The organism is Vibrio sp. B1Z05, assembly GCF_052955985.1.
Window position 1 is genome coordinate 1,672,469 of the sequence record NZ_CP130463.1, and the last position, 230,686, is coordinate 1,903,154.

Genomic DNA, 230,686 nt, shown 5'->3' on the forward strand with positions numbered 1-230,686 from the left:
TCGCTTGATGCAGATGTGCAGATACCTGCGCTGGAGTTTGAGCCGGAGCAAGAGTGTCCAACCCTGGCCACTCCTTCGTTCCATAATAATCAATAAAGGTTGTTACAAACGTATCGCCACGCTGCTTAAGATGGTTACCGATATCCTGCTGGGCTCGTACAAAACGAACATCACCGCCTTTTTGTCCCGGCTTAGTAATTTGCGTTGCTGAAATAAAGATATTCTTCAATGCCAAGTATGGAGCGAGTACCTTCTCGATAAATACTTGTTCTGTCTTTCCTTCTACGATGGCAATAACCGAGATGAACTTACTCATAGCGAGGTCCCCCTGCTATGACATTCTTAATCCAAAGTTCACCGACGGAATAGCTTTCTAGCCATTGTGAGAAATCTTCTGCATTTAGACGTTCAAACGTTGATGCACCATCCTTACGGTTCACCACCACAATATCTTCAATAGCAAACTGATCGATCAATGCTGGCGACTGAGTTGCAACGATGACCTGTGTACGCTGTGAAGCTTGTTGGATTAACTCTGCTAGAACATCAATTGCCGCTGGATGTAACCCTAACTCAGGCTCATCAATGATGATTGTCGAAGGTGGGTTTGGTTGCAAAAGTGCTGTCGCCAAGCAGATAAAGCGAATAGAGCCATCAGATAGGTGATAAGGCTGCATCGGGTAGTCAGAACCTTTCTGCAGCCAGCTAATATTTACTTTTTGCTTTACGCCAAACTCTCGAGGCTTTAATAGAAAATCGTCAAAGAATGGCGTAACCAAGCGAATCGCATTAATGATTTCTTTATACTGTGTTTCGTGGGCTGTTTTCAGCTTTTTCAAGAACGGACCAATATTCGCCGCATCAGTACGTAATACAGCATCATCTTCAACGATCTCGTACTTACGCATTGGAGCCGTTGAACTGGTATCATGGAAGTGATAAATCATCCAAGACGCTATTTCGTCATAAACAGGTTGCGAGTAACTCGCGTCTGAGCGTTTACCTGTGACTTCTGCGACCATCTTGGACTTACCATCATAGCTATCACCAAGTTCCCACCAACCAGTTCTGCCACCTGAGTAGTACCGTGCTTCGCTTTCAATAGCGCAGCTGTCCGAAGGTGTCGGAGCTAGTGTAAAACGAAACCCACGACCACCAAACCGAGTACTAAAGCTCATTTTGGGCGTAGTTTTTTCACCATTGAACAGGAGATCGCTAGCACCACCGTTGTCTGAGACATAATTACTTAGGTTGTCCTTGATCAAGGAGCGTAGCATCTTAAAAAATGATATCAGATTACTTTTACCTGCCCCGTTGGCGCCAACAATCACATTGAGATTCTTCATTTCAAAATCTTCAAGTTCCCGAATCGATTTGAAGCCCTTTATTGTAAGCTTATCAAGCTGAGTACTCATCGTCGTCCCTCTAGATTGATTTCACATCAGTATTTGGAGATAGCTGCTTAAGCACTTGTTCGACATTGATCTTGGTACTGTCTGAAGCAAAGCCAGCATCACGGAACACCAGGCGTAACGGTTCAAACTTTGCTAACTCTTTAACAAAGGCTTCATTGATGCCACTTTCTTTGTCGAAGCAAGCCACAAGCGCGTTATCCGCAACAAAGAAAACGGTTTTTCCATCCACAGTTTCACGACGAATAGGCAGAGTCAAATCTACGCCCCAATCCAACATGACTTGGAACAGCAGGTCTTCTTCAGTTCGATCTTCTTTGACGTTATCTACTTGCGCAAACAGGTCTTCTTGCGTCATGGTGTCTGGTTGGTAGTAAACATCAGCCATATTGGAATTGTCGATTTTTAGAACACGAAACCCGACATCCAATTTAGCTTCTTCTTTTTCTTTAACCAGCTGTGAACCCGCTCTTCTAATTCTCTCTTTAGAGATATCTGCGATAGTCTTATAACCTTCTTTATATTCTGAAGATTTTGGGTCTGTAAATTCATTTAACTGAACACAAATAAACTTACATTTAACATTGTTGTCAGATGCATATTCAATCAATGCATGACCTGTAGTACCCGACCCAGCAAAAAAATCCAAAACAACATCATTATCATTTACTGAGACCAAGGTCATTAAATATTTAATCAATGCCGTTGGCTTAGGAAAATCAAAAGGAATACCTAACTTTTTCAGTTCAGCAGAGCTATGGCGACTTTGAAACTTTTCTGTGATATTCCCAGGTAACTGGCCATCGTTCATACGATCTTTTAGCCAAATTTTATAGTAAACATTCCATTTGGCAGGTTTACCTTCATTGGTAACTAATGACGTTCTATCAGACATTATAAATTCTACATTACCTGCTTTTTTTTCAGCGGCAAAACGATCATAACTCCACCTCCAAACTCCATCGCCATCATTCGGTAATACTTTTCCGCCATCACAGTATTGTTCTGGCATTGTTTCACCAGGAGGTATTACTAAGCTTCCATCAGGACACTCAATGAAATATCTTTGATTTGGTCGTTTGTCCAACATAGCCTGATATAAGCCCATCGAACGGTACTTTTCACCGCTCCGAGGACCGGATTTTTCTATCTTGGTATACACTTTATCAATAACGTTCTGGCTAATTTCTTCTCTAAATTGACCAAGTTTTTCAATTCGCTTTGCATAAACAATTATGTAATCAACACAAGGAGAGAAGTGAACTCCTTTTTGTCCTCCGGTCTTCATAACTCTCGAAATAATAGTGATAAAGTTATTTTCACCAAAAACTTCGTTCATTAGTTGACAAGAAGATGCAACTTCCTCTTGTCCAATAGACATAAAAATAACCCCGCTTTCCTCTAATAAATTACTAGCCAAACGAAGTCGAGAATACATCATGGATGTCCAGTCCGAATGGAAACGACCATTTGAATCCAAATTTGACACTAACCTATTCTGGTCTTCATCTATTTGCAGGGTACTCTCAAAGTATTCTTCTGCAGATTGCGAAAAATCATCCTTATAGATAAAGTCATTACCGGTATTGTAAGGAGGATCTATATAGATCATCTTAATTTTTCCAAGGTATGTTTCCTGAAGAAGTTTTAGTGCATTAAGGTTATCCCCTTCAATAAAAAGGTTCTGAGTCGTATCAAAATCCACACTCTCTTCACGACAAGGACGTAGCGTTTTCGCAATCGGCGCATTGGCTGTTAACAGTGCTTCACGTTTACCCGGCCAGTTAAGTTGGTAGCGCTCTTGAGGGCCTTCGACAATATTGCGAGACAGTTCTTGCTTTAAAAGATCAAAGTCTATCGCTTTGCGCAGTTTGCCATCTTCGCCTTGCGCTTCTGTCACACAGCCAGGAAACAGCTCCGCTAGTTTTTCGATATTTTGGTCAACCATATTCGGGCTGTGCATTTTTAGTTGTTCCATATCTGGAGGCTCTCTGTTGTCTAATTCGTTGTTTCTGCTCGATTCGCTAAGTGTCCACTCACTGGCCACTTAGCGAGCTAATCTGTTCTTTTAGTCGGTTGATTTCACTGTTCATATCAACCCTGCGATTGTACTGCTTTTCTTTTCGTTGCTTTGCCTGAAGCTTAGCTAGCTTATCTCTGCAAGCATTCAGCATCGCTATCCGCTTCATTTGCTCGTCTATAGACTCGCCTTCAAGTGCGGGTTCTGACAGTAGGCTTCGTAACAGCTCATTGTACAGTGTTGCCATGTTAATGATAACTGGAAGCTTTTTAGTTTCGGCATGATTTAGCTCACCTAACTTAGAGATAGCGACCCAATCGGATAGAAAGTGTTCCTTAATGACCATATTTCCAGCATCTCGCTTGCTCTCTCTTTTACAAGCCATCGCATGCTGCACTTGTGGCCTATGTGGGAGACCATTGAAGATACGAAACAAAATGTTCGAGGGAACTGCACGATCTAATATTTCCAGCACCTCCGCATCAAGGTCCCTACAATTGGGTTTTAGATGTATATCAAAAACTTGTATCTCAGCCACATCTTCACTGTCAGCGACATTCAACGTATCTGGAGACAATTTGTATCGCCAAACTATTTGCTCGACTTGATTAACAAACAATTGTTTAGTCGCTGGCGTCAGATTTGATTGCTGATAAGTCGTTTCCTTGGGAATTTTCTGCCCTTGCTTTTGACTTCCTAACGCAGCTGCTTCAGGAAATCTGAAAGGAATGAATACATGTTGTTGAGCTGATGCCATTAGCCTTCCGCCTTTACGACAATAAAGTTAATCAGTTCAAAATCTTCTAAACCTTTAATCTCATTCGCCAACGCTGATGTGTGTTTTCCACTAAACAGGCTGTTGATGTCACTAGCCTGCTTAACTTCCACAATAGAACCTATCGCTTGGTCCAATAATTCAGAGTAGAAACTCATCTCACGACCGTCTTTAGTATCTCTATTGAAGTTTGTGCATGCTAGCGTGTCTGGGCCATCTTTGCCTTTACATGCAGCCCGTACCTGATCAAGTAACGGTTTGACCTGCATATGGTTAATCACAACCTCACCCGACTCTGCCATGTAAATCAAATAGTATGGGTGAAGTCTATTCTGCTTATTGATATTGACGCTATGGTTACGATTGCGTAATGAGAAAATCACGCCTGGTACAAGCCCCATACCCGGATTTGCCGCTACGACCGCATGCAACCCATTTGGTGTAGTGTTCATGTCCCCATTCGCTTTGATGTAGTTCAGAAGATCCATGCGAAATTCATTGAGCCCGAGATCAGTTATGGATACGCCAGTTTTCACATCTTCTAAATCTACAACTTCCTCTTGCAAACGTTTGAGCTGCTCGGTGCGATAGGCAACATCGTTTGCTTCAGCCTTTAGCACGTTATCATCACCAGTCGCGGTAATGTCTGAGATTACCATCCTGTTTTCGACACGCTCTTTAAGGTTGATGTATTCATCCAGGCTTATATCTGGCCAGTAGTTGACTAACTGAATGGCTTGATTTGTTGACCCTATGCGGTCTACTCGTCCGAATCTCTGGATTATGCGTACTGGGTTCCAGTGAATGTCGTAGTTAATCAGGTAGTCACAATCCTGCAGGTTCTGACCTTCTGAAATACAGTCCGTACCGATTAGAACATCAAGCTCAACAGGTTCATTTGGGAGTATCTGTGCTTTTTCTTTAGAGACAGGTGAGAATAGCGTAAGCAGACTTTGAAAATCATAACTCTTACCTATAGTCGACTTTGCTGCGCTGCTACCGGTTACCTTTCCGGTGTGAACTTTATATTTATCTTTAAACTCTTGAGCTAAGTTCTCATACAGGTAGTCAGCAGTATCGGCAAAAGCTGTGAAGATAAGAACTTTCTTATTGCCTAGATTAAGAGGATGTTGCCATTTTTCAAAGATATGCTGTCGTAAATGCTGAAGCTTAGCGTCCTGCTCTGGTGGTACCTTACCCATTTCATCAATAAGCTCAGAGATCACCTTAAAATCAGACGTTAAGTTATGCTCCCATGAAGGAATATCCATATCAGCAAGGTTGATTTTTACTTTTCCACCGGTTGAAAAGCCTTCCTGGTACTCCGTTACATCTTCATCCCAGTCAATACCATCAAACTCGTTTGCCCTATCTAGATAGCCAGTATCTAATCCACTTTTCTTAAATGCTGTGATGTTACTCAATGCGTCATCAAGTATTGACTGTAGCCCCTGCAACGTTAATCTGAATGCATGGACGGAACTTTCTAAACGTTTTAGTAAGTTAATGGTCATCAGACGTTGCAGTGCTTTTTCTCGATCAACCTGACGCAGCTTACCTTTACTTCCTACATCGGTATCGTACATCTCTTCATACTTGGCGATACGACTAGGTAGGATATAGCTAATTGGGGCATAAACAGCCATCTTTAACTTTGAAAGCTGTTCGAATATCTGATTAAACCCAATTACGTCAGATCGAGTAGTCAAGGACGGGTGAAAAGACTTCGGCTTCATTCGTTCAGGGAAGTGACCTATATCAGCCGTATCGTAGAACGTTTGAATATGCTTACGAGAACGAGCTATGGTCACACTATCGAGCAGTTGGAAAAAGTCATAGTCTAACGTCTCTAATAACGCAGAAGCAGTACGTTCTTCAGGCGCGAGATCTGCCCATGCATTAAATGATTTTTGCGCCCGTTTAAAAATTTCTTCAATACTGAACTGCGTACCTATCAGCTCTCGAAGCACATGCGAATCGCCCTCATAGGCCAATGCTAGCTGATTACGCAAATCAGAGAATTTGTTGTTTACCGGGGTTGCCGACAGCATCAACACCTTAGTTTTCACCCCTGCACGAATGACTTTGTTCATCAGTGACTGGTAGCGGGTTTCTTTATCTTTGTATACTTGGTTGTTTCTGAAATTATGCGACTCATCAATTACAACCAGATCGTAATTACCCCAGTTAACTCGGTCCATCGGGATACCAAAAGACTCTCCTCTAGTGCGTTGTAAATCGGTATGGCACAAGACATCAAAATTGAACCGGTCTTTTACAAAAGGATTGGTAATCAGGTTACGGTTATAGTTAAGCCAGTTATCCGCCAGTTTTTTAGGACACAAGACCAACACTGATTTGTTACGTAGCTCGTAATACTTAACGACAGCCAAGGCTGTAAATGTTTTACCTAAACCTACACTGTCGGCAAGGATACAACCATTGTATGTCTCCAGCTTATTGATGATTCCGGTAGCAGCATCTTTCTGATAATTGAACAATTTATTCCAGATTAAACTGTCTTGGTAGCCCGTCTTATCATTCGGGAGGACATCTTCGTTGAGATCTTCGAGGAATTCACTGAAGATGTTGTATAGCAACTGAAAATAGATACGTTCAGGAGAGTTTTCTTGGTATACGGTAGATATGTGATTGACCAGCCTATCCGTCACATCCTGCACTTTTTCTGCATCATTCCATATTAGATCAAACATACCCATGAAAACGCTGGTGGACGAAGGCTCGTCCATACAGGTAACAATGTTGGAAACTGCATTACCCTTTTGGTAACCAAGATCTACTGCTGAAAAACCATTAAGCGGCTGATATACGGCTTGTTCTTCACTTACTTGCACTGCCGCCAACTGCTGCATTGGTGCACCAGTAGTATTTGACTTAAATTCCGCCTTTCGACGAATCCAGTCCGCGCACTCTCGAGCAATCGCTTTTTGGGTAAGCTTGTTCTTTAGCTGTATTTCAAATTCAGTTCCGTAAAAGCTCTTTTCTCTTTGCTCTTTCGGAATGAAAAACTCTCGCTTCTGTTTGCTCAGTTTATCCGTTACTTCTGATTCAACGAATGTAGGAGAGGTAAAGACAAACTCCAGTGACTCAATCTGTTCGAGCTCCTCTTTTAAAGCTTCGTACGCATAGATCGAAAAACAGGATGCTGCAATTTTAAGCTTTGCTCCTGGCTTTATTGTGCTTTTTAAGTCGTCACCAAGCAGATCATTTATATTGTCGATAATACGCATTAATTATCTCCAAATGTCTGCAACCAACGAACAAAGGCAGGTCGATGACGATCAGTCCATTGGGTACAAATCAAGTACGTTTGCCCATCACGCTGAGCAACTTTAGTTGTAGAGTAACGGTTGCGGCCTTTGGCATCTTTAGCGCTAAGCCTTACATCTTCTGGCCTAGCCGTTTTTGATACTTTTAGAGCAGGGAATGATAAACCAAATATGTTTTTGCAATACTCTAGCTGGGTGAGATTATTAATTTCAGAAAGAGGCAATGACACTTCTACTAGGTGCTGTATAGACTCTGTTATTTCAGCATTTGAGATCCTATTCGCTCTCTGCTGAGTCACTGCGCTATCCCCATCCAGGGCAACTGGAAATGGAAAACCTTGCGCTTGAACCGCTTTTGCAAGAAATACGTTGATAGCGAGCTCGACCGGCAAGCCAAGCTCGCTAAAAATTTCTGTCGCCTTTTCAAGTAATTCAGGATCTAGTTTTGAGTCTTTCATGCAATTTGCTATCTCTACAATTTGTAACTTTTGTATACTAGCTCATGAAACAACTCTTGAATAGGATGGCGTTCTAAAACAAACGTCTTTCACTCATTAATGTCCTACTCAATTCACTTGCCTATTTCTCACTAAGCCAAATGGACTCTTGCTCAAGTGCTAACCCGTTCGCTTGCATCTCTAGAACTAGCGCTTGTAGATGATAGGATTGAGCCAACAAATTGCTACTATTCTCAAGAAATGAGTTGAATTCTCTTGCTGTATCAACCCAAAGCTGGTTTTGCCCGTAACGCTTCAAAAGTTCTTTCCAGTTAGGCATCATCCAAAACTCTGCTCTTTCTTTAAGCCTCTCATTCAGGCGTCGGAAGTTATTAAGCCCGACTCCATCATAGTCAGCAAAAAAGTAGACCATCGGTGCCCTTTCAGGCACCGATAGCCAATCAATCAGTTTGTTGTGTAACTGCCCTCGGTACCAAATAACGGTAGTGGGTTCGTTATTGGGTAGCCAATCTAGACGGTCAAACAATGCTTGGTTTTCCACCAGCCAAATAGAATGATGAGTGTTAAGGTCCCTATTTCTTTCTCCACCCACTTCAAGGGAAAAAACACCAAACTCTTCTGTCGCTGCATTTAAATGCTCTGTCTGTACTCCAGAAACCTCCCATAGAGGATTGGCAACCGCTTTAGCCAGCACGTAGGTCACATCGTGACCTACTCTTCCTTGTTTGCTGCTACGTGTGGAGGCTATGTTTACGGCTCTTTGTGGGGCTGATAGAGACACGTTTTGATTTGGTGCCAACTGCTGCAGTGTGACTTTAACGACATCCATATCTAGAATCCCGTAGACAACGCCACGGCCTTTAGGAGTCACCTGTACACTCTGAGTTTTGCGGCTGAACTCATCAAGCTGCTTCTTCTGAGATGCCGTCAATGTGCTTCCAGCAATGGAATCAGGGTACACCTCGATTAGTCGCGTCAGTGCTTTAACCAATACCTGGCTCATAGCGATGGCTCCACTTGTGGTTGCGGCAATCCTTGGCTTTCTATTGGTTCGAAAACCTGCCAGTTATTACGGCTAATGTGGTTCTTGCCATTCGCTTGGTTGATAGGCACACAATAACGAGCTGTGGTTAACGGTGCTGGTGAAGCAAAAATCAGTGCAAAACCGAACTGATTTGCAATCTCTATCAAGTTAGTTTGGTTTTTGGTATCCAGGGCCAACGCCTCATCCAAATAACATACTGCTTTCATTTGGTGTCGCTTGTCTTGCATTAAGTGAAGCATCGCCAAACCAGTCACAAGCTTAGCCATCAATACTGTTCCGTTAGAAGCCGCACTATCGATATCCTCAAATGACTCTGGTTGCTGCCCATGTTTTGCAACGACAAACTCAAGTCTGAATAAATCTGCCACTCTTAGGCCTTGGCGAGCATTACCTTCTTCTATCAGCAAGCTCTTAGCCCTATCTAGCTCAACATCATCGAGAATGCTGGCTTGATCGAATAGCTCGAAACTCTGACCACTCTCTGTTTGTTCTGCTTGCTGGATTAGTACATTCATCGCATCAACAAGCTGACTCTCTTCAACGGGATCAATTTTGAATGTTTTGAGATCTGATAACTGCCTGTGACTGATTAGTCGGTTGAATTCCTTCATCTTGCTTTGTAGCGCATAGAGTCCACTGCGCAGCTCTCTTAGACTCGCAGTGACGTTGACCACTGCCGAGCGAGCACGTCTTTCCAGTGCTTTCTTCTCATCATCCAAACAATGACTGAATTTAATAATACCTTTTAACTCTTCATCCTGAGTTTGAGCCATCTGAAACTTAGTGAGGCCTTTTTGACTCAACTCGTTTTTCATTTGACGCAATTCTTTGGACAACTTATCAAGGTCTTTACAATCCTCGATGTAATGTTCGAGACGAACAGGTAGATACTCGAGAGACCACTCATCCGTAAGCAGCCATGGTGTGTGTGGTTGGTCAGATAAAGCAGCAAACAGCGCTTGGTCATCTATTCTTTGATTTTTTAGCTTTTCGACGCTGTTATTGTCCGAAGACAGCTGACTTAACTTATCCGAAATCTCACCAATTTGCTGTGCCAACTCATTGTACTTCTTATCTGCATTCTCAAGAGCTGTATTGACCGCTGCCAACTGACTCTCAAATGTCTGTCTTTGCTCGTTTCTCTGTGTCTGACCTTTTGTTAATTGTTGCAGCTGATCGTAGTCCCTCAAGTCCTGTTCACACTGTTTTACTGCTTGATTTAATTCGTTCTTTTTCCTCTCCGCAGCTTCGCTTTCTCTACTTACTTCAAGCAGTTGTTTTAGTTCTGTTATTTGCTTATTAACATCGGCTATTTCCTCCACCAGCTCCTGCTCTGTTTTTTGAACATGCTGAGGAATAAGCTCCTCAAGGGAAAGTTTTAAACCTGAAAACGAGAGTTGCTCAGAAGATTCACCATTGAGCATATGTCGAAGCTGATTGATGTCAAACGAATACTGTGAAGGTGGTAGTTGCATTACTCGTTGGCTAAGTACTTTGTTCAACTTTTCTAATTCATCTACATTAAGCACTTTAGAAAGATGAAGGTATAAATTATCACCCAAAGTTTGATGTTGAGAGTGCAACCTTTGCAGCTGTTCTTCTTTCTCTCTCAACTGTTTGCCAATCGCAGCAGAAGAGGACCGCTGTGATTGGACACACAAGGCAGCCTGAACATCATATTTTAGCTCCGCAGCTTTCAATTGACTCTCTAAAAACGATTGATTCGGGATCAAGGTAAACCGCTCTTCCAGCTCTTGTTGCTGCTTCTCGATACGGTTTAACTCTTCCAGTTTATTAGTGAAGTCTGTACGCTCTCCTGCACGGGCGATATCTTGACTTCGGAGCTCACGTTGTGTTTGCTCAAGCTTAGTTTTTTGCGTTGATAGATTCTCAGTCAGCGTTTGAACATGACCATGCCAATCCTGCAGCAATTCATTAACCTTAGGCTGGCATGCGGCGATCTTTCCTCGCAGCGACAAGGTACTGTCAAACTTCTGTTCGAGTTCTTGAATCGTTTCCAGATTATTAACAGCTGCTAGGTACTGCTCGCGTTCTAGATTAATGTCTTGAAATGCTTTCTCCCACTCCTGCTTAAAATCGATACTGGAATTAGGTAGCTCTCGACTGAATATCTTCAACAAGTAGTCTTTCACATCACTGGAATTGAGCTTGTCAAGTCTTAACGTCTTAGTAAGTACTTGCTGGAACGAACGAGCATCACTCACGTGCTCAAGTTTGAACACTGTAAAATCGATATCGCTGTTTTTCTTACTTTTTGCACCACCATAAATCGAATGTCTAAACTCTTTATCATTGAACTTATAGGCTCGATGTTTCTTTGTCGCTAAGTGGTTGACTAATTTTGGTTGGGCAACGATATTGCCATCGTCCATACGGAAATCATCTAGGTTTAATTCACCTTTGTAAGCAAAGTATTCGTAGTCATAACCTACCCCTTTACCAACACAGCCAAACACCACGGTGCCAGTTTGCGGCAGGATGACTTCTAGCAAGATGTAAGCACTGTTATTTGGGAAGTAAAAACGGCGAGCCTTCTCTAATGAATGAGAGCCAAAATCCATCCTTCTTTGGTCGATGATGAGCAGAAACTGGAGTGCGTTGATTAAGCTTGTTTTGCCATGGTTGTTTGGCGCAATTAGTGACACAGAGTCATCAAGAGGAAGTTCAGCTCGCTGGTAGCCAGCACTGCCAATTAACGCTAAACGTTGAAAACCGTAACTTAACATTATTCATCTTCCTCATAAGCGGCCACATCACTTTCGGATGCTTGTTCAGTGATAGCTTCGAAATGGTCTAGGTAGCGATATACCGAAGGCAACAAACTCCAATGATTGTTCTCTTGAGCGGCAAAGCCTTTTCGCACTGCGTTCTCGAGTATCTTTGTTAGTGCACCTTGGTCGAGCTCTTCTGCATCCAATAGCTCTTGATGCTTTTCGTAGACCTCATCTAGCAAGGCATTATCAATCGTCCATTGGTAAAACTGACCAAGGGAGCGCCCGCTATCAGCTTGATGGTCAAATATCACCATCAGCAATAGTGCTAACTGGTGTGATTGTTTATTGATGTTCTGGTTACCATCTTCATCATGGAACCAAGCAAAACCCCGTCCATCAATGCGCAAGTCAAAACCTAAGTTAGCAAATAGGTACTGGTACTGCTCTGCTTGCTGTTCTAGCTCATGCCATAGAGCCGCATCCGTCGAGCGGTTGAGATGCCGGCCAGAGTTAAAAAGGTAAAATAGCTCAGTCAGATGAGCCAGCTCATTTAAATCGATTTTGCTAGTTTGCATTGTCAACATCCTTTGCATTTGTTGAGCCAGTCAACATCTTTATTTCGTGAGGGTGGTAGGTTACGGCTACTGTGTTCAGCTCTGTAGTACTTGAGCTCGCCCCTAATGTGCTTTGCCACTGAGGGTCACGGACAAGCTCGTGATAGAGCCGCAACAGCTCGGCATCTGGTAAATGCTGGTAGTTTCCTCTGAGCCACGTCATTAGATTCGTGACCGGTAGCGAGTCAGCAAGTTGTTCCCTCAGACGCTCTTGATCAACCCAGTTGATCATTGGACTTTCAGTCGCTTCCTCTTCATCCGGGAACGGTATAGAGCTAGGTTCAAAGTCCAAGAATTCTGCCATCAACTCGCGAACTTCATTACCCAATTGAATTTTAGTCACGCGGCTACTTTTCCACATAGGCAAACCTTCGGCATTCAGTCCTCGCGCTAAACCCTTTTTACGAACTTGGCTTAGCTGCTTGCTGATAACCGCTGAAAGTTGATTGTGTTGTCTGGCTTCCTCTCTTAATGGCAACAAAGTATCGGCACATTGCTGAGCAATGACTCGTCCCTGGTATCGAAGATCTTTGACTTGATAAGCTATCTGGCGCATTGCCAGCTTCTGTTGATACAAAGATCCACGCATGGAAAGTATGTCAACGGCAGTATCGAGTGCTTCTTCAGCCTTTTCTAATAAGGGGTAGAAACTGCCTCCAAGACCACTATCCATCATTTCGTTCATGGGTTCTACGTATTGGTCGTACACTTTCAACACTTCACGGTAACGACGTTCAATTGGGACACTGGTGTCCGCAGACTTCGCCAATTCTGCTATTTCAAATATTGCTTGTTTGTCCTGAGTTAACTGTTGGGTAATTTTTCTAACCAGTTCTGACAACCTGTTCGCGCCAGTACGAAGTAAATCATTGTCCGCCAGATCGAGCCCTTCTAACACTTGGCTAGTGGCATCTTTAATCGCATCAACTCGCGCTTTAAGGACCGCGGATAGACCTAACTCATGCTCCTGGGTTAAGCCTCTGACAAAGTCCACAACTAACGTGTTTAGCTGATAGTCGCTGCTGCGATTGATAGTCTGCAATATGTCTGCATTAACAAGGCTGGTAAGCACAGTATTACTTTCCGCATTTTTACTTTTGTACTGATTGATCACCTGTTCAAGTACTCTCAGCTCAAACGCCGGAAACTCTCTCGAAAGCCGAGTTAACTGCTCAACCACCTCCCAATGTTGGTGTAGCTGAAAGGTGAGACTTTTAGGTGCCGCCATCTGTCATTGCCTTATTTGTAAAATTAAATCCCAACAAGCCTTGTTCTACGTTGACTCTTAGATACCCTCGCAATAATATGACGTCATTAGCGACAGGTAAATACTGATTACATACACATGTCGCAAAAATAGACAGGAGTTAGATGATGAGTAAATGGCCAATACGTTGGGATCTACTATTCCGCTACAGAATGATAGAAGTCATCGCCCTGTGGGAAGGTCGATTAACAACTAATCATTTGATTAAGAGCTTTGGTATTGGTCGTCAGCAAGCTTCGAAAGACATCAACACTTATCTGACCAATATTGCACCAGGAAGCCTTGTTTATGATAAACAGCTGAAAGGCTACAAGCCCAGTGCTAGCTTTGTTCCAAAGCTAACGAGTGGTCATGCTGATGAATATTTGCACATTCTTTCGAGAAGTGAAGATATGAACATCACATTTAAAGAACTCGAATTGGGGTTTGATAGGACCACTATGATCAAGCCCGTCACACGAAACATCGCACCGGAGATACTCCGTCCTATAGTCCAAGCCATCAGAGAGAAAAAACGTGTCGATATAAGCTACACATCGCTCAAAGATGGCACTAAAGCAGAGCGAATAATTTCTCCTCACACCCTTGTTTGCACTCCACTACGCTGGCACGCCCGAGCCTATTGTGAACACTCTGATGGCTACAGAGACTTTGTGTTGAGCCGAATAAGAGGCGTTCCAAGCCTTGAAGCCAAAAGTGTAATGGGAAAAGCCGACGATGACTTATGGAATACTTCAGTAACTATCGAGTTAATACCAGACCCTAGACTGAATGAAGGTCAGACCGCTATCGTTGCCCAAGACTACGGTATGGACAATAGTGTGCTCAGGATACCAACCAATGGCGCATTAGTACGCTATGTACTTGATACTTATAACATCGATGTCAACGTGTTGGATTCGAACCCAAAAGGTCAGCAGATTATTGTGGGGAATTTTGACGAGCTAAAACCGTATTTAGTTTTTTAAATATAAAAATAATCAGGAACTTCATCGTCCTGGTTGATAAATCAAGTTGCTGTCGTACATGGTAGTTTTATCTACCAAGTCTTAAATAGACGATACTGCAACTAGTTTTAACTTAAATAATGTCAGCGTCTTTTCGAGTAGATATGCTTATTGTTTCGCCGTTTTAGAGGCATAGCATGTACTTTAACATACAAAAATTCATTAAATAGGGATGGGCATATTTGGATGGGCTTTAATTATAAATAATTGTTTTTCCTATATTCTAGACACAAAAAAAGACGTCCTAGGACGTCTTTTTTCTTAAATGTGGCGGTGAGTGAGAGATTCGAACTCTCGATACGTTGCCGTATACACGCTTTCCAGGCGTGCTCCTTCAGCCACTCGGACAACTCACCGAATTTGATTGGGTTGACTGTGTCAGTCAACGAGGCGCTAATTTAATGATTTGTGGGCGGTTGGTCAAGTAGATTTGGGGTGTTTTTGTTTAGTTTTGGTCTGTTTGGACAATTATTGTCTAGTTCGTTGGAAATTGATGCTTTTGCTACTAATTAGCGTTCCAGTTGTTGGGTAAGGCTTGATACAATGGCGAAAACCTTTATTTGGACGAATATTTTGGATTTAGCACAGATTATTGCTCAACCTGAGCTGGAAGACCGCCTTCTTCCTTATCATCAAACTCTTGGGTTTATTACTGCTGTTGCGGCTGCACCTCATGTGCTTGATCCCTCGCAGTGGGTGGCGTATTTATGGGGTGGCGAAGAAACGGCACCTTTTAGCGATGGTGAGCAGTTAGAAGCGTATTTAGAGGCGGTAGTGGGTTCTTGGAATGCTACCCGCCCTGCTCTGTTTGACGACTCTTGGCAGTGGCCTATTGAGTGTGGCTTGAACGATCAAGAGATTGTGACTGAAGCGACTAAAGAGTTTTGTGAAGGTTTGCTACAAGGCTGGCAGTTGGCGCAGGACGATTGGCAAACGCTGATGCCCGAAAATAGCCAAGACAATGCTTTGCTTGGTGGTGTATTGCTTTCTATCAGTATGCTTTACGATCCTGAGACTTCACTGGCGACCTTGTCAGAAGAAGGCATGAACGGCTTAGATCAGTTTGTAGAGATCTTTAATGCTGTGCCTATGATGTTGTGTGGATTAACTCAGCGCGGCGCTGTACTGGCTTCTGAGCAGTAATTTTTTAAGCCGTACATCAAAACTTATATAAATAAAAAACCTCGGCGCTGTGCGTCGAGGTTTTTTGTATTCAGTGCCAGTAAGCGTAGTAACTACTAAGCGTTACCTTTCACCTTAATGTTCAGCTGCTCAGCAAAATCTAGCATGCGATTGAGTGGAATCAGTGATTTAACACGAACTTCTTCGTCGACAAAGATCTCGTGATCAGCGCCACCAAATTTAAGTGCCGATTCAATGGCTTTTAGGCCGTTCATCGCCATCCACGGGCAATGCGCACAGCTACGACAGGTTGCACCTGCGCCTGCAGTTGGCGCTTCAATCAGCTCTTTCTCTGGCACAAGTTGCTGCATCTTAAAGAAGATGCCTTTGTCGGTAGCAACAATTAATTGCGTTTGTGGAAGCTCTTTGGCCGCTTTGATCAGCTGGCTGGTTGAACCGACAGCATCGGCAAGTGCAACTACGCTAGCAGGTGACTCAGGGTGCACAAGAATTGCCGCATCTGAGTAAACCGCTTTCATGTCTCTTAGTGCTTTGGCAGAAAACTCATCATGGACCACACATTCGCCATTCCACAGTAGCATCTCTGCGCCAGTTTGATTGGCAATGTAAGAGCCTAAGTGACGGTCTGGTCCCCAAATGATTGGCGTACCTTCTGCATCCAAGTGCTCGACGATTTCTAAGGCGATACTGGACGTTACTACCCAATCAGCGCGCGCTTTAACCGCCGCTGAGGTGTTTGCGTAAACTACAACCGTATGGTCAGGGTGTTCGTCACAAAACTGAGTAAATGCGTCTTCAGGACAACCTAAGTCAAGAGAACATTCCGCTTTTAGGGTTGGCATCAAGATGGTTTTTTCTGGGGTTAAGATCTTGGCAGACTCTCCCATGAAACGTACACCTGCGATAATCAAAGTTTTTGCAGAGTGACGATTACCAAATTTAGCCATCTCTAGTGAGTCGCCGACAAAACCGCCGGTTTCTTCTGCTAGGGCTTGGATCTCTGGATCGGTATAGTAATGGGCAATCAAGACCGCGTCTTTTTCTTTAAGAAGCGTTTTGATGCTCTCCTTATAAGCCTGCTTTTGATCTTCGCTCAATGGAACAGGTTTCGGAGGGAATGGGTATATTGTTGGTGCTGTTTCTAATATTTGGCTCATTGCAATGCTCGGGCAACTTCCTCTAACTCAGGGCATTGTACACTGCTTTGAGTCTGGTTGCCAAAAGCAAAAAAGCCCAACTAAAAAGTTGAGCTTTTACTAATCAATTTATGATTATTTCAGTTTCGACAATTTTTGCTGAGCTGAACTGGCGGACGCGGTGTTTGGATACTCATCAATCGCTTGTTGATAGTATTTCTTCGCGGCGCTGGCACTGTTATTACGCGTAGCAATATCACCAAGCTTAACCAGTGCATCAGCACGTTTGTTCGACTTCTCGTGTGCAACCACGGCAGCAAATGCCTTGGCTGACTCTACATCATTCTTTTTCGAGAAGTAGAGCTGTCCTAGCCAATAGCTAGCGTTGGCCGAATAAACCGATTCAGGGAAGTCTTTCTTGAACTGTTCTAGGGCAACGGTGGCGGCGTCATAGTCTTTATTTTTTAGAATAAGATCCACGGCGCTTTGATAAGCCTGCTGTTCACCTTGGTTAGAAGAGTACTTTCCTTCTGGCGCAGCTTGAGCTGGCTGAGCTGGGGCTTTTTTAAGTTCGACTAATTCGGTGCGAATACGGTCTAACTCAATAAACAATTCTTTTTGTCTTTCGACAAGTTGTTCTCTTTCGTGCGTGCTTCTTTCAAGTTCACCGTGTAATTGGCTTAAATCCATCGACAAACCGTCGACTTGTTGTTGCAAATTAGCTTGAACTCGGTTGCTGTTTCTAAGCAAACGCTCCAGACGTTGTGTCTCAGTTTCTTTAGAGGCAGTGGAAGATTTTGACGTCGAGACACTGCTAGAGTTGAGATCAGGAACGGGAGCTGGTGCGGCGAATGAAACACTCGCCGCACTTGCTAGTAACGTAAGCGCAACTGCTCGCTTATAGTTACTGATCATGTTTACGTCTTCCTAAGATTAGTAAACTAGAACCGCACGACGGTTTTTCGCGTACGCTTCTTCAGTTTGACCTAGAACTAGAGGCTTCTCTTCACCGTAGCTTACGATAGAGATTTGGTCAGCTTGAACGCCAGAAGCTTGTAGGTAGTTAGATACTGCGTTAGCACGACGCTCGCCTAGTGCGATGTTGTACTCAGGAGTACCGCGCTCATCAGCGTGACCTTCGATAGACACTTTAACGTCTGGGTTTTCGCTTAGGAATTTAGCGTGAGCTGAAAGCATTTCTTCGTACTCAGAGCTGATTGCAGAGTTATCGTATGCGAAGTAAAGAGTGGTGTTTTCACGCAGTGCTTTTTCAGCAACTTCACGTTCTTCAGCCAATTTTTGCTCATCAGTCATTGGAGATACTACTGTAGTATCTGTAGTTTCTGCTGGCGTAGCTTGTTGAGTTTCTTGGTTAGTTGTTTGTTGTGCATCTGATGCATCCGTAGCATCGTCAGATGAACTACAAGCTGTAACAGCCAGTACAGGAAGTGCGATTAGCAGTCCTTTCAAAACTTTATTAAGTTGCATTATAAATTTTCCTTATTGTATAAAAAGTAACGTTGTTGCGAAACGATTACAAAAACGGTGACCAAGCGGGTGCTCTTACACGCCCATTGGTTGCTGGTAGTCTGGCTTTAAAACGCCCATCAATAGAAACCATTGATAGTACATTATTTTTGTTATACATCGAGCTGTATATCACCATTCCTCCATTCGGAGCTATGCTCGGAGACTCGTCTAGTAGTGTTTTTGTTAACACTTGAACTGCGCCAGTCTCCAAATCTTGTTTTGCCAAATTAAAGCCTGAACGAGATTGATTCACCATAATCATGAAACGTCCATCTGGCGTAATTTGACCACCCAAGTTTTGGTTACCTTGCCAAGTCAACCTCTTACTTGCGCCGCTCGCTAAATTTACTTGATAAATCTGAGGCTTACCACCCCTGTCAGAAGTGAATATTAGCGATTTACCATCTGGGTGCCAAAATGGTTCAGTATTATTTGCGCGACCACGAGTAATTTGTTTTAGCTTTTTAGTCGCCAAGTCCATTGTATACACTTGCAGACTACCGGTTTTAGAGAGTGTTAAAGCCAAAGACTTCCCATCAGGGGAGAATACTGGCGCACCATTGTGACGAGGGAATGACGTTAGCTTCTCTCTTTTGCCAGTATAGATATTCATTAAGTAAATTTCTGAGTGTCCGCTTTGAAAACTGACATAAGCAAGTTGTCGACCATCTGGTGACCAAGATGGGGACATTAGCGGCTGTTTAGAACGTAACACTAAGCGTTCATTGTAACCGTCGTAGTCTGCGATTCTAAGCTGATACGGGTAGCTGTCTTTATCATTAACCACTACGTAAGCGATGCGAGTTAAAAATGCGCCGCGATCGCCCGTTAATTGCTCGTACACTAAATCTGAAATTCTGTGAGCGTACTCGCGTAAACGTGGCCCTGGCACTGTGGCTTGCTTATTAAATAAGATGTGATCTTTCGAAAGCACTAATTTGCCGTCTTGCAGTGATTTAGACTGACCATTGGTTAGTGCGCCGCGCACTACATCAATCAGTTTGTACTGTACGCGGTATTTGCCATCCCCTGCGTCAGTAATTGTGCCGGTTAACAGCGCATCCACACCCATTGCTGTCCATGCCGAATAATTCACATCCTTATCTTGATAAGGTGTTTGTGGCATTTGGTTAGTTGGGATTGGGCTAAATTTACCACTGCGCTGTAGATCGGAGGCAATCACAGCCGAAACATCGTGTGGAAGTTTACCCGGCCCAGCCCATTTAAATGGCACTATGCCAATGGGACGCGCAGAGTTCACGCCCTCAGTAATCACTAATTCAAGTGAAGCATGGGCAACGGATACGCCCAAACTGCACATCATTACTAAACTTACTAATAATCGTTTAATCACCGGGGTTTCCTTATTCAGGTGCAACGGTTAAGTTAATATTCTTGAGTTTATCAATGGCCGCTTTATCTTTTGGTAGCGGAAAGCTAGCCACTTTTGATACGGCTGTTTTTGCCGCTCGACATAAGCTTGAGTCACCCGAAAGCGTTTTAAGGTCGCTAACCATGAAGGTGCTACCAGCTTGGATCAAGCGTAAATTGACCTTACACTCTTTGCCTTTAAAAGAGTCATCTAACAACAACTCTCGTTGAATCATCTGTTTGTACACTTCGCCCATACGCGAAACTTCATCGGTAATGGCGCGACTGCGGGCGCTAGAGTTGCTCGCCGCTTCCGCTTCAAGACCAGAGAAAATATCATTCAGCGCCGCTTCTTTCTCTTTACGCTCTTTCTCAAGTTGCGCTAAACGTGCTTTCTCTTTTTTCGCCTTTTCCGCTGCTTCTTTGGCTGCTTTCTGCTGAGCTATTTTTTTCTGCTCGGCTTGACGCGCTTTTTCCGCAGCAGCCTTAGCCGCTTTCTCTTTGGCAAGTCGGTCAGCTTCAGCTTTGGCGGCTTTCTTTTTCGCTTCAGCGGCCGCTTTTACTTTCGCAGCTCGCTGCGCTTCAGCCTTTTTAGCCGCTTGCTCTTTCTTTAAACGCTCAGCTTTAGCTACTTTCGCGCGCTGCTCTTCTTCTTTGCGTTGACGCTCTTTAAGTTGACGCTGTTTTTCCGCTTCGCGGGCTTTCTTTTCTGCTTGCGCTTTTTGCTCCGCTAAGCGACGAATACGTTTCTCTTCTGCTTTGCGATTTTTTTCCAATTGTTCACTTTGCTCACGCAACTTACGAATACGCTGCTGCTCGGCTTTTTCCGCCGCTTCTCGCTGCTGACGAATTTGGCGCGCTTGCTGGTGAATCACATTAGGGTCAATCACCACCGCCTCAACCATATTCGGTTTAGGCTCAGGCTTTGACATATTAAATTTTGTGCCCCAAATCAAAGCAATCACTAGCAATAAGTGAATTGCTAGTGATATGACAAGTGATTTCATGAACTTCTTATCTTGTTTCATCGGCTACTGGATTCTATTCCTTGATATCCGTTAACAGGCCAACTTTCGCAATACCTGCTTGGCTTAATTCATCGAGAACTAGAACCACATCTGAGTATGGAGTAGCGGCATCGCCACCCACTGCAACTGGAGAGTTTGGAGAAAGTGCTCTTTCTGCTTTTACTCGCACCACAATATCTTGCAGGCTCATGCCACGTTGCATCTCTTGGTCGTTAACACTCAAACCAAGCTCGCCTTTAGAGTTTATCTCAATAATGATAAAACTGGCTTCACTGTCTCCGGCAAGCTCTGAGGCTGGCGTGGCGCTATGCGTCTTAGGCAGATCAACGTCGACACCTTGGGTGACAAATGGAGAAGTCACCATAAAGATAATCAGTAGTACCAACATCACGTCGATATAAGGTACCACGTTGATCTCGGCAGTCATCTTACGTTTTTTAGGTTGATAACCCGCCATTAATTAGTCCCTTTCGCTCATTGCTTGACGGTGCAAAATAGCATGGAACTCTTCAGAGAAAGTTGCGTATGAATGCTCAAGTTTACCCACGCGATTACTTAAACGGTTATAAAACATTACCGCTGGAATCGCTGCAAATAGACCCATAGCCGTTGCTATCAATGCTTCTGCAATACCTGGTGCAACCATGGCAAGCGTCGCTTGCTTTACCTGACCAAGAGCAATAAAGGCATGCATGATGCCCCATACCGTACCAAACAAACCGATGTACGGGCTGATAGAGCCGACCGTGGCCAAAAATGGCAAGTTTGTTTCTAGGTTGTCGACTTCTCTTGCCACCGATACGCGCATCGCTCGGCCAGTCCCTTCCATAATGAAGTCTGGAGAGTTAGCGTTAGTGCGGCGAAGACGAGCAAACTCAGTAAAGCCTGAGTAAAAAATCTCTTCAATGCCAGATAAACTGCCTTTGCGCGCTTTCACTTCGTGATAAAGCTTGCCAAGATCTTTACCAGACCAAAACTTATCTTCAAAACGCTCAGTGTGAGCATAAGCGGCAGAGATAACCTTGCTACGACTGATAATCATCGCCCAAGAGGCTATCGACATACCAACCAAAGTTAGCATAACCAACTGAACCAGCAGGCTTGCTTCTAGAATAAGATCAATAAAATTGATTTCTGCGGACACTTTACGATAACTCCGTGATCATGAAACTGGGTATGGCCTGAGGCCTCATTTTAGCGGTATTGATACATGCTACCTTAACCGTAGCTTTGCACAATACTCTGCCTTCTAGATTGACTATCTCTTGACAAAAATCGAGAGAAGCACGCTTAATTTGAGAAATATGTGTTAGTACTGTCAACTCTTGGTCGAGTTTTGCGCCTTGCAAAAAATCGATATCCATATGTCGAACAACAAAACCCAATTCCTGTTGTAAAAGAACCTCTTGCGACACACCAATCACTCGTAACATTTCAGTGCGTGCCCGCTCAAAGTACTTCAGATAATTTGAGTGGTAGACTATCCCACCTGCATCAGTATCTTCGTAGTAAATTCGTATCGGCCAGCGAAATAGCGTTTTTTCGGCTGTTGGCATCGTCTAGGTCCCTGATTTTCTCGCCTGTAATATACACAATGTATCGCTTTATTTTTTATGCAACACTCTTTTTTTGATACATGCAGCAATTTCGCGGTCTAACTGAGCAAAAATTGACTGGTCTGCCATATTATTTAACCAATTCAGAGTGTTTCCGATATAGAAAGTTCAATTTTCAATCTGAACTTGTGCCTTTGCGCCCAACTAATCACCCATAAAATAATGACGCCCGATTATACAGGCATCCATTCCTACTAGGGATGTTTATTGCGCCTAGTAATAAAATTATACAAAAAAGGTCAGAGTGGAAAACCCAACTCTGACCTTCTTTAGAAACGGTAAAGACTTAGTCTTGCTTGTCTTTATCCATCATTTCTGTGTGCTCTAGCCATAGAGCATTGATGATGCCGAAAGCACACGCTAGCAACACACCCAATATCCAAGCAAAATACCACATACTTTATCCCTTCTTAGTAAAGTGAATTCTTGTTTTCTTCGATGAATTTAGCATCGATGCGACCAAACATTTTGTAGTAAGTCCAGCTGGTGTAAGCCAAAATCACTGGCACCATGACAAAAGCAACCGCCGTCATAATATTCATAGTCAGTTCACTTGAAGTTGAATCCCACATAGTTAAGCTCTGTGAAGGGTTCAAGCTTGAAGGCATGATGAACGGGAACATAGACAAGCCTGCGGTAAAGATAATGCCCGCACAAGCCAAGCTTGAGAACAAGAATGCCACAAAGCCTTTTTCACAGCGTGAAGCAATCACAGCCAGTAACGGCATCAATACACCGATAATTGGCGCAGCCCATAATGCTGGGTATTCAGCAAAGTTGTTCAACCAAGCACCCGCCTCTAGCACCACTTCTTTATTAAGAGGGTTAGATGCAGCGTTGTGGTCCATTTGGCTAGTAATGACATAGCCGTCCATACCATGGATGAAGTAACCAGCGATGACAAACAGCAACGCAGTAGTAATACCGGTTAGCTGCGCCACTTTACGTGAGCGAGCATGCACTTCGGTAGTGGTCTTCATCTGTAGCCATGTTGCACCTTGCAAAATGATCATCGACAAGCTAACTAAACCACAAAGCAGTGCAAATGGGTTTAACAGACCAAAGAATGAACCATGATAGCTAGACATCATAAATTCGTTTAGCTGGAATGGCAGTCCTTGTAATAGGTTACCAAACGCTACACCGAAGATAATTGGCGGTACGAAACCACTGATGGAAATAGCGATATCCCAGCTGCTGCGCCATTTTGGATCTTCGATCTTTGAACGGTAATCCAAGCCCAGTGGACGAAGCCACAATGCCGCTAGGGTCAAGATCATCGCAAAGTAAAAGCCAGAGAATGACGTGGCGTACACTGTTGGCCATGCCGCAAATAGTGCGCCACCAGCGGTAACCAACCAAACTTGGTTGCCATCCCAGTGCGGCGCAATACTGTTGATCATCACGCGACGTTCGCTGTCTGATTTACCGATGATAGGCACTAATGCGCCAACCCCTAGGTCAAATCCATCGGTCACAGCAAAGCCAACAAACAATATGCCAACTAGCAACCACCATATAAATCTTAAAACTTCATATTCAAACATAATTTCGCTCCCTTATTATGCTTCAACTTGACGATCGATTTTTGCTTTCGCTTCATCATTGTCTTGTTGTTCGAAATGATAGCGACCTGTCTTCAAGCTACTTGGTCCCTTGCGAGAGAATTTCACCATTAGATACACTTCAGCAATCAAGAACACTGTGTACAGCGCTAATATAGCGGCTAGCGATGCCCATAATTGACCAATCGTGAGTGATGACGCTGCCACGTGAACCGGCAAGATTTCACCTACTGCCCAAGGCTGACGTCCAAATTCGGCCACAAACCAACCGGCTTCAATGGCAATCCACGGCAGTGGAATACTCCATAGAGCGGCTTTAAGTAACCAAGGTTTTTGTTCGATTTTTTGACGGCAAGTTTGCAAGAAAGACATGCCAAAGACGAACAGCATGATGAATCCACAACCCACCATTAAACGGAATGACCAGAATAGAGGCCAAACTGTTGGGATTGAATCATCCGCAGCCGCTTGGATTTGAGTTTCAGTCGCATCCACTACTTTATCGGTGTAGCGTTTCAGCAATAAACCATAACCAAGGTCATGTTTTACTTCGTCAAATGCGGCTTTGTTTTCGGCAGAGCGATCCCCTGCGCGCAGTTTTTCAAGCAGTTCATAGGCGTACATACCATTACGAATACGATCAACGTGCTGTTCACGAAGATCGCGTAAACCCGTTACCTGAGTATCCGTTGAACGAGTTGCCACGATACCCATTACATATGGGATCTTAAGCGCGTAATCGGTTTCCATAGTTTCTTGGTTTGGAATACCAAATGCAGTAAAGGCAGCTGGTGCTGGCTCAGTGTGCCATTCAGCTTCAATTGCGGCCAACTTCACTTTCTGCACGTCACCTAACTCGTAACCAGACTCATCGCCTAGTACGATTACCGAAAGGATGGCAGCCATACCAAAAGAGGCTGCAATAGCAAATGAACGACGAGCAAACGCCACATCACGGCCTTTCAATAGGTAGTAAGAACTGATACCAAGAACGAACATTGCACCTGTGGTGTAACCTGATGCCACAGTATGGACAAATTTAACTTGAGCAACTGGGTTGAATACAACATCAGCAAAGCTCACCATTTCCATACGCATGGTTTCAAAGTTAAATTCTGCACCCACTGGATGTTGCATCCAACCGTTGGCAATCAAAATCCACAGTGCAGAGAAGTTAGAACCTAATGCTACTAGCCAAGTCACTACTAAGTGCTGGCGTTTAGACAGACGCTCCCAACCGAAGAAGAATAGACCAACAAAAGTGGATTCTAAGAAAAAGGCTACTAGGGCTTCAATGGCAAGAGGTGCGCCAAAAATATCGCCGACATAGTGAGAATAGTACGCCCAGTTAGTTCCGAACTGGAACTCCATGGTCAGGCCGGTTGCAACACCGAGGGCAAAGTTAATACCAAATAACTTACCCCAAAATTTAGTCATATCCTTATAAATCTGCTTACCTGTCATCACGTAAACGGATTCCATGATTGCAAGCAGGAAGGCTAGACCTAAAGTAAGTGGTACAAATAGGAAGTGGTACATTGCTGTCAACGCGAATTGCAGTCGCGACAGATCAACGACATCTATCATAAGAACTCCTTGGGTGTCTTCCTAGACACAGGTTCAATTCCATACCAGTCCAGATAAATAGTGACTCATCATTGAGAGTTAAATTACCCAAAACAGCATCGTGGAGTGTTTGATAGAAGAAATTTCTAGCGGCAATCCATGCTGCGTTCAAAAAAATAATTAAATATCTATTTTCAAGAACTATTATTAGGCAATTTTAACCAAGCAATAATCTGAATCCTAACTTATTCGGATTAGCATAAAGCGCAAAAGTTAAAATTAAACAAGAGATGTTAAATAACTGAGTTAATTATTAATTCACTGATAATTAATAATTAAACATTTGTTAAGCATCCCCTAATATATCCAGGCGCTATAGTATAGGTTTAGCTTGTTGGTTTCAAAGGCTTTATTTAAGAAAATTACATTGATACAAATCAAAGAGAATGAATTGATAAAGGGTTTTTATTAAACATAGTCGGTGTAATTTGTAAGCAAAGTTAACAGCTTGGCGGGAGTATTGTCGTACAAATAAAAGGGGGTAACACCCCCTTAACTTTATATTAATCTTTTATATCAAATCCAAAGTGTAAATAAGCGCGGTCTGTTACAATTCGACCTCTTGGGGTTCTTTGTAAATATCCTTGCTGAATTAAATAAGGCTCTAATACATCTTCGATAGTGTCTTTTTCTTCACCTATGGCAGCGGCCATATTATCGAGTCCAACCGGACCACCATTAAATTTCTCTATTATGGCAAGCAGAAGTTTTCTGTCCATATAGTCAAAACCAAGGCTATCTACGTCGAGCATGTCGAGCGCTTTATCGGCGATGTCCGAATCAATATGACCATCACTTTTTACTTCGGCGTAATCACGAACGCGTCGTAATAATCGGTTAGCAATACGCGGCGTACCACGAGCACGTCTTGCAATTTCCAGTGCGCCTTGCGACTCCATTGACAAATTTAAGCAATCAGAACTGCGCTGCACAATGTGTTGCAGATCTTCAACCTTGTAGTATTCAAGGCGCTGGGTAATACCGAAACGGTCTCGAAGCGGAGAAGTTAATGACCCGGCACGAGTGGTTGCGCCAATTAAGGTAAACGGCGGCAGATCGATCTTGATAGAACGAGCGGCAGGCCCCTCTCCTATCATGATATCAAGTTGATAATCTTCCATTGCCGGATACAGCACTTCTTCCACCATAGGGCTTAGACGGTGTATCTCGTCAATGAACAGTACGTCGTTCTCTTCAAGGTTGGTCAGTAGCGCGGCTAAATCGCCGGCTTTTTCTAGCACAGGGCCTGAGGTGGTGCGAATATTCACATCCATTTCGTTTGCCACAATATTGGCCAGCGTGGTTTTTCCTAAACCTGGAGGACCAAAAATAAGAAGATGATCTAAGGGTTCGTTACGCATTTGCGCCGCTTTGATGAATATTTCCATCTGACCACGTACGTGATCTTGACCTTGATAGTCTTCTAATTTTTTAGGACGAATCGCTCTATCGACCGCCTCTTCGTCTTTAAAGGTTGGGTTATCAGGTGCGATCAGTCGGTCTGCTTCAATCATCAATTACACCATAGCTCGCAGAGCTTCTTTAATCAGCGACTCGCTGGTCATATCAGGTTTCGCAATTTGTGAAATCGCTTTGGAAGCCATTTGCGGTTTATAACCCAGAGCCAATAATGCACTCACCGCCTCATCAACCGCATTTTGATCGCTAGACATAGCGCTATCCATTGGCGCTGCATCGGTTGCAGGAGTAAACAAGTCACCCGCGCCCCAGCCTTTGAGTCTGTCTTTCATTTCGACGACCAGACGTTCGGCCGTTTTCTTACCTACGCCCGGTAATTTAACTAAGGTAGAGATATCTTCGTGCTCAACACAGCTGACAAATTGACTGGCGGTCATGCCAGATAAAATGCCAAGCCCCAATTTAGGGCCAACGCCATTGGCTTTAATGACTTCACGGAACAGCGCGCGTTCACTGACGCTATTGAAACCATAAAGCAGTTGCGCATCTTCACGCACAACGAAATGAGTATAAATAATGGCTTCTTGGCCAATCTCTGGTAACTCATAAAAACAACTCATTGGCATTTGTACTTCATAACCAACGCCAGCGACTTCAATCAGTAACTCAGGGGGTTGTTTCTCAATAAGGGTTCCACGTAGACGTCCAATCACGGTCTCATTCCAATAGCTGTTTGTAATAGTATTGATGATAATAAATAACTGGACGGATAGCCAGTACTCAACATCAATAGCGGATAATGATTATGCTTTAAATTCGATGCGGTAAACGTTCAAATAACATAGAGAAAGGCTTGTAGACAATAAAACTGATACCCGTCGAATTAACGATATCGTCCACGTCTTGCTGAAGTGGCTTTGCCTGCTAGAGCGATTAACGTTTTATTGGTGTTTGCATGACAAATGGCAACGCCCAAAGCATCGGCCGCATCGGCTTGCGGCTTTGCTGGAAGCTTGAGCATTTGTTGTACCATGTGCTGTACTTGCGCTTTGTCGGCGCCGCCCGTACCTACTACTGCTTGTTTGATTAACCTTGCCGCGTATTCATACACTTCAAGATCAGCATTGACCGCGGCAACAATCGCACTGCCTCTGGCTTGGCCTAGCTTTAATGCTGAATCGGCATTTTTAGACATAAACACTTGTTCAATAGCAAATACATCGGGCTTGAACTGAGTGATGATTTCACTCACCCCTGCGTAGATTTGCTTTAACCGCCCCGGCAACGCTTTTTCCGACATGCGGATACAGCCACTGCCTAAGTAATGTAGATGACGGCCATTTTGACGAATCACTCCGTATCCGGTAATTCTTGAGCCCGGATCAATGCCTAAAATTATCGTCATTGATGTTTTCTCTCCCTCAAACAAAAACTCCCGCAATAAAGCGGGAGTTTAAACTCATTAACAGCTAACGTTATTCGCTGTCTTTTTTCGCAAGTTTCACTGCAATCGCTAACTCTTCAAGGGCGGCAGGGTTTGCCAGACTTGGTGCATCCGTCAGTAGACAAGAAGCATTGGTTGTTTTAGGGAATGCAATTACGTCACGAATGTTTTCTGTGCCACATAGCAACATCACTAGACGGTCAAGACCAAACGCAAGACCGGCGTGAGGTGGTGTACCGTATTTAAGCGCTTCTAATAAGAAACCAAATTTAAGTTGTTGCTCTTGCGCATCAATACCAAGAATATCAAATACTGCGGCTTGCATTTCTGCATTGTGAATACGAACAGAGCCGCCACCCACTTCGTAGCCATTGATAACCATATCGTAAGCGTTAGAGTTAACGTTAGCTGGATTTTCTTTTAACTGTTGCGCTGTGATGCCCAGAGGAGAAGTGAATGGGTGGTGCATTGCGTGCAAGTTACCTTCGCCATCTTCTTCAAACATTGGGAAATCAACAACCCATAGTGGTTTCCATGCTGATAGGTCGGTGATTTCAAGATCAACACCTACTTTCAGACGCAGTGCGCCCATCGCTTCAGCAACAACGTTGGCTTTATCTGCGCCAAATAGAATGATATCGCCAGACTCTGCGCCAGTGCGCTCAAGAATGCTGTTGATCACTTCTTCGTTTAAGAATTTAGCCACTGGAGACTGAATGCCTTCCATGCCTGCAGCACGGTCATTCACTTTCATCCATGCCAAACCTTTCGCGCCGTAAATACCAACAAATTCAGCATAGCCGTCAATTTGTTTACGAGTTAGCTTAGCACCACCCGGTACACGAATAACAGCAACGCGGCCTTTCTCATCGTTAGCAGGGCCAGCAAAGACTTTAAATTCAACGTCTTTTAAAATGTCTGCAACGTCAACAAGCTCAAGTGGGTTACGTAGATCAGGCTTATCTGAACCAAAACGGCGAATCGCTTCGCTAAATGGCATCACTGGGAACTGACCAAGGTCAACATTCAGCAGCTCTTGCCACATGCCGTGTACCATTTTCTCGGTAGTAGCACGAACTTCGTCAGCACTCATAAATGAGGTTTCGATATCAATTTGCGTAAATTCAGGTTGACGGTCTGCACGTAAATCTTCATCACGGAAACATTTTACGATTTGGTAGTAACGGTCAAAACCAGACATCATCAGCAGCTGTTTAAATAGCTGTGGTGATTGAGGAAGCGCGTAGAAGCTGCCTTTTTGTACACGACTTGGTACTAAGTAGTCGCGTGCACCTTCTGGTGTCGCTTTCGTCAGTACAGGTGTTTCGATGTCTAGGAAACCGTTGTCATCAAGGAAACGACGCACGTAGCTAGAAGCTTTTGCACGCAGTTTGATGCGATCGCTCATCTCAGGGCGACGCAAGTCTAGGTAACGGTATTTTAAACGTTGCTCTTCAGAGTTGGTTTGGTTGAAATCAAGTGGCAGCACTTCAGAACGGTTGATGATTTCTAGACCTTTACAGATCACTTCAACTTCACCCGTTGCCATGTCTTTGTTTACTTGGCTGTCTGGACGAACGCGCACTTCACCGGTTAGCTTAATGCAAAATTCGTTACGCAGTTGGCTTGCCACTTCATGTGCCTGCGCCATATCAGGGTCAACAACGACTTGAACGATACCTTCGCGATCTCGCATATCGATAAAAATAAGGCCGCCTAAATCACGGCGACGGTTTACCCAACCGCAAAGTTCTACAGTTTGTCCTGCAAGGGACTTGTTCAGTTGACCACAATAATGGCTACGCATATTGAATTTCCCGACTATTTTCTAATGACTATATAAGGTTCTGTCGAGAGACTAAGATCTCGACGCAATTAACCGATATTTATACTCGGAAATAGCCGTAAAATCGATACTCAATGCACTTTTTTATTCAGTTAATGACGGCTTTGCTCTGTTTTTAAGCAAGATAAGCGTTTTTAAGGAACATTAGCAGAAAACAATAGCTGTAAAGTCATAACAGTGAAGGTCACTGATCTCGACTAATGACAGTTGGCCGACTTTTCTCTAAACTTACCGCTGTTATGAATTACCCAGCAAGATCCCATGAGCACAGATAAGATTTTTTCCGCCCCAATTGAAAAAATTGGCGACTTTACTTTCGATGAACGCGTAGCCGAAGTGTTCCCAGATATGATTCAACGTTCTGTACCTGGGTACAGCAATATCATCTCTGCCATTGGCATGCTGGCTGAACGTTTTGCCACTGAAGGCTCCAATTTATACGATCTTGGTTGCTCGTTGGGTGCGGCAACACTATCGATGCGTCGCAACATTACCGCTGACAACTGCCACATTATTGCTGTTGATAATTCATCGGCGATGGTGGAGCGATGCAAATTGCACATCAATGCCTATAAAGCCAAAACGCCGGTCGATATTCGTGAAGCCGATATTCGCGAAATAGAAATACGCGACGCCTCTGTGGTGGTGCTTAACTTCACTTTGCAGTTTCTCTCGCCTGACGATCGTCAAAAACTACTAGAGAAAATCTATCAAGGTTTGTTACCCGGTGGCATTTTGATTCTGTCGGAAAAATTCATCTTTGAAGATCAGACTTCGCACGAACTGCTTATCGACCTTCATCACGACTTTAAACGTGCCAATGGCTATAGCGAATTGGAAATCAGCCAAAAACGCAGCGCTATTGAGCATGTAATGTTGCCCGACAAAATCGACACTCATAAAAAACGCTTTGCCGATATTGGCTTTAGTAGCAGTGAAGTGTGGTTCCAATGCTTTAACTTTGGTTCTATGTTCGCTATCAAATGATCTAAGCCAAACATTCTCACTGAAAATATAAAGCAGGTTGTCTCATAAATGAGCTCTCCTGCTTTAACGCAACACTTAATTGACTCACCCTGCCTATTTCACTGCCAAGTTTGTCTGCAACAACGCTCTTGCGACTGGTTTGATGTGCCCATTTCTATACATAAGTGCATGCAAACTGGACATCTATCGCGCTATCTGAAATCAAATTAATAGCAACATTACATTTTGCTATGCAAAGAAACACACATGCAAATATCAAAGTTTCGTTGCATTTTGCAAATGCATAATGCGAAGTGCGTTTATTTCTCCACTATTAACGTTAAATAACAATGACTTACCATATGTATATTATAGTTGGCACACATCATGCATAAGGAGATTAATCCTTTTAAGCCAAGGATCACCTAGCCAACTGACGTTGTTAGTGAACGTTGTACTTGTTCACAAGAATACAAGCCGATCGCACGTTTTTTCGTGGTCGGCTTTTTTTTCGTCATGCGCTTTTCAGTCATTAGCTGCCTCGATTCACAACTCACTCATACTGCGCACTTTAATCCAACTTTACGCCATCATTCCTAAACGCCCTTGAGAAGACACCCACTGCTTCGGTGACTGTCCATACAAACGTTTAAATTCACGGCTGAACTGAGATGAACTGACATAGCCAACACTCATTGCCGCTTCATATACATTCATTCCTGTTGCGATATTCATTGCCGCGTTATTTAAACGCATCGATTTCATAAATTGGATGGGTGACAGTGAGGTTGCTTGCTTAAACTTGCGATGAAACACTGCGCGGCTCATTCCTACTTTAGAGGCTAGCTCATCAATCGTTACGCTTTGATCAAGGCGATGTGATAAATACTCAATAGAACGAGCGATTTCATTGCCTACGCCAAAAGAGCGCCTTACTGAAGCGCCCGCTTCGCCTTTTAATACCGCATAATACAACTCACGCAAGCGGCTTTCTCCCAATATTGCGCTGTCTACTGAGTTATCTCCCAGTTGCAATAAGCGCAATAGCGCATCGCAAAATGCATCATCCCACGAGGCAAAAGAGAGCCCTTTGGGTAATTCGGCTCCCCTTGGCGCTTTAACAGAACCTGCCACGTTTTCCATCTCCAGTGCCAGCTCAGTCATTACTTTACTGTCTAAGGTAATCGAAACTCCGAGCAATGGGTTTTCAGGTGACGCATTTGGGGTGCCTGCTTCTACAGGTAACGACATAGTGCAGCACATGTATTTGTCGTTATCGTAAAGGTGTGTATTGCCATCTAATATTGCTTCTTTAGTGCCACTGACAATAGCAATCACTGTCGGTTCATACACCGCAGGTGCGCACTGAATGGACTCTGACACCTTAAACAGTCGCACGCCGTTTATTCCCGTTTCATGCAAGCCGTCTTCACTAAGTTGCTTTTCTAGTAGCGTTTTTATTTTGTTCTTCGTCATTACTCAACCCCCCAACACCTAATACCCAAACCGACACAAAAGATACAAATAGGCATATTTTAGAGACTATATCGCCTATTTAACTATCACCGTGAGAGTTATAGTTCTTTTCCAGAAAAGGTTACTACTGCAAACAGTGATTAGCAAATCTTCTTTTGCAGACTGTTTGCAAAACGCATAGTGAATATAGCGAATAAGGTTTTTAACAATGACAACAAAACAATTTGGCCCTAAAGGTTGGACTCCAGAACTGATGCACTCTTTAAAGGGTAAAACCTATTTGATCACTGGGGCTAACACTGGCGCAGGGTTTGAAGCTTCACGTATTCTGCTGTCTAAAGGCGCTCAAGTGGTTATGTTGAACCGAAACCCTAGCAAATCGGTTGCGGCGATAGAGGCATTAAAAGCACAGCTCGGCGCAGATGCAAAAGTGAGCTTTATTACCCTAGATCTTTCTAAACTGGATTCGGTGCGCAAAGCAGCAGCGCAAATTCTCGAAAGCGTTCCTCAAATTGATGCGCTTATTTGTAATGGTGCGATCGCGCAAGTGGCGAAGCAAGAATTTACCGCTGATGGTTTTGAAAGCCAGTTAGGTGTCAATCACTATGGTCACTTCTTACTGTGCGGCATGTTGTTTGAACGCATTGACGCCTCTCACGGAAGAATCGTGGTTGTCGGCAGTGAAGGCTATAAAATGGGCATTCAGAAAATTCAATTTGATGACATGAACTGGGATAACAATTATCACCCGAATAACACCTACTGCCACAGTAAATTGGCGCAAATGATGTTTGGCTATGAACTGCAAAACAGAATCAAGCAGGCAAACAAAAACGTGCAGGTGTATGTTTGTCACCCAGGCGCATCAAAAACTTCGCTCATTAACAACAAAGCAAATGGCATTACCCGCATTGCATTCTCACTAATGGCAATGACGCCGATTGTGCAATCGGCAGAGAAAGGCGCATACCCTGAACTGATGTGCGCGACACAGGATAACTTATCTGAACAAGCCTACTATGGGCCCACTGGATTTAATTATTGGGTGGGTGCGGTTGATCAGCGCCAAATAGAGTCGTTTGTCAAAGACCAAGCGAGTGCACAACGTTTATGGGCACTGTCTGAGCAAGAAACTGGCTTTGAGTTTTCTCTTTAAAAAGGACTCATTTAGCCTGTATTCCCAACTTAACTCAACTTAGCGAATTGATGTGACATTGATCTCACATCAATTCTACGGGTATTAAGATGGGGATAATTTGTTGGCGCGCCTTGTATTACATTTTCAAGCTATTTGCCATAACTGACTCATTTATAAACTTTTAATCCAAGTAAACGCACCTCTCGTTTTTAAAAATCAAGAATACGGTTATCCACAATAATTGTGGATAAAAAGTGTAAAGACTTGCCTCGTCTGGGATAGCGGAGAGTCAATAAAAAACTTCGTTTTTTTACATGCTCATGACATTAATCATATTTACACATTGCCAAAGCCAAAACTGGCTAACAAATAAGCGCGCACCCGATAGAGGTAACGTTTTTCACTGTTTGTTGTTGATTCACTCGCATTCCAGTTCTAATGTGTTGAAAGGAATCAAAAAGGAAAGAGCATGAAATTTAATCAATTATTGGTCGATGAACTGAACTTGCTAATGCAATTCAACTTAGATAGTGCGGCTACAGGTATTAAGGTTCGCAGTGATGCTTGTGAAGCTACTCAAGTAGCAATTAAAAGCTTATTTGAAAAAGGCTTATGTACACTCAGTGATGGTGGTTACCTGACTGATCAAGGCGTAGAAATCGCTGAATCGGCAGACAAAATTCTAAGGGCGCTTAGCCACTAATATGGCTTCCGTTCTAATAATAGGCGCTGGTTGGCTTGGTCGTCCTTTAGCCAAGCAACTTAGCGCTTCTCATCATCAAGTTCATGTCACCAATTCCCAATTAGACACCGTAAAGCAAAGCTCAGCAGAAGGCTTACACGCGCATCATTTATCGTTACCGTTAGAAGCGCCTCATTCGCTCGCAGATCTGTTACAACAATTAAATATCGATACCATTATTGGCTGTTTTACGCCCGGATTTCGTCGAACAGCGACGCCCAATTGGGACAGCTATGCACAAAACTGGCAGCAAATCTGTCAAAGTGCTAAACAAGCGAAAATCAATAAGATCATCATGATCAGCTCAACAGCCGTTTATCCTGCCATTGCTAAGCCCATGCAAGAAAGCGATGCTGATTTTGCGCAATCTATTGTCGATAACCAATTTTCCGAAAAGAGCCGAGCGCTGTTAAAAGCAGAGCAACAAGTGCTTGATAGCGGGTTGGATTATGCCGTTATTCGTTGCAGTGGGCTCATTGACCAACATCGCCACCCTTCTCGCTTTGCCACTCGTTTGCGCTCAGTCAGTCGTCACGCGCCGGCTAACATGCTGCACAAAGACGATGCCATTGGGATTATTGAATTTGCGCTCAATAAGGTCACGAGCCGAGTACTGAATGCCTCTACCCCAGATACATGTGATAAGGCGCAGTTTTATCAAGCCGCTATTGCCTCTCGACAACTGGATATTGCGCTTCCGGAAATCGTCGATACGCCTGATAAAAGAATCGACAGTACCCTGTCACAAAAACTCGGCTATCAATACCGTTATCAGCACACGTTAGATTTGCTTTAGTCCCCTACTTTAATTGCCAATTAACTGGACATAAAAAAGCACCTGTCATGAATCATGACAGGTGCTTTTTGTCTGGGTTAATAAAGAGAAAGTCTAGATCACTTCCGCTTCATCAATTTGCTGGCTGTCTAATGATTTTTGACCAAAACCGCGTAGACCTACCACATGTACGTGTTCATGATCTTTAAACACTTTACGCACCAGTTTATAAGTCGTCCCTTTTTCTGGGCTGATGTTTTCTGGGGCGGCAATCAACAATTGCATGTTTAAGCGGTCACACAACTCAAACAAGGTGGCAATGGATTTGGCATCCAAACGCGCCGCTTCATCCAAGAACAATAAACGACAAGGAACAATGTCTTTGCTACGTAAACGGCGTGATTCTTCTTCCCAGCTTTGCACCACCATCAATAGAATGGATTGACCTGTACCAATAGCTTCACCCGTTGACAGTGCCCCAGACTCAGCTTGCAACCAACCTTCTGAACCACGGTTAACTTCCACGCCCATTTCTAAGTAGTTTCGGTAATCCAGTAGCTCTTCACCCAACACTTGCGGTGAACGCTGACCCATATCAATGTGCGGGTTAACGCGTTGGAACAATTTCGCCATCGCTTCGGAGAAGGTCAGTCTTGAATTATCAAACAGTTGTTGATGCGCTTTATCAGGGCTTGCTAGGCTATCTAACAGCACTTGATGGCTTTCGCGAATTTGCACATTCAAGCGAACCCCTTTCACCTGACCAAAGTGGATGTTCGACAATCCTTGGTTCAAGATGCGGATACGGTTTTGCTCACGCTGAATGGTCTTCTTAATGATGCTAGAAACAGACTCTGAACTGATCGCCAGACGAGTTTCACGTTGATTAAGCTCTTCGGTTAGACGCGCTAGCTCCACTTCCATCTCTTCGATGGCTTCCACAGGATCGTCAGTGCGAATAATATCTTGGCGAATACGCTCACGCAGATATTGGTATACCGCAATGTAGAACAGCACCTTACGTTCAGGATACGCGGTATCTTCAGAAGCGCGCAGTGAATCTCGTAAATCGTCTTCATTGGCTACCGCAAGGCGCAATGCCCCCAACGATTTATCGGACATGGAGCGCAGCTCACCTTCTGAAAGATAAGCCAATTCACGTTTGTGCAGACGACGCTCTACATCGTGCTCTCGCGCCAGTTTCAATACTGAGCACCAGCCAGCTTTTGCCGTCACTACAAAGGTGCGCAGCTCATTGTACTCTTTTTGCTGCTTCTTCAGCGCTTTAGTGGCGGTGCGAAGCTCCATCTCAGTCGCGGTTAAGGTTTTCTGCATTTGAGATTGCGCGGTGCGCGAGGTTTCAATGCGCTGATGCAGGTTTTCTTTGCGCGATTGCGCGCGCTCTAAAATGCCATCATCTAAGGTAACACCGGCATCGCTAAGCTCTAGGCGGAACTCTTGTACGGTTTCAGACTTCGCTTGATGAGAGCTTTTTAGGGTTGCCAACAATTGGTTATATTGTTGGAACTGCTTTTGCGCCTGCTTTAAGCCTTCTTTAGCGCGCTCTTTCGCCGCTTCTGCGCTTACTAGTTTAAGTTTCAGCTGATCGCTCAGCTCATTACTTTTATCCAGCAATTGCACTGAGTCTTGGTAGGCAAAGTGCACTTTACGTCCTAATACGTTCGACAGTGCAAAACTCTTGGTTTTATTTTGTTGTAAAGCCTTATCAAGAGCTTCGTATTCGGCTTGAATCGCATCAAATTGCTCAGGGTCGGCATCAAGGGCATCCACAATAGGCTCAAGCTGTTGCAGGGTTTTGCCACACTGATCAAGGTAGCGCTTACTTTCAGTGAGCGCTTCTAACTTATGCTCAACCTCTTCTAGACGCTCAGCAAGGCTGATGTCTTCAAGGAGATGTAACGATGGCGAAATTTTATCTAATGCCGAGAGCGCTTTTTTCGCTTTGGCTAAAGTAATTTTGTGCTCACTTTCTGCCGCTTGCAGTTTTGATAACTGCTCTGTCAACGCACTGCGCTGACTGCGTAATTCGCGAATGCTATCTTCTGGATCGTCTTCAAAGGCCACTTGTGCGTGATTTGCCACAAAGTCATTAAAGGCTTGGTACAAACGCTGCGCTTTTTGCGCGTCAAATGAGGCTTTTGCGTAATCTTCGATTAATTGGTCACGCTCTTCACGCAAGGTATCAAGGCGAGATTCACGCGCGGCACGTCCAAATAATGGCACTTTCGGGAAGCGTGAGAAACGCAGTTGTTTGTCGCTGACTTGAACGCACACAGCGCCTTCAAATTCTTCCACTTCAAATTGGCTATCATCAAAGGCGTCAACGTCACCTTCTAAAAGGTAAACATCATCAGGGCAATCATCAAATTCGACCAATCGCTCTTTAATGCCGCTCATGTCTGACACGACAATCGCGTGACGCGCAGGGCCGTACATGGCGCTGAAGTAAGGCGCGTCATCTAAAGTGATGTCGTCGTATATTTCAGAAAGAAGCACGCCGCCTAAGCTATCCGCTAACGCTTTCAGACGAGCATCATTTGCCCCGCCCGGTGCGCCTAACGCTTCGATCTCTTTATCGACTTGAGTACGACGAATGGCAATCGCATCTTTGCTCGATAACAGGGCTTTCTCTGTTTCTAGCACTTGCTGCATAGACGCCATTACCGATTGAGCATCGATTAGCTCAGCATCGGTTTGCTCGGCAATTTTCGTCAAGGCGTCATTGGCTTTAATCCAGCTTGGCGCAATGGATTCAAAACGGGTAATCTCAGAATTAATTTGCTGCTCATTACGACGCATCTCAATTAAGTTATCACGGCCTGACTCAATGTTTTGCTCAGCCGTTTCAATGGCTAGAGCTTGACGCTCGTGCTCAATTTCTAAGTCCGCTTCATCGGATAACTGCGAGGCAAATTGCTGCTGATATTCAGTGACCAATGCACGCACCGCTTTTTGTTTTGCCAGTGCACTGCTTAATGCTTGTTTTTGTGACTGCCAGTGTGGCAATTGAGACACATCATTGTTGGCCGATACCGCTTTAGCCAATGCGCTTTTGGCAAAGCTTGCCGCTTGCTGACGTGAGCAAGTGCCATCGAGCTTTTTCACCAATTCAAAGGCATGGTTGAACTGCTCAACGCCTGCTGAATTGATGTCTAATTTGTGTTTTAGCGATAAGATTTGCTGAGTTTGACTTTGTTGCTGCTCAGCCAGTTCGCTGACAATGGCTGGGATCTCATCCACTGAATCAATGTCTAAACCGCACAGTTCACGTGCCTCAGCAAAGGCTTTAATCGCTTGCTGATATTGCAGCGCGCGAGTTTGCTGAACATCCAGCGCTTGCTGATAATCCGCGAGCTGAGATTTAAGGCTGTCGACCTCTTCTTCGGTTAAGGTGCTTTGCTCTTCGGCGGCAATTAATAGCTCTTGCGCCTCTTCGACCACCATGATTTGTTCTTCAAGGCGCTCACTTAGCTCAACCAAATCATCTTCGTAGCGAGCGATTTTTTGTTGTTGCTGCAGTGCATTTTGCACTAGCTGAACATAATCAACTGCGGATTGATGGTCTTGCTCTAGCGCTGAGTACTCTTCGACAACCGCTTCTAATTGCTGCTGCGTTGAGTTAAGCAGTGCATTGTTATCAATAATCTGCTGACGATTACCAAATAGCTCTGCGCGCATAGCCAGCGTGCTTTCTAATTTCGAGCGGCGCTGATTAGCATGACGCATGTAGTCGGCGGCAACGTAGTTGGTTGACTCAGTTAACAGGTGCTTAAATAGGTCACGATCCGCTTGGGTATTTTTAATCGCTTCCAAGGTGGTGCGGTTTTCACGTAGCGCCGCTTCCATATCCTGAAAGGCTTTTTTCACCCCGCCATTTTGTGGCAATAAATAATCGCGCAATGAACGAGTAATGGTGCTTGAGATGCCGCCGTATAAAGAGGCTTCAATTAAGCGATAAAACTTAGAGCGGTCGCTAGAGTTACGCAGTTTTTTCGGCACTACGCCAAAATCAAACATCTGTGCGTGGTAATCGGTAATAGAATTAAAGGCTTTAAATTGCGCCCCTTCGATTTCCGCCACTCGCTCTTTTACTTCATTGAGCTGACACACTTTCGCTTGCGTATCATTGATGGTTTCAATGAACAAGTTTGCTGCTTTAATCGAGCTTGGCAGACCTTGAATTAAGAAAGGCTTAATATCCACTTTCTTATCACGACCGGCAATTTGTTGCAGTTTAACCGCAAATACCAGACGTTGATTACGAGAGTTGACCACTTCTAGCGCCGCATAACACACGCCCGGTTGCAACTTACCGTACAAACCTTTATCACGAGAGGCTTGCGAGCTTCCCGCTTCGGTGGTGTTTCTAAAGTGCAGTAGGCTTTGATCAGGGATCAATGTGGTAATAAATGCCGCCATAGTGGTGGATTTACCCGCACCATTACCGCCAGACAATGTAGTAACAAGACCATCGATATCAAAGGTACGTGCAAAAAAACCGTTCCAGTTGACCATGGTCAGTGATTGATATTTACCGCGTTCAATCATGCTTGTTCCTCATTATTTGACTCATCACCAGTTTGCTCATCAGAGCTTGTTTCATTGTGGTTAGGCTCATCAAGCAAACTGCCTTGTTGTACTTCTTCTGAAGGGACCGCTTCACCGTCTCTAATTAAGCGTATTTGCGCTTGCTGTACATCATCACCGACTCGAACATCGGCGCCAAAGCGAAATACCGCTTCGCTGATGCGGAATTTCTCACCTTCGCCTATTGGCAATAGCATGCCCAGACGTTTCAGTCTGCGCAAAGAAGTGCGCACTTTGTCGTACAGTTTTTCTTTATCTAAATCGGTACCGGTCGCTTTATTGGTGACAAATTTCATCAAAGTGCGATGGTCGGCAATAGAAAGCAGTTCATCAAACATTTCTTGGTTGCTGAATATGCCTTCTTGCGCCAGACGCTCTGGGCTTAAATAAAGGAAACACAAGACCTTACCCACCAGCATATCTAACTCAGAGAGTACGCTACGGCTAATTAAGGTGGTTGAACGTGGGCGCAAGTAGAAGAAGCCTTCTGGCGCGCGCACCAATTCGGTGTTGTATCTTTGGTAGAACAGCATCAAGTCTGTTTCAAAGTCGCACAGCAGTGCATGGTTATCCATGTCGTCTTGAGTAATATGACGACCAGAGCGAAGTAAGCTATCTAACGCTGGAAACAGCGGATTTGCTATCGCTCGAACCAGATTCTCTGGCATATATGTATCAGAATTTATTGATGACATTCGCTTGTACCTTTGCGCCATATTCATTAATTGATTGCCAATCCGGCTGTATTGCTGCGTAGTCTTGCTCTGAGTAACCCAAGCGCACCGCTTGGTCTACCACTAATCGAGCCAGATCAAAGTGACTTGCCTGTGCGTGAGTGGCGAGATAATTACGCAGCACTTCACCAAGGTCGATTTTAGCCCCTTGATCTTTATGACGTTTCAACATGGCTGTGACTTGTTCGGCCAACTCATTGCTGACCTGTTGCATTTCTTGATATTCCACTTCTGGCGGCAATTGCCCCAAGGCTTCATCGTTTTTCAACACCAGAGATTCATCTCTTAGGTCTCGTAAACGCTCCGCATCGGCAAAGGTCAATAGCCATGAACTGGAGGAAAAATCTTGGATAGATTGACGCAGTCTTTGACTGAATGCTCGGTTCTTATCCATGTCAATCGCAGTACGGATAAATTTATGCACGTGACGGTCATAACCTATCCATAAATCTATCGATTGTTGTCCCCAACTGATGATGCGATCGAGCTTGACTTGCAGGCTAAATAACACCGCATCGATGTAGTCTAAATCTTCTTTGCCATACACCAATTGTTGTAAGGTCAATAGCTGAGATTGCAGCTCATCGCCTGCCGCTTGCAAGGAAGATTGCAGCTCGGTTAAGGTATCTGAGGTTGCAGAAAGCAAGTCTTCACAGTGAATAATCGCCTCACGCCAATCTTGGTTTAATAGCTCAGCAATCTCGGCTTTTACCTGATGCTGCTCTTCGTCCATGACCCTTTGGTTTAAGTCAATTTGGTCAAAAATTTCGGCTACCGAAAACTTCAATGTGCCGTATATGTCTCTACGCCAACCTTCATCAGTTGGCGTCTGCTCAGCAGTAGCCACAACATTTGCCAGCTCTTTGCCGGCTAAAGTCAGTTGGATAGACAATTTCAATTTCGAAAATTGACGGTGGCGCAGGTAGTACTCAGAAATGCCTACAGCAAGGGGCGAAAGGCGATAAATGCTGCTTCCGTCTTGTCCTTCACTGGTAAATCGGCTCAATAATCTCTGTGCGACTAAGCTATTAATAGCGTTATTGGCTTTGAAAGCGATGTTGCTGACGCTAGCATCACCATTAAATTCTCGCTGGACAATAGCAAATGCATCATGCAATTCGCCTTCTCCTAACTCTTCATCAAAACGTTCACGACTGAGTAGCGCTATCGCGACTAAAAAACTCAGATGTTCACTATTGAGGTTAAGGGAGAAATCGTGTTGTTTAACCCACCCGACCAGTTCATCGACTGTGACTTGATCGTCATGTTGCCCTTCTTGGGAGAGTTGACTCATTCAGTTCCCTACTGTCATTTCTTTTTGAACCCATACGTGTATGTATCTTCCTAGAGAAAGATAAGGTTCGGTTCTACATAATTGTCGTTCAAGCTGCATCAGTTCTTCTTGACTATAATCGCCCACATATTGGGTAAATCCAATATAGTCATGAAAGCAGCGAATCCCTGATTTTCCACAAATGCGTAAGTCGCATTCTTCTAACCAGCAATAAACGTCTTCGGGTAATAACCCTTTCTGCGGCTGCAACTTAAATCGTTTACGATGGGGCATTCCCTGCAATACATGTGGAATGTTGCCACATATTACGTTTTTCATTACCAATCCATGGTGGTTATAAAACATGATTGACGCCATGCCGCCAGGACGAACATGTTGCATCAATTTTTCGAGTACATCTTTAGGATCAGCTAACCACTCCATGACCGCATGAAACAAAACCAGATCCACCGGTTGCTTGAGGTGCTGATCTAACTCTTGGATAGGCGCATGGATAAACTGATACTGCTCTAGCAAATCTTGTTGTGCAATCTCTTGCTTAGCTAAAGAGAGCATTTCGCTAGAGACATCACACAATATAATATTGTGACCAAGCTCGGCCAACTTTTGTGACATTTGTGCTAAGCCCCCTCCCGCATCCAGAATGGTGAGAGGTTTTGCATGGCCTGCTATTTGGGTTATGATTTGCTGCAAATCTTCCCAGACGATAGTCTGACGTATATTGCCTTTGTCTGAGCCATAAATATTTTCGGCAAATTTGTGGGCAATGTCGTCGAAATTACGATCTTGTGTCACTTTTAATTAATGTATGATGTTATTTGAGTGAGTTTCGTATTGTGTCACAAGGACGTCAAGAATAAAGAGCGGTTGTCGATTTGCCCCTCCGATCGACTAAAAAACCGACCGATAACACGACATTTTAACTCGTGACACCAATTTACCCTACAGAACTTAGGAAATGGTTTAACCCAATATGTTTGAATTGAAAAAAATCATTACTGCCTTCCTTATGCCACTGCCTGCAATGCTACTTATCGGTTTCTTTGGCCTAGCGCTGGTGATGTTTACCCGCAAGCATAAGTCTGGCTGTATCTTTATTTTTATTTCATTAGCGTCCATTTTTGCTATTTCATTCCAGCCTGTGTCTACCTCGTTGCTCAAACCATTAGAGCGCAAATACACGGCCTTTTTACCACCAGCAGAAAGCTTAGACTATGTGATGGTGCTAGGCAGTGGGCATGTGATTGATCCGCAAATTCCGCCAACCTCTGAATTAAGTCGCACCGCGTTAATGCGCCTTAGTGAAGGCATTCGTATATTGCGCATGTATCCCGGCGCAAAATTGATTTTATCTGGCTATGATGGCGGCTCAGAAATGAGCCAAGCACGAATGATGGCGACGGTGGCATTAGCACTAGGCGTGGCTAAATCGGATATTATTTTATTAGAAACGGCGCAAGATACTTGGGAAGAAGCCAGACAAGCAGCGGGCTTTGTCGGTGAAAAGCATATGTCACTGGTTACTTCGGCCAGTCATATGGAACGCGCCCTGCGCGAGTTTCACAGCGCCGGTCTAAACCCTACTCCAGCACCGACCAATTACTTAGCCCAATCCAATATTAATCAAGCGTGGCAAAAGTACACACCGCAAGCACGATACCTAGAGCAAACGGAACGCTACTGGCACGAAACTATGGGTAAGTGGTGGAAAAACATACGAGATCTTGTCAGTAGCAAATAAGTGACTCATAATTTAGTGAACGTCTATATTTTCGCCAACTTAGAAGCTGGTGTTGTAGTTTGCTAACGAGTTATGGGTTAAACAATGCAAGAGCTCAAGCAGTTTAATGAACAGCGGGCAGAAATTTATTGGTGGTTTTCCAGCTTATTTTCTAAAGAGCTGACCCAAGACGAACTGATTGCCTATCAAACCCCTGAAGTGAGGGGTTTCATTAATGGTTTAGCCGAAAATGAAACCCTAGCCACAGCCGCTAAACGCTTACTGGATGCTCTTGAGCGACTGCAACAACGCCCGGGTGCTCAACTTGAATTATCCGCTGATTTCTACGACTTATTTTTAGCCTCTGACAAACAAACTGCCCAGCCCTGCGCCTCTGTTTATATTGATGAAAACAAGGCGCTTACTGGCACCCCTGCTCAGCAGATGACGCAAGTTATGTTAGAGCATGGCATTGAAGTGGATAAGTGCTTTAACGAGCCTGCCGATCATCTGGCTGTTGAACTCGACTTTATTGGCAATCTAATCATGCGCTCAAACGCGCTAGAAATGGAATCACATCTAGAATCAGCCCTTAGCGAACAGAAGTCATTCATTGAGCAACATTTACTGAGTTGGATTCCACAATTTTCGGTAAACTGCACTAAATATGATGAATTTGGTTTCTATTCTGCGGTCGCTGAACTGTTAGTTAAATTTTGTGAAATTGATTGTCGTTATCTCAGTAATGAAAAATAGCTCAGTTACCGAAAATAGATTCACATTATCGTCATAAATGCGTTGTCAGTTTCATCATTTATGGCTAGACTCCCCCGCAATCGTTTGCAATGTGATTTTGAGTGCAAATTACTCAATAATTCAACGCATTTTATAATCATTACTTATATTTACAAGGTCTCCTATGGCAACCATAAAAGACGTCGCAAAACTGGCTGGTGTCTCCACCACTACAGTTTCACACGTTATCAATAAAACACGTTTTGTGGCTGAAACAACACAAGAACGTGTTATGGAAGCTGTAAAAGAGCTCAACTATGCGCCAAGTGCGGTTGCTCGTAGCTTAAAATGCAACACCACTAGAACCATTGGCATGTTGGTAACTCAATCCACTAACCCCTTCTTCGCGGAAGTGGTCGATGGCGTTGAAAGTTACTGTTATCGTCAAGGCTATACGTTGATCTTATGTAACACTGGCGGACTGTACGAAAAGCAGCGCGATTACATTCGTATGCTTGCCGAAAAGCGCGTAGATGGAATATTAGTGATGTGCTCTGACTTAACCGAAGAGTTACGTGAAATGCTAGATTCTCACCCAGGCATTCCTAAAGTGGTGATGGATTGGGGCCCAGAGTCCTCTTCTGCAGACAAGATCATTGATAACTCAGAAGAAGGTGGCTACCTTGCCACTAAATATCTGGTTGAAAATGGACATACGAAAATTGGCTGTTTAACCGGTCAAACTGAAAAGCTTGCTTGTATTGAGCGTATGTCTGGCTATAAAAGAGCATTGGCTCAAGCTAATATCCCGTACAACGACGATTTCATTTTCGAAGGTAACTTTGAATGTGATACCGCAGTTGAAACGGCTGACAAACTGGTTGCTCTTGCAGAAAGTGAACGCCCTACGGCTATTTTCTGCTTTAACGACATCATGGCGCTGGGTTTAATTAGCCGTCTGACTCAACATGGCATTGCCGTTCCAGAAGATATCTCTGTAATTGGTTACGATAATATCGATTTAGCTGGCTATTTTGCGCCGCCTCTTACCACGATACATCAGCCAAAACGTCGCGTGGGTAAAACCGCCTTTGAGATCTTGCTAGAGCGCATTAAAAATAAAGAGCACGACCGCCGCATTTTTGAAATGCACCCAGAGTTGGTAGAGCGCTCAAGCGTGAGAAACCTAAACGCTAGTTAACGTGACCATTTAACTGAATAAGGCTAGATATCTTAATGATTTCTAGCCTTTTTTATTTGTATCTGCTGAGAATAAATTAAATAAAATACGCAACTGGTGAAAGTTTCCTATTATTGATCCTGTCTCTATACTTACTCAGGATGATAAGGACGCTCTCATGAATAAGAAATTGATAATCGGGCTAATTTTAGTTGCAGCGATTGTATTACTCGGCATCAACTTCGGTCAGTACTTCACTTTAGAAAATGCCAAAACTCAGCAATTGGCCCTCAATACGCATATTGAAAATAACTTCGTATTGTCAGCGACTATCTACTTTATTGGCTACGTATTTGTTACGGCCTTTTCCATTCCTGGCGCTGCGGTGGTGACTTTACTTGGCGCAGCACTGTTTGGCTTCTGGACCAGCTTACTATTGGTCTCATTTGCCAGCACCATTGGCGCAACCTTAGCCTTTTTAAGCAGTCGCTACCTATTGCGTGATTGGGTACAAGCTAAGTTTGGCTCTAAACTTGACGCCATTAACAAAGGCGTTGAACGTGACGGTGCCTTTTATCTATTCTCATTGCGTCTAATTCCCGTATTTCCGTTTTTCCTGATTAACCTATTGATGGGGCTAACCCCTATCTCGGTTGTAAAATACTATGTATTTAGCCAACTTGGCATGCTGGCCGGGACTATGGTGTATCTAAACGCTGGGACGCAACTGGCAGAAATAGACAGCTTATCTGGCATTGTTTCGCCTACCGTATTGGCTTCTTTTGCTCTGTTAGGTTTATTCCCGCTCATTGCTAAGTGGATCATGGGTAAGATTCGACCACAAAACGGCTCTAGCCCTGCTTAATCCATCATCGCAACCTAAAGGATATTCATGAAGTTATACGTTGCGCAAAACCCGCCTCAAGCTCATATTTTATGTGAGCTTTTGCGTAGTCATCGCATTCAGGTAGAAGTGCGCGGAGAAGGGTTATTTGGTCTGCAAGGAGAGTTGCCAATGGATGACTCTAGCCTGCCCTATCTGTGGCTAGTCGACGAGCACAAGCAACAGCAAGCCAAAGCCCTGATTGCAGAATTTGAAGATAGACACAATCACAGCTCAGATTGGCGCTGTGATGATTGTGGGGAAATAAATGAGGGGCAGTTTGCCTTATGCTGGCAATGTGGCGCTAGCACCACTGATGAAGCGATATTGGTTTAGTATCCTAGTTATTGAGTGCAATATTTAACTTTGATACCTCTATCTTTGCGACATCTAGCTTTGTGAACGAATAAACTCGATAGATTTGTCATTGAACTCTTGAGGCTTTTCCACGTTACAAACATGGCCGCAATTTTCTATTTCTACCAACTGGCTATTTTGGTGAACCGAAACCATCTCTTTTACCGGCTTGATGAACATGTAGTCCTTGTCACCCATTAAATATAGAGTCGGAATATCAAGCTCTTTATCTCTAAAGTAGCGCATTAGCGGGTTAACATCAGCTGCCAGCTTAAACCAACGTTTAAACTCTTTTTGACATAACTTTCTTGCTTCTCGTACAAACATCAAACGAGATTCAACTTGCCCTTTTTGCGGCATCACAATCCAAGCAAACAAGCTATACAGCCACATGTACGGGATAATGTTTTTACACAAATCGCCCATTTTCACTAAGATTTGCGAACGCGTATTAAAGCGCGTCACAGCGCCGCCAAGCACCATAGACTTAACGCGCTCAGAGGCAAGCTCTGCCAATGTGCGTACAATAATAGTGCCTAAAGACATTCCCACAAAGTGTGCGGATTTGATTTTGAGATGATCCAAAACGTGCAAAATATCTTTGGTCACTGACTCAAAGGTATAGCGCTTACTGATGATATCTTGGAATAAGGTATTGGATTTACCGTGCCCGCGCAAATCAACCAAGAGTACGTTAAAGTGCTCGCGGTACGCTTTAATTTGCTTAAACCAAATTGACGAACTGCCACCCGCACCATGCACAAATACTACCCACTCCTGAGATTCAGAATGGCGATAGGCTTTATGAAATAACATTGGATTTGATTCGGCAATAGCGGTCATTGATCACACTGAGGGAAATATTAAGGTAGTTGATAGTAACATAAATGACGAGCGCTCAGATTGCCCTAGTCGTTGATTTTGTAACAAATAGTGAGTCGCAATGCAAGTTAGGTGCCATTAGCAGTACAAATAACAGCCTAAACGCAAACAACACTACAGATGTAAAACACAGCGCAATCTAAAGATCCTTTTGGAAAAACAAAGTTAAAGTTCCAAACTCTATGCCTAATTTCCTTATAGAGGTTAAATTAAAGACGTGTTTATCATCTTGTCGATATAGCCAATCATCAAAGTGAACCACCACACTCGAATCCCCTCTTGGCAATTCAAAATCATAGCGCCAGCGCAGTGCATTCCCCACTTCTTCACCGATAGCGACTCCGACAATATCATCCGCTTTTCCCTCGTAACTGCCATCAGCTAAACGGGTGATCCGCCAAATGCGCGTCGATTGCTCGCCATCAGCAAACACGAAGTCTTCATGTAGCGTCAATGTATTGCCTTGCACCTTGCCTTGCAGTGCGACCTCAAAACGTCGTGTTTGCTTACCACTTCTGTCTTGCACCATGCCCCACGCGGTGACACTACCTGAAAAATAGCCAAACAAATCAAAATCAGGCCCTTCACCTTGATACTCATTCACATCTGCGGTGCACCCTGACATTGATAGAGACAACAGCGCGCTTATCATTAATAGTTTCAGTGTTTTGATCATCATTAATTCAACCCAATAAGTTGCTGTCTGTGCTTAGGATATTCAGTATTTGGCGATAACCAGATGGCTAAAAAGGCGTCGTTAAGGGCTTCATCGGTGATCTCACCTCGCCATTGGGTTAACCCGTCTTTTTGAATGTACACAAAGGCACCCGATAATCCGTCCGTGATATACACCAACTGATCGCCGAGTGCTACGTCAGGATAAATATTGCCTAAGCGCACTAGCCACTCGGATGATTGGTTGGTGTTATAACCAAGGTGCTCCCACTGTTTTTTGGTCTCTTTGAGTAAATGTTTCTTAGAGATATTGCGCTCATAAGTGATCGCCAAAGCAACCGGATGAGGAGAGAGATCATTACCGACTTGATATTGACCTTCTGGTGAGCGCAGCTGTGAGGTATAAACATCGAAAAACATAAAGTCTAAGTCAGCCGAGCCTACGGTCGGCCACTGCTGCCACTGCTGGAGCGTGCTTTTGCTCGGCGTGGCAAAACTTACTGTGCTGGCTAACTCAAGACTAATACAGAATAAGGTTCTAGCTAGGGTGAGTCTCATGTGGCTTTACTCCATGGCGTCTTTTTTGTAACACGTTTAAGGAGTAGATAATCAATGCAAAAACCAGTGCCCATTCCAATGCGATAATTACGAAAGTCATTGTATTTGAGTAAGGCCATTGCACCGCACCTAATTGCAAGCCGGCAAAATAACTGGCGGCGGCTCCTAACGCTCCAACCATACATACGATGGCAAAAGGGAGACGGATCAAAAGAGCGCGCATCTGATAGGCATACCAAGCAAAACTTACCCATAACAGCGCCAGCCACAGGGGTATGCCTGCCGTTGGTGTCGAAGAAAACACAAATAAGCCAGTAACGCCGTGTATCACATCCATCACCACGCCCACACAGGCGATCGTAAATAGCCAGCTCAGCGGTAGGTCGCGATAACGATAAGACAAAGCCACCGTCGCAATCACACAGACCAGCAACAACAGTTGTGTGCTTTGTTGCCCCATGACGGCTAAAAACCACAAGCATTGAAACCAAATAGAAATCAATAATAGTTTCTTATTCATAACTAACCTCGCTTATAGGCAAACTACACAGGGCTTCTAAAAGTAAGGTGCACTGTGCTAATTCGTCGCGCAAGAAAGCCACCTTCGCAGTAACACAAATAGTAGCGCCACATACGCATAAAACGTTCATCGTAACCAAGCTTGGACAGCTCATTCTCAGCCAACTCAAAGCGATGTAACCACTCTTTTAACGTGCGCGCATAATCCAAACCAATGTCATGCAGATCGTGCACCACCAATTGGCTGTGCTGAGTGGTTTGCTGTAATAGATGCGAAACCGAAGGCAGGAAACCACCAGGGAAGATGTACTTTTGAATAAAGTCGACACCTTTGCTGTATGACTCAAATCTCTGGTCAGCAATGGTGATCGCTTGAATTGCCATCAAGCCACCGGGTTTAAGCAATGCTTGGCATTTTTGTATATAAGAAGGTAAATACTCACGTCCTACCGCCTCAATCATCTCAATGGAGACGAGCTTGTCGTACTGCCCATCGAGATCGCGGTAATCTTGTTGTAACAGGGTGATTTTGTCGGTGAGACCTGCCAGCTGGATTTGTTGTTTGGCATACAAAAACTGCTCTTGGGAAATCGTAGTTGTGGTGACATGACAGCCATAGGTTTGCACCATGTATATCGCCATACCTCCCCAACCTGTGCCAATTTCAATAACTGTATCATCAGCACATAGCTGCAATTGTTGGCACAGCCTTTCCATTTTATTAATTTGCGCCTGCTCTAAACTGTCTTCTGCGCTGTGATACACCGCGGCTGAATAGAGCATGTTTTTATCCAAAAAACGCTGATATAAATCGTTGCCTAAATCGTAATGGGCGCTGATGTTTTTCTTTGAATTTAGTTGGGTATTTCGATTTAGCCAGTGCCCTAATTTATAAGCGAAACGGGTCAACAAACTTTGCTTGCTGTTCATGTCATCCAGTGCATTTAGATTGAGCGCCATAATCTTCATGACCACGGTCAAATCAACGCTTTCCCACCAACCATCCATATAAGCCTCGGCAGCCGCAATGCTTCCGCCACTTAACATTCGAGAATAAAAGTCGGGATGTAATACTTGGATACTGCCGTTTAAAGCCTGCGAGGGCTTACCGAAGCTCTGCTCTGATGAATACGAATCAAAGCACTCACTAATGGTTAAATGGCCATGCTTTAAGTTTTGTAGTTGTTTGAACACCATTGCTCGGGCTGAGCGTTGTAATGGCGAGAATTCCTTTTCGATCACTAAAGATTGAGAGTTGTACATTACAAAAAGCCTCCTGCTTAATCTTCTATTTATTTTTGGCTGGATGGGGATATAAAGGCACTTTCTTCATCCACAACTTCAATGCATGCCAATAAATACCGATAACTACTTTTACTGCCATTATTGGCGTTGAGATCAATTGTTTGAGTAAATTTTTTGAATTAAAAGGGTGCGCTTTCATCGATAGTGTTGCGTCAAACTCTTTACCCTCTCGATGGCACTCTAAATGCACCATCAATTTTTTAGATAAAGGTTTTAGTTTCCACACATATTGTTGGTCAATAGGATTAAACGGCGACACATGAAAGGCTTTATCGTGTTGCCAATTCTCTCCTTGCTCACCTTCATTGGCATCAACGGCGTAATAATGATGTTCATTCCACGGCGTATTGCTCACTTCTGCCAATAAGGTTCTCCATTGCCCCTTGTCATCAAACACATAATAAAAATTCACTGGACTAAAATAGAGTCCCAAATAACGAAGATGCACCACCGCAATCACTTTGCCTGTGTGCCGCTCTCCAGTCAGGGCAAATACTTTATCTTGCACTGCTTTTTTAAGGCAGCCTGTTGTTCCTAAATAATCACCACGGCAAAACCTTGCCCAATGCCACCAGCGCTCACCAAAGCCCCATACCGATTTTTTTAAACAAGCCAGTTCGTCCAAATCAATGCTGGGCATAAACAAGGGGTAATTAAGTGCATGCTTTACCGGTGAAAAACGTCTATGTCTGACCTCACCGACCATGATGGCACTGTTTGTAACTTTCTGAACTGAAGGGGGGGTCATGCCGCGCCCTTTTGTTGCAAATCTTGCGAGGTGACAGGCAACAACTTATCAATCGCTTCAACCACATTTAACGCGCTCACTACGCCGTCTTCATGAAAGCCATTGCGCCAATACGCGCCGCAAAACCAAGTATTATGTTGACCCTGCACCTCAGGACTGCGCTGCTGCGCGGCAATGGATTCACGCGTAAATACGGGATGGTGATAAACAAAAGATTTTATGATTTTGTCTTTATCAATATTGGGGCTGTTATTTAACGAAACACAAAAGGTATGCTGTGACTGAATGTGCTGCAGTATATTCATGTCATAAGTTAAGGTAGGTAAACGAGCTTCTTGATCCCTTGCCCCTTCTAAGTAGTAATTCCAAGATGCCCACGCTTTAGTGCGCTTAGGCAATAGGCGAGTATCGGTGTGCAATACCACCTCATTGGCTTGATAGGTCATAGCCCCTAAAATATCGGACTCAGTCTCTGTGCGCTCTTCACCTAAAATGCGCAGTGCTTGATCGCTATGACAGGCAAAAACCACCTGATCAAAATGCTGCCATTGCCCTTTGACCAAAATATTCACCCCACTCTCGCTTCTCACTACTTTCTCAACGGGCGAATTAAGGTAAATATTGTCGGCAAAGCCTGCAATTAACGGCTTAATGTAAGCCCTAGAGCCTCCTTCAATCACATACCACTGCGGACGATTTTTAATATCCAGCAAACCATGATTTAAGAAAAAGCGCAGGAAGAATGACAATGGAAAGGCGCGCATGTCAGCAAGGGTAGACGACCAAATCGCCGCGCCCATTGGCAAGATATAATTCTCACAAAAATAATCGCTGAATTGATGCTGATTTAAAAAGTCCCCTAAAGTGTCATCTTGCACTGAATCATCGGCGGCAAACGCTTTCGCTAATTTATTAAAGCGTAAAATCTCTAAGATAAAGCGGTAAAATTTAGGGTTCAGCCAATTGCGTTTTTGCGCAAACAGGTTCGATATACCGTGTCCGTTATACTCCAATCCATTACTGTCATTACGCACACTAAAGCTCATTTGCGTCGGATTACCGCGCACGCCAATTTCATTCATCATTTTAATGAAATTGGGATAGGTTCTGTCGTTATAAACAATAAACCCCGTATCCACGCTATACGGCTTTCCATCCACTTCAACATCCACAGTTGCAGTGTGCCCACCAATATAATGGTTGGCTTCAAACAAAGTCACATCATGCGTTTTATGTAGATGATAGCCACAGGTTAAACCAGAGATCCCGGTGCCAATAATTGCAATTTTCATTCGGCGTTACCCTTAATCAGTTTGCTTGATAAGCGTTGCTGTATGGAATACGGCAAGCTGCCAAGTAGTCTTAAAATCCATGTAAAACGTTTGGGGAAATAGATATGTGCTTTTTTGTCAGCAATGCCCTTTTGAATTGCTTTTGAGGCTTGCTCTGCGCTGATCATCATCGGCATTGGGAAGTCGTTTTTATCAGTAAGTGGCGTTTTAACAAAACCAGGGAACACCGTGCTGACCAAAATCCCTTTTTTGGACAAATCAAGCGCCAGTGTCCTTGCTAAATAACTGACCGCTGCTTTAGAAGCGCCATACGCTTCTGCCCTCGGCAATGCTAATTCACTGGCAATTGAACCCATTACCACCAAGTGATGACCTGCGGTAAAATGATGCTGCGCCGCCTCAATCGTATTCGCCAGCCCCACTACATTTATCTGCATGACTCTTGTCACTAGCGCGGCGTCCATCACGCCATCGTCAATATATTCACAGCTACCTGCATTTAAGATCCATGTGCTCGGAATAGGGTCTAATGAATGGAGCGCCTCTTTACAGGCGGTTAAATCGGTAATATCAAAATTAAGGGGAATGACATGCTGCCCCAATGCCGCAAGGGCGTTTAATTTGGCTTGGTTTTGACCGCACACATAGATAACCCGCTTCGGCTGAGCATTTTCTAGTGCATGAGACTGGGCATGAGATTGAGCATAGTCATAAGCCAACTGCTCTCCTATGCCAGAGGTCGCACCAGTGATGAGAAGCGCACTCATAACTCACCCATGCGCTTTTTAATCGCTTTTACCACTGAGCCCAAAATAGGTAAGTTTTCATACAGCATTTCACCCATATCAAAATAATCTCTGTGGTGGATGATCTTACCGTCACTAAACTGCAAGTGACTAATGCCTTTAACGGCCACCTCACTGCCACCTTTTAATTTAGGGTGACGCAAACGCATGGTCCAAATAATAAAACCCGCTTCGCCGGTTTGATGCTTGCTTTCAATCTCAAAGCGACAATCAATCACATTTTGATAAAGGTTTTCAAAGTATAAAGATAAGGCTTCCCAGCCATTTAATTTATGTACGGCATCTTCAAAGATGACATCTTGATGATAAATTCGCGTTAAATCGCTCAATGTCTCTTTGGTCAGTTTTTGGTATACATCTGCTACGCTATCAATGCTCATTGTCTATTCCTAATCACCGTTTAAGGAGTCCTTTCCTATCAGCTTAATACCTGTTTTTTGAGCACTTTTTGCAGTGCCAAATATAAAGGTAGAGTACCTTGCTCTCCTTAACTACGTGACTTGGGTGAATTAAGATCAAAAAAAAGCTTGGTTTTTACACCAAGCTTTTTGTTATTTCGCATATTACCAACACGCAATAGAGTTAGAAGTTTTGAGTATTTCTCAACGCTTCAATGCGCTTATCCAATGGCGGGTGTGACATTAGAAGCTCGGTTAGTGAGCGTTTACCATTGATACCAAATGCCATCATAGAACCTTCAAGTTGAGGCTCATGGCTGGTCTTTAGTCGTTCAAGAGCGGCAATCATTTTATGTTTACCGACCAATTCAGCCGCACCTGCATCGGCATGGAATTCACGTTTACGGCTATACCACATAGTGATAAAGCTTGCCAAAAAGCCAAACACCAGCTCTAACGCCATAGATACGCCAAAGTAAACCATCATGTTAGAACCGCCTTCCCCTTCGTCGTTATTGTTGTTTGCCACAATGTTGGCAATAAAACGAGAAAGGAAAATAACAAAGGTGTTCACCACGCCTTGCATTAAGGTCATAGTGATCATGTCACCATTTGCGATGTGGCTAACTTCGTGAGCCAATACCGCTTCGGCTTCATCTTGAGTCATGCTGTTTAGCAATCCAGTGGACACTGCCACTAATGAATCGTCACGCTTTGCGCCTGTCGCAAACGCATTGATATCCGGCGCGTCGTAAACCGCAACCGTTGGCATGCCAATGCCCGCTTGCTGCGCTTGGCGAGATACCGTTTCTAGCAGCCAATGTTCCGTTTGATTACGAGGGCTTTCAATAACCTGTCCACCCACAGAGCGAAGCGCCATGCCTTTGGACATCATCAAAGAAATAATAGATCCGCCAAAACCAAACACAGCAGCCAACACAAGCAAACCAGAAAGGCTACCAGATTGAATTCCGGTAAAGGCATATACAAGGTTTAACACCACACTCAATACTGCGATTACAGCAAGGTTGGTCAGTAAAAATAACGCTACGCGCTTCATTTGAGTTCTCCAAGTAAGAAGCTAAATCTATATTATTATTGGGCTTAATCGATAGTGTAGACAAAGAAAAACACTCTTTGTTCCCACAGAAGTCCACGGCACTCACCGTTAAGATGTCGATTCCCCGTTGTCGGCATATTGTATACAGGAGCCTACGTCACGCAAACTTAATAGCAGTAACAAATTGCTACAATAATGAGACTTCAAGCCAAAGTTGACGCATTTTTTATTAAAGTATCTTGCTTAAAATCAATGAACGAGTATAAATATTAAGCACACAATAGAGAGATTTAACTATTCATTAACAAAAGGAGTAGGTTATGGATAATGCTGCAAATCATGAAATGGCAGTAGATATGCTTCGTTGTCACTTAGGGATGAGTAAGCAAGAAGCGTTAGAAGAGCTTGGACTAGAAGAGATGCCAAGTATTGAACAGCAAGTGATCAATGCGCAATCTCAAGTCGCTAATGACGCATCGCACTGATTCTATTGAAAAACGCCCATTGAAGGGCGTTTTTGTTTAATAAAGATTAATTACATAATGGCATCAAGGTTGATGTATTCGCTAATGTCCTTTTTCTTCACACTGCGCATGTAAGGGATCTCTCCCACTTTTGGAGCGCCAATTTGTGCTTCTAAAAAGGCAATAATGTCTTGATAGTGCTCTTCGCAAGGGTTAATACGGTTTGCTACCCAACCCACAACTTCTAAGCCATCGTTACGAATCGCTTCAGCCGTTAACACTGCATGGTTTAGACAGCCAAGTTTCACACCTACCACCAAAATAACAGGCAGTTTTTCAGCCACAGCCCACTGTGAAAGATAACGGTCAGCACTGATAGGCACACGCCAACCGCCCGCACCTTCAACTAATACCACGTCGGCATTTTGTTGATGCTGATAAAGCTTTTGTGACAAAAACTCAGTATCGATTTCAGTGTTATCGATCTCTGCGGCAATATGCGGAGAGGCCGGAGTCAACAAGGCGACAGGATTCACTTCTTCATACGGTAAATCGACTGTGGCAGCGGCTTGTAAATACAATGCATCTGAATTTCTCAGACCTTGTTCTGTTTCTTCGCAACCTGCGGCAATTGGCTTATAACCAATAGTAGAAAGCCCTCTGGCTTTAAATGCTTGTAGCAAACCTCTTGAGACAACGGTTTTACCTACATCGGTATCTGTACCTGCAACGAAAAATGTCTTCTTCATTTCTTTATTAACCCTAGGCAAACACGATAAGTTGCCGGTAATTTGAGATTATCTTGAAAGAGACTTTGATACGCATGCTCCACTTTAATCAGCGCACTTCTCTTAGTTAACCCTTGAGAGCGCCCATCAAGCTGGGTTGCGCCTATACCTTTAAGATCTTTCATCAAGCTAAACGCACTGTCGTACCAATATGTCATCTTGATCGAGTCTACTTGATATCGATTACCATTCGCTTGAGCTAACGCAATATTTATCGCATTTTCAGAAATGAACTCTTTTACATGCTGATGCTGATCCACACACTGCCACGCTTCTTTTAATTCAAACAAAGAGCCTTCCGCCAATGTTGAAAATAGCACTTCACCGCCTTGTTTGCAGACTCGGAGCAGTTCAGTAGCAGGGACACTCAAATCACTGCACCACTGCAAAGCTAAGCTTGAGACCACGTAATCAAAGTGATGATCCGCAAACGGCAAGGCTTCGGCATCACCCAAACAATAAGTAGCTCGCGCTTGGCAACGTAAACGCGCCTGTTGCAACATCTGTGAAGAGAGATCAAGAGCCACCACTTGTGCCCCACGCGCTAGCAGTTTTTCCGTAAAGTAACCTGTACCGCACCCAACATCTAAGATGCGCATACCGGTCAGGCAAAGCGGTAATTTTTGCAATAGCTTCTCAACCACATCTCTTTGCAATTTGGCGTGCTTGTCGTAATGTGTGGCGGCTCGTCCAAAAGCATAAGCAATCGCCGATTTGTCTGCGCTAAGATTCAAACATCCCTGTTCTGACATCATAGTGAGTCCTCATTGGGATACTGCTTTTCAAAGCGTTCAATCGCTTCGGCGAGTCCCTTGATCTGATGGGGCTGATGCTTTGCTGATAAAGTAATGCGAATTCGCGCACTGCCTTGTGGCACTGTAGGCGGGCGAATGGCTGTCGTCCAAAAGCCCTGTTCACGTAAGTATTGCGCAAGGTGCATCGCTCGATTCGATGAGCCAACCAAGTAAGGCTTAATCGGCGTACTTGTGGCGATATATCCCGGAAGATGTCCAAGGTACTTGGCATAACTGTTTTGCAGATTGGTTAAAGCGGTATGACGCCATGCTTGTGTTTGGATTAACTGGATAGAATGGTTAATCGCCACAGCTTGCGCCGCAGGCATCGCCGTCGAGTACACAAAATGGCGTGCATATTGATGCAGGTACTCACCCGTTTGTGCGTCGCATAAAATGGCCGCGCCTTGCACGCCCACCGCTTTACCGAAGGTGACCACTAAGATATTCGGTTTTACGCCCAAGGCATGACAACTGCCACGACCTTGCGCGCCTAATACGCCAATGCCGTGCGCATCATCGACCATCAGCCAAGAATTATGCTGCTGACAAAGCGTTGCGATGTCATCCAGCGGAGCGGTATCGCCATCCATGCTAAACACCCCTTCCGTCACCACTAAGCTACTGCCATTTTTTTCTAATAGAGCACGCAGTTTATCGGTGTTGTTATGGGGAAAACGCTGCATCTTAGCTGGGCTTAACATGCCCGCTTCCATTAACGAGGCGTGATTGAGCTTGTCTTGCAATAAAGTGTCGTTATTTTCTAACAAGGTAAATAGCGCCGCTTGATTGGCGCTAAATCCAGAGTTAAACAGCACGGCTTGCTCGTAACCTAACCACTGGCATAAACTCTGTTGCAATGCTTGGTGAGCCAATGAATGCCCAGTGACCATTGGCGACGCAGCGCTGCCTACGCCGTAATCATCAATGGCCGATTTCCAGACACTTTTGATGCTCTCGTCATTCGCAAGCCCTAAATAATCATTGCTAGAGAAATTAACAAACGCTTTATCATCGGTAATGATTTGCTCGGTATTGCCTCCGGCAACAGGGTTTAACGTTCGCAGAAGGCCCTGCTCTTTACGCAGTTGCAGTGCCTCATCTATACGAGACTCAAACGGTAGCATCGTAGAATAAGTCATCTTTTGTTGGTCTGGCTGCCACGCGCTCGTTCACTTGCTCAAGCAAATCTTGCTCTTGAATTTCATCCGGCTTTTGACTGGTAGCAATGGTATTAATGCCAAGCTTTTTAAACAGCTGCATATCGCTGTCTTCATCTGGGTTTGGCGTAGTCAGCAACTTACAACCGTAGAAGATGGAGTTTGCGCCCGCCATAAAGCACAGCGCTTGCATTTGCTCGTTCATGCTTTCACGGCCTGCTGAAAGACGTACCGCCGATTGCGGCATAATGATGCGAGCAATCGCGATAAGTTTGATAAATTCAAATGGGTCGACATCTTCCACGTTTTCCAATGGCGTCCCTTTGACTTTCACTAGCATATTAATTGGCACACTTTCAGGGTGCACAGGTAAATTGGCGAGCTCCACTAACAGCCCTGCGCGATCGGCTGAACCTTCACCCAAACCAATAATGCCACCAGAACAGATTTTCATTCCGGCATCACGCACGTGAGAGAGCGTGTCTAAACGGTCTTGATAGGTGCGAGTGGTAATGATGTTGCCGTAATATTCTGGAGAGGTGTCCAAGTTATGATTGTAATAATCAAGGCCAGCGGTGGAGAGTTCAGAGGCTTGCTCTGGGGTTAACATGCCTAGCGTCATGCAGGTTTCTAAGCCCATAGATTTCACGCCTTTGATCATGTCCGTCAATAACGGCATATCGCGCGCTTTGGGATTTTTCCATGCTGCGCCCATACAAAAACGCGTTGAACCTGAGTTTTTCGCTTTCTCAGCGGCTTCAAGCACTCGTTCAACTTCCATCAAACGCTCTTTATCAACATCAGTGCGGTAATGGGCACTTTGCGGACAATACTTACAATCTTCAGGGCAAGCGCCTGTTTTTATTGAAAGTAAGGTACTGACCTGCACGTAGTTATGTTGCTGGTGCTTTCGGTGAACGGTCTGCGCTTGATAGAGCAAATCCATAAAAGGGAGACTAAGTAATTGTTGGACCTCTGTAACTGTCCAATCATGGCGAACTTCCACGCTGTTATCCTTTTGGGCTGTTTTGATGCTTGGCTAGTCTAACCCGAAGCGATACACTGTCAACATTACAAAGGTAACTTTGTTTACTAACGAACACTAATTGTACAATTTGAGCGCTTTTATGGATTTAGACTTCGACAAAAACCACCTTTGGCACCCGTATACCTCAACCCTTAACCCTCTCCCCTGTTACCCAGTCACCTCAGCTTCTGGCGTCAAATTGACCTTAGAAGATGGGCGAGAGTTAATTGATGGCATGTCTTCTTGGTGGTCAGCGATTCATGGTTACTCACATCCAGCGTTAAACGAAGCGGCTCATCAACAAATCGATGCTATGTCGCATGTGATGTTTGGCGGAATCACCCATCAGCCAGCAATAGAGCTCGGTAAAAAGCTATTAGATCTTGCCCCTGATAATCTTGAGCATATCTTTCTTGCTGATTCTGGTTCGGTCGCGGTGGAAGTCAGCTTAAAAATGGCATTGCAATACTGGCACGCCAAGGGTGAAAAACGTGCTAAGTTTCTCACTCTCAGACACGGCTATCACGGCGATACTTTTGCCGCTATGTCCGTAACCGACCCTGATAATTCAATGCACTCCCTGTATAAAGGTTTTTTGCCTGAACATATCTTTGTTGAATCGCCAAAAACCGGCTTCTTTGATACATGGGATGAATCCGATATCGCTCCGCTAGTTGATGCATTAGCACAGCATCACCATGAGGTAGCTGCCATCATCCTTGAGCCAATTGTGCAAGGCGCTGGTGGAATGCGTATATATCACCCCACCTATCTAAAGCGAGTGCGTGAGTTATGCGACCAATATGATCTGCTACTGATCACCGATGAAATCGCCACAGGCTTTGGCCGCACAGGCAAAATGTTCGCCGTTGAACACGCCGATATACAGCCAGATATCTTATGTGTTGGTAAAGCGCTAACGGGTGGCTACATGACACTCTCTGCCACCCTGACTAGCAAAAAAGTAGCCGATACCGTCTGCTCAGGTGAAGCGCAATGCTTTATGCATGGCCCAACCTTTATGGGCAACCCACTCGCCTGCGCCGTGGCAACCGCAAGTTTGTCGCTATTGAAAACGGGTGAATGGCGCAAGCAAGTCACGCAAATTGAATCCATCTTTGCCGAATCACTGCCCAAGCTAAAAGCACAGCCAATGGTGAAAGATATTCGTTATTTAGGCGCGATTGGCGTCATCGAAACTCATCAAGCCGTCAACATGCAACGTATTCAAGCGCACTTTGTAGAATGCGGCGTGTGGATACGTCCGTTTGGACGACTTATCTATATGATGCCTCCTTACATTATCCAGCCAGACGAGTTAGCGCGCTTGATAGATGCTGTTGAGAGTGCGGTCGCTGATCCTGATAATTTCCAGTTGTAATGGTTGATGGTTAATACACATCGCTAAACAAAAAGCTCATCCCCTATTCATCTAAATAAACGCTATTAGCAGTACTGGATGGCAGAACCTTATTCCGAACAAGGTTCTGCCTATGTCGTACTGTGATTTACTTTAAATAATCATTAGAAAGCGTGAATAGAGTCACTAATTCCCCCAACAGAGAATATAAATATACCTTAAGTTATTGTTAGTTATAGATTTATCGCCATTCTTCCTAAGATAATGCCTATCGTTAAAAAGTGATAACACGAACGCTCGTTTTTGTGTAAAGGCAGAATACGAAATGTGAAGTATATGCATTACATTTCAATAAGTTATGGTATGTTGAATGAAAGTTGGGCAAGCAGATCTGTTGTTAAAAATGTTATACGTTCTCGGAGGACTTTAGTCTTGGAAGAATTAATTAAGAAATTGGCATTAATTGATGAGCTAGAAACTTGGAAAGAATATAGCCAAGGTTTTAGTCCTCAGGATAAGAAATTAGCTTTTGAACGTGCTCAAGCTTTGTGGATTGCACGAAAGGTTTCTGAGAACACGCTTTACGTTCATCCTGATGTGATTTCCGATCTTCAACGTCAAAGTTGGATTCCAAATGATTTACAAAAGCGCATGATTTAGGCAAGCGTTTTGGTGTCTGCTGAGGGTGTTCGAAGTAGAGAGCGTTTTAAATCAATTAAAAATAGCCTCATAAATAGATATGGTCGAGATTGGTGGGAAGACGTTTATAAACGTCAGAAACCAGCTTTTGCAGCAAAAGAACGTATTCGCAAGCAAATTGCTTCTAATGGAGCGGCGGTTAATATACTGATAGAAAATACTCATCTATTTAGTGAAGTGGCAAGAGATCAAATTACTTCTGCTTTGAGTATGGTCCCCAAGAGGTAAACTCGGGAAGTTAATGGGGTCAGGTCTTTCTTTTTGCACAAAATAAACCTTCAAACGCAAAATTCAAGACCTGACCCTGCTTTATCGCCGCTTAACAAAGCGTGATAGCTCAACCCAACTCCGTCTTATTAAAACGTTAGTCACGTATAGATTTGCCATCTATACGTTGTTTGCGTACACTTTGCATATGAAAAGTATATTTGTCGAATCAACCATATTTGAAAAGTACCGTAATGAATATCTCAGCGATGATGAGTTTAGGCTTTTTCAATCTGAGTTAATGTCTAAGCCGAAACAAGGTGATGTAATTCAAGGTACCGGTGGTTTGCGGAAAATTAGAGTTGCAAGTAAAGGCAAAGGCAAGCGTGGCGGCTCTCGTGTTATCTATTATTTCCTCGACGAAAAGCGTCGGTTCTACTTGCTGACGATTTATGGCAAGAATGAAATGTCTGATTTAACCGCAGACCAGAAGAAACAATTGAAAGCTTTTATGGAGGCGTGGCGTAATGAGCAGTCGTGATCTGTTTACAGAGTTAAGTTCAGCTCTTATTGAAGCTAAAGAACATTCTGAGGGTAAGTTAACCCTTAAAACCTACCAAGTTAACGATATCAGTGAGTTAGATATTTCACCTAAAGAGATCGTGAGTATTCGCGAACAATTTAATATGTCTCGTGGTGTGTTTGCGCGTCTACTGCATACCTCATCTCGTACATTAGAAAATTGGGAACAAGGGCGTAGCGCACCCAATGGACAAGCGATAACCCTTCTAAAATTGGTTCAGCGTCATCCAGAAACGCTGTCACAGATAGCAGAGCTATAACAAAAAAAACCACCTAACAATACTGCTAGGTGGTTTCAAATAAGTCAGCCGATTTTTACAACCTAGCAGAATTAACCGATATGAGTTAATCCGCCCATGTACTGTTGTAGTACCGCAGGGATCTCGATGCGACCGTCTGCTTGTTGGTAGTTTTCAAGGATAGCTACCATAGTACGACCTACTGCAAGGCCTGAACCGTTTAGTGTGTGTAGCAACTCTGGTTTCTTCTCAGCTTTACGACGGAAGCGAGCTTGCATACGACGTGCTTGGAAATCCCATGTGTTTGAACATGAAGAGATTTCACGGTATGTTTTTTGCGCTGGAACCCAAACTTCAAGGTCGTAAGTTTTACGAGCGCCAAAGCCCATATCACCAGTACAAAGAACCACTTTACGGTAAGGAAGTTCTAGCAATTGCAGTACTTTCTCAGCGTGGCCTGTTAGCTCTTCTAACGCATCCATTGAATCTTCTGGACGAGTGATTTGCACAAGTTCCACTTTGTCGAATTGGTGCATGCGGATAAGACCGCGAGTATCACGACCGTAAGAACCCGCTTCAGAGCGGAAACATGGTGTGTGTGCTGTCATCTTGATTGGCAGGTCTGCTTCATCAACGATGGTGTCACGTACCATGTTAGTCACTGGTACTTCTGCTGTAGGAATCAAAGACAGTTTACGTGGCTCTTCATCGTTTACTTTTTCAGTCAGTGGTTCTGTGTGGAATAGGTCTTCACCAAATTTAGGTAATTGACCTGTACCAAATAGGCTGTCTGAGTTTACTAGGTACGGTACGTACATTTCTGTGTAGCCGTGCTCTTCGGTGTGAAGGTTTAGCATAAACTGTGCAATCGCGCGGTGTAGACGGGCGAATTGGCCTTTCATCACGATGAAACGAGCGCCAGTGATTTTGGTTGCGCTTGCGAAGTCTAGACCGCCAGCAAGTTCACCAAGATCAACGTGATCTTTTACTTCAAAGTCGTACTCTTTTGGTGTGCCCCAACGAGTCACTTCAACGTTTTCGTTTTCGTCTTTACCTGTTGGTACAGAGTCGTCTGGCAAGTTTGGAACAGAAAGAGTGATGTCTTCTAGCTGAGAAAGCACTTCTGCTAGCTCTACTTTCTTCGCATCTAAATCTGAGCCTAGAGTACCGATTTGTTTTTTGATTTCGTCAGCGCCTGCTTTATCGCCAGCAGCCATCTTTTGACCAATTTGCTTGGAGATGGAGTTACGCGTGGATTGCAAGTTCTCAACATCAACTTGAATCGCTTTACGCTGTTCTTCCAGTTGGCGAATGGTATCAACGTCTAAGGTGTAACCTCGACGGGCTAGTTTTGCTGCTGTTTCGTCCAGCTCTGTACGAAATAATTTAGAATCTAGCATTGCTAATCCTGCGTGTAGTTAACGATAACTCTCAAGGAGCCAAAAAATGGGAAAATTTCAACCGAACAAAGATAGCGAAAAACCACTACTTTTTGTAGCGCTTTCGTGTGCTTTTTTCGTCTAATGAATGCAGATAGTTCAGCTTTTCAGCAATTTTGCTTTCTAAGCCACGGTTTTCTGGAAAATAGTAGCGGGTGTCGCGCATCTCTGGCGGGAAATAGCTCTCGCCTGCGGCATACGCCCCCGGCTCATCATGGGCATATCGGTACCCTTCCCCATAGCCTAAATCTTGCATTAGCTTAGTAGGCGCATTGCGTAAGTGATGAGGCACTTCAAGCTCAGAGGTATCTTCGGCATCTTGCAGGGCTTGTTTCCAAGCTTTGTACACCGCGTTACTTTTCGGTGCACAGGCCAAATACACCACCGCTTGCGCTAAGGCACGCTCGCCTTCGGCAGGGCCAATACGAGTAAAGCAATCCCATGCACTGATTGCCACTTGCATCGCTCTTGGGTCGGCGTTGCCAATATCTTCAGAGGCAATGGCTAATAAACGGCGCGCAATATATAAAGGGTCGCATCCCGCTTTGAGCATGCGTGCGCTCCAATACAGAGCGCCATCGGGATCAGAGCCGCGAATGGATTTATGCACCGCTGAAATAAGGTCGTACCAAATATCGCCCTTGTTATCAAAGCGCGCCACTTTAGAGCCTGCCACCTGCGCCAATAACTCAAGGTCTATCTGTTTGACCGAGTTCTTTTCTGGTGCCATATCGAAAAGCAATTCAAGGTAGTTCAGCGCCATGCGTGCATCGCCACTGACAAGCTCAGCAAGGCGTTTATCGCTTTCGTCGATAAACTGAGCCTGTAGCTTGCCTAAGCCTCGCTCTTGGTCATTTAAGGCTTGCTCTATCACCTGTTCAATATCTTGGGTGTTTAACGAGCCTAGCTTGTACACGCGAGCGCGAGACAGCAGTGCGTTATTAAGTTCAAAAGATGGGTTTTCGGTGGTTGCGCCAATAAATGTCACTGTCCCATCTTCAATGTGTGGCAAAAAGGCATCTTGCTGACTTTTATTGAAGCGGTGTACTTCATCGACAAATAAAATGGTGCGATGACCGGCAAGTTTATTATCACGGGCTTTTTCGATGGCGGCGCGGATGTCCTTCACCCCAGAGGTCACCGCAGAGATACGCTCTACACGAGCATCGGCATAACTGGCCGCCACTTCGGCTAAAGTTGTTTTACCTGTACCTGGAGGCCCCCATAGGATCATAGAGTGCAGTTGACCGGCTTGTAAGGCTCTATAGAGGGGTTTACCCGGCGCCAACACATGTTGCTGACCGATGTACTCTTCAAGGGTGCGGGGACGCATTCGAGCGGCTAACGGGCGAAAGTCTTCACCCGATGAGAAATCAAACTGCATATTGCTCATGATAGCGGCTTAGTTTCGCTGATCATCAACTTCTACCCCATTTGGGATAGTAAATACAAAACGGTTTTTCGGTGACACCTGTGAGTGATAATCACTGAACGTGAATTTACTGCGCTGACCGTCTTGCTCAATCACGTTAAAGCCTGAGATCTCACCGGCTTTATCGATGTTTAGCTGGAACTGACCTTGTGTTGAAGCTTTATCGGTTGGCGTTAAGGTGAAGCTGTCACCGTTTTGTTCCACACTGTATTTATCCCAATCGCTGGCTTTGTTGCGAGTTAGCAATACAAACGGCGTTTGCTCAGAGGCTTGCTCTTGTTTGTAAATGCTCACTTGCTCAATGAATGGGCTGTAATACCAAAGCGTTTCACCATCTGACACCAACAGGTTTTCATCTGGCGAGTTCGTAGACCAACGGAACATGCTTGGTCTGGCAATTTCAACGGTACCAGTACCTTGCATGACCACTTCGTTGTCAGGGCTGACCACAGTTTGCGCAAAGTTAGCGGTAAAACCATCGGTTTTATCAAGACGCTGAACCAACTCTTGTTGAGGGTTGGCAAAGGCTGCGCTGGAAACTAACACTAAAACGCTAATTAATAGTTTTTTCATATTACTCTCTGAAAACTGGGCCAAGAGGCCCATTACATATCTTTAATTGGAGGTGGCGCAAGCACCTCACGATTACCGTTGTGTGCTGGCGCCGAAACAATACCTTGAGCTTCAAGTTGCTCAACAATACGTGCCGCTCGGTTATAACCGATTTTGAAGCGACGTTGCACGCCTGACACAGAACCGCGACGCGTTTCTGTGACATGCTCAACCACTTGGTCAAATAATGGGTCGGTATCTTCTGCACCTTCCATTTTCTCACCCGGTAATAACGTATCTGGTGAAGGCTCACCTTTGGTGATTTCTTCAATGTAGCGCGGTTTACCACGCGCTTTCCAATCGTTCACAACCGCATGCACATCATCATCTGAGGCAAAGGCACCGTGTACACGAATGGTATGGCTTGAACCCGGTGGTAGATACAACATATCACCCATACCGAGCAAGGATTCAGCGCCGCCTTGATCCAAAATGGTACGTGAATCGGTTTTGGTCGAAACCGTAAACGCCACACGAGTTGGAATATTGGCTTTAATCAAACCAGTAATTACATCGACCGATGGACGTTGCGTTGCCAGTACAAGGTGAATACCTGCCGCACGCGCTTTTTGCGCAATACGAGCAATCAACTCTTCGACTTTTTTACCAACTACCATAATCAGGTCGGCAAATTCATCCACCACCACTACGATATAAGGCAGTTTTTCCAGCATAGGCGCTTCTTCGTCCATGCTATCGCCCGGCTTCCATAACGGATCTTGAATTGGGTAACCTGCATCGGCCGCCATTTTCAGTTTGTCGTTGAAACCTTTTAGGTTACGCACGCCCAATGCTGACATCAGTTTATAACGGCGTTCCATCTCGCCAACACACCAACGCAATGCATTAGATGCATCTTTCATATCCGTCACAACTTCTGAAAGAAGATGAGGAATACCTTCGTAGATGGATAGCTCAAGCATTTTTGGATCGATCATGATGAAACGAACGTCTTCTGGCGTTGATTTATACAACATACTCAGAATCATGACGTTCACACCCACCGATTTACCCGAACCTGTGGTACCGGCAACCAATACGTGTGGCATTTTCGATAAATCAGCGACGACTGCGTCACCTGCGATATCTTGCCCTAATACCACAGCCGTTGGTGAGGTATTTTCTTGGAATTGCGGACTGCTAATAACGTCAGATAAATACACCGTCTGACGGGTCATATTTGGCAGTTCTAAACCCACATAAGGTTTGCCCGGAATAACCTCAACTACACGAACCGCTAACGCAGACAGTGAACGAGCTAAGTCCATAGATAAACTTGAAATTCTAGAAACTTTGACCCCAGGAGCGAGATCAAGTTCAAAGCGAGTGATTACCGGGCCTGGGAAAATGCCTGCCACAGTCGCTTTTATCTTATAATCCGCCAGTTTTGATTCCACCAAACGAGCGATGCCTTGTAAGGCTTCCCTATCAATATTGTTGGCACGCTTCTCAGGGTGATACAACAATTCTAACGTTGGCAGTGGTGTGGTCACCGCAGGCAAATCTTCGTCTTGGCGAATTAAGAACGGGTTTTGCGATGCCGCATCGCGCGCTCTGGCTCTTTCAACTTGCTTAGCAAAGGCTTCCGCTTCACTCATTTCTTCAACAATGGGTTCGTCTTCAAGCATTGGCTCTTCTTCGGTCTCAATTATCGCTTCTGGCTCTGCGGTTACTTGAGGTCCGAAGGCCGCTTCAGGAGAAACGTGCTCGTCAAATTCTTGGAAGTGCTCAGCGTGAGACTCAGTTACTTCTACCACTTCACTAGAAATAGGTTGTGGCTCGATAGCCTGCTCTGATTCAAAGGTCATTGCTGGCGCAGTGACCTCATCTAACTCATCTTCAAGCTCAATTGAACCGGTATTATCATCAACTTCGTCAAAGCTGTGTGAAGAGAAGCCCGGTGTGACCTTGTCATCTTCATTGATATCAAAATCAATAAACTCATCGTCAAAATCAACATCATCGGCTTGAATGTTGGTTGCTTCAAATTCAGCGTGATTTACAGCAGCGGACGAACCTTCGTAAATAGGTGGCTGTGTAGCGGGCGCAACTTGCGATGCCACGGTAGCGGCAACACCCGCAACTGCGCTTGTAGCGACATGGGCTGCTTGAGGCTGCGCTGAACTTGGCACAGCTATATCAGCTGTTGCTTGGTCGGCTGGTGCTTGTGGCTGAGCTTGTGTTTCTTGCGCATGCACTGGGGTTTGAGTCGCTGTTTGATTAGCAAGCAGCGCGGGCTCTAGTGGAGGCATTTCATCCATTAATGGATCTAAATCCACATAGTCGTTCGCCAGTTGTGCGTCACGCTCTAGCTGATCGATAGGTGCGTTTAAGTTGTTCACGCGATCAAAGGCAAACGTCTTGTCGTCACTGCTCTCAGGCATATAGATTTTATATGGCTCATCATCAGAGGCGGCATCAACGTCAGCTGTAGATACGCTAGGCACTGATTCATCAGCATCAATTGGTGCCGTCACTTCTGGCGTAGTGTCTGCGTATACCAGTTTTTGATCATCAAGACGGGTTGGTTCAATCACTTGCTCTTTATCGCCACGGACAAAGTTCAAGCATGAGCTGATAAGGGACATTGTGCCCTGACCGATATGCTCAACTAGCGATAACCAAGAGATACCTGTAAATAGCGTGAACGATGCACCCCAGATAAACAGCAGTGCTAACGTAGTACCTAAAGTATTTAACGTTGGTAGAGCTAGGCTTGCGATCACATCGCCCACTACCCCACCTGATGAGAAGTACCAGATATCATCAAAATTGAGATCCGCTAGACCACAGCTTGTCACTATCAATAATGCGCCGCCAAGCAACCTTGTTGCCCACAACATCAAATCAATAGGTTCGGAGTGAGAACGTTTACGGAAAACAATCCAAGATAGCAGTACGATAACGGCGGGAATAAAGTAAGCCAATACGCCAAAAGTAAATAACAGCGTATCCCCTACCCATGCGCCTAGCAGTCCACCGGCGTTGGACACATCACTGCCCCAAGCGGTCTGAGACCAAGAGGGATCCGCTGGGCTAAACGACATCAAAGATACCGCCATTAAGACGGCCATGAGTACCCCAATAATTAAGCACCCTTCACGCAGGCGTTGTATACCTGAAAGATGAGTGTTCGATTTTTTTGGAGACGTGTGAACTATAGTTCGAATTTTAGGATTTCTTTTCAACATATCCATTGCATGTGAGTCTAGGTCGGACAAAAATGACATGAGCGACTACTGTCGCTCATGAGTATCTTCATTTAAACACATGCAGAGGCAAAAACCCAAATAGAACCTTGGGTAATAGTCATTTAACGAGTCTTAATGACCAAGTTGTTGCTCTGTTTTACTTCTTCCATGACAACATATGTGCGAGTGTCATTAACACCCGGTAAACGAAGAAGAGTATCTCCTAACAATTTACGATAAGCTCCCATATCTGACACTCGAGTTTTTAACAAGTAATCAAAATCACCAGAAACTAAGTGACATTCTTGAATGTCATCCAGTTTTTGCACGGCTTCATTAAATTGTTCGAACACATCTGGCGCACCACGATTGAGAGTAATTTCGACAAACACCAATAATGATGCGTCTAAATATTGTGGGTTTAACTGCGCGGTATATCCTAAAATATAATTTTGACGCTCTAAACGTCGCACCCTTTCCAAGCAAGGGGTTGGAGATAAACCAACACGCTTAGACAGCTCTACATTAGAGATTCGACCATCTTTTTGTAATTCACTAAGAATATTTCTGTCTATTCGGTCCAGTTCCTTGGACGGTTTACTCGCTTCTATCATGCTTTGCTCCACCTTTTTACTTCCTTGCAACGACATACACTACAATATTAAAATATTCAGCATTAAATTTTATATAAATAACATTATACTAGTAAATAACACCCTACAGGCGTTAGATATACAGCTTATATAACTATAAAACAATAAGGAGTCAGGATGATCATTGGTATCCCTAAAGAGATCAAGAACCATGAATATCGTGTTGGTATGGTCCCAGACAGCGTAAGAGAAGTTACCTCTAACGGACACCGAGTTATAGTTGAAACACAAGCCGGCAGCGGCATCGGTTTCAGCGACGATGATTATATCGCAGCAGGTGCATCCATTCTTCCAACCGCAACGGAAATTTTTGCTCAAGCAGAGATGATCGTGAAGGTAAAAGAACCTCAAGCCATCGAGCGAGCAATGCTTCGCGAAGGGCAAATATTGTTTACTTATTTACACTTAGCTCCTGATTTTCCACAAACTGAGGAACTAATCAATAGCAAAGCGGTATGCATTGCTTATGAAACCGTGACCGACCACTTAAATCAGCTACCTCTTTTGGCTCCAATGTCAGAAGTCGCTGGCAGAATGTCTATTCAAGCAGGTGCGCAGGCTTTAGAAAAATCTAACGGCGGACGTGGATTATTATTAGGTGGAGTGCCCGGAGTTGAACCGGCAAAAGTCGTCGTCATTGGCGGCGGTGTTGTGGGATCAAACGCAGCTAGAATGGCGGTCGGTATGCGTGCTGACGTGACTATTTTAGATCGCAACATTCACACATTGCGCACATTAGATGAAGAATTTCAAGGGCGTGCTAAGCTGGTTTATTCCACCGAAGAAGCATTAAACCGTCACGTTCTTGACGCTGATTTAGTGATTGGTGCGGTACTTATACCCGGCGCAGCAGCGCCAAAGCTTGTAACAAAAAGACACATAAAATCTATGAAGCCGGGCGCGGCAATTGTGGATGTGGCTATCGATCAAGGCGGCTGTTTTGAAACTTCACACGCCACAACCCATGCTGATCCTATCTACATTGTCGACGATGTGGTTCACTATTGTGTGGCAAATATGCCGGGCGCAGTAGCAAGAACCTCTACTTATGCGCTAAATAACGCTACCTTGCCGTATATTCTTCGACTGGCGAATATGGGCTACAAAGAAGCCTTAACTCAAGATTCTGGCTTCTTAAACGGTTTAAACGTCATTCATGGCATGGTCACATGCAAGGAAGTGGCGGAGAATTTTAACCTTGAATACGTAGATCCGACCGAAGCTATCGCAAAAGTCCACTAATTCTGTTTATCTAGATAACACCGCGTGTATTAAAATATTACGCGGTGTTATTTTTTTATCGCAAAACTCGGTTAAGCCTACTTGATAGCCACGCTCTTCCAAAAAGAGTGCCTTGTCCAATATCAACCACATTTCTAACGGACGATGAAACGCCATTTGAATTAAACTGAGCTTTTCCATTCGCGCAAAACGTTGCTCGCCAAGAGTTTGATAGTGAATAAAATCGCACTTAGGTAATGCAAGCCCTTTTCGCTCAGCCGCCCATTGGCAAAACGCTTCAAAACCCAACTGCAATTGTGATTTTTTCACACTCGGGATCGGTTGATATTCTGCAAACCCCAACTCTTTACGTAGCAGTTCATCTAACCCCAATCGATAGCTCATTTCTAAGAAGCGATGTTTTAGCACTCGCTCCCCTCCGGTGACGGTCTCTTGCAGAGGAATACGCAGTTCGGTTTTTGACAACGCTAAATTCGATTGTTGACCCAAACTAGACAAAGGTTGATAACGGTCTGCTTGGATAAGGTGATAGCAACAAGGGGCAATCGATAGCGCAGGAAGCTGATATTGAGTGGCGTGCTGCATCAAAGAGACATGTAAGTCTCCGCAGGCATGCAAGGCCACTGCATGTTGATTAGAATTAAATACACTTTGATGATCGCAAGCAAAGGCATCGCCCTGCACAAAATGCACGGGTAACTGCTGTTTATCCGCGTCAAGTTGCCCTTGCTGACACAAAGACTCTTGCCATTCAAAACTGGTGACAGCTTGCTGGCTATGATGGGCCAATATTCGACCTAAAAAGCCTTTACCTGCACACCATTCAAGCCATTCGCTACCATGATGAGTCGCCAACGCCTGTGAGCCCATGGCGGTAATTTGCGACAGCTTTCGCCCGGGAATACCTGAGCTTAAATGCGAATCTAAAGTTAACGAACTCAGCGCACTTTTATCTAGCTGGCAAAACTGTGTCAGCTCTGTAAGCTGTGGCAAATATTCGGTTAATTGGCTTAATAAACTCGGGAGGTCTTGCTTAAAACCTTGCACATCAGACATGCTAAGGCCATCTAGCCATGTTCCAAGCTCGGTATGAGTAAAACGATGTTCTAATGTTTGACTGGCATGAAAAGGCTCAAAGCGCCAATAGTGTTGGTGCTCAAGCAATAGATGGTCAAGTTGTTTATATTGTGTGCGCATGCTTCCCCCTAGACGGCTATTCTAGAGGGAAGTCCGTCAATTAGGAATGATTAACGAATTGGAAGGTCGATATCTTTAAACATTTCAGAGACTTCATGATTGTTTTTCAATGAAATCGCTTGTTCAACCACAGGTCGAGTTAAGTGGGGCGCAAAACGCTCGACAAAATCAAACATGTAGCTTCTTAGGAAAGTACCGCGTCTAAAGCCAATGCTTGTGGTACTTGCACCAAAGATATGGCTAGCATCAATGGCAACCAGATCTTTATCTTGTTCTGCATCAATCGCCATGCTGGCAATTACTCCGACACCAATGCCCATACGTACATAGGTTTTGATGACATCCGCATCCGTTGCGGTAAATACGATTCTTGGCGTTAATCCTGCGGCGTTAAAGGCGGTATCTAACTCTGAGCGCCCAGTAAAACCAAACACGTAAGTCACTAGCTGGTAGGCGGCAAGGTCTTCAATCGTGACATGAGATTTAGACGCTAAAGGATGGTCACGAGTTACAACGATTGAACGGTTCCAGTGGTAGCACGGCAACATGATGGCGTCGTGATACAAATGCAGAGCTTCGGTGGCAATTGCAAAGTTGGCGGTGCCTTTGGCAATGGCTTGCGACATTTGTGATGGCGTACCTTGGTGCATGTTAAGAGACACTTTAGGGTAGCGAGTGGTAAAGCCTTTAATCACATCTGGAAGCGCATAACGAGCTTGAGTATGAGTAGTAGTGATGTTTAAAGTACCCATTTCTGGATGGGTATGCTCTGAGGCAACCGACTTAATGGATTCAACGCGCGATAAAATCTCACGTGAAATCTTGATGATTTCGCCACCAGCGGGAGTCACTTGAGTTAAATGTTTGCCGCTTCGCTCAAATACTTGAACACCCAGTTCATCTTCAAGCAATCTAACCTGTTTACTGATACCCGGCTGAGAGGTATAAAGACTTTCAGCAGTAGCGGATACGTTCAGGTTATGATTAACAACTTCTACTATGTATCTTAGTTGCTGTAGCTTCATATTATGCCTCGGACTCCTTTATATATAATGATTAGTTATAACGCTTTTTGTTTATATTGAATAGTAGTTTCGTAAATTATCATAAACAATTCGCCACTATAGACATACTAGATCAAATTTCTTAGGCTACACCTAGCTGTAATCACCTTGGATCTCACATGTATCAACAACTGCTTGCTCCTATTCATCAATTTCTCAACTGCGCCACTCCCACACAATGGATAGACGAAGCAAAAAAAACTGAGCGCTTACCGATTGTGCTGATTGATCATCTGTTATGTGAATTAAAAGCAGGTCAATCGGCGATGTTTTTAATTCGTAAATACGCGGCCAATAATGACAGTAAACAGCAGCTTCTGAATTGGTTTAAACCATACGAAGAGTTTGCATATAAAGGCGTTGGCGATCTGGCAAGTTTAAAAGGCAAAAGTAATATTTCAAAGGGGATAATTGCGCAGTCAGACTCTCCCTACAGCCAAGATCTTATCGATAAAATGGTATTGCTGATAAAAGAAGAGTTGCATCATTTTTATCAAGTATTGGAAATCATGGTCAGTCGAGGCATTGAATACCAACACGTGCCTGCCGGTCGTTACGCGAAAGGTCTACTGAAACACGTTCGCACTTATGAGCCGCAAACCTTAATTGATAAGCTGATTATCGGTGCTTTTATCGAAGCGCGTTCTTGTGAACGATTTGCTGCCCTCGCCCCTTATATGGATGAAGATATTCGCACTTTTTATATTTCGCTACTTCGTTCCGAGGCGCGTCATTATCAGGATTACTTGAGTTTAGCTGAACAAATTGCAGGGGAAGATATCAGTGAACGTACTGAATATTTTGCGAAAGTAGAAGCGCAGCTTATCAGTACTGATGACCATGAATTTAAATTTCATAGTGGCGTACCAGTTAATGAAGCGGTTTTATAAATCAGAACAATAAAGATGAAATGAGCATGCAGAGAAACTCTGCATGCTTAGTCTAGGTTTGTTCGCAGTGCTAGCAATTAAGCCAGAGTGGCATTAATTTGCGCTAGTACTTGCGCAGGATCAGCCGCTTGAGTAATTGGACGACCGATCACAAGGTAATCAGAACCGGCTTGGATAGCATCAACTGGAGTCATGATGCGTTTTTGATCGCCAACATCAGCGCCTGCAGGACGAATGCCCGGAGTCACCAATTTAAATTGTTTACCCAGTTCGGTTTTTAAGAAATTAGCTTCTTGAGCTGAACATACTACGCCGTCTAAACCACTATTTTTAGTCAGATTCGCTAAGCGCAATACTTGCTCAGCAGGCTCTACATTTAAGCCAATACCGGCTAAATCAGCTTGTTCCATACTGGTTAAAACAGTCACACCAATTAATAGCGGACGGTCTTTACCGTAAGGTTCTAAGATTTCGCGTGATGCTGTCATCATGCGCTCACCACCACTGGCGTGAACATTCACCATCCATACACCCATTTCAGCGGCCGCACGAACGGCTTTGGAACACGTGTTCGGAATATCGTGGAATTTAAGGTCTAGAAATACAGAAAAGCCTTTCTGATGGAGTTGTTTTACAAACTCAGGACCAAATAAAGTAAACATTTCTTTACCCACTTTAAGGCGGCAAGAAGCTGGGTCAATTCGGTCAATAAAGTTTAAAGCGTCGGTTTTGTTGTCATAGTCTAAGGCAACAATCACTTTTTGATCCATCGAAGGGTCTCCTAATTAGAGGGGGGGGCATAAAGAGTAAAGCGCGCCTATTCTAACCTCCTATCAAGCAGAATGTTAGATCTAGCAGTGCTTTTATTCTCCGTCTAAGCCACGAATAGGCTTGATGCTGCCCCAACTGCGACAAGAAGGACAGTGCCAATGTAGCGCGTGGGTCGAATAGCCACATTTACGGCATCGATGATGAGGTTTTACTTTTAGCTGCTCACCCACCATAGCTTGCAGATGAGTCAGGCTGTCTTTTGCGTTGCCCTCTTCAGCTTCTGATGCGTGATAACCAATAAGGCGATAAAAACCTTTCATGGTTGGGTTTTTGGTCAGCTGACGGGTTAATAAGGCTTGCGCGGCAACGCTCCCTTCATGTTGAGCAACAATTTGTGCCAACATCAATTCAACCGAGACACCTGCGTCTTTTTCCATGCACTTTCTTAAAAAGGAAAGTAAGTCAGACTCTAAACCTAAATGGTGATAACAGTCGGCAATATTTGGCAGCACTTCGCTAATATAATCGACGTCTTGCGCTAAAATCGCTTCTAGGTATCGAAGTGCTTTCGGGTACTCTTCGGTTTCCATATAAATGCGCCCCAAAGAGATATTGGCACGTACGCATTTAGCGTCTTCAGATAGTGCTTTTTTGAAATATTGAATGGTTTTACTGCGCTTGCCAAACGCCTTCTCGTGAATAGCCAGTTCACACCAATAATGCGAGATACTGGTACGCATTTTTTTACGTCCCATTTTCACCAACATACCGGCATAGTGGATGGCTTTATTCCACTCTTTGGTTTGTTGATAAATAGCCACTAGCTGTTGCAGTGCTGGCTCTTTATGATCGGGTTCATCCACTAGCTGCTCATAGATTTTCTCTGCCCGGTCTAAGAAACCGGACACCATATAATCTTTTGCTAGCTGTTGTAGCGCAATATTTTTTTGATCTATGGTCAGCTCGGTACGAGAGATCAAACTTTGGTGAATACGGATAGCCCTATCCACCTCGCCCCTTGAGCGAAATAAGTTACCTAAAGCTAAATGCGTATCAATGGTCTCGTCATCGACCTGTAATAGCTCGATAAAGTGGTCAACCGCTTTATCTGACTGTTCTGACAGCAGCAGGTTTAAACCATGAACGTATTGGCGTGAGATCTGATTGGAATGTCTCTGATTATCTTGACGTGCACTGCGCTGCCCCATGTACCACCCATAGGCTGCTGCAATTGGTAAGAGTAGAAACAGTAACTCAAGCATTTAACAGATTACTTATTTAACTTATTTGTCGCAGGGACAGGAGCAGTCGTCGTCGTTGCGGTCATTTGAGGAGTCAATTTTTTCAACTTACGATTTAGTTTTCTTACTTGAAGTCTAGATTTAAAAAGCATGCTACCGAAAATAACACCCGCAATGACAAAACCCACCACAAATACTACGCCAATCAAGGTTGACAGATGGAAGGTGCCTTCTGCTAATAAATAGTCAAAGGTGACAACTTCTTGATTTTGTGCGCCTAATGCTAAGGCAATCAGAAACAGAACCAACACTAACGCTATCTTCAAAATTTTCACTAGGATGACCCTTTTTTAAATCAATGTAATAGCTTTGATTATGCAGTAATTCGCCACTCTACACCATGTTAAATCAATAATTATCATCAACTTGAGTATCCAAAAATGAAATTTTTGACGTCAAATTTGCATCCAGTGAGCAAAGCTTAAAGAAAAAACGGCACTTCAAGAGTGAAGTGCCGTTTTATTTAATAGGTTTGACTATAAGCCATCATTTACACGTTCGCGTAATGCTTTTCCTGGTTTAAAGTGAGGAACAAATTTTCCGTCCAACTCAACTTGATCGCCTGTCTTAGGATTACGTCCCATACGTGGCTCACGATAATGAAGAGAAAAACTACCGAAACCGCGAATCTCGATTCGCTCACCCGTTTCTAGGGTGTCAGCCATATGTTCAATAATTTCTTTTACAGCATCTTCAATTTCTTTGGCAGATAAGTGTGTCTGCTCTGCACACAGTCTTTCTATCAACTCAGACTTAGTCATAGTTTCCCTCATTCACAAATCAAAAAAAGGGAGCCTTGTGGGCTCCCTCTTAGCGTCTAACTTTTAATTAAAAAAGTGATTATTCGCCTTTAGCAGCCTTGAATGCATCAGCCATAGCGTTACCGAAACCGCCGTCTTCAGCTTTGTTCAGTGAAGCCATTGCTTCTTGCTCTTCAGCTTGATCTTTAGCTTTGATAGATAGGTTGATTACGCGGTTCTTACGGTCTACACCGGTGAACTTAGCTTCAACGCTATCGCCAACGCTTAGGATTAGAGACGCATCTTCGATACGGTCACGAGATACTTCAGAAGCACGGATGTAACCTTCAACGCCGTCTACAAGTTCAATTGTAGCACCTTTTGCGTCAACTGCAGTTACAGTACCAGAAACTAGAGCACCTTTTTTGTTGTCAGCAACGTAGTTGTTGAACGGGTCGTTTTCCATTTGCTTAACGCCAAGAGAAATACGCTCACGCTCTGCATCTACTGCAAGAACAACTGCTGAGATTTCATCGCCTTTCTTGTATTCGCGTACTGCTTCTTCACCAGCAACGTTCCAAGAAATGTCAGATAGGTGTACTAGACCGTCAATGCCGCCTTCTAGACCGATAAAGATACCGAAGTCAGTGATAGACTTGATCTTACCAGTAACCTTGTCGCCTTTCGCTTGAATTTCAGCGAATGACTGCCAAGGGTTAGCTTTACATTGTTTTAGACCTAGAGAGATACGACGACGTTCTTCGTCAATCTCAAGAACCATAACCTCAACTTCGTCGCCTACGTTAACAACTTTAGAAGGGTGGATGTTCTTATTAGTCCAATCCATTTCAGAAACGTGTACTAGACCTTCAACGCCTTCTTCGATTTCTACGAAGCAGCCGTAATCAGTTAGGTTAGTAACGCGACCAGTCAGTTTGTGACCTTCTGGGTAACGCTTAGCGATTGCTACCCATGGATCTTCGCCAAGTTGTTTAAGACCTAGAGAAACACGAGTGCGCTCACGGTCAAACTTAAGAACTTTAACTAGGATCTCGTCACCAACGTTTACGATCTCAGATGGGTGCTTAACACGTTTCCAAGCCATATCAGTGATGTGAAGTAGGCCGTCTACGCCGCCAAGGTCAACGAATGCACCGTAGTCAGTAAGGTTCTTAACGATACCTTTAACTTCAGTACCTTCTTGTAGAGTCTCAAGAAGTTCGTCACGCTCAACACTGTTTTCAGATTCGATAACAGCACGACGAGAAACAACAACGTTGTTGCGCTTCTGGTCAAGCTTGATAACTTTGAACTCTAGCTCTTTGTTTTCTAGGTGAGCAGTGTCGCGGATAGGACGTACGTCTACTAGAGAACCAGGTAGGAAAGCACGGATACCGTTTAGTTCAACAGTGAAACCGCCTTTAACTTTACCGTTGATGATACCAACAACAGTTTCAGCTTCTTCGTAAGCTTTCTCAAGTACGATCCAAGCTTCGTGACGCTTAGCTTTCTCACGAGAAAGTTGAGTTTCACCGAAACCATCTTCAACAGCGTCAAGCGCTACGTCTACTTCAGAACCAACTTCAACTTCAAGTTCGCCAGCAGCGTTCTTGAATTGTTCAGCAGGGATAGCAGATTCAGACTTAAGGCCAGCGTCAACAAGAACGAAACCGTTCTCGATAGCTACTACAGTACCTTTAACGATGCTGCCTTGTTGGAATTCAGTTTCGTTTAGAAACTCTTCAAAGAGTTGAGCAAAAGATTCAGTCATTAATTTGATCTTCAATATTTAAACGTCCACGGGCATCCTGCCACGAGGGGTTGATAAATTCGCCGGTCATCATCCTTGCAACCAACGTACCTTAATGTCTCGATAGCCTAAATAAAGACGATCAAGACAACTTAGATTCTATAAATTTTAAGGCTTCCTCTACCACTTCTTCAATAGAAAGTTCAGTAGAATCAAGCACTAAAGCGTCATCCGCAGGACGTAAAGGTGCAACCGTTCGGTTACGATCTCGGTCGTCGCGCTCTTGGATCTCGCTCAAAAGGTGGTCAATACTAACCTCTAAGCCCTTACCTTGCAACTGATTAAAGCGTCTTTGGGCACGCTCTTGCGCGCTCGCATCAAGGAAAATCTTAGCCACGGCGCTTGGAAAAACCACGGTTCCCATGTCACGGCCATCAGCCACTAAGCCAGGCTCGGTTTGAAAAGCGCGTTGACGACGCAATAATGCTTCTCGAACGCGAGGCAGTGCCGCCACTTTAGAGGCCGCCATTCCGGTCTCTTCTTTTCTGAGTTCACCGGAAACATCTTCACCTTCTAACACTACCTGCACCAGATCGCCTTGGGCGATAAACTGTACGTCTAAATGCGTCGCAAGTGGTACTAAAGCGTCTTCAGATTCCATATCCACACCGTGGTGAATCGCCGCTAGAGCCAGAACACGATAAATTGCACCAGAATCAAGCAACTGGAAGCCTAACTTTTCAGCCAACATCATACATAAAGTGCCTTTACCTGCCCCACTTGGGCCGTCTACGGTAATGACAGGAGAAAGAGAAGACATAATTACTCCAGATGTTTCTTGTGATTGTGGGTCTTTGCCCGTGTACCTCTCTATCGAGAGCGCGCATATTATAGTGGTTATTAGGCGGTGGTGCGAGGAAAGTTTGTCAAAGATTAGCAAGCAAATTAGCGTGATACCGCTCGCCCGTGACCGCATGCCTGATTTATACGCTACTTAACGACAATGATGGGATGATGATGAATTCGTAAATGCATTTTTCTAAGTTGCATAAACAACAACCCATGAACTCTTGGCTCCAAAGAGACTGTCTACCCACACACATCCAACCTATAAACGAAACCGTAAAAGAGAGTGATTATCATTTACCGTATGTAAGTTCCCACTTTTCCCTTTGAAATAAAGCATTTTTGCCTTCCATCATGATGTATTTTCATTAACCTTACCCCTCGCAATGCTAATGAAAACAATTGGCATTTAACCTCAAAAAAAGAACAACTTAAGTTTAGGGCAAGATAGCAAAGTCAAACATATACAACGCATTTCTTAATCCATTTATTGTTTGGCAATGATCTCTTCTAATACAAATCACATATCTATCGAGGTAGCATGATGGAATATTCAATCCTCACTGTTGGTAACCCTAATAGCGGGAAAACCACGTTATTCAATGCTTTTACTGGCGCGAATCAAAGAGTCGGTAACTGGGCGGGGGTGACTGTTGAGAAGAAAACGGGGCGCTATGAATTAGCCGGTGATCAGTTCGTTTTAACCGATTTACCCGGGATTTATTCACTAGATAGCGGTAATGATGTTAATAGTGTCGACGAAATGATTGCCTCTAGTGCGGTTCTTTCTACTCCAGCCGATATTATTATCAATGTTATCGATGCAACCTGTCTTGAACGTAGTTTATATATGACGATGCAACTGCGTGAGCTTGGTCGCCCTATGGTGGTCATACTAAACAAGATGGATTCGGTTGAAAAAGAAAAACGTAAGATCAACCTTAAGGGGCTTTCTAAAGCGATTGGCTGTCCGGTATTAGCCGTTAGTGCAACTAATCAGCATGAAGTAAATACTCTTAAGACTGATTTACATCACATGCTCGCGCAAGGTGTTCACACTCAACCATTAGCTTTAGAGTACGGAGAAGAGCTGCAGTCTTATATCCAAGATATTTCTAGCTTATTCGATTATGACTTAGTTTCGCCACGCGCTATTGCGATACGTGCTTTGGAACAAGATCAATTAATTTTGAAGAATTCCTCTTCTGTCGCGCAACAGAAAATCAAACAAATACACAGCACTAGCCGCTTAGATATTGAAATGCTGATTGCGGATGTAAAATATTCTTTTGTGCATGAAATCACCAAGGTCAATTGTCATCAAGTAGGCCGATTAAGCCGCAGTATCAGTGAAAAGATTGATGCCGTCGTTCTTAACCGTTGGTTAGGCGTACCTATCTTCTTCGGTGTGATGTACCTAATGTTCATGTTCTCGATTAATGTTGGCAGTGCATTCCAAGACTTTTTCGACATTGCATTTAGCGCTGTATTAGTGAATGGCGCACATTATCTGTTAGATGGTAATTTACCTGCATGGTTAGTGACTATCGTTGCCAATGGTATTGGTGGTGGTATTCAACTGGTTGCCACCTTTATACCTGTTATTGGTGGGTTATATCTATTTCTAACCCTTCTTGAAGGTTCTGGCTATATCTCGCGCGCCGCCTTTATTTTAGATAAAGTCATGTTGAAAGTAGGTCTACCGGGCAAAGCCTTTGTTCCGTTGGTACTTGGGTTTGGGTGTAACGTGCCCGCGATTATGGCAAGCCGTACGCTAGATCAAGAAAGAGAGCGTCGTCTTGCGGCATCTATGGCGCCATTCATGTCTTGTGGTGCTCGTTTACCTGTATACGCCTTGTTTGCCGCAGCATTCTTTCCAAGCTCTGGACAAAATATTGTCTTTATCCTTTATTTCTTAGGTATTGTGGCGGCAATATTTACTGGTTTGATCCTGAAATACACTATTTATCCGGGGAATAACGACAGTTTCATCATGGAAATGACGGACTACGAGATCCCGCAAATTAAAAACGTATTGATAAAAACTTGGCACAAATTAAAACGCTTTGTGTTTGGTGCGGGTAGAACCATTGTCGTGGTCGCCGCTATTTTAAGTTTTGTTAACTCAATCGGTGTTGATGGCACTTTTGGGAATCAGGACAGTAATAACTCTGTATTGTCAAAAGCGGCAGAATGGGTGACGCCAGTATTTGAACCTATGGGTATCGAACAAGACAACTGGCCTGCCACCGTTGGTATTGTGACGGGTATTTTTGCGAAAGAAACCGTTGTTGGCTCGTTAAATAGTCTCTATACCACACCGACAGATGACAACGCTGAATATGACCTATTTGGCAGTTTAAAAGACGCCGTAATGTCTATCCCTGAAAATCTAGCCGGCATCAACCCAGCCGACCCATTTAACCTTCAAGTAGGTGATGTCAATGACACGGCCGCGGCGGCAGAAGAGCAAGATGTGGATGTGTCAATATTTAGCAATCTTCGTCATAGATTTGGCTCTGCCGATTCTGCGTTTGCTTACTTGATTTTTATTCTGCTCTATACGCCTTGTGTGGTGGCTATCGGCGCTTATGTGCGTGAATATGGCGCTAAGTTTGCTCAATTTATTGCGATTTGGACATTTAGCTTAGCCTACTTAAGTGCGGTGCTTTATAAACAAATCACCAGCTTTAACCAACACCCTGCATACAGCAGTAGTTGGATAGCCGTGATTCTAATTATTGGTTTGGCAACTTTCTTTGGCTTGAAGTGGAAAGCAAGCAAAGACGAAAGTTTAAACATCGAAGCTATATAATCAGACCGTATAATCAGGCTATATAAACTGAGATAAGCGAAAACTCCCCTAGCCAAACAAACTAGGGGAAAAACTTAAAACGCTGCATATAAAAGGGCTCTAGATGTCACCATCTAGAGCCCTACGTTTATTTTAAAGCCAGCTTGTGTACTAACTGGTAGTTAATAAAAGAGACTTACAGAATCGGTCTTTGACCGCGCTGAACCCACTTCAACAATACAGAATCGGTCGCTTCGGCCGCCGCTTTACCAAACTTGTCAGCCAGTTTCTTTTTCTGCACGTAATGAACGGCAAGTACCGTTTTGTCTTTACACGCTTCTACTACTAAATCATCCGAGGTTTGTACTTTATCAATCAAGCCAAGATCAAGGGCTTGAGAGCCATACCAGTGCTCACCTGTTGATACTTTTTCAAGCTCAAGTTCAGGGCGACGTTCACGAATGAAATCTTTAAACAATACGTGAGTCTCTTCCAATTCTTGTTTGAATTTCTCACGCGCTTTATCGGTATTCTCGCCAAACATGGTTAATGTGCGTTTGTATTCACCCGCAGTCATTTGTTCAAATTCAATGTTGCTCTTTTTCAACAATTTATTGAAGTTAGGAATTTGCGCAATAACACCAATAGAACCGACAATCGCAAACGGTGCGCCGACAATTTTATCTGCCACACACGCCATCATATAGCCGCCACTCGCTGCCACTTTATCCACTGAAATAGTCAAAGGAATGTTGGCCGCTTTAATGCGATCTAATTGAGAGGCAGCTAGGCCATAGCCATGCACCATGCCGCCGCCAGATTCAAGGCGAACCAGCACTTCATCACCTTCACGGGCACAGGCTAAAATTGCGGTGATCTCTTCACGCAGATTGGTGACTTCTTTAGCATCAATACTGCCAATAAAGTCTAAAACAAACAGATGTGGCTTACGTATTGAGTCCAACTCTCCACCTTTTACCGCTTCTTTTATCTCTTTTTCACGCGCTTTTTCTTCTTCTTTACGCTGTTTCTTGGTTGCTTTATCACGAGCTTTTAAAAAGGCTTCATCATGTAGATGATGTTCCATTAACTCAATGTTTTGCTCGTGACGTTCAGACAAATTAGTCACTTCCAGTGAACCTTTACTGCCGCCTTTGCTTGAGGTGGATTTAGCAATCAGCAAAATCGCGATAATAGCCGCGACAAACGTAACAATTTTAGCCAAAAACAGGCCGTAATCTAACAAAAATTCCAATGTCTTGTCCCTGAAGATAAATATTGTTGTATTGTAACTCTCTATTCATTTTCGTTAAATCAAAACCGCATACAAAAGGACTCAGATTGTGGATTACGCAGTTGCAACTGACGCTTTAAAAAACAAAATTATTCTCGTGACAGGCGCAGGTGACGGCATAGGTAAACAAGCCGCTCTTACTTACGCAGAACATGGCGCTACCGTGATTCTATTGGGGCGCACCGTCAACAAGCTTGAACAAACTTACGATGACATCGTTAACGCTGGCTACCCAGAACCTGCCATTATCCCATTGGATATGCAGGGGGCGAGCAAACAACACTATGTGGATATGGCAGAAACCATCGAAGGGCAATATGGCAAGCTCGATGGACTGCTACATAATGCTGGCGTACTTGGCATGATAAGCCCATTTGATCAAATTGAAGAAAGTACCTTTGATGAAGTGATGCAAATCAATGTCAAAGCGCAATTTATGATGACTCAAGCCTTATTGCCTTTGATTAAAAAAGCCGAGTTTGGACGTATTGTATTTACCTCATCCACTGTCGGCCATATCGGACGTGCACTATGGGGCAGTTATGCCATTTCTAAGTTTGCTACCGAAGGCATGATGCAAGTGCTGTCTGATGAATTAAGCAACTCTAACGTGCGTGTGAATGCCATCAACCCCGGCGCAACTCGCACCTCAATGCGTGCAGGCGCTTACCCTGCTGAAGACGCATCTAAACTCAAAACCCCTTTAGATATCATGCCCCTTTATTTGTATTTAATGAGCGAGCAATCACAAGATATTAGCGGTTTGTGTGTGGACGCTCAGCCGAAGTAGCCACTCACTACGATGAGATAGCCTCCGCTTGTTTGGCGGCGCTATCTCAATTTATAAAAAGTATAAAAAGGAACCAAAGCGTACAGGAGGCATTATGCGCACAGTGTTAATTACGGGAGCCAATCGTGGCATCGGGCTTGGACTGACTATCCATTACTTGAAAATGGGCGTGAACGTTGTCGCCACCTACCGCACCCAAGCCACCAGCGAAGCACTACTCTCCCTTTGTGAAACCTATGAAAACTTGCGAGTCAGACAACTTGATGTCACAGATTATGCGGCAGTAGCCTTATTTGTGAATCAGTTTGAAAAGTTGGATCTGTTGATCAACAACGCGGGATACTATGGCCCGAAAGGCAGCAGTTTTGGCAATATAGACGTAGAAGAGTGGCGTAAAGTGTTTGAAATCAATTCCATTGCGCCGCTTAAATTAGTCGAAGCGCTCTACCCTGTTCTTCAAAAAAGTACCGAAAAACGCATCGCTATTTTATCCTCTCGCGTTGGCAGCATGGCTGAAAACACCTCTGGCGGTGGATACATTTATCGCTCTTCAAAAGCGGCGGTCAATTCGGTGGTAAAAAGCCTGCACAACGATCTTAACTCGCAGGATTTTACTGTGCTAGCTTTGCATCCGGGCTGGGTAAGAACGCAAATGGGCGGGCCTAATGCACTGATTGACGTTGCAGAATCGGTACAAGGGTTGGTCAATGTTATCGAACACTCGACAACAGAGCAATCCGGTGGCTTTTTCAATTACGATGGCAAGCATATTGCTTGGTAGAAATATACGTTTGGTAAAAGCTTATCTTATTGGCTAACCATTGATACGTTGTAACGCTCAAATTAAATAGCGAAAACCGCTATTGTTGAAAAGCATTATCGTTGAAAAGCACTAACGCTTAGCGTTTAGGCGTCGATTTAGCCGGTGTTTTCTTACGGCTCACTCGGCGCTTTTTATATGCGGGTTTCTTCACCTCTGGCAATGAACGTAACGAATCAGGAACTGGACCTGTTTTTGCGGTATCCATTAACTGCGCCAATTGTTGCTGTAATTGAGTAATAAAAGGCTGATACGCCTGTTTTTTCTCTGCCATATCTTGCAACTGTTTTTCCCAATGCGCAGTAAGATCTGGATAGGTCGATAAATCTGGCAGAGCTTCAACCAGCCCTTTTCCGGCAGGCGTACTCAGCACAGATTTACCACTGCGCATCAACAATGCTCGTTTAAACAAAGTATCTAATATGCCAGCGCGAGTGGCTTCCGTACCAATGCCGTCGGTTTCTCGCAGAATCTTTTTCAGCGAACTGTCTTGTACAAAACGTCCAATGCCAGTCATCGCTTGTAGCAATGTCGCTTCGGTAAAATGTTTTGGCGGCTCAGTTTGCTTACTTTTGATTTCACCTTCTCGGCAAGTCAATTGCTGCCCTTTTTCTAGCGCAGGCACCAGTGGCGCTTGCGACTCTTTATTGGCGCTGTCTTTTCTAGCCGGAAAAAGTACTTTCCAACCGGGTAGCAATAACTGACGACCAGAAGCGGTAAACTTGCCCCCTAAAATATCAAACTCTAATTTAGATTCGGCATATTCTGCGGGCGGATAAAACTGCATTAAATACTGAGTGGCGATAAGTTGATAAACTTTTGCTTCTTGCGCAGGAAGATTATTGGCTTTTTTTGGCGTAGGGATAATCGCGTGGTGGGCATCCACTTTAGCATCGTTCCACGCTTTTGAGCGCAATGATAAATCGGCGTTCGCCACCGCCGTTTGTTGATCTGTTGTATTGGCTAAAATTGCATCACAAACCGATCTCGCCTCTTTAAAATGCTCTTTCGGTAAATAACGACAATCTGAACGAGGATACGTGATCACTTTATATTTTTCATAGAGCGACTGACACAAATCCAATACCTGCTGCGCACTCATGTTATAGCGCTTAGAGGCATCTATCTGTAAAGCACTCAGCGAATACGGTAATGGTGGCGCTTGCTTAGTTTTTTTCTGCTCCGATTTGACCACAATCGCAGGCTGACCTTTGATGCGATTGGCAACATTTTCCACCAATGGCAAACTCAAAACCCGTCCATCTTCATCAAGCCATTTTTCACAGGCTTCGCTAGGCACCCATTTAGCTCGAATATCAAAAGCTTGATTACCGTCTTGATACGGGATTAATGCATCTAAGGTGAAATAGTCTCGCGGCACAAAGTTTTCGATTTCGCGGTCTCGACGCACCACCAGACCTAATACTGGGGTTTGTACTCTTCCTACTGACAGCACGCCGTTGTAGCCGGCTTTTTTTCCAAGCAATGTATAGGCGCGGGACATGTTCATGCCATACAACCAATCAGCGCGAGAGCGCGCCAACGCAGACACAGACAGAGGTACAAATTCACGATTACTGCGCATATTCGTCAGCGAACGTTTTACCGCCGCCAAGTTTAAGTCACTAATGAGTAATCGCTGCGCGGACTCTTTTTTGGTTTTGCTGACCTTACAATAATCGAACACCTCATCCACCAGCAATTGCCCTTCTCGGTCGGGATCGCCTGCGTTGACTATCTGTTGTGACGATTTAAGTAGCTTTTTTACCACCGCCAATTGTTTGGCGGCACTTTTGCGAGGTCTGAGTTGCCACTGCTCAGGAATAATCGGCAGATCCGCCAGATCCCAACGTTTATATTTAGGATCGTACACATCGGGCTCGACTTGCTCTAGTAGATGTCCAATACACCAAGTCACTATGTCGCCATTGCCACATTCGATATAACCTTGACCGTTTTTATGTGGTCTAGGCAGTGCACTGGCGATAGCGCGACCTAAGCTGGGTTTCTCTGCTACAAAAAGTCGAGTCATAGAGGGGGAACTAAGTTGAAATAAGTACTGGATAAATATACATAGCCAGTACTTTAAGTGCAAGAATGATTAAAGCATTATCTTGCTACTTGCCTCATTTCAATTAGGAAAATTCAAATAAGGTAAGAGAAAGTGAGCCCGATAAAAAATAATAAGTTATGACGGCAATGACTATTTGCGATCAGAACTATAAATATTCTACAAATTGATCAAGCTCGCGTATCGGCGCTTTTGCTTCCACACAATCGGCTGTACCTAGATATAAGAAACCAACGATTTTATCTTTGCCTTGTAAACCCAGCGCACTGGCGACATTGTCGTCAAACATCCAAGTGCCTGAGCGCCAAAAGCCTTGAAAACCCTGTGCGACGGCGGCCATTTGCATGGCTTGTGCGGCGCAACCTGCCGACAAGTATTGTTCAAATTCAGGGACTTTTGGATGTGGTTTGGTTTTGGCAATCACAGTGATCACCATTGGCGCGCGAAACGGAGCGTTAGACAGTTTTTCAATAACGCTCGGCTCAGCATTAGATTTATGCGCGGCTGACACCAAAATATCCGCCAGTTTTCGTAAGCCTTCACCTTGTGAAATCACAAAACGCCACGGCGTTAACCCGCCGTGATCCGGCGCTCTAAGTCCCGCTCTTAAAATATTATCCAGCGCTTCACCACTAGGCGCTGGCGTTGATAGTTTTGCTATTGAGCGGCGATTTAATAAAAGATCCAGTGCGTCCATGTCATTCATTCCACAGTTAAATTTTAACACTCAAACAGTGTAACATCTAAATGAGACTAGATCTTAATTGCAATTTCAAAGCCTTGACGAATCGCACGCACTGCATCCAACTCTCCGGCATGCTCAGCGCCGCCAATAACGTGCACATGCTCTTCCCTTTCGGACCAATGCTCCTCAAAAGGGCGCACCGATTCTTGACCTGCACAGACCACCACACTATCGGCATCGAGCAGTTGTTGTTCGCCTTTTACTGAGATATGCAAACCATCATCATCCCACTTTTGATACCCCACTCCGCCAAGCAAATGCACACCACGTTTTTTCAATGTTGCTCGGTGTACCCAACCTGTGGTTTTTCCGGGACCTTTGCCTACTGTGCCTTCTTTACGTTGCAGCAGCCATACTTCTGTTTTGGAATGGATTTCGGGAAATGGGTATAGACCACCTGCATGATTATATTCTTGGTCTATGCCCCACTCATGCATCCACTCTTGCAGTGAGAAACGGCTTGGCTCAGTGAGCATAGTGGCAACATCAATGCCGACACCACCCGCGCCAATTACCGCAACTTTGTTCCCTAAATAACTTTTGTCACGAATGAGGGTTTGGTAGTCATACACTTTGCTGCTTTCGGATAAACCGTCAATATTAACCTGACGAGGCTTAACCCCTGTTGCCATGATGATTTCATCGTATTCTTTCAACACTTGCGCTGTGGCTTCGGTATTAAGCTCTAGATTGACACCGTACTTGTCCAATTGATTAGCAAAATAACGAATGGTTTCTCGAAACTCTTCCTTCCCCGGAATTTGCATCGCCAGTCTAAATTGTCCGCCAATACGGTCACTTTTCTCTATCAAATGCACCTTATGCCCGCGCTTGGCGCAATATAAGGCCGCGCTAAGCCCTGCAGGACCAGCACCGACCACTGCAACTCGCTTGCGCAAGGTGGCTTTAACAATCGGCATTTCTGTTTCGTAGCAGGCTCTTGGGTTGACCATGCAACTGGCACGTTTCCCCTTAAAGGCATTATCAAGACAGGCTTGATTGCATCCTATACAGGTATTAATTAATTCAGGTTCATTGTTTTGCGCTTTGAGCACAAATTCAGGATCGGCCAAAAATGGACGCGCCATCGATACCATATCCGCAGCGCCTTGTGCGATAATCTGTTCGGCTTGATCTGGGCTGTTAATACGGTTGGTTGCAATCACAGGAATAGAAACGTGCGGTTTGATCTTATTGGTCACCCAAGTAAAGGCGCCTCTTGGCACTGATGTGACGATAGTAGGCACTCGCGCTTCATGCCAACCAATACCAGTATTAATAATAGTTACGCCTGCAGATTCCAGCTCCTTGGCCAGCAAAATTACATCATCGAGTGTGCTGCCCTCTTCCACTAAATCAAGCATCGACAAGCGAAAGATAATAATAAAATCTTCACCGGCAGAGCGGCGAATCGCCTTCACGATTTCAAGAGGAAAACGCATTCGGTTTTGATAACAACCGCCCCACTCATCATCACGCTGATTGGTGCGTTTACAGATGAACTGATTGATTAAATATCCTTCCGATCCCATCACTTCAACGCCGTCATAACCTGCTTCTTTGGCCAGAGCCGCGCTATTGGCATAATCTTCGATGGTGTTTTTGACCTGACGAGAGCTCATTTCACTAGGAGCAAACTTAGCGATGGGCGCTTTGGCAGGGGTCGAGCTTTGCGCTAAAGGATGATAGCCATAACGACCTGCGTGCAATAGTTGCAAGGCAATTTTGCCTTGATGACGATGCACAGCCTCGGTAATCACTTTGTGTGCTTGTGCGTGTTTGGCACGACTAAATTGCGCGGCTGTTGGGTACAAACGTCCACGTAAGTTGGGCGAGAAGCCCCCAGTGACAATAATACCCACCCCGCCTTTGGCGCGCTCTTCATAAAAAGCGGCTAACTTTTGTAGCCCTTTAACACTATCCTCAAGCCCTGTGTGCATTGAGCCCATCAATACTCGGTTTTTTAATTGTGTAAACCCTAGATCAAGAGGTTGAAGAAGGTTTGGGTACATAGCATCCCCTATTGGCTTTTTATAGTCTGGTCTGACCACGATAAGACGCAATTATCAATATGGCAAATATAATTTTACATTTCGATAACAAAAATCAGGATAAGTCACAATCTTGAGAAGTATTTATCATAAATGAAAACCCTGAATTCATTCCGCAACAAGCCCATTGTAGGTCTATGATTTTATTTGACTCTTTTGCATAATTAACGTTCGGTAATTTGTGATCAGCGCAATTATCACTTAGCATTAATAATCATCCCCCCTAACTCTCTGATTATTGAAGGATCAGGCGGAGAATATAATGAAAACACTGTTTCGCTTTATAGGTAAGATCATAAAAGGAATTTGGAAGATAATTACCTTTACGCGCCTTGCCCTAGCAAACCTTCTATTTATCGTTGCTATTGCGGTTATCTATTTTAGTTTTTCTCAAGTAGAGACCAAAGACCAAGCTGCTGTAGCGGATAAAGAACCGAAAGCACTGGTACTGAACCTTTCTGGAAAAATTGTTGAAGGCCGCAGTTTCGTCAACCCAATGGACTCTCTTACCGGCTCTTTACTTGGCAAAGACATGCCTCAAGAAAATGTCTTATATGACATTCGAGAAACCATACGCCATGCCGCCAGTGACAGTAATGTTTCAGGTTTAGTGCTTAGCCTTAAACGCATGCCAGAAACCAATTTGACTAAGCTGCGCTATATCGCCAAAGCGCTCAATGAATTCAAATCCAGTGGTAAGCCTATTTATGCCATCGGCGATTTTTATAATCAAAGCCAATACTACCTAGCCAGCTATGCGGATAAGATTTATCTTTCTCCCGATGGCGGCGTATTGCTAAAAGGCTACAGTTCATACACTTTGTATTACAAAACCTTACTCGATAATCTCGATGTGAATACGCATGTATTTAAAGTTGGTACTTACAAATCCGCGGTAGAACCTTTTACTCGCAACAATATGTCTAAACCTGCCAAAGAAGCAGCAAGCGTCTGGTTGGGTCAACTGTGGGGAGCTTATGTCGAAGATGTAGCACGTAACCGCCATATTGATAAAGCCACTCTAAACCCGAGTATGGATGAATTTTTAAGTGAATTTGAACAAGCTAAGGGCGATCTTGCTCAACTAGCGATAAAACTGAACATGGTGGATGAATTAGCCACACGTCAACAAGCCCGCACAGCTATGATTGACGCATTCGGTGGTGATGAAGAAAAAGGTTTCAAAGCCGTTGACTACTACACCTACAAAGATCAAATCACTAAACCTGCTGTTCAATCCGATAACGAAATTGCCGTCGTTGTTGCCAGTGGCGCAATTATGGACGGTAAGCAACAAGGTAGCTCAATTGGCGGCGACACCACTGCTGCCCTAATTCGTAAAGCGCGCCTTGACGATAAGGTAAAAGCATTAGTCCTGCGAGTGGACAGTCCTGGGGGCAGTGCATTTGCTTCAGAAGTGATTCGTAACGAAATTGTGGCCTTTAAAGCGACCAATAGACCTGTTGTGGTATCTATGTCTAGCCTTGCCGCTTCTGGTGGTTACTGGATTTCAATGTCGGCTGATGAGATTTTAGCCCAGCCAACCACGCTAACAGGCTCAATTGGTATCTTTAGCGTTATCACTACCTTTGAAAAAGGGCTAAATAAATACGGCGTCTACAGTGATGGTCTAGGTACTTCCCCACTCTCAGGTGTTGGCCTTACCTCTGGCTTAAATGAAGGAGCTAAACGCGCTATGCAGTTAGGCATCGAAAATGGCTACCGCCGCTTTACAGGACTTGTAGCAGAAAACCGTCATCTTGATCCAAAAGCGGTTGAAAGCATTGCTGAAGGTCGAGTATGGACAGGTCAAGACGCTGTTGAACGAGGATTGGTGGATTCAATTGGTGATTTTGATGACGCAATTGTTCGCGCCGCAAGTCTAGCTAAAATTGATAGCTACTCGCTTAACTGGCTACAAAAATCGTTAACGCCAGCTCAGCAGTTCTTGCAAGACTTTAGCAAACGCATCTCTGTGTCTCTTGGAGTGGACATTAATACTTGGTTGCCAAGCTCATTAGTGCCATTGGCAAGCAAAGTACAACAAGACCTCAGTTTGATGAGTGAGTTTAACGATCCGAAAGGCTATTACACTTTGTGTTTACCTTGTCAGGTTGAGTAAACGCAAATAATCTGAATTTAAGCCCAGCCTCGCTGGGCTTTTTTATTTTTATGCTTTTGAGCTCACATTGCTTGCTTGTTCAAATCCGCTATACTGCGCGTCATTCCGTTATCTGCAATGAGCGCCTGCATTTATGTCTCAAAATAGCACCCGTAAACACATCTATATCGCCTACACTGGCGGCACCATTGGTATGCAAAAATCAGGAAAAGGATACGTTCCTGTTGCCGGTTTTATGGAATCACAACTTGCAGGTATGCCCGAGTTTAATCGTCCAGAAATGCCACTTTATACCATTCATGAGTACGCACCTCTGATTGACTCTTCGGACATGACTCCGGCTGATTGGCAACAAATTGCCAATGACATTAAACAGAACTACGACAAATACGATGGCTTTGTGATTTTGCATGGTACAGACACCATGGCTTACACCGCCTCAGCGTTATCATTTATGTTTGAGAATTTGAGCAAACCAGTCATTGTCACTGGTTCACAAATTCCGTTGGCTGAATTGCGCTCAGATGGACAAGCTAACCTTTTAAACGCTTTACACATTGCCGCCAATTACCCAATTAATGAAGTAACGCTCTTCTTCAACAACCAATTGATGCGTGGCAATCGAAGCACTAAATCACACGCTGATGGTTTTTCGGCATTTACCTCGCCAAACTTACCGCCACTTTTGGAAGCCGGGATCAACATTCAAGTCAGCGCGCACGCGACCGTAGATGCTAAACCTGTCGGCGAATTCAAAGTGCATACTATTACCCCGCAACCTATTGGGGTTATCACTATGTATCCGGGTATTTCGCATGAGGTGATTCGCAATACGCTAAGACAACCGGTCAATGCGATGATTCTACTCACCTTTGGCGTGGGTAATGCACCGCAAAATCCTGAGCTATTAGGTCATCTAAAAGAAGCCTCTGAGCGTGGCGTCATTGTGGTTAACCTAACTCAGTGTTTGGCAGGTAAAGTGAATATGGGCGGTTACGCTACAGGCTGCGCCTTAGCCGATGCTGGTGTAATCAGTGGTTATGACATGACACCTGAAGCGGCGCTTGCCAAACTGCACTTTTTGCTTAGCCAAGGGCTGGCTTACGAAGAGATAAAAACGCAAATGCATCGTGTATTGCGTGGTGAAATGAGCCTGTAATAGAGCGAATTTCACTCAATTTCTGGGTGTAAAACAAGCTCCCAGACACACAGTGCAGACTCGAGAGTCGATTAATGGCCCCAAATAGGCTCGACTCTCGCGTTATTAAACAAATCCTTACAATTTGTACCGATAAGGCTATTTTTTAGTTTAGATGGCTATAATTAGGCTAAACGGGTGCGAAAATGAGGGTAAATACCCAGTATTTGCCACTAAACTTTAGATTCAATCGAGTTTTATTGTCGTGATCGTTTCCTGCTCATTAAACTGACGTTTTAGCTCACTTTTCGACTTGAAACTTATCTCACCACCCGCTGCGACCGTCATGTGCTGGGCATCGATATTATACTTACTTTGATACAGCATAATGGCCTGCTGACAATAAGCTCGCTGCTCTTCACTCAAAATAGTGCCTTCTGGCCAACGCCCTGTTTCTACAGCAAAAGTTAACCTTTGATACGCTTGTGGTGTGATCGCATCCACCATCTGTTGCACGCTTGGCTTTTCTTGATTCGATTTCTCTTGCTTCATAATTTCCCTCTAAAGTTGTCCACGCTCACTCCTATCGGCGAAACGCTTAATCCTTATCATTCCCTGTATTGTTAAATTTCAAAGAGACTGAATTAACACAATATCGTTCACCCGTAGTCTCAGGGCCGTCGGTGAATACATGTCCAAGGTGGCTATCACATTCGGCACAACGTATCTCGACACGCTTCATACCAAAGCTATTGTCCTCGATATAGCGAATCGCCTCGTTTGAGATTGGCGCATCAAAACTTGGCCAACCACAACCAGAATCGTATTTATTGTCTGACTTAAACAATACCGACTGACAGCAGGTACATAGGTATTCACCCGACGCTCTATTGTGTAATAGCTTGCCACTATAAGGGGCTTCAGTGCCCTTCTCTCGACAAACTCTGTACTCTTCCTTGCTTAATTTTTGACGCCATTCTTGCTCGGTCGGCGTGTTGTTTCTGTTGCTCAAATCGCGTCCTACTATGTTTAATGAAATTTATGTTTTGAACACTTGCCTCACGTCGTGTTGTAGCACATACTTCCCTCCACTTATGTGAAATAGTTAGTAATTTGCGTTTCAAGATGATGTTTTGTAGCGCAACGCACATTTTTTTGGTACACCACCATCAAATAAGTGCAATAAATCACCATCTGCAATCATATGAACGATAAGATCGTATTTTTTTTTGACTTTAAACAAAATAAACTTGATTATCTATTGCGGAAGGAAACTGAGTTTTGTAACTTCAATACCAGTTTATAATTAATCTAAAATAAGTTGTGGAGCAACTATCAATGACTATCAAAGTAGGTATTAACGGTTTTGGCCGTATCGGCCGTTTCGTATTCCGTGCAGCTCAAGAACGTAACGACATCGAAGTAGTAGGTATTAACGACCTAATCGACGTAGATTACATGGCTTACATGCTAAAATACGACTCAACTCACGGTCGCTTTAACGGCACTGTTGAAGTTAAAGACGGTAACCTAATCGTAAACGGCAACACTGTACGTGTTACTGCTGAGCGCAACCCAGAAGACCTTAAGTGGAACGAAATCGGTGTTGACGTTGTTGCTGAAGCAACTGGTCTTTTCCTAACTGACGAGACTGCACGTAAACACATCACTGCAGGCGCTAAGAAAGTTGTTCTAACTGGTCCTTCAAAAGACGCTACTCCAATGTTCGTTAACGGCGTTAACTTCGACACTTACGCTGGTCAAGACATCGTTTCTAACGCTTCTTGTACTACTAACTGTCTAGCACCTATCGCTAAAGTTCTTAACGACACATTCGGTATCGAATCTGGTCTTATGACTACAGTTCACGCAACTACAGCAACTCAAAAAACTGTAGATGGTCCTTCTGCTAAAGACTGGCGTGGTGGTCGTGGTGCTTCTCAGAACATCATCCCATCTTCAACTGGTGCTGCTAAAGCTGTAGGCGTTGTACTTCCTGAAGTAAACGGCAAACTAACTGGTATGGCTTTCCGCGTACCAACTGCTAACGTTTCTGTAGTTGACCTAACAGTTAACCTAAAAACAGGTGCTTCTTACGAAACTATCTGTGCAGCAATGAAAGAAGCTTCTGAAGGCGCTCTTAAAGGCGTTCTTGGTTACACTGAAGATGCAGTTGTTTCTCAAGACTTCATCGGCGAAACTTGTACTTCAGTATTTGATGCTAAAGCTGGTATCGCTCTAACTGATAACTTCGTTAAAGTTGTATCTTGGTACGATAACGAAATCGGTTACTCAAACAAAGTTCTAGACCTAATCGCTCACATCTCTAAGTAAGCATTAGTTAAGAAATTTGCATAAGGCGGCTCTCGAGTCGCCTTTTTTTGTCAATTTTTAGGGCAAAAGAACATTTGCTAGTTCAACGCAGAACTTGAGCAGTTGAATCCGCAAACCTCGATATGCCCTTTTTGTGAGAACTTAATATGGACGTATATCAACTCCCTGCGGTGACAGTACTTTCCGACAACGTCACTATTGCTCAGCACGAGCAGCTTAAAATCGTTCGCGTGATCCATGAAAAAGCACGCGCAGCAATCACCCTTCACGGCGGTCACGTCATCTCTTATATTCCACAAGGCCAGCAAGACGTTATCTGGATGAGCGAACAAGCTAATTTTGATGGCAAAGCAGCCCTTCGTGGTGGGATCCCTGTATGTTGGCCATGGTTTGGCCGAGTAGCCGCGCCTGCACATGGCTTTGCACGCACCGCGCAATGGCAACTCATCGAACATCGTGAAAATGACAATGGCGTTATTGTTAGTCTTGGTCTTAACGCTAGCGAAGAGACTAAAGCCATATGGCCACATCAATTTGAAGCTGTGCTTAACGTAGAGGTGGGTGACGAGCTTAAAGTAAGCTTGGTTATGACCAATACCGACAGCGCCGACTGGCGCTTCTCTGCGGCGCTTCACACCTATCTTAATATCTCAGATATTGCGAAGGTAGAAACCCGAGGCATGGGCCCTGAATACATCGATAGCTTAAACGATGCGGCGCTAACCCAAGGCGAAGATGTGTTGACTCTGACCGATACTATCGATCGCGTTTACACTCAGCCTAAACCATTAATTACTCTAAGCGACCCTGATTTTAAACGCGATATCATCGTAGAAAATCAAGGCGCAAACTCAGCAGTAATTTGGAACCCTTGGGCCGACGGCGCCAAAGGTATGGGCGATATGCAAGATGACGGCTACAAAACTTTCCTTTGTATTGAGTCGAGCCATCATGCACCTAGCCTAGAAGCGGGCACAGTGGTGAAAGCCGGTGATAGCTACACCTTGTCGACAACGATTCGCTGTCAATAAGCTGTTATACCAATCACACTAAGTAAGTGATCAGAACTAGCGCAGGAAAAATGCTCGAGAACAAGTCAGAATTTTTCGATAAGTAGTTATTCTACAATCAAAAATTCTAACGCCGTTATCGAGCATTTTAACAAGCTAGAATGACCAGTTATTTAGTACGATATGGTATTAAGTGGCTTCAGCTCTATAATTGGAGCCACTTTCCTCTCTATTTTATCTGCACACTTTGTATAACCGTTGTCTCGCTCACCAATTACGACTACTATCTGCTTAACATTTTTTGACTCCAGTGATTATGATTTACGCCTGCCCTCTTTGCTCACAGCCTTTAACGTTAGATTCTCGAACCTTTAAGTGCTCAAACAACCACATGTTCGACAAAGCCAAAGAAGGTTACGTAAACCTAATGCCTGCGCACCATAAGCATTCAAAAAACCCCGGTGACAGCAAAGAGATGATGCAATCTCGTCGTGCTTTCCTAGAGTCTGGGCACTACCAAAAACTGCAACAACAACTGGCGAATACCGTGCAGCAGTCCATCGCAAATTCTATAGGAAATCCCTTAGAAAATAGCCAACAGCCGACTATCCTAGATATTGGTTGCGGTGAGGGATATTACACCAATGAAATAGCGAATGTTTTAGGCGAGAGTGCGCAAGTTTACGGCTTAGATATCGCAAAAGTAGCAGTACGCTATGCCTCAAAACGTTATGCCAATTGCCACTTTAGCGTTGCCTCTAGCTATAAACTGCCGTTCAACGATCACAGCTTGGATGCCATCGTCAAAGTGTATGCGCCAAGCAAACAAGAAGAACTATTGCGTTGTCTAAAGCCAGGCGGAGTTTTAGTGACCGTCACTCCGGGCGCTAGACACCTGTATCAGCTTAGAGAGCGTATTTATCAAGAAGTGCGCTTACATGAAGAACAAGCGGATGAATTTGCAGGGCTAGAATTGATTGAACAAGCTAAACTCAATTATTCAATGCAACTTGTCGAAGGGCAAGCGTTTGAACTACTGCAAATGACGCCATTTGCTTGGAAAGCATCGACCGAATTACAAGCTGAGCTAAAACAGTGTGCCAGTTTTGACTGTGAAGCCGATTTTAATATTCAAACCTATCGAGTCATTTAATTTATGGGAGAGTAGAAATGCGCATTCAAATGTTAAGTGTACTTCTGCTCTTCGCTTTACCCATATCAGTGGCCAACTCGTCAGCCAGCAACCCCGCCTCCCCAATTCTCAACTTTTACGATTATCAGCTGTATTCCGCTAGCACCAAAGAAGCGCCACAAACAACACTAAAACCATTAACTGCCCTTCCCAGTGACATCATTAATGCTGATGTTGTGTTAGTGGGTGAATGGCACAGTCATTCTGCAATACACAGATTTCAAGCCGAGCTTTACCAGAAATTGCTTGAGCACAACACCCAGGTCGCTGTTTCGATGGAGCAATTTAGTCGACCAGTGCAAAACACACTCGATCAATATCTTAAAGGAGAGATAGGTGAATTAGCATTGATTGCGCATGCCAAAGCATGGCCTAACTACAGCAGTGATTATCGCGCTCTTGTAGAACAAGCTAAGTCGGCAAGTATGCCGGTCATTGCCGCGAATGCCCCTCGAGAAATAGTGCGATGTCTTGGGCAAGTCGGTGTCGGTTATCTTGAGAGTTTAAATGCAGAGCAGCGCCAAAACGTCGCCACCAATTTAGATATCACAGATAGGCCGTATAAAGACAATTTCAAACAGGCCATGCAAGGTGTTGAGAAAGCAAGTGTGGAGAAAATGTATGCCGCACAGGTAGCGTGGGATGAAACCATGGCCGAAAGTATCGCCATGCACCACGCCCAATACCCCCACCAGCAAATACTGCATATTGCCGGAAAATTTCACGTTGAAAATGGAATGGGTATCGCCTATTCACTGCATCAACGCGCCCCTAAACTGAAAATCGTATTGATCACTCCGGTAGCATCGTTGGATGAACCATTGGGCATGAGCCAATACTCAGAGTATCGCCTACTGGTATTACCCTTGCCTACACAAGTGATAAATACTCATGAGCATGGCAGCTTTAGTCATTCACACTCAAGTAGTCAATCTGATTGTCAGTAGCGGTTAGGATGATTCACATAAAAGAACTAGCAAAAAGCTGGCGTCTATACGCCTATATCAAAACGGAGTCCTAATCCCGGCACTGAATTTTCCCAGTACATTAGCAGGTAGCCGATATGTTCTATAATAGTCAATGAGATATAAGGATATTGAGTTGCATTGGTGTTTATTGGTGTACATTGATTGGATTCTTATACACTAACCATTGCTGCAATGATTAAGGTTTAGTAGGATGACAATAAATATATTATTTACCTAACAACTAGCGCAACGAAACCACCATGTTTTGTTGCGCTTTTCGCGTAGTCAGTTTTGGAGTATTAAATGGCTGTTTTTATATTAACTTCTGCATCAAAAATCAGCCTTAGATAACACATAATGGTACCTACACTCTTACTAATCACAACAAGCTAAATGGAGGCTATATGAGCAGTACGGCAGCTAAAGCAAACGCCGCCATGATGAGTGGCAAGAAACTATCTTCTTACGACTTACCTCAAGATGTAAAACGTAGTATCGTTGCGCGTCGTTACTCTCAAAAAGAGATTAACGAACGCTTCAAAGCTTACCGAGCATCGAAGGTGGGTTGCTAACTAATGTGGAAACACAATACCTTTGGTGACATCATTGAAGAAGAGGGCGATTTTGTAGGCTACGTGGCTTACGCCCTCTACAAAGAACAAAAAGTGAAATGGATTCACGCTTACAAAGAGAAAACTGGTGAGTTTCCAACCCCTACCCAAATAGAAGTCTACTTCAACACATTCCATTCATCGCAAGATTGTATTGATAAATTCAGAGAAGATGCTGAACGTATGCTCAATGAATATATCTACTTCTCATTTTCTGAAGAATTAGAAGCTTACCAAGAATCTGTAAAGGATGAAGCTATAGTGCAGGCTGTTCATAAACCATTTTGGACTGGTGTAAAAGAAAATGTTGTTGCTGGTATCGTGGCGTCTGTTATCACTGGTGCAATTTCGATTGGACTTTGGCTTCACTCAGAAATGAAATCGGCAGAGCGACGAGCTGAACTTTTCGAGAGAATACCAGTTTCACACGAAGTGAAAGAGTTTCTAATTGAAGCCGACTCCCCCTCAAAAAAAGATTAACGACCTTTTTCACGCTAACGGCCAATCGCTTTCCAATTCAGGGAAGAACAAAAGGTCTGGTTGTTGATATTCATCGTTATCAATCTCTGGTTGGGAAAATGTTTCGTCCCAACCTGTAACATTCATCCAATTCATGTCCTCTGCAGGTGAATGGTTCATCTCTACCAGTTGTGTTGGGCGAGTATTGCCGCTTTCATCCACTTCTGCGAAGCGAAGTCGAATACTCTTGTTGTTATCTACTCGTATTGAACTGCCTTTTAACAGTGCATTTAACGTAACGTCGTCAATATTGGGCGGGCCATTGTGCGTAATTTCCCCTGGAGCGATAAGCCTTGCCAGCTGATTACCAATCTGTCCTACGGCAAGCTCCGTACAGTTATTGATAGGACTCAGAGAGGAGCCAGGGCTCCAAAAAAGCAGTCGCTTCGCACCCAAAGCCGTTACTTGACCTCTGTGAGTCAAGGCTTGCGGTTGGTACTATCATCCACACCTTGGTGCGGGTTTTCACGGTTTTCGTGGGTGTGCTAAAGCCTTCTATCTTCCCTACGTCTTCGCCATGCGGTGACGCAAATGGCAATACTTCGTATGAATTTCTAATAACAAGATCGTCACGCTTAACCAGTGGACCGCCTTGCCCCATGATGTAGCCTTGCTAATAACCGTTATCGGTGGCAATTAAAGTGTCAGAAATGCGACATCTTCATTTTTAAATCTGGCTTGGTAGTTGTTGCCTATCACTTCAAGCGGTTCACTATTGCTGATTAATTTACTTGGTTTAATGGGGACAACGAGATCATGCTATAGCATTGAGCAAATGGTTAGCAAGTCCATGCGCTACGCTCACCTAGCCCCTGATCACCTAGAAGATGTAATCACAAAAAAAACCACTATCGAACCTCTAAATGTCGCCACTAAAATGGCGACAACATGGCGGCATATTTTCGTAATATAGGGTGCTATTGGTGTTTATTGATAAACCCACAAGCCCCGCCATGCCTTGATATGCCTATCCCCTGCCAGGGTGATTCAAAATGTGGTCTTCCCAATCCACAACATCAATCTCATACACCACTTTATTACGCACACTTTCACCTGCGGCGTGCATGGCAGATTTTGAGCCTGTGATTAATGGGTGCCATGATGGCAGTGATTTACCTTCGGAAAATAAGCGGTAAGCGCAGGTTTCTGGCAGCCAGTGGAATTCATGGATCTTGTCACGGGTCAGTTTTAGGCACTCTTCGCCGGACTCAAAACGATTTGGGTAATCTTTACAGCCACAGGTTTTACTGTTGAGCCAGCTGCACGCGACATTGGTGTAATACACTTCGTCGCTGTCTTCATCCATTAATTTGTGCAGACAACATTTACCACAGCCATCACAAAGAGCTTCCCATTCTTGTTCGCTCATTTGTTCTAGGGTTTTTGTTTGCCAAAATGGAGAAGTCATCATTAATTTACCGTCGTGAACTTGGAGGCGTTTTATACCTATTTGACGCCTAAAATACAAGCAAAAGCGATAATCAAGGGCTTACAAGTCTCGTTTGCACGGTTTAAGTAAAACTTCTTTCAATCTTGATAAATATGTTGATAATCCTCTCTTTGAATTTTTGAGACCAAATTGTATGGAATGTCGACTATATTGCGGGGCGTGCTGTATTGCACCGAGTATCTCTAGTAGTTTCCCGCTACACCCGCATGGGAAAAAAGCAGGTGAACGTTGTAAGCAACTCACCGATGACAATCTATGCAAGCTATTTGGTAAAGAAGAACGTCCTGATGTTTGCCATGATTTCAAGGCTGCAAAATGGGTTTGCGGTGAAGACTCCAAACAAGCTATTGAGATCCTTACAGAACTTGAATACATTACCGCCTGAATAAATATCCACGGAAACTTTGCCTATATGGCAAATAGCGTATATTTTTATTTTCAGAACTCAACTAGATTCAAAGGACGTTTTATGAACAAGTACATGGCCGAGCTAATTGGCACATTTTGGTTAGTGCTAGGCGGTTGTGGTAGTGCTGTATTGGCGGCTGGCATTCCAGATTTAGGTATTGGATACCTAGGTGTCGCTCTTGCATTCGGTTTAACTGTGGTGACTATGGCGTTTGCTATTGGCCATATTTCAGGTTGTCACCTAAACCCTGCAATTACTATTGGGCTTTGGGCAGGCGGTCGTCATGAAGCTAAAGAGGTGATTCCTTATATCGTTGCTCAAGTGATTGGTGGCATCATTGCAGGTGGCGTTTTATACATCATTGCCACTGGTAAAGCGGGCGCGGATATCGGTAGCTTTGCAACCAATGGTTATGGAGAGCACTCTCCGCACGGCTATAGCATGCTAGCGGCACTGGTAACTGAAATCACCCTAACGGCGGTATTCTTGTTTGTCATTATGGGCGCAACGGATAAACGTGCTGCAGCAGGTTTTGCACCACTGGCCATTGGTCTTTGCCTAACCTTAATCCACCTTATCAGTATTCCAGTAACGAACACATCGGTTAACCCAGCTCGTAGTACAGCGGTTGCGGTGTATGTAGGTGATTACGCCCTTAGCCAATTATGGCTATTCTGGGTTGCCCCTATTATCGGTGGCATTATCGGTGCTCTCGTATATAAAACTGTAGTTGGAAAAGAATAATTATTTCAATCGTATCGATATAAAAAAGGCCGTTTAGTTAAAAACTAAATGGCCTTTTTATTGGTTCATCTGTTACAGCTTATGTCGCCCTAAAAGAGAGTGCGAAAGCGTCGTGCCATCTACCAAATCTAGCTCTCCACCAACAGGGACACCGTGCGCGATGCGCGATGCGCCCACTTGATGAATATGGCAGAGCTCAGCGATATATTGCGCCGTAGCCTCACCTTCAACTGTTGGGTTAGTGGCTAGAATCACTTCTTTGATTTCGCCTTCTTGCAGCTTAAAATCCAGCTTATCTAAGCCAATATCACTAGGCCCGATACCGTCAAGCGGTGAAAGATGGCCCATCAGCACAAAATACAATCCTGAATACTGACCGGTTGCTTCTACTGCCGCAATATCCGCAGGACTTTCTACCACACATATTTGTCCGGTTTGCTGTCTTTTAGGGTTACTACAAATATGACAAACGTCATTTTCAGTAAAAGTACGGCATTCGCCACAGTGACCCACTTCAGTCATTGCTTGACTGAGTGCATCGGCAAGCTTTACCCCGCCGCTTCGGTCTCTTTGCAATAAATGAAAGGCCATACGCTGCGCCGACTTGGGACCTACCCCAGGTAGACAACGTAAGGCCTCCATCAATTGTTCCAGCATATTACTGGTACGCATTGAATTTAATTCTGCGTTAGAACGGCATTTTCATGCCTGGTGGTAGTTGCATACCGCCAGTCACACCCGCCATTTTTTCTTTTTGAGTCTCTTCAACACGACGTGCTGCATCGTTAAATGCTGCTGCAATCAAGTCTTCAAGCATCTCTTTGTCGTCTTCCATCAAGCTTTCATCAATGTCGACACGACGTACGTTATGGCTGCCTGTAATGGTTACTTTTACCAGACCTGCGCCTGATTCACCAGTCACTTCCATTTGCGCGATTTCTTCTTGAAGTTTCGCCATACGATCTTGCATTTGCTGGGCTTGCTTCATTAGGTTGCCCATACCGCCTTTTCCAAACATTCTGAATCTCTCTTTGATATCGGTATTGATAATTACTATTAAAAGTGGGGGCTATTCTACCCCATTTCAACCCTAAATTGGGCGAACACTCTCTCTATCAAGCTCAGCTGAAAAGCGAGCTTCAATAAATTTGATGTGCTCGTCATTTTCTAAACTTTCAAACGCCTTTTCTAGCTTGGCATGATACAAAATTTCACGCAGTTCAAGTGGTGTTTGACCTTGCTCGTCTACCTGAACGCTAATAGCACGCTGTTGCCCTGTCACAGCAGTTAGTGCTGACGCGAGTTCGTGGCGTGACTTCTCACTATCAAGGTGTTTTTGACTTGCTCTTAAATGTAGCACTATGCCACTGTCATTTTCTTCATAATGAGAATTTAAGGCCAATTGTTCGACCAGTTTTGCGGTGTTCAATTTGGCAATCAGTGCGCTCCAACTGTCTTTTTCTACAGACTCATTAAGCAGCTTCTCCACCATTTCGGGTGTTTTTTCATGCTCTAAGGCTTTTTTGAGTAAAGCAGGCGTTAAGCTCGGCTTTTTTTCCTCTGGCTGAAAGGTTTCTGATGCTTGCCATTGATACGGCTGATTACTGGTATCCACTTGTGGCTGCAACACTGACTGTGACGGTGCTTTAGGCGGGTGTTGTTGTGTCACACGCTGTAAAACACTTTCTTTTTTGCTGGTCGGTGTTGCTTCACCCTTTTTTACGTTGCTATCACCTTGTGTCGATGATTTGCTTTGTCGTTTAGAGCGAAGTTGATGACGAAGGCCAACCAGTGGGTTTTTTGTCCCTTCACTAGCAGGCTGATTTGGTTCATTGTAACTCGCGCTAGATGCGTTAGTTTGTGCGACATTCGCTGGAGCCATATTGGTTGAAGACAAGCCCTGTGGGCTTGTTTGTTCATTAGGCACACTGCGCGCTACATGAGACGCTTGCTCCTGTGTATTGGGCGCATGAGGCGCTCTGTCAGCCATTGGGCTTGTAGCAGGCTTAGGCGTTACCGCAGGTGCTTGCTCCATCGCTTTTTTGGCTTGTTGTATTGGAGAAGGTCTTTCCATCGCCGGAGCAACATCAACAATCGGCAGTGACTGTAACGGCGCAGCAGGTGCATGACTTACTGTGGAAATGGTATTGGCCGTTGGTTTTCCCGCAGGACTAAACGCAAGCATGCGCAATAGGGTCATTTCTACGCCAGCACGCTCCGTTGGGGCAATGGATAACTCTTTGCGTCCCTTCAAAGCAATTTGGTAATACAGCTGAACATCTTGCGGAGATATTTCTGCCGCTAGGTGCTGTACTCGCTCTGCATCTAAATGAGAGGCATCCAAAGTAGCAGGTAGAGCTTGATACATGGCAATGCGATGCAACTGCATAGAAAGCTTTTGTAGCAACCCATCCCAGTCAACGCCATTGTTTGCCAGTTGTTCTAGGGCATCTAGGCTTACTGATGCTTGGCGCTTAATAATGGCTTCAATAAGGTACAGGGCTTGTTCACTGTCTAGCGTGCCGAGCATTCTTGATACTTGCTCGGTAACCACCGAACCATTGCCAAGAGCAATAGCTTGATCCGACAAACTTAGTGCATCACGCATACTGCCATCAGCGGCATGCGCAAGCATACCCAGCGCACGCTCTTCTCGCGCTACGCCTTCTTGTTCCAGTACATGGTCCAATTGCTGCTGAATATTTTCAACGCTAATCGGCTTCAAATGAAACTGCAGACAGCGAGATAAAATAGTGACTGGCAGTTTTTGTGGATCTGTGGTCGCTAACAGGAACTTCACATACTCAGGTGGCTCTTCGAGCGTTTTAAGTAGCGCATTGAAACTGTGCTTAGACAACATGTGTACTTCATCGATCAGGTACACTTTAAAGCGCCCCCGAGCCGGTTTGTATTGTACGTTATCCAAAAGATCGCGAGTGTCTTCAACCTTAGTTCGAGACGCTGCATCTATCTCTAGCAAATCAACAAAACGTCCCTGATCGATTTCGATACAGCTCTGACATTGACCGCATGGCGTAGAAGTAATGCCTGTTTCGCAATTCAAGCCTTTGGCAAGCAAGCGACCTATGGTCGTTTTACCTACGCCGCGAGTACCGCTTAATAAATAAGCATGGTGAAGTCGATTCTGATCAAGAGCATTTTCTAACGCCGTTAAAACGTGCTCTTGTCCAACAACTTCCTTAAATTGCTTAGGTCGCCACTTACGCGCTAACGCTAAATAACTCATTAATTATCCTGATAGGGCTTGTAAATTAGTGTCCGTCAAACTCACATAGGCTGAATACTTCAATGCCCATTTTTTCGATACGTTTATCACCGCCAATTTCTGGAAGGTTGATAACAAAAGCCGCATGTTCTACCACGCCGCCTAGTTGACGAATCAGCTTAGTGGTCGCTTCAATCGTGCCACCCGTGGCAAGTAAATCGTCCACCACCAACACTTTGTCGCCTTCAACAATCGCATCGGTATGAATTTCTAATACGTCTGTGCCGTATTCTAATTCATAAGATTGAGAAATCGTTTCTCTTGGCAATTTACCTGGCTTACGCACTGGCACAAAACCAATGCCTAGTTCTAGCGCTAAAGGAGCACCAAACAAGAAGCCGCGGGCTTCTGTACCAACAATTTTAGTAAAACCCATACCTTGATAACGTTCGATGAACATTTCAATAGTGGCTTTATAAGCGGTGGCGTCTTCCATCAGACTGGTGACATCACGGAACAAGATGCCTGGTTTTGGGTAATCAGTGATACTTTTAATACTTGCTTTAACCAAAGCTTGCTTTTCAATATTCATAGTTATTCTTACTGTCTGTCTCAGTGCCTAACCGTAACAATCATCTAAATTCACATTTTGTTCGAGTCATAGTATTAACCAAACCCTATTGCGATTCAGTCATGCTCTAACGTATTAATTAGCTGTGTTGATTTAGATTTACGATTAGGTTGGGTTAATTGATATCAATCCAATGCAAGGTTAATTATTACTCAATCAGATTGATATTATACCAATCGTACTAAATAACTGGTCATTCTAGCTTGTTAAAATGCTCGATAACGGCGTTAGAATTTTTGATTGTAGAATCACTACTTATCGAAAAATTCTGCCTTGTTCTCGAGCATTTTTCCTGCACTAGCTCTGATCACTTACTTTAGTGTGATTGGTATTAGTGGAAGTCATATTAGTGAGTTTATCAATTTTGAGCAAGTTACTCTTTGGGGTAACTCAAGTTTTCATTGCTTGATGGCTCAGGGGCATTCGGTAATCGCCTGATCATAAGGAATAATACCAGCATAAGCACTAGCAGCATCCCTTTAATCCACACGATAGGTGCCAAATAAATAGAGAAGGAGAAGCTGATTAACATCATTAAGTAGGCTTTTCGCTTAATAGAAGGTCGCATGCTTCTATTTTGCTGCCAATTGTCAATCATAGGTCCAAAGGTTGGGTGCGCCCTTAGCTTTCGATTGAGGCGCGGAGAGGCCCTCATAAAGCAGGCGCTCGCCAATAACACAAACGGCGTAGTTGGCAAAAGAGGCAGTACAATCCCTAGGATACCCAATAGCAGGCTCAGTACCCCAACGCCGATTAAAAAAACTCTTTTTATAGAGGTCCCTGCACTATTCACCAAGTTTATGTCCGCGTTAACTCAAAGCATTAAGCGGAAGAGTATCTGAAGTCGCCGGAAAAAAGAAGCAGATCCTATGACTCTTTTCCTTCGATAACAATTTGACAGTTAGCGTGAGGTAAGCCGCTCAATCTGAATGTATTTTTCCCCGTTCGCGATAGTGACAGAGACTGCTGAACAAAAGCGCCTTCTTCTCCTAAGCTAATTTGTGAAGACAGTGGCATCAGCTTGCCTTGAGTGTCAGGCGCACTCCATACGCCATCCAGTCCTGCATTAAGCAGTTGCAACTCTTGATTGGGAAAGTTTGCCAAACCGATAATGGCATTAATTGGTTCACCGTATTCCGCGTAACGAATACCTTTATTTAATGTGCTGACCAGATCTTGAATATGGAACACCTGCCCTTCTTGACTGCGGATATAATCATTAAACAAGGCTCTGATTAACAAAGTGGTTGAAACTCCATATTGCTCACTAGAATCGGTATCTAAAATATAAAATAAGAACTGACCATTCATGCTCCACGCGTAATCGTAGACCAAAGGCATGCTTTCCAGACTTTGTAACACGCGAAAATGGCAATCCCATACCCCTTGGCTGGTTTTCGCTTCCGGTACCAGTGCTTGCAATAATTCTCGAGAAATAGCCGGATGATTGTGCAGATACTCCAAATGCCAATGCAATTCTTGATCTTCAGGCAATTCGCCTTGCTGATTTAACTGAAACCATTGACTGGTGAAATCTCGACCAACATCCACGGAATCTCTGGCTTCCAGCAGGGTACTTTCGACCGTTTTGAGTAAATGAGTAGGATTTACTATCGGCTTAGTAACAAAATCTTTAATTCCAAACTTGAGGGCTTTGGCAACAACTGATATTTTGTCGGTGCCGGAAATAACGATCATTGGCAAAGACGGGTATTGGTGACTGACCTCTTCGACAAATTCAATTCCATCTAGTACAGGCATTTCTATGTCACAAATCACTAGATCTGGAACTTTTTTAGCCAGATGTTGCAATCCAACCAGACCATTATCTGCTTCAAAGACGCGATAATTTTTTGCCTTTAATAGCGAGCTTACTAATTTCCTAAATACGATGTCGTCATCTAGGATTAGTACATCTCCGGCTTGTTTTTCAATCATTTGCGGTTCCACTACTATGCTTTGTACGTGCACTTTACGCTCTTTAAGTCTACCTATTTAGCTATAACATTAGATGTCCGTTGAAATAATAACAAAGATAAATGACTTATTTTAACGACAAATTGTGTAAACTGATTGATAATAAACACTTAATCACCTGGCCCATTGGGTTTACCCCCTCATATAAGTGAGTGCATATCTAGATCATGAAAGACACAATGAAACTTGATGACCTCAATCTGTTCCGCCAAGTCGTGGAGCATGGAAGCTATACAGCTACGTCACGCGCAACTCGAATTCCGGTTGCAACTATCACTAGACGCATACAAGCATTAGAAGATGCTATCGACTTACGACTGTTGAACAGACATGCTCGCAAATTGACGCTAACAGAAGCAGGACAACGCTTTTATGAGCAATGTGGTCCATTACTCAAACAACTCTCTAGTTCTGCTGTAGAGCTTGGTGAAGAGTGCAGAGGAGCCGCAGGTCGCCTACGTGTTTCTTCTCCGGCAAACTTAACTAAGCGTATGTTAATGCCTCTTATTGAAGGGTTCATGACCACTTACCCTGATATTCAAATAGATCTTAACATGACCAACAGAGCGGATGAGCTTGACCCAACAGAATGGGACATGATTTTCCGAGTAGGTCCACAGCGCGATTCAAACCTAATCGCAAGAAAGCTAACCGAAGTAAAAGATATTTTAGTAGCAAGCCCTGACTACCTAAAATCGAACACCGCTTCTTTGCAGCACGCGGAAGATCTTTCTGGTCACTCTTTGCTAAAAGGCTTGCCTTTGACTCATTGGTCTCTTGTGAACGTTCATGGTGAAACGGTAGTGAACAAAGAGAAAGGCAAGTTAGAAGCTTCCGATCTTAACGTGGTACGACACGCTTGTTCTTGTGGCGTAGGTATTGCTCTGGTTCCTGATGTTATGGTTGACCATCACATCGCAAATGGCGGCCTTGTACAAGTGCTTCCAGAATGGACAGCGAACCCTCGTGATATCTTTATGCTGTACAACCATAAAGACCATATCCCTGAGAAAACACGTTTGTTCATCGATTACATCAGAGATTACTTCAATTAATTGTCCGCGATGAAGTTCCATCTTCATCACAGCGGATATTGAATCACCACTGATATAAAAAGGCTCAGCAATGCACAATTGCTGAGCCTTTTTGTTATCAGGCATTCTCTATCAAACATAAAAAAACCAGCAGCCTAAGCCACTGGTTTATGATTCTGTTTACTAATCTTAGAAAATGAAAGAGCTTAAGCGCCTTCGTTATACATTTCCAAGTTCGCAAGATCTTGGGCAATGTTTTGCTCAAGTTTGGCATCATCTGAACGAAGTGAATCTAGGAAATCCAGATACTTCTGATCCACATCACCAGTCACGTATTGACCACTAAATACCGATGTTTCAAAAGTACTGATATCAGGGTTACCATGACCAACAGCCGATACTAGATCTTCAATTGATTGGAACATCAAGCCATCAGCGCCAATCAGTGCGGCAATTTCGTCAACTTCACGTCCGTGCGCAATTAATTCATTAGCACTTGGCATGTCGATGCCATACACGTTAGGGAAACGAACTTCAGGAGCGGCTGATACGATGTAAACCTTGTTTGCACCAGAATCACGCGCCATTTCGATAATTTGCTCAGAGGTCGTACCGCGAACAATTGAGTCATCAACAAGTAATACGTTTTTGCCTTTGAACTCAGAGCGAATCGCATTCAGCTTACGACGTACTGATTTCTTACGTTGTTGCTGACCTGGCATGATAAAGGTACGGCCAACGTAGCGGTTTTTCACAAAACCTTGGCGGTATGGTTTATCAATGATTTGTGCAATTTGCAGTGCAATATCACACGATGTTTCTGGGATTGGAATAACCACATCGATATCCAAATCATCCCATTCGCGTTTGATTTTCTCACCCAATTTGTTACCCATTTCAACACGAGCACTGTAAACAGAAATCTTGTCGATAAATGAATCTGGACGAGCAAAGTAAACGAATTCAAAGATACATGGGTTTAATTGTGGATTCTCTGCACACTGCTGAGTATACAGTTGACCATCAAATGTAATGTAAACCGCTTCACCAGGAGCCACATCACGCATGAAGTCAAAGCCTACCGCATCTAATGCTACAGACTCAGAAGCCACCATGTACTCAGTGCCACCTTCCACTTCTCGTTTGCCTAAGCAAAGAGGACGAATGCCGTTTGGATCGCGAAAAGCCACCATGCCATGACCGATGATCATTGCTGTAACCGCGTACGCACCACGAATGGTTTTGTGTACACGCTCTACCGCATCAAACACGTCTTTCTCAGTAATATTAAAAGTTTTGGTCATATCAATGTTATGAGCCAATACGTTCAATAGGACTTCTGAATCAGAAGTGGTGTTTACGTGACGACGGTCTTTCTCAAACAGGTTCTGACGTACTTCGGCAGCGTTGGTAAGGTTACCATTGTGCGCGAGCGTAATACCAAAAGGTGAGTTTACGTAGAAAGGTTGAGCTTCTGAAGCACTTGAGCTTCCTGCGGTTGGGTAGCGAACATGCCCAATTCCCACGTTACCTTGTAAGCGTTGCATGTGTTTTACTTCAAACACATCCTTAACCAAGCCGTTCGCTTTACGTAGACGAAAACGATTGCTATTTATGGTAACAATACCCGCTGCATCTTGCCCACGATGCTGCAAAACCGTAAGCGCATCATAAATCGATTGATTAACAGGAGTTGTGCCTACAATTCCAACAATACCACACATGTCTAAACCCTCAGTATTGGTTTAAGCTTTACCCACGCCGGATAAAAAGCTTGACGTTTCTTTAAGATGTTCGAAAAACGGTGCGATCAGACGACTAAACTCTGGAATCAACTGCGATTGGCGCCACCAGTCGGCATTTGAAAGACTGGTGAATGCATCCATAAAGAACAGTACGGCAGCGACGATGAGTACGCCACGTAAAGTACCAAATACGACTCCAAGCACGCGATCTGTACCTGACAAACCGGTCTTCTGTACTAATTGAGCGATGGTGTAATTGATAACAGCACCAACAATCAATGTTGCCACAAACAGAGCGGCTACTGCGGCCCCATTTCGAATCATATTGTCTTGGATGTTTGTAAAGTACACCGCGAGTTTTGTGTAATATTGACTGGCAATAAAAAAGGCGCCAAACCAAATCACTAAAGACAGGGCTTCCTTAACAAAACCTCGTACCAAGCTGATCAGCGCAGATAAGCCGATCACACCTAAAATAGTAAAATCTATCCAATTCATGAGCTTTACTTCCTCATGCTGGCGCGCATTCTAACAGAAAAATGCGCGACGCAAACGTTTTCTTTATGGTTTTAGTGGCTTAAATGTCTGAATCTGACCATTTGCGCCAAGCAGTTTATTTAGTTTTGGTAGTTCCGCTTCCAGTTTTGAACGGGAAACATCTGGCCCTACAATTACGCGATAAAAGTTGTTCGCTTTCACCACACTGGCTCGATAACCGCTTTTTTGCAGATCTTTTGCCATCTTCTCGGCGTTTTCAGCATTTCTTAATGAAACCAGCTGAATAATCCATGCGCTGTCTTGATAGTGATTGCGTTCTACAACTTTATGCTCCTTCACTTTCACCACTTCTGGTTTATGTTTGGTTACATGTTTAGTTGTGTGCTTCGGCGCTGCTTTGGCTTCGTGCTTCACTTCAGCCACTTTATGGGCTTTCGGCGCGCTGTGATCAGGAATCACTTCTTCAACCGGTTCAGGTGGTAAAGAAACGTCTTCTTCGACAGGGTCAAGAACTTCAAACGATTCTACTTCTGACTCAAGTTGAGGTTTAATAGGAATAGCGACCGTTTCTTCTTGATAGTGCGATTTTTCACCGTCTAATATATCAGGAAGCACAATTACCCCTACTGCAACCAGTACTATGGTACCGACTAAGCGACTTTGAAATTTACTCGCCATTGTTTCTCCTTGTTTGCCAGTGCTCTAACACGGCCCCTACAGTAAAAAATGAACCCATGACGACGACAACGTCATCTTCGCCAGCATCGCTCAACGCCTGTTCAAAGGCCGCGACAGGGTTATCATAAGCTTTGGTGCCTTGAGCAAGGTATTGGCATAGCTCTTGTGCTGATGCCGCGCGTGGGCCTTCTAGAGAGGCTGGGTACCAATGCTCAGTGCAATCCGATAATGCATTCAGCGTCGATGCCACATCTTTGTCATGCAACATACCAATCACGGCGCGAATGATCTTTTGTGGGTAACGCAGCTGCAGTTGAGCCACTAAATATTGCGCGGAATGCGGATTGTGCGCGACATCCAAAATCACAGTAGGCTGTTGTGATAAAACCTGCATTCTTCCGGCTAATTGAGCCTTATTAAGCCCATTAACGATATTCACATCGGTCAGATCTAATTCAGAGACACCTAATGCCATCAATGCCGTGGCCGCATTAGCCAGTGGCAAGTTTGGTTTAGGTAGGTCTTTAACATCAAAACTGCCCGATTGCCAATCCCACAGTGTGCCGTGTTCTTGATATGAATACTGGTAGCCCACTTGGTACAACTTGGCGCCAATGTCATCAGCGTGCGCGGCAACGGTCATCGGTGCATCGGGTTGACCACAAATCGCCGGTTTGCCAGAGCGGAAGATGCCCGCTTTCTCAAAACCAATCACATTAATGTCATCCCCAAGCCAATCAACGTGATCAATGGCAAGGCTAGTAATCACACTCACGTCATGATCAACAATGTTCGTGGCATCTAAGCGTCCGCCTAACCCTACTTCCAGCAGTACCACATCCACTTTTTGTTCTTGGAACAAGTGCAAAGCCGCTAGTGTCGCGTATTCAAAGAAACTTAAGCTAATTTCACCACGCAGTGCTTCAATGGCGCAAAATGCCGAGACGTGTTGCGCATCATCGAGGTCTTGCCCATTAATGCGGACGCGTTCGTTATAACGAATCAAATGCGGAGAGCTGTAAACACCGACGCTGTAACCGGCATCGAGCAATATGGCTTCCATGATGGCGCAAGTAGAACCTTTACCATTTGTTCCGGCAACGGTAATCACTTTAGGAGCAGGCTTCGTTAAGCTTGGAACCGCTTTTTGAGCAACTTGAGAAATGCGATCAAGACCAAGGTCAATAGCACTGGTATGAATGGATTGTAAATAATCAAGCCACACCTTAAGGGATGATGTGGCTTGTGGGATATATGGACTCATCAATCTATTAAACGCTAAAACTGTAGATAGTGAGTACTGTACTATTTTTCTGGCGCTACGGGTACTTCGTATTCAGCCTCTTTTGAGCCTTTATTCCCAGAAGTCGCTAAAGGTGTTGGATAATTAGTCATTTTTGCGACTAAGTTACCAACACACTGACGCATTTCACGACGGTCAACAATCATATCGATTGCGCCGTGCTCAAGTAAGAACTCACTGGTTTGGAAGCCTTCAGGTAAGTCTTCACGAACCGTTTGTTCGATTACGCGACGACCTGCAAAACCGATAACCGCACGCGGCTCACCGATGTTGATGTCACCTAGCATAGCAAAACTTGCTGAAACGCCACCCATAGTCGGATCGGTCATTACTGAGATAAACGGTAAACCTTTCTTAGAAAGACGCTCTAGTGCAGCACTGGTTTTAGCCATTTGCATCAAAGACATTAATGCCTCTTGCATGCGAGCACCGCCACTGGCAGAGAAACACACCATGCCACAGTTGTTTTCGATGGCAGCATCAACCGCGCGAACAAAACGTGCGCCCACAACCGAACCCATAGATCCGCCCATGAACTTAAATTCCATCGCACACGCCACGATAGGCATGTCGTTTAAAGTCCCTTTCATCGCAATCAAAGCATCTTTTTCGCCGCTGCTTTTTTGATAAGCAACGATACGATCTTTGTAACGCTTGGTGTCTTTAAATTTTAGTTTATCTTTAGGCTCTAATTCTGCGCCTAATTCTTCACGGCCGTCCGCATCTAAAAAGCTGTCAAGACGCATACGAGCAGAAATGCGCATGTGATGGTCACATTTAGGACACACTTCTAGGTTACGCTGCAGCTCAGCTTGGTATAAAACTTGTTCACAAGAGGTACATTTCGTCCATACACCTTCTGGAACGTTCGCCTTGCGAGACGGTGAAATACTGCTTTTATTGAAAATCTTCTCAAGCCAACTCATGAAAGACCTTTTTCATTAAGCTCTCGCCCCAAAGGCAAGAGGTTGATAATTTGCAAGGATTAAACCATAGATCTACTCAAGTGTAGATAAAAAACTGGTTGTACCTATCCTTTAATACTTAATTATGACAATAAAATGACGCCAAATTGATGCTAAATTTGCTTTTCGTTACATTTATTCAGGTAGAAACAACGGACCCATTGGATATTCTGGTATCGCAAATTCATCTGGGTAATCGACTCTCACCAAATATAATCCATGTGCTTTTGCCGTTGCACCTGCCAATGTGCGATTTTTCTGCGCTAACAACCACGCAATCCACTCAACAGGCTGTTCACCGCGCCCTACCACCAGCAAACTGCCGACAATATTTCGCACCATGTGGTGCACAAACGCATTCGCCTTAATATCCACTACGATATATTGGCTATGACGAGTAACGTCAATGTGCATCATATTACGAAATGGGCTTAGTGATTGGCAGTGAGCCGCTCTAAATGAACTGAAATCATTTTCGCCGAGTAGAGATTGCGCCGCTTGATGCATTTTTTCAACATCAAGGTCGCCGTGATAATGACTGACGCCTTTTGCCAAAATTGCAGGGCGTAATGAATGGTTGTAGATAACGTAGCGGTATCGTCTTGCGGTCGCGCTAAAACGAGCGTGAAAATCTTCTGAGACTTCAGTTGCCCAGCGCACCGCAATGTCGCTTGGCATATTGGCATTGACGCCCATTTGCCACGCTACCATTTTACGTGAAGCGGTAGTATCAAAATGGACTACTTGTCCGGTGCCGTGTACGCCCGCATCGGTACGACCGGCACATTGCACCTCTACTGGATGATTCGCTACTATCGATAATGCTTTTTCTAAACGCCCCTGAACAGAGTCAAAATCGTTTTGTCTTTGCCAGCCATAGTATTTTGCACCATCGTATTCGATGCCAAGTGCGATTCTCATCAGAAACAATCCAGTTAGAAATTAGGGTCGGCAGTATAAACGAAGCGTTTAACGGTCTCAATTTCTTATTATGAATGAATCGAATCTAGTAGATTTTGTGCGCGTTGCTGTTGATGTTCATTACCCTTATCAATGACATCGCGCAATAACTTACCGGCATGATTCAAATCATTCATTTGTATGTACACAGAGGCTAAGTCTATCTGACTTGATAGTTCCCCTTCTACGTCAACGTCTTTAAGCTCGACATTGCCGATCACATCAGGAAATTCTTCTAGTCCGACTCGAAGATCGAGCTCTTCTTCATCGGGGTTGGTTGCAGGTTCTGCATCTGCCTCAGCGATCACTTCATCGATAGACTTATAGGCAGTAGTTGGCTCTGTCTCTTCTGGTGCTGGTTCAGATATCGTTGCATCATTTTCTGTAGCAATAACTGGTTTTTCAATAACTGTTTGTTCAATAACTGAGTCACTCGCTGCTACTGCATCACCTAAATCTAGATCATCTTCTGCTAACAGCGCTAACGCTTCTTTTTTAGCATCCGCAAGCGCTTCTCTTTCGCCATATTCAGGCAAATCCGCGACGTTTACGATCTCATCGAGATGAGATTCTTGCTCTGTAGACTCTTCGCCCTTGCTATTGTCGCCATAGCTATTATCACTATCGCTATCAGAATCCGTGTTGTCTGGGGTAGCCGTCTCACCTGTAACTTTAACCGCTAATATTTTATCCAGCTCTTGCTCAAACTCTTTATCCAGTGGGTTAACCGTACTTTGCGCCATCTGCGCTCGAGCAGGCACTTCAATTGCGGCGTCTGGTGTTTGACTGTCATCGCTTTGTTCTTGAACGTGTTGCGCTTCGGTATTTTCTTCTGACGATGCCACAACGGTTGCGATAGGTTCTACATTTTCAATTTCAGGGTCGTTATCGCCTTTCACGCTTGGCACGGGGTTAAGTGCTTTTGGCTCTGTAGGCTCTTTACCAATTTGCGGAACCGGTCTGACGGATAAGGTCATTTTGATGATAAGCAACATGATAAGCGCTGTCACAGCGGCCGATAGCGCCACAATCACCCATACATTTGTCAATAAACTTGAATTTGATGCAGGCGCAGGGAGATTGGCATTTTCTGCTTTTAAAGTTTGCTCTGCGGCGGCGCGGCGCTGGGTTTCTAAATCGAGTTGCCCTTTTAATTGCACGACATCCGTACGAATTGAGCCTAATGCTTGCAGAAGATCTTGGTTATTTTGGCGTAATGAGCTGAACTCTTGCTGTGAGGATTGTAATTGCTGCTGCAAAAACTCGATTTGCTTTTGCTGTATTTGACGCGCACCCAAATCTTCTACATTAATTTTAGTCGGCGCATTGTCTTGAGCGATTTTTGCTAAATAGCTGGGCTTTTTCGCATGAATTTTTAATAAGCGCACCGCCTCAGCAACACTCTGTTTATCAATTTCAGCATCGGTTGGCAAAGTGATGATACTGCCCGGTTTGAGCAAGTGGATGTTTCTATCTTCAAAATCCGCTAAGTTATTTTTGTAGATAGCCAAGATCACTTTATAAACCGATTGCTGCTCGCTGGTTCTTACGGTTTGCCCTATCGACCATAAAGTTTCATCGATAGCTGTGGGGCCATAAGTGCGTTGGCTAGAGAGTTTATTTTGATCTCGGTTAAGCTTAGTTCCATCTAGTGAATCAGGAACGATATAAGTAGGAACGGCTTGCAAATGACCACTTGGGCCTACAAGACGGATGTCTTCTGCATGTGCCACGATAGAAACACACAAACACGCAATTACAATAAGAGTACGACGATACAATTCCATTTGAGTTCGCAACTAGATTTCCCTTAAGCGGTGAATAGTATTAATTTGCTAAAGTTTTGTGCAAAAGACAACTATAGGATGATTATTTACATCAAAAATGTGCCTAAAATTCGATTACGGGTCAAGTAGTGGTTCTTCAGTTACCAAAAATAGAAAAGCCACCAGCAAGTTACCTCGCCAATGGCCTTTTTTACTTATGCTTGTAAAGCAAAAAACGTTTACAGCAAAATCTAAAAAAATCAGATACTTCTATAGCTTAAAAGTAGTCACGAATTAATAGTTCTGCAATTTGTACGGCGTTAGTCGCTGCGCCTTTACGCACATTATCCGCGACAACCCACATGTTTAGGCCGCTGTGGTGGCTAATATCGTTACGGATACGCCCAACCATGACATGATCTTTACCGCCAGCGTCACGAACTTGGGTTGGGAAATCTTGGCCGTGGAACACTTCAATACCGTCGGTTTGTTCAAGTAGCTGCACCGCTTGCTCTGCATCAATCGGCGCACGCGTTTCTAGGTGTACCGCTTCAGCATGACCATAGAAAACCGGCACACGAACACAAGTTGGATTCACCATGATAGAAGGGTCGTTAAAGATTTTTTGGGTTTCCCAAACCATCTTCATCTCTTCTTTGGTGTAACCGTTGTCCATAAAGGTATCGATTTGTGGAATACAGTTAAAAGCGATTTGCTGAGAGAACGCTTCCGCTTCTGCAGGTCGACCGTTTAATAGTTTCGCTGTTTGGCCTGCAAGCTCATCAATGCCTGCTTTGCCCGCACCTGCTACTGATTGATAAGTTGAGACGTTAATGCGCTCAATACCCACTTCATCATGGATAGGCTTCAAGGCAACCAGCATTTGAATGGTAGAACAGTTTGGGTTTGCAATGATGTTGCGGTTACGAAACTCTGCAATGGCTTCAGGGTTTACTTCAGGCACAACAAGAGGTACATCATAGTCGTAGCGGAACTGCGACGTGTTGTCGATAACCACTACGCCTTCATCTGCGGCAATAGGAGCCCATTTCTCCGACAGTTCACTGCCCGCTGAAAATAGTGCGATATGTACTTGAGACCAATCAAACTCAGCCACATCTTGTACTTCGATACTTTTGCCGTCAAAGCGGTAAGTTTTACCCTTACTGCGTTCACTGGCCAGTAGATGCAGTTCGCCAATCGGAAACTCTCTTTCTTTTAGAACGTCTAAAAGTGTTTCACCGACAGCGCCAGTTGCGCCTAAAATGGCGACATTAAATTGTTGACTCATTAACCTACCTCTACCTTAAATCCTAGCTCTTGCAAGGGTTGCAAATTACAAGACGCATCGCCAGTGAGCGTCACCGCGCCATATTCTCGGCGGTCCCAATACTCTTTACGCATCTTATCAAATGCCCCTGTTTTACCGATTTCACGGCGAAACAGTGCATCGTCTTTGCGCACATCATAAATCAATTGTGTGAGGTTGTGCAGTGTTGCTTCGTCCCACTGGCGTGATAAATGCATTTTTGGCACGGGAGCGGTAGGTAATAACTCATCGGCGCCAACCGCTAAGGGGCTATTAATGTGCTGGCAAAATGAATTAAAGATCATTGTTGTACCGCGCGCCTTACCCTCTAAACCGTAGCCTGCAACATGCGGAGTGGCAAATGCAAGCAGTGGTAATAACTCCAAGTCCACTTCTGGCTCAAATTCAAACACGTCCAAGACCGCAGTAAAACCGTCATTGCGCTGTAAACGCTGTTTTAAGGCTTGGTTATCCACTACAGGACCACGAGCGGCATTAATTAAAATCTGCTCAGGTCGCATTGCCTGCAAGCGCTCGCTATCAATTAAGTGATGAGTTGGGTATTCACCGTCTCGTGTAATTGGCGTGTGTAGCGAAATCACATCACCGCGTTCAAGCAATTCATTCAGTGGCGTAAATTGACGTGGGTCGCCTTCTGCTTCTTTTAAAGGGTCATTGATTAACACTTGAATGCCAATGCCTTGTAGACATTTCGCAAGATAACTGCCTACCTGCCCTGCACCGACAATACCCACGGTTTTATCAAAAATTGAGAAGCCTTGTTGCTGAGCCAGTACCATTAACGATGAAATGACGTATTCCGCCACGCCAACCTTGTTACAGCCCGGTGCATGTGTGTACGCCACAGCTTTGTCTTGTAATGCTTGTTGATCAAGGTGGTCATAACCGGCGGTAGCGGTGCCGACAAATTTCAGTTTGTTGGCTTTTTCCAGCAATGCTTGATTGACCTTAGTGACGGAGCGAATCATTAACGCATCTACGTCCACTAAGTCGTCAGCACTGATTGTGCGTCCAGATAAGGCCACAACCTCACCTAATTTGCCAAACAGTTCTTTGGCATACGGCATATTTTCATCAATTACGATTTTCATTTGTAATACTTCAGCTGTTTTGAATAAGTAACAGAATAATCATAAACAAAAGACCCGACAAGCAATGCCTGTCGGGTCTCATTATTTATGTGCTTTTTTGTATTTAATTGAGCTTAAAGGATTAACCTTCGTACTTTTTAAATACCAATGTCGCATTAGTGCCGCCAAAGCCGAAGCTATTTGACATCACTGTTTTCAATTCTTGGTCGCGTTTCTCAGTGACGATATCAAGACCTTCAGCTGCATCATCAAGCGTTTCGATGTTGATGCTTGGTGCAACAAAACCGTGCTCTAGCATTAATGCGGTGTAGATAGCTTCGTGTACGCCTGCCGCACCTAGAGCGTGACCTGTCATCGCTTTAGTGGCTGAAATTGCAGGGCTGTTACCGCCAAAGACTTCTTGGATAGCGCCAAGCTCTTTCACATCACCTACAGGAGTTGATGTGCCGTGTGTGTTCACGTAATCCACTGAATCTACGTTTTGCAGTGCCATCTTCATACAACGTACTGCGCCTTCGCCTGATGGAGCCACCATATCGTGACCATCTGAGTTTGCGCCGTAGCCAACAAGTTCGCCGTAAATCTTAGCACCACGAGCAAGTGCATGCTCTAGCTCTTCGACAACCATCATACCGCCGCCACCAGAGATAACGAAACCGTCACGGTTTGCATCATAAGTGCGCGATGCGCGAGTTGGCTCATCGTTGTATTTAGTTGATAGTGCGCCCATAGCGTCAAACATCATAGACATGCTGTAGTCCAGTTCTTCACCGCCACCAGCAAAGACCACGTCTTGTTTGCCAAGTTGGATAAGCTCCATCGCGTGACCGATACAGTGAGCTGAAGTTGAACATGCAGAACTCATTGAGTAGTTCACGCCTTTAATTTTAAACGGCGTTGCCAAACAAGCTGATACTGTAGAACCCATTGTACGAGTGACCATGTATGGACCCACTCGTTTAACGCTTTTTTCTCTTAGAATATCAACTGCTGCCACTTGGTTTAGAGACGATGCGCCGCCAGAACCGGCTACGATGCCAGTGCGTTCGTTAGACACCTGCTCAGGAGTCAAACCAGAATCAGCAATTGCTTGCTCCATAGAAATGAACGCATACGCCGCAGCATCACCCATGAAACGCATTTGTTTACGGTCAATGTGTTCCGCTGGATTGATCTTCAAGCTACCCCAAACCTGTGAACGTAGCCCTTTTTCTTTAAATTGTTCTGAGGCTTCGATACCAGATTTGCCAGCTTTTAGAGACTCTAGTACTTCTTCGACGTTGTTACCGATACTGGAAACAATACCCATACCAGTGATCACGACTCGTTTCATGTGACATTCCTATAATTCAAATTTTCCGCTAGATAATACCTAGAAAGAGCGGATCAAGTGGTCAGCTTTCCTAGATATTTGTACAATCACTTCAGTTAACGTCTCATTCTATGATCTATATGCCAAAAATTAAACACGCTCAACTCGATTGGAACGACGCCGGAACCCCGGTATCAGAGCAATTCGATGATGTCTACTTCTCGAACAACGATGGTCTTGCTGAGACTCGTTATGTGTTTCTCACCCAAAATCAACTGCCTGTTCGCTGGCCAACCTTCAACCAATCCCGCTTTGTTATTGCGGAAACTGGCTTTGGCACCGGGCTAAACTTTCTCGCTGTCTGGAAAGAGTTTGAGCTATTTAGAGCGCAATATCCACAAGCGCCCCTCACTCAACTGCATTTTATCAGCTTTGAAAAATACCCTGTCACATTAAATGATCTGCAACAAGCGCATAAAGCGTGGCCAGAATTAGAGAAATATGCGACCGAATTACAGCAGCACTACCCTATGGCGCTTTCTGGGTGCCATCGCCTGATTCTTGCTGATGGCGCTATCACTTTAGACCTATGGCTGGGGGATATCAAAGATAATCTTCCCGATGTACCAACTCATAGTGATGGGATTGTCGATGCTTGGTTCTTAGATGGCTTTGCGCCGAGTAAAAACCCTGAGATGTGGAATCAAGATTTATTCGACGGTATGGCTAAGCTGGCTAAGCAAGATTGTACCGTTGCCACCTTTACTGCAGCAGGGTTTGTGCGCCGAGGGTTGATTGAAGCAGGCTTTGATATGAGTAAGGCCAAAGGCTTTGGGCATAAGCGCGATATGATTGTCGGTAGCATGCGCGACAAACAGCCGTACAGCAATATCTTGCCTCACTTTGCCAGAGAGCCTCTAACCTCTGTTTTTGATTCAAACACACCCGATAAGCCAGTCGATAATATTGCCATTATTGGTGGCGGTGTCGCCAGTGCTTGTCTTGCTTATTCTTTAGTGCAAAAAGGTGCACAAGTGACACTGTATTGCCAAGATGAGCAACTGGCCCAGGGCGCATCCGGCAATAGACAAGGCGCACTTTATCCGTTGTTAAACGGCGATCACAATGCCGTTTCGCAAGTTTTTTCTAACGGCTTTGTGTTTGCGCGCCAATTCTATGATCACGTAGCGGCTAAAGTGAGCTTTGACCATGACTGGTGTGGCGTTACCCAATTATTTTGGAATGAAGCGGAGCAAACCAAGCTATCGCGCATTGTGCAAGGGCAATATCCGCATGAGTTAGTCACTCAACTCAACCCTGAACAAACCGCGCGCACTATTGGGCTCGATTGCTCGTACGGCTCGGTGTTATACCCACAAGGCGGCTGGCTATCACCCTCGCAATGCACACAAGGCATTATTGAGTTTCTTGCCCAACAGCAGCAATTAACGCTAAATCAGCCGTGTAAAGTGACCCAGTTAGAGCAAAACGAACAAGGTTGGTTGGTCACCAGTCAGCAAATGGACGAACATATAAGCGAGCAAAAAAATCAGCAGCAATACACTGCGGTAGTGATTGCGAATGGACACAATTTTGATGAGTTTGCGCAAGCGCAATCTATTCCCCTTGGCAAAGTAAAAGGGCAAGTGAGCCATATTCCTACGACTACTCAACTGCAAAAACTCAATACTGTATTGTGTTACGACGGCTACTTAACGCCGAAAAGCCCGTTAGATCAGCACTGCATTGGCGCAAGTTATGACAGTCGCGATCACAGCACTGATTACAATGAGCTGCACCAACAACAAAACGCCTCTAAATTGCAGCAGTGCCTACCCGACCAAAGTTGGCCAGCCGAGGTTGATGTGAGTGCCAAAGACGCGAGACAAGGCATACGCTCTGTTTCTAGAGATCATCTGCCTTTTATCGGTAATGTCGGTAAGTTTGCAGACATAGTGACTCAATACGCGAATTTAAGCCCGCAGAAAACAGTGCCCGCAACCGCAGTCAGCCAGTATCCAAATCTATTTTGCTTAATTGGTCTTGGCTCAAGAGGCTTAACTTCAGCGCCGTTAAGCGCCGAAATTTTGGCTTCACAAATGCTGGGGTATCCATTGCCTATGCCTGCTTCCACCTTAAATGCATTGCATCCAAGTCGCATGTGGGTAAGAAAGCTGATTAAAGGTAGACCTCTTGCTAAGCCAATTAAATAAGCAATCTGCAACAATATGGGCTCAGAAAGAGCCCATTATTTATAGTGCCAATTGGGTATATCCAAACTAAGCGATAAGCTTACCTAGCGCATCCATCACTTGTTGCTGTAACTGTTGGTCTTTAAATTCATTCTTCTGCACATCAAATGCATCATAAAAATTGGGCACAGATAACGAGGCTTTCACATCCGCACCAAAATAAGGCGCAGAAGCGACGGCGGCGGCAAGTACCGATTTAGCACCACCTGGGCCCGGTGACGTTGCCATGTACAAGGCGGGTTTATTTTGGAATACATTGCGCTCAATGCGAGTCGCCCAATCGAATAAGTTCTTATAGGCGGCGGTATAACTGCCATTGTGCTCTGCAAAAGAGACTATAATGGCATCAGCTCGGCCAAGTTTAGCCAACAGCTTTTTCGCTGATTCCGAGTGTCCAAGCTCTTTTTCAGTGTCTTCACTGAAGAGTGGCGCTGGATAATCAATAAGATCAAGCACTTCTACATCGGCATTGGCTAGCTGATGAGCAGCGTACGACGCGAGCGTTTTATTGATTGAAGTTGAACTGGTACTGGCGGCAAAAGCGATAATTTTCATAACTGATTCCTTGTTCGATAATCCATCGTGTCATTCTGTCTTGCAATGACGTCTTGCAATTAAAAGCGGGCTCATAAAAAATATGCTGTGACTCAACTCTGAATCACAGCATATTCATGTCCATTCCCAACATACTAATTAATCAGCGTTGAGTCAGCATTAACGCAATAAAAATTAGACTAAGCCAATGCTTTCGATAAACCATTCCACATGTCGGCCACAATAACGCGATCCGCTGGTGTTAGCTCTGATTGTGCGTCGGCAAGGCTTTGTTCGATTTTTTGCTTGAATACGGCAACATCGGATACCGCTTCGTATTCACAATCAGCCGCGGCTAAAGAGATATGACCACGTAAATAGCCACCCGCAAACAGCTCGTCATCCGACGCAGTGGCAACGGTTTGGTCAATCGTGTCAAGTAACTGTTCTTCGAGTTGTAAAATCATGGTTCAAAGTACCTTAAAATCTTCCTGAGTAAGTGGCGGGACACTATAAAAATCCCGAAGCGCATTAGAAAGCATCTCAACCCTAGTTGGCAAGCCTTTCTCTAAAATATCGATAACCTCTTGCTGAACCTTATGTGTAAAACCTAATCTATCTGGTTCAAAGTCTCCGCTTAGGTTGTCACAACTGACTTGAAAACGAAACCCTGCACTTTGTGCCAATATCCATTCATACGCTTGCGGGCGGATCTCGACCACTTCAAATTGCGCTTGGGTGTTGGCATCACGACCATCAGGTTCATACCAATAACCAAAATCTTCGAGTAATCGTCGTTTTGGCCCAGCGACACACCAATGCGCAATCTCATGCAGAGCTGAAGCATAAAAACCGCGGGCAAAAATGATGCGATGGTACGCAAACTCATCATCGGCAGGAAGATAAATAGGCTCGTCTCCCCCTAACACCAATCGAGTGTTAAAAGAGTCAAAGAAAGTATTATCGAAGATAGTAATAAGGTCGTTATAGTCGTGCATGGGAAAATCTTACAGAAAGGAAAGAGAAACGGGCGGAGAATTAAGAGCGCTGAATGCCGATTTTACAATCGGAAGCATCCAACAGCTCTTTAGTTTATCTATACAATTTTTGGTGTTTCGGTTACTACGCCATGGTTTTGACCACGGTGACGCAATAAATGATCCAGCAATACAATCGCGAGCATCGCTTCCGCAATCGGCACAGCGCGAATACCCACACAAGGATCGTGACGACCTTTAGTGATAAGTTGCGTCGCCTCACCTTGACGGTTAATCGTATTGCCCGGCACTGTGATGCTTGAGGTCGGTTTTAGTGCAATATTTGCCACAATGTCTTGACCTGTTGAAATGCCACCTAAAATGCCACCAGCGTGGTTAGAGGCAAAGCCGTCTGGAGTCAGTTCATCTCGGTGTTGACTGCCCTTTTGTGCAGCCACTGCAAAGCCATCGCCAATTTCAACGCCTTTTACCGCATTGATGCTCATTAACGCGTGTGCAATATCGGCATCTAAACGATCAAAAATAGGCTCGCCCAAACCGACAGGGACACGCGTAGCCACCACCTGTAATTTTGCGCCAACAGAATCGCCATCTTTTTTAAGATCACGGATTAGCTGGTCAAATTTATCGACTGCAATAGCATCTGGAGAGAAAAATGGGTTGTTTTCAATTTCATCAAAATCGATAGTATCGATTTTTACATCGCCCATTTGCGTCAAATAGGCGCGCACTTCAACGCCAAATTCTTGCGCTAAATACTTTTTAGCCACGGCGCCAGCAGCCACTCGCATTGCGGTTTCGCGAGCCGATGAGCGACCACCACCTCGGTAATCACGCACACCGTATTTTTGATGATAAGTGTAATCGGCATGACCCGGACGGAACTTGTCTTTGATTTCAGAGTAATCTTTAGAACGTTGATCGGTGTTTTCAATCAAAAGCCCAATCGAAGTACCTGTGGTTTTACCTTCAAAAACGCCTGAAAGAATTTTAACTTCATCCGGTTCACGACGTGCTGTTGTATAACGCGATGTACCAGGACGACGACGATCGAGATCTTTTTGAAGATCGGCCTCTTCTAAGGCTAAGCCTGGAGGGCATCCATCGATGATACAACCCAATGCGATACCATGGCTTTCACCAAAAGTGGTCACGCGAAAATGCTGGCCAATGCTGTTTCCTGCCATTACTTCCTCATTGTAAGTCTGTTTTAAACGGTCTAATGCCTTTCATACTGGCTTTATCACACTCTATTGTAAAGTGCTTTGTACTGTGTAAACAAAAAACGGCACCCTTTTAGTTACTATCGATAACTAGTGGATGCCGTTATGTTCTTTTTATCCGTATGGATTAATCAATATAAAGCGCAAACTCGTCAGCGCATGCTAGCAACTGCTCTTTGGTGAGCATAAATACGCCGTGACCGCCGTTTTCAAACTCTATCCAAGTAAATGGAATGTTTGGATACTGCTCAATCATGTGCACCATAGAATTGCCCACTTCACAGATCAAAATACCGTTGTCTGTTAGGTAGTTTGGCGCATTCGCCAAAATGCGGCGCACTAATTTTAATCCGTCAGTACCGGCGGCTAAACCAAGCTCTGGCTCATGTTTAAACTCGTCAGGTAGACTGTTCATGTCTTCTTCATCCACGTACGGTGGATTAGACACGATGAGATCGTATTTCTCTTGCACCAAATCACGGAATAAATCCGAACGAATTGGCGTCACTTGCGCTTCAAGACCGTGATCTTGGATATTTTGCTCCGCCACTTCTAGCGCGTCGCCTGAAATATCAATGGCATCGACTTCAGCATCTGGGAAGGCGTGACCACAGGCAATCGCAATACAACCACTGCCGGTACACATATCCATGATGCGAGTAGGTTCACCCGTTAGCCAAGGTTGAAACTGATGTTCAATTAATTCACCAATTGGCGAACGAGGCACTAATACTCGTTCATCAACGAAGAATTCCATACCGCAGAACCAAGCTTTGTTGGTGATGTAAGCGGTAGGTGTACGTTCGTTAATACGCTTAATTACGCGCTCAACCAAACGCAAACGCTCGCTACTTGTTAGGCGAGAATTTAAAACGTGCGCAGGTACGTCGAGAGGTAAATAGAGTGAAGGCAAAATTAATTGAACCGCTTCATCCCACGCATTATCCGTGCCGTGACCGTAAAATAAGCCCGCTGCGTTGAATCGGCTTACTGTCCAACGAATCATGTCTTGCAGTGTGTGAAGTTCAGCCACTGCTTCATCTACAAAAATCTTATCCAAAAGTTTCTCCAAAAAGCGCTACAATACTGCCTAATCTAAAGATAGATCAGAAACTTTATTCCATGAACAAATCAGATAAGCCAAATATTGATGACTTTTCTTTGTTTAAAGAAGCAGTACAAGGCGTTAAAAAGTTACAACAGGATACCATAATCCAACCGCCAACAAGAGAAACAAAACAAAAACAACAGCAAAGGTTTGATCGAGAAGCCAAAGATAACGAATTTTACTTCTCTGATGAATTTGAACCTTTGCTCAATGAGGACGGTCCAACCCGTTACGCTCGCAGTGATGTCTCTAAGTATGAAGTCAAAAGACTGCGCCGTGGCGTGTATGTGCCAGACGTGTATTTAGACATGCATGGCATGACGCAAATGGAAGCCAAACGTGAGCTTGGTGCCATGATTGCGCATTGCATCAAACAAAATGTGCATTGCGCTAGCGTCATGCACGGCATCGGCAAACATATCTTAAAGCAAAAAGTGCCATTGTGGCTGGCTCAGCACCCTGATGTGATGGCCTATCATCAAGCACCTTTGGAGTTTGGTGGTAGTGGTGCACTGCTGGTATTACTGTCTATTCCAGAAAAATAGTGATCTTTTCTGCCTTCGTTGCGTAATCAATGTCAGATGTTCAAATATTTGAATATCCAAAAAACAACACGAGGGATAGGATATGTGGTCGCAATTAACTAAAAAATCAGTTTGGTTCATCGGAATACTTTTTCTAAGCTTGAATGCCTACGCAGGCCATCATGGTATGAAAAAGGACATTGTGGATGTGGCCGCAGGAAATGAAAACTTCTCAACCTTAGTCGCAGCGGTTAAAGCCGCCGGCCTAGTTGATACTTTGAAAGGTGATGGACCGTTTACCGTTTTTGCACCAACAAACGACGCATTCGCAAAGCTTCCTGAAGGCACTGTCGAAATGCTACTAAAACCAGAAAACAAAGATAAACTTGTAGCGATTTTGACCTATCACGTAGTCGCCGGGAAAGTAATGGCGGCTGATGTGGTTAAACTGTCACAAGCTGAAACAGTGCAAGGCGGTACCGCCATGATAAAAGTAATGGATGGCAAGGTAATGATAGATAACGCCACCGTGACGGCGACCGACATTAAAGCGTCGAACGGCGTGATACATGTTATCGACACGGTATTGATGCCTAAATAATGTAACCTACTATGCTTAAGGTAACTCATTTAGACAAAACGTCGACCTCTTGGGTCGCCGTTTTACTTTTAGATTTTAAGGCTGATTCGCTTCTAGGTTAGGCCAAGCTGGCACTCTAGATTAAGGCGCGATATGCCACATCAATTCACCGTTTTTACTCTCAAGTTCAAAATCAATAGCAGCAAAACCTGAGGTTGGAAACATTGGTGCTGCCATATCATTGACAAATTCAGCAGTAAGGTAGCCCACTAAAGGCAAATGAGAAACCAGTAACACTGACTGCGGTTTTTGAACTTCAGCTAAAGCACACACATACTGGTAAACATCTTCAGAATGCCCGTAAGGAGTAATATCGGCACACTCTTCTACTTTATCGGCAGAAAAAAGCCCTTTAATCTTATCCCAAGTTTGTTGCGCCCTGATGTAAGGGCTTACCAAGACTAAATCAAAATGTGAAACACCTTGCTCGACTACGGCTTCGGCCACTTGCAATGATTGCGCCTCTCCGCGAGCGGTCAATGTGCGTTCAGCATCACTTGATGCAAAGCTTCCTGCTTCTCCATGGCGCATGATATATACGTTCATTTTTGTCCTAAACTTGTGACTGTCTGTTCAAAGAGTACACCATAATACTATTGGTATTCTCTGATTGAGGCAGCATTTCAATAAAATTTTATTTTTAAGTTTGCTAGAAGGCATTGCTCCGCCATACTTAACATATAAAACAATAGTTTATCTCAGCCCATTTTTAAATCTTCTGTGTTAAAGATCGGGGTTGAGGTAATTCAAGGAGAGCATCTAAGTGCATCAAAGTCCGAATGACAAAAACCACTATCGTGACATCACCTTAGATAACCAAATTAAAGTCATATTGGTTCAAGATATTACCGTGCAGCGCTCTGCTGCCTCGCTAGCGGTAAGAGTGGGACACTTTGACGACCCTGCTGACCGTGAAGGGCTTGCTCACTACCTTGAACACATGCTGTTTCTAGGTACTAAGGATTACCCACAAGTTGGTGAGTTTCAAACTTTCATCAGCCAGCACGGTGGCAGTAATAATGCGTGGACAGGCACGGAACATACCTGTTTCTTTTTTGATGTCGTGCCTGATTTCTTTGAACAAGCCTTGTCTCGTTTTAGCCAGTTCTTCATTTCTCCCCTCTTCAATCAAGAAGCACTGGATAAAGAGCGTCAAGCGGTTAACTCTGAATATCAAATGAAGATACACGATGATTCGCGCCGTTTTTATCAAGTGCAAAAAGAATTGGTCAATCCGCTACACCCTTTTGCAAAATTTTCAGTCGGTAATGAAGAGACGCTGTGTGATAGAGAAAGCGGCTCTATTCGTGATGAAATTATTCAGTTTTACCAAAGCCATTATTCTGCCGATCTCATGAGTGTGGTGCTCGTGGGTCCGCAGCCTTTAGATGATCTCGAACAGATGGCAACTCGCTTGTTTAGTGATATAAAAAACAATCACCTACAGGCCAAAACCATCACTACCCCATTGCTCACTCAAAATGAACAACAGCTGTATGTACAAGTAGAACCAGAAAAAGAAGCGCGCAAGCTAAGCTTGTCTTTTTCTTTCCCTAATATGGAAAAGCATTACGCGACTAAACCTCTGTCTTATTTTGCGCATCTTATCGGTTACGAAGGCCCGGGTAGCTTGACCTTGTTACTGAAAAATAAACACTGGGTGACTTCTCTTGCTGCAGGTGGCGGCATCAGTGGCAGTAATTTTCGAGAATTTAGCATTGGTTGCCTGCTTACCGCAGAAGGGCTTAAACATATAGATGAGATTGTAGAAACGATCTTTTCTTATATGAACTTGGTCTTTGAACAAGGCATCGAACAGTGGCGTTACACTGAAAAACAAGCGGTATTAGAATCCGCATTTCGTTTTCAAGAATCGGTTAAAGCTATCGACCTTGCCAGCTATCTGGTGATGAGCATACAACGCTTCCCTATGAGTGAAGTCTTGTATGGCGACTATCGCATGAGTGATTTTGACCATTCCCTAATTGAAAGTTTTGTTCCTTACTTCTGCGTAGAGAACCTTCGAGTATGGGTTACCGCCAAAGAGCTTGAGTACGACACACAAGCCAAGTGGTATTTCACCCCATATTCCGCTAAGAAATTTAGCGCCGAACAAATTGAGCGTTGGAAAAATCCAGCCAAGTTTGCTGACTTTGCCCTACCCAGCAAAAACCCATTTATCTGTTATGACTTAGACCCTAAGCCATTACAAGAAGTACAGCCGTTACCTAAAGTCATAGAAGAATTACCGGGCTTTCGTTTGTGGCACTTACAAGAGCCTGATTTTCGCGTACCAAAAGGCTCGCTCTACATTGCGATTGATAGCCCATGCTCAGTCAACAACCCACAAAATATTATCAAATTGCGTTTGTGTGTTGAACTGTTTATGGAGTCACTATCTAGGCAATCCTATCAAGCTGAAATTGCCGGCATGAGCTACAACATCTATGCCCATCAAGGCGGGCTCACTTTAACTATATCTGGATTTAGTGAGAAGCAGCCGCAACTACTGCAAATGATTTTAGAAAAATTTGCCACCCGTCATTTTGAGCAGCAACGTTTTGATAGCATCAAAACCCAAATGCTTAGAAAACTGCGTAACGCCAGTAAAGACAGACCCTTATCGCAACTGTTCAATCACTTATCCGGAATATTACAACCAAATAACCCTCCCGCAGGCGTGCTGGTTAAAGCCTTAGAGAAAGTACAAATTGAAGAGCTGCCAGAGTTTGTCTCTAGCTTATTAGGCAAATTATATGTAGAAATGTTTGTCTTTGGTGATTGGACTCAACAAGCGGCACAAGACATTGCCAATGAGCTGAAAAATGCGCTGCGCGTTGAAAATCAAAAGTACAAAGAATCACTCAGACCTTTGGTGAAGTTAGGTAATAACGGCACCTTCCAACATGAAATTCATTGCGACCAAGACGATTCAGCCGTAGCAATTTACTATCAAGGTGAAGACTCTAACACAGGCACTATTGCTACCTTTACACTTGCTAACCACTTGATGTCATCAGCATTTTTCAATGAAATTCGGACTAAACAACAACTCGGTTATATGGTCGGCACAGGGAATATGCCATTAAACCGTATTCCCGGAATTGTCATTTATGTGCAATCCCCTGTGGCTGCACCGATTGATTTAGTCGCTTCTATCGATGAATTTCTGAATGCTTTTTATATGGTGCTCCTTGAACTGACTGAAGCCCAATGGCAAAACAGTAAGCAAGGGTTATTAAACCAAATCATGGCACCCGACAATAACCTAAGAACCAAAGGCCAAAGGCTTTGGGTATCCATTGGCAATAAAGACCAACAGTTTAACAACCGAGAATTGGTGGTTGAACATATCCGCACCTTAACCCGCGCCGATATGATTCGCTTTGTGGTAAGCCAACTAAAACCTAGAACGGCGAATAGATTGGTCATGCACACCCAAGGCAACCAGCATCACGACGCACCACCACTGGATCTGGGTCAAGAAATTGGCTCTATTGAAGAGTTTCAGCTAATGCCGAAAGATATTGAACTGGGGTGATAGGGTAAAAATACGTTAACCTCAATTAAAAAAGACACTCAGCTTAATATCATATTGAACATAGGCTGAGTGTCTTTTTTATTAATCAAATATTAGAATGTCTGGGATTAACTATGCGTTATTGGTTTTAAGTTTAAGGTATTCAATATATCTGGTTGTGTTTGGTAGCATGATTTGAATACAGACATTACATATATAGATTTGTGATTTGATGTCCTAATGCTTTCTCCACACATCTGTTCTCTATAGTCTCTATTTTCAGTATTGTTGGTCATCAAAGCTTCGTATATTTTCTGATCCAACACGCCATGATGCGTTAAGGACATAGAGCGGTATCTATCAACCTGAAATGTTCGAAATGCCCCAAGACGATAAGTAGTATCACCTCTTGCTATATTAGAAAAATAACAATGGTGGCATTTTCTCCTCAATAACATTACAAATCCGTTGCTTTCTGTATCTTTGAAAATAGACATATCAAACGAATCTTTTTCACCACCGACAGTATTACTATATCCCTGAAAACTCTTAATCTTGAAATCTTCGACGAAAACATAATTAGAAGGTAAGTCTACGGAAGCCTCTACGCCCGCAATATCCACATGATTATTGTGATGGTTAAACACAATTTTATTGGTCAATAATGACGCACAACCACCGAGAGAAAATAGAAGAACTATTGATAGAATTTTTTTCATTATAATTTCTGATTATTAAATGTGATAATTTCATATGCCACACCAGAAATAATATTGATAAACACGCGATAGCCATCCAGTGCGACTCCGTATATATAATATTTAATACGTTTGTTATAACGTAGCGCTTGCATTGCAATCTTATGTTTCAAAAATGGATATAGGTTTGAGAGATTGTTTTTATGCTTCTTTTGCAATCCCTTGAGCTCGCTTACAAAGCTGATGCATGGGTTTGGCGCGATGGGTTTTTATCTGATACATTCGCGCTACTTAGCCTCAATCATCCAAACAGTTCACAATGGCCAATCAAGAATCCATCAATGATATTGTTGAATTTGGGAGCACTCTGCATCGCAGTGGGTGTCCTCCGTATAAGGTAGAAAAATTCACACAATATTATGCAAGGCAACAAGGAATGCCTTCAATGGTGCAAGCGCTCCCGACATCCATTAATTATCAATTTCCCGAAGATAACAATAAGGTCATTATGAAGCGCTTAGCACCCGCGTCCATTGATCTTAGTTTGCTTGCGCACACCATAGGTCGGCTCGACAATAGAAACGGTACTAAGGTGCAAAAACCTCTCTATTATCCAAAATGGAGCGTCGCACTGGCTAATATGTCGATTCCACCTGCTTATCTAATGCTTATCGGCAGCACTCTTGAAGCCATTACTTTTGCCACTCTGCTCGGGATTTTGGTGTGGGGATGTCAGCAAGTACTGACTGGACGTCGCACTATTGCCGTTGAGTTTATTGCCGCACTGCTAACGGGGATTTGCGTAGCGGGTATCAGTAGTCTTGGTTATCCCATGCCCATATACGCCTTGTGCATCGCCGCCGTAATACTGTTTGTCCCCGGTTTATCCATTGCCAATGCGTTGGAATGTTTAGCATTTAATGATCTCGTATCAGGCACCAGTTTATTAGGGCAAAGTATGCTCACGCTGATTAAGCTCTTCATTGGCATATTTATGGGCGTGCACATTGGTGAAACGATTTGGGGCGTCAGTGACTATTTAACTTATACCAATGACGTGCCAACGTGGATGCACTTTGCTGGACTGCCAGTGATATCCCTTGCTATTGGAATCATATTTAATGCCAGACCAAAAGACATGCTATTAGGTTTTCCAGTGGCTATCTTAGGTATGTGGGGCCCTTATTATCTAGGACTTGGCAGTGGCTGGATTGTCGGCACATGGCTAACTACGGTGATCATCACCTTATATGGCACATGGATTGCCAAGAAAATGCACCTAACGGGTTCTATCTATATACTGCAAGGCATCATTATATTAGTTCCCGGAAGCCGCGTGTTAGTGAGTGCTAGCCAATCGGTATTTGAGCAACCCATTTTGCCTATCCCAAGCATAGGCTTATCTGCGCTATTCATGTTTGCCGCTATCATGGCAGGCCAAATTACCGCCTACTCTATCTATTCACCAAAAATCGAAAGATAGCTAACAAAAAGGGAAGACGAAATGATATCGGCTTCCCTTGCAGTTATTTTTAATACCAATCACACTAAGAATACTTAGCCGTAGAAGGTTTTCCCTGACTCAGCCCTATCAATAAGCCCTTGGCACGGCTCAAATCGTTCGCCGTAAGTCAGCTCAAACTGGCGCATTTTCTCGATTAACTTGTCTAGACCATAAGTATCCATAAACCTAAATGGTCCACCGCTAAACGGCGGGAAGCCGATACCAAAGATGGCACCAATATCTCCGTCTCGAGCACTGGCAATGATACCTTCATCTAAACAGCGCACCGCTTCATTAAGCAAAGGAATCACACAACGAAGCGCAATATCCTCTTCAGCAATGCTGCGTGAAGGAGTCAATTTCAGTAACTTATACACAGATTTATCGACTTTCTTATCTTTGCCTTTGTACTGATAAAAGCCTTTACCTGCTTTGCGCCCAATACGCCCATCATTAAGAAGCACATCAAATAAGTTGGGACCTTGGAAACGCTCACCAAGTTCACTCACTAAAATCGGCATTATTTTAGCGCCAATATCCACGCCCACTTCATCGAGCAAGGTAATAGGCCCAACAGGGAAACCAAAGTTCAGCAGTGCGCTATCAATATGCTCAATCTCTTGCTCTGCCATCAACACTTGAGCCGCTTCGTTCATGTAGGGCGCTAAAATTCGGTTTACATAGAAACCGGCGCTGTCTTTCACTACGATTGGCGTTTTGCCTTGTTTGCGAGCAAGAGCCACTACCGTTGCCACTGTTTCTGCCGAAGTGGTGGCATGAGGAATCACCTCAACTAACGGCATTTTCTCTGCTGGACTAAAGTAATGCAGACCGACAATATTTTCAGGTCTTTGCGCGCCTTCCGCTATTTGATAAATAGGTAAAGACGAAGTATTAGAAGCAAAAATTGTATTTTCAGGACACTGCTGCTCAATATCTTGCACCATGCCTTGTTTTAATGATAAATCTTCAAATACCGCTTCAATAACAACATCAGCCTTATTAAAACCAAGATAGTCAGTACCGCCACGCAACTGTGACATTTTTGACTGTACTTGCGCTTTCGATAAGATGCGACGCTTGCGCTGCTTTTCCAACAGTTTGTAGTTGTAGCTCAGGGCATTTAATACCCCATCTTGTGCGACATCTTTTAAGTTAACGGCAAATTTACCTTTGGCGAGCGATACGTGAGCAATACCCGCTCCCATCAATCCGCCACCCAATACGCCAACATGGTTGACCTTAGCAGGGGTGGCATTACCAAAATGTTCTTTTTTCATTTCTGTGGTGGCAAAAAATAGCGAGCGTAATGCCTTTGATTCATAGGTCATGACCAGATGCCCGAACTCTAACGCCTCTTTTTCTAGACCGCGCTTTAATCCCTTCTCTAAACCAAATTGCATCACCTCGAGAATTTTGTCAGTGGCGGGATAATTACCACGAGTTTTCTGCTGTGTTTTCTTGGCGGCTTGATCAAAGATGACTTTACGGCTCAAGCCAACACTTGAGATCAGTTTTTCCTTTGTCGAAGATTTACGTTTAGGTTTCGATTTTTGTGCGTACGATTTCGCGACATCCAGAAAAATACTGTTTGGCACACTTGCATCCACCAATCCAAGCTTTTTGGCTTTCTTCGCGCGCACTTGTTTGCCAGTAAGAATCAAATCCAGAGACTGCATAAGTCCAATAAGCCTAGGCAACCTTTGTGTCCCCCCTGAGCCGGGTAACAAGCCAAGTTGAACTTCTGGTAAGCCTAAGCGAGTAATATCATCATCACTACAAACACGGTAGTCACAGGCAAGGGCAAGCTCTAAACCGCCCCCTAAGCATGGGCCGTGAATGGCAGCAACCACTGAAAATGGAAACTCGCCGAGCTTGGCAAACATTTTTTGGCCAGTGGTGGCTAACTCAGTGGCCTGAGTTGCGGTTTTGCATGCGTCTAACATGCGCACATCAGCACCTGCAATAAAATTATCTGGTTTTAACGAATGAATGATCAGCCCTTTTATCTCTGATTTTTTCTGTTCAAGTTGCGACAGAATCTCATTCATTTCATCGGCGAATGCGGCTTGCAGGGTATTCATTTTCTCACCCTGCACATCAATAGATAACCAAGCGAGTTGCTCTTCATCTATGCTTAAATTAAAGGTTTTAAGCTCAGTCATTATTCCACCTCCAAAATCATTGCCGCGCCAAGTCCACCAGCGGCACAGGCGGTATTGAGACCAAAGCCTCCGCCTTGTCGTTTAAGCTCTCTTAATGTTTGAGTGATCATACGCGCGCCTGTGGCGGCAAATGGATGTCCGTAGGCAATAGAGCCGCCCAGAACATTGAACTTATCCATATCAATCTCGCCAATCGCTTTGTCTCTGCCAAGTTTTTGTTGAGCAAATTTGTTACTGGCAAACATTTTCACATTGGCCAGTGCTTGCGCGGCAAAAGCTTCATGCATATCAATCAGAGTCAGATCGTTCAAGGTTAGCCCCGCACGATCGAGTGCAATCGGCGTAGCGTACGACGGCCCCATCAACATATCTTTTTCAACACCCGTTGCCGAAAAGGCATAAGAACGAATATAACCCAGAATCTCAAGCCCGAGCGCTTTGGCTTTACTTTCCGTCATTAGCATAATGGCCGCAGCGCCGTCAGTCAGTGGCGTTGAGTTAGCGGCGGTAACTGAACCAAATTGGCGGTCAAAAGCGGGGCGTAATTTAGCGTAACCTTCGATGGTGGAATCAAAGCGGATGTTATTGTCCGTATCAATCCATTTTTTATAAGGTTCAGGATAGGCGGTCATCACTTCGTCACGAATTTTCCCTTCGTTCCATGCGTTAGCGGCAAAGGCGTGTGAGCGATGCGCCAGTGCATCTTGGTCTGCGCGAGAAATAGAGTGAGTCTTCGCCATCTGCTCTGCGGTTTGCCCCATAGATAAACCGGTTGAATACTCCGCTACCGCCGGAGGCACAGGCATAAGATCTTTCATTTTAAGACGGCTCATCACTTTGAGCTTCTGTGGCAAAGTGCGCGCTTTACTCAGCGCCAATAAGTTTGCGGCTAAAGATTTAGTCACACCAATTGGTAAAACGGACGAGGAATCTGCCCCCCCAGCAATACCCACTTCGATGTTACCTGCGAGAATCGATTCAACAACATTGGCTGTCGCCTGAAAGCTAGTGGCGCAGGCACGAGTAACACTGTAGGCATCGGTATTGATGTTCATTCCTGTGCCTAGCACGATTTCTCGAGCAATATTTGGCGCAGCCGGCATTTGAATCACTTGTCCAAACACCACTTGTTCAATTAATGAGGCATCAATATCGGTACGAGCAAGCATTTCGCTGACCACCATCTTGCCAAGATCTAACGCAGGCATGTCTTTTAGTTCAGTGCTTTGTCTGGCAAAGGGGGTTCTTAACCCTGCCACCACTGCTACCCTATCTCCCTGCCGAGTAGTTAACTGCTGTAATCCCATCACACTTCCTTAGTTAAGAGGTCAGACCTCAATATTGTAATGAAATTGTTAATAAAATCAAAGTGTGTAATTGAATTAGATCTTAAATGTGGCTGTCATCACCAAATAAGTTAATTGATATGACGCAATTCATCTACATATTGTGTTTGCGTCCGTTTTATATTCTTGTACAGTTCATAAGAACCTAGACACATAAAAAGGAGCTTGTGTGGCACTTATGCAGATTTTCGACAGGAAAGCGAAATCTCGAAAGAAAAAGTCGCTCTCTCAGGTCAACTCTAATATGGATAAACAAAGAAGATACGAAGCGCTCGTACGCGCTTATCACAGAGACCTGTTTCGTTACGCTTATTGGTTATGTAAAGATCGTTCTATCGCAGAAGATCTTGTACAAGAAACCTGCCTGCGTGCATGGAAAGCGTTAGATTCTCTTTTAGACGAAAAAGCGGCTAAATCATGGCTTATCACCATTTTAAGACGTGAGAATGCACGACGTTTTGAAAGAAAGCAGTTAGATCTTGTCGATATCGATGATCCTGGTAATGAAGCCCATATTAGTGATGATGGATTTCATCAAAGTGAGTGGTTACAAGCTCAAATTATGCGTCTTGATCTGGACTATCGTGAGCCTTTATTTTTACAAGTTGTTGGCGGATTCAGTGGTGACGAAATTGGCGAGATCTTAGACCTCAACAAAAACACTGTGATGACGCGCCTATTTAGGGCTAGAAACCAACTTAAAGAATTACTAGATTCAACCACTTCAAATCAGGGGAGGCAAAATGGATGATTTAGAATTTCGCCGCCGTATTATGTCGGATCCGAAAGCGAGAGACGAAGAGTTACTCAAGGCGATTGCTAACAGTGAGCCAAATGCTAAGTTTACTGACGATATACTGAGCTTAGACGCCAGAATCGAGCAAGCAATGCGTGTCGATGTACCTGATAATTTGGCAGATAAGATTTTGTTCAAGCAGAGCGGCGAAACTAACGTGGTGCGACCGAACTTTGCCAAACGCAGTTTTGCTATTGCCGCATCCGTTGCTTTTGCTGTTGGCGTATTAGTGGGTCAGTTTAATTTGACTCCTAACATCGTCTCTAACGCTCACGCCAGTTTGGCTGATACTGCGGTACAACATGTTATCGATGAACGCCCATTTACCGATCAACTTGATGAGCAAGTAAAGTCCAGTCAAATTAATACCAAATTGACGCCTTTTGCTTATCAATTTACGGAAAGCTTCCCCTACCATGTTTACTATTTAAATCACTGCGGATTTGGTAGTAGCAATGCACTACACATGGTTTTTCAAGGTGAAAAAGGTCGAATTACACTATTTATTACCAATGTCAGCTCCGATCACTCGGTGAACTTTCACGAAAATAAATTGTCGGGCGCCGTAATGCCCATCGGCTCTGCCTCTATGATTCTTGTTGGTGAAGAGGGAGAAAACGTTACAGATATTGCAAAAAGGTTATCAGAAATCATAAAACCACTCTCCTAGAGAATTATCTCTATAATTTCAACCCCTTACATGTAGATATGTTAAGGGGTTATCAATTTCTACTAATTTATCGCACCAATCATTGATTTAGAGCAATGACTCTAAGTAACACAATAAATAGCTAAAATTACACCTTTTTTGTCGCAAAAATGAACAAACGCACTATTTTTAGTAGTGGTCTGAGTTGTTAAAACTATATTTAGCAATAGTATCAGCCGACTTCGAAATTTAAGACCGGTTGATACGCTAGGATTTTAGCGTAAAACATAAGGAAATTATTAATGAATAAGATGCGTACTCTTAAACGCTCCCTACTTGCAGTTGCAGTAGTTGCAGCTACCTCACAAGCACATGCTGCTGGCTTCCAACTTAACGCACAATCAGCTACTGGTATTGGTCGTGCATTCGCAGGTGACGCAGTAATCGCAGACAACGCGTCTTCTATGGCTCGTAACCCAGCAACGATGGCCCTTTTTGATAAAACATCTTTGTCGCTTGGTTTCGAAACTATCATTACTGACATCTCAGTAAAAAATGGCAGTAGCACAACTACTGTCAATGGCACACCGGTTGGTGCAAATGTTTACGAAGATTACGATGATGTAGGTGGTACAGCATTTGCTCCAAACATTCACCTAATCGTGCCAATCAATGAAAAATTTGCAGTGGGTGTAAATGCTTATTCTAATTTCGGAACTAGCACAGACTTCTCTGGAAGTTCAGATTATACCAACTCTGTATATGGTGGTGAGACTGACATTAAGAGCATGAATATTGGTCTTGCAGGCTCATATCGCCTGAATGAACAATGGAGCTTTGGTGCTGGCCTTGATGTTATCTATGGTCAAGGTACTTTCCGTCGTGGTGGCACAGAGCTTGGTATTCCTGCCCCAATTCAAACAGTTGATGTTGAAGACGCAGATGGTTGGGCAGTAGGCTTTAACCTTGGTACTGTTTATGAGCTAGATGAAAACAACCGCTGGGGCCTATCGTACCGTTATAGCCCAGATATAAAAGTATCGGATGACAAAGGACAAGAAATTGAATTGCCTCTTCCAGATATGGCTGAATTCTCTGGTTACCACCATATTAAAGATACAGACTTCGCGGTTCACTACTCAGTACAGTGGATTGGTTGGAGTGCGTTTGACGAGATTGACTTCCATAACTTAAGTAGTGGATATATCCAAGGTGAGTACAATAAACAATACCAATGGCAAGATGGTTGGCACTTTGCTATCGGTGGTACTTGGTACGTAACGGATAAAGTTGAACTGCGTACTGGTTACATGCACGATACCAGCGCTCAAGATGAGCTAACTTCTATCTCTGTACCAGATTCAGATCGTAATTGGATTTCTGCAGGTGCTAGTTACCACTTTACCGAAAATTCAACTCTAGACTTTGGTATCACCTACCTAATTGGTGCTGATCAAAACGTGAGTGAATCAACGCAATTCCCAGCTCCACTACCTGATGGTTCAGTTGGTCTTGGTAATAACACGATTACAGCAACCACTCGTGCTGATGCAATCCTTGTGGGTCTGCAGTACAATCAAAAATTCTAATATAAACGCATAAGCACTTTAGCTAAAGTTTAAAAAAAGGTGTTGAGAGCAATCTCAACACCTTTTCTATTTATAGATAAGTCAGTAACAATCTGTCGTCAGTAATCATCTAAACCCGATTATCCCCGCAACTAAACGCAATGATCTGACTAATTTCACTCATACTTCTGCCTGACTCTTTTTGCCAGTGACAAAAGGCTTTATTGGCCGCCAAACGTGATTTTTTGGTATCACGACCGCCATCAATAATATCGTAACTACGCAGGTAACTTTCTACATCTGAAGATAAAATGAAGGTATCTACGCCCATTGCTCTTAAAGCATAAGCACCGGTATTACCGCCTAAACGGCTGCCATGTTTCTTCAAATAGTCCCACAACTCGGTGATATTTTCCGCCGGCCAACTCGCCACCATTTGCGAAAAAGATCCATGTTCAAGGCGAGCGTTCATCAACATTTCAGCGTTGGTTTTAATGGTCATCACTTTGGCTAAATGACGGATTATTTTAGGCTCTTTGGCTTTCATTTCCCAATGCTCGTCAGAAAGCATTAATAGTAGCTCTGGCTTAAACTCAAAGAATAGCTCCTCAAAATTAGGCCATTTATTTCTAACGACTTGCCATGAAATACCACATTGAAAGACCTTCATGCTGAACTCAGACAACCAACGGTCATCAGGAATTTGTCGTATTTCATCGGAGGTTGAAGGATGTGTGAGCCTAAGCTCAAGCTGTGCATCCCCACCTTTACGATGAGAAGCACGGCGATAGATATCGGAGAATTTTTCGAGATGCATAAAAAACCTAGAGTCTGTCTAATAAACAACAGCAGTGAATAACTTCACTTGGCAGTTAACTGCACAAAAGGATTACACGGATAAAGAGAATTGTCTGCAAATTTTATGATGTACTGAATTTAAAAGTCATCGTCATCAAGGTAACTATCCAGATAATCTTCTTGGTCTTCATCTACCGCTTCTTCGTCAGTCACCTCAGCTTTATAGGCTCTGCGCTGTAAGAACACATCACGAGTCAGCACATAAGGATCAGGGGAGTTTTCCAGAGTGCTTTCTTGAGACACTAACGCGGCGCGTATTTCCATGCCTTCAAAGACCCATTTACCAAGCCCTGCCCAGAAGTTTAAGTACGATAACGGTGGATAGAGACCGTCAGCAAAGTCTCCGGCTTCTCGCAATGACCAAGGGCCATAAGCAGGAAAGACAAAGTACCAACCATTACCAACACCCCACTTACCTAATACATCACCAAATGCGCGCTCATCTTGTTTAGCAATACCGCCTTGAGATGCAGCGTCATACAGCCCGGCAACACCAAAGGTGGTATTTATCCAGAAACGGTTTAAATGAGTTAAAGCAAGGCTGCCGTTACCCATTAATAAATTATTCACCATACTTGCTGGTTCATCAAGATTGGCTAAGAAGTTACTGATACCGGTACGGATAAAACGAGGAGTGTAACCTGTGTAGGTAAGTGATACGGGGCGCACCAAGTAAGGGTCAAGGATTTCATAGTTAAAATCCCACATAATGCGGTTAAAACCTTCGAAAGGGTCATTAACGTTGCTTGTTGTGTCTGACTCTGCGCTCTCTTGTTGCAACAGTTCTTGTTGAGACTGATCTTGCTGAGAATGAGAGGCACAACCAGCCATTAATATAACAATTAATATCCAGATTTTTCGCATGTAGGATATCCGTTCCCTTTCGAATAATTAAATGAGGTGTAGCGGAGTTGCCGCCGCTACACCCATCATTGACAGTATTAGTATTGACTATTAATGACTAAAGTTACATCTTCTCCCTTCGCAGTAACAGCACTTTCGCCAAACCAATCGCCATCCTTAGTCGACACATCGCCATCGGTATCTATGCGAGCACGAACAATAAACTTATCTAAACTCGATAATTTTAGCCCTTCAAGCATGCTATTGCCGTCATCCATCATGATCATACGAGGAAAAGAGCCTAAACCATAACGAGCAGCAGCTATCGGCATTGGTGAACCATCTTCACGATGCACCGATACAATTAACACACCTTGCTCTGGTAAAGTCACGTTATCGGCAATAGAAATACCAATTCTGGTGACGCCAGGAATGGCTACTGCTGTGTCGCCCATTTTACTACGTGCGCTATTGATGCTGCGCTCTAACATTTCGTAACGGCTGTCATCAGCACCAATTAACTGTTGCATGGTGCGCCAATAACGAATGGCGCCCGCATAGTCTTGTTTTTCAAAGGCGCTGAATGCTAACAAAGAAAAGACTCGCAAATCAACATAGTCTTGGCGCAATAGGTCATGCAATAAACGTTCTGATTCAAGTTGGTCGACTTCATCGTTGGATAAGGTTAATGCTTGTGCAAGCCCCAATTGAATATCAACATTGGTTGGCTCCAATTTACGCGCACGTTTCATTGCGCCAATGGCTGTTTGCATATCGCGATTGGCAAGACCAATGCGCCCTAGCAATAGCCAACCTGTCGCATCATCACTGTTTTTATGAAGGTTAGTTCTCAGTGCTAACGTCAAATCGTTTAGCTCTTGGTCAGTTAATGTTTGACCATTGCTGTCCATTAACTTCTTGCTTAGCGCAGGTAAGTTAGCACTAACATCTTGCCAATGCTTAACCTCATTGATTGCGCCAAACTTAGCATAAAAACCGTATGAAACCCCAAGCAGTAATACCGCAGAAACAACGGCAACTAATACTGGAGAGCCCAATTTTGTGGAAGCCAATTGTTTTTCAGCGGGAATATCGTCAAGAAGTGCCTGTTTAAGATCAACAATCAACTCTTCTTTATCAACAACGATGCCTTCTTCATCTTCAACGGCTAACTCAGCAACACGCTCTCTAAAAATAGTTTTATTGAGCTCATCACGACGCTCAGCATCATTAACCACCTGCTTTCTAACTAGTGGGATTATAATTAAGGCCGCTGCAAACAGGACAATAACTAAGGTAGAAATCCAAAACAACGTCATTATTTGTTGTCTCCATTATCGTCTTTTAGCAAAGCATTTAGGCGTTGCTGCTCTTCTTCACTTAAGGTGGCATTACCTGCTACTTTGGCAGGTTTACGTCGGCTTCGAGTTAAAATAAAGCCAAAGCCAATCAGCACTACAAAAACCGGTCCCAACCATAAAATGGCGGTACCTAAGGTAAACGGCGGTTTATAGGTCACAAAATTGCCGTAGCGCGCCACCATATAATCCACGATCTCTTGCTTTGACTTGCCCTCTTTGGTCATTTCATACACTTTTTCTCGAAGATCTAATGCCAGTTCAGCGTTCGAATCACCAATAGTGTTGTTCTGACACTTAGGGCAGCGCAAAGTGTGGTTCAATTCTTGAAATTGCAGTTCTTGCTCTGGGGTATCAAATTCGTGCACTTCAATCACCGCGTGCGCGGTAACACTGAACATCATGGACGCGATAATAGCGATAAACCATTTCTTCATGATTTCACCTCATCGAGCATTTGTTGATACATAGGGCCTAATTTTTCTTGCCAGTTTTTAACGTTGACATCACCCACGTGACGGTAACGAATCACGCCCTTGGCATCAATTAAGAAGGTTTCTGGCGCTCCGTACACGCCAAGATCTAGCCCTAGCATACCTCGGCCATCGAACAAGCTCACCATGTAAGGATTGCCAAGATCTTGTAGCCATTTAATGGCTTTGCCACGGTCATCTTTGTAATTCAAACCGATGATCTTTACCCCTTGAGATGATAATTCATTCAGGTATTGATGCTCTGCATAACACGTTGGACACCAAGTCGCCCAGACATTTAACAGCAGTGGTTGTCCGGTAAAAATGGCTTGGTCATGCAACAACCCTGGAGTTTCTAGATCTTCTAACTTAAACACTGGTACGTTCTTGCCGATCAACACCGATTCCAATTTAGTCGGATCGTCGCCACCAGCATTTCGAGTTAGCTGAGTGGCAAACACCACAGCTAACACGATAAACAGCAGCAAAGGGACAAATAATATTTTCTTATTCATTACGCTTCCTTCTTAGCTGTTTTACTGCGAAAACGGTAGCGTCTATCACTGATGGCGATAGCACCGCCCAATGCCATAAACAAACTCCCCGCCCAAATCCAACGTACAAACGGTTTGTAATAAATGCGCACCGCCCATGAAACTCCATCATCAAGCTTTTCGCCCATCGCGATGTAAAGATCGCGTGTGACGCCAGCATCGATCGCCGCTTCAGTCATCATTGAACGAGCTGTGGTATAGAAGCGTTTTTCAGCGTGTAATGTATTAATGTACTTGCCGTCTTTAGTCACTTTAAAGTCGGCAATGTAACCATCGTAGTTTGGACCGTCATTGTCTCTCAGGTTTTCAAAATGGAAGTTATAACCTTCGATATTAAAATTCTCACCCGGAGCAAGTCGCACATCACGTTCAATGCTGTAATTTTGCACCATAGCGATGCCGATAACGGTCACCGCTAAACCAATATGCGCACTCATCATTGCCCAATGGCTGCGAGGGAGCTTGGTCAGTCCCACCGTAAATGAATGACGATGTGTAGCGCGTTGGTGAAGCTCAAAGATATGCAAACAAACAATCCACAGCGCCATCACCCAACCAAGGAAGGCAAGTCCGGTGAAACGTTCGCTCAATAGCCAAACCATTACCGCCGCTAACGTCAGTGAAATGACGCCACTGATTAATAGAGGTTTAGCAAATTGTTTAATGCTATCGCGCTTCCAGCGCATTAATGGACCGATACCTAATAGGAACGCAAATGGCACCATCAACCATGTAAACAGCATATTGAAGAAAGGTGCGCCAATGGATACAGAACCTAGCCCCAACTGCTTATGTACTAGCGGTAGTAAAGTCCCGACCAATACCACAACCAGTGCCGCTATCAGCAACACATTGTTGGCAAGCAAGGCGTTCTCGCGAGAAATTAGATCGAAATTACCACGTACTCTTACGGAGGCGCCTTTCAGGGCGAACAGCAGTAACGAACCGCCAATCACCACCACTAGGAATGCCAAAATGAACATGCCGCGCGCCGGATCAGAGGCAAAAGCGTGCACCGAGACCAAAATACCTGAACGAACTAAGAAGGTTCCAAGCAAACTTAACGAGAATGCCGAGATAGCCAGTAATACCGTCCACGCTTTAAACGTGCCACGTTTTTCTGTTACAGCAAGAGAGTGCATCAATGCGGTGCCCGCAAGCCATGGCATAAAGGAGGCGTTTTCTACTGGATCCCAGAACCACCAACCGCCCCAACCAAGCTCGTAATACGCCCACCAGGAGCCTAGTGCGATGCCCACAGTCAAAAATGACCACGCGGCAATGGTCCACGGTCTTGACCAACGAGCCCATGCGGTATCTAAACGGCCAGCCATCAATGAAGCAATCGCAAACGCAAACGCTACCGAGAAACCTACATAGCCCATATACAACATTGGAGGATGAATAATCAGCCCAGGGTCTTGCAGTAACGGGTTTAAGTCTCTGCCATCAACTGGGAAATACGGCAAGGTTCTATCAAACGGGTTTGATGTGACTATGATAAACAGTAAGAAACCGACCGTTATCATGCCCATAACCGCTAAAACGCGCGCCACAGACTCTTGCGGCATGCCACGGCTAAAGGTTGCAACTGCCACTGTCCATCCTGCTTGGATTAATACCCAAAGCAGTAAAGAGCCTTCGTGTGCTCCCCAAACTGCTGTAATTCGGTAATACCAAGGAAGATTACTGTTTGAGTTGCTTGCGACGTATTGCAAGGTGAAGTCGTTGTGGTAAAACGACCAACACAAGATGAAAAAAGAAATCCCAAGTAAGATGAACATGCCCCAAGACAAAGGTCTTGCCGTGTTCATCAACAAAGCATTATTTTTGGACGCCCCCCACAGAGGCAGCACGCTTAACAGCACTGCCATCGCCAGTGAGACGATAAGAGCAAAATGCCCTAATTCAGCAATCATTGACCGCTTCCTTGTTTTTGTTCTTGAGTATATTGAAGAGGTTCATGAGTCACCTTCATTGCTTCAGCAACTTCTGGTGGCATATATTCTTCATCGTGTTTTGCAAGGACTTCAAACGCTTCTACAGTATGGCTATCAACCAATACACCTTGAGCAACAATGCCCTGCCCCTCTCGGAACAAGTCAGGCAAAATACCGTCATAAACCACGGTTACTGAAGGGCCTACATCGGCAACATCAAACGACACGCGCAAAGATTGTGAATCACGAGAAACCGTACCGGCAACTACCATGCCTCCAATGCGAAGACGCTGTCCTACTTCTGGTTTTTCACCGTTAGGTTTTCCGTTCACTATTTCAGTAGGAGTATAGAAGAGATCCATGTTTTGATTGAGTGCATACAGCATTAATCCCACGGTTAACCCTAAACCGACTAACAGCGCGACAATCAAGCCCATCCTTTTTTTACGTCTAGGGTTCATAACGTGTTCTCCATATTCTTAGCTGCATCAATTCGCGCTTGGCGGTCCATTTTATTTTTCACTTCTTTTAATGTTGCTTTACTACTTAAGCAACTCGATACAAAAATCAATCCAAGAGCGCCAAAGGTAATGAGAAAGGCACCCCAAACGTAGGAGGCATAACCTCCCATAAAAAATAGCTCTGAAAAAGAATCAAAATGCATGCGTTACCCTTTGCTGAAAGTACGTTTAGCGAGTTCCTGCACCCAAGGTCTATGACCCTCTTTTTGCAAAATCGCAGTTCTAAATCGAATCATAGTCACTGAGCCTAAGAAAAAGGCAAAGCCGAAAATATTAAGCAGTAAAGGCCACAACATATCGTTAGAAATAGAAGGTTTAGCAAACTTGGTGATCGTTGCGCCTTGATGAAGGGTATTCCACCATTCAACAGAAAAATGAATAATTGGTAAATTGATGACGCCAACAACCGCTAAAATACCCGCTGCTTTGGCGGCCGTTTTTTGGTCATCAAAGGCATGATATAGGCCAATAACACCCAGATAGAGGAACAGCAATACTAGCTCAGACGTTAAACGTGCATCCCAAACCCACCAAGTTCCCCACATAGGTTTGCCCCATATCGCGCCTGTTACTAGCGCGATAAAGGTAAACACCGCGCCAATTGGTGCCATTGCCAGAGCGGCTAAACTCGCCAACCTTAATTGCCAAACCAACCCGATGAAAGCAGCAATGGCCATTCCCATGTACGCTCCCATCGACCAAATCGCCGACGGCACATGAATATAAATGATTCTAAAGCTATCCCCTTGTTGGTAATCACTTGGCGCAAATGCCAAACCCCATACACTGCCACAGGCAAGGAGAATTAAAGCTAAAGCTGTAAACCACGGTTGCAACTTGCCACAAAGATTGTAAGTTGCTTCAGATTTTGCGTAAGGATGGAGCCACTTCCACATGTTTTTTACTCTCAGAGAAAATTAAAGTTAATTTACCGACACGCGCAATGCCGCGCTAGTTGCAAAAGGCGTTAATGTTATAGAACCTGCCAAAATAGAAGCCATAATGGCAAGTTGACCATTATACGAACCTCCCATACCCGCCGCATCAATTGCTGATGTGGCAAAGATAAGTACCGGAATATACAAAGGTAAGATCAGAAGGCTCAGTAGCACGCCACCTTTTTGTAGCCCTACTGTAAGCGCAACACCAATCGCGCCAAGAAAGCTTAAGGTTGGCGTACCAAGTAATAAAGTAATAACGACAGCAGTCCAAGAATCCCAGCTAAGGCTTAATAGTATTGCCAGTAATGGGCTAATCAGAATAAGAGGTAAGCCAGTCAGAATCCAATGCGCGATGACTTTTGAAATCACCACTAGAGGCAATGGCAGTGGCATCAACATCAGTTGTTCAAGAGCGCCATCTTGGTAATCATCACGAAACAATCGCTCCAATGACAACAATGCAGCTAACAGCGCAGCAACCCACACCACCCCAGGCGCAATTCGCGCTAAAAGATTCGGCTCTGGTCCAATACCTAAAGGAAATAAAGTAATGACTATGATAAAAAACCACAGCGGGTTAAAGATGTCTGCTCGGCGTCTGAATGCAATGAGCAACTCACGACGGATTATCGCCCACATATGACCTAACATTAATGCCCCAACCTTATTTTACGAAGCGTGGCGCAATTTTCGAACATATCTTGATGGGTAGTTAACAACACCATGCCTCCTTGCTCTGTATGCTGTAAAAACAGTTGTTCAAGGACTTTAACACCTTGCTTGTCGATGGCGGTCAATGGTTCATCTAAAATCCACAGCGGATGTTTACTCAACCACAGCCTTGCTAACGCCACCCGTCTTTGCTGGCCTGCCGACAATTGCGCCACTGGCACATCTTCTCGACCGGCTAACCCCACTTTGGTTAATGCTTGCCAAACTTCATCATGGGTATAGGACTGCCCACTAATGTTAAGATAAAAAGACAAGTTTTCGAATGCACTAAGGTCTCTTTTAATGCCGGTTTGATGGCCTAAAAATAACAAGTCTTGATGAAAGCTATCTCTATCTGAAAAAATGGACTGTTGCTTCCATTCAATCTCTCCAGACTCTTTGTCGCCAAGCCCGGCAATGATACGTAATAACGTCGTTTTGCCAGTACCATTGCGCCCTTCAACTTGCACAAGATCGCCTGCCTGCATAGTAAAAGACAGGTTTTCAAACAAAATTCTTTCATCTCTAATTGCAGATAGTTCCGTAACTTGTAGCATCAACAAATTCATCTATGAAAAAGAGTCAATATACTATCACAAGCTATTAACTCCCATACAGCCTAAGCGATTAAGTTATAAGCGAAATCGCCTAATTTCAGTAACAAGCTAGTAATGATTTGAAGCGCATCAAGTTTCTGACTCAGCAACCTAGATTCTCCCCTAATACACTTGCTAAATCACAGTTTATAGGTATTTAAACGCAACAAAGCCTAGTAAATACTAGGCTTTGATTAATATGAGCGCGATAAGCGGTAAAAAAACAATCAATTTACGCGCTTTCTAACACTCTGGTGACCGTATTAGTTTGAGTTTTCTGCTGCAGGGATTGACTAATCCATTTGCAGAAAGGCGCGGTGCGCGTATCAAGGTGCCAGCTTAACACCAATCCTTTTTTCACCTTTGGCAATAAGCGCGAAGAGACCACTCGCAACTCTTCGTACATCGGCAACACTGTCAGTGCATTGTGCGGAATACAGGCGATGTTTGAACCCGACTCGCACATTTTAAACAAGGTATTAATGTCATCAATGCGCCAAACTGAGGCAATCTCAGTAATAGATTTTAATGACTCTGTTTCAAATTGAGGCGGTATCAAGTAGCGATAAGTGCTCAATTCAAACAACTGCTCTGCCGAGTTAATGCGCTGAATCGCATCTTCTTTCGCAATCCACACATTCTCAACCGTGCCAATGCTTTCGGTATGATACTCAGATGCTGGTAAAAAGGCATCGTTTCCGCCAATCACTATGTCCAAATCTTTAGCCAACAATAAGTCATTTAATGACTGACTATCGCGATAAACTAAATGGACTTCGACTGATGAAAAAGTAACTTCAAATTGTTGAATCAATCGAGTGGTGTTTTTAGGGCAAAGCAAAGGATCAATACCAATATTGATTCTCTGTTTTTGGTTGGTTTTCAGTTGCTCGGCGTGTAACACAAAGCGTGAATATTGCGCTTTAACCATACGCGCTTGTTTTAACAAAGCATGACCATTGTCATTCAGGGAAATAAAGTGTCCACGACGATCAAATAACTCATAACCAAGATCTATCTCTAAGTTATGAATAAGTTGGCTAACCGCCGATTGACTCTTGCCTAATTTTTTTGCAGCAATACTGAACGAATTATGTTCGGCTGCTAATATGAAAGCTTCAATTGCTTCAATCATGATGTTCCCATATCCAAATATTTATAATTCTTCAAATATCTCTAGTAACTAGCTATCGATTTTTGACTGACTTTTATTATTTTTACTGGATGCATTAATATGCACCAGAATTATTAATGGGTGAAATAATCCATCGGTTATACAGTGTTTTGATGCATATTTCTATTGCATGATTGTTAAGAAAATCAATAATTTGACGCATGACAAATTGTTTTGATGAATATTGTCGACTGAGCCATTAGATTTACTGCAACCTAGTGCTTATTAGTGGGTATTGTGTTGACATTCCTTATGTCTGGGCAGTTATTTGCTAGCCAGAATTGTGGTACTAAAGTTTCTTGCTTTAGATCAAGATAGAAGTTATTTTTCACTCTATCTGAGACCTTGTATGAAATACATACAATAGTAAGTATAGAAGCGATCACTAATAAAGAATGAACCCATTTGCTATGAATTTTAGTTGAAGTCAATTTGGTTCGGCCACAGAACCAACCTGTAAACATACAGGCGAGTAATAAGCTAAAGGGTGAATCTAGAACATTTGATACTAAGCTCAATGCTAAACCTGAAAGCACAGATAAACCTATCACTCGATATCGTCTATTTGTCTCATTAAATACTTGTTTCAACAAAATCAAAGTTAAGGTGATATAACAAAGAGTAGGAATAACACCCCAATTTAATAACACACTAATTATTGAATTGTGAGGTCTGATCTCAAGTATAGAAGTACAAAAATAGCCATCCCCACCGAGTCCCCAAAATCGATACATGCCGATAGCATTGCGCCATACCTGCAAGCGATCATTAGTTGTATCTCGCATATCTAATAGTGAAGGTGTAGCTTCTCCATGCATCAAATAACTCGGTAATGGCGTTAAGAAAACAACAGCAACCAATAACCCAAGTAATAACGAGACTATTGAGATCTTCGCTATCTTTCGTCTTTGAGATCGATCTACCATCATCCATAAAACGATTCCACCAAATGAAGCAATCGCTAGTCCTCTAGCGTCTAATGCAAACATCATGGCAAAATTCAAAATCGGTAATAAATAGCTAACGCGTTTTTTTGATACCAGTGCAATGTATAACGATGGGATAATTAGCCATATTTGAACTTGATTAAGAAACCTTGGGTTCACATAGCTAAGAATCATAAAAATAGTGGTGCCTTCACCGTAAAAAGTAGCAACTGTGTATCCAACAAATACCGACAGGAAACAAAGGACTATAATCCAAGAAAAGAGTCTAAAGGTTATGGACGATGGCCTTTCTAAGGCAAAGGTCACAGTCAAAAAACACAAACCGATGAAATAGAAATAAAGCGGAATCGCCTTGTGCGGAAATAAACCGAGCAGATCGGCAAAAAACGCAAAACCAAAAAAAGTCACTACAAGACTTTTTACTAAACAACTGCTACTTGCAAATCGCCCTACCAACCCATCTCTCAAGGTATGGCTGAATACTAAACTCAAGGCAACAAAGACTAAAATGGCACATAAAAACAAGCGCTTATAATCGTACATAAGCACCTGCTGATCAGGTAGCACATACAAATTGAAGCTAAATAGAGCGACGATAACGAGAATAATGGTGCTTAAAGCATATCGTTGTTTTAAAAAGTGCATAGAATAAAATTTACTTTAGTAGAAAGAAAAACAAGTGCCTCTAGGTTAACTAGAGACACTTGTTTGAATAAAAACTGTGGCATACGATCAACTAACCGTCTTTGAACTACTAATTAGTGAATCCCTTACAAAACGATAATAGACTGACTCGTAACCTAACTCCAGTTTATACTAATATATTGAAAACATGCAGGTTAAGATGATTCAGCCACAACAATCTCGACACGTCGATTGGTTGCGCGCCCTTGCTCGGTTTGATTGTCTCGTAGTGGTTTATTGAATCCTTCTGAGTGTGGTTGCAGCACCTCTTTTTCCACTCCAGATTCAACAAGAAACACTTTGCTTGACATAGCTCTATGCTTACCTAGTTCTTGGTTATAGCTTTCAGAGCCAACATTATCGGTATGCCCCACGATATTAAGTTTTGGTACTTCGTTTAATGACTGCATGCGTTTTGCCAAAGCGGTAAGTGTTAATTTAGACGCTTGTGTTAAATCACTATTATCAAAATTAAAATACACTCTGGCTATGACGCCTTCTGTATCAATAGAAAGCACGTCTTGCTGACTTAAAAACTCTAGGCAATCATCACCTAGGCTTACCTTTGTCGTTTTTAAATTCGCTTTTTGTTGCTCAGTCAATGCCGGTTGAATTTGATAATGCTGCGCCCTATTTCCGGCAACCGCGTTTGCCTGACCAATACTCACAGAATGTTTAATCAGCATATGCTCTGTTGCGCAAAGCTGTTCAATTTTGGCATTCATGTCATTGGCCGCAATAGCAGGTATCGAAGTGATGGTTAAGCACATAATAAAAGGGGCGAAAGAAAATTTCATAGTGCTCCTAGAGATTTTTATCATATAAACGAGAAACTCCATTGGTAGCGGCGCCTTTTTGGATCAGTTCTTTGATTTTATTGAGTAGGTCTTGGCTCTCACTTACATCGATAATGTTTCCTACACCTGCACACTCTGCAAACCCTGCTGCTTCTGAAGCTTTAAAGTCTATTCCAATTACACCAATATAAAGTGGACTATCGTGACTCACAAAATGGTTACGAATACTGGAACATAGCCCATTTTTGACTAGATCAGGAAACGTTTCAGTGAAAGGGTTTTCTTGACCATCACTTAAAATCAAAAGCATTTGTGCACGCTCATGGTATTTTTCAGGATCAGTTAGTGTGAAGCTTCCTTCTGCAAGAATTTGAGCGCCTCTAATAAGCCCTTGGTAAAGAGCTGTACCTCCATTGGCTTTCATATGACTAATTTCAGGCTGTTGAAGTGATAAAGGAATAGTATTAAATTGCTCGTTATCACCGCACATACCAGTAGAGAAAAGCTCGGTACCGCTAGAACTAGAAACAGGGTGAATCCACGGAGTTACTACTGTTTTTGTTGTATTCCAATTCTTTACTGTATTCTGTATATCGACAGAGTCATAAGGGTCTGGGAAGTTATAACTAGAACCAGAAAATACCTTTTCTATCGCCTTTGCTTCGTGTTGGGTCATATCATTGTCACAATACGTAGAGTTATCTGCACAGTTTTTAACCGTATCACTTGATTTCTTTGCCCAATCTACCCAACGAATACTATCGTATGCGATCGTATGATGCTTTCTATCGTCACTGGGGCCAGTGGTCACCTCAATAGATTTATATTTTAATTCAGTTACACAACGAAGATTGTCAACAATCACCTCTTGCGTCCTTAAATTATACGGTACAAAGCCAATCCTATGTGCATAGCCAGCATTTGTACCATCGGGAGAAAGTAATTCTCCCGCTATTATATCTACCTGATCTTTTAGCACGTCTAACTTGCTAATTTCATCACCAGCACTACCGCCACTACCGCCACTACCAGCACTACCACCGCTACCGCCACTACCAGCACTACCACCGCTACCGCCGCTACCAGCACTACCACCGCTACCGCCGCTACCACCCTTATAGCTATCTAACTTCCCCCCCCATGGGTCATTCATCGAACCAGAGAAATCAGCCACAAACACAAGGTCTAAATCCGATGGCAACATATAAGTTCGCGCCATAGCATCATTACCAACTTTATAAGATGAACTGTCTGACGAGCTATCAATAAAGCCCATTTGTCGTTCAAAACCCACATCGGCACCCACTTCATACTGGACATAATAGAGTTTGTCACCATCGACCTCTTCTTCACCTTCAGTACGGGTTACTTTCACATTACCAATATCTATATTAGGCAGGTAAGTTTCGAGATAGCTACGAGCAAGCTCATCTGACACATGCGGTCCAGTACGGTTGGCAATCGCAACGGCTAGCGTCGCAGCTTCAGTAGCATCAGCTAATCGATCTCGCTCTTGGATCATTCGCCCACCTTCGATGGTCAACTGCGCCATACCGCCAATTGCCACCATACTCAAGGCAACAATTATTACCGCAACACCTTTTTGACGCTTAAAATTCTTCATACCCTACCTTCCTTGTTTACCTTCCCGGTAACACCGATGAGCTATTGACATACCTCATTCCGGGGAAATATTGTGAGAAACCTTCCATTTTCAAGCACACAGTGACTTGATAAATAGGGAAAATGACTCCGTCTTCACGCTCTGGGCGTAAATCACCTAAATTGGCAATGGAGGTCTGTGGTTCACACTCCTCTCCACTGTCTAAATCCTTACTAAAGCTGACTACATTGGGACTACCATCGGTATAACCCTCTACAGTTAAACCATATCCATCTTGTTTCTCTGGAGCCTGTCGGCGTAACAAGTCAGCCGCTATATCGTTGATTAAGTCAAAATCAGCTTGACTAAGACTATGCCTAGCATCAAAAAATCGAGAGCGCTCTTTAGTTGCTGTTGCTAATGAGTAGCTGACACGGCTTGCTTGGGTCTTGGCTGAAATCATTTGGGTCAAATCAGCGATAAAAAACATCATGATGACCAGCACTGTCATGCCAAATACCGCTTCGACAGTAAAACCACCTTTTTGCAGATCTCGACTATGCATCTTCATCTTCCCAACCTTCGTGCTCTTGCACTGTCATAATGCGGCGTGTGATATCAGCTGAAGGAAGCAAAGTCTCAAACAACACGGGGCGATAACGGTAGGTCAACTCATACACAACAATAGGGCAACGTTCATAGCAGCCTCTCTCTTCAACCTCTTTAGCGACATCTGACAAGGATGCATACCGGACAATATTAAAGACAAAATTATCAGCGTTAACCAAGCCTATTTGATTCCAAAAAGAGTCGTCATCTTGACGTATGTCTTGTAGGCGATCTTCATACGCCACTTCCAATGTTTGACCATCAAAGATTCGCACTTTTCGCGTACTTTCCGACAACGTGGTATCAGTCATATTCACCGTATAGCCAAAGCGTGCCATTTCAAACACAGCAAACAATACGAAGAAAAGAGCAAACCCTCCCAAACCAAATTCAATCGAAATTACCCCTTTTTGCTTATTCATTAATCCCTACCACTTAGCGCGTTACTTGAATAAAATAGTCATGAGGGTTTAATACCTCTTGATTTTGTTTAGCAAAGGTCATCGCTTGACGATAAGAGGCAAAATTGCCACTGAGCAATCGATACCAAGTTTCAGAATTTTGCAGCTCTACAGGACGAATCGTAATAGGCAGTTGAGTGCTCAATAAGCCGTTTCTTTTTTCCAGTGCCTCTGCCATGGTGTCGTAAGCCCCTAGCTGAATGTGATAGGTTCTTTTAGACTTTGCAGCACTCTTTTTTACAGATTCTGTTTGAGACTTTTGTTCAACAGACTGAGCGGTAAAAAACTCTTCAGCTGAAATGGTGGTGACTTCCACTTCATCGCTAACAACATCATTCTTCAAAGTCACCACAGAGCTATCTGCATTTTCATCAACAGAACCCGTATCGGTGAGTAAAGAAGAGTTTTCGCCTTGCTTCTCTTTCTTTTGCTTCAGCATGCTAATTTCTAAATTGGCATTGACCGTTTCATTGCTCGAATCTTTTTCATAAAGCGGCAGTAAAATATCGATAGCTGATTGGTAGTCGCGCTGATAAATGTGCACCATGGCGATATTATTCTTAATGCTTACATCGTCATAACCGCGCAACCTCGCCTTATTGAAGCTATCAATTGCCATGGCATACTGTTTAGTTTGCGCAAGAGCAATACCTTGCTGCATATATAGCTCGGCACTGTTTAACCCTTTATCAATAGCTTGCTTATATTTTACTAATGCACTGCTAAAATCCAGATTTCGCGCCAGAACTTGCCCTTTAATAAAATACGCCGTTGCAGATGGGCTTGGTGACAATGACAATACTCGCTGAATATAAAAATCAGCAGATTCAAGATCGCCATAACTTAAATATGCCTGCGCCAAATCTTGCTGAGCCTGCCAGTCATTTTGATCCTCTATAACTTTCTTTTTATAAAACTCAATTAAGCCTAGATAATTTTGGCTTACCGTGAATTGATTAATCGCCTGCTGATCTGAGACCTTATTTGTAGTCGTACACCCAGTTACAAGCAGAGCTAAAACAATAATTAAATACTTCATGCTAATTACCTGACATCATGCGGGTAACCCCTGGAGCTAGAATCAAAATTACAATAGGGAACATAATAAATAGAATTAGCGGTGCACTCATTTTCGCTGCTAATTTGCCTATTTTTTCTTCCATAACCAAAATTTGTTCATTACGAAAATCTTCCGCTAGATCTGATAAAACGGGTGCTACAGACGTACCATATTGAATATTTTGGGTTAACGTTAATGCAAAACTTCGAACTTGCGGAGTCGGTACTCGCTTCGTGAGATCAACTAATGCGGCCTCCATACCCTTAACTTCTGCTGCATCCGAGGTTTTACGAATTTGATAGCACAAGTCTTTATCAAAACTTTTAAGTTCATCCCCTAGATATCGGAATGCAGCTTCTAATGTCATCCCCGTTTGTACACATACCGACATCATGTCAATCATATAAGGTAACTGGCGCGAGTTTTTTTCGATTAACTTTTTCTTTCGCCATGCTAAGTACATATCAGGTATAACTATTACCGTGACAATTGCCGCCATAAAACTCAGCATCATCTCTTTTGTTTCGTGAACAAAAAACAATATTGCAATAATCGATAACGCGAGCAATCCCAACTTTATTGGTGTGTAATAACGAAGTAGCTCTCGGTTATAAATACCTGCATCTTCAAACTTGTCACGAATTTCACGCTGCTGTCCTTTACCAAAACCACCTAATACCTCATGAAAGAAATTAAAATTAATTTGTCTCTTTCCATCCAAAAAGATTTTTATTCTGTGTTGCTTCGCTTTCTGTTCAAGATAATAAGTAATACCATAAGCAATCATTGCAGAAACCAATAGAAAAAAAACGACAATTATCATCATTAGCGAATACTCTTAACCAACCACCACACAATAAACATTCCTGTACCTTCACTAATCAGCAAGTAGTACAGAATCCAACGTCCATCAGGATGAAACAATACAAACTCTAAATCTTTTGGGTTAATCCAATTAAGAAGTAAAAGAAAACAAAAAGGAATGGCGCCTACAATTTTTGCTGATATTCGTGCTTCAGAGGTCATTGCCATCTTTTTCTTTTCTAGATTACGTGCTTCTACCAGAACTCGAATTAATTTCCCTAGAACACTTTTTAACTGTCCACCACGCTCCATGTTGGCGCGAATAGTAATCACAAAAAATAAAAATGCAGGGTAAGGGAAGCGCTTACAAGAGCGTTCAAAAATGGTCTCTGTTTCCTCCCCTAAACGCATGCGGTCAGAAATATCTTTGAACTCCCGACCTACATCGTTATCAGAGACTTTAGAAACATAAGCAAAAGCAGCGTTAATACTCTCACCTGCCGTTACTGCACTCATCAATATATTCAGCGCGTCGGGAAAATCAGTATCAAATGCTTTGCGTCTTTTATCAACCAGTGAGCGAATGCCAAAGAAAAGACCAAGCGCTGTAACTGCAACACATATTTCAGTTTGTGGAAAACTAAGCCACTTCTGGTTCACAAACACTGCAACAGCGTTAATCACAACGATAAAAGCGATAATTTTGGGGATGGGAAACTTGCCAAGAGCCGCTGAAATCACATTCCATAAGCTAGTTACACTCTGTAAAAACTGAGATTTGGTCAGCCCTTTGATATCTACGGCAGATACTTCTTTGTTCTTTTTCTGAGTGGCATGTTCTAAAAATACATAGCGGGGATCAGGCTTGCGCTTAAAATATAGCGCTAAACCTAACCCCAACACAGCAATAGTCAAAAACGCCCAACTCATCATGCTGGCTCCGCTTCCATCTCGAATGCGGCTTCTAATTCACGAGATAATCCATATTCGGAAGCACTAATGTGAATCTGTGAGCGGCTCGGCAAGCCAGATGTAACAAATTGTCCACTTACCTTGTCTTTACCTTGTTCATCATCAGGCGCAAAACGGAAAATCTCCTCCATTACTGGCGCCTCTCCTTCCAACCCGTACAATTCAGAAATACTGGTGACTTTACGACTTCCGTCGCGCAAGCGGTTCACCTGAATAATCAAATGTACAGCAGAGACAATAGTTCGACGAATAGCGGCAAGGGGCAAAGCAAGGTTTGCCATCATTACCATAGATTCAATACGAGAGAGTGCATCACGAGGGGTATTGGCGTGCAAGGTAGACATCGAACCATCATGACCTGTATTCATAGCTTGGAGCATTTCAAAAGCTTCCGCGCCACGGCACTCACCAAGGATGATGCGTTCAGGACGCATACGCAGAGCATTTATTACCAAATCACGCTGAGTAATTGCGCCAGAACCTTCTGTACTTGCAGGGCGTGTTTCAAGGCGTACAACGTGAGGCTGCTGAATACGAAGTTCTGCGGCATCTTCAATGGTCAAAATACGCTCATCATTCCCAATGTATTGGGAAAGCGCGTTTAACATGGTGGTTTTACCTGAGCCCGTACCGCCAGAGATAATGATGTTAAGTCGACACCTTGCCGCAATCATCAATACTCGCGCCATAGCAGGAGACATAGCGCCAAATCCCACCAGCTCTCGCAAACCTAATTTCTGCTCTTTAAACTTACGAATCGAGATGGCAACACCATCTAACGCGATAGGCGGAATCACCACATTTACGCGGCTACCGTCGGCAAGACGAGCATCACATAAAGGGCTAGATTCATCCACACGGCGACCAACGTTATTGGCGATTCGCTTGGCAATTTCTAACAGCTGTTTATGGTTGATAAACGAAATATCAGCTTTTTGCGTCTTACCATTACGCTCAATGAACACCTCATCCACGCCATTGACCATGATGTCTGAAATGGATTCATCTTCCATTAACTGCTGCAATGGCCCTAGACCAATCAACTCATCAACTAAGTTTTTCGTCAGCTCAGCACGGGTGACCGCTGGTACGGGAACAGGATAGTTTTCGCACAATTTTCCAATAGCGCGTTCTATCTGTACCGTCAACTCTTGGCGGGTCATATCATTGAGTATGCCCGCATCAATCACTTCAAATATTTTGGCTCTAAATTGTTCGTACAATTCACGGGTCAGGCTCATTTCTTACCTCGCTTTAAAGAAAACTTGGCAAATAAGCCCGACTTTTTATTGGGGTTTTGTCCGTTGATCGCCATCGACAATTGAGTAAATGGCATTTGCTTGCCTTTTTCTAATTGGTGCAGTTTCTTGCCATCAATTAGCTGCTTCGACGCTGTTTTGTAGAATGGAATCACTACATCAGCTTTCATTTTCAAAAAACGTTCAACTTCTTCAAGATTAAGATTAAACGATCCCTCTGGGCGATGATGATTAACTACCACCATGACACGCGGGCGAACCAGTTGCGGAATGGCAATGTCTTTTATCTTATCTAACAGCCTTTGAGTCGCTCGTACGCCAGATACAGAAGGCTCTGTCACCAATACAACGACATCGTTTTCGGACATTAATTTTTGCGGATTTAAAGGAAAATCTAACGAACCTGAAAAATCACCGATCATAAAGTTGGCTTGGCGAGCCAGTTTTTCACTGATGATATTGGTATATTTTTCCAGCTCTTCAATTTTATCTTTGCCAGTAAAACCAAGGTAAAAGAAATTATGCTCAACTTCATTGAGATAACTGGTAGCCGACTCTTCATCAAGCTTGCTAGGTTCAACGGTAATACTGCTAACATCAACTTGTTCAAGATCTTTTTGACTAAGAATGATGTCTATATTGCTCTGTGTGTAATGGTGATCCACCAAGATCGTACGACTGCCTTTTTTAGCCAGTAGCACACCCAGTTCGGTTGCAATCACCGAAGTGCCAGTACCGCCTTTTGTGCCAACGACCGCAACGCGCTTTGCTTTTCGAAAATAGCCACTTTCGTAGCGTTTTCTTTCATCAAGACTAGCTTGCTTTAGACATTCAATCAGCTCAGCTCTATCTACAGGCCATGGCAGATAGTAAAAACCGAGTTTTTCGAGTCGGCGTAATACATGAATTGAATCTGTTTGACCCAGTAAAATTACGGTTTTGTTGTTAGGCAGAGTAGCATTAATCTCTTGCGCATCCGCTTCAATATCAACGGACGAGGTTAATTGCACTAGTACCACATCACCTAACGCTTGATCTTTTTCAGGTTGAGGAGTGCCTTTAAAACATTTTGGCTCTTCTAGGCCTTCGAAAACATACGCTTCGATAACCGCTTCTTTACATTCGTTATCAGAGAAAAACAGCGTTGCCCCGCCACTTTGCTTTGGCGCAACGCTTTTTGGTGTGGCTGTTTTTTTCTTATCTATATCAAGAGAGAGCTCTTCGGAGAGATCGAACATATTGGCCATTAATTTACTCTCGTACCAGGATTAACAAGTTGAATCGTTCTATTCGTTTCTACAGCACAACCCGCTTGAGGGTGAGGCTTTACGATCGTCAGAGGACGGCAATAATCAACTACTGATTGCCATTGAGAAACAATTAAAGTTAGAGATTGTCCCCGTTGTTGTGAATGACTTTCTATCCAATCAGGGCGAACATGAATTGACTTTAAAAACTGCACAATTTGCTCACCTTGCTTTTGAAGCTGTGTAGGCACGTAAAGCTCATAACGAGCTTGCTTTTCATCAAACTGACTTACAATGTCTTGAATACGCTCGAATTCAATTTTCTGAGCTGAAGATTCAAAGCTCAGCTCAAATTTATGCTGTTCTTGATAGGCAATGGTTTCTGTACCTCTGTGTTGCAGAGCGTGATCCGCACATCCTGCGATAACCAATACCAGTAACATTAATAAGGGTTTCATTGTGCAAAACCTCCGCTATTAAGAAGCTCTATCAAATTAGAGTCTTGTTGATCTTGCTCAGCAAATTCTTTACTCATACCCATCCAACGGCTTAAGGTGTTGGTTTTATGGATTCTAGGAATAACCAATTCATTCGCTTTGGTCGGCTTAACCAAATTTACTGTGGCGATAATGACCACTTCGGTGGTTTTTCTATTGGTGGTCGCTTTACTAAATAAAGCGCCAAACAGCGGGATATCGCCCAATAAAGGAATTTTTTGTAGCGATTCAATGTCTTCGGTATTCATCAAACCACCAATCATAAAGGTTTGACCATCGGCGATTTGAATCGTGGTGTTGGCTTTCCGAGTTGCCAGTTGAGGCACTTCCGCTGTGGTCGTTTTGTAGATTTGCTCCACCACGCTGACGCTCGGCTGTACTCGCAAACGTATTTCCTGCTCGTTATGCACTTTTGCCGCAATATCTAAGCCAATACCAAACTCTTTAAAACTGATGGTTGTACCATTGGTGTCTGAGGTGATCATAGGGATCTCACCACCGACTAAAAAAGAGGCTTCTTGACCAGAGAGTACCGTTAGGTTTGGCTCTGCTAATACTTCGCCTAAATTATCATTGGCTAACGCAGTAATAGTGGCGGAGATATCTGAAGCGGTCAGATCGGGGAAAGTAAATACGCCAGGAGATCCACCTGAAGTCCAATCAATGCCAACCGTTTCACGAAATTCACTGCCTACTGCAGCAATAGTAGTGCGTACATTGACCTGAAACGGAGAGCTCATTTCTAAGCCTTCAATCAAGCCATCGTAGGTATTGTTTCGATAAAACTCGGTTTGAGGATCGGCCATTGTCAAAGGTGCATCAGTAGTGGGAAAACGTGCTACAGGCTGTTTATCGAGCATGCTAGCGACTAACGCATAAATACCGTCGCGTTGTTTCTCAGTAAATACGACCCCGTTCACCGCAACTTTAGAGCCCATAGAGACCACTTCGATATCTAGTTCTGGATAGCGCTTCTTAATTTCATCACGGACTTTATTTAGAGGTTGAGTAACTTCAACCACTCTTGAGACTACTAGGCGGCCATCGATATCGTAAATCATCAAGCGTGTCTGACCGATGGAACTACCAAACACTACAATTTGACGCTCATTGATAACCTTATAATCAGCAATCGTCGGCTGGCTCATAAAGACCGTGCCAATTTGCTGTTTAGTGCGCACTGAGCGGGCATCATTAAGCGGAATCAAATAGGCGAACGCTTGCGTTGAAACAAAACAAAGTACCAATATCAGTTTGCTACACCATTTATTCAGCATTAGTAAACCTCTACATTGGTGGTCTGAGTTTCTGCGCCGCACAACTCTCGAATACCTTGATAGTTTTCAATCACATCACTCATATTTGCAGGAGGGATTTCTCCTGTTGATTGCGAGCGATAAATTTCCAAGTGCATGGTGCGCTGAGCTAAAGATAAGCGAGAAACGAAGTCAGGCTCTATTTCAATGACTACTGTTGTTTTTGAATTTCCAGAGGCGGAAACTCTTGGGCTTAATGAGTTACCACTTTTCGTAGGTTGTTCTTTTGGATCAACAGGCTTTTGTTCAAAGGCTAACACACGTACACCACGCTTGATGGTACGAGCTTTTACACCTTGAAATTGAGTAATTCGTGCGCCAGTATCAGCTAAATTTGTGAGTGGCGAACTGACAGAAATGATATCAATCATATCACCGGGACGAATATAGTTATTAATTAGATTTATAGTGGATATAGGGAGTGGATATAAGATCATTCCTTCAGATGCGAGAAGATCTAGATAACCCGGCTGATCTGGCGCTGTAAGCATTTCAGGGAAAACATAAGCACCACTAGTTATAGGCTGGTTAGCCCTGCTATCTTTAACTAAGTGGAGTTCAACGTCACGATTTACACCTAAAGAATTCGCTTCTGCTTCAGGTAATACCACACGCTCTACACCATTAGGAGGTATGATTTCGCCACGAGTGAGTTCTTGTTTGTTACGCCACAATACAAATTTAATTTCTTTTTTTTCTTCTACTTTCTCCAATGCTTCTTTTTTTGCACTAGCTTCTGCTCTAGCATTAACATTTTGCATAACAGCAAATAAACCGAAAGCAACAAAAAGGAAAGAAAGAATAAAGACCAGACGTGAGTTCATGAATAAATTGTCAATCCTTGAGAAAAATAAAGAGATAGGTGAGCTCCAAAAATTATTGCAACTCCATAAGGTAATCCAGATTCAATTGATTTGTTTAATATAACTCTATATTTGACAATATATATTAGTGATAAGACACCTCCACTGAATAATGTAGCCACATAAAAATCTAACAATTGTTCAGGAGCAAAAAATGGTGTCAAAGCAATTAACAACTTACTGTCGCCTCCAGACCATATAGAAAAAATAAACAATAAGATGCTAATTACTATGCAAACACTCAAAGAAAACATAATATCTAAAGGCGAATGAATGTTATAAATTAAGGCAACTAAGAAAAGAAGTACAGTATATAAGTTATATATTTCCCTTTTAAATATATCTATTGCACACACAAGGAAACACAGCACTAACAAAGCTATATCTAAAATCAAAGTTGCCAAACTTAAATAATCCTAACTCATGTTGCTAGCAATTTTACTAAATGCATCCCATAGAGTTTTAATAAATCCTGAACCTGCTCCCGAACTATCTACATCACCAAACACTAGAGCAAGTCCTACAGCCAATGCCACACCAATCACACCATATTCAATCGCAGTAACACCGCGTTCATCTTTAATAAAACGAGTCAAAAAAGTTTTAAACATGTTCATGTTCCTTATTAAATCATCATGTTAGGGAAACCCCAGAAGTCTTGTTCAGCATAAATCGAGCAAGAACAACACCAAAGAGAGACCAAATCTCCATCGCAAGTAAAAGAAACAAATTATCAACATTCGCATAAACATTAAAAAACAACAAGTATGTGATAGACATCTAAAAATTGATAGGCATCACAATCTAACTCTTTATCAACAAAGCTTAACCTAACTCTGATAATTAAATTTTTGGGACATTAATCTTGATGTAGTGATGTGTAATCAACATGTAAATTTTCATGATGAAATAATATACATTTTCAGGTGATTTATTATGCAGGTTGAAAAGCGATGAGAATGCTACTGTAAAGTGAAGAAAGTGCCGCAATAAAGCCACTATCCTGATTGCCCATAATCAGAGCAAGTGCACCAGCGAGGGCGACTCCCATCATTCCATATTCGATGGCAGTTACACCTTTTTGGTCTACTAGGAATCTTTTAAATAACTCGAACATTAATTAACAATAAAAGTGAGTGTTGATTTATTTTAAAAAATAAAAATGACTAAAACAAAATTTTCAAAATAAGCATTGCTTCTTTATAAGGTTAAATACCGTTACAATTAACTGTTAATATAAATGAGTGACTTACCAAATAGCCATTAGTTTTTATCTTCTTTTTAAATACTGATGCCAATTAACACTCAATTGCTGATAGTTTTCTTCACACACCTCTTTTTGCTCAGCAAGATAATCGCCTTCAATCTCATTTAATAGATCTGCGTACTCTTTAGGATCACTGCCATAAACTAAACAAAGTGTGGCAAAATAACGCTGTAAATCAAAGCTGTGATCACCAATATACTCACCAAAATCATAATACCCACTCCCCTCTTCAGATTCATAGCTAAACATATCCGCCGCATTAATAGCTGCTTGTGCGCCTTCCTCTAAATACTCAAGCATGATAATAGTCGCAAGGTTATCAACTGCATCTTCTTCACGTCCAAGAATAGGAATGTCAACATCAACAACAAGAGCGTGTCCGGCTTCATGTAATAAGGTATGCATCAAAGTATCTAACACGCCTTGATTAACTTCATCAGCTGACCTGTTTTGAGAAAAGTAATGCTGCGCTTCAAGGATAAAGCTATAAGGGATAAATAAAGTATGAATGCTGGGATCATACAGCGGGCCTTCATCACCACCATAAACTAGCGTCATAGCATTATTAAAAGGAAACACCTCTTCCACCAATGCAGAAAATTGTTGGTTAATGCCACTCTCTACAACCAACTGGTAAGCCGCTTGCTCATCCTTCCCCTTTGGCGATTGATACTTAAGCTCAACCAACTCACTCGCCAACACAGATGACGTAATAAAAAGTAATCCAAGCAATGCTTTCCTTAGCATATTAACCTCTTGATTTGATAGATAAGTTAAGTGTAGTTGAATATCGATTAGCGAAATGATTACAGCCATATACCTGCGTTCTATTGGCTAATCACTATTTAGTCTGAATGTGTCCATTATATCACCGCCAATAAGACACTTAGCGCATAACGCGTTAACAAAAAAATATCGTTTAGATTCAACACCTTGCTTAAACTGTGACGAAGGCATCATTTCTTTGTTTTGTATTATTTTATGGTAAGAAAATATTACAACCTAGAGGGATCATAATGTTCAACTGTAAATTAAAAGCACTTACTCTCATTCTTGGCTTATCTTGCTCTGCATTGGCATCAGCGGCGTTAAATCCACAAAAGCCACCATCAGAAAATTTTGATTTATCAAAATGGATGTTGAACGTACCTATGGAAGATACTAAGCCTGAGCGTAAAGGTCTGGTGATGGAAGTCTCTGTGCAGCAGTTAAATAAAGGCTACACGCAATCAAATTGGTTTTATACGGACAAGAAAACCGGCGCTATGGTTTTTGTTGCGCCAAACAAAGCGATGACGACGCCTAATTCAAAAAATGCACGTTCTGAATTACACGCCATGCTAGATCCAACCGAAGGCATTAACGAATTTAAACCTAGTGCCAACTTTGTGCTTTCAAGTCATGACAATGCACAAAACTATGGCGCAGTGGGCGGAAAACTGAGTGCCGTTCTTTCTGTTGACCATGTCAGTACCAGTGGCGATCACCGTAACAACGATTCATTTAGTGTTGTAATTGGTCAGATTCATTCAAAAGATAACGAACCACTGAAAATTTTCTATCGTAAATTACCGGATCAAGAGTACGGTTCGGTTTATTGGAATTACGAAAACAATGCGACGGGTGTAAATAAATCAAAACGTCTTGATATATCACATGATGTGTTCGGCAAATCAAAAATTCGTTACGGTCAACCAACACCAACTGATGGCATTAAACTAGGCGAGAAATTTGCTTATAGCATTGATGTAGTGGGTGAAGAAATGCACCTAGTGTTTACTAAAAATCTAGATTCCGCTAAACCGATTAAAAAAACATTTGTCATGAATATTGCGAAAGGCCACTACCTTGGCAACACTTATGACGAAGGTTATGCGCAATCTGTATTGCATTTCAAAGCAGGTGTATATAATCAATGTAATGTGGGCCCTGTTGGTTGTAAAAATAACGGCATAGCTGCAGGCGACTACGCGCAAGCTAGCTTTTATAAACTGGACTTAGAACAGTAATAAATACTTAGCCAATGTATGCTCTGCCCTGTTATGACTAAATTGTAGTGACAATAATCGGACAGAGCATGCATTTTTATATACTGCAATTGAACTGCTAGAATTGGATTTGAGTATTAAAGCTAACCTAAGCAGGAAATCATCCCAAAAGCACCCTACCGAAGAAACGATAGAATCTAAGCTATTGAATTTTAAGACAAGTATATATGAAGTGGCGTCCCCTACAGGATTCGAACCTGTGTCTAAGACTTAGGAGGTCCTTGTTCTATCCAGCTGAACTAAGGGGACGTGGGCTGTATTTTTATCATAGCTTACTGTAGGCGACAATCCTTTAGTAAACAGTTGCGTTATTTTTATTCTAAAAATACGCAACTCCATTCATTAAACACTCCATTTTATCCAAACTGTGATTTGTCACACCTGTTAATTTTAATAATTAAGTGAAGTAGCAACAAATAGTCAATGATTGTGCTGTACAGGGAGTGACTTCCTGTTTCATAATCACGACCTCTCATGGGTTCACCTAACTTTTCAGGACATCGAATGGATACTATATCTGCTGCGGTCATGCTTTTTCTTATCATGGACCCTATGGGTAACTTGCCTATTTTTAGCTCTTTATTAAAACACGTTGATAAAAAACGACGTCGTATTGTTTTAATTCGTGAGTTGGTGATTGCTTTATTAGTGATGCTGTTGTTCCTGTTTGCAGGTGACAATATTTTGACCTTCTTAAGTTTAAATAAAGAAGCGGTCTCTATTTCTGGCGCTATCATTTTATTTTTAATCAGTTTGAAAATGATCTTTCCTCCAGAAGGCGGGCTTGGCGCAAGTTTAGGTGCGGGTGAAGAGCCTCTTATCGTGCCTTTGGCCATTCCTTTGATGGCTGGCCCTTCTATTATTGCGACTTTAATTTTACTGGCGCATAAAGATCCAACTCGTATGTTTGATTGGTCATTGGCTTTGGTTGCAGCTTGGCTAGCTTCTGCGGTAATTCTTATGTTCTCTGAATTGTTTGAACGTATTGTCGGTGAGAAAGGCCTGCAAGCGGTAGAACGTTTAATGGGGATGTTGCTGCTAATGATTGCGGTACAAATGTTCTTAAATGGCATCGAAAGCTATCTGCACTAATGGTTAGCGCTTGGCTCATTAAGCCCTACTAAAAACTGATTATTGCCAAACATGTAAAACTATTTTGTTTGTTTCGTGCTTTATCACACTCAGTAGGGCTGATAGTCTGAACTCAGTTTCCAGATACCGTTAAGGGTTCTCTATGAGTTCAGCACTATTTCAACCTATCCAACTTGGCAACCTTACCTTAAAAAATCGTATTGTTATGCCTCCTATGACTCGCTCTAGAGCCTCACAACCGGGCGATGTGGCCAATGATATGATGGCAACCTATTACGCTCAGCGAGCGCAAGCAGGGCTTATTATCTCTGAAGGTACGCAAATCTCGCCTATGGGCAAAGGCTATGCTTGGACTCCGGGTATTTATAGTCCTGAACAGATCGCTGGTTGGAAGAAAGTGACGGATGCAGTGCACGCACAAGGCGGCGCTATGTTTGCTCAGCTTTGGCATGTAGGTCGTGTTACTCACCCTGACAACATCGGTGGCGAGCAACCTGTTTCTTCTTCTGCCATCAAAGCGGAAAACGTCAAAGTATTCATCGACAACGGCACTGATGAGCCGGGTTTTGTTGATGTGGTTGAACCTCGTGAAATGACCACCAGCGACATTAAAGCGGTAGTTAAAGAGTTCCATCAAGCGGCATTAAACGCTCTTGAAGCTGGCTTTGATGGCGTTGAATTGCACGCAGCAAATGGCTACCTTATCAATCAGTTCATTGATTCAGAATCCAATAACCGCACAGATGAATACGGTGGCAGCCTTGAAAATCGTCTACGTTTTCTTGATGAAGTAGTGGCAACTCTTGTTGATGCTATTGGCGCTGAGCGCGTTGGTGTGCGTCTTGCGCCGCTAACAACTCTAAACGGCACCGTGGATGCGAACCCTGAGCATACTTACACAGAAGCGGCAAAACTGCTCGACTCACACAATATCACTTATCTGCATATTGCAGAAGTTGACTGGGATGATGCTCCTGACACGCCAAAAGAATTTAAAATTGCGCTACGTAAAGCGTTTAAAAATACTCTAATTTATGCTGGCCGTTATAAAGCTGAAAGTGGCGAAACTGCCATTGCAGAGGGTCTAGCCGATATGATTGGTTTTGGTCGACCATTTATTGCTAACCCTGATCTTCCGCAACGCATCAAAGCTGGCGCGCAGTGGGCACAGCACGACCCAAATACTCTGTTTGGCGGTGATGAGAAAGGCTTAACGGACTACCCGACTCTTAGCGAGTAACGCCCTCACAGCGATAAAAACACAACAGCCTCTTACACTTGCACAGTGTAAGAGGCTGTTTTATTTAGCTAACAGTGTTAAGTCAATTAAAGCTGATTAAGCACATTCACCAATAGTTGCAGACGTGGCGCAATGGTGTCGATCAACAGGTACTCTTTAGCAGAATGAAGCCCAGCGCCTGATGGTCCAAAACCGTCTAATGTAGGGATGCCCATGTTCGCAGTGAAGTTACCGTCTGATCCACCGCCGGCATTTTCCCATGCATACACTAAGTTTAATTTATCGGCCTCAGCGCTAACCAAAGCAATCAGCACTTCCGTTGCATCGGTTGGAATCATCGCAGGCTTAAAGCCTAGACGCTTCACTTCTACGCTTGCACCCTCTTCAAAAGGTGATTGTGCCATTTGCTCTAGCTTGTTATGAATCGCTTGCGCTTCTTCGTTGTTCCAAAAACGCAAATCGACAATAGCTTGCGCAAAGTCAGGCACCACATTAACCGCAACTCCACCTTTGATGGTGCCTACGTTCATGGTTGTACCCGTTTCAAGGTTGACCATATCTTTGATCGCCAATGACCAATGACTCAACTCATAAATCGCCGATACGCCATCTTGCAATGCAGAGCCTGCATGTGAAGCCACACCATTAAAGGTCAGCTCATATTTAGCATTCCCTTTACGAGAGCGAATCAAATTACCATTGGCGCGAGAGGCTTCACACACCAATACTTGCGTGCTTTTGACCGCTAGTGATTCCACCCAAGAACGCGAATAACGAGAGCCGATTTCCTCATCACTGTTTAATGCCACTACAATAGCGAGTTTTTGTTTTTGCTCATCAGATATCATCTGCAATGCATACCATGCACTCAAAATGCCTGACTTCATGTCCGTCACACCCGGCCCATAAATCTTTTCATCATCACGAGTTAAAGGACGCTTCGCGACTGTACCATCAGGAAAGACCGTATCCATGTGTCCACACAGCATGACGTCATAATGCTGCGCATTGGGTTTATTGGTAATTTCTAAGCACGGACCAGCATCTTTATGCACGGTATGTCTTTGTACATGAAAGCCAATGCTTTCAAACATTGGCGTTAAAACATCAGCAACCTTAGCGATGCCTTGCGGATTATGACTACCACAATCAATGTTCACCAAGCTAGATAATTGCTCGATATAGGTTTCTATATTTACAGAAGTTGTCATATTACACCTCAAAAAAGCTCCCACAGAATGAGAGCTTTTGTTAATGACTGAGTTTGCTTATTAAAGCGTCATTGGAACTAGGTAAATAGTGCCGATAATTACGGTCGCTAAGCCACATAAAACAGGAACACTGGTACGTTTTACCACTTCAAACGGGCTGATTTTGCCCATCCCAGAAGTTGCAACGATAACACCAGAGACTGGTGAGATTGTGCGACCTAGGTTAGATGCTTGTAGCATTGGGATGATAAGAAACGCAGGGTTTACGCCCATTTTTGCAGCTAACGCAGGAGCAAGTTCAACAAACGCATAGAAAGGTGCGTTACCAGAACCCGTCGCAATAGCCGCCGCAACAGTTAGACCAGTTAGCAATAACATCAATGCCACAGCGCCTGCACCTGCATGGTCGGCTAGGTGAATTAAGTGATCAATAGCGCCGATAGACATTAAGCCTTGCGCAAATACGCCTGCCGCGACCAAAAGCATAACCACGCCTTTGAACGCATCCGCCATACCCGCATAACATGATTCAAGATCTTCCAAAGCTTGCTTGCCATCAAAGCGTTTAGTGACGTAGTGAACCAAAGCGCCAATAAAGATAGACAACACCACGATAGTATAAATATCCAGTGACAAGCCAGGGATAGTACGACCGTTAAAGACGAACACACCAAAGATAGGTAAGAACGGCAATAGTGCATAGAACGCTGGAGCCTCCACTTTCATCTCTGAAAGGTCGACTTTTTCCATTGGCGTATTCTCTTTTTTATCCAGATATTTATTCCAGAAGAATGCCGCAGCTGCCATCACAATAATGGCGCAAAACGAAACAGGCAATACCGTATTAAATGCAAATATATCTAAAGGCATATTCGATTTAGCCGCTGCTACAACTACGTCACCGGAAGTTGGCGATAAGATAATTGCCGCTGGTGACGCACACACGGCAACTGCCGCAGGGCGAGAGATCCCCATCGCCGTCATCATAGGGAATAAAGTGGCCATTAATAGCACACCTAATCCAGTCGCCGAGCTCACTGCCAATGACATTAAGCACGCCACAATATAAGCGGCAACTAACAAAACGTAAGGCGATTTAATGACAGAAAGAGGCTTAGAAAACTGTTTCACTACCACATTGTTGGCGCCAATATGAGTCATGTAAGAAGCAAAACCACACAACAACATAATTTGTAGACCTAAGCCACCGCCTCGGTACTGAAGCATATATTTCACAAACTCTAGAGCGTCAGTAAAAGTATTCCCAGTAGATGCAACTTTAGCCGGTAATACGGTGTGTCCTAAGAAACCGGTTATTAACAGTAGTGATATACCAGCGGTAAGCAATACACCTGCCGCACGATATCCTTTGATTATAAAATAACCAACAATAATGGTGATTATTAGTCCAATAAGCAATTCGAGCATATTAGTTAACCTTATTTACATTGAAATTATGCAAATTAAGTTACCAGAACTACTCCCTTCTAAAAGGGACTCAAATCAATTTTAGACACATTTATGGAGAATAAGATTACATTTTGTTACGTTTGTGATTTATTTATAGTTTACGCAAGGTAAACACTCATGTTATTTAATTTAATTAAAACACTACACAAACAAAATAATCACACCAAATCGACGTTTTGTATTCATTTAAATAACCCTATCAATTGTTTAATAATCTTAATGAAAATAAAAAACGGTCTAACTGCATATTAATATTCTAGTTATTTCATATTGCTTGACTGTTATTTATCCAACCCTCTATTGATTAAAACAAGCTATTTAAAACAGCCTATTCAATAACAAAAAACATCGCACCTACCTTGCCGCTTGAGATTGAGATGCAATCAGTCCTTTCTGTCTTGCGGAAACTGTGTTTATCATAGACTTCTGTCAGGGATATAAAGGGAACGGCAATGACTCAAGAACAGGATCGTCATCAACAGCGTCAACAAAAGCTCAAGCAAAAAGTGGATGAGAAAATCGCCAGTGCGGTAGAAGAAAAAGGGCTATTACTGGTCATTACAGGGAATGGCAAAGGCAAATCAACATCAGGCTTTGGTACTGTTGCGCGCGCTGTGGGTCACGGCTTTAAATGTGGTGTGGCGCAGTTTATCAAGGGAACGTGGGACAACGGCGAGCGTAACCTGTTAGAGAAGCTTGGGGTTGCTTTCCACGTTATGGCTACAGGCTTTACTTGGGAAACTCAAAACAAACAAGCCGACACCATTGCCGCGCAAGAAGTTTGGCAAGAATGCAAAAAAATGCTGCAAGACCCTAGTCTAGATGTCGTTCTATTAGATGAACTGACCTATATGGTCACCTATGACTACATCGACCTTGAAGAAGTGCTGACGGCATTTAAAGAAAGACCAAGCCACCAATCGGTTATTGTCACCGGACGCGCCGCACATCGCTCTATTATTGAACTTGCCGATACAGTTTCAGAAGTGCGTAACGTGAAACATGCTTTTGAAGCTGGGATAAAAGCACGTAAAGGTGTTGATTGGTAGGATACTAATATAGATAGAGGCCGCTCAATAGCCGCCTCTATTTTTATATTGGTTTGAGCAAAATTGCTAACACAGCGCCCAATCCACCGCCGACTGAGCATGAATTATCGTCGTATCAAATAAAGGTACATCGGTATCGTCGCTATTGATCAGTAGACCAATTTCAGTACACCCTAAAATGACCCCCTGCGCGCCCTTACGCTTTAAATCCGCAATAATATCGGCAAAAACTTGTCGAGACTCAGGCAAAATTTTACCTTGGCATAATTCATCATAAATAATGCGGTGTACATCGGCTCGTTGGCTCTGCGTAGGTATGGATACCGAAATACCTTGCTCAATCAACCTCTGCTTGTAGAAATCTTGCTCCATGGTAAATGCCGTACCAAGTAAAGCGACTTGCTGAATATTATTCTCTTGTAGCTCTTTAGCCGTCGCGTCAGCAATATGCAGCACAGGAATAGACACTACCTGCTCTATCTCTGGGGCGACTTTATGCATGGTATTTGTGCAAATGACAATCGCCTCAGCACCGGCGGCTTGTAAAGAGAGCGCCGCTCGCGACAATATCTTAGCTGCGGCATCCCAATCACCTTGACGTTGCAATTCTTCTATCTGCGCAAAGTTGACACTAAACAACACCAACTTTGCTGAGTTGAGCCCACCCAAACGCTGTTTTACCTGAGTGTTAAGCAGTTGGTAATAGGTTTGAGTTGACTCCCAACTCATCCCACCAATTAATCCTAACGTTCTCATGCTGGCCTCACTTAGAATAATTTTTTCAGCAATGAATCTGCCATTTTCTTGGTTTCATCGTTATCGGCGTTGTCACCAAACAGTTTTTTCAAACCACGTTCGGCTTCTTTTTTTGCCTTTTCTTCCAACTTTTTCTTATTACGTTCAAGCTCTTGTTTTTGTAACGCGGCTAAATCTAGGCTCACTTTAGGATCGGTCCAACTACCTTGTAAACGCAAAGGAATCGTTATATCAGCAAGATCATCAATGCCGCCACCGCCTTGCCCTTCTAATGAACCGACAATGGACGTTTTAGACAAGATATCCATGGTTTCATTGAGATAGTTAGCGTTACCCGTAGCCTTAATTCGCAACAATGGCGATGCCACCGCCACATTCGATAATGTCGCCACACCTTTATTTAACTTAACCGAGGCATCCATTGAGCTAAAGTCGGTTTTCTTAGGTTCAGTATCAGCGGGTACTTTTTCGCCTTTAAATTTTGCATAGTTAGTACGAATGATTTGTGCAACGTTAATGCCGTTGATCGCCCCATCGGCAAACTTCACTTTCACCGTGCCCGCTAAGTGTTTTTTCAGCTCATCCGCAATTAAACTTTTACCGCTAAGGTCGAGATCAATATTGCCAGTTCCTTCAAGGGTATTGTTATCCGCCACATCCACCAGCAATGGGCCTACCTTGACGTTTTTAACCGCTGCATCAATGTCGTAACTGGCAACCGCCTGCTTAGCATTAACCACAGCTTTAGCTTGAATACTGCCTTGATAAAGATTGGCTTTTAACGAGCGTAAGTTAAATACACCCTCTTTAATTGCAATATCAGCAAAAGCATTCTGCAATTTGGCATTGCTAGCTTGTAGCTTGTCGATACGAATACTGCCGGCCACATCGACCGTTTTTAATACCGACAAATCAGGTTCACTGGCAACGGTTGCTGCCTCGTTTGCTGATTCTGATGATGGCGCTGCGGCCGCTTTACTATCAGCTGTATCATCGGTTGCCGAGCCTGTCCACTCGTCCACATTAATCTCAGGGCTGTGCAGTTTAAAGCGCACTTTAGGGATAGCGGTCAGCTCAACACTGGTTGTTCCGTCAAATTGCAATTGGTTAAACGCCAGTTTTTTCCATAATAGCGATAATTTGTTCTTAATCAGATCGAATTCAACATCCGATTCAACCGCCACTACAATCGGGTTTTGAGGCAGTGCATCACCGGCTACTTTACCTTTCACCGTCAGAGCATCTACGTTGACTTTTTCAATGTTTCTATCAACCAGCAGATTCCCCATCACCATTAAATTGGCATCTAAATCTGATGCGCGCCCTTTAACGCCTACTTGGAAAGCGCCAACCTCACCTAATCTAAATGAGGAGACACCCACCTTAATCGACGCTAAATTAATATCTTTACCTTTTAACGGCGTACCGAGAGCAAAACTCTTAATGACAAAAGTAGATAAGTCGCTTTGTAGCAACACTTTGGTGGTGCTGGTGATATCAAACTCATTACCCGATGCCTGACCTTCGGCCAGTAGTGAAATATCAGACCAAGTATCGAGTTTAAATTGATCTACGTTGAGCTTGAAACTGGCCACGTTTAAATCAGGTTGTGAGAAATTGCCGTTAACCTCAATATCTTTCACTTGGTAATCAACAAAATCGGCATCCGTTTTGGCATTCGCTTTACCTGATACTGAGAATTGCTGTTGGTTATTTACCCCTGAAAAACTAAAGCTAATTGGCGTCCATTGCCCAAACTTAAAGCTTGCCACTTTTAAGTTCACATTTTCTAGCTTGGTATAGAGGTTGCTTCGTTGGTCTTTAATTTCTAGAAGTGCGTCTTTAATGTTAACGCCTTTCACTGAGATAGCCCAAGAGTTTGCAATATTGTCGGCTGCCTGATTAGAAGAGGTTTGTTGCGAAGAATTTTCAGTGACAGCGTCTTGTGAGAGAGTAGATTCAGGAGATGGTTCAACAGAAGAGGATTCAGCAGAGTTGGAGCTTGCCGTTAGCGCATCTAAGTTGCTGCTACCATCGGCGAGGGTTTCGATATAGATGTGGGCCCCACTTAACGTCACATTCCCCACTTGTAACTCTTTGCTAAGTAAAGGAAGAACCGAAATATCTAGCCCTACCTCGTCAACCTTAACCATGTTTTGCGAACTAAAGCCTTCCGGATTACTTAATGTTGTTTTTCCTAGGGAGAAACCAATAGAAGGAAAGAATTGCCAACCAATGTCCCCTTCAATCACCAAATCGAGGTTGGTTTGTTTCTTGGCTTGGTCAACAAGCATAGGTTTAAACTGATTTGGGTCGACAAACACCAATAATGCTATGACCGCTAACACAACCAAAATAATGGGCGTGATAATAAATAGTGAAAACTTCTTCATCTTCTCTTCCCTGTAACCTGATTTTTCTAAGCATTGTCCGGCTGCGTAAACGCTAAACACAAAAAATGGCACGCCTGTGCCATTTAATTCTTAACCATAATTTGGCGCTTGTATGTAGGCAGCCATAATAAATTTTCAAACCTAACAGCTAACGACTAAATTACTAAGATTTCAGTAATTTAGCAATATGCGCTTTTAACACGTCAATCGCAATTCGGTTTTTACCACCGCGAGGGACAATAATGTCCGCATACTGCTTAGAGGGTTCAATAAATTGCAAAAACATAGGTCGCACTGTTTTTTGGTATTGGGCAAGCACAGAATCCATAGTACGACCGCGCTCTTCTACATCACGCTTCACGCGGCGTAGCAGACAAATGTCTAACGGGGTATCCATAAAGATACTGGCATGCATAAGATCGCGCAGTCGCTGATCGGTAAGCAATAAAATACCTTCTAGAATAATGACCTTTTTCGGGTTCATTGTTTTAGTGGTACTAGTACGAGTATGCTCAGTGTAACTGTACTCTGGTACTTCCACTGCGTTGCCTTGCGCAAGCTGGCTTAAATGTTCACACAATAAATCATGATCTAAAGCCTGTGGATGGTCGTAGTTGGTTTTTACACGCTCTTCCATGCTCAAATGACTTTGATCTTTGTAGTATCTGTCTTCCGTGATAACACCGATTTGATCTGGGCCTACCTTAGCACGCAGTTCGTTATATATAGTACTTGCAATCAGGCTCTTACCCGATGCGGATGCACCAGCGATACCGATGATGACACATTGATTATTTTCAGACATTAACTGATCCTAGCAAAACAGATATTAAACTGACCAAATTATAGGGATTGATAAACTTCGATACCAGAAATAAGCTCACAATCCCTAAAGGTTGAATATATTTTGCGCAATATGCATCAAATATCGCACAGGATAACCACATTTATTTTACTTCAACAAAACTAATTCGCTCAGCTTGCGGCTTTCCATGCCAAAACAGTCGGCTAACGACTTGCTCGGCTAAGTCAAAATACGCTTGTGCTTGTGCAGAAGAATCAGCATTTACCACTGACGGAGTGCCCAAATCAATATCACGGCGGATATTGGCATGCAAAGGCAGTTGCGCTAATACTGAAATGCCTTTATCTGCGGCCAATTTCACCGCCCCACCACTGCCAAAAATATCTTCATGAGAGCCACAATTTCTACAAATGTGATAGCTCATGTTTTCGATAATACCCAGCACCCCAACATCGGCTTTCTCAAACATCGCAATGCCTTTAATGGCATCGGCCAATGCTAAGTCTTGCGGAGTTGTGACCACCAAAGCGCTCGTTAATGGAATATCTTGCGATAGCGTCAGTTGTAAATCGCCCGTGCCCGGTGGCATATCAATGATCAAGTAATCTAGCTCAGGCCACTGAGTCTCTTTTAATAGTTGCATCAAGGCTTTTGACGCCATAGGGCCGCGCCATACCGCCGCGTCATCACTAGAAATCAAATAACCGATGGATTGGGTGTAAACGCCATGCGCTTGCAGCGGCTTCATCCACTTGTTGTCGACTACTTCTAAAGACTGTCCTTTAGTACCAAACATCAACGGAATGGAAGGGCCGTACACATCAGCATCTAATACCCCAACCGTAGCGCCTTCTTTGGCGATGGCTAATGCCAAATTAGCGGTTGTGGTCGATTTACCCACCCCGCCTTTTGCCGATGTCACTGCGATAATATTTTTAATCGAGGTTAAGGTGCTTGGCACTTTGCTTTGTAAAGGACGTACTCTTGCCGAGACGTAAAAAGTAAACTCTTCCCAGCCTTGCGGCGCATCGTTGTCTGATATCCATTGCCCGACGGCTTTGGTTAACGAATCCACTAAAAAAGGGATCTCTACATCAATGGTTTTTTCTGTATTACCTACCGTCACCACACCTTGAGTGGCAGCCCATTCGCTGGCCAAAAGTGGATGTTGAAACTGATTTAACCAAGAGTAAAGTGTCTGTTTGTTGTTCTTCATCAATACGTCCTTTCTACATATATGCATTACATACTAGCTTGATTACGAGCTTCATTTAACCTGTTATTGCTCGTCGGCTAGAAATAAATTCCAAACAAGCACTAAAAACTGGCGCAAAAAGGGGCTTATTCAATGCTTGCTCGATAAACAAGAAACGATTTATCAGCGAGATCCTTTTCGTTACCGCTAGCTTACGGTAATATTAGCGGCTAGAAATTTATCCTATCTGCGAAAAGTTAAGTATGACTACTGAATTAAGAAAAATGCTCGTCACTTGTGCACTACCCTATGCCAATGGTTCTATCCATTTAGGTCATATGCTAGAGCACATCCAAGCTGATATCTGGGTGCGTTACCAACGCCTACGCGGTAACACAGTAAACTTTGTTTGTGCTGATGATGCCCACGGTACGCCAATCATGCTTAAATCTCAGCAGATGGGAATTACACCAGAAGAAATGATTGCTGGTGTCAGTGAAGAACACCAAAAAGATTTTGCCGGTTTTGACATTAGCTTTGATAACTATCACAGCACCCACAGTGAAGAAAACCGCGAACTGGCTTCAAGCATCTACCTAGAACTGAAAAAGAATGGCTTTATTTCTAGCCGCACTATTTCTCAGTTGTTTGATCCTGAAAAAGAAATGTTCTTGCCAGATCGCTTTGTAAAAGGCACTTGCCCGAAATGTAAATCAGAAGACCAATACGGTGATAACTGCGATAACTGTGGGGAAACTTACAGCCCAACAGAGCTTATCAACCCTAAATCTGCGGTTTCTGGTGCGACTCCGGTAATGAAAGATTCTGAGCACTTCTTCTTTGACTTGCCACAACTTGAAAGCATGCTAAAAGAGTGGACTCGCTCTGGTTCGCTGCAAAGTGAAACGGCCAACAAGATGCAAGAATGGTTTGAATCTGGGCTGCAACAATGGGATATCTCTCGTGATGCTCCTTACTTTGGTTTTGAAATCCCTGGCGAGAAAAACAAATTCTTCTACGTGTGGCTAGATGCACCTGTAGGTTACATGGCGTCGTTCAAAAACCTATGTGGCAAACGTGACGACCTTGACTTTGATGAATACTGGAAAAAAGACAGCACTACTGAGCTTTATCACTTCATCGGTAAAGATATCGTGTACTTCCACAGCCTATTCTGGCCTGCAATGCTTGAAGGCGCGGGTTACCGTAAGCCTAACAACATTTTTGTACACGGCTATGTCACTGTTAATGGCGCGAAAATGTCTAAATCAAAAGGCACGTTCATCAAGGCCAGCACTTATCTAAATCACCTAGACCCAGAATGTCTACGCTACTACTACGCCGCGAAACTCAACAGCCGTATTGATGATCTTGATTTAAACCTTGAAGACTTCACTCAGCGCGTAAACTCTGACGTAGTAAACAAAATTGTTAACCTTGCCTCTCGTAACGCAGGTTTCATTACTAAGCGTTTTGCCGGTCAACTCTCTACAGAATTTGCAGAGCCTGCTCTATATCAAGAGTTTGCAGATGCCGCCGAACGTATTGCTGAGCTTTACGAAACTCGTGAATTTAGCCGCGCGATTCGTGAAATCACCGCTCTTGCCGATAAAGCAAACCAATACGTTGATGAGAAAGCCCCTTGGGTTGTGGCAAAACAAGAAGGTCAAGATCAAGCACTACAAGACATCTGTTCGGTTGGTATTAACTTGTTCCGCGTACTGATGACTTACTTGAAACCAGTGATGCCTGAGTTAGCAGAGCGCACCGAAGCCTTCTTAAACCAAGAATTGACTTGGGATGGCGTAGCAACTCCATTGACCAACCATGAAATCAGCAAGTTCAAAGCACTGTTTAATCGCGTTGACCCGAAAAAAGTTGAAGCTATGGTAGAAGCGTCAAAAGAAGATGCAGCGGCCGAAGCAGCAGCGAAGGAAAAAGCCGAGCAAGCGAAAACTGAAACTGAGCTAAGCAAAGAGCCAATTGCTGACGAAATCGAATTTGATGATTTTGCGAAAGTCGATTTGCGTATCGCGAAGATTGTTGAGTGTGAATCTGTGCCAAAAGCAAATAAATTACTAAGACTGGTATTGGACTTAGGGGGCGAAACTCGTCAGGTATTTGCTGGCATTAAATCGGCTTATAACCCTGAAGATTTGATTGGTAAACATACCGTAATGGTTGCCAACCTTAAACCTCGTAAAATGAAGTTTGGTATGTCGGAAGGCATGGTGTTAGCGGCAGGCCCTGGCGGTAAAGATCTTTGGATTTTAGAGCCACACGAAGGCGCACAACCTGGTATGCGCGTAATGTAATCCATTATTGCTACTGAATATAAAAATACCGGCTTTCAATGAGCCGGTATTTTTTTATCTCTTTATTTTCCAATTAGTCTATTTATCACTAACCTTCAATAAGCTTCATCAACAATACCCCATCATACAGAGCCTGCTTAACCAAAGCAGCGCCCGGCATCGTAGCATTTTTAATAAATCGACTCGGTGAAATCTCCAAATCTTTACGATAGATAGGTAACGTTTGTTCCTCTAAGCAACTTTGTATCTGTGGGATAATAATGCCCTTAGACACATTAATATCCCCCCCAATGAGTACTCTTTCAGGGTTAAACATATTCACCACAAGTGAGACCGCGTAACCTAAGTGCTTACCTAAATTTTGAATGATGTTAAGTGCAATAGGATCACCCTGATTGGCGGCCATACAGATATTGATCACCGACAGTGACTCTAAGTTTAAGCAGGTCTCTTCCCCTGATTCTATCGCTTCAGTGGCTTGGCGAATAAGCGCACTAGAGCTAACCAGTGTTTCTAAACAGCCACGATTGCCACAATGACAAAGATGGCCATTGGGATCGATTTGTAAGTGCCCAAGCTCACCCACATTCCCTAATCGGCCTTGTAGCACCTGATCTTCTAAAATAATACCTGCGCCAATACCATTATGTACTGAGATAAGCACAGAGTTTTTATTTTGCTGTGAGTTACCAAATAACTTTTCAGCCAGCGCCCAAGCACGAGTGTCATTGGCAATAAAGACAGGTAAGCCCGTCGCTTTATAAATAGCAGGGCCTAATTCTAGGTATTTCACATCATAATGAGGCATTTGCAAAACCAGACCACTTTCAGAATGGACAAGCCCTGGCAAAGTAATCGCTAGGCTGGTTATACGCTCAAGGATATCGGATTTTTCTTCAAAGAATTGATAAATCTCTTTGAGTAGACGCGCTAGCACGGCATCTTGATCGCGCTCTTCTATATCAATGTATTTTTCAGAGATGATTTCGCCACTGAGTTCATGCAGTGCAATAGTTAAGTAGCCACGCCCAAGTCTGAGAGACAAAAACTGCCAACCTTCATTATTGGTCTGTAGGCCCACCGCTGGACGACCTCGGCTAGTCGCTTCTTGTACCACGGTTTCGTGAATCAAATGTGCTTCAATCAATTCACGAGAAATCTTAGTGATACTTGCTGGAGCAAGACCACTCAACTTAGAGAGATCAATTCGAGAAATAGGACCAAACTGATCAATCAGCTGATACACCTTACCGGCGTTTATCTGTTTAATATGATCAATGTGACTTGGTTGTGCGGTATACATGAGAGTCTCCCTAATCTAGAGACTCTATTATTTTACAGGGTGAAGTAAATGTGAAGTGTTGTGTATATATGTCGTGAGGCGCCTCACTTATTTGTAATCAATTATTACTAAAAAGGCTCAGATTTTTCCTTGCAGTGCATTGCCAATAGGTTTTGATACTCACTCACAAAACGATAGCCCGCATTTAATCCTTGTTGATAATCAAACAATAACTCATCGGGGTTGCTCATCAATGATGAACTTCGTAACGGTTGATCAGGAATAATTTGTAAGACAAAACAATCTTCGGGAGGTGCCGCGATAAACTCCTGAGTCAACGCATAGGTTTGATAATGCACCATGATCATATCCGCAAGCCCGGCATCAAGGCGGTTCCCTAATAAGTGCGATAACCGATACACATTATCGGCCCCAAACAGCCAACGACCACCATTGAGCAAATCTAAATGTTGTTTCGTTATATCGGTGCGATTTTGCAGTAATCGCTCCTCAATAAACTCATCAACACTTTTTTTACCTTTGTCTATCTGCTCACTCCAAAAACTTTGGATATGATCTATAGGGCTCTTATACCACACCGCTTTGTCAATGGGCTCTAGCGGTTCGTCACTTACGGTAGGTTCTGGATATTCGGTGCGTATCACTATGATGGTTCTTGCTTCCCTTCTCCAAGCCTCTTGTACAGGGATAGAGGCCGATACTCCGCCATCAACAAATGCCTTGCCCGATATTTCAATGGGCCTTGAGACCAAGTTGGGAATTGCGCAGGTGGCTCTGATGACATCAAACCAATTATTGCCCAATAACGGTAAGTAATGATCTTGAAAGTTATCGGCTCGCGTGACCGCCGCGTACGCCCCTCGGTCTTTTAGGACACTGAGTCCCATATCAATATCCAGTTTATAAGGAGCAGAACAAATTTGGTTCAGTGCCCAATCAAGGCCGATATAGTGCTTTTGCCGGATAAAACTGAATAAATTGAAGAAACGATCATCAGTCGTAAGATCAAGTAGAAATGACTTTCCTAAGCCAGGTTGTCGGCATAGATAGGCGCAAAGATTAAGAGCGCCTGCTGACGTGCCATAAAACTCATCAAAAGGGTCGAAATTAGAATACAGAAATGCATCTAATACGCCTGCGGTAAATACACTTCTTTGTCCTCCGCCCTGCGCTACTAGCGCACTCTTCCCTCCTATATATTGGGCTAACAATTCAGGATTATATGCTGTGCCGCTACTCCAAATTAAGCCACTGTTGGACATCCAATTAGCACCTGCTAATGATCAGCTAAAAATTGCCACTAAGCCATAGGCAAGTAGTAAGGCAAGGCTGGTTACAACCACCACTAGGGTAAACTTCAATTCCGTATTCATTAGTCACCTTTTTATCTATTGATACGCATCTGTTATTGGCAGTAAAATCCCGATGCTACATTTAGTATTAGCACCCGAACATACCTTGCTCAAGACTTTGCGAAAACCCGTGCAGAATTATGTAGTTACTGTCACAATTACTCTACAATAATGGTAAGCCATATTTTCTCTTCTATAGAAGTAGTAGCAGATTGAGCCACGATGCCTCTAGATCGACAAGGACGACACACCATGAATAAAAAATGCCTATCCCTATTAATAGTAGCGTGCAGTTACTCGGCCGCATCCCAAGCGGACATTTATATCACTCCGATGGTTGGCTATGGTATGGGAGGATCGTTAGATTCTGATAGCGATGAAAGTTTTGATATCGACAGAAACGTCAACTACAACCTTGCTATTGAAACCAATGTGGACAAAGGTCGACTGGGTCTACTGTATTCTGAGCAGCAATCGAGCATAGATAAACTGGACGTAGACACGACGTTACGTTATTTGCATTTTCAAAGTGCGGTCTACTATCCTGTCGATAATTGGAACTCGTACCTAGGTTTAGGCTTGGGTGGTACACAAATTGATATTCAAGGCGCGGATACGGAATACAAGTTCTCTTTGGGTGTCTACGGCGGAGTAGAATACAAGATAACCAAGTACTTTGCTCTGCAAGGGCAACTGCGTTACATGGGGACGCTGGTCGATAGCGAGTCTTTGACACTTTGTGATTCCAGCGCCTCAGGAAGCAACTGTAAAGTGGCTTTCTCGGGTAATTGGATGAATCAACTGCAAGCCAATGTAGGCTTCACAATTAGCTTCTAGCTCTATATATGCACAAAAAAAGCATATAAAATCACCATAAAATGTTAAGAGCCGAAAGATTACTGGTTTTTCGCTCTTAACCGTTCAATTAGTTATTTCAACTACTCAAGCAACCAAAAACACATTAATTGGGTGAATATTTACAAATATTCAGTGAGATAGTTCAGAATATTTCGATTTTCCAGCAAAAATGAGATCTTCATTCTTGAAATTCCATTTTATTTTATCTTGCCAGACAGAATATCTCACGGTAATCTCCCTTTATCACTCAGAATATTCCTCTACTTTTAGAGTCTGAGTAACAAAAAACACAACATAAAACACCTATTTAACAACTAAGAATCAGAGTAAACCACTAGATAGAAAGTAAATTACAGTCTTTCGGTTTACAACTAGCACTAAAAGCAGAGAAAGAGACTCTCACTCTAAAATTAAGCTATGTCATTCTTACAAAATCGCTACAAGGAGTAGTTATGAAACGAGAACAATGGGGTTCCCGTACTGGATTTATTTTGGCCGCAGTGGGCTCAGCAATCGGTTTAGGCAATATATGGCGATTCCCATATATGGCTTATGAAAACGGCGGTGGCGCATTCTTTATCCCTTACATTTTTGCCATGCTGACAGCCGGTATTCCATTTATGATTATGGAATTCAAATTAGGTCAAAAATACCGTGGTTCTGCACCAGCAGCACTAAAAGCCGTTAACCCTAAATTTGAGTGGTTAGGGTGGTTCCAAGTCGGTATTGCGGCATGTATTGCGGTTTACTACGTAGCCGTTATTGGTTGGTCTATTTCATACCTAGGTATGTCATTCCACCAAGGTTGGGGCACAGACACCAACGCATTTTTCTTTGGCCAATATCTAAATCTAGGCGACAACTCACCGTCTAACTTAGGTTCTATCCAATGGAAAATTGCTGGCACTATGCTTCTAGCATGGGCTATTACTTACGCTGCTATCGTTGGTGGTGTTAAGTCTGGTATTGAACGTGCGGCAAAAATCATGATGCCTGTACTGTTTATCATGGTTATTGTCCTTATCATCCGCATGGTTTTCCTACCAGGCGCGTTGAACGGTGTGAACTACCTGTTTGAACCAGACTTTAGCAAAATCATGGATATGAAAGTTTGGGCTGCAGCATACGGCCAGATCTTCTTTACCCTAAGTATCGGTTTTGCCATCATGCTCGCGTACTCAAGCTACTTGCCTGAGAAATCAGATATCAACAACAACGCCTTTATGACGGTATTGATTAACTGTGGTTTCTCAATCCTAGCGGGTATCATGATCTTCTCTGTGCTTGGCTTTATGGCTCATCAGCAGGGTAAAGAACTGACTGATGTTGTTTCAGCGGGTGTCGGTCTTGCCTTTGTTACTTTGCCAGCGGCAATTAACGAACTACCAGCGCCATACATTCTTGGCCCACTGTTGTTCCTTGCGCTGACTATCGCAGGTCTAAGTTCTCATATTTCAATCATTGAAGCGGTAACATCTGCAATCATTGATAAATTTAAGGTTGGTCGTAAGAAAGCGGCAACTCTAGTCTGTGGTATCGGTGCAATTGTTTCTCTAGCATTTGCGACAAACGGCGGTTTGTTACTGCTTGATTTGGTCGATTACTTTACCAACCAAATTGGTATCGTTCTAAGCTGCTTCATTGAAGTACTGCTTATCGTCTGGGTTGTTAAAGCGGCAACGATTCGTAACTATGTTAACTCTGTATCAGATTTCAAAATTGGCATTTGGTATGACCTTTGTCTGAAAGTAGTAAGCCCTGCAATTCTAGCGATTACTCTTTTCAATACATTGAAAACCACACTAACAGATGGCTACGGCGGTTACGCACAATCTGATCTACTGATGTTAGGTTGGGGACTATTGGCTCTACTTATCGTTATCGGTGTTGCAATCAACGTACTAAGCAAGAAGGAAGCGTAATTATGACTACTAGCGCAATCATTATGATGGTTCTTGGTCTTGGGATTACTTGGGGTGGCGCAGCTATCTGTATCCGTAAGGCAATGAAGAAACAACAATAAGCATAGTTAGCTATGTATAAGAGCCGAGCCTTAGTGCTCGGCTTTTTATTACTTACTACTTATAAATGCCTGTTGTGGTCACTTATACCAATCACACTAAGTAAGTGATCAGAACTAGCGTGTTAAAAAATTAGGCAATAAAAAACCGACCCTTGAGGCCGGTTACGAGAACGAAAATTAATAATATATGCGATTCATTCTTTATCGCTAGAAACGGTATGTAACACCAATACCCGCGCCAAACTGTAATCTGGACTTTTGTTGCAATTGCCACTCTGGGTTGATATGCCCATAAGCATTCCAATTCGGTGCAAAATTCCAATCTAAGCCAAGCGGCACACGCAGACCAAAATCGTCGTTCCACTCATACCATGCACCAGCGCCTACAAACCAAGTAAAAGGAATATCGTCACTAAAGCTGCCTTTAGAAAAATGATAATCGAATGCCATGCCATCGTTCCCTACCGATAAGTTATATCGGTCTTCAAAATTGACGACAACACTCAGCCCCTGATCTAATCCCATACCTAACTTTACAGCACTGCCATTAGAAGTCGCAGCTTTAGCTGCTCCCACGTAAGTTGCTAGCCCGGTAAGCACAACAGTAACTAACGCTAACTTCCCAAGATTCACTTTAAACTCCTCACCCGTATGCAACTCAGGCTATATTACCCTGATTTTTTGCCCTTTTGTCAGTAAAAAAACATGAAATGTGTTGAAGTGCGTTTTGTAACACATTTTTTGGTTCTAGCGAACAATGGTTATTGTCTTACTTAGCACTATCTTGATGTATGAACTAACAACCGACATCAAAAAAGTCGACCGCACATTCAAAAAAAGGCTAGAGCATAATTATGCTCTAGCCTTTTTATTGAGTTAGATTAAGTGCTTATCCGTTGTTACGAATCCACTCATCCATATCCGTCTTAAGGTTATCTGACTTAGTACCAAAAATCGCTTGCACACCACCAGAAACCACGACAACACCTGCCGCACCTAACTGTTTCAGTTTGTCTTGATCAACATTCTCAGTGTCGGCAACCGCAACACGTAAACGAGTAATACATGCGTCTAGACCCGTGATATTATTTTTGCCACCGAACGCTGCAACCAGTTCACCCGCAAGCTCTGTACCAGTAATTGCTTCACCCTCTTCTTCAGTCTCGTCTTCACGACCTGGAGTTTTAAGGTCCATAGCCAGAATCACTGTACGGAATACAAAGTAATAAATAGCCGCATAACCAATACCCACAGCCACCATTAGGCCCATTTTCTGAGCATGACCAGACAACACGAGGAAATCAATCAAACCGTGTGAGAAAGACGTACCGTGAACAAAGCCAAGAGTATTTGATACGACGTATGCAGAACCCGCTAGTAGTGCATGGATACCGTACAATACTGGAGCAACAAACAAGAATGAGAATTCAATCGGCTCAGTAATACCCGTTAAGAAAGAAGTTAACGCCGCTGACAACATGATGCCCATGACTTTCGTTCTGTTCTCAGGTTTTGCACAATGTGCCATTGCAATAGCCGCTGCCGGTAAACCGAACATTTTGAACATGTAGCCACCCGCAAGCTGACCAAAACCATGACCTGCTGCGCGAGACGCATCATCTGCGACTAAGTAACACGTTAAAATTCCGTGCTGCGTTTCACCTGAGGCATTAACACAGTTACCTGCTTCGAAGAAGAACGGTACGTTCCATACATGGTGTAGGCCAAATGGAATCAAAGAACGCTCGATAACGCCGTAAATACCAAATGCTAATTGTGGGTTCTGATTGGCTGCCCAATGTGAGAACCATGAAATAGCACCGCCAATTGGAGGCCATACAAAAGAAAGAAGAATACCCAACACAATAGCCGCAAAACCAGTGATGATAGGTACAGCACGTTTACCGGCGAAGAAACCAAGATATTCAGGAAGCTGAATGCGATAAAAGCGTTTAAATGCCCATGCAGACAAAGCACCGATTAAGATACCACCAAGTACCCCAGTATTGATGGGATCACTAAGACCCAACACATCAGACATCACCTTCAACGTTGCGGCCATAATGCCGTAACCCACAATGGATGCTAGACCTGCTACACCATCGTTATTGGTAAAACCAAGTGCGACACCAACCGCAAACAACAGTGGCATTTGATCAAATACGGACCCACCCGCTTTCTCCATTAAAGAAGAAACCACAGCTGGAATAAAGCTTAAGTCGGCTGCACCCACACCAAGTAGGATACCTGCAACTGGCAGTACGGATACTGGCAGCATCAGTGATTTACCGACTTTCTGCAAACTAGCAAAAAGATTTTTAAACATGTTCATGCTCCTGATATTTATTAGTATTTTTAAGGTTTATCGACTTACCCCCGCAGTCAAAATGATAAACCTTACTCTCGAAATACAATCGAACTCGACTCTATTTTTCGTCTCTAAATATATAGATATGCCCTGTAAGTTTCTTCACCTCACAAAATACAAGTTGCTAAAAGTGGCTATGGATCACATTTGCATTGCTCTTAAAAATGTCACACAAACCAACCTAAGCCACTGAATTTATAACGAAAAACACAGACAACACTTAAAAATAATTTTGCTGCCGTGTAGATATCACTTATTTTTTAAACAGAAATTATCCTACTTCATCTCTGTGACACAGATTTTCAACACAAATAATAACTGGCAACATAATCAGTAAAAACATCTCAGAGCGGAGCACTTTTCAATCTTCAGTAGTAGTTCCAACCAAAAACTAATTTAGCGGCTCAAAAAAAGATCCGAGAAATTTTGTGTCGTTTTACTTGCGACCTCTCCTAACGAGATCCCTTTTAGCTGAGCAATATAGCTTGCCACTTCAACCACATACGCAGGCTGATTTTCACTACCTCTGTGCGGTACAGGCGCTAAATACGGAGAATCTGTCTCTATAAGCAAACGTTCAAGGGGCAGCGTTTTGACCACCTCTTTGAGCTCTGTTGCTTGGCGAAAAGTAACGATCCCCGAAATGGAAATATAAAAACCCAGCTCCATTGCGGCCTCTGCAAACGCGCGATCTTCAGTAAAACAATGAATCACGCCACCACAACGTTCTGCATGTCCATTTCTGAGTATAGACAAAGTCTCAGAACGAGCTAGTCTAGTGTGGATAATCAATGGTTTATTTACATCGACCGCCAATTCTACCTGTTGCTCGAATCGCTCAATTTGCAGAGCTTTTGTCTCGGGTTTGTAATGAAAATCCAACCCCGTTTCGCCAATCGCAACCACTTTGTCCTGCTTAGCAAAAGCGCTCAACGGTGCTAAATCAAAATCACTTTCAACATCGAGAGGATGTACGCCTGCTGATGCATGTACTTGAGGGAACGGAGCAATCAACTCCATCATCTTTGGGAAAGCCTCTAACGTTACTCCGACAGAAAGTAACTGCTTTACATTAGCTTGCTCTGCTTTGGCTACAACATCGGCCACATTGGTATGTAAGTCTTGATAGTTCAATTTATCAAGATGGCAATGGGAATCTACAAACATATAACACCTATAAAAAAACGCGCATTAAGCGCGCTAAAAACATTCATTAATACCAATCACACTAAGTCAGTGATCGGTTATTGAGTACGGTTGGTATAAAACGCCTCTTGTAAACTAAGAGGTCTTCGACTCTATTAACCACTGACTCAATAGCAATTCTTTATTCAGTCCGGTATGGATCGTCAATTGTTCTATCAATTTAGCTAAGCGGCGAGACATATCAAACGCAACGGAATAATCCACTAGCGACTGTAAGCGCTTTAATCCACTATGATTATCGAAGGTTGCTTGCGGTACAAAGTACCCTTTTTGCAACTCAATTAGCGCCAATGAGAGTTGATTAAGTTTGATCAATGTCTGAGTTGCGCAAGCATCCACAAACGATTTAGGTAAACTAAACTCCAGCTCTAAAAAGTCAGCCAGTGCGGTAATTGTGGCATCAAATTCCGCATTCTGCTTTTTCTCAATAAACTCTTTCAGTGTCAGCGGCGCGCCAAGACAGACTTGATAATACAGCTCAGGCACTTGATGGATGTTATTTTCTGCTAACCAAGGCTGATAGAGCTTCAGGTCTGGCGTTGGGATATGCCACTGCTGACAACGGCTTTTAATCGTCGGTAACAATCGGTGGGGAGCATGGCTTCTTAAAATGAACACACAACTGCTTGGCGGGGTCTCTAGAGTTTTGAGTAAAGCATTCATCGCCTGCTCTGTCATCGCTTCAGCAGGTTCAATGACAATCACTCTTTTACCGCCAAGTTGAGACGACTCAAGTGCATAGCGATTCCCTTCACGAATTTGATCCACTGAAATAGAACTTTTACCTTCAAGGGGCGTAATTCGATGAAAATCAGGATGAGTATCGGCTTGGAACAATTCACAGCTATGACAAAAGCCGCACGCCTCAACGTCGCTATTGTTGCACAGCTGTACTTTAACCAATGCGTTGATGATTGAATCTTCACCTAAACCTTGCGTCGCACTAAAGAGCAAAGCACCGGGCAATACCCTTTGTTCTAAACTCGATTGCAACTGTTTCCACGTTTCTTGCAACCAAGGGTATTGAACATTATTCATCGCTATTGTTTTCCTAACCACTGTTGCAGTGCTGATTCAATATCAGAGGCGACTTGCTCTATCGCTTGCCCTGCATTAATCACCACAATTGACTCATCGGCAGCAGCCAATTCTAAATATCGCGCGCGGGCTCGTTCAAAAAACGAAATGTCCATTTTTTCGATGCGATCAAGCTCACCTCGACCGCGAGCTCTCTCTAAACCTAAACTTGGTTCAATATCCATATATAAGGTCAAGTCTGGCTTAAACTCGCCTAGGCTAATTTGTTTTAACGACTGCATGGTAGCCGCACAAATTTGTCGACCGCCACCTTGATAAGCTTGTGAAGACAGATCGTGACGATCGCCCACCACCCAATGCCCTTTAGAGAGCGCTGGTTTAATCACTGTTTCAACCAACTGAACTCGCGCGCCATAAATTAGCAATAACTCGGTGGTGTCATGCAATAACTCAGACTCATGCTCTTCTTTAACCAAAGCGCGCATTTTTTCAGCAAGTGGCGTACCGCCGGGTTCTCTGGTCGAAACGATATCTTGAATGCCAGCGCCTTTAAGCTGCGACATGATCTTAGCAATTGCCGTGCTTTTACCTGCACCTTCCAAGCCCTCAATGACGATGAATTTACCTTGCTTCATTATTGTTGAGCCCTTAATTTTCTTAAATATGCTTGTACAGCGCGATTGTGATCTTTTAGGTTCTTAGAAAAGACATGTCCACCATGACCACTGGCGACGAAATAGAGATAGTTGCTATCGTCAGGATTAACGGCGGCGGCGATGGCCTCTTCACCCACCATGGCAATAGGAGTCGGAGTCAGTCCATAAATGGTGTAAGTATTGTAAGGGGTTGGCGTTCGTAAATCTCGCTTACGAATATTGCCATCGTAATTCTCGCCCATACCATAAATGACTGTAGGATCGGTTTGCAGGCGCATACCGATTTTTAAGCGATTGACGAATACAGAAGAGACTAAAGGGCGCTCTTCCGGAACCGCTGTTTCTTTTTCAATAATCGATGCGAGCGTCAATGCTTGATAAGGGGTTTTTAGCGGTAAATCATCTTGTCGCTGCGCCCAATATTCATTTAACACTTTGTTCAGCTGTTTATGAGCACGCTGCATGACATCCAGATCAGACATCCCTACCGTATAGCGGTAAGTTTCCGCTAAGAACAAGCCTTCTAACTTTTCTCGATCAATATTTAATGCCTGAGCAATGTCAGCTTCTGTCATATTTTTGGTGCTATGTATTAAATGAGGCGCTTTATCAAATTGCGCCCTCCAATCTTTAAACGTGCTACCTTCGACAAAAGTAATGCTAAATTCAATCTGAGAGCCATTTACCAAGCTAACCAACGCTTGTTGCAACGTTTGGCTTGGTTGGAGTTCAAATGTGCCCGCTTTGACCTTGGTCAACTCAGGATGAGCACGACTTGCTAAACGTGAAAACTCACTCGCGTCTACCCATTGGTTATTTTCAAATTGGCGTAGTAACGAATTAAATGAAGTGCCAGACTTAATAGTGATTAACGTTGGCTCCTCTATCTGCAATGGTTGATTCATGTAGCTATTCAGTTGATTCCATACATAAAATAGACCAGCACTGGCTAACACAACGAACAAAACACATAGGGTTATTATTTTTTTAAGCACTATTAATCCTCTCCTGGAAATCGCGTGTCATTATACCGATAGCAAAACATTTTTGGGTGATTTTTATAATAGGTGCAACGCCCAATATGGAATTACACATAAACACTTCGTCTGCGTCTAACAAATGCTCTATGTTAAAGTTTTTTGATAGAACAGAAATGCCGCGCTGAGCCGCATCTTCAAGTATCCAACGTCGCGCCACACCTGCAACACCGCTGCTAGTGATGCTTGGGGTATATAACTGACCTTTCGTGACCCAAAATACATTTGCCATCGTAGTTTCAATAACATGATCATTGAGATCAAGCACTATGCCATCGACATATCCTTGTTGTTCTATATCCGCTTTAACAAGAATTTGCTCTAAACGATTATTGTGCTTATGCCCAGCTAATAATGGATTGATGCCCAGTTTTGGTTTTGCGATTCCTAATTCAACGCCATGAGATTGCCAGTTTCTATAATGCGTAGGATAGGCAAAGTCACTGATGGTCACTTGCGTGTCTTGTACCCCTACTGGGCTATAACCTCGGCCACCGGAACCTCGGCTAACATGCAGTTTAATTCCCGCAACGCCAGCTTTGACCGCCGCCTGCTCCACCCATTGCAAAACCAAAGACCAATCTGGTTGAGTGATTTGCAATACGCTTAAACAGGCTTGCATTCTCGCCTGATGTGCAGCCCAGTGCTGCGGCTTGCCCTCTAACGTCCTGATGGTGGTAAAGGCACCATCGCCGTAATTGAAGCTTCTATCACTAACCGGAACCGTATCCTTAACGACACCATTTATCCAATACATGCTTGATTCCAAAGATCATCGACAATAAAAAAGGCCAGAGCCAGTTTCATTTGAAACTGAGTCTGACCTCAACATTTTAACCAATTATAGGTTGCTACGATAATTAAATCTTCTTGAAGATCAATGAACCGTTAGTGCCACCAAAACCGAATGAGTTACATAGAGCATATTCCATCTCTACATCTTGAGCTACGTTTGGCACTAAGTTAATACCCAGAGCTTCTGCGCGCTCGTCAATCTCATCAAGGTTGATTGTAGGCGGAACTTTCTGGTCGCGAAGCGCCAATGCCGTAATGATAGCTTCAACTGAACCTGCCGCACCTAATAGGTGACCGATCATAGATTTAGTAGAAGATACACGTACTTGAGCTGCACCTGCATCACCTAACGCGCGTTTCACGCCTTTAAGTTCTGCTACGTCACCTGCTGGTGTCGATGTGCCGTGTGCATTGATGTAGCCAATTTGCTCACCTGTCACACCTGCATCACGCATAGCGGCTTCCATTGCTAGAGCGCCACCTGAGCCATCTTCACTTGGAGAGGTCATGTGATACGCATCACCACTCATGCCGAAGCCAACAAGTTCACAATAGATATCAGCACCACGAGCTTTCGCTGATTCGTACTCTTCAAGTACCATGATGCCCGCGCCATCACCTAATACAAAACCATCACGATCTTTGTCCCAAGGACGAGAAGCGGCTTGAGGGTTTTCATTGTTAGTTGATAGAGCTTTCGCTGCACCAAAACCTGCGATGCCCATTGGAGTTGACGCTTTTTCAGAGCCACCTGCAACCATTGCATCTGCATCACCGTATGCAATCATACGAGCCGCATGGCCAATATTGTGCAAACCTGTAGTACAGGCGGTAGAGATAGCAATGTTAGGACCACGAAGGCCACGCATAATAGAAAGATTACCTGCAACCATATTTACAATGGTTGACGGAACGAAAAATGGACTCACTCGACGTGGACCTTTTGCGTTCATAGTATGAATACCGTTTTCAATCAGACCTAAACCACCGATACCTGAACCAATTGCTACGCCTACGCGACTGCAATTTTCGTCAGTGATTTCTAGGCCAGAATCATCTAGAGCTTGGATACCTGCTGCGATACCGTATTGGATAAACAAATCCATTTTACGAGCATCTTTTTTAGACATGTACTCTTCGCAGTTAAAGTCTTTGATAAGACCTGCAAAGCGTGTTGAAAATTCGGTGGTGTCAAAGTGTTCGATATTCGAGATACCGCTTTGACCTGATAGCAGGGCTTTCCAAGAAGATTCTACGGTGTTGCCGACCGGTGACAACATACCCATGCCAGTGACAACTACACGACGCTTGGACACGATTTTTACTCCGGGGTTAGATTAATGAGAGATGGAAATACAACGATAAGGAAGCTGTAAAGAATCAGGCGGTCAAAGAAATTAACCGCCTGAGAAGAGAATTACTGAGCGCTAGTTACGTAATCGATAGCAGCTTGAACAGTAGTGATTTTCTCTGCTTCTTCGTCAGGAATCTCTGTGTCGAATTCTTCTTCTAGAGCCATTACTAGCTCAACAGTGTCAAGAGAGTCAGCACCAAGATCGTCAACGAAAGATGCTTCGTTCTTAACTTCAGCTTCATCAACACCTAGTTGTTCAATGATGATTTTTTTTACACGTTCTTCAAGATTGCTCATTTTTTATTTCCTATACATAAGTCGCTGAATGCGATGTTTTGCGTAGTTTATTCAAAAGGTAAAAAGTTGCAAGGGCATCCTTGCTGGTCGAACCACAATTTTTTAATTTACCCGATTTTAATGGCACTTTTGACTTATATCACGTCAAATAATGCACAAAATTACACCATGTACATGCCGCCATTGACGTGTAATGTTTCACCTGTTATATACGCGGCGTCTGGAGAGGCAAGAAATGCCACAGCAGCTGCGATTTCACGAGGATCACCTAAACGACCAGCAGGAACAGACGACAGTGTTGCCGCACGTTGCTCATCATTTAGTGCTTTTGTCATATCAGTTTCGATAAAACCTGGTGCTACAGTATTGACTGTTACTCCGCGAGAAGCAACCTCACGCGCCATAGACTTAGTAAAACCAATTACACCAGCTTTAGCTGCTGCATAGTTTGTCTGTCCAGCGTTGCCCATAGTGCCAACAACTGAACCTACGTTTATGATTCTACCGCATCTTTTCTTCATCATGCCACGTAGAACGGCTTTAGACAAACGGAAGATTGAAGTCAGATTGGTATCCATGATATCAGTCCACTCATCATCTTTCATGCGCATTAGCAAATTGTCACGAGTGATACCTGCGTTATTCACTAGGATATCAAGAGGACCAAAGTCAGTCGTAATCTGTTTTAGCACTGTTTCAATAGAGGCTGGGTCTGTTACATTTAGTGCCAATCCCTTACCATTTTCACCTAAGTACTCACTGATAGCTGCCGCACCGTTTTCACTCGTTGCTGTGCCGATAACCGTTGCACCGCGAGCCACTAGCGTCTCAGCAATAGCGCGGCCAATACCACGGCTAGCACCAGTCACTAATGCGATCTTTCCTTCAAGGTTCATTATTTATTGTCTCCGTTAAGAATCTTATTTCGCAGCTTCTAGTGATGCTGTGTCATTCACTGCTGCAGCCGTTAGGCTTTTCACGATACGTTTAGTCAAACCCGTTAGAACTTTACCTGGGCCCAACTCAAAGAGTTTCTCTACGCCTTGCTCATGCATGCTCACCACGCCTTCAGTCCAACGTACTGGGCAATAGAGTTGACGTACAAGCGCGTCTTTAATTTTTGCAGGATCCGTTTCAGCAGCAACATCAACGTTGTTGATCACAGGTAGTGTTGGAGCATTAAATTCAAGATCTTTAAGCGCTTCAGCCAAACGATCCGCCGCCGGCTTCATCAGTGCACAGTGCGAAGGTACTGACACAGGTAAAGGCAATGCACGTTTCGCGCCCGCTTCTTTACACAATGCGCCCGCACGCTCTACCGCCGCTTTATTACCTGCGATAACCACTTGACCTGGAGAGTTGAAGTTTACTGGAGAAACCACTTCGCCTTGCGCCGCTTCTTCACACGCTTTTGCGATAGCGTCATCTGCTAGGCCGATAATCGCGTACATTGCGCCTGTACCTGCTGGTACTGCTTCTTGCATCAATTGACCGCGCAGTTCAACCAGTTTAATCGCTTGTTTGAAATCGATTACGCCTGCACAAACTAAAGCTGAGTATTCACCTAAGCTGTGGCCTGCAACCAGTTCAGGAGTAGCAAGACCTTGCTCATTCCATACGCGCCAGATCGCAACAGATGCGGCTAGCAATGCAGGTTGAGTGCGGTGAGTTTGGTTTAAATCTTCTGCTGGGCCATCTTGAATCAGTGCCCATAGGTCGTAACCTAAGACTTCTGATGCTTCAGCAAAGGTTTGTTTAACAACATCAAATTGCTCGCCAAGATCGGCCAACATGCCAAGGCTTTGAGAGCCTTGACCTGGAAATACGATTGCAAACTTGCTCATAATTCGTCCTAAATATTGAAAAAGAAGTGCAGTTGCACTTCTTTAAATTAATCATGTGCGCTTTTATCAGAACCTAACTAGCGCTGAACCCCAAGTGAAACCACCACCAAAGGCTTCTAGCAACATCAACTGGCCACGCTTAATTCGGCCATCGCGTACAGCCTCATCGAGTGCTGTCGGTACCGTAGCGGCTGAAGTGTTGCCATGACGGTCAAGGGTTACCACCACTTGATCCATCGGCATTGACAGTTTTTTGGCTGTCGCAGAGATGATTCTTAGGTTGGCCTGATGCGGCACTAGCCAATCTAAATCTTGTTTCTCAAGGTTATTGGCTTTCAACGTATCGGTAACTAAACGAGAAAGCTGAGTGACTGCCACCTTAAATACTTCGTTGCCCGTCATGTGCAGCCATTTATCGACTTCACCACCACGAACTGGCATTTCAAGGCTCAGTAATTCACCGTAACGACCATCCGCGCCAAGATGCGTAGATAGGATGCCTTGTTCTTCACTGGCACCTAATACAACTGCACCCGCACCGTCACCAAATAAGATAACGGTTGAGCGATCAATTTCATCTACTGATTTTGATAGAGCGTCAGCACCGATAACCAAAATGTTTTTACACATTCCAGAACGGATATGCTGGTCAGCTACTGACAACGCATACACGAAGCCAGTACATGCTGCCGCTATATCAAAAGCAGCACAGCCAGGAACGTCGAGCATTCCTTGAATTTGACACGCAGATGATGGGAAGGCATGGCTACCACTGGTAGTGGCAACAATAATAAGATCAAGATCGGCTTTATCAATACCTGCCATCTCAATCGCATTTTTTGCTGCAATAAAGCCCATATCAGCAACGGATTCATCCGGTGCTGAAATACGACGCTCTTTAATACCAGTACGAGCTACAATCCACTCGTCGTCGGTATCAACCATTTTTTCTAGATCTGCATTGGTGCGCACTTGAGAAGGCAGATAGCTGCCTGTGCCTAATATTTTGCTATACATGAAGACTAATTTTGCCTCTCGAGTAAAACGGTTTCCAAACGGTCACTTATACGACTGGGTACTTGACGTTTGACCTCGTGAACTGCCTCTATGATTGCATTGATGATAGCAGTTTTATCCGCACTTCCGTGACTTTTAATGACAATGCCGCGCAATCCTAACAAACTTGCCCCGTTATACTGGTCGGGGTTCAGTTGTTTTAGCTCAGAAAACAGTTCAGAGAAAATAATTTTTGATATCCAAGCTCTAAACTTGGATGCCAGCATATGATGTTTTAACCTATCTAGGAATAGATTGGCTACCCCTTCAGATGCTTTTAAACAGACATTGCCGACAAATCCATCGCAGACAACAACATCGGCTTCATCTTGTAATAGCTGATCTGCTTCAATAAATCCAATGTAATTAATAGATTCTGTTTGTTGCAGTAATTCAGCGCAATCTTTTACCAGATCATTCCCTTTAATATCTTCTTCACCGACATTTAAAATCGCCACTCGCGGTGAACGATGCAAATGCTCTTCGGCCAAAGCCGCACCCATCACTGCAAACTGAAACAAAGTGTTAGCGTTGACCGAGACATTCGCCCCAAGATCAAGTAGCCATACTTTTTCGCCGTTGCGTGTTGGCAATGCAGAAACCAGTGCAGGTCGTTCTATACCCGGCAAAAGTTTTAGGCGATAGCGAGATAATCCCATTAATGCACCCGTATTTCCGCCACTGACACAGGCTTGTGCGGTCTGCTCTTCAACCAGATCGATTGCGCGACGCATAGAGGTGCCTGCGCTACGGCGCATTACAGATGAGGGTTTATCGGTGTCTGCAATCACTTTATCGGTATGTTCGATGTGAATGCGTGCATTGGGGTAAAATCCCAATGTTGAGAGGTGGGGAATGAGGACGGATTCGTCACCCACTAAAATAACTTTTAGCTCTGGAAAAATAGACAATGCCTGCACGGCGGCAGGCACTGTAATATGGGGACCGAAATCCCCACCCATTGCATCCAGTGCAACGGTAATCGTTCGCAAAAAGTAACCTTACTTGTTGATTACTTTTTTGCCACGGTAGTAACCTTCAGCAGTCACGTTGTGACGTAGGTGAGTTTCACCTGAAGTTGCGTCTACAGATAGTGCAGCTGTAGTTAGCGCATCGTGTGAACGACGCATGCCACGCATTGAACGTGATTTCTTGCTCTTTTGTACGGCCATTGACCCTACTCCTTTGTCTTTGCTTTTAAGCTTTTTAAAACTTCGAACGGGTTTGGTTTCTCTTCCTCAATTTCTTCAGGAATGTCACCAAAAACCAAGTTATGTGTATTTACGCTACATTCAGATACATCATGCATTGCTACTTGAGGTAAGTTTAGAAGGAACTCGTCTTCAACTAACTGTATGAGATCGCATTCACCGTACTCGTTCAGATCTACCAAATCGTACTCTTCCGGGGCTTCCTCTTCGGTCTTTTCGCCCTTATTAGGGGTATAGACGAATTGGACTTCACAAACATGTGTGAAGTTCTCATTGCAGCGTTGACACTCTAAATCGACTTCGACGTTAGCTTTACCAGAGATAACGACCAATCGTTGTTCATCTAAGTCAAATGACAATGTGACTTCTGCGTTGCGTTTTACGCCTTCGACCGACTCGGCCAAGCGCTTGAGCAGACTGACTTGGATGATGCCATCATAGTCTAGTCGTTTCTGAGCTGCTTTACTCGGGTCAACCGTTCGCGGTATTTTTACCTTTTGCATAGGGCGCGAATATTATCTCTCAAATCAAATTTAGTCAAAGGAAAACAGAAAAAACTTACTCAATTTTTGTACGTCGATTATTCTATGCCAAACAATCTAAACATCGAACTGGAATTCATGAACGAATATCAAATTGTCTTAGCCTCGACATCCCCTTATCGAGCAGAGATTCTGCGTAAACTATCGGTTTCTTTTATACAAGTCAGCCCTGACTTTGACGAAACGGCTCTAGACAATGAATTGCCTGAGCAGCTTGTCGCAAGACTGGCTGAAGGAAAAGCCAAATCTTGCTCTCTTCCTGATGGTCAGCACCTCGTAATTGGTTCTGACCAAGTTTGTGTGGTTAATGGTCGCATTGTAGGTAAACCGCATACCACAGCAGGGGCGATACAACAGCTCACAGAGCAAAGCGGCCAAACCATTACATTTTATACTGGACTTGCGCTGTACAACACTAAAAATAGTCGCACTCAAGTCATTGTCGATACTTTTAACGTGCATTTTAAAACGTTGTCAGAGACTCAAATCAAACGTTACGTTGAAATAGAGCAACCATTAAATTGTGCCGGTAGCTTTAAAAGCGAAGGCTTAGGTATCGCTCTATTTCGTGCATTAGAGGGTAAAGACCCAAACACCCTCATTGGTTTGCCACTCATCGAGCTTATCGACTTACTAGAAAATGAAGGTGTCTCTGTTTTAGGTTAACGGCTAATTTAAATTAATCGCGACTTTACACACATTACGACACTCGCAGTTTTTCGATCGCACGCGTTAGTTTACCTTCCATTGGTGCCGAGATATCCATCTCTTCTTCTGTACCTGGGTGGGTAAACTTAATGTTAGCCGCATGTAAGAATAAGCGATCTAGCCCTACTTTAGCGGTAAATGCATCAAAACGGCGGTCGCCATAACGATCATCCCAAGCAATTGGGTGGCCAGTATATTGAACGTGCACACGAATTTGATGGGTACGGCCAGTAATTGGGCTCGCTTGAATTAAAGTCGAGTTATTCAACTTTTCAATCACTTTAAAGCGCGTTTCTGACGGCTTACCGTTCGGATTTACCCGCACAATACTGTTTACTTCATTTTTAAGAAGCGGCGCAGTCACTTTACGAATGCTGTTCTTCCACTCACCCATCACCAAGGCAAAATAATACTTTTGCACGGTTTTCTCGCGAAACTGGGCTTGTAGATGGCGCAGTGCCGAGCGTTTCTTGGCCACTAATAAAATACCGGAGGTATCTCTATCAATGCGATGCACAAGTTCTAAAAATCTCGCATCCGGTCTTAATGCTCGTAACGCTTCAATAGCGCCAAACTTCAAACCACTGCCACCGTGCACCGCAGTACCCGAGGGTTTATTTAAAATAAGCAGATGATCATCTTCATATAAGATGCAGTGCTCAAGCTCTGACACTTTATTAAGTTTAGTACTTAAGGCTGGCGTCTCTTCAGTGGCAGGAATCGTCACTGGCGGAATTCGCACAACATCGCCTGCCTGAAGTTTGTATTCGGCTTTGATACGCTTTTTATTCACGCGCACTTCACCCTTACGTATAATTCGGTAAACCATACTCTTAGGGATTGCTTTTAATTGATTGCGCAGAAAATTATCGATGCGCTGTCCGGCCATGTCAGAATCTATCTCAACAAACTGGACTGGGGTTCTTATTTCACTCATTTGCCTAGTGTAACATTCTAAAGTGTTCTAAATCACATCTTTCTACTCTGCACTGGATAAATTGGCTATGACGTGCATTCGCGGTTAGATAATTGAAAAACCTGTGTACAACATGACACCGTCACAGTTTTGTCATTTTTACTCACATTAATTAAATCTAATATAATCATATGATTAGCTATTTCAGCTTGGTGTTTTTTAGTTTTTTTTCTATCCTTTATCTGTTTGTCGATTGCTGTGCATTAGTGACACTGTTATAGTTCGTCAATCAATATGTTCCCTTGGTTATTTTTTACACTTTACTAAGGCGCAAATTGACAAGAAATGAAAGTTGATTGTTCATTACTCCGTGCTGCGTAAGGCATAAGACATTGATTCTGAACAAGCATGTCGCACAACTTTTACCTATCGATGCAGAGTTCGACTGCAAATTTTTCGCAGATCACCTTTTACTGAAGAGTAAAATGTGATGGCTAAAGTGTCCCCGAGCATCCCTTCCAGCCGTGAGGCTGCACCGATCGACCATGGGATCAGGCACCATCGATAGAAACAATTGCGACAATCACAAATAAAATAATCAGAGAAAAAACGACGAGAATTCGAATGAAAAGAATGTTAATTAACGCAACTCAAAAAGAAGAGTTGCGCGTCGCCCTCGTTGATGGACAGCAACTGTTTGATTTAGATATCGAAAGTCCTGGCCACGAATCAAAGAAGGCGAATATCTACAAAGGACGTATCACTCGCATTGAGCCAAGCTTAGAAGCAGCATTTGTTGACTATGGCGCAGAACGACACGGATTCCTCCCTCTTAAAGAAGTAGCACGCGATTACTTTCCTGCAGGCTACACATACCAAGGTCGTCCAAGCATTAAAGAAGTGCTTAAAGAAGGCCAAGAAGTTATTGTTCAAGTAGAGAAAGAAGAACGTGGTAATAAGGGCGCCGCTCTTACTACCTTTATCTCTCTTGCGGGTAGCTACCTAGTATTAATGCCTAACAACCCAAGAGCCGGCGGTATTTCACGTCGTATCGAAGGTGACGAACGCACCCAACTTAAAGCGGCACTAAGCACTTTAGAGCTACCACAAGGTATGGGTTTAATTGTTCGTACAGCCGGTGTTGGTAAAAGCGCTGAAGAACTTGAGTGGGACTTAAATGTTCTACTTAATCACTGGAGAGCAGTAAAAGAAGCGGCTGATGCAAATCAAGCGCCTTTCCTTATCCATCAAGAAAGTAATGTTATCGTTCGTGCTATTCGTGACTACTTACGTCGCGATATTGGCGAGATCCTGATCGACAGCAACACTATTTTTGAACGTGCTCAAGCACACATTCAATTGGTACGCCCAGACTTCGTTAATCGTGTTAAAAAATACGACGGTGAAGTGCCTCTATTTAGCCACTACCAAATTGAAACTCAAATCGACTCTGCGTTCCAACGCGAAGTACGCTTACCTTCTGGTGGCTCAATCGTTATTGACCCAACAGAAGCACTGACTTCTATCGATATCAACTCTGCTCGCGCAACAAAAGGCAGTGACATCGAAGAAACCGCACTCAATACTAACCTAGAAGCAGCCGATGAAATTGCTCGTCAGCTACGTCTACGTGACCTTGGTGGTCTAGTGGTTATCGACTTTATCGATATGACACCAGTTCGTCACCAACGTGAAGTTGAAAACCGCATCCGTGAAGCGGCTCGTTTAGACCGTGCCCGCGTACAGATTGGTCGCATTTCACGATTTGGTCTGCTAGAAATGTCTCGCCAACGCTTGAGCCCGTCTCTTGCTGAAGCTAGCCACCATATTTGTCCACGCTGTTCAGGTACCGGCGTTGTTCGTGATAACGAATCTCTAGCACTATCTGTTCTTCGTCTAATCGAAGAAGAAGCACTAAAAGACAATACCGCGCAAGTACTGGCTGTTGTGCCTGTGCCTATCGCCTCTTACTTACTCAACGAAAAACGCCGCAGCGTCAATCATATTGAGCGTAGCCAAGAAGTTAAGGTGCTTATCGTACCTAACTCAGATATGGAAACGCCTCACTACGAAATCGTTCGCGTTCGTGAAGGTGAAGAACAAAGCCTACTTTCATACCTATTGCCTAAAAAGCTAGATGCAATGAAAGAAGCGGAAGCTCGCGAAGCGGGTGAAGTAGAAGTTGCGCCAAAACGCATCGAAGAACCTGTACTACAAGGTTTTGCTTCTCCAACACAATCTGCAGCGCCAGCACCTCAAGCGGCTCCAGTTGCAGCAGCGGCTAAGCCGACTCCGTCAGCACCAAAAGCGCCAGGTTTGTTCTCTCGTATCTTCGCTGCTATCGGTAAATTCTTTAGTTCAGAAGAAGTAAACGAAGAACCAGTAGTAGAAGAAAAACCGAAACCACAACGTCGCGATCGCAACGACAGCCGTCGTCGCAACAATCGTGATAATCGCCGCAGAAATAACAACCGCTCTAATCGTAACAACACAGAGCGTGATGAAACTGCGACTGATAAGCCTAATTCAACGTCTACTCAGCAAGAAGCGCCTCGTAAAGAGAACAAGCGTAAACCTCGTAAAGAGAGAAAGACACCGAATAAGGTTGAAGAACAAGGCAAGAAAATCGCTGAGCAAGCTCAGAAAGAGCCTGAAGCTACGCCTAAGAGCGAAAAAGAAACTAAGACAAGTCAGGTTAAACAACGTCGCCAACGTCGTCAGATGAAAAAACAAGTGCGCGTTAAAGACCAACAAGCTGAAGCAAACCAACAAAATGTTGATGTCGCTAAAGCGCCTAAGCCTGTAGCTGAAAAACCAGCCAAGAAACAACAACCGAAAGGTCAAGTTTCTACTGAAACAGCAGCAACTGAACAAACTGACAAGTCTGAACAAAACGAAGCGCCACAACAACGTCGCAATCGTCGCTCACCTCGTCACCTACGTGCCAGTGGACAACGTCGTCGTCGCGGTCGCGATCGCAGACCTAATCCGTTCCGTCTACGTAAAGGTGGTGTTGCCTCTCCTGAGATGGCAATGGGCAAAGTTATGCCAAAATATGACTTACCTAAGCCTAAGAGAAAGCCACGTGTAGCTGAAGAAGTTATCGCTACGGGTATCACCAGTGGTGTTGCTTTCCCTGAAATGTCGATGGGTAAAGTGATCATCATGAAAGCAGCGCCAACGGTTACTGAGCAGCCTGTTATTGAGCAACCGGTTATTGAACAACCTATTGCGAAAACAGAAGCGGTAGTGACTGAAACCGTTACAGCTCCACAAGCTGAAGTGAAAGCGGTTGAAACGCAAAACGTTGAAGCACCTGCAGTAGCACCAGTTGTTAACGAAGCTGTTGAGCCACAACCTGCGCCAGCCACTAATGAAGTTGCTGAAACAGTTGCAGCACCTGTTGCTGAAGCTAAAGCGGTTGAAGCTGTTTCTAACGAGACACCAGTGAGTGAAAGCAGTGTTAGTGAAGCACCAGTTGTAGAGCCTGCGCCGGCTAAAGCTGAACCTGTTGCGGCCGTTGAGCCTCAAGCGGCAAAAGCAAGCTTTAAAGGCCACGCTCAGTCAGGTATGACTAGCGCACCTGGTCCACAGCAACTACAGGAAATTACGGTTAATGCCGCAAACTTCCGTAGCGAACGCTTTGAAGGTCGTGCAGCGGGTAGTCAAGCAGCAACGCATCAAGCTTCTGCTGGTACCACTAAGCCTAGCTTCTAGTCCACGCAAAATGTAAACCGAGAGCCAGCCATTAGGTTGGCTCTTTTTTTATATCTAGATAACACAAGATATGCATCTTGCACCTTATCTCTTGATTGCACTTCAACGGTGTTTCCGTTAGGATTCGCCGACTAAACAATAATTGTAAGAAGAAATGAATTCATATGTTTGAATCTCCTCAATTTTCAACCACCAGCGTCAAAAATGACGTTCTGTCGGGACTGACCGTTGCACTGGCCTTGGTTCCCGAAGCGGTCGCGTTTGCCTTTGTTGCCGGAGTTGACCCTATGGTTGGCTTATACGCTGCCTTCATCGTCGGTTTAATTACCTCTATTTTTGGTGGTCGTCCGGGAATGATTTCTGGCGCAACCGGCGCAATGGCTGTGGTTATGGTCAGTTTAGTCGCCGTGCATGGCGTGCAATATCTGTTTGCGACCATTATGTTGACCGGTATTCTGCAAATATTAGCTGGCGTATTTAAGCTGGGTAAGTTTATTCGCATCGTGCCGCATCCGGTAATGATTGGCTTTGTAAACGGTTTGGCGATTGTTATCTTCCTTGCTCAACTTGGGCAATTCAAAGCTCCTGATGTTGCAGGAGTAATGACTTGGCTTCCTAGCGACCAAATGGCCGTTATGTTTGCCCTGATTGCGCTGACTATGGCTATCATCTATTTTCTGCCGAAGTTTACAACGGCCATCCCCTCTTCATTGGTTGCCATTGTCTCGGTCACAGCTATTGTTCACTTTTTCGGATTAGACACTCGCACCGTAGTTGATTTCTTACGTGCCATGTCAGGTGACTCAAATGCTACATTAGCAGGCACTCTGCCAACCTTCTCTATTCCACAAGTACCGCTGAGCCTTGAGACATTAAAAATCATCCTGCCATACGCGATTATTTTAGCGGCCATTGGATTAATTGAATCACTACTGACTCTGACAGTACTCGATGAAATGACCAACACCCGCGGTAAGAGTAACCGTGAATGTGTCGGTCAAGGTATTGCTAACCTAAGCTGTTCGGTATTTGGCGCTATGGGTGGCTGCGCCATGATTGGTCAATCTATGATCAACATAAACTCTGGTGGTCGTGGACGACTGTCTGGGATTGTGGCGGCGCTTGCGCTACTGATGTTCATCTTGTTTACCTCGGGTCTTATTGAAATGATCCCACTCGCCGCACTGGTTGGAGTCATGTTCATGGTAGTTATTGGCACTTTTGAATGGGCAACCTTTAAACTGGCTCGTCGCGTACCAAAACAAGATTTCTTCGTGATTATTCTTGTGACTGTTGTAACAGTGCTGACCGACCTTGCGGTTGCGGTGGCAGTGGGCGTTATTGCCTCAGCACTGATGTTTGCATGGCAACACGCTAAGCACATCTACGCAAGCAGCCAGCTAAACGAAGAAGGATCTAAGGTCTACCAAATCCACGGCCCTGTATTCTTTGGCTCGGTAGCTAACTTCCTAGAGCTATTTGATGCGAAGAATGACCCTGATGATGTGATTGTCGATTTTGCGGATTCTCGCGTGACCGATCACTCGGCGATCGAAGCCATCGAAACCCTTGCTGAGCGCTACAATACCGAAGGTAAAACCCTACATCTTCGTCATCTAAGCCAAGATTGTCGTGCACTATTAGACAAAGCAGGCAGCCTAGTTGAAATCAACGTGAAGGAAGATCCTAGCTATAAAGTCGCGACCGATGTTCTTGCCGGTTAAACTTTAGCAAACCTACACAATGCCGATATCACTTGAGTGCTATCGGCATTCTTCTTTTTAGCGGTTATTTTTTCTCACCTAGCAACTCATCATTTTTCACCAGCTCTTCCATTGCCACAGCGTCATGAGTACAAAATGGCTGCATATTGACGCAATGTACTCCGTCTTCAAGCTCCTCATCGAAGGTCTCTTTTATCTCAGAAGGTGTTTCGGCATCTAATTGTTGTAAATGAAACCGTAAGGCGGCTAACGCTATCAAGCCAAACACTAGATTTCCCAGTGCTTGACCATATAAAACCCCAAGTGCGCCAAATAGTGTCGAACCCAAGTAGACAAAAGGAATGGTGCCTAACGTCGCCTTACCTACATTTAATGCGGTGGAATATAAAGGCCTACCAAGATTATTAAACGAGGTGTTTGCGACAAATTGCGCCCCATTAAACAAAAAGGTAATCGCAATGTAAGTGCAAAAAGTTCGAACCAGCACATCGGCATCGCCAGTGAGGTTAAAGGCATTCACAATTTGCGACTGCAAAAAGAACAACACCACACTGACCAATAGACAGTAAACCGTCACCACCAACAACGAATTACGCAGCGTTTCTTTCACTCTATCTATGCGCAGTGCACCGTAATTTTGTCCGATAATAGGACCCACTGCCCCCGACAATGCAAAAATAGCCGCAAACACTACGGGCGTTAATCTCCCCATCACCGCAAACCCAGCGACAAAGTCTTCACCATATTGCGCAATGGCACTTGTCACAATGGCGTTGCCTACGGGTGTCGCAATATTGGTACAAATGGCAGGGAATGCAATGGCGAAGATAGCCCGCTGGCTCATTAACCAATGGCGATAGTTAAAACGTCCAACAAGGTTGTGCTGTCTAATTAAAGGGGCTAAGGAAAACGTCAATACGGTCGCGCGGGAGATCACCGATGCTAATGCGGCGCCTTCGACATTCCACATAAATACGAAGATAAAAATGGGGTCTAAAATGGCGTTGACTACCCCACCCCAAATAGTGGCCATCATCGAACGTTTGGCATCCCCAGCGGCACGTAGCGCCGCTCCTGCTGCCATACCTAGAGCAACTATGGGTGTACTAGGCAATAAAATGTACATATAATCTTTAGCGTGCTCAAAGGCCGCACCTTTAGCACCGATTAATGTCAGCAATTCAGGAATATAATAAGTCATAATGCCGGTAATGACGGCATTGACTAGAAAGGCTGTCACCAATATGTTGATGACTAGATGCTTAGCACTTTTCCTCTGTTTTGCGCCAAGTTCTTTTGACACCAACGCTCCCATGGCAATTGAAGTACCAATGGAAATAGAGGTTGAGAAAAAGATTAAGGTTCCAGCAAACCCCACAGCTGCTGCCAGTTCCACCTGACCGAGCATACTGATAAACATCATATCGAGCAGGTCGACAATAAATAATGACATTAATCCAATGGAACCCGCACCTGACATGGTCAGTATGTGTTTCATTGTCGAACCTTGTACGAACTTCGCTTCCTGCTCTGCCACCGTCACTCCTTGATATCTTCTAATACCATTCGCAAGCACTACCACCATCAAGTAGGTTTACTCGATAGCATGCCTCGTTAATAGCACGTTCAGTATTAATTCCTCAGTAATTCAAAGGCCAGTAGCAGCATTGTCACCCCCACTAAACCTTCCAGCACTTTCCAAGTATGGGCTTTTTTGAAGTAAGGGGTTAATAATCTTGCGCCATAACCCAAACTAAAAAAGAAAATAAACGAAGCGCACACAGCACCTAAGCCAAATTCATATTTATCTGCGCCATATTGGGTGGACACAGAACCTAAGAACACTAAGGTATCTAGGTAAACATGCGGGTTTAACCAAGTGAACGCCAAACACACCGCTAATGTTTTGGCTAACGAGGATGGTGCTTTCGCAGTAGGGTCAAGCGTGTGTTTATTGCGAAATGCCGACCACAGGCTGCTCAGCCCATACACGATTAAAAACAAGGCGCCAGCATAACGAGCAATATCTTCGACTTGCGGATAGGCTTTCACCACCACTGAAAAGCCCGCAACACCGGCAAAAATCAACAATGCATCCGAGCATGCACACACTAAGCACACCCAAAAAACATGCTGACGCATTAAACCTTGCTTAATCACAAAAGCATTTTGTGCGCCAATAGCCAAAATAAGAGAAAGCCCAATCGAAAGTCCGGCAAAAAAAGGCGACATAGTATTACCCACAACAATAAAAATGGTGGATAACTTTACAGTTCACTTGCATAAATAGCAATTTGAGGAAATGGTCTTTAGAAAAGAAAAAGAGCAAACCCATGACTATGAGTTTGCTCTGAATGCCCACAGGTAAAAAGTAATGAGCGGTATCACTTTTTATCCATAATACTGACTAAATACTGTCCCAGTATGAGGATAGTGATTAGCCAGTCATTATTATAAATATCAATCCGGCGATAGAAATCCACTTATAAATTTGGGCATATAATCAATTTAGGTAAGTTCATAAACTAAATTGACATTAGACCGGAAGCTAGCCATGTATCATCGCAATGCCACGACACAAATAAGAGGTATGGAGTAGCTAGCCTCCAGAATTTTAGTACTTAAGCGCGTTTCGCTTTAAGTGCTTCATCTACCGCTACAGCAAGTGCTACTGAAGCACCAACCATTGGGTTGTTACCCATGCCGATGAAGCCCATCATAGCAACGTGAGCAGGTACAGAAGAGCTACCAGCAAACTGAGCGTCAGCGTGCATACGACCCATAGTATCTGTCATACCGTAAGATGCAGGACCTGCAGCTACGTTATCTGGGTGTAGAGTACGACCAGTACCGCCACCTGAAGCTACAGAGAAGTATGATTTGCCTTCACGGTTACATTCTGATTTGTAGATACCAGCAACTGGGTGTTGGAAACGTGTAGGGTTAGTTGAGTTACCAGTGATACTTACGTCAACACTAGCGCTACGCATGATAGCCACACCTTCACGTACATCATCAGCACCGTAACAATCAATCTCGCCACGAGGACCTTGAGAGAAACGACGACGTTCTACTTCTTTTAGCTCGCCAGTATCGTAATCAAATTGAGTTCTCACGTAAGTGAAACCGTTGATACGAGAGATAAGGTAAGCCGCATCTTTACCTAGACCATTAAGAATAACTTTTAATGGAGTAGTACGTGCTTTGTTTACGTTAAGTGCGATTTTGATTGCACCTTCAGCTGCCGCGAATGATTCATGGCCTGCTAGGAAAGCAAAACATGTGCTTTTTTCGTCAAGAAGACGAGCCGCTAGAGCACCGTGACCGATACCAACTTGACGTTGGTCAGCAACACTACCTGGTTTACAAGATGCTTGCAGACCTTTACCGATAGCATTTGCCGCTTCGATAGAAGATTTGCTGTCTGTGAATAATGCGTAAGCGGTACCTAGTGTGTACGCGTCTACTGCACTTTCAAAAGCGATAGGCTGAGTTTCCATGACTTGTTCACGGGTATCAATGCCGAATTCTTTACAATAAGCAGCCGCTTCTTCTAAAGATTTTAAGTTCATTTCTGCTAATAGAGCTTGAGTTGCGTTGTTCATGATTCAGTCCTCTTCGCTTACTGTTGACGTGGGTTGATAGTTTTAACAGCTTCTGCAAAACGGCCGTATTGACCACTTGCTTGAGCTAGTGCAGTTTCTGCATCAACGCCAGCATCAAGTGCTTTCATGAACTTGCCTAGGTTCATGTATTGATAACCGATAACTTCATCGTTTTCATCAAGACCCATTTTAGTCACGTAGCCTTCAGCGATTTCCATGTAACGAACGCCTTTAGCTTTAGTTGAGTAGCTTGTACCCACTTGGCTACGTAGTGTTTGACCTAGATCTTCTAACGCTTCACCTACTTCTAGACCGCCATCAGAGAATGCAGATTGAGTACGACCGTAAGTGAACTGAAGGAAGATTTCACGCATTGCTACGTTAATTGCATCACACACTAAGTCAGTGTTCATTGCTTCAAGAATTGTTTTGCCTGTAAGAATTTCAGACGCCATTGCAGCTGATTGAGTCATGCCTGAACAACCGATAGTTTCGATTAGCACTTCTTCAATGATGCCTTCTTTAACGTTTAAAGTTAGTTTTGCAGCGCCTTGTTGTGGAGCACAACCGCCCACACCGTGGCTTAGGCCAGAAATTGCAATAACTTCTTTAGGGTTAATCATGCGGCCTTCTACTGGGATTGGAGAAGAAGCATGTAGGTCGCCACGTTGAATTGGGCACATTGATTGAATTTCGTTTGTGTAATGCATAGTGTTTTCCGCTCTAACAAATGAATTAAGCTTGGGAAAACAGTGAAGAATGGGCAGAATGAGAATTGAAGATACACCCTACCAAACCGAGTACCATAATAGTACTAGCTACAATTATCCTAAGATAAATACGTCACTGCTTTCGATTTTAGTAGGAGTCATCAGCCAAAGATTTGGCGGTTAAGTAGGTGGAACCCCATCACCTGTGCAACTAATTTAGGTCATGGCACATTTGATAACAACATATTCATATGAAACCTAACATTACTGCGATGGAATAAGATATTCACAAAAGTTTGCGCTCAAACAAACTATTCTTTAAACCCTTTACCGATCAACTAGATACAAATTGAAAATAATGGGTAAAAAACAGATAAATCCGCAAATTGGTCCATAATTAACCGAGTTAGCCAATGCGAGATGAAAAATAATGTCACGGACAAGTATCAAATATAAGGAATTACCCAATTCCCTTTCTCTAATCAGTAAGACTTTATTTAAATCTCAAACCAATATCGAAATCCCTTTACTCAATTTAACCCTTCATGAATTTAACTTTAAGCCGGCACATCTTACTCGCTATCAGCAATATTGTGGTTTTCCAGCAGAGCATTTCCCTCTGCCTTATCTTTTTGTTGCCAGCCAAAAAGCGCAACTGGCTTTATTAAGCGACCCACGCTTTCCTCTAAAAATATTGGGACTTATTCATACCCGCATCCATTTTTTCCAAAATGATGCCATAGTGCCAAGCACCCCGTTAGACATCACAGTCGCAATTGGTAAAGTAGAACACAAAGATCGCGGCATTGAATTTGAGTTACAGGTACGGTTTTTAGACTCAGGCAAGATAGTGTGTGGTTTTGACAGTCATTATTTTTCTATCACTCACCTGCAGCGCGCCAATAAACCTGCGCCAATACGAGAGCAATACTCTAGCTATCAAATGATAGATACCTTGTCGTTTTCCGAACCGGATGTGCGCGGCTATGCCAGAATATCCGGCGACTATAATCCAATCCATTTGCATCGAATTACCGCAGCGCCATTTGGTTTCAAACACCCTATCGCACACGGGATGTATTTATTAGCTCGCTCTATGGTGTCGCTGGAAATCAATCCAGCTTCAATTGCAGTGCAATTTAAACGTCCTGCGCTATTGCCAACTCACACTCAACTGCTCAAAGATGGACAGCAAGCGGTGTTACTCAATGCTCAAAACAAACCGCTATTAGATTTACAATGGCGTACTTAACATCACTCACCTAACATAGCGCACTTAAATCATTGCTGCGTGAGGGTCACTGTGACTATGCCGTGATCACTGGCCATTCGGTCAATGGCATAGATAGGATTGATCAAATGGCTATCCGAGACTAAGTACTCACTTACCTCATATAAGCAAGAGGCGCTAGCGCGATCAAACTCTTCGGATAACAAGACATAATCTAATATGTTGCCCTTAGCGCCATAATAGTGAGTAGGAATAGGCTCTATTGGTGTGGCTAATAAACCTTTGGCATCTTGCAGATAGCCGCTACTCTGATAGCCGCCAGTCTGTAACTGCTGTTCATCCAAGGTGAGAGTTGAAAATTCGGCGCTATGCAAATCTCGATTAAAATCCCCTAGCAACACCTGCGGATAACCTATTTCAGCTTTGCGCTCTGCCATAAACGCACTTAAAAAACGCGCTTCTAGCCCGCGTTGCATGGTTGAACGCCAACGCTCTACTTCTAATAAGTGTTCATTGGGCACAGTTAATGCTTTGGGCCTTTGAGACTTAAAGTGCACCACGAACACATCCACTTTGCCTATCATGGGCAGTTCTATGACCGCATGGAGAGGCGCGCGACTAAATGCAAAACCAAGCTCTTGGCTAGCAAGGGTATCGGCGATAACAGGGTTAGCACTCACTATCGGGTAACGTGACGCTATGCCGACAACAGGCTCTGAATAGATAAACTCATCTTCTATTGTTGGTTCATCGATAACCGAGAAATGATGGTAGCCTAAATCCAGCAATTGCTCTTGTAATGGCAAAGGGCTAAAGATCTCTTGAAAGCCAATAATATCAGCATCACTGAGTTTGATTTGATCGAGCGTCCAACGCTGTTTGTCCTGCCATTGATCTATGCTGTAGATGTTTTCAAAATCGTAATACGCCCCCGGCGGGCTAAGATAATTGAATAAATTAAAGGTACTGATCTTGAACTGATGTAATGCCAAAGTGTCTTTGTCCATGTGGTAAGCACAACGCATACCTTCACGATAACCCAAGTTACTGGTTTCAGCGAGTTTCATGGAGTATCTTAAATAGATAAACAGGATAAGGAGAGCTCGAAATGGAGTATGCCAAACTTGGCCATAGTGACCTGCAAGTATCACGTGTCTGCTTAGGCAGCATGACTTGGGGTGTGCAGAACAATCAACAAGACGCCGATCTGCAAATTAACCATGCGCTAGAACAAGGCATTAATTTTATCGATACCGCAGAAATGTATGCCATTCCTGCAACCCCTGACACCTACGGTAAAACAGAAACTATTATTGGCGACTGGATTTCACGTCATCAAGCGCAGCGCCAAAACACCATCATTGCCACCAAAGTGGCAGGCCCGGGTATGCATTGGGTAAGAGATGGCGGCCCAATCACTGCAGAAGCGGTGATTCAATCGGTAGAAAAGTCTCTACAACGCCTACAAACCGATTATATCGACCTTTATCAACTGCACTGGCCAAATCGCACCTCACCGCACTTTGGCAAGCAGTGGCCTAATACCTTTAGCTTTGATGAAGTAGACGTAACTGCGCAGCGGTCGCAGATGTTAGAAATTTTACAAGCCCTGCAAGAATGCGTCAGCGCGGGTAAAATTCGTCATTGCGGGCTATCGGATGAAACCCCTTGGGGGGTCAGCACTTATTTAGAGCTAGCCAAACAGCACAGCCTGCCCAAAATGGTCTCTATTCAAAATGAATTTAGCTTACTATGCCAAAAAGACTGGCCATATTTAATTGAGCAGTGTCATCACAATGATGTCGCTTATTTACCTTGGTCACCGCTGGCTACTGGGCTTTTATCGGGCAAGTACGCCAATGGCGCTCGCCCTGATGGCTCTCGCTGGAGCTTAATGAACCCAAGCAGCATTTATCGAAGCAGCGACCTTGCCCATGAAGCTGTGGCGCAATATAGCCAAATTGCGCATGATTTAAATATCACTCCCGCACAGTTGGCGTTGGCTTGGTGTAACAGCGTGCAAGGCGTAACTTCAAGCATCATTGGCGCGACAACCTTGCCTCAACTAAAAGAGAACATTGCTGCGTTTGATATTATCCTTGATGAGCAAGCATTAACGCGTATTACGCAGGTTATTAAACAGTTCCCTGCACCTTATTAAACGCCTATCCATTAAAGCCCGAATGGCTGGGTACACCCAGCCTTTACACGAGATTTATCCATGAGTAACGCTGTCAGCCTACCGCCACCTGCGCCCATTTCTGCTAAGTCACATCGCATTTTACTGAGTATTATTGCCGTGGCTCTGACACTGGTCGCTATCTTTAACCTTGCCGATCACTACACCCTGCTCAAACTTGATGAGTCTATCGACCAAGGGCTGATTGCCTTTGCTTCGGTGCGTAGTATCCACGCCATTATTTCAGTGCTACAAGGCACAGAAATTAATGTGCCAGTGGTGACGTTAAGTGTCGGTGAAATCCTCTCGCCAGCCACAGAGATACTGCAATCAACTTCTGGTGTGCTCACCACGGCCCTTGCCTCCCTTGGCTTGCAACGTATTTTGTTGGATGTATTTACCAATAAAATCGTCAACATCACCATTGCGTTAAGTGCGATTAGTTACCTAGTCACGCTGTGGGTTGTGCCAATGGCACGCTTTACTAAATACACCCAGCCAACGTTTTTTATTTTGTGTTTTACGCGCTTTTTATTGGTAGGCACATTGCTCCTCAATAGCATGGCCGATACCTTGTTTCTCAACGAACAAACCGAGCAAATCACGCAACAAACGGACTTTATCGCCACTGATTTACATCAGTTCAATCAAGATTTAATGAATGGCACCACCGCAGATGCAGATGAGCAGACACAAGATGACAGTTTCATGAGTAGCGTGAAACACACTTGGCACAACGTAACCAATGGCTTTTCTGATACCAAGCAAGATCTGCAACACAAGTTTGATGAACTAAAAATCAAAACCGAATCTTTAGTGGTCAACCTATTGAAGCTGATTGCCATGTTCGTGTTAAAAACGATTTTGATACCGATTGGCTTTTTGTTGCTATTGAAGAATTTGTACTGGGGATTAATTCGTCGTATCTCAGTGGTATAACCGGATAGAGTGATACAGTTAGGGCCCTATAAATTAGGGCCCTTGTTATTTTTTACGCTCAATAGCCTCAAGCTAGGCTTCAGAAACCACATCCAATGGCTTGGCTTTTCTTTTCCAACGAATCGGCATTAAAGGCACCACAATCATTGCGATGCCAATGGCGGTAAGGGTATCTGGGATCTCATCAAACCACATAATGCCAAACAGAGTCACAAACACTAAGCCTGAGTATTCAGCTAATGCAATTTGGCTTGCGGGCGCTTTTCGATAACCAATCACCACTAATGCATGGTAGCTGAGCACAAACACATTAATGGCGGTGATCCAAAAGATATGACGCATATGAATTTCTGACCATTGTGGCAACGCCAATAACAAAGCGCCCGGTATCGTTAATGCCGTAGTCCAAAACAGCGTCGAAACCACCGACTGTTCCTTGGGTAAACGTTTAATTAAAATATTACCCACCGCCATTGCTAGCGCACTGCCTAAAGCAATAATCGCCGCCCAATGAAAGTGTTCAGGCCTTAACACCACCAGCACGCCTAAAAAGCCAATACCTGTGGCGATGATTTTTTTCAGCGGTGGTACTTCTTGTAAAAACACCACCGACAAAGGCAGCATCATCAAAGGTGCGACATAAAACATCGCATTCGCGGTGGCTAACGTTAAGTGAGTAATCGCTACCATAGCGCAACCACTGCCAATTAAAATGAACTGTGCGCGCCAAAAGTTAATCTTGCCACAACCTTGCATACGCTCTGCTTTGGGCAATCGCCACCATAACGGCGCAATAATCAACAAGCTCATCACCTGACGAATAAAGACGTATTGAAACGTCGGCACTTCGCCATTGAGCACTTTCAGTGAGACATCAGACAATGAGGCTAAAAAGTTAGCAAATACTAAGAGTAAAATTGCCTGAGAGACATTATTAATGCGCATAAAACCTTAACAGATAACAACCAACAAAAGACGCGCGAAGATACCAGTGTTTAACGAATAAATCCAATTTGTATGACAAGTACGCAAACGAAAATCTGGGCTCATTTATGCCGGAGGCTCATTATGTTAAGGTAGGCCCTGCTGAACTAACACCTAATATTGAGTATCGACACCTTGAACAAAAACAAAGCACATCCACCAAAGCATGCGGTTAAAGCCGGGCTTCACCCTAAAAACAAACACCATGGTCGATACAATATTGATGCGTTAGTTAAGGCATTACCTGCGCTAAAGAGCAAAATTATTTTAAATCCAAAGGGTGAGAAAACCGTTAACTTTAGCGATCCTGATTCGGTGCTCATGCTCAATAAAGCGCTATTGGCATTACACTATCAAGTGCGTGTTTGGGATATTCCGCAAGGCTATTTATGCCCGCCTATTCCCGGCCGCGCCGATTATGTACATCGCCTTGCCGAACTGCTAGAAAAAACCACAGAGGCTACTGAGACCATTAAGGTGCTTGATATTGGCACCGGTGCCAGCTGTATCTACCCGATTATTGGCGCAACCGATTATCAGTGGCATTTTACCGCCAGTGATGTCGACCCAGTATCAATTAAAGTTGCCAGTGAGATTGCGGCGCAAAATCCGCATCTATCAGGAAAGATCACGCCCAGATTGCAAACCGATGCTAAACATATTTTCCAAGGTGTCATTAAAGAGGGAGAGTATTACCACCTAACAATGTGTAACCCTCCTTTTCATAAGTCGCTAAAAGAGGCGCAGTTAGGCACGCAAAGAAAAGCCAGTAACCTTGCCAAAAACCGAGTGAAACGTGGCGCTCAAGGCATGAATGCCAAAGCCTGCACAATAAAACCTCAGCAAAAAGGGCTTAACTTTGGCGGACAAAAAGCCGAGCTATGGTGTCCCGGCGGAGAAGAAGCCTTCATCAAAAATATGGCCAATGAAAGCGCATTATTTAAAGATCAAGTAGGCTGGTTTAGCACTTTGATCTCTAAAAAAGAAAACGTCTCTAGCATGAAGAAAAAACTCACTAGCTTGAAAGTCAAAGAGATCAAAGTCGTCGAAATGTCACAAGGACAAAAAATCAGCCGTTTTATCGCATGGCGGTATTAGTCGAGCTTTAGAGCCTAGCTACCACTGATAAACTCAACATCACAGCGCTGTCCTACAAACAAACTCTGCGAGTCATTATTCAGTGACACAGTCACCGCAAAGGTATTACTGGCAGCGTCAATAATCGGGTCAATAATCGAGACCTTGCCTTGATAAGTGGCATCTTTACCCAGCGCCGACAGATTCACTTTTTGCCCTTTACTGATTTTGCCATACAGCTCAGCAGGCAACACCACTTCAGCATGGATAGGATTTAAAGTCGCAATGCGCAAAAACGGTTCTTCATCGACAAATTCACCGGGATCTTTAATGCGCTCAATCACCACCCCAGAAATAGGACTGCGAGTTTGCCTTTGGCTTAAACGAACCTTAGCTTCTTTCAGCTGAAACTCAGCCAAACGTTGTTCGGTCAGCATCTCGTCTTGCTCATTGTCAGAAATCAGACTCTTACGATACAAATCAGCGTTTCGCTCTACCTTACGACTGGCAAAATCTAGCCTTGCTTTGACCGTATTCACAGCGGCGATTTCAACGGTAGAGTTCAGCTTCATCACTACCTGCCCTTTCTTAACTTTATCGCCTCGGTTAACCCTAAGCTCTTTGATAACCCCTTGCACTTCACTGCTAAGCTCTACCTCTGAACTGGGTTCGAGTAAGCAGCTAAAAGGAGAAATCAGCGCATGGCTGGCATCGTTTGCGTTATTGGCATAAGAGCTAAAAGAGGCCAGCAACAATGTGCTTGCTAGCGCCCATTTGCCAAAATATGTTTGCTTAAACTTCCATGTTTTACAGCTTGTCATGTTTACACCTGATTTTGAGAGAAAGACAACACTTCCTGTTGTTGTTCATCGTGTTTTAGCAATTGCTTACGGCTCTGGTCTTGCTGACGTTCAATGCGCTTTTGACACTGCCGAATGCCATTAAATAATAGTTTACTTTTCAAACTGTTGGGCATTGGAATTAGATTTATTAACGCCAATAATTTGGCCCACTTAGCGGTAATCAGCTCTTCTTCTAATGACAGAATAAATTCGACGCTGCCTCTGTCCCCTTGCCGAGCACAGCGACCTTCCAATTGCCTGTCTACTCGTGAAGAATCATGCAGACCTGTCACCATCACATGTAGCCCGCCTTGCGCTTCCACTTGGCTGTCTAATTTAATATCTGTTCCCCTACCTGCCATGCTTGTCGCTATCGTAATTTTCGATGCCAGCCCTGCCAGTTTGACAATTTCCGCCTCAGACTCATCTTGCCTAGCGTTAAGCACTTGATGCTCAATACCGCGGGCTAACAATAATTGGGATAGGGATTCGGAATCCTTGAGTGATTGTGTACCGACCAATATTGGTCGCTCTCCCTGCTCACAAAATTGTTTAATCTTGCTCACTACGCACTGCCACTTTTGCTGTTCAGTGCGCAAAATCGTAGGTCGAAATTGACGGCGCTGATTGGCTTTATGAGTCGGCACATCCACCACCGGCAGTTCATACACGCGCCAGAACTCACTTTTCACTTCATCGGCGGTACCTGTCATGCCTGACAAGTGATGATAAAAACGGAAAAAGTTTTGAAAACTGATGCTGGCTAACGTCACCCGTGGATCGCTAAGTTCGCACTGTTCTTTAATTTCAATTAATTGATGTAACCCTTGCTCCCACGTTCTATCTGGCATGCGTCGTCCGGTGTGCTCATCAATGATGACCACTTTACCCTCATCCACTAAATAGTGCTTATCTCGAATAAACAAATGCAACGCCGTCAGCGCTTGTTTTACCAGTTCTAAACGTCTTAGCCGTGCTTGCCACAACGCCCCTAACCCTTGCGTTTGTCGTTCAATATTTTCCTCACCCAGTGGCGTAAACTCAATTTGCTTAGAAGGCAGGCGAATCATAAAATCCACATCAAGTTGTAGCGTTTGCCCTATCTCAAAGGCTTGTACATATAACTGCTGCTGATCAGGGTTAGGCGTGCTATCCCCCGAGATCACCAGTGGCGTAATCGCTTCATCCATAAATACACCATCAGCTTCATCAACCACTGCAAAATGAAGCCCTCTTAACATCAAGCTATCCAGTAACTCGGAGCGATGTGATGGCAAACTTCGCAGGGCGTGCAGGTGCAAAGCATCTGAATGTTGTTCAAGGACAATTGCATCTTTAAGGTAATCAAAAGCCAGTTCGTTATTTGTGCAATACACAATATCGCGGGCGTATTCTTGTTTACGTTCATTCAAGTCCAGACCTTGTATCACAACCCCGACACTCAAGCCTAAACGCTGATAAACAGGTAGCATCAACTGCGCATCTCGCTCAGTTAAATAATCATTTACCGTCACTACATGGGTAGGAATACCCGCAAGCGCGGCGGCGGCAACCGGCAAAGTTGCGGTTAATGTTTTACCTTCGCCCGTTTGCATCTGTCCGATGTTGCCATGCAAAATCGCTAGCCCGCCCAATAACTGACTATCAAAGTGCCACATGCCCAATTCACGCCCTGCGACTTCTCGTACTAGCGCAAAGACCTCAACGGTCAGGGCATTAGTCAGCCCAAAGCGCAGTAGCGATTGTTGGATGGTTTTGATCTGCTGATCTAACTCACTTTCTGAGAGTTTTCGGTAGGCTTTATCACTGCGTTTAATGCGCCATAACAAGGGTTTATATAACCAGATAGATGCGCGCAGCGGACGACTGCCAAACGCGGTTAACGTGCGCCACCAGCGCTGCATACGTTTTTGCGTATCCAACACTCGTTGCGGCCGCTCTAATACCGAGTTAGGTCTTCTTTGCGGGCGCTTATACATCAAACTGTCTCAACAATAAGCGCCTCACAGAGCGATACCAACGATAAGCGATAGGCTCTGCGTCATGCTCAAACAGCACATGCACCCGTTCATCAAAACGCTGAATGCGCGCGTTTGAACTGTCCAGTTCTACCCGAAAATAACTTTTGTAGCTTTCAAGTTCTGTGGTGCGATTAGGGTCTAATACAATCAAACCGCCGCCATCGGTACTCAGCACTGAGCTTGGTAATAGATGTGTAGAAGAAGGGGCTTGGCGAATAATGGCGCTAGCGTATTCAGGCTCAGGCTGTGAGGCCAGTTTTAACCACACCGCATGAGTTTGGTTGCTGACTCTATCGATATCATCCTCAGAGATCATCGCCGCAATCGGCAAATGCTCAACATCGACCACATAGCCAATGATTTCACCGCGATGAAAATAGTGCCCTTCTTGTAAATGCCTTTGGGCAAAAATAAGCTGACCTTTGGCTGGGCTGATGACGCTAAGGTGTTGCAGACGTCTTTGCACGTCTTGGTATTCCTGCCCTAAATATTTGAGCTCTTGCAGTAAGATTTCAGATTCGGTGCGATTATTCACGCTCGCATCATATCTGAGCTTTGCTTCTGCAAATTGCCCTTTCAAAATTTCAGCTTTGGCCTGCAAATCCGGCGCATCAAGTTGTAATAGAGCCGTACCTTGCTCTACCTGCGCACCGCCTTCTAAGAAGACTTGTCGAACAAAACCATTGGTTTGCGCTCTTATGTAGGCATTTTGCGGCACATAAATCACCCCTTGCGCATAAGTTTTATAGGGCGCAGGCACATAAAACAGTAAAAAGGCGATAGCAGTAATAACCGCAGCGCCACCGAGATAAATATAGGGACTTTTTCTTCGCATAAGAGGGTCTTGTCGTGGTTTAGCTATGGCTTTAACTATAGGAATGATCAAACTGCTCATCACCGACCAAATGGCCAATATAATGCCGATGAAGAAGTATTTACTGGCGACAAATAACGAGATTGCCACCATCACAAACAAGCGATAGATGTAGGAAGTGACCGCATACAGCGCCAACCAAAAAGATTCTGACTTGCTGTAGGCATTACTGCGCACGGCGCTAATTCGAAACAGATAACGTTTCACTAAATAACCAACTTGCGCATTACCTCGCGCGGCTAAATTAGGGATTTCCAGAAAATCTGCCAACACATAATAGGCATCAAATCTTAATAGTGGATTACCATTAAATAGTAGCGTCGATACACCGCCAATTAGCATGACGTTGTAAGCAAGGGCACGCACCACCCCCGGCTCAACTAACACCCACACCAACATTGCTAGTGCGGCAATAAACAGCTCCGCAAATACGCCCACTGCGCCAACAATCATGCGCTGATATTTATTACTAAACGAGGAAGCCGCTGACGCATCGACATAAGGCACAGGAATAAAAATAAGCAGCATCACGCCCATTTCATGCACTTCCCCGCCCCAACGTTTGACCGCCCAGCCGTGGCCCAATTCATGCGCCAATTTAATGACGGGATACACCAGCGCCATCAGCACGAGATTCTCAAGCCCTAACACTTGGTCACTTAAATTGTTGGTAAGCTCTGTCCAATGCAGCGTAGCTAACACAATGCCTAGAATGACAATCGCCAGCCAAAGCAAGGCCCCGCCGAAGGAAAATAGAGCCCGAGCGATAAAGCGCGTGGCAAACAAAAAACGCTCAGGGTCGAGCAGAGGAATACGCACACTTAGTGGTGATTTGAGCTGTTGCAGGAGCTTCTTTTTTTGCTCGGTTTCACCGCGACGATGCAAATGCTTGATGCTCGGCAATACATCGGTTTGCATGACATTGGCTTTGTTGAGTTGCCCAACCAGATTGATCACTTCATCTTGGCTCGGTAACTCTTCTTTTAACTGCTGACAGGCAATATCCCAAATTTGTTGTAGGGTGCGCTCGCCATTCATTAAACCAATTAATTGATACGCCTGCGGAGTAAAGCGCTGAAACTGCCCCGTGACATGGTCTTGCAACACGTACCACACTTTGCCTCGGTACACATGCCGATGAATATCGGCGTGTTTACGAATGCGCACCTTTAAATCAGCGACTTTATACCAAGCTGGGCTAAATAGCGTTTGCGACATAATCCGCTACCCCCACCAAGACCACGCCTGCAATCTTAACCACTGCGCCATTTCGCGAGTCCAAATATGAAACAGCAATTGCTCATTAATGGCGACTTTACCTATGCCTTCCATGCCCGGTTGCAATTGTTGAGAAAATGTCTGTAATTGCGCCTCTACAATAAAATAACTGGCGCCATCGACCGCTTCGGTCACTGGTGTCAATTTGCTAATCACAAACTCAAAACCTTGCTCTGGAAGCGCCGATAAATACAAGGTGCCTGTCTGTCCTAATTTAAGCTCCGCGATTTGGTCTTCCGCCACTTGCAGTTTGATGCGATGACTATCAAGGGGCGCAACTTCAAGTAATAATTCACCTTTACTGACCGCACTCCCCAAGCGTTGGCTAAGATCGCCATTGACCACCACACCATCGTAAGGTGCCAGTAATTGACCGCGCTGAAGCTGACTTTCAACCAAGGACAGCTGCACTTGCACCTGCTTTTCTTGGGCATTTAAGATATTGATTTTGGCGCGGTCACGAATTGATAACGCCTCTAGACGCTGGCGCACTAATTTGCTCTCTTCACTGAGCCATTTAAGACGCTCTAGGCGTAAATCTCGGTCATCCATCTGCACCAACAACTCGCCTTGGGTCACTTGATCGCCCGCCCTAACTAAAGCTTGATTTATATAGCCGTCATAAGGGGCAACAATAGCGCGCTGCACCGCACTTTCTATTTGAGCATTGGCGGATAATTTATATTCGCCCGTCACAGTGGCAAGCAGATAGCCGATGATCAGCGCGCCAATCATAAACAATTTTCTGCCTAAGTAATTAGGCCCAAGCAATCGAGCTAATTGACGTCGCGTGCCATCAAATAATTTGCGATACCAAGGTCTATCGTTAAGGCGTTTATCTTCTAGCGTGGGCAAAATCAGGCTAAAGATGCTTTGGCAAAACTCCGACTCTGATTTACTCCACACTTGGTCGGGCTTACCTTCCACCACTAAAGCCCCATAAATTTCTCCGCGCAGATACAAAGGCACCGACATCACTCCAATATCGCCCTGCGACTCAGATAAAGTTTGGTGTGCTTGGGTAATGGCGTGTTCATCGATATCAGTTTCAGGGAAGTGGATGATCTTACCTTGATCAATACACTCATCCATCACCCTTTCAATCTGGCGAACATGGTTCATTTTCTTGCCAAATTGGGCACTGTGCGAAAGGTATTTTAGGCGGCACCGATTTTTTTGATACTGCCCAAGACTGACTCGGTCACAGTTAAGCAACACTGCAATTTCGGTGACGGCGCGGGTCGCGGATGCGCCATAACTGGATTCAGACAATACTCGCGCCAAAAGCTCAACCCGAGTAGAATAAGATTCTTGTTCATCCAACGCTTGCTGAGCACGCAGTTGATGCTCCGCCACTTCAATTCCTGCGGCGCTCCACTGCAATACAGTTAAAGCTTGGGTAAGTTCGGTTTGCGTTTTCACCTGCACCGCAAATCCAGCCAGTGCAATAAGCTCACCCTGCTTATCTAACATAGGATAAATCAGGCCAAACGCTTCCCCCGCAGGAGAAATAGCGGCCAGTCGAGTGACTTGAGGTTGGGTGATGGTTTTATGATTATCGAGCAATTCATTAAGCTGATTAAAAGACGCTTGCTGCGGCTCAAAGTCCGCAATCGGTACTAACTCGCCATTGATTGGCAAGTAGATCACTGCCGACTGCAAACCGGGAATCACCGCTTTATGCTTGGCAAGCCACTCCTGATAATAATCATTTTGTTGTGTTGCCGCATCGTGCAGCGTTTGCTCTGGCGCAGCTTCGACTTGTTGCGTCATACAGTACATCCTTGTCAGCACACAGCGTCGACCCTTCCGATAGTCAGTGCTCTTCGCTCAAACGGTAATAAACATATCGCGTCAACAGACGCCAACCCATTGATAAAGTTAGTCTTGTTTATTAAAAGTGTCTAGGTGGATGGTGAAAGGTATTGGCTTTATTAAGGGGCTGGGGGCTAGTACACCTACGAAAATACCTTATATAGACTGTTTATCCAGTCCTCTCAAAATATTAACATCAGCACAAACCTCTAAAAACCGTTATGCCATAAACAAAAAACCCAACGCTGAACCAAAATGCCAAACGTTGGGATGTCACTCATAAATGCTTTACAGATTATTTACTACATAGCTTCTTTCTTTAATTCAACTTCCATATTTCTTTGCTCAACAGCCATTTCTCTTAAGATTTTCTTCTTTTCTGCGTCTACAAAACGCTTCAAGATTTGCTTCATAAGTGGCTGATAACCTATTCCATTAAGTTCTGCTATATCTTTCAAGTCTTCAATTAAACTTTTCTGTAACCTAATTGAAATCATTTGCAAGCCTAACTTGTCATCAAGCTTTCCACCATCATTGCTTGACTTCCTTACAAACTCTTCGCTTCTACCAAGTTTGCCTGACTCCCATGCTTCTATTTCAGCTGTATCTTTCATCAAGCTCATAGTGGGACTCCTCATTTTATCTACCTTTTTAATTATATTATTAACTTTTAACTAGTATCTTTGTCTTCTTGATGAAGATGCCTTTAGGCGTACTTATTATAAATTTCTATCTCTTTTTCATTCGGAGCATATGCCGTCTTAAGTTCAATACGATCAGGAAACTCTATAAAAACGACTTTAAGTTTACGTGCATAATCTGTTTCTGCAATAAACCACTTTGTCGCTGGGTTTGTTTTATGTTGCTCGCGAGTATCTTCTAAGAAACCTTTTTCTCGATTCGAAAAACACTCTTCAACCTCAGAGAGACTAACGCCATGTTTTACCTTGAGCTTAGCTTTAATGCTCTGAGGAACTGTATCTTCTAAAGACAAATCTACCTCCGTTTTCGTTCAAGGCTTTGAATATATACAATAAGGCGAAGTATATACTTTGTATATACAAATATTCAAGTTTAATTAGCACGCAGGTACACATAACCATCTAATGCTGCGCCAACATATATAGCAATTTGATTATGACATAACACTAACAACATATAACATAACCGATTGATGCTGTGGGTATTTTTACCCGCAGCATTTTGTACGATTACCCCTTGCGCAAGCCTGCTTGCATTTTCGGAGTATGGTTTTGACGAGGGTTAGACGCTTTCGCCACAATCCAGCTCGATGCACCCACAAGGCTTGCTACCGCCACATCCAAATCAATGCCTTCATCGGATTGTTGTGTCTCTTGCTCAGCGCTAATATCGATTGACTGTGGTGCACCGCTTATTGGCGCAAACTGCGCGTTCATAAATGGTTCAACAATCATCGCCTCAGAAACCGCGGCTTCTGTTGCCTCTGGAGCCAGTGTCGCTTCTTGCTCAGGATCTGCAATAGCTTCCTCTTCAATTGCTTCTTCAGCAGGTGCTTGAGGTTGCGTTTCACTTGGCTGTGTCTGCGCTGTTGACGCTGTTGTAGAGCCGCCTCCAGAACTGGTTGGTAAGAACATGGTGCCCATTTCGGCAAAGGCTAATTCCGCCTCTAGAGTGAATTGAGCCTCAACTTGCGCCTCTTCAGAAGCTCGCTCTTTCGCTATGTCGCTGTAAGCTGATTGAGAGTAAACCTCATCGGCATAACCGCTAAACAAGCCTGTTTGCAAGTGTCTGATTAAATCAAGCTGACCTTTCGCTAATGAGACAATTGATTCAGGTTTCGCCTCGCCGTCTAGCTCGACAAAGGTAAAGCGGCCATATTCACCGACCAATACATCATCACTTAAGTTAGCGTAGAAGAAGTCGCTGCCATTGTGCCCTTGCAAGTAATCTTGTCCATCACCTGCAATTAAGGTATCTGCGCCACCTTCAAATAGGTCAATGGCTTCAAAGACAATGGTGCCGTCTTCTTCTCGGGCAACTTTTGAACCGTCACCACCTAAGATGTCATTACCTGCGCCGCCGTTTATCAGATCTGCGCCGTAGCCACCAAAAATGATATCTCTATCGCTACCGCCAAACAGGATATCATCACCGCCAAGCTCTGAGTCACCTGTTGCAACTTCGATATAACGACCGTTGGCATCATTACTGATATAACCGTCGTCACCAATGATGATGCTTTCGCCTGATGCATTTCGGACGTCATCTTGCCCGACACCCGCGATAGCGTGGTCTTGGCCTGCGCCAAGGCTAATCACATCATCGCCACCGGTCATATTTTCAGTATCGCTACTGGTAATTAGCCTGCGTACGCCGTCAACAAAATCAACTTCACCGTTATCACCGACCACGATATCGTTATCATCACCGGTAGTAATGGTGTCATCATCAAAGCCGCCAAGCACTAAGTTGACGCCATTACCGGCATCGATAGTATCTTTACCACCCAATGCCAATGACGTGGTTTTGGCTTGGACTAAGACGCCTTGCTCATCAAAACTCACTTGCCCATTGTCACCAATAATGATGTCTACGCCGTTGGCTGTTGTAATGACATCAGAGCCATTACCTGCAATTACTAGGTTATCGCCTTCACCTAATCTGACGTTGTCATTACCGCCTAGCTCATCGGTCGTACTACGAGCTGAGGTTAAAATCGCGTTGGCGTTGTAAGTAAGTACGCCGTTATCAGCGATAAGCTGAGTATTGCCAGACGCTGAAACAACAGTGTCATCACCTAAGCCTGCAATTACGCGGTCATCTCCTGAGCCTAACGCAATCACATCATTGCCCGCGGTGCTCTCGTCTTGGTCAGTGCTTTGCATGTTGCGAATCACACCATCGATAAGATCTAGCTGACCGTTGTCACCAAACACCACATCAGCGCCGCTACCTGTTTCCACCTCATCACTGCCAAAGCCTGCAATCACGATATTGTCGCCATTGCCTGCCATAATCGCATCGTTGCCACCGAACTCTAGTGCGATAGATTCAACGTTTAGCAAAGTGCCCACATCATCAAAAGAGATTACCCCGTTATCAGCAATAACGATATCCGCACCATTGCCTGTTATGACTTCATCGTTGCCAAGACCTGCAATGACTCGGTTATCACCCTCGCCAGCGTTTATAAAGTCATCACCGCCAAGTTCTACAGCAGTCGATGTTACGCTTAGTAATACGCCTGCATCATTGAAGTTAAGCTCACCGTTATCACCGATAATGGTGTCTGCGCCATTGCCCGTTAGCACTTCATCGTTGCCAAGACCTGCAATCACGCGGTTGTCACCATCGCCGGTATTGATAAAGTCATCACCGCCTAGTTCTACGGCTGTAGATATTGCGCTTAGCAGTACACCTGCATCATTGAAGCTAAGCTCGCCGTTATCGCCGACAATGGTATCTGCGCTACTGCCCGTTAGTACTTCATCGTTGCCTAGACCTGCAATTACTCGGTTATCACCGTCGCCCGCATTAATAAAGTCATCACCGCCTAGTTCTACAGCTGTCGATGTTGCGCTTAGTAATACACCTGCATTATTGAAGTTAAGCTCGCCGTTGTCACTGATAATGGTATCTGCGCCAGTGCCTGTTAGCACTTCATCGTTGCCAAGACCTGCAATCACGCGGTTGTCACCATCGCCGGTATTGATAAAGTCATCACCGCCAAGTTCTACAGCTGTAGATATTGCGCTTAGCAGTACACCTGCATCATTGAAGTTAAGCTCGCCGTTGTCACCGATAATGGTATCTGCGCCAGTGCCTGCTAGAACGTCATCGTTACCTAGACCTGCAATTACAATATTATTGCCATTGCCTGCTCTAATAGAGTCATCACCGCCTTGCTCTACTGCCGTCGAGTTAGCCTGGATTAAAATGCCTAGGTCGTTAAAGCTCACCTCGCCGTTATCCGCCACGATAATATCGTTACCTTCAGCGGTAGTGATGTCATCAGAACCTTGACCGGCAATGACTAGATTGTCACCAATGCCCAAGGTAATGGTGTCGTCGCCACCTATCGATTCCTCTGTGGATTTTGCATTCACTAAAATGCCAGCGGCGTTGTAGGTAAGAATGCCATTATCCGCCAGAACGTGGGTGTTTCCAGAATCTGATTCTACGCTGTCACTGTTAAAGCTCGTGACCATTTCAATGCCATTTGGCGTTTCAACATACTCTTCCAAGAAGCTATCAAGACCCGCAATGACTCTATCCGAGCCTGCGCCAACCGAAATGGTATCAGCGCCCGCAGTGCTGTTGTCAGTATCACTACTTTGCATGCTGCGAATCACGCCATCGACAAGCTGTACGCTGCCGTTATCACCGATAATGTCGTCATCACCACTGCCAGTAGTAATGGTATCGTCACCAAAGCCTGCGATAACTAGGTTTTGTCCATCACCAAGTGTGATTGAATCATTGCCACCTAAATGTGCGTCAGTAGAAATGGCACTTTGCAGTATGCCTTGCCCGTTGTAGGTCAATGCGCCGTTGTCAGAAATGACATGAGTGTCACCCGAGGTCGAAGTGATGATGTCACTGCCTAAACCTGCCAATACGCTATCTGCGCCAGTGCCTAAATGAATCTCATCGTCACCGAAGGCATGCTCATCACCTTGTTCCGTTTTTAAGATAATGGCGCTATTTCTAAGATCTACTTCACCAAAGTCACCTAGCACCCAATCATTACCTGCGCCTGCTTCAATATAATCGTTGCCTGCGCCGGCTAGGATAATGTCATCATCTTGACCGCCGTAGATCTCATCATCAGCGCGATGGTTAGTATCCGAGGTGCTAACTAAGCTCACCGAGCCTACATCTATAAGCACGCTACCCATGTCGCCTAAAATGATATCGCTGTCTACGCCAACAACTGCCGCGCCTTCAACACCATTTCCGCCCGATAGCGTATCTTGGTCGTTACCGCCAAGGATAATGTCGTTGCCGGCATTACCTAACACGCTGTCCTCACCACCTAGCGTAAAGCCGCTATTGCTAATGCTAGTGACATCACTCAAGGATGTGGAAAGAATGCGGTTGATATCAGAGGATTGATTAATGACGCCTTTATCAGCAATCACGATATCATCACCAAAGCCAGCATCTATGCGGTCATTACCGACCACTAGGCTATCGGAAGTATCAAGATTATCCATTTGCACATCGGCAAGATTTACCACACTAAGTATCTGCGTGCTCAAATCCAGTCTGGTGGTGATATCGATATTAAATCCAGCATCACCATAGATATGATCATCACCGCCGAGAGCAAAGATCTGGTCATTGCCAGAACCGCCTGCAAGGTGGTCACCAAATTCACTGCCTGTGATGGTATCGTTGCCTTGACCGCCAAAGATAGTGACAGAGCCACCAGCGCCTGACGCATCCAAAATGTCGTTACCCGGATTGCTAAACTCACGTGCCTTATCGGTTTTTTCATCGGATGTGGCATTGTAGGTAAAGCCGTTTTGCGTGGTATCACCCAATAAAATCAGCACGCCATCCGCATCACTACCCGTCACGCTGAGAGTATCGCTACCGCCACCGCCGTGGACTACGGTAATCACGTCCGCTGCTGTATAGGTAATCGTTAGGTTGTCATCGCCTTGACCTAATAGCAGTTCCACCACTTCAACATCGGCATACTCAATGCCTACGCCCATACCTAAACCAGTAAGGTTGGTATCAGAAAGGATACCGCTGTCATTTTCTAAACTGCCATCGTTAAAGATATTCAGTACATCCGTTTGCAGAACCTCGCTCACTTCAATGTTCTTAATTGGCAGTTCGCTGTCGGTTTCACTTGGTAGCATAATTGCCACACTAAGAGCGCGAGCTTTACCTTGCGGCACGCCCCCTTCGATAATCAATTTGCCTTGAATGCCGGTCAACGTATGCGGTTGCAATGGCGGGTTTTGTACTGGCTGTCCGGTTTGCTCTTGATAATCATCATTTACCGATAAGGTAATGCTAATCGGCTGATCCCAATTACTGGCATCAAAGCTCACCGTATTGTCATCGGCATTAAATCTAGGGTCTTCACTGCTAAACAGAGTTTGACCGTCGTTTAATAGATTGACCGTGACTGTAGCCGATGGCGCTTTACTCAATACTAAGCTGTACTCATCAGTTTCAGTTTGGCTGACTAAGGTTGAGCCATCAGTTTGCGTCACAATCACCGCGCCGCTGTCGTTATCTGTCACAAACAGCACTTGCTCAGTATCGTCTAATTGATTGTATTGCGAATCAGTCACGGTACTGGTTGTGGTGAGCTTAATGCTGCCTTGATACAGATTTTCTACCGCACTATCATCAATAGCACTGACGCTAAAGCTCTGTGTTTGTGACCAATTGCTATGGTCAAACACCAGCTCTGTATCGCTCAGTGATAGCTGAGAAAGCAGGT

The 230,686-nt window shown here is 43.9% G+C and carries 213 protein-coding genes, 2 tRNA genes and 1 riboswitch (2 of these 216 cut by a window edge); of the genes, 56 read left to right on the top strand and 159 right to left on the bottom strand.

What is annotated here, in order from left to right; translation table 11 throughout:
* The 10 genes from QV280_RS07590 to QV280_RS07635 all read right to left on the bottom strand — a co-directional run.
* Positions 1–316, bottom strand: partial view of a DUF4276 family protein gene (locus tag QV280_RS07590; protein WP_152819780.1) — the 5' portion only. Its footprint begins 377 nt before the window's first position; only the first 316 of its 693 coding nucleotides appear in the window; it begins with the start codon at positions 314–316; the stop codon falls past the left edge of the window.
* The gene (locus QV280_RS07595; protein WP_447026246.1) at positions 309–1,346 is read right to left on the bottom strand and encodes an AAA family ATPase; all 1,038 of its coding nucleotides are present in this window, start codon (positions 1,344–1,346) and stop codon (positions 309–311) included. Before QV280_RS07595 ends, QV280_RS07590 begins: the two co-directional genes overlap by 8 nt.
* 79 nt (positions 1,347–1,425) lie before the next feature.
* The gene (locus QV280_RS07600) at positions 1,426–3,390 is read right to left on the bottom strand and encodes a site-specific DNA-methyltransferase (protein ID WP_152819778.1); all 1,965 of its coding nucleotides are present in this window, start codon (positions 3,388–3,390) and stop codon (positions 1,426–1,428) included.
* Positions 3,391–3,448: 58 nt separating this feature from the next.
* Positions 3,449–4,189 carry a DUF4391 domain-containing protein gene (locus QV280_RS07605; RefSeq protein ID WP_152819777.1) on the bottom strand — a complete coding sequence of 247 codons (741 nt, stop codon included), beginning with the start codon at positions 4,187–4,189 and terminating at the stop codon, positions 3,449–3,451.
* Entirely contained in the window at positions 4,189–7,458 is a 3,270-nt protein-coding gene (locus QV280_RS07610) for a helicase-related protein (protein ID WP_152819776.1), read from the bottom strand. The genes QV280_RS07605 and QV280_RS07610 overlap by 1 nt, the downstream gene beginning before the upstream one ends.
* Entirely contained in the window at positions 7,458–7,955 is a 498-nt protein-coding gene (locus tag QV280_RS07615) for an addiction module antitoxin (protein ID WP_152819775.1), read from the bottom strand. The genes QV280_RS07610 and QV280_RS07615 overlap by 1 nt, the downstream gene beginning before the upstream one ends.
* Positions 7,956–8,076: 121 nt before the next feature.
* Positions 8,077–8,958: a DUF7281 domain-containing protein gene (locus QV280_RS07620; protein WP_152819774.1), complete on the bottom strand. Its 882-nt coding sequence runs from the start codon at positions 8,956–8,958 to the stop codon at positions 8,077–8,079.
* Entirely contained in the window at positions 8,955–11,747 is a 2,793-nt protein-coding gene (locus QV280_RS07625; protein WP_152819773.1) for a hypothetical protein, read from the bottom strand. Before QV280_RS07625 ends, QV280_RS07620 begins: the two co-directional genes overlap by 4 nt.
* Positions 11,747–12,310 carry a condensin complex protein MksE gene (locus QV280_RS07630; protein WP_152819772.1) on the bottom strand — a complete coding sequence of 188 codons (564 nt, stop codon included), beginning with the start codon at positions 12,308–12,310 and terminating at the stop codon, positions 11,747–11,749. Before QV280_RS07630 ends, QV280_RS07625 begins: the two co-directional genes overlap by 1 nt.
* On the bottom strand, positions 12,300–13,577 hold the full coding sequence (locus QV280_RS07635; protein ID WP_152819771.1) for a hypothetical protein: 1,278 nt from the start codon (positions 13,575–13,577) through the stop codon (positions 12,300–12,302). The genes QV280_RS07630 and QV280_RS07635 overlap by 11 nt, the downstream gene beginning before the upstream one ends.
* 146 nt (positions 13,578–13,723) lie before the next feature.
* Between QV280_RS07635 and QV280_RS07640 the strand changes: the two genes are divergently transcribed.
* Positions 13,724–14,584 carry a helix-turn-helix transcriptional regulator gene (locus QV280_RS07640; protein ID WP_152819957.1) on the top strand — a complete coding sequence of 287 codons (861 nt, stop codon included), beginning with the start codon at positions 13,724–13,726 and terminating at the stop codon, positions 14,582–14,584.
* A 307-nt stretch (positions 14,585–14,891) separates the two neighbouring features.
* Here QV280_RS07640 and QV280_RS07645 read toward each other — a convergent pair.
* Positions 14,892–14,979: transfer RNA gene (locus QV280_RS07645), tRNA-Ser, on the bottom strand.
* Positions 14,980–15,166: 187 nt separating this feature from the next.
* Between QV280_RS07645 and QV280_RS07650 the strand changes: the two genes are divergently transcribed.
* Positions 15,167–15,766: a UPF0149 family protein gene (locus tag QV280_RS07650; protein ID WP_390625215.1), complete on the top strand. Its 600-nt coding sequence runs from the start codon at positions 15,167–15,169 to the stop codon at positions 15,764–15,766.
* A 95-nt stretch (positions 15,767–15,861) separates the two neighbouring features.
* On the opposite strand, the gene nadA is transcribed toward QV280_RS07650, so the two are convergent.
* The 15 genes from nadA to aspS all read right to left on the bottom strand — a co-directional run bounded on the left by nadA (position 15,862) and on the right by aspS (position 30,308).
* On the bottom strand, positions 15,862–16,923 hold the full coding sequence (gene nadA, locus QV280_RS07655) for a quinolinate synthase NadA (RefSeq protein ID WP_152819770.1): 1,062 nt from the start codon (positions 16,921–16,923) through the stop codon (positions 15,862–15,864).
* Positions 16,924–17,037: 114 nt separating this feature from the next.
* The gene (gene ybgF / locus QV280_RS07660) at positions 17,038–17,817 is read right to left on the bottom strand and encodes a tol-pal system protein YbgF (protein ID WP_152819769.1); all 780 of its coding nucleotides are present in this window, start codon (positions 17,815–17,817) and stop codon (positions 17,038–17,040) included.
* A gap of 18 nt (positions 17,818–17,835) precedes the next feature.
* Positions 17,836–18,390, bottom strand: coding sequence for a peptidoglycan-associated lipoprotein Pal (gene pal / locus QV280_RS07665; protein WP_152819768.1), 555 nt, complete (start codon positions 18,388–18,390; stop codon positions 17,836–17,838).
* A gap of 46 nt (positions 18,391–18,436) precedes the next feature.
* On the bottom strand, positions 18,437–19,786 hold the full coding sequence (tolB, locus tag QV280_RS07670; RefSeq protein WP_367869527.1) for a Tol-Pal system beta propeller repeat protein TolB: 1,350 nt from the start codon (positions 19,784–19,786) through the stop codon (positions 18,437–18,439).
* Between the two features lie 10 nt (positions 19,787–19,796).
* Complete coding sequence (gene tolA, locus QV280_RS07675) at positions 19,797–20,831, bottom strand: cell envelope integrity protein TolA (RefSeq protein WP_152819767.1); 1,035 nt, start codon at positions 20,829–20,831, stop codon at positions 19,797–19,799.
* 13 nt (positions 20,832–20,844) lie between these two features.
* Positions 20,845–21,288 (bottom strand): protein TolR, encoded by a 444-nt coding sequence (gene tolR, locus QV280_RS07680; RefSeq protein ID WP_152819766.1) that lies wholly within the window; start codon positions 21,286–21,288, stop codon positions 20,845–20,847.
* Positions 21,289–21,291: 3 nt separating this feature from the next.
* Positions 21,292–21,975: a protein TolQ gene (tolQ, locus tag QV280_RS07685; RefSeq protein WP_023403638.1), complete on the bottom strand. Its 684-nt coding sequence runs from the start codon at positions 21,973–21,975 to the stop codon at positions 21,292–21,294.
* 1 nt (position 21,976) lies between these two features.
* Positions 21,977–22,387, bottom strand: a complete 411-nt coding sequence (gene ybgC / locus QV280_RS07690) for a tol-pal system-associated acyl-CoA thioesterase (protein ID WP_152819765.1) — start codon at positions 22,385–22,387, stop codon at positions 21,977–21,979.
* Positions 22,388–22,733: 346 nt separating this feature from the next.
* Positions 22,734–22,844 (bottom strand): cytochrome bd-I oxidase subunit CydX, encoded by a 111-nt coding sequence (cydX, locus tag QV280_RS07695; RefSeq protein ID WP_017032438.1) that lies wholly within the window; start codon positions 22,842–22,844, stop codon positions 22,734–22,736.
* Positions 22,845–22,857: 13 nt separating this feature from the next.
* Complete coding sequence (gene cydB, locus QV280_RS07700; RefSeq protein ID WP_152819764.1) at positions 22,858–23,994, bottom strand: cytochrome d ubiquinol oxidase subunit II; 1,137 nt, start codon at positions 23,992–23,994, stop codon at positions 22,858–22,860.
* 15 nt (positions 23,995–24,009) lie between these two features.
* The gene (gene cydA, locus QV280_RS07705) at positions 24,010–25,599 is read right to left on the bottom strand and encodes a cytochrome ubiquinol oxidase subunit I (RefSeq protein ID WP_023403635.1); all 1,590 of its coding nucleotides are present in this window, start codon (positions 25,597–25,599) and stop codon (positions 24,010–24,012) included.
* A 542-nt stretch (positions 25,600–26,141) separates the two neighbouring features.
* Positions 26,142–27,152, bottom strand: a complete 1,011-nt coding sequence (ruvB, locus tag QV280_RS07710; RefSeq protein ID WP_023403634.1) for a Holliday junction branch migration DNA helicase RuvB — start codon at positions 27,150–27,152, stop codon at positions 26,142–26,144.
* A gap of 3 nt (positions 27,153–27,155) precedes the next feature.
* Positions 27,156–27,770 (bottom strand): Holliday junction branch migration protein RuvA, encoded by a 615-nt coding sequence (ruvA, locus tag QV280_RS07715; protein ID WP_023403633.1) that lies wholly within the window; start codon positions 27,768–27,770, stop codon positions 27,156–27,158.
* A 170-nt stretch (positions 27,771–27,940) separates the two neighbouring features.
* Positions 27,941–28,462 (bottom strand): crossover junction endodeoxyribonuclease RuvC, encoded by a 522-nt coding sequence (gene ruvC, locus QV280_RS07720; protein ID WP_021712729.1) that lies wholly within the window; start codon positions 28,460–28,462, stop codon positions 27,941–27,943.
* A 70-nt stretch (positions 28,463–28,532) separates the two neighbouring features.
* A complete protein-coding gene (gene aspS / locus QV280_RS07725; protein WP_023403632.1) occupies positions 28,533–30,308 on the bottom strand; it encodes an aspartate--tRNA ligase in 1,776 nt (591 codons plus the stop codon).
* Between the two features lie 300 nt (positions 30,309–30,608).
* Here aspS and cmoA point away from each other — a divergent pair, with 300 nt between their 5' ends.
* A complete protein-coding gene (gene cmoA / locus QV280_RS07730) occupies positions 30,609–31,334 on the top strand; it encodes a carboxy-S-adenosyl-L-methionine synthase CmoA (protein ID WP_152819763.1) in 726 nt (241 codons plus the stop codon).
* A gap of 561 nt (positions 31,335–31,895) precedes the next feature.
* Here the strand turns inward: cmoA and QV280_RS07735 are convergent.
* Positions 31,896–32,789: an AraC family transcriptional regulator gene (locus QV280_RS07735; protein ID WP_152819762.1), complete on the bottom strand. Its 894-nt coding sequence runs from the start codon at positions 32,787–32,789 to the stop codon at positions 31,896–31,898.
* A 208-nt stretch (positions 32,790–32,997) separates the two neighbouring features.
* Here QV280_RS07735 and QV280_RS07740 point away from each other — a divergent pair, with 208 nt between their 5' ends.
* The 3 genes from QV280_RS07740 to QV280_RS07750 all read left to right on the top strand — a co-directional run bounded on the left by QV280_RS07740 (position 32,998) and on the right by QV280_RS07750 (position 35,465).
* Positions 32,998–33,945 (top strand): SDR family oxidoreductase, encoded by a 948-nt coding sequence (locus tag QV280_RS07740; protein ID WP_152819761.1) that lies wholly within the window; start codon positions 32,998–33,000, stop codon positions 33,943–33,945.
* 451 nt (positions 33,946–34,396) lie between these two features.
* Entirely contained in the window at positions 34,397–34,630 is a 234-nt protein-coding gene (locus QV280_RS07745) for a TIGR02647 family protein (RefSeq protein WP_021712717.1), read from the top strand.
* Position 34,631: 1 nt separating this feature from the next.
* Entirely contained in the window at positions 34,632–35,465 is an 834-nt protein-coding gene (locus QV280_RS07750; protein WP_152819760.1) for an NAD(P)H-binding protein, read from the top strand.
* A gap of 93 nt (positions 35,466–35,558) precedes the next feature.
* Here the strand turns inward: QV280_RS07750 and mukB are convergent, their stop codons facing one another.
* The 4 genes from mukB to cmoM are packed head-to-tail and all read right to left on the bottom strand — an operon-like array spanning position 35,559 to position 42,875.
* Positions 35,559–40,013, bottom strand: a complete 4,455-nt coding sequence (gene mukB, locus QV280_RS07755) for a chromosome partition protein MukB (protein ID WP_152819759.1) — start codon at positions 40,011–40,013, stop codon at positions 35,559–35,561.
* Positions 40,010–40,747, bottom strand: a complete 738-nt coding sequence (gene mukE / locus QV280_RS07760; RefSeq protein ID WP_023403622.1) for a chromosome partition protein MukE — start codon at positions 40,745–40,747, stop codon at positions 40,010–40,012. The genes mukB and mukE overlap by 4 nt, the downstream gene beginning before the upstream one ends.
* Positions 40,728–42,080: a chromosome partition protein MukF gene (gene mukF, locus QV280_RS07765; protein WP_023403621.1), complete on the bottom strand. Its 1,353-nt coding sequence runs from the start codon at positions 42,078–42,080 to the stop codon at positions 40,728–40,730. The genes mukE and mukF overlap by 20 nt, the downstream gene beginning before the upstream one ends.
* A complete protein-coding gene (gene cmoM / locus QV280_RS07770; RefSeq protein ID WP_367869526.1) occupies positions 42,081–42,875 on the bottom strand; it encodes a tRNA uridine 5-oxyacetic acid(34) methyltransferase CmoM in 795 nt (264 codons plus the stop codon). It lies immediately after the preceding gene.
* Positions 42,876–43,053: 178 nt separating this feature from the next.
* On the opposite strand from cmoM, the gene elyC reads away from it, so the two are divergent.
* The 5 genes from elyC to QV280_RS07795 all read left to right on the top strand — a co-directional run bounded on the left by elyC (position 43,054) and on the right by QV280_RS07795 (position 46,934).
* Complete coding sequence (gene elyC / locus QV280_RS07775; protein ID WP_152819758.1) at positions 43,054–43,821, top strand: envelope biogenesis factor ElyC; 768 nt, start codon at positions 43,054–43,056, stop codon at positions 43,819–43,821.
* An 84-nt stretch (positions 43,822–43,905) separates the two neighbouring features.
* Complete coding sequence (gene torD / locus QV280_RS07780; protein ID WP_152819757.1) at positions 43,906–44,556, top strand: molecular chaperone TorD; 651 nt, start codon at positions 43,906–43,908, stop codon at positions 44,554–44,556.
* Positions 44,557–44,719: 163 nt separating this feature from the next.
* Positions 44,720–45,736: an HTH-type transcriptional repressor PurR gene (gene purR, locus QV280_RS07785; protein WP_152819756.1), complete on the top strand. Its 1,017-nt coding sequence runs from the start codon at positions 44,720–44,722 to the stop codon at positions 45,734–45,736.
* Between the two features lie 157 nt (positions 45,737–45,893).
* The gene (locus QV280_RS07790) at positions 45,894–46,580 is read left to right on the top strand and encodes a TVP38/TMEM64 family protein (protein ID WP_152819755.1); all 687 of its coding nucleotides are present in this window, start codon (positions 45,894–45,896) and stop codon (positions 46,578–46,580) included.
* Positions 46,581–46,607: 27 nt separating this feature from the next.
* Positions 46,608–46,934, top strand: coding sequence for a putative signal transducing protein (locus QV280_RS07795; RefSeq protein WP_152819754.1), 327 nt, complete (start codon positions 46,608–46,610; stop codon positions 46,932–46,934).
* Positions 46,935–46,988: 54 nt separating this feature from the next.
* On the opposite strand, the gene QV280_RS07800 is transcribed toward QV280_RS07795, so the two are convergent.
* The 10 genes from QV280_RS07800 to htpX form a co-directional block, all read right to left on the bottom strand.
* Positions 46,989–47,798 (bottom strand): alpha/beta fold hydrolase, encoded by an 810-nt coding sequence (locus tag QV280_RS07800; RefSeq protein WP_152819753.1) that lies wholly within the window; start codon positions 47,796–47,798, stop codon positions 46,989–46,991.
* Between the two features lie 178 nt (positions 47,799–47,976).
* Positions 47,977–48,513 (bottom strand): DUF3833 domain-containing protein, encoded by a 537-nt coding sequence (locus QV280_RS07805; RefSeq protein ID WP_152819954.1) that lies wholly within the window; start codon positions 48,511–48,513, stop codon positions 47,977–47,979.
* Between the two features lie 2 nt (positions 48,514–48,515).
* On the bottom strand, positions 48,516–49,070 hold the full coding sequence (locus QV280_RS07810) for a chalcone isomerase family protein (protein WP_253912504.1): 555 nt from the start codon (positions 49,068–49,070) through the stop codon (positions 48,516–48,518).
* On the bottom strand, positions 49,051–49,590 hold the full coding sequence (locus tag QV280_RS07815) for a DUF2878 domain-containing protein (RefSeq protein ID WP_152819752.1): 540 nt from the start codon (positions 49,588–49,590) through the stop codon (positions 49,051–49,053). The genes QV280_RS07810 and QV280_RS07815 overlap by 20 nt, the downstream gene beginning before the upstream one ends.
* A gap of 23 nt (positions 49,591–49,613) precedes the next feature.
* Positions 49,614–50,852, bottom strand: a complete 1,239-nt coding sequence (locus QV280_RS07820) for an SAM-dependent methyltransferase (protein WP_152819751.1) — start codon at positions 50,850–50,852, stop codon at positions 49,614–49,616.
* A 25-nt stretch (positions 50,853–50,877) separates the two neighbouring features.
* A complete protein-coding gene (locus QV280_RS07825; protein WP_152819750.1) occupies positions 50,878–51,642 on the bottom strand; it encodes a DUF1365 domain-containing protein in 765 nt (254 codons plus the stop codon).
* A complete protein-coding gene (locus tag QV280_RS07830; protein WP_152819749.1) occupies positions 51,639–52,934 on the bottom strand; it encodes an NAD(P)/FAD-dependent oxidoreductase in 1,296 nt (431 codons plus the stop codon). The genes QV280_RS07825 and QV280_RS07830 overlap by 4 nt, the downstream gene beginning before the upstream one ends.
* Positions 52,931–53,701 (bottom strand): SDR family NAD(P)-dependent oxidoreductase, encoded by a 771-nt coding sequence (locus tag QV280_RS07835; RefSeq protein ID WP_152819748.1) that lies wholly within the window; start codon positions 53,699–53,701, stop codon positions 52,931–52,933. Before QV280_RS07835 ends, QV280_RS07830 begins: the two co-directional genes overlap by 4 nt.
* On the bottom strand, positions 53,698–54,120 hold the full coding sequence (locus QV280_RS07840; RefSeq protein WP_152819747.1) for a nuclear transport factor 2 family protein: 423 nt from the start codon (positions 54,118–54,120) through the stop codon (positions 53,698–53,700). The genes QV280_RS07835 and QV280_RS07840 overlap by 4 nt, the downstream gene beginning before the upstream one ends.
* Before the next feature lie 202 nt (positions 54,121–54,322).
* Positions 54,323–55,198 carry a protease HtpX gene (gene htpX, locus QV280_RS07845; protein ID WP_152819746.1) on the bottom strand — a complete coding sequence of 292 codons (876 nt, stop codon included), beginning with the start codon at positions 55,196–55,198 and terminating at the stop codon, positions 54,323–54,325.
* Between the two features lie 320 nt (positions 55,199–55,518).
* Here htpX and QV280_RS07850 point away from each other — a divergent pair, with 320 nt between their 5' ends.
* Positions 55,519–55,683 carry a hypothetical protein gene (locus QV280_RS07850; RefSeq protein WP_172972780.1) on the top strand — a complete coding sequence of 55 codons (165 nt, stop codon included), beginning with the start codon at positions 55,519–55,521 and terminating at the stop codon, positions 55,681–55,683.
* A gap of 50 nt (positions 55,684–55,733) precedes the next feature.
* On the opposite strand, the gene bioD is transcribed toward QV280_RS07850, so the two are convergent.
* From bioD to bioB, 4 genes are read right to left on the bottom strand one after another with little or no spacing between them, the layout of a single operon-like run.
* Positions 55,734–56,411, bottom strand: coding sequence for a dethiobiotin synthase (bioD, locus tag QV280_RS07855; protein WP_152819745.1), 678 nt, complete (start codon positions 56,409–56,411; stop codon positions 55,734–55,736).
* A complete protein-coding gene (gene bioC, locus QV280_RS07860) occupies positions 56,408–57,202 on the bottom strand; it encodes a malonyl-ACP O-methyltransferase BioC (protein ID WP_152819951.1) in 795 nt (264 codons plus the stop codon). Before bioC ends, bioD begins: the two co-directional genes overlap by 4 nt.
* Positions 57,202–58,386 carry an 8-amino-7-oxononanoate synthase gene (gene bioF / locus QV280_RS07865; RefSeq protein WP_447026247.1) on the bottom strand — a complete coding sequence of 395 codons (1,185 nt, stop codon included), beginning with the start codon at positions 58,384–58,386 and terminating at the stop codon, positions 57,202–57,204. The genes bioC and bioF overlap by 1 nt, the downstream gene beginning before the upstream one ends.
* A complete protein-coding gene (bioB, locus tag QV280_RS07870) occupies positions 58,358–59,410 on the bottom strand; it encodes a biotin synthase BioB (RefSeq protein WP_367869525.1) in 1,053 nt (350 codons plus the stop codon). Before bioB ends, bioF begins: the two co-directional genes overlap by 29 nt.
* Positions 59,411–59,531: 121 nt before the next feature.
* Here bioB and bioA point away from each other — a divergent pair, with 121 nt between their 5' ends.
* From bioA to QV280_RS07895, 5 genes are all read left to right on the top strand, one after another.
* Positions 59,532–60,812 carry an adenosylmethionine--8-amino-7-oxononanoate transaminase gene (gene bioA / locus QV280_RS07875; protein WP_152819744.1) on the top strand — a complete coding sequence of 427 codons (1,281 nt, stop codon included), beginning with the start codon at positions 59,532–59,534 and terminating at the stop codon, positions 60,810–60,812.
* Positions 60,813–61,223: 411 nt separating this feature from the next.
* Positions 61,224–61,451 (top strand): hypothetical protein, encoded by a 228-nt coding sequence (locus QV280_RS07880; RefSeq protein ID WP_253912503.1) that lies wholly within the window; start codon positions 61,224–61,226, stop codon positions 61,449–61,451.
* A gap of 12 nt (positions 61,452–61,463) precedes the next feature.
* Entirely contained in the window at positions 61,464–61,718 is a 255-nt protein-coding gene (locus QV280_RS07885; RefSeq protein WP_253912502.1) for a hypothetical protein, read from the top strand.
* Between the two features lie 187 nt (positions 61,719–61,905).
* Positions 61,906–62,238, top strand: coding sequence for a type II toxin-antitoxin system RelE/ParE family toxin (locus QV280_RS07890; protein ID WP_152819743.1), 333 nt, complete (start codon positions 61,906–61,908; stop codon positions 62,236–62,238).
* Positions 62,225–62,539 (top strand): helix-turn-helix domain-containing protein, encoded by a 315-nt coding sequence (locus QV280_RS07895; RefSeq protein WP_152819742.1) that lies wholly within the window; start codon positions 62,225–62,227, stop codon positions 62,537–62,539. Before QV280_RS07890 ends, QV280_RS07895 begins: the two co-directional genes overlap by 14 nt.
* Before the next feature lie 71 nt (positions 62,540–62,610).
* On the opposite strand, the gene serS is transcribed toward QV280_RS07895, so the two are convergent.
* The 5 genes from serS to lrp form a co-directional block, all read right to left on the bottom strand.
* Positions 62,611–63,918 carry a serine--tRNA ligase gene (gene serS / locus QV280_RS07900; RefSeq protein ID WP_023403596.1) on the bottom strand — a complete coding sequence of 436 codons (1,308 nt, stop codon included), beginning with the start codon at positions 63,916–63,918 and terminating at the stop codon, positions 62,611–62,613.
* 85 nt (positions 63,919–64,003) lie between these two features.
* On the bottom strand, positions 64,004–65,350 hold the full coding sequence (locus QV280_RS07905) for a replication-associated recombination protein A (RefSeq protein ID WP_023403595.1): 1,347 nt from the start codon (positions 65,348–65,350) through the stop codon (positions 64,004–64,006).
* Between the two features lie 9 nt (positions 65,351–65,359).
* Complete coding sequence (gene lolA, locus QV280_RS07910; protein ID WP_023403594.1) at positions 65,360–65,962, bottom strand: outer membrane lipoprotein chaperone LolA; 603 nt, start codon at positions 65,960–65,962, stop codon at positions 65,360–65,362.
* 32 nt (positions 65,963–65,994) lie between these two features.
* Positions 65,995–69,198, bottom strand: a complete 3,204-nt coding sequence (locus tag QV280_RS07915; RefSeq protein ID WP_447026277.1) for a DNA translocase FtsK 4TM domain-containing protein — start codon at positions 69,196–69,198, stop codon at positions 65,995–65,997.
* 116 nt (positions 69,199–69,314) lie between these two features.
* Positions 69,315–69,806, bottom strand: coding sequence for a leucine-responsive transcriptional regulator Lrp (gene lrp / locus QV280_RS07920; RefSeq protein ID WP_021712683.1), 492 nt, complete (start codon positions 69,804–69,806; stop codon positions 69,315–69,317).
* A 156-nt stretch (positions 69,807–69,962) separates the two neighbouring features.
* Between lrp and ald the strand changes: the two genes are divergently transcribed.
* On the top strand, positions 69,963–71,087 hold the full coding sequence (gene ald / locus QV280_RS07925) for an alanine dehydrogenase (protein WP_152819741.1): 1,125 nt from the start codon (positions 69,963–69,965) through the stop codon (positions 71,085–71,087).
* Between the two features lie 6 nt (positions 71,088–71,093).
* Here ald and QV280_RS07930 read toward each other — a convergent pair whose 3' ends face one another.
* Together QV280_RS07930 and cysB are read right to left on the bottom strand one after the other, a co-directional pair.
* A complete protein-coding gene (locus QV280_RS07930) occupies positions 71,094–72,284 on the bottom strand; it encodes a methyltransferase (RefSeq protein WP_152819740.1) in 1,191 nt (396 codons plus the stop codon).
* A gap of 50 nt (positions 72,285–72,334) precedes the next feature.
* The gene (gene cysB, locus QV280_RS07935; protein WP_023403590.1) at positions 72,335–73,309 is read right to left on the bottom strand and encodes an HTH-type transcriptional regulator CysB; all 975 of its coding nucleotides are present in this window, start codon (positions 73,307–73,309) and stop codon (positions 72,335–72,337) included.
* 158 nt (positions 73,310–73,467) lie between these two features.
* On the opposite strand from cysB, the gene miaE reads away from it, so the two are divergent.
* Positions 73,468–74,238 (top strand): tRNA isopentenyl-2-thiomethyl-A-37 hydroxylase MiaE, encoded by a 771-nt coding sequence (miaE, locus tag QV280_RS07940; RefSeq protein WP_152819739.1) that lies wholly within the window; start codon positions 73,468–73,470, stop codon positions 74,236–74,238.
* Between the two features lie 77 nt (positions 74,239–74,315).
* On the opposite strand, the gene pyrF is transcribed toward miaE, so the two are convergent.
* The 6 genes from pyrF to cmk form a co-directional block, all read right to left on the bottom strand.
* Positions 74,316–75,008, bottom strand: coding sequence for an orotidine-5'-phosphate decarboxylase (gene pyrF, locus QV280_RS07945; RefSeq protein ID WP_152819738.1), 693 nt, complete (start codon positions 75,006–75,008; stop codon positions 74,316–74,318).
* Between the two features lie 93 nt (positions 75,009–75,101).
* On the bottom strand, positions 75,102–76,271 hold the full coding sequence (lapB, locus tag QV280_RS07950; protein WP_023403587.1) for a lipopolysaccharide assembly protein LapB: 1,170 nt from the start codon (positions 76,269–76,271) through the stop codon (positions 75,102–75,104).
* Positions 76,272–76,279: 8 nt separating this feature from the next.
* Positions 76,280–76,585, bottom strand: coding sequence for a lipopolysaccharide assembly protein LapA domain-containing protein (locus QV280_RS07955; protein WP_023403586.1), 306 nt, complete (start codon positions 76,583–76,585; stop codon positions 76,280–76,282).
* Between the two features lie 201 nt (positions 76,586–76,786).
* Positions 76,787–77,071: an integration host factor subunit beta gene (gene ihfB / locus QV280_RS07960; protein ID WP_152819737.1), complete on the bottom strand. Its 285-nt coding sequence runs from the start codon at positions 77,069–77,071 to the stop codon at positions 76,787–76,789.
* Positions 77,072–77,150: 79 nt separating this feature from the next.
* Positions 77,151–78,821, bottom strand: coding sequence for a 30S ribosomal protein S1 (rpsA, locus tag QV280_RS07965; protein WP_021712674.1), 1,671 nt, complete (start codon positions 78,819–78,821; stop codon positions 77,151–77,153).
* A gap of 121 nt (positions 78,822–78,942) precedes the next feature.
* On the bottom strand, positions 78,943–79,620 hold the full coding sequence (cmk, locus tag QV280_RS07970; RefSeq protein ID WP_023403584.1) for a (d)CMP kinase: 678 nt from the start codon (positions 79,618–79,620) through the stop codon (positions 78,943–78,945).
* Between the two features lie 570 nt (positions 79,621–80,190).
* On the opposite strand from cmk, the gene feoB reads away from it, so the two are divergent.
* The gene (gene feoB, locus QV280_RS07975) at positions 80,191–82,461 is read left to right on the top strand and encodes a Fe(2+) transporter permease subunit FeoB (RefSeq protein WP_152819948.1); all 2,271 of its coding nucleotides are present in this window, start codon (positions 80,191–80,193) and stop codon (positions 82,459–82,461) included.
* A gap of 175 nt (positions 82,462–82,636) precedes the next feature.
* On the opposite strand, the gene sohB is transcribed toward feoB, so the two are convergent.
* Positions 82,637–83,695: a protease SohB gene (gene sohB, locus QV280_RS07980; protein WP_152819736.1), complete on the bottom strand. Its 1,059-nt coding sequence runs from the start codon at positions 83,693–83,695 to the stop codon at positions 82,637–82,639.
* A gap of 88 nt (positions 83,696–83,783) precedes the next feature.
* On the opposite strand from sohB, the gene QV280_RS07985 reads away from it, so the two are divergent.
* Entirely contained in the window at positions 83,784–84,524 is a 741-nt protein-coding gene (locus QV280_RS07985) for a YciK family oxidoreductase (protein ID WP_367869524.1), read from the top strand.
* Positions 84,525–84,618: 94 nt separating this feature from the next.
* The gene (locus QV280_RS07990) at positions 84,619–85,305 is read left to right on the top strand and encodes an SDR family oxidoreductase (RefSeq protein WP_152819735.1); all 687 of its coding nucleotides are present in this window, start codon (positions 84,619–84,621) and stop codon (positions 85,303–85,305) included.
* 118 nt (positions 85,306–85,423) lie between these two features.
* Here the strand turns inward: QV280_RS07990 and QV280_RS07995 are convergent, their stop codons facing one another.
* From QV280_RS07995 to QV280_RS08005, 3 genes are all read right to left on the bottom strand, one after another.
* Positions 85,424–87,376 (bottom strand): DNA topoisomerase III, encoded by a 1,953-nt coding sequence (locus QV280_RS07995; RefSeq protein WP_152819734.1) that lies wholly within the window; start codon positions 87,374–87,376, stop codon positions 85,424–85,426.
* A gap of 187 nt (positions 87,377–87,563) precedes the next feature.
* On the bottom strand, positions 87,564–88,112 hold the full coding sequence (locus tag QV280_RS08000) for an NAD(P)H nitroreductase (RefSeq protein ID WP_152819733.1): 549 nt from the start codon (positions 88,110–88,112) through the stop codon (positions 87,564–87,566).
* Between the two features lie 56 nt (positions 88,113–88,168).
* Positions 88,169–90,172 carry an NADPH-dependent 2,4-dienoyl-CoA reductase gene (locus tag QV280_RS08005; protein WP_152819732.1) on the bottom strand — a complete coding sequence of 668 codons (2,004 nt, stop codon included), beginning with the start codon at positions 90,170–90,172 and terminating at the stop codon, positions 88,169–88,171.
* Between the two features lie 301 nt (positions 90,173–90,473).
* Between QV280_RS08005 and sppA the strand changes: the two genes are divergently transcribed.
* Positions 90,474–92,333, top strand: a complete 1,860-nt coding sequence (sppA, locus tag QV280_RS08010) for a signal peptide peptidase SppA (RefSeq protein WP_152819731.1) — start codon at positions 90,474–90,476, stop codon at positions 92,331–92,333.
* Positions 92,334–92,466: 133 nt separating this feature from the next.
* Positions 92,467–93,492 (top strand): asparaginase, encoded by a 1,026-nt coding sequence (ansA, locus tag QV280_RS08015; protein WP_023405641.1) that lies wholly within the window; start codon positions 92,467–92,469, stop codon positions 93,490–93,492.
* 225 nt (positions 93,493–93,717) lie between these two features.
* On the opposite strand, the gene QV280_RS08020 is transcribed toward ansA, so the two are convergent.
* Positions 93,718–94,023, bottom strand: coding sequence for a YeaC family protein (locus QV280_RS08020; RefSeq protein WP_152819730.1), 306 nt, complete (start codon positions 94,021–94,023; stop codon positions 93,718–93,720).
* 46 nt (positions 94,024–94,069) lie between these two features.
* Positions 94,070–94,483 carry a peptide-methionine (R)-S-oxide reductase MsrB gene (gene msrB, locus QV280_RS08025; protein WP_152819729.1) on the bottom strand — a complete coding sequence of 138 codons (414 nt, stop codon included), beginning with the start codon at positions 94,481–94,483 and terminating at the stop codon, positions 94,070–94,072.
* 326 nt (positions 94,484–94,809) lie between these two features.
* On the opposite strand from msrB, the gene gap reads away from it, so the two are divergent.
* From gap to QV280_RS08055, 6 genes are all read left to right on the top strand, one after another.
* The gene (gene gap, locus QV280_RS08030) at positions 94,810–95,805 is read left to right on the top strand and encodes a type I glyceraldehyde-3-phosphate dehydrogenase (RefSeq protein ID WP_021712662.1); all 996 of its coding nucleotides are present in this window, start codon (positions 94,810–94,812) and stop codon (positions 95,803–95,805) included.
* Between the two features lie 146 nt (positions 95,806–95,951).
* Entirely contained in the window at positions 95,952–96,836 is an 885-nt protein-coding gene (locus QV280_RS08035) for a D-hexose-6-phosphate mutarotase (protein ID WP_152819728.1), read from the top strand.
* A gap of 295 nt (positions 96,837–97,131) precedes the next feature.
* Entirely contained in the window at positions 97,132–97,968 is an 837-nt protein-coding gene (rlmA, locus tag QV280_RS08040; RefSeq protein ID WP_152819727.1) for a 23S rRNA (guanine(745)-N(1))-methyltransferase, read from the top strand.
* A 17-nt stretch (positions 97,969–97,985) separates the two neighbouring features.
* On the top strand, positions 97,986–98,954 hold the full coding sequence (locus tag QV280_RS08045; protein WP_253912501.1) for a ChaN family lipoprotein: 969 nt from the start codon (positions 97,986–97,988) through the stop codon (positions 98,952–98,954).
* Positions 98,955–99,379: 425 nt separating this feature from the next.
* Positions 99,380–99,547, top strand: coding sequence for a hypothetical protein (locus QV280_RS08050; protein ID WP_172972779.1), 168 nt, complete (start codon positions 99,380–99,382; stop codon positions 99,545–99,547).
* A gap of 3 nt (positions 99,548–99,550) precedes the next feature.
* Entirely contained in the window at positions 99,551–100,066 is a 516-nt protein-coding gene (locus QV280_RS08055; RefSeq protein ID WP_152819726.1) for a hypothetical protein, read from the top strand.
* Between the two features lie 9 nt (positions 100,067–100,075).
* Here QV280_RS08055 and QV280_RS08060 read toward each other — a convergent pair whose 3' ends face one another.
* Entirely contained in the window at positions 100,076–100,528 is a 453-nt protein-coding gene (locus tag QV280_RS08060; RefSeq protein ID WP_152819725.1) for a hypothetical protein, read from the bottom strand.
* 544 nt (positions 100,529–101,072) lie between these two features.
* On the bottom strand, positions 101,073–101,513 hold the full coding sequence (locus QV280_RS08065; protein ID WP_152819946.1) for a YcgN family cysteine cluster protein: 441 nt from the start codon (positions 101,511–101,513) through the stop codon (positions 101,073–101,075).
* A gap of 175 nt (positions 101,514–101,688) precedes the next feature.
* Here QV280_RS08065 and QV280_RS08070 point away from each other — a divergent pair, with 175 nt between their 5' ends.
* Positions 101,689–101,940: a YkgJ family cysteine cluster protein gene (locus QV280_RS08070; protein ID WP_152819724.1), complete on the top strand. Its 252-nt coding sequence runs from the start codon at positions 101,689–101,691 to the stop codon at positions 101,938–101,940.
* Between the two features lie 84 nt (positions 101,941–102,024).
* Positions 102,025–102,708, top strand: coding sequence for an aquaporin Z (aqpZ, locus tag QV280_RS08075; RefSeq protein WP_023402781.1), 684 nt, complete (start codon positions 102,025–102,027; stop codon positions 102,706–102,708).
* Between the two features lie 72 nt (positions 102,709–102,780).
* Here aqpZ and recR read toward each other — a convergent pair whose 3' ends face one another.
* The 6 genes from recR to QV280_RS08105 all read right to left on the bottom strand — a co-directional run bounded on the left by recR (position 102,781) and on the right by QV280_RS08105 (position 108,503).
* Entirely contained in the window at positions 102,781–103,380 is a 600-nt protein-coding gene (gene recR, locus QV280_RS08080) for a recombination mediator RecR (protein ID WP_023402780.1), read from the bottom strand.
* Between the two features lie 16 nt (positions 103,381–103,396).
* Positions 103,397–103,726 (bottom strand): YbaB/EbfC family nucleoid-associated protein, encoded by a 330-nt coding sequence (locus QV280_RS08085; protein WP_021712651.1) that lies wholly within the window; start codon positions 103,724–103,726, stop codon positions 103,397–103,399.
* A gap of 72 nt (positions 103,727–103,798) precedes the next feature.
* On the bottom strand, positions 103,799–105,955 hold the full coding sequence (gene dnaX, locus QV280_RS08090) for a DNA polymerase III subunit gamma/tau (protein WP_152819723.1): 2,157 nt from the start codon (positions 105,953–105,955) through the stop codon (positions 103,799–103,801).
* A 25-nt stretch (positions 105,956–105,980) separates the two neighbouring features.
* Positions 105,981–106,526, bottom strand: coding sequence for an adenine phosphoribosyltransferase (gene apt, locus QV280_RS08095; RefSeq protein WP_152819722.1), 546 nt, complete (start codon positions 106,524–106,526; stop codon positions 105,981–105,983).
* A 412-nt stretch (positions 106,527–106,938) separates the two neighbouring features.
* Complete coding sequence (locus tag QV280_RS08100) at positions 106,939–107,358, bottom strand: YbaN family protein (RefSeq protein WP_367869541.1); 420 nt, start codon at positions 107,356–107,358, stop codon at positions 106,939–106,941.
* A 74-nt stretch (positions 107,359–107,432) separates the two neighbouring features.
* Entirely contained in the window at positions 107,433–108,503 is a 1,071-nt protein-coding gene (locus QV280_RS08105; RefSeq protein WP_152819720.1) for a response regulator, read from the bottom strand.
* Between the two features lie 218 nt (positions 108,504–108,721).
* On the opposite strand from QV280_RS08105, the gene QV280_RS08110 reads away from it, so the two are divergent.
* Positions 108,722–109,597: a LysR family transcriptional regulator gene (locus QV280_RS08110; RefSeq protein WP_162890990.1), complete on the top strand. Its 876-nt coding sequence runs from the start codon at positions 108,722–108,724 to the stop codon at positions 109,595–109,597.
* A 185-nt stretch (positions 109,598–109,782) separates the two neighbouring features.
* Here the strand turns inward: QV280_RS08110 and purF are convergent, their stop codons facing one another.
* The 10 genes from purF to fabB all read right to left on the bottom strand — a co-directional run bounded on the left by purF (position 109,783) and on the right by fabB (position 121,245).
* Complete coding sequence (purF, locus tag QV280_RS08115) at positions 109,783–111,300, bottom strand: amidophosphoribosyltransferase (protein ID WP_023402774.1); 1,518 nt, start codon at positions 111,298–111,300, stop codon at positions 109,783–109,785.
* A 21-nt stretch (positions 111,301–111,321) separates the two neighbouring features.
* The gene (locus QV280_RS08120; protein WP_023402773.1) at positions 111,322–111,819 is read right to left on the bottom strand and encodes a CvpA family protein; all 498 of its coding nucleotides are present in this window, start codon (positions 111,817–111,819) and stop codon (positions 111,322–111,324) included.
* A 63-nt stretch (positions 111,820–111,882) separates the two neighbouring features.
* Positions 111,883–112,497: an SPOR domain-containing protein gene (locus QV280_RS08125; protein WP_023402772.1), complete on the bottom strand. Its 615-nt coding sequence runs from the start codon at positions 112,495–112,497 to the stop codon at positions 111,883–111,885.
* Entirely contained in the window at positions 112,487–113,761 is a 1,275-nt protein-coding gene (gene folC, locus QV280_RS08130) for a bifunctional tetrahydrofolate synthase/dihydrofolate synthase (protein ID WP_152819719.1), read from the bottom strand. Before folC ends, QV280_RS08125 begins: the two co-directional genes overlap by 11 nt.
* A gap of 41 nt (positions 113,762–113,802) precedes the next feature.
* Complete coding sequence (accD, locus tag QV280_RS08135; RefSeq protein WP_023402770.1) at positions 113,803–114,726, bottom strand: acetyl-CoA carboxylase, carboxyltransferase subunit beta; 924 nt, start codon at positions 114,724–114,726, stop codon at positions 113,803–113,805.
* Positions 114,727–114,900: 174 nt separating this feature from the next.
* Complete coding sequence (gene truA / locus QV280_RS08140; RefSeq protein ID WP_023402769.1) at positions 114,901–115,686, bottom strand: tRNA pseudouridine(38-40) synthase TruA; 786 nt, start codon at positions 115,684–115,686, stop codon at positions 114,901–114,903.
* Positions 115,687–115,754: 68 nt separating this feature from the next.
* A complete protein-coding gene (locus QV280_RS08145) occupies positions 115,755–117,512 on the bottom strand; it encodes a FimV/HubP family polar landmark protein (RefSeq protein WP_152819945.1) in 1,758 nt (585 codons plus the stop codon).
* 256 nt (positions 117,513–117,768) lie between these two features.
* Complete coding sequence (locus tag QV280_RS08150) at positions 117,769–118,782, bottom strand: aspartate-semialdehyde dehydrogenase (RefSeq protein WP_152819718.1); 1,014 nt, start codon at positions 118,780–118,782, stop codon at positions 117,769–117,771.
* On the bottom strand, positions 118,782–119,912 hold the full coding sequence (locus QV280_RS08155) for a 4-phosphoerythronate dehydrogenase (RefSeq protein WP_152819717.1): 1,131 nt from the start codon (positions 119,910–119,912) through the stop codon (positions 118,782–118,784). The genes QV280_RS08150 and QV280_RS08155 overlap by 1 nt, the downstream gene beginning before the upstream one ends.
* A 121-nt stretch (positions 119,913–120,033) precedes the next feature.
* Positions 120,034–121,245, bottom strand: a complete 1,212-nt coding sequence (fabB, locus tag QV280_RS08160; RefSeq protein WP_152819716.1) for a beta-ketoacyl-ACP synthase I — start codon at positions 121,243–121,245, stop codon at positions 120,034–120,036.
* A gap of 119 nt (positions 121,246–121,364) precedes the next feature.
* Here fabB and mnmC point away from each other — a divergent pair, with 119 nt between their 5' ends.
* Positions 121,365–123,437, top strand: coding sequence for a bifunctional tRNA (5-methylaminomethyl-2-thiouridine)(34)-methyltransferase MnmD/FAD-dependent 5-carboxymethylaminomethyl-2-thiouridine(34) oxidoreductase MnmC (mnmC, locus tag QV280_RS08165; RefSeq protein ID WP_172972778.1), 2,073 nt, complete (start codon positions 121,365–121,367; stop codon positions 123,435–123,437).
* A gap of 66 nt (positions 123,438–123,503) precedes the next feature.
* Here mnmC and QV280_RS08170 read toward each other — a convergent pair whose 3' ends face one another.
* From QV280_RS08170 to prmB, 5 genes are all read right to left on the bottom strand, one after another.
* The gene (locus tag QV280_RS08170; RefSeq protein WP_152819714.1) at positions 123,504–124,031 is read right to left on the bottom strand and encodes an NADPH-dependent FMN reductase; all 528 of its coding nucleotides are present in this window, start codon (positions 124,029–124,031) and stop codon (positions 123,504–123,506) included.
* A 179-nt stretch (positions 124,032–124,210) separates the two neighbouring features.
* Complete coding sequence (locus tag QV280_RS08175; RefSeq protein WP_023402762.1) at positions 124,211–124,477, bottom strand: YfcL family protein; 267 nt, start codon at positions 124,475–124,477, stop codon at positions 124,211–124,213.
* Between the two features lie 3 nt (positions 124,478–124,480).
* A complete protein-coding gene (locus QV280_RS08180) occupies positions 124,481–125,008 on the bottom strand; it encodes an elongation factor P hydroxylase (RefSeq protein WP_023402761.1) in 528 nt (175 codons plus the stop codon).
* A 98-nt stretch (positions 125,009–125,106) separates the two neighbouring features.
* On the bottom strand, positions 125,107–126,195 hold the full coding sequence (aroC, locus tag QV280_RS08185) for a chorismate synthase (protein WP_152819713.1): 1,089 nt from the start codon (positions 126,193–126,195) through the stop codon (positions 125,107–125,109).
* Positions 126,196–126,358: 163 nt separating this feature from the next.
* The gene (prmB, locus tag QV280_RS08190) at positions 126,359–127,291 is read right to left on the bottom strand and encodes a 50S ribosomal protein L3 N(5)-glutamine methyltransferase (RefSeq protein ID WP_152819712.1); all 933 of its coding nucleotides are present in this window, start codon (positions 127,289–127,291) and stop codon (positions 126,359–126,361) included.
* A gap of 62 nt (positions 127,292–127,353) precedes the next feature.
* Here prmB and smrB point away from each other — a divergent pair, with 62 nt between their 5' ends.
* Together smrB and QV280_RS08200 are read left to right on the top strand one after the other, a co-directional pair.
* On the top strand, positions 127,354–127,884 hold the full coding sequence (smrB, locus tag QV280_RS08195) for an endonuclease SmrB (protein WP_023402758.1): 531 nt from the start codon (positions 127,354–127,356) through the stop codon (positions 127,882–127,884).
* A gap of 82 nt (positions 127,885–127,966) precedes the next feature.
* Positions 127,967–128,464, top strand: a complete 498-nt coding sequence (locus QV280_RS08200) for a fasciclin domain-containing protein (protein WP_152819711.1) — start codon at positions 127,967–127,969, stop codon at positions 128,462–128,464.
* Positions 128,465–128,584: 120 nt separating this feature from the next.
* Here QV280_RS08200 and sixA read toward each other — a convergent pair whose 3' ends face one another.
* The gene (sixA, locus tag QV280_RS08205) at positions 128,585–129,049 is read right to left on the bottom strand and encodes a phosphohistidine phosphatase SixA (protein ID WP_023402756.1); all 465 of its coding nucleotides are present in this window, start codon (positions 129,047–129,049) and stop codon (positions 128,585–128,587) included.
* A gap of 217 nt (positions 129,050–129,266) precedes the next feature.
* Between sixA and QV280_RS08210 the strand changes: the two genes are divergently transcribed.
* Positions 129,267–132,044 (top strand): insulinase family protein, encoded by a 2,778-nt coding sequence (locus QV280_RS08210; protein WP_367869523.1) that lies wholly within the window; start codon positions 129,267–129,269, stop codon positions 132,042–132,044.
* A gap of 107 nt (positions 132,045–132,151) precedes the next feature.
* On the opposite strand, the gene QV280_RS08215 is transcribed toward QV280_RS08210, so the two are convergent.
* Complete coding sequence (locus tag QV280_RS08215; protein ID WP_023402754.1) at positions 132,152–132,742, bottom strand: hypothetical protein; 591 nt, start codon at positions 132,740–132,742, stop codon at positions 132,152–132,154.
* A 298-nt stretch (positions 132,743–133,040) separates the two neighbouring features.
* On the opposite strand from QV280_RS08215, the gene QV280_RS08220 reads away from it, so the two are divergent.
* A complete protein-coding gene (locus QV280_RS08220; protein ID WP_152819710.1) occupies positions 133,041–134,204 on the top strand; it encodes a threonine/serine exporter family protein in 1,164 nt (387 codons plus the stop codon).
* 74 nt (positions 134,205–134,278) lie between these two features.
* On the opposite strand, the gene fadJ is transcribed toward QV280_RS08220, so the two are convergent.
* Together fadJ and fadI are read right to left on the bottom strand one after the other, a co-directional pair.
* Positions 134,279–136,390: a fatty acid oxidation complex subunit alpha FadJ gene (gene fadJ, locus QV280_RS08225; protein WP_152819709.1), complete on the bottom strand. Its 2,112-nt coding sequence runs from the start codon at positions 136,388–136,390 to the stop codon at positions 134,279–134,281.
* A complete protein-coding gene (gene fadI / locus QV280_RS08230; RefSeq protein ID WP_023402750.1) occupies positions 136,390–137,697 on the bottom strand; it encodes an acetyl-CoA C-acyltransferase FadI in 1,308 nt (435 codons plus the stop codon). The genes fadJ and fadI overlap by 1 nt, the downstream gene beginning before the upstream one ends.
* A 217-nt stretch (positions 137,698–137,914) precedes the next feature.
* Here fadI and QV280_RS08235 point away from each other — a divergent pair, with 217 nt between their 5' ends.
* The 3 genes from QV280_RS08235 (at position 137,915) to QV280_RS08245 (ending at position 140,770) form a co-directional block, all read left to right on the top strand.
* On the top strand, positions 137,915–138,487 hold the full coding sequence (locus tag QV280_RS08235) for a sigma-70 family RNA polymerase sigma factor (protein ID WP_152819944.1): 573 nt from the start codon (positions 137,915–137,917) through the stop codon (positions 138,485–138,487).
* Positions 138,480–139,202: a DUF3379 domain-containing protein gene (locus QV280_RS08240; RefSeq protein WP_152819708.1), complete on the top strand. Its 723-nt coding sequence runs from the start codon at positions 138,480–138,482 to the stop codon at positions 139,200–139,202. Before QV280_RS08235 ends, QV280_RS08240 begins: the two co-directional genes overlap by 8 nt.
* A gap of 281 nt (positions 139,203–139,483) precedes the next feature.
* The gene (locus tag QV280_RS08245; protein WP_152819707.1) at positions 139,484–140,770 is read left to right on the top strand and encodes an outer membrane protein transport protein; all 1,287 of its coding nucleotides are present in this window, start codon (positions 139,484–139,486) and stop codon (positions 140,768–140,770) included.
* A 109-nt stretch (positions 140,771–140,879) separates the two neighbouring features.
* Here QV280_RS08245 and QV280_RS08250 read toward each other — a convergent pair whose 3' ends face one another.
* From QV280_RS08250 to QV280_RS08390, 29 genes are all read right to left on the bottom strand, one after another.
* A complete protein-coding gene (locus tag QV280_RS08250; RefSeq protein WP_152819706.1) occupies positions 140,880–141,566 on the bottom strand; it encodes a DNA-3-methyladenine glycosylase I in 687 nt (228 codons plus the stop codon).
* A 119-nt stretch (positions 141,567–141,685) separates the two neighbouring features.
* Positions 141,686–142,471 carry an MlaA family lipoprotein gene (locus QV280_RS08255; RefSeq protein WP_152819705.1) on the bottom strand — a complete coding sequence of 262 codons (786 nt, stop codon included), beginning with the start codon at positions 142,469–142,471 and terminating at the stop codon, positions 141,686–141,688.
* Between the two features lie 77 nt (positions 142,472–142,548).
* On the bottom strand, positions 142,549–143,769 hold the full coding sequence (gene ccmI, locus QV280_RS08260) for a c-type cytochrome biogenesis protein CcmI (protein WP_152819704.1): 1,221 nt from the start codon (positions 143,767–143,769) through the stop codon (positions 142,549–142,551).
* Positions 143,769–144,245, bottom strand: a complete 477-nt coding sequence (locus QV280_RS08265) for a cytochrome c-type biogenesis protein (RefSeq protein ID WP_152819703.1) — start codon at positions 144,243–144,245, stop codon at positions 143,769–143,771. Before QV280_RS08265 ends, ccmI begins: the two co-directional genes overlap by 1 nt.
* On the bottom strand, positions 144,242–144,796 hold the full coding sequence (locus QV280_RS08270) for a DsbE family thiol:disulfide interchange protein (RefSeq protein ID WP_152819702.1): 555 nt from the start codon (positions 144,794–144,796) through the stop codon (positions 144,242–144,244). The genes QV280_RS08265 and QV280_RS08270 overlap by 4 nt, the downstream gene beginning before the upstream one ends.
* Positions 144,796–146,754 (bottom strand): heme lyase CcmF/NrfE family subunit, encoded by a 1,959-nt coding sequence (locus QV280_RS08275; RefSeq protein ID WP_152819701.1) that lies wholly within the window; start codon positions 146,752–146,754, stop codon positions 144,796–144,798. Before QV280_RS08275 ends, QV280_RS08270 begins: the two co-directional genes overlap by 1 nt.
* Positions 146,751–147,236: a cytochrome c maturation protein CcmE gene (gene ccmE / locus QV280_RS08280; protein ID WP_152819700.1), complete on the bottom strand. Its 486-nt coding sequence runs from the start codon at positions 147,234–147,236 to the stop codon at positions 146,751–146,753. Before ccmE ends, QV280_RS08275 begins: the two co-directional genes overlap by 4 nt.
* Positions 147,233–147,439: a heme exporter protein CcmD gene (ccmD, locus tag QV280_RS08285; protein ID WP_152819699.1), complete on the bottom strand. Its 207-nt coding sequence runs from the start codon at positions 147,437–147,439 to the stop codon at positions 147,233–147,235. Before ccmD ends, ccmE begins: the two co-directional genes overlap by 4 nt.
* A 3-nt stretch (positions 147,440–147,442) precedes the next feature.
* Positions 147,443–148,192 (bottom strand): heme ABC transporter permease, encoded by a 750-nt coding sequence (locus QV280_RS08290; protein WP_152819698.1) that lies wholly within the window; start codon positions 148,190–148,192, stop codon positions 147,443–147,445.
* 27 nt (positions 148,193–148,219) lie between these two features.
* The gene (ccmB, locus tag QV280_RS08295) at positions 148,220–148,888 is read right to left on the bottom strand and encodes a heme exporter protein CcmB (RefSeq protein WP_023402737.1); all 669 of its coding nucleotides are present in this window, start codon (positions 148,886–148,888) and stop codon (positions 148,220–148,222) included.
* The gene (gene ccmA, locus QV280_RS08300; RefSeq protein ID WP_152819697.1) at positions 148,888–149,505 is read right to left on the bottom strand and encodes a cytochrome c biogenesis heme-transporting ATPase CcmA; all 618 of its coding nucleotides are present in this window, start codon (positions 149,503–149,505) and stop codon (positions 148,888–148,890) included. Before ccmA ends, ccmB begins: the two co-directional genes overlap by 1 nt.
* A gap of 271 nt (positions 149,506–149,776) precedes the next feature.
* Positions 149,777–150,679: a LysR family transcriptional regulator gene (locus tag QV280_RS08305; RefSeq protein WP_152819696.1), complete on the bottom strand. Its 903-nt coding sequence runs from the start codon at positions 150,677–150,679 to the stop codon at positions 149,777–149,779.
* A 254-nt stretch (positions 150,680–150,933) separates the two neighbouring features.
* Entirely contained in the window at positions 150,934–152,310 is a 1,377-nt protein-coding gene (locus QV280_RS08310; RefSeq protein ID WP_152819695.1) for an O-antigen ligase family protein, read from the bottom strand.
* 194 nt (positions 152,311–152,504) lie between these two features.
* Positions 152,505–153,146, bottom strand: a complete 642-nt coding sequence (locus tag QV280_RS08315) for an OmpA family protein (RefSeq protein WP_152819694.1) — start codon at positions 153,144–153,146, stop codon at positions 152,505–152,507.
* 7 nt (positions 153,147–153,153) lie between these two features.
* Positions 153,154–154,770 (bottom strand): Tad domain-containing protein, encoded by a 1,617-nt coding sequence (locus QV280_RS08320; protein ID WP_253912499.1) that lies wholly within the window; start codon positions 154,768–154,770, stop codon positions 153,154–153,156.
* Positions 154,771–154,786: 16 nt separating this feature from the next.
* On the bottom strand, positions 154,787–155,320 hold the full coding sequence (gene tadF, locus QV280_RS08325) for a tight adherence pilus pseudopilin TadF (RefSeq protein ID WP_253912498.1): 534 nt from the start codon (positions 155,318–155,320) through the stop codon (positions 154,787–154,789).
* Positions 155,307–155,780 carry a TadE/TadG family type IV pilus assembly protein gene (locus tag QV280_RS08330; RefSeq protein WP_152819693.1) on the bottom strand — a complete coding sequence of 158 codons (474 nt, stop codon included), beginning with the start codon at positions 155,778–155,780 and terminating at the stop codon, positions 155,307–155,309. Before QV280_RS08330 ends, tadF begins: the two co-directional genes overlap by 14 nt.
* Before the next feature lie 13 nt (positions 155,781–155,793).
* Entirely contained in the window at positions 155,794–156,858 is a 1,065-nt protein-coding gene (locus tag QV280_RS08335; RefSeq protein WP_152819692.1) for an SPOR domain-containing protein, read from the bottom strand.
* 1 nt (position 156,859) lies between these two features.
* Positions 156,860–157,702: a type II secretion system F family protein gene (locus QV280_RS08340; RefSeq protein ID WP_152819942.1), complete on the bottom strand. Its 843-nt coding sequence runs from the start codon at positions 157,700–157,702 to the stop codon at positions 156,860–156,862.
* A gap of 2 nt (positions 157,703–157,704) precedes the next feature.
* Positions 157,705–158,616, bottom strand: a complete 912-nt coding sequence (locus QV280_RS08345; protein WP_152819691.1) for a type II secretion system F family protein — start codon at positions 158,614–158,616, stop codon at positions 157,705–157,707.
* Positions 158,613–159,896 (bottom strand): CpaF family protein, encoded by a 1,284-nt coding sequence (locus QV280_RS08350; protein ID WP_152819690.1) that lies wholly within the window; start codon positions 159,894–159,896, stop codon positions 158,613–158,615. The genes QV280_RS08345 and QV280_RS08350 overlap by 4 nt, the downstream gene beginning before the upstream one ends.
* Positions 159,893–161,161, bottom strand: coding sequence for an AAA family ATPase (locus QV280_RS08355; protein ID WP_152819689.1), 1,269 nt, complete (start codon positions 161,159–161,161; stop codon positions 159,893–159,895). The genes QV280_RS08350 and QV280_RS08355 overlap by 4 nt, the downstream gene beginning before the upstream one ends.
* The gene (locus tag QV280_RS08360) at positions 161,161–161,619 is read right to left on the bottom strand and encodes a hypothetical protein (RefSeq protein ID WP_152819688.1); all 459 of its coding nucleotides are present in this window, start codon (positions 161,617–161,619) and stop codon (positions 161,161–161,163) included. Before QV280_RS08360 ends, QV280_RS08355 begins: the two co-directional genes overlap by 1 nt.
* Positions 161,616–162,935 carry a type II and III secretion system protein family protein gene (locus QV280_RS08365; protein ID WP_152819687.1) on the bottom strand — a complete coding sequence of 440 codons (1,320 nt, stop codon included), beginning with the start codon at positions 162,933–162,935 and terminating at the stop codon, positions 161,616–161,618. Before QV280_RS08365 ends, QV280_RS08360 begins: the two co-directional genes overlap by 4 nt.
* Positions 162,935–163,798, bottom strand: coding sequence for an RcpC/CpaB family pilus assembly protein (locus QV280_RS08370; RefSeq protein ID WP_152819686.1), 864 nt, complete (start codon positions 163,796–163,798; stop codon positions 162,935–162,937). The genes QV280_RS08365 and QV280_RS08370 overlap by 1 nt, the downstream gene beginning before the upstream one ends.
* On the bottom strand, positions 163,795–164,241 hold the full coding sequence (locus tag QV280_RS08375; RefSeq protein WP_152819685.1) for an A24 family peptidase: 447 nt from the start codon (positions 164,239–164,241) through the stop codon (positions 163,795–163,797). The genes QV280_RS08370 and QV280_RS08375 overlap by 4 nt, the downstream gene beginning before the upstream one ends.
* A 12-nt stretch (positions 164,242–164,253) precedes the next feature.
* Positions 164,254–164,448, bottom strand: coding sequence for a Flp family type IVb pilin (locus tag QV280_RS08380; RefSeq protein ID WP_152819684.1), 195 nt, complete (start codon positions 164,446–164,448; stop codon positions 164,254–164,256).
* 323 nt (positions 164,449–164,771) lie between these two features.
* Complete coding sequence (locus QV280_RS08385; RefSeq protein WP_152819683.1) at positions 164,772–164,954, bottom strand: Flp family type IVb pilin; 183 nt, start codon at positions 164,952–164,954, stop codon at positions 164,772–164,774.
* A gap of 153 nt (positions 164,955–165,107) precedes the next feature.
* Entirely contained in the window at positions 165,108–165,851 is a 744-nt protein-coding gene (locus QV280_RS08390; protein WP_152819682.1) for a DUF4344 domain-containing metallopeptidase, read from the bottom strand.
* Between the two features lie 269 nt (positions 165,852–166,120).
* Between QV280_RS08390 and QV280_RS08395 the strand changes: the two genes are divergently transcribed.
* Positions 166,121–167,113 carry a polysaccharide lyase family 7 protein gene (locus QV280_RS08395; protein WP_152819681.1) on the top strand — a complete coding sequence of 331 codons (993 nt, stop codon included), beginning with the start codon at positions 166,121–166,123 and terminating at the stop codon, positions 167,111–167,113.
* Between the two features lie 212 nt (positions 167,114–167,325).
* Here QV280_RS08395 and QV280_RS08400 read toward each other — a convergent pair.
* A tRNA-Arg gene (locus QV280_RS08400) sits at positions 167,326–167,401 on the bottom strand.
* Between the two features lie 255 nt (positions 167,402–167,656).
* Here QV280_RS08400 and QV280_RS08405 point away from each other — a divergent pair.
* Complete coding sequence (locus QV280_RS08405; RefSeq protein ID WP_152819680.1) at positions 167,657–168,244, top strand: YhgN family NAAT transporter; 588 nt, start codon at positions 167,657–167,659, stop codon at positions 168,242–168,244.
* A 142-nt stretch (positions 168,245–168,386) separates the two neighbouring features.
* A complete protein-coding gene (locus QV280_RS08410; RefSeq protein ID WP_152819679.1) occupies positions 168,387–169,484 on the top strand; it encodes an alkene reductase in 1,098 nt (365 codons plus the stop codon).
* Positions 169,485–169,570: 86 nt separating this feature from the next.
* On the opposite strand, the gene QV280_RS08415 is transcribed toward QV280_RS08410, so the two are convergent.
* Positions 169,571–170,695 (bottom strand): M20 family metallopeptidase, encoded by a 1,125-nt coding sequence (locus tag QV280_RS08415; protein WP_152819678.1) that lies wholly within the window; start codon positions 170,693–170,695, stop codon positions 169,571–169,573.
* 60 nt (positions 170,696–170,755) lie between these two features.
* Positions 170,756–172,123 (bottom strand): anaerobic C4-dicarboxylate transporter DcuC, encoded by a 1,368-nt coding sequence (dcuC, locus tag QV280_RS08420; RefSeq protein WP_152819677.1) that lies wholly within the window; start codon positions 172,121–172,123, stop codon positions 170,756–170,758.
* A gap of 494 nt (positions 172,124–172,617) precedes the next feature.
* Here dcuC and cobO point away from each other — a divergent pair, with 494 nt between their 5' ends.
* On the top strand, positions 172,618–173,214 hold the full coding sequence (gene cobO / locus QV280_RS08425; protein ID WP_152819676.1) for a cob(I)yrinic acid a,c-diamide adenosyltransferase: 597 nt from the start codon (positions 172,618–172,620) through the stop codon (positions 173,212–173,214).
* 66 nt (positions 173,215–173,280) lie between these two features.
* Here cobO and QV280_RS08430 read toward each other — a convergent pair whose 3' ends face one another.
* The 4 genes from QV280_RS08430 to apbC all read right to left on the bottom strand — a co-directional run bounded on the left by QV280_RS08430 (position 173,281) and on the right by apbC (position 178,384).
* A complete protein-coding gene (locus QV280_RS08430) occupies positions 173,281–173,970 on the bottom strand; it encodes an aspartate/glutamate racemase family protein (RefSeq protein WP_152819675.1) in 690 nt (229 codons plus the stop codon).
* A gap of 11 nt (positions 173,971–173,981) precedes the next feature.
* Positions 173,982–176,363 (bottom strand): AsmA family protein, encoded by a 2,382-nt coding sequence (locus QV280_RS08435; RefSeq protein ID WP_152819674.1) that lies wholly within the window; start codon positions 176,361–176,363, stop codon positions 173,982–173,984.
* Between the two features lie 163 nt (positions 176,364–176,526).
* Complete coding sequence (gene udk / locus QV280_RS08440) at positions 176,527–177,168, bottom strand: uridine kinase (protein WP_152819673.1); 642 nt, start codon at positions 177,166–177,168, stop codon at positions 176,527–176,529.
* Positions 177,169–177,310: 142 nt separating this feature from the next.
* Positions 177,311–178,384: an iron-sulfur cluster carrier protein ApbC gene (gene apbC / locus QV280_RS08445; RefSeq protein ID WP_152819672.1), complete on the bottom strand. Its 1,074-nt coding sequence runs from the start codon at positions 178,382–178,384 to the stop codon at positions 177,311–177,313.
* A gap of 242 nt (positions 178,385–178,626) precedes the next feature.
* Between apbC and metG the strand changes: the two genes are divergently transcribed.
* Complete coding sequence (gene metG / locus QV280_RS08450) at positions 178,627–180,678, top strand: methionine--tRNA ligase (RefSeq protein ID WP_021712574.1); 2,052 nt, start codon at positions 178,627–178,629, stop codon at positions 180,676–180,678.
* Between the two features lie 88 nt (positions 180,679–180,766).
* On the opposite strand, the gene mlc is transcribed toward metG, so the two are convergent.
* From mlc to cydH, 3 genes are all read right to left on the bottom strand, one after another.
* Positions 180,767–181,981, bottom strand: coding sequence for a sugar metabolism global transcriptional regulator Mlc (mlc, locus tag QV280_RS08455; protein ID WP_021712573.1), 1,215 nt, complete (start codon positions 181,979–181,981; stop codon positions 180,767–180,769).
* A gap of 107 nt (positions 181,982–182,088) precedes the next feature.
* Positions 182,089–183,243, bottom strand: a complete 1,155-nt coding sequence (locus QV280_RS08460; RefSeq protein WP_021712572.1) for a patatin-like phospholipase family protein — start codon at positions 183,241–183,243, stop codon at positions 182,089–182,091.
* A gap of 21 nt (positions 183,244–183,264) precedes the next feature.
* The gene (gene cydH, locus QV280_RS08465) at positions 183,265–183,354 is read right to left on the bottom strand and encodes a cytochrome bd-I oxidase subunit CydH (RefSeq protein ID WP_119005694.1); all 90 of its coding nucleotides are present in this window, start codon (positions 183,352–183,354) and stop codon (positions 183,265–183,267) included.
* A gap of 231 nt (positions 183,355–183,585) precedes the next feature.
* Between cydH and QV280_RS08470 the strand changes: the two genes are divergently transcribed.
* The 3 genes from QV280_RS08470 (at position 183,586) to QV280_RS08480 (ending at position 186,214) form a co-directional block, all read left to right on the top strand.
* Entirely contained in the window at positions 183,586–184,170 is a 585-nt protein-coding gene (locus tag QV280_RS08470; RefSeq protein ID WP_152819671.1) for an outer membrane beta-barrel protein, read from the top strand.
* 473 nt (positions 184,171–184,643) lie between these two features.
* Entirely contained in the window at positions 184,644–186,113 is a 1,470-nt protein-coding gene (locus QV280_RS08475) for a sodium-dependent transporter (protein ID WP_152819670.1), read from the top strand.
* A gap of 2 nt (positions 186,114–186,115) precedes the next feature.
* A complete protein-coding gene (locus tag QV280_RS08480; RefSeq protein WP_017027744.1) occupies positions 186,116–186,214 on the top strand; it encodes a MetS family NSS transporter small subunit in 99 nt (32 codons plus the stop codon).
* 207 nt (positions 186,215–186,421) lie between these two features.
* Here the strand turns inward: QV280_RS08480 and QV280_RS08485 are convergent, their stop codons facing one another.
* From QV280_RS08485 to yceD, 15 genes are all read right to left on the bottom strand, one after another.
* A complete protein-coding gene (locus tag QV280_RS08485; RefSeq protein ID WP_021712569.1) occupies positions 186,422–186,847 on the bottom strand; it encodes a hypothetical protein in 426 nt (141 codons plus the stop codon).
* Between the two features lie 256 nt (positions 186,848–187,103).
* Complete coding sequence (ptsG, locus tag QV280_RS08490; protein WP_021712568.1) at positions 187,104–188,540, bottom strand: PTS glucose transporter subunit IIBC; 1,437 nt, start codon at positions 188,538–188,540, stop codon at positions 187,104–187,106.
* A gap of 438 nt (positions 188,541–188,978) precedes the next feature.
* Positions 188,979–189,749 (bottom strand): TatD family hydrolase, encoded by a 771-nt coding sequence (locus QV280_RS08495; protein WP_152819668.1) that lies wholly within the window; start codon positions 189,747–189,749, stop codon positions 188,979–188,981.
* A gap of 114 nt (positions 189,750–189,863) precedes the next feature.
* Positions 189,864–190,826: a DNA polymerase III subunit delta' gene (holB, locus tag QV280_RS08500; protein ID WP_152819667.1), complete on the bottom strand. Its 963-nt coding sequence runs from the start codon at positions 190,824–190,826 to the stop codon at positions 189,864–189,866.
* 2 nt (positions 190,827–190,828) lie between these two features.
* On the bottom strand, positions 190,829–191,461 hold the full coding sequence (tmk, locus tag QV280_RS08505) for a dTMP kinase (RefSeq protein ID WP_152819666.1): 633 nt from the start codon (positions 191,459–191,461) through the stop codon (positions 190,829–190,831).
* Entirely contained in the window at positions 191,461–192,477 is a 1,017-nt protein-coding gene (gene mltG, locus QV280_RS08510; protein WP_367869522.1) for an endolytic transglycosylase MltG, read from the bottom strand. Before mltG ends, tmk begins: the two co-directional genes overlap by 1 nt.
* Positions 192,470–193,276: an aminodeoxychorismate lyase gene (pabC, locus tag QV280_RS08515; RefSeq protein WP_152819665.1), complete on the bottom strand. Its 807-nt coding sequence runs from the start codon at positions 193,274–193,276 to the stop codon at positions 192,470–192,472. Before pabC ends, mltG begins: the two co-directional genes overlap by 8 nt.
* A gap of 103 nt (positions 193,277–193,379) precedes the next feature.
* Positions 193,380–194,630: a beta-ketoacyl-ACP synthase II gene (gene fabF / locus QV280_RS08520; protein ID WP_023402689.1), complete on the bottom strand. Its 1,251-nt coding sequence runs from the start codon at positions 194,628–194,630 to the stop codon at positions 193,380–193,382.
* 101 nt (positions 194,631–194,731) lie between these two features.
* On the bottom strand, positions 194,732–194,965 hold the full coding sequence (gene acpP / locus QV280_RS08525) for an acyl carrier protein (RefSeq protein ID WP_017051317.1): 234 nt from the start codon (positions 194,963–194,965) through the stop codon (positions 194,732–194,734).
* 161 nt (positions 194,966–195,126) lie between these two features.
* On the bottom strand, positions 195,127–195,861 hold the full coding sequence (gene fabG / locus QV280_RS08530) for a 3-oxoacyl-ACP reductase FabG (RefSeq protein WP_023402688.1): 735 nt from the start codon (positions 195,859–195,861) through the stop codon (positions 195,127–195,129).
* Between the two features lie 24 nt (positions 195,862–195,885).
* Positions 195,886–196,809: an ACP S-malonyltransferase gene (gene fabD, locus QV280_RS08535; RefSeq protein ID WP_023402687.1), complete on the bottom strand. Its 924-nt coding sequence runs from the start codon at positions 196,807–196,809 to the stop codon at positions 195,886–195,888.
* A gap of 66 nt (positions 196,810–196,875) precedes the next feature.
* On the bottom strand, positions 196,876–197,826 hold the full coding sequence (locus tag QV280_RS08540) for a beta-ketoacyl-ACP synthase III (RefSeq protein WP_023402686.1): 951 nt from the start codon (positions 197,824–197,826) through the stop codon (positions 196,876–196,878).
* Between the two features lie 5 nt (positions 197,827–197,831).
* The gene (plsX, locus tag QV280_RS08545; protein WP_023402685.1) at positions 197,832–198,857 is read right to left on the bottom strand and encodes a phosphate acyltransferase PlsX; all 1,026 of its coding nucleotides are present in this window, start codon (positions 198,855–198,857) and stop codon (positions 197,832–197,834) included.
* Between the two features lie 9 nt (positions 198,858–198,866).
* Positions 198,867–199,037 (bottom strand): 50S ribosomal protein L32, encoded by a 171-nt coding sequence (gene rpmF / locus QV280_RS08550; RefSeq protein WP_004414666.1) that lies wholly within the window; start codon positions 199,035–199,037, stop codon positions 198,867–198,869.
* A 5-nt stretch (positions 199,038–199,042) separates the two neighbouring features.
* Positions 199,043–199,579, bottom strand: coding sequence for a 23S rRNA accumulation protein YceD (gene yceD, locus QV280_RS08555; RefSeq protein ID WP_152819664.1), 537 nt, complete (start codon positions 199,577–199,579; stop codon positions 199,043–199,045).
* Positions 199,580–199,696: 117 nt separating this feature from the next.
* On the opposite strand from yceD, the gene QV280_RS08560 reads away from it, so the two are divergent.
* Complete coding sequence (locus QV280_RS08560) at positions 199,697–200,284, top strand: Maf family protein (RefSeq protein WP_152819939.1); 588 nt, start codon at positions 199,697–199,699, stop codon at positions 200,282–200,284.
* A gap of 34 nt (positions 200,285–200,318) precedes the next feature.
* Here QV280_RS08560 and rluC read toward each other — a convergent pair whose 3' ends face one another.
* Positions 200,319–201,263: a 23S rRNA pseudouridine(955/2504/2580) synthase RluC gene (gene rluC, locus QV280_RS08565; RefSeq protein WP_023402682.1), complete on the bottom strand. Its 945-nt coding sequence runs from the start codon at positions 201,261–201,263 to the stop codon at positions 200,319–200,321.
* 603 nt (positions 201,264–201,866) lie between these two features.
* Between rluC and rne the strand changes: the two genes are divergently transcribed.
* Both rne and QV280_RS08575 read left to right on the top strand, forming a co-directional pair.
* Entirely contained in the window at positions 201,867–204,959 is a 3,093-nt protein-coding gene (gene rne, locus QV280_RS08570; RefSeq protein ID WP_152819663.1) for a ribonuclease E, read from the top strand.
* A 164-nt stretch (positions 204,960–205,123) separates the two neighbouring features.
* A complete protein-coding gene (locus QV280_RS08575) occupies positions 205,124–206,683 on the top strand; it encodes a SulP family inorganic anion transporter (protein WP_152819662.1) in 1,560 nt (519 codons plus the stop codon).
* Positions 206,684–206,747: 64 nt separating this feature from the next.
* Here the strand turns inward: QV280_RS08575 and QV280_RS08580 are convergent, their stop codons facing one another.
* The 4 genes from QV280_RS08580 to QV280_RS08595 all read right to left on the bottom strand — a co-directional run bounded on the left by QV280_RS08580 (position 206,748) and on the right by QV280_RS08595 (position 210,998).
* Positions 206,748–208,220 (bottom strand): MATE family efflux transporter, encoded by a 1,473-nt coding sequence (locus tag QV280_RS08580; protein WP_367869521.1) that lies wholly within the window; start codon positions 208,218–208,220, stop codon positions 206,748–206,750.
* A 95-nt stretch (positions 208,221–208,315) separates the two neighbouring features.
* Positions 208,316–208,915: a LysE/ArgO family amino acid transporter gene (locus QV280_RS08585; RefSeq protein WP_023402676.1), complete on the bottom strand. Its 600-nt coding sequence runs from the start codon at positions 208,913–208,915 to the stop codon at positions 208,316–208,318.
* A 389-nt stretch (positions 208,916–209,304) separates the two neighbouring features.
* Positions 209,305–210,288, bottom strand: coding sequence for a GGGtGRT protein (locus tag QV280_RS08590; RefSeq protein WP_152819660.1), 984 nt, complete (start codon positions 210,286–210,288; stop codon positions 209,305–209,307).
* Positions 210,289–210,305: 17 nt separating this feature from the next.
* Complete coding sequence (locus tag QV280_RS08595) at positions 210,306–210,998, bottom strand: iron-sulfur cluster assembly scaffold protein (RefSeq protein ID WP_021712549.1); 693 nt, start codon at positions 210,996–210,998, stop codon at positions 210,306–210,308.
* Positions 210,999–211,143: 145 nt separating this feature from the next.
* A riboswitch (Fluoride riboswitch) is annotated at positions 211,144–211,211 on the bottom strand.
* Between the two features lie 217 nt (positions 211,212–211,428).
* Between QV280_RS08595 and QV280_RS08600 the strand changes: the two genes are divergently transcribed.
* Positions 211,429–212,250 (top strand): MaoC family dehydratase, encoded by an 822-nt coding sequence (locus tag QV280_RS08600; RefSeq protein ID WP_152819659.1) that lies wholly within the window; start codon positions 211,429–211,431, stop codon positions 212,248–212,250.
* 29 nt (positions 212,251–212,279) lie between these two features.
* Here the strand turns inward: QV280_RS08600 and QV280_RS08605 are convergent, their stop codons facing one another.
* Positions 212,280–213,296, bottom strand: a complete 1,017-nt coding sequence (locus QV280_RS08605) for an endonuclease/exonuclease/phosphatase family protein (protein ID WP_253912497.1) — start codon at positions 213,294–213,296, stop codon at positions 212,280–212,282.
* 41 nt (positions 213,297–213,337) lie between these two features.
* Here QV280_RS08605 and QV280_RS08610 point away from each other — a divergent pair, with 41 nt between their 5' ends.
* Both QV280_RS08610 and QV280_RS08615 read left to right on the top strand, forming a co-directional pair.
* Entirely contained in the window at positions 213,338–214,390 is a 1,053-nt protein-coding gene (locus QV280_RS08610; RefSeq protein WP_152819658.1) for an aldo/keto reductase, read from the top strand.
* Between the two features lie 60 nt (positions 214,391–214,450).
* Complete coding sequence (locus QV280_RS08615; RefSeq protein WP_152819657.1) at positions 214,451–215,347, top strand: hypothetical protein; 897 nt, start codon at positions 214,451–214,453, stop codon at positions 215,345–215,347.
* Between the two features lie 72 nt (positions 215,348–215,419).
* On the opposite strand, the gene QV280_RS08620 is transcribed toward QV280_RS08615, so the two are convergent.
* A complete protein-coding gene (locus tag QV280_RS08620) occupies positions 215,420–216,292 on the bottom strand; it encodes a DMT family transporter (RefSeq protein ID WP_023402670.1) in 873 nt (290 codons plus the stop codon).
* Positions 216,293–216,448: 156 nt separating this feature from the next.
* Between QV280_RS08620 and rlmF the strand changes: the two genes are divergently transcribed.
* Complete coding sequence (gene rlmF, locus QV280_RS08625) at positions 216,449–217,429, top strand: 23S rRNA (adenine(1618)-N(6))-methyltransferase RlmF (protein WP_447026278.1); 981 nt, start codon at positions 216,449–216,451, stop codon at positions 217,427–217,429.
* Between the two features lie 14 nt (positions 217,430–217,443).
* On the opposite strand, the gene QV280_RS08630 is transcribed toward rlmF, so the two are convergent.
* The 7 genes from QV280_RS08630 to QV280_RS08660 all read right to left on the bottom strand — a co-directional run.
* Positions 217,444–218,229 carry an efflux RND transporter periplasmic adaptor subunit gene (locus QV280_RS08630; RefSeq protein ID WP_152819655.1) on the bottom strand — a complete coding sequence of 262 codons (786 nt, stop codon included), beginning with the start codon at positions 218,227–218,229 and terminating at the stop codon, positions 217,444–217,446.
* Positions 218,230–218,231: 2 nt separating this feature from the next.
* Positions 218,232–220,229 (bottom strand): preprotein translocase subunit SecA, encoded by a 1,998-nt coding sequence (locus tag QV280_RS08635; protein ID WP_152819654.1) that lies wholly within the window; start codon positions 220,227–220,229, stop codon positions 218,232–218,234.
* Entirely contained in the window at positions 220,222–222,363 is a 2,142-nt protein-coding gene (locus QV280_RS08640; RefSeq protein WP_152819653.1) for an efflux RND transporter periplasmic adaptor subunit, read from the bottom strand. The genes QV280_RS08635 and QV280_RS08640 overlap by 8 nt, the downstream gene beginning before the upstream one ends.
* A 6-nt stretch (positions 222,364–222,369) precedes the next feature.
* Positions 222,370–224,196 (bottom strand): HlyD family efflux transporter periplasmic adaptor subunit, encoded by a 1,827-nt coding sequence (locus tag QV280_RS08645; RefSeq protein WP_023402665.1) that lies wholly within the window; start codon positions 224,194–224,196, stop codon positions 222,370–222,372.
* Between the two features lie 344 nt (positions 224,197–224,540).
* The gene (locus QV280_RS08650) at positions 224,541–224,861 is read right to left on the bottom strand and encodes a hypothetical protein (RefSeq protein ID WP_152819652.1); all 321 of its coding nucleotides are present in this window, start codon (positions 224,859–224,861) and stop codon (positions 224,541–224,543) included.
* 83 nt (positions 224,862–224,944) lie between these two features.
* Complete coding sequence (locus QV280_RS08655) at positions 224,945–225,232, bottom strand: hypothetical protein (RefSeq protein WP_023402663.1); 288 nt, start codon at positions 225,230–225,232, stop codon at positions 224,945–224,947.
* A gap of 217 nt (positions 225,233–225,449) precedes the next feature.
* Positions 225,450–230,686, bottom strand: the 3' portion of a protein-coding gene (locus QV280_RS08660; protein ID WP_152819651.1) for an LEPR-XLL domain-containing protein. 19,060 nt of this gene lie beyond the right edge of the window; the window shows 5,237 of its 24,297 coding nt (coding positions 19,061–24,297); its start codon lies off the right edge, out of view; it ends in the stop codon at positions 225,450–225,452.

Coding starts and splice junctions, on each gene's coding strand:
- QV280_RS08085 (WP_021712651.1), bottom strand. CDS start 103,726: ATGTTTGGAAAAGGCGGTATGGGCAACCTAATGAAGCAAGCCCAGCAA.
- ccmB (WP_023402737.1), bottom strand. CDS start 148,888: ATGTTAGGTCATATGTGGGCGATAATCCGTCGTGAGTTGCTCATTGCA.
- cmoA (WP_152819763.1), top strand. CDS start 30,609: ATGAGCACAGATAAGATTTTTTCCGCCCCAATTGAAAAAATTGGCGAC.
- aroC (WP_152819713.1), bottom strand. CDS start 126,195: ATGGCAGGAAACAGCATTGGCCAGCATTTTCGCGTGACCACTTTTGGT.
- QV280_RS07745 (WP_021712717.1), top strand. CDS start 34,397: ATGAAATTTAATCAATTATTGGTCGATGAACTGAACTTGCTAATGCAA.
- QV280_RS08430 (WP_152819675.1), bottom strand. CDS start 173,970: ATGAGAACGTTAGGATTAATTGGTGGGATGAGTTGGGAGTCAACTCAA.
- QV280_RS08245 (WP_152819707.1), top strand. CDS start 139,484: ATGAATAAGATGCGTACTCTTAAACGCTCCCTACTTGCAGTTGCAGTA.
- truA (WP_023402769.1), bottom strand. CDS start 115,686: ATGAGAATCGCACTTGGCATCGAATACGATGGTGCAAAATACTATGGC.
- nadA (WP_152819770.1), bottom strand. CDS start 16,923: ATGAGCCAAATATTAGAAACAGCACCAACAATATACCCATTCCCTCCG.
- purR (WP_152819756.1), top strand. CDS start 44,720: ATGGCAACCATAAAAGACGTCGCAAAACTGGCTGGTGTCTCCACCACT.
- QV280_RS07600 (WP_152819778.1), bottom strand. CDS start 3,390: ATGGAACAACTAAAAATGCACAGCCCGAATATGGTTGACCAAAATATC.
- QV280_RS08035 (WP_152819728.1), top strand. CDS start 95,952: ATGGACGTATATCAACTCCCTGCGGTGACAGTACTTTCCGACAACGTC.
- rluC (WP_023402682.1), bottom strand. CDS start 201,263: ATGAGTGAAATAAGAACCCCAGTCCAGTTTGTTGAGATAGATTCTGAC.
- QV280_RS08415 (WP_152819678.1), bottom strand. CDS start 170,695: ATGACAACTTCTGTAAATATAGAAACCTATATCGAGCAATTATCTAGC.
- accD (WP_023402770.1), bottom strand. CDS start 114,726: ATGAGTTGGCTTGAGAAGATTTTCAATAAAAGCAGTATTTCACCGTCT.
- QV280_RS08355 (WP_152819689.1), bottom strand. CDS start 161,161: ATGGCCAATATGTTCGATCTCTCCGAAGAGCTCTCTCTTGATATAGAT.
- bioF (WP_447026247.1), bottom strand. CDS start 58,386: ATGACTTATTCTACGATGCTACCGTTTGAGTCTCGTATAGATGAGGCA.
- QV280_RS08235 (WP_152819944.1), top strand. CDS start 137,915: ATGCAGATTTTCGACAGGAAAGCGAAATCTCGAAAGAAAAAGTCGCTC.
- ccmI (WP_152819704.1), bottom strand. CDS start 143,769: ATGACGTTGTTTTGGATTTCTACCTTAGTTATTGTCCTGTTTGCAGCG.
- QV280_RS08390 (WP_152819682.1), bottom strand. CDS start 165,851: ATGCTAAGGAAAGCATTGCTTGGATTACTTTTTATTACGTCATCTGTG.
- QV280_RS08435 (WP_152819674.1), bottom strand. CDS start 176,363: ATGAAGAAGTTTTCACTATTTATTATCACGCCCATTATTTTGGTTGTG.
- cydX (WP_017032438.1), bottom strand. CDS start 22,844: ATGTGGTATTTTGCTTGGATATTGGGTGTGTTGCTAGCGTGTGCTTTC.
- QV280_RS07735 (WP_152819762.1), bottom strand. CDS start 32,789: ATGACGAAGAACAAAATAAAAACGCTACTAGAAAAGCAACTTAGTGAA.
- QV280_RS07915 (WP_447026277.1), bottom strand. CDS start 69,198: ATGGATATGTTGAAAAGAAATCCTAAAATTCGAACTATAGTTCACACG.
- cydB (WP_152819764.1), bottom strand. CDS start 23,994: ATGTTTGAATATGAAGTTTTAAGATTTATATGGTGGTTGCTAGTTGGC.
- QV280_RS08250 (WP_152819706.1), bottom strand. CDS start 141,566: ATGCATCTCGAAAAATTCTCCGATATCTATCGCCGTGCTTCTCATCGT.
- recR (WP_023402780.1), bottom strand. CDS start 103,380: ATGCGTACCAGTAATATGCTGGAACAATTGATGGAGGCCTTACGTTGT.
- ccmE (WP_152819700.1), bottom strand. CDS start 147,236: ATGAACCCTAGACGTAAAAAAAGGATGGGCTTGATTGTCGCGCTGTTA.
- QV280_RS07790 (WP_152819755.1), top strand. CDS start 45,894: ATGAATAAGAAATTGATAATCGGGCTAATTTTAGTTGCAGCGATTGTA.
- QV280_RS07635 (WP_152819771.1), bottom strand. CDS start 13,577: ATGGCGGCACCTAAAAGTCTCACCTTTCAGCTACACCAACATTGGGAG.
- apt (WP_152819722.1), bottom strand. CDS start 106,526: ATGAATATTGAAAAGCAAGCTTTGGTTAAAGCAAGTATTAAAAGTATC.
- QV280_RS07825 (WP_152819750.1), bottom strand. CDS start 51,642: ATGACCCCCCCTTCAGTTCAGAAAGTTACAAACAGTGCCATCATGGTC.
- pal (WP_152819768.1), bottom strand. CDS start 18,390: ATGCAACTTAATAAAGTTTTGAAAGGACTGCTAATCGCACTTCCTGTA.
- QV280_RS08000 (WP_152819733.1), bottom strand. CDS start 88,112: ATGGACGCACTGGATCTTTTATTAAATCGCCGCTCAATAGCAAAACTA.
- ruvB (WP_023403634.1), bottom strand. CDS start 27,152: ATGATTGAAGCAGACCGACTGATCGCACCTGATAACCCAACCTTTAAA.
- QV280_RS08605 (WP_253912497.1), bottom strand. CDS start 213,296: ATGAAACTCGCTGAAACCAGTAACTTGGGTTATCGTGAAGGTATGCGT.
- QV280_RS07820 (WP_152819751.1), bottom strand. CDS start 50,852: ATGTACAACTCTCAATCTTTAGTGATCGAAAAGGAATTCTCGCCATTA.
- apbC (WP_152819672.1), bottom strand. CDS start 178,384: ATGAAGAACAACAAACAGACACTTTACTCTTGGTTAAATCAGTTTCAA.
- QV280_RS07840 (WP_152819747.1), bottom strand. CDS start 54,120: ATGAGCATTGATAGCGTAGCAGATGTATACCAAAAACTGACCAAAGAG.
- ccmD (WP_152819699.1), bottom strand. CDS start 147,439: ATGCATTTTGATTCTTTTTCAGAGCTATTTTTTATGGGAGGTTATGCC.
- QV280_RS07605 (WP_152819777.1), bottom strand. CDS start 4,189: ATGGCATCAGCTCAACAACATGTATTCATTCCTTTCAGATTTCCTGAA.
- QV280_RS07740 (WP_152819761.1), top strand. CDS start 32,998: ATGACAACAAAACAATTTGGCCCTAAAGGTTGGACTCCAGAACTGATG.
- QV280_RS08405 (WP_152819680.1), top strand. CDS start 167,657: ATGGATACTATATCTGCTGCGGTCATGCTTTTTCTTATCATGGACCCT.
- QV280_RS07905 (WP_023403595.1), bottom strand. CDS start 65,350: ATGAGCAATATGCAGTTTGATTTCTCATCGGGTGAAGACTTTCGCCCG.
- tolR (WP_152819766.1), bottom strand. CDS start 21,288: ATGGCGGGTTATCAACCTAAAAAACGTAAGATGACTGCCGAGATCAAC.
- QV280_RS08635 (WP_152819654.1), bottom strand. CDS start 220,229: ATGTATAAGCGCCCGCAAAGAAGACCTAACTCGGTATTAGAGCGGCCG.
- torD (WP_152819757.1), top strand. CDS start 43,906: ATGCAAGAGCTCAAGCAGTTTAATGAACAGCGGGCAGAAATTTATTGG.
- pyrF (WP_152819738.1), bottom strand. CDS start 75,008: ATGGATCAAAAAGTGATTGTTGCCTTAGACTATGACAACAAAACCGAC.
- pabC (WP_152819665.1), bottom strand. CDS start 193,276: ATGTATTGGATAAATGGTGTCGTTAAGGATACGGTTCCGGTTAGTGAT.
- QV280_RS08360 (WP_152819688.1), bottom strand. CDS start 161,619: ATGAAACCCTTATTAATGTTACTGGTATTGGTTATCGCAGGATGTGCG.
- QV280_RS08365 (WP_152819687.1), bottom strand. CDS start 162,935: ATGCTGAATAAATGGTGTAGCAAACTGATATTGGTACTTTGTTTTGTT.
- cydH (WP_119005694.1), bottom strand. CDS start 183,354: ATGAATACGGAATTGAAGTTTACCCTAGTGGTGGTTGTAACCAGCCTT.
- QV280_RS08265 (WP_152819703.1), bottom strand. CDS start 144,245: ATGAAGAAATGGTTTATCGCTATTATCGCGTCCATGATGTTCAGTGTT.
- QV280_RS08125 (WP_023402772.1), bottom strand. CDS start 112,497: ATGGCGAGTAAATTTCAAAGTCGCTTAGTCGGTACCATAGTACTGGTT.
- ruvC (WP_021712729.1), bottom strand. CDS start 28,462: ATGACGATAATTTTAGGCATTGATCCGGGCTCAAGAATTACCGGATAC.
- aqpZ (WP_023402781.1), top strand. CDS start 102,025: ATGAACAAGTACATGGCCGAGCTAATTGGCACATTTTGGTTAGTGCTA.
- QV280_RS08335 (WP_152819692.1), bottom strand. CDS start 156,858: ATGAAGTATTTAATTATTGTTTTAGCTCTGCTTGTAACTGGGTGTACG.
- QV280_RS08645 (WP_023402665.1), bottom strand. CDS start 224,196: ATGACGCAACAAGTCGAAGCTGCGCCAGAGCAAACGCTGCACGATGCG.
- QV280_RS07810 (WP_253912504.1), bottom strand. CDS start 49,070: ATGAGACTCACCCTAGCTAGAACCTTATTCTGTATTAGTCTTGAGTTA.
- udk (WP_152819673.1), bottom strand. CDS start 177,168: ATGTCTGAAAATAATCAATGTGTCATCATCGGTATCGCTGGTGCATCC.
- QV280_RS08110 (WP_162890990.1), top strand. CDS start 108,722: ATGAAACTTGATGACCTCAATCTGTTCCGCCAAGTCGTGGAGCATGGA.
- rpsA (WP_021712674.1), bottom strand. CDS start 78,821: ATGACTGAATCTTTTGCTCAACTCTTTGAAGAGTTTCTAAACGAAACT.
- QV280_RS07930 (WP_152819740.1), bottom strand. CDS start 72,284: ATGCGCACACAATATAAACAACTTGACCATCTATTGCTTGAGCACCAA.
- QV280_RS07650 (WP_390625215.1), top strand. CDS start 15,167: ATGGCGAAAACCTTTATTTGGACGAATATTTTGGATTTAGCACAGATT.
- QV280_RS07995 (WP_152819734.1), bottom strand. CDS start 87,376: ATGACTCGACTTTTTGTAGCAGAGAAACCCAGCTTAGGTCGCGCTATC.
- cobO (WP_152819676.1), top strand. CDS start 172,618: ATGACTCAAGAACAGGATCGTCATCAACAGCGTCAACAAAAGCTCAAG.
- QV280_RS08585 (WP_023402676.1), bottom strand. CDS start 208,915: ATGTCGCCTTTTTTTGCCGGACTTTCGATTGGGCTTTCTCTTATTTTG.
- QV280_RS08150 (WP_152819718.1), bottom strand. CDS start 118,782: ATGAGTCAACAATTTAATGTCGCCATTTTAGGCGCAACTGGCGCTGTC.
- smrB (WP_023402758.1), top strand. CDS start 127,354: ATGAACAAATCAGATAAGCCAAATATTGATGACTTTTCTTTGTTTAAA.
- QV280_RS08370 (WP_152819686.1), bottom strand. CDS start 163,798: ATGAACTCACGTCTGGTCTTTATTCTTTCTTTCCTTTTTGTTGCTTTC.
- QV280_RS08270 (WP_152819702.1), bottom strand. CDS start 144,796: ATGAATAAGAAAATATTATTTGTCCCTTTGCTGCTGTTTATCGTGTTA.
- QV280_RS08315 (WP_152819694.1), bottom strand. CDS start 153,146: ATGAAATTTTCTTTCGCCCCTTTTATTATGTGCTTAACCATCACTTCG.
- QV280_RS08590 (WP_152819660.1), bottom strand. CDS start 210,288: ATGAACAACGCAACTCAAGCTCTATTAGCAGAAATGAACTTAAAATCT.
- QV280_RS08005 (WP_152819732.1), bottom strand. CDS start 90,172: ATGTACCCAAACCTTCTTCAACCTCTTGATCTAGGGTTTACACAATTA.
- fabB (WP_152819716.1), bottom strand. CDS start 121,245: ATGAAACGAGTCGTGATCACTGGTATGGGTATTGTTTCCAGTATCGGT.
- QV280_RS07615 (WP_152819775.1), bottom strand. CDS start 7,955: ATGAAAGACTCAAAACTAGATCCTGAATTACTTGAAAAGGCGACAGAA.
- miaE (WP_152819739.1), top strand. CDS start 73,468: ATGTATCAACAACTGCTTGCTCCTATTCATCAATTTCTCAACTGCGCC.
- QV280_RS08020 (WP_152819730.1), bottom strand. CDS start 94,023: ATGAAGCAAGAGAAATCGAATCAAGAAAAGCCAAGCGTGCAACAGATG.
- QV280_RS07630 (WP_152819772.1), bottom strand. CDS start 12,310: ATGCAAACTAGCAAAATCGATTTAAATGAGCTGGCTCATCTGACTGAG.
- gap (WP_021712662.1), top strand. CDS start 94,810: ATGACTATCAAAGTAGGTATTAACGGTTTTGGCCGTATCGGCCGTTTC.
- QV280_RS08310 (WP_152819695.1), bottom strand. CDS start 152,310: ATGCACTTTTTAAAACAACGATATGCTTTAAGCACCATTATTCTCGTT.
- ccmA (WP_152819697.1), bottom strand. CDS start 149,505: ATGCTACAAGTTACGGAACTATCTGCAATTAGAGATGAAAGAATTTTG.
- QV280_RS08615 (WP_152819657.1), top strand. CDS start 214,451: ATGAGTAACGCTGTCAGCCTACCGCCACCTGCGCCCATTTCTGCTAAG.
- QV280_RS08330 (WP_152819693.1), bottom strand. CDS start 155,780: ATGAATAAGCAAAAAGGGGTAATTTCGATTGAATTTGGTTTGGGAGGG.
- QV280_RS08175 (WP_023402762.1), bottom strand. CDS start 124,477: ATGATTTTACAACTCGAAGAACAGTTACTTGACACGATTGACCAAACC.
- dnaX (WP_152819723.1), bottom strand. CDS start 105,955: ATGAGTTATTTAGCGTTAGCGCGTAAGTGGCGACCTAAGCAATTTAAG.
- folC (WP_152819719.1), bottom strand. CDS start 113,761: ATGAGTCCATATATCCCACAAGCCACATCATCCCTTAAGGTGTGGCTT.
- tmk (WP_152819666.1), bottom strand. CDS start 191,461: ATGAAGCAAGGTAAATTCATCGTCATTGAGGGCTTGGAAGGTGCAGGT.
- mukE (WP_023403622.1), bottom strand. CDS start 40,747: ATGTCATCAATAAATTCTGATACATATATGCCAGAGAATCTGGTTCGA.
- metG (WP_021712574.1), top strand. CDS start 178,627: ATGACTACTGAATTAAGAAAAATGCTCGTCACTTGTGCACTACCCTAT.
- QV280_RS08215 (WP_023402754.1), bottom strand. CDS start 132,742: ATGAAAAAAATTCTATCAATAGTTCTTCTATTTTCTCTCGGTGGTTGT.
- bioC (WP_152819951.1), bottom strand. CDS start 57,202: ATGTCAGAACAGGGATGTTTGAATCTTAGCGCAGACAAATCGGCGATT.
- fadI (WP_023402750.1), bottom strand. CDS start 137,697: ATGGGATTACAGCAGTTAACTACTCGGCAGGGAGATAGGGTAGCAGTG.
- QV280_RS08350 (WP_152819690.1), bottom strand. CDS start 159,896: ATGAGCCTGACCCGTGAATTGTACGAACAATTTAGAGCCAAAATATTT.
- QV280_RS08345 (WP_152819691.1), bottom strand. CDS start 158,616: ATGATGAGTTGGGCGTTTTTGACTATTGCTGTGTTGGGGTTAGGTTTA.
- QV280_RS08395 (WP_152819681.1), top strand. CDS start 166,121: ATGTTCAACTGTAAATTAAAAGCACTTACTCTCATTCTTGGCTTATCT.
- cysB (WP_023403590.1), bottom strand. CDS start 73,309: ATGAAGCTACAGCAACTAAGATACATAGTAGAAGTTGTTAATCATAAC.
- QV280_RS08275 (WP_152819701.1), bottom strand. CDS start 146,754: ATGATTGCTGAATTAGGGCATTTTGCTCTTATCGTCTCACTGGCGATG.
- ald (WP_152819741.1), top strand. CDS start 69,963: ATGATCATTGGTATCCCTAAAGAGATCAAGAACCATGAATATCGTGTT.
- cmk (WP_023403584.1), bottom strand. CDS start 79,620: ATGTCTTCTCTTTCTCCTGTCATTACCGTAGACGGCCCAAGTGGGGCA.
- QV280_RS07815 (WP_152819752.1), bottom strand. CDS start 49,590: ATGAATAAGAAACTATTATTGATTTCTATTTGGTTTCAATGCTTGTGG.
- fabG (WP_023402688.1), bottom strand. CDS start 195,861: ATGAACCTTGAAGGAAAGATCGCATTAGTGACTGGTGCTAGCCGTGGT.
- QV280_RS08475 (WP_152819670.1), top strand. CDS start 184,644: ATGAAACGAGAACAATGGGGTTCCCGTACTGGATTTATTTTGGCCGCA.
- QV280_RS07795 (WP_152819754.1), top strand. CDS start 46,608: ATGAAGTTATACGTTGCGCAAAACCCGCCTCAAGCTCATATTTTATGT.
- QV280_RS07850 (WP_172972780.1), top strand. CDS start 55,519: ATGGATAATGCTGCAAATCATGAAATGGCAGTAGATATGCTTCGTTGT.
- htpX (WP_152819746.1), bottom strand. CDS start 55,198: ATGAAGCGCGTAGCGTTATTTTTACTGACCAACCTTGCTGTAATCGCA.
- QV280_RS08630 (WP_152819655.1), bottom strand. CDS start 218,229: ATGACAAGCTGTAAAACATGGAAGTTTAAGCAAACATATTTTGGCAAA.
- QV280_RS08255 (WP_152819705.1), bottom strand. CDS start 142,471: ATGCGAAAAATCTGGATATTAATTGTTATATTAATGGCTGGTTGTGCC.
- ansA (WP_023405641.1), top strand. CDS start 92,467: ATGTCTCAAAATAGCACCCGTAAACACATCTATATCGCCTACACTGGC.
- QV280_RS08595 (WP_021712549.1), bottom strand. CDS start 210,998: ATGCATTACACAAACGAAATTCAATCAATGTGCCCAATTCAACGTGGC.
- ptsG (WP_021712568.1), bottom strand. CDS start 188,540: ATGTTTAAAAATCTTTTTGCTAGTTTGCAGAAAGTCGGTAAATCACTG.
- lapB (WP_023403587.1), bottom strand. CDS start 76,271: ATGCTTGAGTTACTGTTTCTACTCTTACCAATTGCAGCAGCCTATGGG.
- QV280_RS08050 (WP_172972779.1), top strand. CDS start 99,380: ATGAGCAGTACGGCAGCTAAAGCAAACGCCGCCATGATGAGTGGCAAG.
- QV280_RS08610 (WP_152819658.1), top strand. CDS start 213,338: ATGGAGTATGCCAAACTTGGCCATAGTGACCTGCAAGTATCACGTGTC.
- tolA (WP_152819767.1), bottom strand. CDS start 20,831: ATGAAACAAGATAAGAAGTTCATGAAATCACTTGTCATATCACTAGCA.
- QV280_RS08105 (WP_152819720.1), bottom strand. CDS start 108,503: ATGATTGAAAAACAAGCCGGAGATGTACTAATCCTAGATGACGACATC.
- mlc (WP_021712573.1), bottom strand. CDS start 181,981: ATGTATACCGCACAACCAAGTCACATTGATCATATTAAACAGATAAAC.
- fabD (WP_023402687.1), bottom strand. CDS start 196,809: ATGAGCAAGTTTGCAATCGTATTTCCAGGTCAAGGCTCTCAAAGCCTT.
- QV280_RS07595 (WP_447026246.1), bottom strand. CDS start 1,346: ATGAAGAATCTCAATGTGATTGTTGGCGCCAACGGGGCAGGTAAAAGT.
- feoB (WP_152819948.1), top strand. CDS start 80,191: ATGGAATATTCAATCCTCACTGTTGGTAACCCTAATAGCGGGAAAACC.
- QV280_RS08410 (WP_152819679.1), top strand. CDS start 168,387: ATGAGTTCAGCACTATTTCAACCTATCCAACTTGGCAACCTTACCTTA.
- QV280_RS08495 (WP_152819668.1), bottom strand. CDS start 189,749: ATGTTTGTAGATTCCCATTGCCATCTTGATAAATTGAACTATCAAGAC.
- QV280_RS08640 (WP_152819653.1), bottom strand. CDS start 222,363: ATGTCGCAAACGCTATTTAGCCCAGCTTGGTATAAAGTCGCTGATTTA.
- QV280_RS08470 (WP_152819671.1), top strand. CDS start 183,586: ATGAATAAAAAATGCCTATCCCTATTAATAGTAGCGTGCAGTTACTCG.
- aspS (WP_023403632.1), bottom strand. CDS start 30,308: ATGCGTAGCCATTATTGTGGTCAACTGAACAAGTCCCTTGCAGGACAA.
- QV280_RS08540 (WP_023402686.1), bottom strand. CDS start 197,826: ATGTATAGCAAAATATTAGGCACAGGCAGCTATCTGCCTTCTCAAGTG.
- QV280_RS08290 (WP_152819698.1), bottom strand. CDS start 148,192: ATGTGGAAGTGGCTCCATCCTTACGCAAAATCTGAAGCAACTTACAAT.
- QV280_RS07800 (WP_152819753.1), bottom strand. CDS start 47,798: ATGACCGCTATTGCCGAATCAAATCCAATGTTATTTCATAAAGCCTAT.
- QV280_RS08560 (WP_152819939.1), top strand. CDS start 199,697: ATGAACGAATATCAAATTGTCTTAGCCTCGACATCCCCTTATCGAGCA.
- serS (WP_023403596.1), bottom strand. CDS start 63,918: ATGCTAGATTCTAAATTATTTCGTACAGAGCTGGACGAAACAGCAGCA.
- QV280_RS07805 (WP_152819954.1), bottom strand. CDS start 48,513: ATGATCAAAACACTGAAACTATTAATGATAAGCGCGCTGTTGTCTCTA.
- QV280_RS08650 (WP_152819652.1), bottom strand. CDS start 224,861: ATGAGCTTGATGAAAGATACAGCTGAAATAGAAGCATGGGAGTCAGGC.
- QV280_RS07750 (WP_152819760.1), top strand. CDS start 34,632: ATGGCTTCCGTTCTAATAATAGGCGCTGGTTGGCTTGGTCGTCCTTTA.
- QV280_RS08385 (WP_152819683.1), bottom strand. CDS start 164,954: ATGTTCGAGTTATTTAAAAGATTCCTAGTAGACCAAAAAGGTGTAACT.
- bioA (WP_152819744.1), top strand. CDS start 59,532: ATGGATTTAGACTTCGACAAAAACCACCTTTGGCACCCGTATACCTCA.
- QV280_RS08340 (WP_152819942.1), bottom strand. CDS start 157,702: ATGATAATTGTCGTTTTTTTTCTATTGGTTTCTGCAATGATTGCTTAT.
- elyC (WP_152819758.1), top strand. CDS start 43,054: ATGTTTGAATTGAAAAAAATCATTACTGCCTTCCTTATGCCACTGCCT.
- QV280_RS08045 (WP_253912501.1), top strand. CDS start 97,986: ATGCGCATTCAAATGTTAAGTGTACTTCTGCTCTTCGCTTTACCCATA.
- QV280_RS08055 (WP_152819726.1), top strand. CDS start 99,551: ATGTGGAAACACAATACCTTTGGTGACATCATTGAAGAAGAGGGCGAT.
- QV280_RS07830 (WP_152819749.1), bottom strand. CDS start 52,934: ATGAAAATTGCAATTATTGGCACCGGGATCTCTGGTTTAACCTGTGGC.
- purF (WP_023402774.1), bottom strand. CDS start 111,300: ATGTGTGGTATTGTTGGAATTGTAGGCACAACTCCTGTTAATCAATCG.
- acpP (WP_017051317.1), bottom strand. CDS start 194,965: ATGAGCAATCTTGAAGAACGTGTAAAAAAAATCATCATTGAACAACTA.
- holB (WP_152819667.1), bottom strand. CDS start 190,826: ATGAATAATGTTCAATACCCTTGGTTGCAAGAAACGTGGAAACAGTTG.
- QV280_RS08200 (WP_152819711.1), top strand. CDS start 127,967: ATGTGGTCGCAATTAACTAAAAAATCAGTTTGGTTCATCGGAATACTT.
- QV280_RS08460 (WP_021712572.1), bottom strand. CDS start 183,243: ATGTCCAACAGTGGCTTAATTTGGAGTAGCGGCACAGCATATAATCCT.
- QV280_RS07640 (WP_152819957.1), top strand. CDS start 13,724: ATGAGTAAATGGCCAATACGTTGGGATCTACTATTCCGCTACAGAATG.
- QV280_RS08240 (WP_152819708.1), top strand. CDS start 138,480: ATGGATGATTTAGAATTTCGCCGCCGTATTATGTCGGATCCGAAAGCG.
- mnmC (WP_172972778.1), top strand. CDS start 121,365: ATGCCAAAAATTAAACACGCTCAACTCGATTGGAACGACGCCGGAACC.
- QV280_RS08065 (WP_152819946.1), bottom strand. CDS start 101,513: ATGACTTCTCCATTTTGGCAAACAAAAACCCTAGAACAAATGAGCGAA.
- rne (WP_152819663.1), top strand. CDS start 201,867: ATGAAAAGAATGTTAATTAACGCAACTCAAAAAGAAGAGTTGCGCGTC.
- QV280_RS08220 (WP_152819710.1), top strand. CDS start 133,041: ATGGCCAATCAAGAATCCATCAATGATATTGTTGAATTTGGGAGCACT.
- lolA (WP_023403594.1), bottom strand. CDS start 65,962: ATGAAAAAACTATTAATTAGCGTTTTAGTGTTAGTTTCCAGCGCAGCC.
- QV280_RS08305 (WP_152819696.1), bottom strand. CDS start 150,679: ATGATTGAAGCAATTGAAGCTTTCATATTAGCAGCCGAACATAATTCG.
- QV280_RS08070 (WP_152819724.1), top strand. CDS start 101,689: ATGGAATGTCGACTATATTGCGGGGCGTGCTGTATTGCACCGAGTATC.
- QV280_RS08155 (WP_152819717.1), bottom strand. CDS start 119,912: ATGAAAATCGTAATTGATGAAAATATGCCGTATGCCAAAGAACTGTTT.
- lrp (WP_021712683.1), bottom strand. CDS start 69,806: ATGATAGAAGCGAGTAAACCGTCCAAGGAACTGGACCGAATAGACAGA.
- rlmA (WP_152819727.1), top strand. CDS start 97,132: ATGATTTACGCCTGCCCTCTTTGCTCACAGCCTTTAACGTTAGATTCT.
- yceD (WP_152819664.1), bottom strand. CDS start 199,579: ATGCAAAAGGTAAAAATACCGCGAACGGTTGACCCGAGTAAAGCAGCT.
- bioD (WP_152819745.1), bottom strand. CDS start 56,411: ATGAAGAAGACATTTTTCGTTGCAGGTACAGATACCGATGTAGGTAAA.
- QV280_RS08170 (WP_152819714.1), bottom strand. CDS start 124,031: ATGAAAATTATCGCTTTTGCCGCCAGTACCAGTTCAACTTCAATCAAT.
- mukB (WP_152819759.1), bottom strand. CDS start 40,013: ATGATTGAACGCGGTAAATATCAATCACTGACCATGGTCAACTGGAAC.
- QV280_RS08620 (WP_023402670.1), bottom strand. CDS start 216,292: ATGCGCATTAATAATGTCTCTCAGGCAATTTTACTCTTAGTATTTGCT.
- QV280_RS08320 (WP_253912499.1), bottom strand. CDS start 154,770: ATGAAGAATTTTAAGCGTCAAAAAGGTGTTGCGGTAATAATTGTTGCC.
- QV280_RS07890 (WP_152819743.1), top strand. CDS start 61,906: ATGAAAAGTATATTTGTCGAATCAACCATATTTGAAAAGTACCGTAAT.
- cydA (WP_023403635.1), bottom strand. CDS start 25,599: ATGATAGATGTCGTTGATCTGTCGCGACTGCAATTCGCGTTGACAGCA.
- dcuC (WP_152819677.1), bottom strand. CDS start 172,123: ATGCTCGAATTGCTTATTGGACTAATAATCACCATTATTGTTGGTTAT.
- ybgC (WP_152819765.1), bottom strand. CDS start 22,387: ATGCCAACAGCCGAAAAAACGCTATTTCGCTGGCCGATACGAATTTAC.
- QV280_RS07835 (WP_152819748.1), bottom strand. CDS start 53,701: ATGAGTGCGCTTCTCATCACTGGTGCGACCTCTGGCATAGGAGAGCAG.
- QV280_RS07620 (WP_152819774.1), bottom strand. CDS start 8,958: ATGAGCCAGGTATTGGTTAAAGCACTGACGCGACTAATCGAGGTGTAC.
- QV280_RS07895 (WP_152819742.1), top strand. CDS start 62,225: ATGAGCAGTCGTGATCTGTTTACAGAGTTAAGTTCAGCTCTTATTGAA.
- QV280_RS08480 (WP_017027744.1), top strand. CDS start 186,116: ATGACTACTAGCGCAATCATTATGATGGTTCTTGGTCTTGGGATTACT.
- ybgF (WP_152819769.1), bottom strand. CDS start 17,817: ATGATCAGTAACTATAAGCGAGCAGTTGCGCTTACGTTACTAGCAAGT.
- QV280_RS07625 (WP_152819773.1), bottom strand. CDS start 11,747: ATGTTAAGTTACGGTTTTCAACGTTTAGCGTTAATTGGCAGTGCTGGC.
- QV280_RS08145 (WP_152819945.1), bottom strand. CDS start 117,512: ATGGAATTGTATCGTCGTACTCTTATTGTAATTGCGTGTTTGTGTGTT.
- sppA (WP_152819731.1), top strand. CDS start 90,474: ATGAAAACACTGTTTCGCTTTATAGGTAAGATCATAAAAGGAATTTGG.
- tadF (WP_253912498.1), bottom strand. CDS start 155,320: ATGAAGATGCATAGTCGAGATCTGCAAAAAGGTGGTTTTACTGTCGAA.
- ihfB (WP_152819737.1), bottom strand. CDS start 77,071: ATGACTAAGTCTGAGTTGATAGAAAGACTGTGTGCAGAGCAGACACAC.
- QV280_RS08600 (WP_152819659.1), top strand. CDS start 211,429: ATGTCACGGACAAGTATCAAATATAAGGAATTACCCAATTCCCTTTCT.
- QV280_RS08380 (WP_152819684.1), bottom strand. CDS start 164,448: ATGTTTAAAACTTTTTTGACTCGTTTTATTAAAGATGAACGCGGTGTT.
- QV280_RS08180 (WP_023402761.1), bottom strand. CDS start 125,008: ATGCACGACTATAACGACCTTATTACTATCTTCGATAATACTTTCTTT.
- QV280_RS07990 (WP_152819735.1), top strand. CDS start 84,619: ATGCGCACAGTGTTAATTACGGGAGCCAATCGTGGCATCGGGCTTGGA.
- QV280_RS08120 (WP_023402773.1), bottom strand. CDS start 111,819: ATGAATTGGATAGATTTTACTATTTTAGGTGTGATCGGCTTATCTGCG.
- fadJ (WP_152819709.1), bottom strand. CDS start 136,390: ATGACTGAGCTTAAAACCTTTAATTTAAGCATAGATGAAGAGCAACTC.
- sixA (WP_023402756.1), bottom strand. CDS start 129,049: ATGAACGTATATATCATGCGCCATGGAGAAGCAGGAAGCTTTGCATCA.
- mukF (WP_023403621.1), bottom strand. CDS start 42,080: ATGAGTCAACTCTCCCAAGAAGGGCAACATGACGATCAAGTCACAGTC.
- QV280_RS08575 (WP_152819662.1), top strand. CDS start 205,124: ATGTTTGAATCTCCTCAATTTTCAACCACCAGCGTCAAAAATGACGTT.
- rpmF (WP_004414666.1), bottom strand. CDS start 199,037: ATGGCCGTACAAAAGAGCAAGAAATCACGTTCAATGCGTGGCATGCGT.
- QV280_RS07610 (WP_152819776.1), bottom strand. CDS start 7,458: ATGCGTATTATCGACAATATAAATGATCTGCTTGGTGACGACTTAAAA.